The sequence below is a fragment of the Enterobacter sp. fkY84-1 genome (assembly GCF_052974705.1).
Window position 1 is genome coordinate 1,548,729 of sequence record NZ_CP169393.1, and the last position, 224,928, is coordinate 1,773,656.

Sequence of the window (224,928 nt, forward strand, 5' to 3'; positions counted from 1 at the left end):
TTTCGCAGAGTCTGGTTCTGTCAGCCTTTGCCGTCGCCGCGCTGATTTTCTGGTTTCAGTGGCTGCCTTTTCCCGACTGGAATTGGACACGACGGATGCGGCCGCTACTGAACCTGATTTATCTGCAGGTCGGGATGTTGCTGCTGCTCATGCCGTTACAGGTTCTGATTTTCCATGGCTTCAGCTTCTCCTCCCTGGTCGCGAATCTCTTTGCCGTTCCCCTGGTAACGTTTGTCTCCGTCCCGCTGATCCTGCTCGGTATGCTGCTCCATTTGCTACCGCTGGCTGCGGTAGAAAGTGCCATCTGGTTTGCCGCCGATAAGTCGCTTGCGGGACTCTTCTGGCTACTGATGCGCCTGCCAGATGGCTGGCAGAATGTCGATCAACGCTGGCAAATCATGGCATTACTGCCGTGGTTGAGTATTATTGCCTGGCGTTTTCGTGCCTGGAAAACCGTTCCTGCCGTTTGTCTTGCAGGCAGTGTCCTGCTGACATTTCCCCTCTGGCGAGCGGAAAAAAGCGAGAGCTGGACGCTGCATATGCTGGACGTGGGGCAGGGGCTGTCCATGGTGATTGAAAGGCAGGGAAAAGCCATTCTCTTTGATACCGGGCTCGCCTGGCCGGGCGGAGACAGCGCGCAGCGGTTAATTATTCCCTGGCTTCGCTGGCATCACCTACGGCCAGAAGGAGTGATTCTCAGTCATGAACACCTCGACCATGCAGGAGGCCTCGCGTCGTTGCAAAAAGCATGGCCGGATATATGGGTAAGAAGCCCGTTACGCAGGACGGGGCACCGCCCTTGTTTTCGTGGGCAGAAATGGGAATGGCAGGGATTAACCTTCACCGTCCACTGGCCTCCTGAAAATTACCCGGCCCAGGGGAATAACCATTCCTGTGTGGTAAAGGTGGACGACGGGGAGCAAAGCGTTCTGCTAACAGGGGACATTGAAGTGCAGGCGGAACAGGCTATGCTTAGCCATTACTGGCGTCATCTGAGGGCCACGCTCATACAGGTCCCCCATCATGGCAGCAATACCTCGTCTTCATTGCCGCTGGTACAGCGGGTGGAAGGACAGATCGCCCTGGATTCTGCGGCCCGCTATAACGCATGGCATTTCCCGTCGGCAAAAGTCGTTCGACGTTATCGAAAAGAGGGGTATATCTGGCACGATACCCCTCATTCAGGACAAATATCGGTGACATTCTCGCAACATCACTGGCAAATCCGGCGCTTGCGAGAGCAAATTTTACCACGTTGGTATCATCAGTGGTTTGGCGCGCCCGTCGATAACGGGTAGAATATGCGGCTATTTCAACAATGCTGGTTTTTTGAATGCATAACGACAAAGATCTCTCCACGTGGCAAACGTTCCGCCGACTCTGGCCGATGATTGCCCCTTTTAAAGCAGGCTTGATCGTGGCGGGTGTAGCGTTAATCCTCAACGCAGCCAGCGATACCTTTATGCTATCGCTTCTCAAACCGTTACTGGACGACGGTTTTGGTAAAACGGATCGCTCAGTGCTGCTATGGATGCCTCTGGTGGTTATCGGACTGATGATCTTACGCGGTATCACCAGCTATATCTCCAGCTACTGCATTTCCTGGGTATCCGGGAAAGTAGTGATGACCATGCGCCGTCGGCTGTTCAGTCACATGATGGGCATGCCGGTTGCGTTCTTTGACAAGCAGTCAACCGGGACGCTGCTGTCGCGGATCACCTACGACTCCGAGCAGGTTGCCTCTTCCTCTTCCAGCGCGCTGATTACGGTTGTGCGCGAGGGCGCGTCGATTATCGGCCTGTTCGTGATGATGTTCTACTACAGCTGGCAGCTGTCGCTCATCCTTATCGTTCTGGCACCTGTGGTTTCTATTGCTATCCGCGTCGTCTCAAAACGCTTCCGTAATATCAGCAAGAATATGCAGAATACGATGGGGCAGGTGACTACCAGCGCAGAGCAGATGCTGAAAGGGCATAAAGAAGTGCTGATTTTTGGTGGTCAGGACGTTGAAACCAAACGCTTTGATAAAGTGAGCAACAAAATGCGTCTGCAGGGGATGAAAATGGTCTCGGCCTCTTCTATCTCCGACCCGATTATTCAGCTGATTGCCTCACTGGCGCTGGCGTTCGTTCTGTATGCGGCAAGCTTCCCGAGCGTCATGGAGACGCTGACGGCGGGTACCATCACCGTGGTCTTCTCCTCAATGATCGCCCTGATGCGTCCGCTGAAATCACTGACAAACGTCAACGCCCAGTTCCAGCGTGGGATGGCGGCCTGTCAGACCCTGTTCAGCATTCTGGATTCCGAACAGGAAAAAGATGAAGGCAAACGCGTCATTGAGCGCGCGAACGGCGACGTTGAGTTCCGCAATGTGACCTTTACCTATCCTGGCCGCGAAACACCGGCTCTGCGCAATATCAACCTGACCATTCCGGCGGGGAAAACCGTTGCGCTGGTAGGCCGTTCCGGCTCGGGTAAATCGACCATTGCCAGCCTGATCACCCGTTTCTACGACATTGACGAAGGTGAAATTCTGTTAGACGGTCACGATCTGCGGGAGTATACCCTGCAGTCGCTCCGTAACCAGGTGGCGCTGGTCTCCCAGAACGTGCACCTGTTCAACGATACCGTGGCAAACAATATTGCTTATGCACGCACTGAAGAGTACAGCCGCGAGCAGATTGAGAACGCCGCACGTATGGCCTACGCGATGGACTTTATCAACAAGATGGATAACGGTCTGGATACCATCATCGGCGAGAACGGTGTACTGCTCTCCGGTGGGCAGCGTCAGCGTATCGCCATTGCCCGAGCGCTGCTGCGCGACAGCCCGATCCTAATCCTGGACGAAGCGACCTCTGCGCTGGATACGGAATCTGAACGCGCGATTCAGTCGGCGCTGGATGAGCTGCAAAAGAACCGCACCTCGCTGGTGATTGCGCACCGTCTGTCGACTATCGAGCAGGCTGATGAAATCGTCGTGGTTGAGGATGGGGTCATTGTTGAACGCGGAAGCCATGCTGATCTGCTGGAACACCGCGGCGTTTACGCTCAGCTTCATAAGATGCAGTTCGGCGAATGATTGCACGCATCTGGTCCGGTGAATCCCCGCTGTGGCTGCTGCTTTTGCCGCTCTCCTGGCTCTACGGCCTGGTGAGCGGCATTATCCGTCTGCTTTATCGTCTTGGGGTGAAGCGGGCCTGGCGCGCGCCGGTGCCCGTTGTGGTTGTCGGTAATCTTACGGCGGGCGGTAACGGCAAAACGCCGGTGGTGATCTGGCTGGTGGAGCAGTTGCAAAAGCGCGGTATACGCCCGGGCGTGGTATCGCGGGGATATGGTGGTAAAGCGGCGCATTACCCGCTGTTGCTGACAGCGGAAACCACGACGGCTGAAGCGGGTGATGAACCGGTATTGATTTTCCAGCGTACTGGCGCCCCTGTTGCGGTCTCCCCGGTGCGCAGCGATGCCGTCCGGGCCCTGCTTGCCGAACATGCGGTACAGATCATTATCACTGACGATGGTCTGCAGCATTATGCCCTGGCGCGAGATAAAGAGATTGTGGTCATCGACGGGGTTCGCCGTTTTGGGAACGGCTGGTGGTTACCTGCCGGACCCATGCGCGAACGCGCTTCGCGTCTGAAGTCCGTGGATGCGGTGATCGTGAACGGTGGTGAGGCGAAAACGGGTGAAATCCCGATGCACCTGCAGCCGGGTCTGGCAATCAACCTGGTGACGGGTGAACGCCGGTCGGTTTCAGAGCTTCCTTCACTGGTAGCGATGGCGGGCATTGGTCATCCGCCGCGCTTCTTCGCGACGCTGGAACAGTGTGGTGCCCGGCTGGAAAAACGCGTTCCGCTGGCCGACCACCAGGCGCTGGTGGAAGGGCAGGTCGCTGCCCTGACCGTACCCGGGCAGACGCTGATCATGACCGAAAAAGATGCGGTGAAATGCCGCGCCTTTGCGAAAGATAACTGGTGGTATCTGCCGGTTGACGCCGAACTCAGCGGTGAGCAGCCGGAACATTTGCTCAAGGAACTGATTGCGTTGGTGCACTAAAGGCTTACGCGGTTCTGGTGGCGCTTTGACTGACAGGAAAACGCATGTCTTTACCGCAACTCTCGCTCTCAGCCGCACGTAATCTCCACCTTGCCGCGCAGGGGCTGCTCAAAAAGCCCCGCCGTCGCGCGCAGCCTGCCGATATTCTATCTACCGTACAGCGCATGTCGCTACTCCAGATCGATACCATTAATATTGTGGCACGTAGCCCTTACCTGGTGCTGTTCAGCCGCCTGGGGAGCTATCCTTCTCAGTGGCTGGATGAGGCGCTCAGCAAGGGGGAGTTGATGGAGTACTGGGCGCACGAAGCCTGCTTCCTTCCCCGCAGCGATTTTGCCCTTGTGCGTCACCGTATGCTTGCGCCGGAAAAGATGGGCTGGAAATACCGGCAGGCGTGGATGCAGGAACATGCGGCTGAAATAGAGCAGCTCATCGCGCATATTCAGGAAAACGGTCCTGTACGCTCCGCCGATTTTGAACACCCGCGCAAAGGTACAAGTGGCTGGTGGGAGTGGAAGCCGCACAAGCGTCATCTCGAAGGCCTGTTTACCTCAGGCAAAGTCATGGTGATTGAGCGGCGTAATTTTCAGCGCGTCTACGACCTCACGCATCGCGTGATGCCCCACTGGGACGACGAGCGCGACCTGCTTACCCAGGAGGCGGCTGAGGCCATTATGTTAGAAAACAGCGCCCGTAGTCTGGGGATTTTTCGCTCGCAATGGCTGGCAGATTACTATCGCCTGCGCCAGCCCGCGCTGAAACCGCTGCTGGACATGTGGCAACGCGAACAGCGCGTCATTCCCGTTACCGTGGAAACGCTGGGCGAAATGTGGCTACATGCGGATCTCCTCCCGCTATTGCCTCAGGCCCTGGAGGGGAAACTGCAGGCGACCCACAGCGCGGTATTGTCGCCTTTCGACCCGGTCGTCTGGGACAGAAAACGCGCCGAGCAGCTCTTTGATTTCAGCTACCGGCTGGAATGTTATACCCCGGCCCCAAAGCGCCAGTATGGCTACTTTGTTTTACCGCTCCTGCATAAGGGGCAGCTGGTCGGGCGCATGGATGCCAAAATGCATCGCAAGACCGGCACGCTTGAAATCATTGCGCTTTATTTGCAAGAGGGCGTCAGGGTGATGGCGAGCCTGGAAAAAGGGTTAACGTCCGCCATTAGCGAATTCGCGCGCTGGCAGGGGGCCGACGACGTGACGCTGGGCCGGGTACCTGATGGATTGTTTACATCCTGTCGAAGTGGCTGGGAAACAGGCACGCCCTGAAAAAGGAATGTGTTAAGCTTTAGCGATTACCCATACGGAGGAACTATGGATCACCGTTTACTTGAAATTATTGCCTGCCCGGTATGCAACGGCAAACTCTACTACAGCCAGGACAAACAAGAGCTCATTTGCAAGCTGGACAGCCTGGCTTTCCCGCTGCGCGACGGTATTCCGGTATTGCTGGAAAACGAAGCCCGTTCCCTGGTGGCAGAAGAGAGCAAACCATGAGTTTTGTTGTCATTATTCCTGCGCGTTACGCTTCAACCCGTCTGCCGGGTAAACCGCTGGTGGATATCAATGGCAAGCCGATGATCGTGCATGTCCTTGAGCGGGCGCGTGAATCCGGTGCTGACCGTGTGATTGTTGCCACCGATCATCCGGATGTCGCTCGTGCGGTTGAGGCGGCAGGCGGCGAGGTATGCATGACCCGCGCAGATCACCAGTCCGGCACCGAGCGTCTGGCGGAAGTGGTTGAGAAATGCGGTTTCAGTGATGATACGGTTATCGTAAACGTGCAGGGTGACGAGCCGATGATCCCCGCGGTGATTATCCGTCAGGTGGCCGAAAACCTGGCGCAGCGTCAGGTCGGAATGGCCACGCTGGCGGTACCCATTCATCATGCAGAAGAAGCTTTCAACCCGAATGCGGTGAAGGTCGTCATGGATGCGGAAGGCTATGCGCTCTATTTCTCCCGTGCCACGATCCCGTGGGATCGCGATCGCTTTGCGCTTTCTAAAGAGACCATCGGTGATACCTTCCTGCGTCATATTGGGATCTACGGCTATCGCGCCGGCTTTATTCGCCGCTATGTGGCCTGGGCCCCGAGTCCGCTGGAGCATATCGAAATGCTGGAGCAGCTCCGCGTGCTCTGGTACGGCGAGAAAATTCACGTTGCCGTTGCTGAGGAAGTCCCCGGCACGGGCGTAGACACCCCTGAAGATCTTGAGCGCGTTCGCGCTGAATTGCGTTAATCTTACCGGCATCTCTCCGTTGGGAGAGATGCACTCTCCGGTTTATTTTTCACTTTCTTTTTCCTGATTGATCTCTTCCGGGTGACATCTTCATTAAGGACGCTCATTATAAAAGCAGTAGTCTTAATGGGGGTAATCTCATATGGAACAGCTGCGTGCCGAACTTAGCCATCTGCTGGGTGAAAAGTTAAGCCGGGTCGAATGCGTGAGTGAAAAAGCCGATACCGCGCTCTGGTCGTTGTACGACAGTGAGGGTAACCCAATGCCGCTGATGGCACGGAGTTTCACGTCACCCGGCGTTGCCAGGCAGCTTGCATGGAAAATGTCGATGCTGGCGCGGGAGGGAACCGTGCGTATGCCAACGGTGTACGGCGTGATGACCCATGAGGAACACCCCGGCCCGGACGTACTGCTGATTGAACGTTTACGTGGTGTACCCGTTGAAGCGCCCGCGCGAACGCCGGAACGCTGGGAACAGCTAAAAGACCAGATTGTCGAGGCGCTGCTGGCATGGCACCGTCAGGATAGCCGCGGACTTGTCGGGCCGGTCGACAGCACTCAGGAAAATCTCTGGCCGCTGTGGTATCGCCAGCGGGTTGAAGTGCTGTGGGGAACGCTTAACCAGTTCAACAATACCGGTTTAACCATGCAGGACAAACGTATTCTCTTTCGCACCCGGGAGTGTTTACCGGCGCTGTTCGAAGGTTTTAACGATAACTGCGTGCTGATCCACGGTAACTTCACCCTGCGCAGTATGCTGAAAGACCCCCGCAGCGATCAGCTCCTGGCGATGGTGGGGCCGGGGATCATGCTCTGGGCTCCGCGCGAATATGAGCTGTTCAGGCTCAGCGACAGCGGGGCGGCGGAAGGTTTACTGTGGCATTACCTTCAACGCGCCCCCGTTGCGGAAGCGTTTCTCTGGCGGCGCTGGCTCTACCTGCTCTGGGACGAAGTTGCGCAGCTGGTTAACACCGGACGCTTTAATCGCGCAAACTTCGATCTGGCGACTAAATCACTCTTGCCCTGGCTCGCCTGAGGAACCTTTCAGCCACTGCCAGAGGCGTCCGAGCGTCTCATAACCGACGCGATCGCTATGCATCAGCCACATAGGGGAGGGGATTACCCGCTCCCACGGATTAAGCGGCGCGTCGATGGCCATCTGGTTCGCCGGTGCGGGAAGCGGGCGCAGGCCCTGTTTTTCAAAGAAAATCATCGCGCGTGGCAGGTGCGAGGCGGAGGTCACCAGTAAGAACGGGGCTTCACCAATCGCCTGCTTCACTGCGGCAGCTTCTTCTTCAGTATCTTTTGGGCTGTCCAACGTGATGATTGAGGAGCGCGGTACGCCGAGTGATTCCGCGACCCGGGCACCCGCTTCCGCCGTACTCACCGGGTTCGTTTTGGCCGCCGCGCCGGTGAAGATCATTTTTGATCCCGGATTCGCCAGCCAGAGGCGAATGCCTTCGTTTAGCCGCGGCAGGCTGTTGTTGATCAGGTTTGAGCTGGGGGCCCAGTCAGGATCCCAGGTATATCCGCCGCCCAGCACAACGATGTACGCCACTTTCTGATTTCCCTGCCATGTCGGGTACCTGTTTTCGATGGGGCGTAACAGACCATCAGCCACCGGCTGCAGGCTCAGCAGCAGCAGGACCAACCAGCCGAACGTGATCAGCGTTTTGCCACTCTTCTGAAAGCGACTGAACCACACCAGCGCCAGCCCCAGCGCGATGATGATGAGCAGCAGCGGAAGGGGAAGCATCATCCCTCCAATGTATTTCTTAAGGGTAAAAAGCATCCTTTTTGGTTCCTTTTTTGACCATATAGCAGGTGATTGACGGTGATATTACACCAGAGAGGTTCATTCTCCGCGCGGGTGTGACAAAATAGCGGTTTTGCAGTTAGCGAGTGGAACTCTCCCAATGCGGGATCGCAATTTTGATGACATCGCGGAAAAGTTTTCGCGCAACATTTATGGCACCACGAAAGGGCAGCTCCGTCAGACGATCCTCTGGCAGGATCTGGACACCATTCTGGCTACCTTTGGTGGTCAAACGTTGCGCGTACTGGATGCCGGAGGCGGTGAAGGGCAGACGGCCATAAAAATGGCGGAACGCGGTCATCACGTCACGCTTTGCGATCTTTCTGCTGAAATGGTCGCCCGCGCGACGCGTGCGGCAGAAGAGAAAGGTGTGAGCGACAACATGCATTTTATACAATGCGCCGCTCAGGACATCGCACAGCATTTGGAAACCCAGGTTGATCTGATATTGTTTCATGCGGTGCTGGAGTGGGTTGCCGATCCGCTAAGCGTGTTACAAACCCTGTGGTCGATGTTGCGCCCGGGCGGCACGCTGTCGTTGATGTTCTACAATGCTAACGGCTTCCTGATGCACAACATGGTTGCGGGAAACTTCGACTATGTTCAGGTCGGGATGCCCAAAAAGAAAAAACGCACGCTTTCCCCGGACTATCCGCGCGATCCACAGCAGGTCTATGGCTGGCTGGAAGCGATTGGCTGGCAGATTGTCGGGAAGACGGGCGTCAGGGTGTTTCATGATTATCTGCGTGAAAAACACAAACAGCGTGACTGTTTTGACACCTTAACAGAATTGGAAACGCGGTATTGCCGCCAGGAGCCTTTTGTCAGCCTTGGCCGCTATATTCACGTCACCGCGCACAAGCCGCAGATGCAAGGATAACCTATGAGTGAATTTTCCCAGACAGTCCCCGAACTGGTTGCCTGGGCCAGGAAAAACGATTTCTCCATCTCGCTGCCGGTAGACAGACTCTCTTTCCTGCTGGCGGTTGCCACGCTGAACGGCGAGCGGCTGGATGGGGAAATGAGCGAGGGTGAACTGGTGGACGCGTTCCGCCATGTCAGTGATGCGTTTGAGCAAACCAGCGAAACCATTAGCGTGCGTGCCAACAACGCAATTAACGATATGGTGCGTCAACGTCTGCTGAACCGCTTTACCAGCGAGCAGGCGGAAGGAAACGCCATCTATCGCCTGACGCCACTGGGCATCGGCATCACCGATTACTACATTCGCCAGCGCGAATTTTCCACGCTGCGTCTGTCCATGCAGCTGTCGATCGTGGCCGGTGAGCTTAAGCGCGCCGCCGATGCGGCAGATGAAGACGGTGACGAATTCCACTGGCACCGAAACGTCTATGCACCGCTGAAATACTCGGTGGCGGAAATCTTCGACAGTATCGATCTGACCCAGCGCCTGATGGACGAACAGCAGCAGCAGGTCAAAGACGATATCGCACAGCTGCTGAATAAAGACTGGCGTGCAGCCATCTCCAGCTGTGAACTTCTGCTGTCAGAAACCTCCGGTACGCTGCGTGAGCTGCAGGATACGCTGGAAGCCGCAGGGGATAAGCTGCAGGCGAACCTGCTGCGCATCCAGGACGCGACGCTGGCGCACGACGATCTGCACTTTATCGACCGTCTGGTGTTCGACCTGCAGAGTAAACTGGACCGCATCATCAGCTGGGGCCAGCAGTCGATCGACCTGTGGATCGGCTACGACCGACACGTGCATAAATTTATCCGTACCGCGATCGATATGGATAAAAACCGCGTCTTTGCCCAGCGTCTGCGCCAGTCGGTGCAGACCTATTTCGATGCGCCGTGGGCGCTGACCTACGCCAATGCCGATCGTCTGCTGGATATGCGCGACGAAGAGATGGCATTGCGTGATGAAGAGGTAACCGGTGAACTGCCGCCGGATCTGGAATACGAAGAATTTAACGAAATTCGCGAGCAGCTTGCGGCGATGATCGAAGAACAGCTTGCTGTCTACAAAACCAGACAAGCTCCGCTGGATCTGGGGCTCGTGGTGCGCGACTATCTGGCGCAATATCCGCGCGCGCGCCACTTCGACGTTGCCCGCATTGTGGTAGACCAGGCGGTTCGCCTGGGTATCGCGCAAGCCGATTTCACCGGACTGCCGCCGAAGTGGCAGCCAATTAACGATTACGGAGCCAAGGTACAGGCGCATGTCATTGACAAATATTGAACAAGTGATGCCGGTTAAGCTGGCACAGGCGCTGGCGAATCCGTTATTTCCGGCGCTGGACAGCCAGCTGCGTGCCGGTCGTCACATTGGCTTAGACGAGCTGGATAATCACGCCTTTTTGATGGACTTCCAGGAGTACCTGGAAGAGTTTTACGCCCGCTACAACGTGGAGCTTATCCGCGCGCCGGAAGGGTTTTTCTACCTGCGCCCGCGCTCCACGACGCTGATTCCGCGTTCCGTGCTCTCCGAGCTGGATATGATGGTCGGCAAAATTCTCTGCTACCTCTACCTCAGCCCGGAACGTCTGGCGAATGAAGGGATCTTCACCCAGCAGGAACTTTACGACGAGCTGTTGACGCTGGCAGATGAGAGCAAGCTGCTCAAGCTGGTGAACAACCGCTCCACGGGGTCGGATCTCGATCGTCAGAAATTACAGGAAAAAGTCCGCTCTTCCCTGAACCGTCTGCGTCGTCTGGGGATGGTCTGGTTTATGGGGCACGACAGCAGCAAATTCCGCATTACGGAATCTGTCTTCCGCTTCGGCGCCGACGTGCGTGCGGGCGATGACGCGCGTGAAGCGCAGCTTCGCATGATCCGCGACGGTGAAGCGATGCCGGTGGAAAACCATTTGCAGCTCAATGATGAGCATGAAGAGAATCTGCCGGATAGCGGGGAGGAAGAGTAATGATTGAACGCGGTAAATTTCGCTCACTGACGCTGATTAACTGGAACGGCTTCTTTGCCCGAACGTTCGATCTGGATGAGCTGGTGACGACGCTCTCCGGCGGTAACGGGGCGGGTAAATCCACCACCATGGCGGCGTTTGTCACGGCGCTGATCCCTGATCTGACGCTGCTTCACTTCCGTAACACCACCGAAGCGGGGGCCACAAGCGGTTCCCGTGATAAAGGTCTGCACGGGAAGCTGAGGGCCGGCGTCTGTTATTCGGTTCTGGACGTCATTAACTCCCGCCATCAGCGCGTGGTGGTGGGCGTGCGCCTGCAGCAGGTTGCCGGTCGCGACCGTAAAGTCGACATTAAACCGTTCGCCATCCAGGGGCTGCCAACGTCTGTACAGCCGACGGCGCTGCTGACGGAAACCCTGAACGAGCGCCAGGCGCGCGTGCTGACGCTGCAGGAGCTGAAAGATAAGCTCGAAGCGATCGAAGGCGTGCAGTTCAAGCAGTTCAACTCGATTACAGACTACCACTCGCTGATGTTCGATCTCGGCGTGGTGGCGCGTCGTCTGCGCACGGCATCAGACCGTAGCAAATACTACCGCCTGATCGAAGCGTCCCTGTACGGCGGTATCTCCAGCGCCATTACCCGTTCCCTGCGCGACTACCTGCTGCCGGAAAACAGCGGCGTGCGTAAGGCCTTCCAGGACATGGAGGCGGCGCTGCGTGAAAACCGCATGACGCTGGAAGCGATTCGCGTGACCCAGTCTGACCGCGATCTGTTTAAACACCTGATCAGCGAAGCCACTAACTACGTGGCGGCGGACTACATGCGCCACGCCAACGAGCGCCGCGTCCACCTCGATCAGGCATTAGAATACCGCCGCGAGCTGTTTACCTCCCGCAAACAGCTGGTGGCCGAGCAGTACAAGCACGTCGAAATGGCGCGCGAGCTCGGCGAGCACAACGGTGCTGAAGGTGATCTGGAAGCCGATTACCAGGCCGCCAGCGATCACCTGAACCTGGTGCAGACCGCGCTGCGTCAGCAGGAGAAAATCGAGCGCTATGAAGCGGACCTCGACGAGCTGCAAATTCGTCTTGAAGAGCAAAATGAAGTGGTGGCCGAAGCCGCCGAGATGCAGGAAGAGAACGAAGCCCGCGCCGAAGCGGCCGAGCTGGAAGTGGATGAGCTGAAAAGCCAGCTTGCCGATTATCAGCAGGCGCTGGACGTGCAGCAGACGCGCGCGATCCAGTACACCCAGGCACTGCAGGCATTACAGCGCGCGAAAGAGCTGTGCCATCTGCCAGACCTGACGCCGGAAAGCGCCGACGAGTGGCTGGATACCTTCCAGGCCAAAGAGCAGGAAGCCACTGAGAAACTGCTGTCCCTCGAACAGAAAATGAGCGTCGCCCAAACGGCGCACAGCCAGTTTGAGCAGGCCTATCAGCTGGTTGTGGCGATTAACGGCCCGCTGGCACGTAACGAAGCCTGGGACGTTGCCCGCGAGCTGCTGCGCGACGGCGTGAACCAGCGCCATCTGGCCGAGCAGGTTCAGCCGCTGCGTATGCGTCTGAACGAGCTGGAACAGCGCCTGCGCGAGCAGCAGGAGGCCGAGCGTCTGCTGGCCGAATTCTGCAAGCGTCAGGGCAAACATTACGATTTTGACGAGCTTGAGGCCCTGCATCAGGAACTCGAGGCGCGTATCGCTGCGCTTTCAGACACGGTTTCCAGCGCTAGCGAACAGCGTATGACCCTGCGTCAGGAGCTGGAACAGCTTCAGTCCCGTTCGCAAGCGCTTCTGCAGCGTGCCCCGGTTTGGCTGGCGGCCCAGAGCAGCCTTAACCAGCTCAGTGAGCAGTGCGGCGAGCAGTTCGAATCCAGCCAGGAAGTCACTGAATACCTGCAGCAGCTGCTGGAGCGCGAGCGCGAGGCGATTGTTGAGCGTGATGAAGTGGGCGCGCGCAAGCGTGACGTCGACGAAGAGATTGAGCGCTTAAGCCAGCCGGGCGGTGCGGAAGACCCGCGCCTCAATGCCCTGGCAGAGCGTTTTGGCGGCGTGCTGCTGTCTGAGATTTACGACGACGTCGGCCTGGACGATGCGCCTTACTTCTCGGCACTGTATGGCCCGTCGCGTAACGCGATCGTGGTGCCGGATCTGTCGCTGATTTCTGAGCAGCTTGCCGGTCTGGAAGATTGTCCGGAAGATCTCTACCTGATCGAAGGGGATCCGCAGTCGTTCGATGACAGCGTATTCAGCGTCGACGAGCTGGAAAAAGCGGTGGTGGTGAAAATTGCCGACCGTCAGTGGCGCTACTCCCGCTTCCCGGAACTGCCGCTGTTTGGCCGCGCCGCGCGCGAAAGCCGCATCGAGAGCCTGCACGCCGAGCGCGAAACGCTGTCTGAACGCTTTGCGACGCTGTCGTTCGACGTGCAGAAAACCCAGCGTCTGCATCAGGCATTCAGCCGCTTTATCGGCAGCCATCTGGCCGTGGCCTTCGAAGCCGACCCTGAAGCGGAAATTCGCAAGCTCAATACCCGCCGTGGCGAGCTGGAACGGGCGATTGCCAGTCATGAAAGCGACAACCAGCAGAGTCGCGTCCAGTTCGAGCAGGCGAAAGAGGGCGTCGCGGCCCTTAACCGTATTCTGCCGCGCCTGAATCTGCTGGCAGACGACACGCTGGCCGACCGCGTGGATGAGATCCAGGAGCGTCTGGATGAAGCGCAGGAAGCCGCGCGCTTCGTGCAGCAGCACGGCAATCAGCTGGCGAAGCTGGAGCCGGTTGTCTCTGTCCTGCAGAGCGACCCGGAACAGTTCGAGCAGTTAAAAGAAGATTATGCCTGGTCACAGCAGGTGCAGCGCGAAGCGCGTCAGCAGGCGTTTGCCCTGACGGAAGTGGTGCAGCGTCGCGCCCATTTCGGCTACTCCGATTCGGCGGAAATGCTGAGCGGTAACAGCGATCTGAATGAAAAGCTGCGTCAGCGCCTTGAGCAGGCGGAAGCGGAGCGTACCCGCGCCCGCGAAGCGATGCGCAGCCACTCCGCTCAGCTGAACCAGTACAACCAGGTGCTGGCCTCGCTGAAAAGCTCCTTCGACACCAAGAAAGAGCTGTTAAACGACCTGCAGAAAGAGCTTCAGGATATCGGCGTCCGTGCCGACAGCGGGGCGGAAGAGCGCGCGCGCATTCGTCGTGACGAGCTGCATGCTCAGCTCAGCAACAACCGCGCGCGTCGCAATCAGCTGGAAAAAGCGCTGACCTTCTGTGAAGCGGAGATGGATAACCTGACCCGTCGCCTGCGCAAGCTGGAGCGCGACTACTTTGAGATGCGCGAGCAGGTCGTGACCGCGAAGGCGGGCTGGTGCGCGGTAATGCGCATGGTGAAAGACAATAACGTTGAGCGTCGTCTGCACCGTCGCGAGCTGGCGTATCTCTCTGCCGATGAGCTGCGTTCCATGTCGGATAAGGCGCTGGGTGCGCTGCGTCTGGCGGTGGCGGATAACGAACACCTGCGCGATGTCCTGCGTATGTCAGAAGATCCGAAACGCCCTGAACGTAAAATCCAGTTCTTCGTGGCGGTTTACCAGCACCTGCGCGAGCGTATTCGTCAGGACATTATCCGTACCGACGATCCGGTCGAAGCCATTGAGCAGATGGAAATCGAGCTGGGGCGTCTGACGGAAGAGCTGACCTCTCGCGAGCAGAAGCTGGCGATCAGCTCCCGCAGCGTGGCGAATATCATCCGCAAAACCATTCAGCGCGAGCAGAACCGCATTCGCCAGCTGAACCAGGGTCTGCAGAGCGTGTCGTTTGGCCAGGTGAACAGCGTGCGCCTCAACGTCAACGTGCGTGAAGCCCACGCGACGCTGCTGGAAGTGCTGTCTGAGCAGCACGAGCAGCACCAGGATCTGTTCAACAGCAACCGTCTGACCTTCTCCGAAGCGCTGGCGAAGCTGTATCAGCGCCTGAATCCGCAGATTGATATGGGACAGCGTACGCCGCAAACCATAGGGGAAGAGCTGCTGGATTACCGTAACTACCTGGAAATGGAGGTAGAGGTAAACCGTGGCTCCGACGGCTGGCTGCGCGCGGAATCCGGGGCGCTCTCTACCGGTGAAGCGATCGGTACCGGGATGTCGATTCTGGTGATGGTGGTACAGAGCTGGGAAGACGAAGCGCGCCGCCTGCGCGGCAAAGACATCTCCCCATGCCGACTGCTGTTCCTTGATGAGGCGGCGCGTCTTGATGCGCGCTCCATTGCCACGCTGTTTGAGCTCTGCGAACGTCTCGATATGCAGCTCATCATTGCGGCACCGGAGAACATCAGCCCTGAAAAAGGGACAACCTACAAGCTGGTGCGTAAAGTGTTCCAGAACAGCGAGCACGTTCACGTTGTCGGGCTGCGCGGCTTTGCGCCGCAGCCGCCGGAGTCACTGCCGGAAACCACGGCGGACGCTTCCTGAAGTGTCTTCTGACCCGAAGCGGCGCTCTGGCGCCGCTTTTTTTTTAAACTTAACTTGTGCTTAGGGCTGCGTTATCTTTAAACTTCTTTACATAAGGTAAGGCAACAGCTTAGCCGTCTACCTATAATGAAAGAAAGCCCCAACGTGATGGGCATGTCGTGAAAACAGGGGGCAAGGGATGTTGCTTAAGAAAGAATGTGGTCGTCAGCTGTCGGCGCTAAGTCTATGCCTGGCAGTGATGTTTGCTCCACTGTTAACCGCCCAGGCCGACGAGCCTGAAATTGTGCCGACTGACAGCTCGGCAACGACAGGCACGCAGCCTACGTCGTTGTCCCAGCCGCTGGAGCAATCTCCGGCGACAGCGATCATGGCCGGTATTAAGCCGCTGCCGGAAGGCATCGACGCCGAATCGCTCAGCCAGCAGCTGCAGTCGGGGCTGCCGTCAGGCTACACGCCTGTCTATCTCAATCAGCTCACGCTGCTTTATGCTGCCCGCGATATGAAACCGATGTGGGAAAACCGCGATGCCGTGCGCGCCTTCCAGCAACAGCTGGCGGAGGTCGCAATTGCAGGGTTTCAGCCGCAGTTTACAAAGTGGGTTGAACTGTTAACCGATCCTGCCGTAACAGGGCAGGCGAGAGATGTGGTGCTTTCCGATGCCATGATGGGTTACCTGCAGTTCGTGGCGGGTATTCCGGTCAATGGCAACCGCTGGCTGTACAGCGATAAGCCGTATAAGCTCGCGACGCCAGCGCTATCGGTGATTAACCAGTGGCAGTTAGCCCTGGATAATGGCGAACTGCCGCGCTTTATTGCCAGCCTCGCACCGGTGCATCCACAATACGCCACGCTTCACCAGTCGCTCCTCGCGCTGGTGGGCGACTCGCGCCCATGGCCGCAGATGCGCGGCGCCGCGACGCTGCGTCCGGGGCAGTGGAGCAGCGATGTGCCTGCTCTGCGCGAGATCCTGACGCGCTCGGGTCTTCTTGAAGGCGGGCCACATATCGCCCTGCCAGGCGACGATCCGCAAAACGCGGCGGTCAGCCCGTCAGCGCCCGTGAAAGAGAAAAAAGCGATTGCCGTCGGCAATAAACCCGCAGCATACGATCGCGAGCTGGTTGCGGCAGTGAAGCAATTCCAGGCCGCTCAGGGACTGGGAGCCGATGGCGTCATTGGCCAGACGACGCGAGACTGGCTGAACGTATCGCCTGCGCAGCGGGCAGGGGTGCTGGCGCTCAATATCCAGCGTTTGCGCCTGCTGCCGGGAACCCTTTCTACCGGCATTATGGTTAACATTCCGGCGTATTCCCTGGTCTATTACCAGGACGGTAGCGAAAAACTGGCGTCGCGCGTGATTGTCGGGCGTCCGGATCGCAAAACACCGATGATGAGCAGCGCGCTCAATAACGTAGTCGTTAACCCGCCGTGGAACGTGCCGCCGACGCTGGCGCGTAAAGACATTCTGCCGAAGGTCTGGAACGATCCGGGTTATCTGGAACGTCATGGCTATACGGTGATGCGTGGATGGAACAGTAAAGAGGCTATCGATCCTTATATGGTCGACTGGTCGACAATCACGGCGTCAAACCTGCCGTTCCGTTTCCAGCAGGCACCGGGGGCGCATAACTCTTTAGGGCGTTACAAATTCAATATGCCGAGTTCTGACGCTATCTATCTGCACGATACGCCGAACCACAACCTGTTCCAGAAAGATACGCGCGCGCTGAGTTCTGGCTGCGTGCGTGTGAACAAAGCCTCGGAGCTGGCCAATATGCTGCTGCAGGATGCGGGCTGGAACGATACGCGCATTTCGGATGCCCTGAAACAAGGGGATACGCGTTACGTTAATATTCGGCACAATATTCCGGTCAATCTTTACTATCTGACGGCGTTTGTGGGCGAAGACGGGCGGACTCAGTACCGTACAGATATTTACAATTATGATCTCACCGCGCGATCCGGCGCACAAATTTTGCCAAAAGCGGAACAATTAATCAGGTAAATGAAGCAGTTCGGGAAAATTGATTGTCGTAAGTTAGGGTGAATAAGGGGCTATATCGCTGCAAGCCGCGTATTCACTGGGGTTGGGCGCCTTGACGTACCCGGTTTTGCCAGTTAAGGTGCCCTTCGTGCGCTATGCATATTACGATTTCTTTTACCTGTAGACCTGATTATCATGGACAAATTTGACGCTAATCGCCGCAAACTGCTGGCGTTAGGTGGTGTTGCGCTTGGCGCAGCGGCCATCTTGCCGACGCCAGCATTTGCCACCCTCTCGACACCTCGTCCGCGAGTTTTAACGCTCAACAATCTTCATACCGGTGAGTCGCTAAAAGCGGAGTTCTTCGATGGCAGAGGCTATATTCAGGATGAATTAGCAAGACTTAACCATTTTTTCCGTGATTTCCGCGCGAATAAAATAAAAGCCATCGATCCAGGACTGTTTGATCAGCTTTACCGCCTTCAGGGCCTGCTGGGTACCAGCAAGCCGGTGCAGCTTATTTCTGGTTATCGCTCTGTTGATACCAATAATGAACTGCGCGCCCACAGTCGCGGGGTAGCGAAAAAAAGCTATCACACGAAGGGACAGGCAATGGATTTCCATATTGAGGGCGTTTCGTTAGCCAATATTCGCAAAGCTGCGTTATCTATGCGCGCAGGTGGTGTAGGATATTACCCCAGCAGCAACTTTGTGCATATTGATACCGGTCCGGTTCGGCACTGGTAATAACGAAACACAGGAGCAGTATGAACTATCGTATTATTCCGGTTACCGCGTTCTCCCAGAATTGCTCACTCATCTGGTGCGAACAGACTAAACTGGCCGCGCTTGTCGATCCCGGCGGTGACGCTGAGAAGATCAAGCAGGAAGTCGCCGACAGCGGCGTGACGCTTATGCAGATTTTACTGACGCATGGTCACCTCGACCATGTGGGCGCAGCGGCTGAACTGGCTGAACACTACGGCGTGCCGATTGTCGGTCCGGAAAAAGAAGATGAGTTCTGGCTACAGGGGTTACCCGCCCAAAGCCGCATGTTTGGCCTGGATGAGTGTCAGCCCCTGACGCCCGATCGCTGGCTGAACGAAGGAGAGCGCGTTAGCATAGGGAATGTGACTTTACAGGTGTTGCATTGTCCTGGGCATACGCCAGGCCATATCGTCTTCTTTGATGACCAGTCTCGTCTGCTGATTTCCGGCGATGTGATTTTCAAAGGTGGCGTAGGACGCAGCGATTTTCCGCGCGGCGATCACGGGCAGCTGATTCAGTCGATTAAACAGAAGTTATTGCCGCTGGGTGATGATGTGACGTTTATCCCTGGGCACGGTCCGATGTCGACGCTGGGCTATGAACGGCTCCATAATCCGTTCCTTCAGGATGAAATGCCTGTCTGGTAACCCGAATAAAAAAAGCCTGCATGATGCAGGCTTTTTTATGGGCGCAAATTACAGTACGGCGACAATCGCTTCGCACAGCGGCGCCATGTTGTCAGGCGTCATGCCTGCAACGTTCACGCGGCCAGACGCTACGGCGTACACGCCGAACTCTTCACGCAGACGCAGAACCTGCTCTTTGGTCAGACCGCTGAACGAGAACATGCCGTTCTGTTTGATGATAAAGCTGAAGTCGCGGTCCGCGCCTTTCTCCGCCAGGGTGTTCACAAACAGCAGGCGCATGCGTTGAATACGCTGACGCATATCGTTCAGCTCTTGTTCCCAGATGGCGCGCAGCGCATCGTTGCTCAGGATAGTCGCAACGACAGATGCACCGTGTGCCGGCGGGTTAGAGTAGTTAGCGCGGATAACGGATTTCATCTGGCTGAACGCGCGATCGACGGTTTCATCGTTAGCCGCAACCAGCGTACAGGCACCTACACGCTCATTGTACAGACCAAAGTTCTTGGAGTAGGAGCTTGCAACGATCAGCTCCTGATGCACCGCGGCGAACGCGCGCAGGCCTTCGGCATCTTCTTCCAGACCACGGGCGAAGCCCTGGTAGGCAAAGTCAAACAGCGGCAGCCAGCCTTTTTCTACGGACAGCTTCGCCAGATGTTCCCACTGCTCAAGCGTTGGATCGATACCGGTTGGGTTGTGGCAGCAGCCGTGGAACAGCACCACGTCACCTGCTTGCGCTTCGCTCAGGCTTGCCAGCAGGCCGTCAAAGTCCAGAGAGTGGTTTGCTGCGTCGTAGTAGGCGTATTCACGCACTTCCAGACCCGCAGAGTTAAATACGCTCTTGTGGTTCGGCCAGCTTGGATTGCTTACCCAGACACGCTTCACAGAGGTGTTTTTCGCAAGGAAATCCGCCGCCACGCGCAGCGCGCCGGTACCGCCCGGGGTCTGTGCCGTACGGGCACGTTTGTCACTCACAATTGCACTGCCTTTACCGAACAGCAGCTCCTGGGTGCAGCGACCAAATTCAGGGATACCATCAATACCGAGGTAGTTTTTGGTGGTTTCGTTTTCCAGCAGATACTGCTCAGCTTTCTTAACGCTGGTCAGTACCGGAGTTTTGCCGGTTTCATCTTTATATACACCAATACCCAGGTTGATTTTGCCAGGGCGGTCGTCGGCACGAAACAGATCGGCCAGGCCCAGAATCGGGTCGGCAGGAGCGGCGGTAATGTTCTCAAACATGACGAAGTTCCATTGTGATTACAGAAGTGAAATCCGCTATCAGGTTAACGGTAGATTTACAAAATGCCAACCGTTTGCGACGAAAAGCGTGCGGCTTTTCAAAAGTCGCCATTATTTTCTGTCAGGCATAAAAAAACAGGGCCGAAGCCCTGTTCATTAAGCATATAACAAAGAGGTGTACTGATTAGAACTGGTAGACGAGACCCAGTGCTACAGTGTCATCGTTGTTGATGCCCAGTTTGTTGTCATCTTTCAGCTGGTTGATCTGGTAGTCAACATAGGTGGACATGTTTTTGTTGAAGTAGTAAGTCGCGCCAACTTCGATGTAGTTGATGAAATCTTCATCACCAATGCCTTCAACATCTTTCGCTTTAGATTTGTAGTAAGCGATGGATGGACGCAGACCGAAGTCGAACTGATACTGAGCGACAACAGAGAAGTCCTGAGATTTGTTAGCGAAACCGCTGCTGCTCAAACGCGCGGCGTTGTGCATTTCGCCGTACAGCGCTGCCAGGTAAATGTTGTTTGCGTCATACTTCAGGCCAGTTGCCCACTGCTCAGCTTTATCGCCTTTACCCCAGACCAGCTTTTGCTGGCTGTTGGTACGGTCAGCTGCGCCGTACGCACCTACAACGCCAAAGCCTTCGAAATCATAGCTAACTGAGGTTGCCCAGCCGTCACCGTTAGAACGTACTGCATCATCACGGTCATTTTTGCCCAGATACTGAACGCCAAAGTTCAGACCGTCAACCAGGCCGAAGAAGCCGCTGTTACGGTAAGTCGCCAGACCACCATTACGGCTGGAGAAGAAGTTATCGCTCTTGCCAGTGTCGCCACCCCATTCTGGCAGCATATCGGTGATGCCGATTGCATCGTACACCAGGCCATAGTTACGACCGTAGTCGAAGGAGCCTGCATCACCGAATTTCAGACCTGCGAACGCCAGACGGGTTTTGTTACCGCTCTGAGCATCGGCGCCTTCGGAGTTGTTACCCTGGAAGTTGTATTCCCACTGGCCATAACCGGTCAGCTGGTCATTGATTTTCGTTTCGCCTTTGAAGCCCAGACGAGCGTAAGTCTGGTCGCCGTCGTTGCCAGCATAGTCAGAGAAGTAATGCAGACCAACCGCTTTCCCGTAAAGATCCAGTTTATTAGAGTCTTTGTTATAGATTTCTGCAGCGTTGGCTGCACCGGCTACCAGCAGGGCAGGGATTACCACTGCCAGAATATTGCGCTTCATCATTATTTATTACCCTCATTGGTTTTTTTATGACACTCGCCACTGCCGTCAATAAATTCTGTCAATAAATATTTCCGGAACTATTGATGAGAGTTTGGTGTCTTTATGTATCTGACAGGCATCTTTCCATTCGCCGAAGCGTTTCGCTAGCCTGAAAGTGCTACAATTCTCAAGATTGAGTAACCAAAAGAAAATATATGTAACTAAATGTGTATTTTTGGGAACTTTGTGAACCACCTCAAACTTCAGAACGCCCTGGTGAATTAAGCGACAGTATCTATCCTATATATATGAATTCCTTATGATTAATTTGGATAAAGGCAATTCATATAAACAGACGATAAACGACTCGTTTTTTCTTATGACGCCGAAAAGCCTTCTGGATGGCTGTAAAATTGGTTGAAATTTGTGCTATTGCTTGAGGATGTAATAAGCGCAATAAGAATGGGGTTTATTTTTTGTGGCTGGATATTTCGCGGAAACAAAACGTAACAGGTAGTGGTTGTGACGGGGTGAAGGTTTGAAGATGCTGACTTTACGCTGACGAAAACTGACAATACAGGATAAAATAATGGCCAGCACAGGCTGGCCATTTTAGTCTTTTACCGATTAGAAGCTGGCGTTACGTGGCGTACGTGGGAACGGAATCACGTCACGAACGTTCTGCACACCGGTCACGTAGGCAATCAGACGCTCAAAGCCCAGACCAAAACCGGCGTGCGGTACGGTACCGTAACGACGCAGATCGCGGTACCAGCTGTAGTCCGCAGGGTTAAGACCCATCTCTTCCATACGCGCGTCCAGCACGTCCAGACGCTCTTCACGCTGAGAGCCACCGATGATTTCACCGATGCCCGGCGCCAGGACGTCCATCGCTGCCACGGTTTTACCGTCTTCGTTAAGGCGCATATAGAAGGCCTTAATGTCTTTCGGGTAGTTTTTAACGACAACCGGCGCTTTGAAATGCTTCTCGGCCAGATAGCGCTCGTGCTCAGACGCCAGGTCTACGCCCCAGTAAACCGGGTTCTCGAACTTCTCACCGCATTTCTCGAGGATCGCCACCGCGTCGGTGTAGTCCACCTGCGCAAAATCGGCAGAGACGAAGCGCTCCAGACGGGCTACCGCGTCGCTGTCTACGCGCTCGGCGAAGAATTTCATGTCGTCCGGACGCTCTTCCAGCACCGCTTTGAAGACATACTTCAGCATCGCTTCCGCCAGACCCGCGACATCGTCCAGGTTGGCGAACGCCACTTCAGGCTCCAGCATCCAGAATTCCGCCAGGTGACGGCTGGTGTTGGAGTTTTCGGCACGGAAGGTAGGGCCAAAGGTGTAGATTTTAGACAGCGCGCAGGCGTACGTTTCGCCGTTGAGCTGACCGGATACGGTCAGGAAGGCCTCTTTACCAAAGAAATCTTTGTCATAGTCCACTTTACCTTCCGGGGTGCGCGGCAGGTTTTCGAGATCCAGCGTTGAGACGCGGAACATCTCACCGGCGCCTTCCGTATCGGACGCGGTGATCAGCGGGGTAGACACCCAGAAATAACCCTGCTCATCGAAGAAACGATGCAGCGCCTGCGCCAGCGTGTGGCGGACACGGGCAACCGCACCAATCAGGTTGGTACGTGGACGAAGGTGCGCCACTTCACGCAGATATTCAATGCTGTGACGTTTAGCCGCCATCGGATAGGTATCCGGATCTTCAACCCAGCCGGTGACTTCAATGGCAGAAGCCTGAATTTCGAAACTCTGACCCTGGCCCGGGGATGCCACGACCACGCCGGTGACGATAACGGAACAGCCCGTCGTCAGGTGCAGAACGTCATCATTGTAATTGGGCAGAGAATTATTAATGACGGCCTGTACAGGATCAAAGCAGGAACCGTCATAGACGGCAAGGAAGGAGATGCCAGCTTTAGAATCTCGGCGGGTACGCACCCATCCGCGCACGGTGACTTCTGAGTCAACGGCGACACGGCCCTGGAGTACGTCGGCTACAGGCACAACGCTCATAATATTCTCTCTGTTAATAGTCGGAAAAAATAAACACTTGTCCACCCTTATGGGGGGATATCTATGTTACCTGCCATCCGCTATCAGACAAGTAAATTTCGCGGTCAAAAGGGAAGAATTGAGAAATAAATAAGAAGAGGGGAGCCATGAAGGCTCCCTTAAGCGCTTAACTGGCTTTTTTGATCTGGGGAAGATCGAAGGCTTTGCGCAACGCGCGGACAAACGCCTTGTCATGGCAGATGGTTTTGCCCGGGCTGTCGGAGAGTTTCGCCACCGGTTTGCCGTTACATTCCACCAGCTTTATCACGATATTCAGAGGTTTTACCTGAGGAATGTCGCAGGTTAACCGGGTACCGATCCCGAAGCTCAGGTTCACTCTGGCGTTGAAATGGCGATAGAGTTCGACGGCTTTCGCCAGATCGAGATTATCGGAGAAGACCAGCACCTTGCTCATCGGGTCAATGCCCAGTTTCTCGTAATGGGCAATCGCCTTCTCACCCCACTCAACCGGATCTCCGGAATCGTGGCGCAACCCCTGATAACGCTCCGCAAATTCAGGTCCAAAGTCGCGCAGGAAGGCATCCATCGTAATACAGTCCGTGAGGGCAATTCCGAGTTGATTCGGGTACTCCGCAAGCCATGCGGCCAGCGCTGCGCGCTGGCTCTTGGCGAGGTCAGGGCTAATTTGCTGATGCGCCTGGAACCACTCGTGCGCCTGGGTACCCATTGGCGTCAGATTGAGGCGACGGGCCAGATCGTAGTTACTGGTGCCCACGAACCACGGCTCCTGCTGCAGACGTTTAACGATGGCCTCCTGTACGTCGCGCGAAAAACGGCGGCGGGTGCCAAAGTCCATCAGGCGGAAGCGGGACATGTCCAGCCCTGCGGTCAGCGTGGAGAAGTCAGCGAGTTTCTTTTCCAGCGAGGCCACCGCCTGCGCTACGCCCGTTTCCGGGGAACGGTAGCGGTGAGCCAGTTCACTGATTACCGCCAGAAGCGGCACTTCCCACATGATCACTTCCCGCCACGGACCTGCAAGGCGAATATCCAGCTTGCCGTTATCGTTAACCACGGTGACCTGCTCCGGCTTATAGCGGAAGTCGCGCAGCCAGTTCAGGTAGTCGGCTTTGAAGAAAGGCAGGCCAGAAAGCCACTGATATTCCTCGTCCTGCAGCGTCAGATGCTGCATAGCATTGACCTGTTCACGAATGGCGTCTGCGTAGATACCGAGCAAGTCGTCGCCACGGCAGCGGAATTCCGCCGCGACATGAACGTCATAGTAATGGTGGAAAACGGCTTGCTGCATGTGCAGTTTATACGCGTCGGTATCCAGCAACGTATGCAGAACTGGAGAAGCGAATTGAGTCATAGGTGCGCAGTAGCATCCTCTCACAGGAGCGTTTAGTACAATAAACAACTCCGGAGTATACCTTGTTTAGTGATTTATTGAACCCCGATCACAACATAAGCGCGTTTTATGGTCGAGGGCATTTTGTGCCCCGTGTTATACAAATGTAGCAAAAAAAGGTATTGACCCTGAAAAGATGAACATTCTGCATAGCGCGTTTTGCGCAACAGGAATATATTGAAACGTTACTCGACAAACGATGCATAAGGTTTTCTATGACACAACAGCCACAAGCCAAATACCGCCACGACTACCGTGCGCCGGATTATCTGATTAGCGAAATCGATCTGACTTTTGACCTGGATGCCACTAAAACCGTTGTCACGGCGGTGAGTCAGGTGACGCGCCACAGCGCAACTGCTGTGCCGCTGCGTCTGGATGGCGAAGACCTGACGCTGGTCTCCCTGCATATTAATGATGAAGCCTGGTCAGACTATAAAGAAGAAAACAACCAGCTGGTCATCGACAACCTGCCGGAACAGTTTACGCTGCGCATCGTGAATGAAATCAGCCCGGCCGCCAACACCGCGCTGGAAGGGCTTTACCAGTCAGGCGTGGCGCTGTGTACCCAGTGTGAAGCGGAAGGGTTCCGCCACATTACCTGGTATCTCGACCGCCCGGACGTCCTCGCGCGCTTCACCACCAAAATCATCGCCGATAAAACCCTGTATCCCTTCCTGCTCTCCAACGGCAACCGCGTAGGCGAAGGCGAGCTGGAGAATGGCCGTCACTGGGTTCAGTGGCAGGATCCGTTCCCGAAACCGTGCTACCTGTTTGCGCTGGTGGCGGGGGACTTCGACGTGCTGCGCGACACCTTCAAAACGCGCTCAGGCCGCGAAGTGGCGCTGGAGCTGTTTGTTGACCGTGGTAACCTGGACCGCGCGCCGTGGGCGATGACCTCGCTCATCAACTCCATGAAGTGGGACGAAGAGCGCTTTGGCCTCGAATATGACCTCGACATCTATATGATCGTTGCCGTTGATTTCTTCAACATGGGCGCAATGGAGAACAAAGGCCTGAACGTCTTTAACTCCAAATACGTGCTGGCGCGCACCGATACCGCCACCGATAAAGATTATCTCGATATCGAACGCGTCATCGGCCACGAATATTTCCACAACTGGACCGGTAACCGCGTCACATGCCGCGACTGGTTCCAGCTGAGCCTGAAAGAGGGCCTGACCGTCTTCCGTGACCAGGAGTTCAGCTCCGATCTGGGTTCACGCGCGGTGAACCGCATCAATAACGTGCGTACCATGCGCGGCCTGCAGTTTGCGGAAGATGCCAGCCCAATGGCGCACCCGATCCGTCCGGATAAAGTCATCGAAATGAACAACTTCTACACCCTGACGGTGTATGAGAAAGGCGCTGAAATTATCCGCATGATCCACACCCTGCTGGGGGAAGAGAACTTCCAGAAAGGGATGCAGCTCTACTTCGAGCGTCATGACGGCAGCGCGGCCACCTGCGACGATTTTGTGCAGGCGATGGAAGATGCTTCTAATGTCGATCTTTCCCACTTCCGCCGCTGGTACAGCCAGGCCGGTACGCCAGTTGTTACCGTCAAAGACGACTACAATCCGGAAACCGAGCAGTACACGCTGACCATCAGCCAGCGCACGCCGCCGACGGCAGAGCAGGAAGAGAAATACCCGCTGCATATTCCGTTCAGCATTGAGCTGTACGATAACGAGGGCAAAGTCATTCCATTGCAGAAGGGCGGCCACCCGGTACACCACGTGCTGAACGTGACCCAGGCCGAGCAGACCTTTATCTTCGATAACGTCTACTTCCAGCCGGTGCCTGCGCTGCTGTGTGAATTCTCCGCGCCGGTGAAGCTGGAGTACAAGTGGAGCGATCAACAGCTGACGTTCCTGATGCGTCACGCCCGCAACGACTTCTCCCGCTGGGATGCGGCGCAAAGCCTGCTGGCGACCTACATCAAGATCAACGTAAACCGTCACCAGCAGGGTCAGCCGCTGTCGCTGCCTGTTCACGTAGCTGACGCGTTCCGCGCGATCCTGCTGGATGAGAAGATTGACCCGGCGCTGGCCGCTGAAATTCTGACCCTGCCGTCAGCAACGGAAATCGCGGAGTTGTTCGAGATTATCGATCCGATCGCGATCGTGGCGGTGCGTGAAGCGCTGACCCGTACGCTGGCTGCTGAACTGGCGGACGAGTTCCTCGCCATTTATAACGCCAACAAGCTTGACGCTTATCGCGTTGAGCATGCGGACATTGGTAAACGTTCTCTGCGTAACACCTGCCTGCGCTATCTGGCGTTTGGTGAAACCGAGCTGGCGAACACCCTGGTGAGCAAGCAGTATCACGAGGCGGATAACATGACCGACGCGCTGGCCGCACTGGGCGCAAGCGTTGCCGCCGAACTGCCGTGCCGCGATGCGCTGATGCAGGAGTATGACGACAAGTGGCATCAGGATGGTCTGGTAATGGATAAATGGTTCATCCTGCAGGCGACCAGCCCGGCGGCCGATGCGCTCAGCAAGGTGCGCAGCCTGCTGAAGCATCGTTCCTTTACCCTGAGCAATCCAAACCGCGTGCGCTCGCTGATTGGCGCGTTTGCCAGCAGCAACCCCGCCGCGTTCCACGCCGAAGACGGCAGCGGTTATCAGTTCATGGTGGAAATGCTGACCGAGCTGAACAGCCGTAACCCGCAGGTGGCGTCGCGTCTGATAGAGCCGCTAATCCGCCTGAAACGCTACGATGAGAAGCGTCAGGCGAAGATGCGTGCCGCGCTTGAGCAGCTGAAAGGGCTGGAAAACCTGTCTGGCGATCTGTACGAGAAGATTGCTAAAGCGTTAGCGTAATAAAAGTTTACCCTCCCTCTCCCTGTGGGAGAGGGCCGGGGGTGAGGGCATCAGGCATTAGCCTTAGCTCGCTGTAACTCCGTGCTCCCGCGTTTCATCACCCGATCCAGCACTTCTGCCTCCAGCTCCGCCAGTCTTGCCGAGCCCACGTGACGAGGCCGTGGAAGATCCACCGTCAAATCCAGACCGATTTTTCCTTCCTCTATTAACAGCACCCGGTCGGCCATTGCGACGGCTTCGCTCACGTCATGCGTCACCAGCAGTACCGTAAAGCCGTGCGTCTGCCAGAGGGAACCAATCAAATCCTGCATTTCGATTCGCGTCAGGGCGTCGAGCGCGCCCAGTGGTTCATCGAGCAAGAGCAGGCCCGGACGGTGAATCAACGCCCGCGCCAGCGCCACGCGCTGCTTCTGCCCACCCGAAAGGGCAGCAGGCCATTCATCGGCGCGATTTTCCAGCCCAACGGCGGCCAGCGCCTGGCGGGCTTCATCCCGCCAGTTACCCTTAAGACCGAGCCCGACATTGTCGATAACCGATTTCCACGGCAGCAGGCGTGCATCCTGGAACATCATGCGGGTATCGTCCTGAATATTCGAAAGCGGCGTCGTTCCTGCCAGAATGTCGCCGCCGTTGGGGGCTTCCAGTCCGGCCAGCAGCCGTAGCAGCGTACTCTTGCCGCCGCCGCTGCGCCCGACTACGGCCACAAACTGCCCGGCGGGAATATGCAGATCCAGCCCGTTAAGAATGGTGTTATCGCCGTAACGTTTGGTGACACCGTTCAGCAGTAACGGGGTCCCCTGATTCAGTCGTGCAGTATTCATGCTTTCGCCTCCTGAAGGGTATAGGCCGGATTCCAGCGCAGCCAGCTGCGCTCCAGCCACTGGGCGCTGACGTCAGCGAGTTTGCCGAGCAGGGCATAAAGGATAATGGCAACTACCACCACGTCCGTTTGCAGGAATTCGCGGGCGTTCATTGCCAGATAACCAATCCCGGAGTTAGCTGAGATGGTTTCCGCCACAATCAGCGTCAGCCACATCAGGCCGAGCGCGAAACGCACCCCGACCATAATGGAGGGCAGGGCGCCCGGCAGAATCACATGAACAAAGAGGGAAAAACCCGATAAGCCGTAGCTGCGCGCCATCTCCACCAGACCACGATCGATATTGCGGATGCCGTGCCAGGTGTTGATGTAAATCGGGAACAGCGTGCCCAGCGCCACGAGGAAGATCTTGGCGCTCTCATCAATCCCAAACCACAGAATGACCAGCGGGATCAGCGCCAGATGCGGCACGTTGCGCAGCATCTGGATGGAGGTATCCAGCAGCCGCTCGCCCCAGCGTGAAAGGCCGCTCAGCAGACCCAGAACCAGCCCGATACTGCCGCCGATGGAAAACCCGATCGCGGCGCGCCAGGAGCTGATCGCCAGATGCTGCCACAGCTCTCCGCTGACGCTCAGCGACCAGAACGCTTCTACAACGCCCTCCGGAGAGGGCAGAATGCGGCTCGACAGCCAGCCGGTGGACGATGCGAGCTGCCAGAGCGCCACAATGCCGACGGGTAAAAACCACGGCGCGGCGCGCAGCAGCCATTTTTGTGAGGTGGCAGACATGATCCCTCCTTAGCTCTGTGCGGCTTTGCGTGGAATAAATTCGTTTGCCACGGCTTCGCCCTGCAGCTGGAGCTGCTGCGGCTGCGGAACCTCCGGAATGGCGACATCAAGATGCGGGAACAACAGCTCGCCGACCTTGTACGCCTCTTCCAGGTGCGGATAACCGGAGAGAATAAAGCTGTCGATACCCAGTTCGGCGTATTCATTGATGCGCGCGGCCACGGTCGGGCCGTCGCCGACCAGCGCCGTACCCGCACCGCCGCGCACCAGACCGACGCCCGCCCACAGGTTCGGGCTGATCTCCAGATTCTCGCGCTTCCCGTTGTGCAGGGACGCCATCCGGTGCTGCCCGACGGAGTCGGTTTTGGCAAACGCGGCCTGCGCTTTGGCGATGGTCTCATCGTCCAGATGAGAAATCAGACGGTCCGCCGCCCGCCAGGCCTCATCATTGGTTTCACGCACAATCACGTGCAGGCGAATACCGAAGCGCACCTTGCGGCCATGGGCGGCCGCTTTCGCGCGGACCTGAGCGATTTTTTCTTTCACCAGCTCAGGCGGTTCGCCCCAGGTCAGATAGAGGTCGACCTGCTCCGCTGCCAGATCCTGGGCTACATCCGACGACCCGCCAAAATAGAGCGGCGGGCGCGGCTGCTGCACCGGCGGGAAGTAGAGCTTCGCGTCGCGAACGTGAATATGCTTGCCTTCAAAGGTGACGGTTTCCCCTTCCAGCAGGCGTCGCCAGACGCGGGTGAACTCGGCGGAGGCCTCATAGCGTTCGGTATGGTCGAGGAACACGCCGTCGCCCGCCAGCTCCTGTGGATCGCTGCCCGTTACCAGGTTAAACAGGGCGCGGCCGTTGGACAGCCTGTCCAGCGTGGCCGCCTGACGTGCCGCCACGGTAGGGGAGACGACGCTCGGGCGTAACGCGACAAGGAACTTCAGACGCTGGGTGACCGGGATCATCGACGCGGCGACCAGCCAGGCATCTTCACATGATCTTCCGGTTGGGATCAGCACCCCGGTGAAACCGATTCGGTCCGCCGCCTGTGCAATCTGCTGCAGGTAGCCATGGTCAACCGGGCGTGAACCCTCTTCTGTACCAAGATAGTGTCCATCACCGTGGGTGGGTAAAAACCAGAAAAGATTCAGACTCATGATTTAGCTCCTTCTTTGCCTGCGGGTTGCCAGATGCGTTCGCGAATAGTGACCTGTTTTGGAACCAGGTGGTTTTGATAGAAGAGGTCAGCCGTTTGTTGCTGAAGTGCGGCGACGTGTGCGTCCACCGGCGTAATGGTGGTCGGCGGACGGTGGTTGAGATAGCTCGCGATCACCGGCTCAGGTAAGCCCATGGTTTTCGCCAGCAGGGCAATGCTCTCCTGACGCTGGCTCTGAGTCAGGGCATCGGCCTGGGTAAAGGTATCCAGCACGCCCTGAATAAATGCGCCGTTCTTTTCAGCGTAAGGGCGCGCGGCAAGATAAAATGAACCGGTCTGCTTCAGCGTGGTACCGTCTTTCAGCACGCGAACGCCACCCTGCAGCAATGCGGCGGAGTAGTACGGATCCCAGATGGCCCAGGCATCAACGTTCTTCTGCTGGAACGCGGCGCGCGCGTCAGCGGGAGTCAGGTAGACGGGCTGAATGTCGGTGAACTTAAGCCCGGCCTCTTGCAGAGCGCGTAGCAAAAGGTTGTGTGAGCTGGAACCTTTCTGGAAAGCGACCTTATGGCCTTTAAGATCGGCGACGCTTTTAATGTCGCTGTTTTCAGGCACCAGAATGACTTCGGCCTTAGGCTTTGGCGGCTCAACGCCAACGTAGAGGAGGTCCGCTCCCGCGGCCTGGGCGAATATAGGTGGGATATCGCCCGTGCTGCCGAGATCGATACTGCCCACGTTCAGGGCCTCCAGCATCTGCGGGCCGGCCGGGAACTCCACCCAGGAGAATTTGGTGTCCGGGAAGCGTTTTTCCAGAAGCTGGTGGCTTTTTGCCAGCACCATGCTGACGCTGCCTTTCTGATACCCGATACGTAAACTTTCCGGAGCCGTTTCTGCGGCATGGGCCAGCGAGGTAAGCGCCATCAAACCTGCCAGTCCGATGCGGGTTAACGTTTTAAACATGTGCGACTCCTTGAGGCTGACCAAACGCCGGGGCCTGGATATCCCGGCGATGCAGGGCATGCCAGAACGTTTCCAGAGCATTATCGAGGCGGGTTTGCAGGTTAGGCGTAAAGTGGGGTTTGTGTTGATAGTCGATGACCTGTGAGTCATCGGCGAAAACGCCGTGGAGGATCTCCTGCGCTTTCAACGCGTTCAGCACCGGCTTCAGGGCATAATCCACGGCCAGTAAATGGGCAACCGTACCGCCCGTTGCCAGCGGCAGCACCACCTTGCCGTCCAGCGCGCGTTCCGGAAGCAGATCGAGCAGGGTTTTCAGGGCCCCGGAAAAGGAGGCCTTATAGATGGGCGTTGCTACGATCAGGCCGTCCGCGCCGTTAAGTTGCTCAATGAGGGTTTTCAGCGCGGGGCTGTCGAAACGGGCGTAGAGCAAATCTTCAGGTTCGAAGTTATGCAGGTTCCAGTGGCACACTTCCACATCCAGAGCATTCAGTTTTTCACGGGCATATTCCAGCAGGGCGCTGGAGCGCGAAGGGAATCGTGGACTTCCGGCCAGGGTAATGACGCGCATACTTCCTCCTTATAACTAATTGTTTGCTTTTATCTAACATTCATAACAATTTTAAGGAGTGTGACACCGCGCGTTTATTCCACTAAATGATTTATCTGCAATTAAAATGCGAAAAAGTGCATAAGAAATGGACGGGGAGGTAAACGATTGCGTTTTACGCGGTTTTTTTTGCCGCAGGTCAATTCCCTTTCGCGATGGGATCGCCCATAATCCCCTCCCGGTTTGCACACCGGGAATCCAGGAGAGTTCATGTACTACCCCTTCGTTCGTAAAGCCCTTTTCCAGCTCGACCCTGAGCGCGCTCATGAATTTACATTCCAGCAATTACGTCGTATTACCGGCACGCCTCTGGCCGCGCTGGTGCGCCAGCATGTGCCGGTAAAACCTGTGCAGTGCATGGGGCTGACTTTTAAAAATCCGCTGGGTCTGGCGGCCGGTCTGGACAAAAATGGCGAGTGCATTGATGCCCTGGGCGCGATGGGCTTTGGCTCCATTGAAATCGGTACCGTCACCCCGCGCCCGCAGCCGGGAAATGACAAACCGCGCCTGTTCCGACTGGTGGAAGCCGAAGGGCTGATCAACCGCATGGGCTTCAACAACCACGGTGTTGATCACCTGGTCGAGAACGTAAAAAAAGCCCACTTTGACGGAATACTGGGCATCAATATCGGCAAAAATAAAGACACGCCGGTCGAGCAGGGTAAAGATGACTATCTGATTTGTATGGAAAAAGTCTACGCCTATGCCGGTTATATTGCGGTGAATATTTCGTCACCCAATACCCCGGGCCTGCGATCCTTACAATATGGTGAAGCGCTGGACGATCTTCTGAGTGCCATTAAAAATAAGCAAAATGAACTCCAGGCGATCCACCACAAATATGTTCCGGTCGCGGTTAAGATCGCCCCGGATCTTTCTGCCGAAGAATTGATCCAGGTTGCCGACAGTTTGGTTCGCCATAATATTGATGGTGTAATTGCGACCAATACCACGCTCGATCGTTCCCTCGTGCAGGGAATGAAAAACTGTGACGAAGCGGGTGGGTTAAGTGGCCGTCCGGTGCAATTAAAAAGCACCGAAATTATTCGTGCCCTGTCTGCGGAATTAAATGGCCGCCTGCCGATTATTGGCGTCGGCGGCATTGACTCCGTGATAGCTGCGCGTGAGAAGATGGCGGCGGGTGCGTCCCTGGTGCAAATCTATTCCGGCTTTATTTTTAAAGGGCCGCCGCTGATTAAAGAAATCGTTACGCATATCTAATCTTTTCTCGTAATCAGACAACCGGGGCTTTATTTCCAGCCCTGGTTGTTTTATATTCCGTCACTGTTGCTTATTTAGACATTATAGTCTTTTATTAATGGTGTTATAAACGAAGCGGCAAACAGGACATTTTTAGTACAGGACGTTTCGGGGACGGGAGAGAAACATGCGAATTAAACCTGACGATAACTGGCGCTGGTATTTTTGCGACGAGCATGACCGAATGATGCTCGACTTAGCCAATGGCATGTTGTTTCGCTCTCGTTTTGCCCGCCGAATGTTAACCCCGGACGCTTTTTCCCCGTCAGGCTTTTGCGTTCATGACGCTGCGCTTTATTTCTCCTTTGAGGAAAAATGTCGCGATCTGATGCTCTCGAAAGAGCAGCGCGCCGAGCTGGTATTAAATGCGCTGGTGGCTATCCGTTTCCTGAAGCCGCAAATGCCAAAGAGCTGGCATTTCCTGCCGCACGGCATGAACTGGACCCCGGCAACGGGCGATGCGGCCAGCGTCAACCTGAGCGATACCGCAGAAGAGGTGAGCCTGCTGGTGGTGGAGCCAGGCGAAAATGCCGCGCTCTGCCTGCTGGCCCAGCCTGGCGTGACGATTGCCGGGCGGACGATGCAGCTCGGGGATGCCATTAAGGTCATGAACGACAGGCTGAAGCCCCAGCTTCGCGTGGATGCCTTCAGCCTCGAGCAGGCGGTTTAAGCTTCCAGCTGTACGGACGTTTTCGGGACGCAGCTACAGCACAGTATTGTGCCGTCATTTCCAATTGCCGACTTTTTCAACGCACTCACTTCGCCATCCACCAGTCTGATACGACAGCATCCGCAAATGCCCGCGCGGCAGGAATAGGGTATGCGGATCCCCGCTTGTTCCAGCTGCTCAAGCAGCACCTGCTGGTTGTTACCCCGGATAACGTTGCCCTGCCAGTGAATATCTACCGCAGAGGCGACGTTGGTCTCAACGTCGACAAACTCCTCCTCCTGACCCGAGCCGTACACTCTCGCTGGCCCACGAGCAAGAATTTCGACCTCATCGCCGACGCGGATCGCGCCGCTGGAGCGTGGGATCAGGTTCTGGCCGAAATCGACATCGCCATTATCCTGCGCGGTGCGGAATGATTGCAGGGTTTTCAACGGTTCGCCGGAAGGATGCTTCTGGCCTTTCTCCGGGCTCACCGTGGTGAAAATGCAGCGGCTGCAGGGCTTCACCACGTCAAATATGACGCTGCCAATGCGGATCACTTTCCAGGTATCTTCGTCCCAGGCCTCGGCACCCGTCACCACCAGGTTCGGACGGAACTGTTCCATCTGAACGCTGGCTTTGCAGCGGCCCTGTAAATCACGCAGCGAGGCTTCGTTCGTCAGCAGGAACGGGAAGCCATCGGCGAAGGAGAGGGGAACGGCGTCGTGTCGCTTCACGCGACGCGTCAGTTCAGGTCCAACCCAGCGCAGCTGCACGTCGCGGGAGAAGAAGCCGCTTAACCAGCGGTTAATTTCATCCGGGGCGATGCGCGCGGTAAAGTGGTTCCCCCACACTTCCGTTGGCGCATCGACGGGCGCAAAATCAGCAAAGCGAATCACCGCGCTGGAACCGTCCGGCGCGGTAAGGTGCAAACCGTCGTGAAGCGGGGAAGGGGTAAAGCGAACCATCTGAGGGAACTGGCGTGCGGTAATAAACGTACCGTCAGGCTCGGTGACCATAAAAATGCGATCGAAGGCGAATCCGCTCATGTCGGCCAGCGCGTGAGAGACGCCGATGCCGCGCATGGATTTCACCGGATGAATAAAAAGCCTGGATAACGTCGCCACTGCACACTCCCTCGAATGAAAATAAGCCTTCAACTTTATGACATACACGCCATATTAGCTATAATGCGCGACAATTTTCTAAGAGTAAAAGTGACGATATGAATTCTCTGTTTGCCAGTACGGCCCGTGGGCTGGAAGAGCTGTTAAAAACTGAACTGGAAAGCCTGGACGCACAAGAGTGTCAGGTGGTTCAGGGTGGTGTCCATTTTGAGGGCGACACGCGGCTTATTTACCAGAGCCTGATGTGGAGCCGCCTGGCGTCGCGCATCATGCTGCCGATGAAGGAGTGCAAGGTTTATAGCGACCTTGACCTCTACACCGGCGTACAGATGATCGACTGGACAGAGATCTTCACCCCGAATGCCACCTTTGCGGTCCATTTCAACGGCGTGAACGACGAGATCCGCAACAGCCAGTACGGTGCCCTGCGCGTAAAAGACGCCATTGTGGACTGCTTTACGCGTAAAAATAAGGAACGTCCGAACGTCGATCGTGAAAACCCGGATCTGCGTATTAACGTCTGGCTGAACGGCGACACGGCGAGTATCTCTCTCGATCTGAGCGGTGCGGGCCTGCACCTGCGCGGCTACCGCGATCGTACCGGCATGGCACCCATCAAAGAGACCCTGGCGGCCGCCATTGTGATGCGCTCCGGCTGGCAGCCGGGCACGCCGCTGCTCGACCCGATGTGCGGTTCCGGTACACTGCTGATTGAAGCGGCCATGCTGGCCACCGACCGCGCCCCGGGACTCCATCGCGGCCAGTGGGGCTTCAAAGGCTGGGCGCAGCACGATGAAGCGCTCTGGAAAGAGGTCAAAGACGACGCGCAGACCCGCGCACGTAAGGGGCTGGCGGAATATACCTCTCATTTCTACGGCTCCGATAGCGACCCTCGCGTCATTGAGCGCGCGCGCAGCAACGCCCGCCGTGCCGGTATTGGCGAGCTGGTCACCTTCGAAGTAAAAGACGTGGCGAACCTGACCAACCCGCTGCCAAAAGGCCCGTACGGTACCGTGATCAGCAACCCGCCATACGGCGAACGTCTCGACAGCGAACCGGCGCTGATTGCCCTGCACAGCCTGCTTGGCCGCAACATGAAGGACCACTTCGGCGGCTGGAACCTGTCTCTGTTCAGCGCCTCGCCGGAACTGCTGAGCTGCCTGCAGCTGCGTGCCGACCGCCAGTTTAAGGCGAAAAACGGCCCGCTGGACTGCGTGCAGAAAAACTACCATCTGGCGGAGAAGGCGGCCGACAGTAAGCCGTCCGGCGTGGCGGAAGATTACGCTAACCGTCTGCGCAAGAACCTGAAGAAATTTGAGAAGTGGGCGAAGCAGGAGGGCATTGAATGCTACCGCCTGTATGATGCCGACCTGCCGGAGTACAACGTGGCGGTTGACCGCTACGCGGACTGGGTGGTGATTCAGGAATATGCGCCGCCGAAAACCATTGATGCGCAAAAAGCGCGTCAGCGCATGCTGGACGTTATTGCCGCCACCATCGCCGTGCTGGGTATTGCGCCAAACAAGCTGGTGCTGAAAACCCGTGAACGTCAGAAAGGTAAAAATCAGTACCAGAAGATGGGCGAGAAGGGCGACTTTATCGAAGTGGGCGAATATAACGCCCGCCTGTGGGTCAACCTGACCGACTATCTGGATACCGGCCTGTTCCTCGACCACCGTATCGCCCGCCGCATGCTGGGCCAGATGAGCAAGGGCAAGGACTTCCTGAATCTCTTCTCCTATACCGGCAGCGCCAGCGTGCATGCCGGTCTGGGCGGCGCGCGCAGCACCACCACGGTGGACATGTCCCGTACCTATCTGGAGTGGGCGGAGCGCAACCTGCGTCTTAACGGCTTAACCGGACGTCAGCATCGCCTGATGCAGGCTGACGTGCTGGGCTGGCTGCGCGACACCGACGAGCAGTTTGACCTGATCTTTATCGATCCGCCGACCTTCTCCAACTCCAAGCGCATGGAAGATAGCTTTGACGTTCAACGCGATCACCTGCGCCTGATGACCGACCTGAAGCGCCTGCTGCGTAAAGGCGGCACCATTATGTTCTCGAACAACAAACGCGGCTTCCGTATGGATCATGACGGCTTAGCAGCCCTGGGACTGAAAGCACAAGAAATCAGCCAAAAAACGCTGTCTCAGGACTTTGCCCGTAACCGCCAAATCCATAACTGCTGGTTGATTACCGCGGTCTGAAAGGAAAAATAAATGTCTTTAATTAGTATGCACGGCGCGTGGCTCTCTTTCAGCGACTCACCGCTTCTCGACAATGCAGAGCTGCACATCGAAGATAACGAGCGCGTCTGTCTGGTGGGCCGTAACGGCGCGGGTAAATCCACGCTGATGAAAATCCTTAACCGCGAACAGGGCCTGGATGACGGGCGCATTGTTTACGAGCAGGATCTGATTGTCTCCCGCCTGCAGCAGGATCCACCGCGTCACGTGACCGGCAGCGTGTACGATTTCGTGGCGGAAGGGATCTCCGAGCAGGCTGAATACCTGAAGCGCTATCACGAGATTTCGCATCTGGTGATGACCGATCCGAGCGACAAAAACCTCAACGAACTGGCAAAAGTGCAGGAGATGCTCGATCACCACGGTCTGTGGCAGCTTGAAAACCGCATTAATGAAGTGCTGGCGCAGCTCGGGCTGGAACCCGACATGGAGCTGTCGGCGCTCTCCGGCGGCTGGCTGCGTAAAGCCGCCCTGGGTCGTGCGCTGGTCAGCGGGCCGAAGGTGCTGCTGCTGGACGAACCGACGAACCACCTGGATATCGAGGCGATCGACTGGCTGGAAGGCTTCCTGAAAACCTTCAGCGGCACCATCATCTTTATCTCGCACGACCGTTCGTTTATTCGCAATATGGCGACGCGTATTGTCGATCTCGACCGCGGCAAGCTGGTGACCTATCCTGGCGATTACGACACCTATCTGCTGGAGAAAGAAGAAAACCTGCGCGTGGAAGAGCTGCAGAATGCGGAGTTTGACCGCAAGCTCGCGCAGGAAGAGGTCTGGATCCGCCAGGGCATCAAAGCCCGCCGTACCCGTAACGAAGGCCGCGTGCGCGCCCTGAAGGCGATGCGTCGCGAGCGCAGCGAACGCCGTGAAGTGATGGGCAGCGCCAAAATGCAGGTGGAAGAGGCGTCCCGTTCCGGCAAGATTGTCTTTGAAATGGAAAACGTTAACTATCAGGTTGACGGTAAAGTGCTGGTGAAAGACTTCTCGGCACAGGTTCAGCGCGGCGACAAAATCGCCCTGATTGGCCCGAACGGCTGCGGTAAAACCACGCTGCTGAAACTGATGCTCGGCCAGCTGCAGGCCGACAGCGGACGCATTCACTGCGGGACCAAGCTGGAGGTCGCCTACTTCGACCAGCACCGCGCGGAGCTGGATCCGGACCGTACGGTGATGGACAACCTCGCCGAAGGCAAGCAGGAAGTGATGGTGAACGGCAAGCCGCGCCACGTGCTGGGTTACCTGCAGGACTTTCTGTTCCATCCGAAGCGCGCCATGACGCCGGTGCGCGCGCTGTCAGGCGGTGAGCGCAACCGTCTTCTGCTGGCGCGCCTGTTCCTGAAGCCAAGCAACCTGCTGATCCTCGATGAACCGACCAACGATCTGGATGTCGAAACGCTGGAACTGCTGGAAGAACTGATTGACGGTTATCAGGGCACCGTGATGCTGGTCAGCCACGATCGTCAGTTCGTTGACAACACCGTGACCGAGTGCTGGATCTTCGAAGGTGAAGGGCGAATTGGTCAATATGTCGGCGGTTATCACGATGCAAAAGGGCAGCAGGCACAGTCGCTGGCGACGAAGCAGTCAAAGTCCAAAATAAGTTCTGAACCTGCTGTAACAAAAGCAGAAACTGTCAAGAAAACCTCGGCTAAACTAAGCTATAACCTGCAGCGCGAACTGGAGGGGCTGCCGCAGCGTCTTGAAGAGCTGGAGGCTGCGCTTGAGGATCTGCAAAAACAGGTTGCTGATGCGTCATTCTTTACCCAATCGCATGACTATACTCAGAAAGTATTGGCTGAAATGTCCGCGGCTGAAAAAGCCCTGGAAGACGCCTTTGAGCGCTGGGAGTACCTTGAGTCTCTGAAAAACGGCGCATAACAGGGATAACATATGTGTGACCAGCACCATGCCGACAGGCATATTTTATGCTCGCAATGCGATATGCTCGTGGCGTTGCCAGAGCTTGGTCACGGACATAAAGCCCTGTGTCCACGCTGTGGCGCGACGTTGACAACCGAGTGGGACGCGCCGCGGCAGCGTCCCACTGCTTACGCGCTGGCAGCACTGTTCATGCTGCTGCTCTCTAATCTCTTCCCCTTCATCTATATGAAGGTGGGGGGGATCACCAGTCAGGTGGATCTGCTTGAAATCCCGGGCGTGATGTTCTCGGAAGATTACGCCAGCCTGGGGACCTTCTTTCTCCTGTTTGTCCAGATAGTCCCGGCTTTTTGCCTGGTCGTCATCCTTTTGCTGGTGAACCGCGTCAGGATGCCGGCACCGCTGAAAATCCGACTTGCGCGTATTCTGTTTCAGCTCAAAAGCTGGGGGATGGCGGAGATCTTTCTGGCGGGGATCCTGGTCAGTTTCGTGAAGCTGATGGCGTACGGCGACGTGGGGATTGGCAGCAGCTTTATTCCCTGGTGTCTGTACTGCGTTCTGCAGCTGCGCGCTTTCCAGTGCGTGGACAGACGCTGGGCGTGGGATGATATCGCCCCGGCACCGACGCTTGCGCAGACGGTGAAGGTCGGCGTGCCCGGCATTCGTCAGGGGCTTCGCTCGTGCCCGTGCTGTACCGCCGTGCTGCCCGCCGATCTCGACGTTTGTCCGCGCTGCGAAACAAAGGGGCACGTACGCCGTAAAAATAGCCTGCAGTGGACGATGGCGCTGCTGGTCACGTCCGTCATGCTGTATCTGCCAGCCAATATTCTGCCAATCATGATCACCGATTTGCTCGGCGACAAAATGCCCTCGACGATCCTGGCCGGGGTGATACTGCTCTGGGGCGAAGGTTCCTATCCGGTCGCTGGCGTCATTTTTATCGCCAGTATTATGGTGCCTACCTTAAAAATGATCGCCATCGGCTGGCTCTGTTGGGATGCAAAAGGTCATGGGAAACGCGACAGCGAACGCATGCACCTGATTTATGAAGTGGTCGAGTTTGTCGGACGCTGGTCAATGATTGACGTGTTTGTCATCGCCGTTCTCTCTGCGCTGGTGCGGATGGGCGGTTTGATGAGTATTTATCCTGCGATGGGGGCTTTAATGTTTGCACTGGTCGTGATCATGACCATGTTTGCGGCCATGACCTTCGACCCTCGTTTATCGTGGGATCGTGAGCCTGAATCAAGCCATGAGGAAGAGTAAGAGCATGGAAAATAAGAGTGGAGAGGCGAAAGTGCAGAAGGTCAAAAACTGGTCTCCGGTGTGGATTTTTCCCATCGTGACTGCGCTGATCGGTGCCTGGATCCTGTTTTATCATTACAGCCATCAGGGGCCGGAAGTGACGCTGATAACCACCAATGCCGAGGGGATTGAGGGCGGTAAAACGACCATCAAAAGCCGTAGCGTGGATGTGGGCGTGGTGGAAAGCGCAACCCTGACCGATGATTTAACCCATGTGGAGATTAAGGCGCGTCTGAATGCCGGCATGGAAAAACTGCTGCACGGCGATTCCGTTTTCTGGGTCGTTAAGCCGCAGGTGGGGCGTGAAGGGATCAGCGGCCTGGGGACGCTGCTCTCGGGTGCCTACATTGAGCTGCAGCCGGGCGCTAAGGGTAACCAGCCGGCCCAATACCAGCTTCTGGATTCACCGCCGCTTGCACCGCCTGATGCCAAGGGCATCCGCGTGATCCTCGATAGTAAAAAAGCGGGTCAGCTCACGGCGGGCGACCCGGTTCTGTTCCGCGGCTACCGCGTCGGGTCGGTTGAGAAAAGCACGTTTGATCCACAGAAACGCGCGATCAGCTATCAGCTCTTCATTAATGCGCCAAACGATCGCCTGGTCACCAGCAACGTCCGCTTCTGGAAAGACAGCGGGATCGCGGTAGATCTGACTTCGGCAGGCATGCGCGTTGAAATGGGTTCGCTGACCACGCTGTTTGGTGGCGGCGTGAGTTTTGACGTGCCGGAGGGCCTGGATTTAGGGCAGCCGGTCGCAGAGAACACCGCGTTCCGTCTCTTTGACGATCAAAAAAGCATTCAGGATGCGCTCTATACCGATCACGTTGACTTCCTGATGTTCTTTAAAGACTCCGTTCGCGGCCTGCAGCCGGGGGCGCCTGTTGAGTTCCGCGGCATTCGTCTCGGTACGGTTGGGCAAGTGCCGTTCTTCGTTCCGGGCCTTCAGCAGGTGCTGGATGATGATTACCGCATTCCGGTACTGATCCGCATTGAACCAGAGCGTCTGCTTAATCAGATTGGTGAAAATCAGGATATCGCGACTCATATCACCCAGCTGATGGAACGCGGTCTGCGCGGGTCGCTGAAAACCGGCAACCTGGTCACCGGTGCGCTGTATGTGGATATGGACTTCTACCCGAAAGCACCGCCGATTACCGGTATCCGTGAATTCGGTGGCTACAAGATCATCCCAACGGTGAGCAGCGGTCTGGCGCAGATCCAGCAGCGTCTGATGGAGACGCTGGATAAGATCAACAATCTGCCACTGAATCCGATGATTGAAGCGGCAACAAACTCGCTGAGCGAAAGCCAGGCAACGATGCGCCGTCTGCAAACCACGCTGGATAACATCAACAAGATTACGGCGAGCCAGAGCATGCAGCAGCTGCCGCAGGACATGCAGAAAACGCTGCGTGAGCTGAACCGCAGTATGCAGGGCTTCCAGCCGGGATCAGCGGCCTATAACAAGATGGTGGCAGATATGCAGCGTCTTGATCAGGTCCTGCGTGAACTGCAGCCGGTGCTGAAAACGCTCAACGAGAAGAGCAATGCGCTGGTGTTCGAAGCGAAAGATAAAAAGGATCCTGAGCCGAAGAGGGCAAAAGAATGAAAAAATGGCTATTGATGGTTGGCGCTCTGCTGTTAACGGCATGCAGTTCAGGGGGAGATAATAAAAGCTATTATCAGCTGCCTGTGGCAACCCACAGCGGTGGGCAAAGCACGGCCAGTCAGGGAAACCGTCAGCTGTGGGTTGAGCAGGTCGCCGTGCCGGATTATCTGGCAGGAAACGGCGTGGTCTATCAGACCAGCGACGTGAAATACGTGATAGCGAGCAACAACCTGTGGGCCAGCCCGCTGGATCAGCAGCTGCGCAACACGCTGGTGGCCAATCTGGGCAGCCAGCTTCCGGGGTGGGTAGTCGCATCGCAGCCGCTGGGTAACGATCAGGATACGCTGAACGTCACCGTAACGGGCTTCCACGGCCGTTATGACGGTGCGGTGGTCATCAGCGGGGAGTGGTTGCTGAACCATCAGGGGCAGCTGATTAAGCGTCCTTTCCATCTGGAGCTGAAGCAGCAGAAAGATGGCTATGACGAAATGGTGAAAGTCCTGGCTCAGGGATGGGCGCAGGAGTCGGCCAGTATCGCGAGAGAGATTTCCCGGCTGCCATAAGTAAAATTCATCATCAGAAACCGCAATCGGTCTGTCGCTGATTGCGGTTTTTTTTTCGTTTTCAACTCAGGTTGTTACTTGTGCCACGTCACAATTTTTGTACAAATGAACTTCCAGCTAGCTCACAAATATGACACCCGTATGAATTTTGAACATTGACGATGCGACTAATTCGGGGTATTCGTTATCTGTGCCTGTGCAGATAGTGCAGACACTGTTTTCTTTCCACCAGACAAAAGAATGAGGGAAACGAGGCATGAAGAGACAGAAACGAGATCGCCTGGAACGGGCTCATCAACGTGGTTATCAGGCCGGCATCGCTGGACGTTCTAAAGAAATGTGTCCTTATCAGACGATAAATCAAAGGTCACAATGGCTTGGAGGCTGGCGAGAAGCCATCGGCGACAGGGCACTCATAGCCTGATAACGTCTCTTTCAAAAAAGAAACCTCCGCAATGCGGAGGTTTCGCCTTTCTGGAGGTGCGAAAGCACGATCAGAACGCGGACGTGTCCTGGAACAGGCCAACCTTCAGGTCGCTTGCGCTATAGATCAGACGACCGTCTACCAGCACTTCGCCATCTGCCAGGCCCATAATCAGGCGGCGGTTAACGATGCGCTTGAAGTGAATACGATAGGTCACTTTCTTCGCCGTAGGCAGAACCTGGCCGGTGAATTTTACTTCGCCCACGCCCAGCGCGCGGCCTTTACCTTCACCACCCAGCCAGCCCAGATAGAAGCCAACCAGCTGCCACATTGCATCCAGACCCAGACAGCCAGGCATTACCGGATCGCCAATAAAGTGGCAGCCGAAGAACCACAGGTCCGGGTTGATATCGAGTTCTGCTTCTACGTAACCCTTATCGAAGTTGCCGCCGGTTTCGGTCATTTTCACGACACGGTCCATCATCAGCATGTTCGGGGCCGGTAACTGTGGGCCTTTCGCGCCAAACAGTTCACCGCGACCAGAGGCAAGAAGATCTTCTTTTGTATAGGATTCGCGTTTATCTACCATGTTCTCAGTAAGCCTTATTTTAGTGAAGGACGCAGGATAGCTAACACGTGTACGCTGAACAAGTCCGATCAGTTCGAACTAAACCAGCCCAGCCAGCGTAACGGCCATGGATAACGGTGACGAGCATCCTGCTGTGTTGCCTGAGCAATGCGCTCCTGGATAGTCTGCATCAGGGTGGTTTGCCCTTCGCCATCCCATACCAGGTTTGTCAGTAAGGGTAGTGCATCCTCAATCCCTTCGATGGCCCAGATAGCGAACTGCTCTTGTTCAACCGCATCCAGAATCTCCTGACTGAGGCTTAAATGGCGTGCGTTGGGAGCCGGAATAATCACACCCTGCTTGCCGTTTAAACCGCGCTGCTGACAGATAGAGAAGAAGCCTTCAATTTTTTCGTTGAGGCCACCCACAGGCTGCGCACGGCCAAATTGATCCACCGAACCGGTGATCGCGATGTTCTGATTGATGGGCACTTCCGCCAGGGCGCTGATTAAGGCACACAGTTCAGCCATAGAGGCGCTATCGCCATCCACTTCGCTGTAGGACTGCTCAAACGTCAGCGAGGCGGAGAAGGGGATCTGCTGCTCAAGCTGCAGTTCAGACATCAAAAACGCCTGCATGATCATCATGCCTTTGGCGTGAATGTTTCCGCCCAGCTCGGCTTTGCGTTCGATGTCGGTAAACTCGCCGTCTCCAATATGCACAACGCAGCTAATACGGGACGGCTCCCCGAACGCGCGCGGATGGCCAGGGAATTCAATCACCGACAGGGCGTTGATCTGTCCGACGCGTTCGCCTTCGGTTTCCACCAGAATTTGTTCCAGCAGAATTTCATCCTGCATACGGTCAGCAAGATAGCCTTCCCGCCACTCACGCTGAGCCAGCATCTGGGTGAGCTGCTCCCCGCTGAACGCACCGCTACCGCTCACCACGCCCACTTCACGCAGCTGTTTGCCGATCCAGAGCGGGCAGAGTGGCAGCGTTTCCTGGTCACCGGTATAACGCACCGCTTCGCGGATCAGGCCTGGCCATGCGTCAGCCGCAGGCGTTGGCAGCGCAAAACGTTCAGCAACGGCCATCACCCACTGGCACCACTGCGCCATATCGTCGGCATCGGCAATCTGGATATTGTCTTCGTATTCGCTATACACCGCCTGTTCAGCCAGTTCAGGCTCCATTTCCTGGAAGTCTGCCAGCGATTCACGGTCGCCCGTCAGCACAACGGTTAATGACAGCGGCATAGACGGAACCGAGACAGGCAGAGGACGAGACTCATCGTAGCCAATCCAGTCGAAACGCTGCTGATGCACGATGGTTTTCAGACGCATCCACAGCAGCGGCTGCGAGAGCAGGGTACGCAGCGAGATGATCAGGACACCGCCATTTGCGCGATGTACCAGCCCAGGCTGCAGCGAAAGCTCGCCGTTAAACTGGCGCAGACAACCAAAGAGTTGTTCAGCCTCGACCCAGTTCGCGGTAATCACCTCGCCCTTAGCGGCAAAAAGGCCGTCGGCCTGCGCCGCCGGTTCGAAAGTAACATCATGTCCAGCGATACGATACTGGCCGCCAAAAACGGCGTTCGCTTCCGGCTTTAGCTGACGCACGGCATCCCCGAACAACGTCAGGTATTCCGCTTCTTCCGGGGCTTTGAGCAGCATGAAAGGCGCAGTTGCCCAGGGGCTTAATACCTGCTCCAGCGCATAATGCAAACGGGGCTGCGTATCGCTAAGGATGAATTCGTGTTCTTTTGCGAGATCTGGCTGTGCAAACAGTTCCTGATAACTTTCGGTATCCGGAACAAGGTCACGCCATGCAAGTTTCGTAATGGTCAAAGTTGATGTTTTTTAGTCAGATGTAAAAGCGTGGAGTATACCGTAAGCGGGGGGCTGTACCCAAGCAGGATTGGGGATTTCGACAGGGTGATTGGCTGCATTCACTCACAGGATATGATTTCTTTTCAGCAGATTGCTAAAAAACTGATATTCTGAACAGAGTTACGTGGTAACACTGAGATCGCAATGAAATATCAACAACTGGAAAATCTCGAAAGCGGCTGGAAATGGAAGTACCTGGTCAAAAAGCACCGTGAAGGGGAGCTGATCACCTGCTACATCGAAGCCAGCGCTGCGCAAGAAGCCGTGGATATTTTGCTGACCCTCGAAAACGAACCGGTACAGGTCAACGGCTGGATTGAGAAACACATTAATCCTGCGTTGTTAAACCGGATGAAGCAAACTATCCGCGCGCGACGCAAACGGCATTTTAATGCTGAGCACCAGCACACTCGCAAAAAATCAATCGACCTGGAATTTGTTGTCTGGCAGCGCCTGGCCGGGCTGGCACAACGACGGGGTAAAACGCTGTCGGAAACCATCGTGCAGTTGATTGAGGATGCAGAACATAAAGAGAAGTACGCCAACCAGATGTCGACACTGAAGAATGACCTTCAGGCGCTGTTGGGTAAAAAGTAGTTTTTTACTTTTCTTCAGACAATAAAAAACCCCGCATTGCGGGGTTTTTTTATAAGACGATAACTTATGCCGCTGGCTGAGTTACAACGTCTTTGATGCCTTTAACTTCGATCTCTACGCGACGATCTGGAGCCAGGCAGTCGATCAGTGCAGCGCGAGCTTTCACGTTGTCACAGGTGTTGCCAGTAACTGGGTTAGCTTCGCCCATACCACGTGGGGAGATCTTGTTAGCTGGGATACCTTTAGAGATCAGGTAATCAACAACAGACTGAGCACGTTTCTCAGACAGTTTCTGGTTGTAAGCGTCAGAACCGATGCGGTCGGTGAAGCCCAGAACCACTACAGAACCGTCTTTAGGATCCAGGTTGCTCAGCTGGGTGTACAACTGATCCAGTGCCTGCTGGCCTTCTGGTTTCAGAGTCGCTTTGTTGAAGTTGAACAGAACGTCAGACTTCAGAGTGAAGTGCTTGGTCTGTACTTCTGGAGCTGGAGCCGGCGCTGGAGCAACAACTGGAGCTGCTTCTTCCTGCTGGCCGAAACGGTAGGAAACACCTACGCTCAGCATGCCGTTGTCTGGACGAACACCAACGGTGTTGCCGTCGCCGATGTTGTTAACCCACTGGTATTCCAGACGGGTAGCGATGTCACGGGTCATAGCCCACTCAACGCCACCAGCGAATACTGGGGAAACACCGGTGTCATGGTCGTCGCCAGCGATGCTGTTGCTGGAGTCAGCGCGCCATACCATGCCGCCCAGACGGGTGTACACGTCCAGATCGTCAGTTACTGGGTAACCCAGTTTAGCGGTCAGCTGAACGCCCTGTGCTTTGAAAGCGCCGTTTACGGTGTCGCCTTTGTATGGCATACGACCTAACCAGTCGTAACCCATTTCAAAACCAACATACGGGTTAACCTGATAGCCACCGAACGCACCTGCACCAAGCTGGCTCTCGTGAGTTGGGCCATCATTGTTCAGGCTGCTGTTGTACCAGCCGGTGTCGTGGAACTGAGACCAGCCCAGTTTACCACCTGCATACCAGGTATTATCTTTCGGAGCGGCCTGCGCTACGGTAGCGAAGCCAGCCAGTGCCACTGCAATCGCGATAGCTGTCTTTTTCATTTTTTGCGCCTCGTTATCATCCAAAATTCGCCATGAAAGTCTCAAGAGAGAATCACGGTTAAATCCTTCACCGGGGGGCGTGGTCAAATATAAATCTACCGATATCTTCGGCTTAGGCCGAGCACCCCTGGCGATGTAAAGTCTACAACGTAGCTGAAAACTTACAAGTGTGAAGTCCGTCAGGCATATGAAAAAAAAAGTTCCGTATACCGATTATTTAACATTTTTTGAGCGAATTTTGTGCAATAAAATTAAGGAGAACCGCACCAGACAAGCCTTGCCGCAATTTTAAGGCCGGGAACTAAAATCCCATCTTGCGGTCAAAAAAAATTCCAGGAAAAATCTTAATTTCACTCAATGATACAAATTTGAGTGAATTTTTAGCCCAGAAAGTTGTCCTCTGCGGTAAGAATCCGATCGAACCGGACGCATAATGAACCCGATCGCATTCCCTTCTTCAGCGGCTTCAGTCAGTCGGAAATGTTCCTCTTCCGTCAATTCTTCCGGTAACCAGCCAATCACCACGCTGTAATTTCCTGTGCGTAACGCGCGAATCATCGACTCAACGGTATCGCAAGGCGGAAGTTGATTAATCTGCATGACCTTGGTCAGCGGAAGGCCTGCGGATTGAACCCACTCGCGACTCAGCTTTTGCTGAGGCGTGAGCCAAAGCTGCCAGCGCGATTGCTGACCGAGCTGTTGTAATAATGGCAGTAAAAGAAGTTGCGTTAACAAGGGCTGGTCTTCACGATAAACCACTTCACTGATAAGCCCTGTGGAAACACGCTCGACGGAATTCTGCGCGACATTGCCTGCAGCAGAAGAGAGAGAGGTTGCGCGATTTGCATAGCCTGAAGTGTGCATATTCATTCCAGCCCTGTAGTTACTGTATGGATATACAGTAACCCCTGTATGCCCAAAGATCAACCTCATTTTCGGAAAGCGACTCGCAAAATTCATTCAATCTTGATGCCCCTCGAAAAATCATCTTGCTCAACGACGATAAGTTGCCTATTTTCCTGCTAACGGATCCGCTAGTAAGAAATTTCGTTGTTAGCCTATGATTTTGAAGGGAAATATCATGAAAAAGATATCTTATGAACGGATTTATAAATCCCAGGAATACCTCTCTCCGTTGGGCGAGATTCATCATCGCGCGCTGTTTGGCGGTTACACCCTGGCAGTGGATGATGCGGTCTTTGCCATGGTGTCCGATGGCGAACTTTACCTTCGCGCGTGTGAAGAGAGTGCAAAATACTGTGTAAAAAATGCTTCCTCCTTCTTGACGTTGATGAAGCGAGGCCGCCCGGTACTGCTCAACTATTATCGTGTGGATGACGGATTATGGCAGGACAGGGAGCGGTTGCTTCAGCTCTCCTCGTTTGCACTCAGTGCGGCAAGGAAAGAGCGCTACCAGCGTCATCAACGAACCCGTCTTAAGGATCTGCCGAACCTGACCTTTCAGCTTGAAGTTTTGCTCTTTGAAGCCGGTATCACCAATGAAGAAACGCTGCGGGCGCTGGGCGCCAGAGCGAGCTGGCTGAAGATGCGGGCAAAGAATAAAGCACTCAGTATAAAAGTCCTCTTTGCGCTGGAAGGGGCTATCGAAGGGCTGCATGAGGCGGCGCTCCCGGCAGGTATCCGCCGGGAACTGACGGAGTGGTTTAATGCGCTGCCTGAGCCGCAGGAGAGTCGTTCCTCCAGGTAGCGATGTGCTGTTGCAGACGGCAAATTTCAGGCAGCAGAGCGATCAGCAGGCCTATCTGCTGAAGAACCAGCGGCGCTTTGCTGTCGTTTCCCGGGTCAAGATGCGCAATGCGTTGAGCCAGTTCATCCAGAGCCTGTCGAACGCGCGGTTCATCGGCCGGGCGGTGATGAAGCGCATCATCGACATAGCAGACGGCGTCATCGAGGAGGTTGAGAACCGCCGGGTTAGTGAGCTTTTCGCGGTGGGCCCCCAGCGTCGAAATATAGCTGGTGAAGGTATGGTTCAGGCAGAGCAGGCGGAACGCTGTCTCACGAATCTTAGCCGTGGCGCGCGGCTCCGTTGACATGTTAGAGACCACGGAGGCCAGTTCAGCATCACTGTTGTGCGCGTCGCGACGTGCTATCCGGTAAGCCAGACGGTTATCGCGGCCCTGGTGGTACTGCTCCAGAATTGCGTCAAGGTAACGACAGTTGGCATTCATCGCCCTGTCTACCACGCGCGGCAAATTGCGAAAACGCCAGTCCGGCCAGATAAAGCTGACCGCGGCCCAGGCAATCGCGCAGCCAATCAGCGTATCAATCACGCGTGGCAGGGCGACTTCAAACCCTTCACCCAGCAGATTAAAGCAGAGCAGCACCAGCAGCGTGATGAACATGGTGGCATGGGCGTACTGCACGTTGCGAAACGCGAAAAACAGCACGCCGGTGATCACGATCAGAATCAGTTGCCCTTCGACGGAAGGCACGAAATAAAGCACCGGCAGGCCGATTGCGACGCCGACCAGCGTGCCGATAATGCGCAGCGCAAGACGGTGTCGGGTGGCGTTATAGTTCGGCTGGCAGACGAACAGGCTGGTCAGCAGGATCCAGTAGCCATGATGCAGCCCGGTTATCTGGATAAAGGCATACCCCACGCACAGCACCAGCGACATTCTCACCGCGTGGCGGAAGAGAGCCGACTCCGGGGTAAAGTTGCGGCTCAGGCGTAGCCACATATCGCTAAAACTGTGCACGCTGTCATCAGCAAGCTGATTGTCGACCTCACTGCCCGGAAGCGCCATCGCCTGCTCGGACTCGATGGTCGCCAGCTGAGCATCAATTGCCCGCAGGTTGTTGAGCAGAAAGCCCAGCGCTTTGATGTGTTCCGGTGACGTTCCGCTGGCCTGAACGCGGTCGAGCGCTGCGTCCAGATGGCTAAATACGCGTTCAAAACGTGGGTCATGCTGATAGGGTGTGCGCAGCAGAATGGAGCGCGAGAGCTGCTGGCACGCCTGGGACTGCATGGAGAGCAGGCGCTGGAAGCGGAACATCACGTCGCTGTAGCGGAACTTCTCGCGCAGGGCGGCATACTGGACGTGCGAGGAGCTGGCGCGTTCATGAATGTCCTGGGCGGCAAAATAGTAGTGTAAGGTTCTTCGCGTTCCGCGCTGACCACGATCGCCGCGCAGACGGGTCAGCAGAGAGGCTTTTGTCTGGTTAAGGGTGGCGACCAGTTGACCATTTGCCAGCGCCAGATCGTAGAGCGGCGCCTGGCTTTCTTCCTCGATATCCGGGTCGAACAGCCGGGATTTCAGTTCAAGATAGTGGGCTAGCTGCTCAAAGCTGCGGGCAAGGTTGTCCTGCAGAGGACGAACAGGGAAGATCAGATGACCGGTTAAGGTCAGCAGGTTATACCAGATGGCGCCGAGCAACAGCAGAACCGGCTGCTGGTACCACTGGTCGTAGAGGGATGCGCCCAGCATGGTATAGATGGCGATCAGCAGGGCGCCAAAAGCGATAGTGGCATAGCGCTGCCCGAGGCCGCCCAGCAAAATAAACCCGCTGGTTGAGAGCGTCAGACCCAGGGCAAACAGCCAGGGCCAGGGGAAAAGTAACTCAACGGACGCTGACGCAATAAAAAAGCAGACGAGCGTGATGACCAGGTTGCGTAAACGCCCGGCCAGACGATCGTCCAGGTCCGCCAGCGCCCCGGCCACGACGCCCAGCGTGAGCGGGATGGTGAGCTTGACGTCATTCAGCCACCAGGGCAGGGCAACCGTGCCGCAAAGTGCGATAAATATCCTGACGTTATAAAGCCAGGTGCTGTTCCAGGTATAACGGCGAAGCAGTGGGCTTAGCATAAACGCGGCCAGTCCTTAGTTACTGAAAACGACGACGCGCATTGGCTTCACGCGCCGCCTGGGCCACTTCGACCGGAACAACCCTGCGCCCGACGGGCCAAAGAGCGATAGCGGCGATCTTAAAGTTCGCGATCCCCACCGGAATACCAATAATCGTGATGCACTGCGCAATACCCGCAAAAATATGCATGATGCAGAGCCACCAGCCGAAGAAAATCAGCCACAGAATGTTAAGCAGGGTACCCCCCGTATTCATCAGGGCGTTTTTGCTCTCCGGATTCAGCTCGTCAACGTGGATGGCTTCATTCCCGTAGGGGACGAAGGAGAGTTTTGTGATTTCCCAGCAGGAACGGGTCAGGGGGAGCGTGAAAATCAGGACGATGCTCACCAGCGTGGCAAAAAGCCAGGAAAGGGTGGTGGCAAAACCGCCCAGCACAAAATTCAACACATTCAGAACGGTACGCATAAACCCTCACTTCCTTTCGATAAAATTAACGCCCAATGATTGTAACGTTTTTTTAGGCTGGAGCACCTTAAAACTGGCAGTTACACTGTCAGGTAAATTATCTCTTCGTGGATTTGGCGGAACATGGAACTGAAAGCAACGTCGTTAGGCAAACGTCTGGCGCAACACCCTTACGACCGGGTGGTTCTCCTTAATGCCGGGGTAAAAGTCTCTGGAGAACGCCACGAATACCTTATTCCGTTTAATCAGCTTCTGGCTATCCACTGCAAACGCGGGCTGGTGTGGGGCGAACTCGAGTTCGTACTGCCTGACGATAAAGTCGTGCGTCTTCACGGCACCGAGTGGGCAGAAACCCAGCGTTTCCATCATCACCTGAACGCGCTCTGGCAGCAGTGGAGTCAGGATATGAGCGTGATTGCCGCCGGAGTGCTTCAAAAGGTGCTGGACGATATCGCGCAAAGCAACGCGCAGCATTCGTGGCTCACCCGTCAGCAGACCGCCGGGTTGCAGCAAAAGATCCGGCAGGCACTCTCGGCGCTGCCGTTATCCGTGGCGCGTCTTGAGGAGTTTGACAATTGTCGCGACGCCTGGCGCCAGTGCCAGGCCTGGCTGAATGATAAGGATAAAAGCCGACTCGCCCATAATCAGGCCTGGACGGACGCCATGCTCACCCAATACGCCGACTTTTTCAGTACGGTGGAGTCTTCTCCGCTTAATCCGGCTCAGGCGCGCGCGGTGGTCAACGGCGAGCAGTCGCTGCTGGTGCTGGCGGGGGCCGGTAGCGGTAAAACGTCGGTGCTGGTTGCGCGTGCCGGCTGGCTGCTGACGACCGGGGAAGCGGTCGCCGATCAAATTCTGCTTCTGGCCTTTGGCCGCAAGGCGGCCCAGGAGATGGACGAACGGATCCAGGAACGTCTGCATACCCGGGATATCACGGCCAGAACCTTCCATGCCCTTGCCCTGCATATTATTCAGCAGGGCAGTAAAAAAGTGCCTGCTATCAGTAAGCTGGAAAACGACGCGCAGGCGCGCCTGGCGCTGTTTATCAAAACGTGGCGCCAGCAGTGCAGTGAGAAAAAGGCGCAGGCGAAAGGGTGGCGCCAGTGGCTCGAGGAGGAGCTCAACTGGGACGTGCCGGAGGGCAGCTTCTGGCAGGATGACAAACTGGCGCGTCGGCTGGGTTCACGGCTTGACCGCTGGGTCAGCCTGATGCGAATGCACGGCGGAACGCAGGCAGAGATGATTGAAAGCGCGCCGGAGGCGATCCGCGATCTGTTTTCGAAGCGGGTCAAGCTGATGGCGCCGCTGCTGAAGGCCTGGAAAACCGCGCTGAAAGCGGAAAATGCCGTCGATTTTTCCGGCCTAATCCACCAGGCCATCATCATTCTGGAGAAGGGGCGCTTTGTCAGCCCGTGGAAACATATTCTGGTGGATGAGTTCCAGGACATCTCTCCGCAGCGCGCAGCCCTGCTTTCGGCGCTACGGGCGCAAAATAAGCATACTTCGCTGTTTGCGGTGGGTGACGACTGGCAGGCCATCTATCGCTTCAGCGGGGCGCAGCTTTCGCTGACGACCGCATTCCATCACTATTTTGGCGAAGGCGATCGCAGCGATCTGGACACCACCTACCGCTTCAATTCACGAATTGGTGAAATCGCCAACCGCTTTATCCAGCAGAACCCGCATCAGCTGGCAAAGCCGCTCAATAGCCTGCGGGCAGGGGATAAAAAAGCTGTGACCCTGCTGGCGGAAGACCAGCTGGAACCGCTGCTGGACAAGCTCAGCGGCTACGCGAAGCCTGATGAACGTATCCTGGTGCTGGCGCGATACCATCACCTCAAACCCGAGGCGCTGGAAAAGGCGGCCACCCGCTGGCCGAAGCTGCAGCTTGAATTTATGACGATTCACGCCAGCAAAGGGCAGCAGGCCGACTATGTGATTGTTATGGGGCTGAAAGAGGGGAGCGACGGTTTCCCGGCCCCGGCCCGCGAGTCGGTCATGGAGCAGGCCCTGCTGCCGGTGCCGGAAGACTTTCCGGATGCCGAAGAGCGGCGTTTGCTGTATGTGGCCATGACCCGCGCGCGCCATCGCGTCTGGCTGCTGTTCAATAAAGAGGAGCCATCCGTGTTTGTCGATATTTTGAAGAGTATTGATGTGCCGGTGGCGCGGAAGCCATAACGCCGCTGGGCAAGGATGGGTAGGCCGGGTAAGGCGTAGCCGCCACCCGGCAAAAAAAGCTACTTCAATCTCTCTGAAAGATAACGCTGATAGTCCGGAATAAGGATATCTACCGGCGAGTTAAACTGCGGCGATTCGATGATGAAATCCGCCGTCGAGAGGTTTGTCGCCACCGGAATATTCCACACCGTCGCCAGGCGCAGCAGGGCCTTGACGTCCGGGTCGTGCGGAACCGCGTTTAGCGGGTCCCAGAAGAAGATCAGCACATCAATCTTCCCTTCGGAAATCTGTGCGCCGACCTGCTGATCGCCGCCCATCGGGCCGCTCAGCATGGCGTTTACCTCCAGACCCGTTTCGCGCTGGATCAGGTTACCGGTGGTGCCGGTCGCCGACAGGGCGTGCTTTTCCAGCAAAGACTGATGGCGGCGAACCCAGTTAAGCAGCATTTGTTTACAGTGATCGTGCGCTACCAGAGCAATGTGTTTGCGTTCCGGGAGCGTGCGTGTTGTCAGTTCCATAATCATATCCATCAGGTTAACTGCCTACACGATGACGGGAACCGTCTGACGCTGCAAGAGAAAGGCGTAAAAAATGTGGCTTATGATGAAGGTTGTTGTTTTGCCCATTGTAAAAACCGGGCCCGCGTGTCGGCATCGGCCTGCTGGAACCAAAATTTAAGGCGCTGTTCCGTCAGGGCCTGGGACTGGGGGGGAATGACGTCCAGTTCAGAGACGCCGGAAAGCAGCGTACTGTCGTCGGCCATCATGGTGGCAAACTGAGGAAGCGACGCGCGTTTACCGGCTTTGTTATAGGTCTGCGTCGCGGCCTCGTAGTCCGGACCTTTCGGTGAAGTCGTCAGCGCCAGAATATCCAGCTTCGCCGGAATCGGCATCGCATCCCCGTCCAGCAGTTCAATGCGGGGAGACGCGTCGAAGGCCGCTGATTCCTTCTCCGTTTCAAGGCGTGGCAGGGTAATATTCACCTGACTGATTTGTCGGGTATTAAAGCTGACGATCAGCGGCGGGGAGATGTACATCCGTTGCTCGTGATTGGCCAGACCGATCGATTTTTCTACGCGGAATACCAGCTGATGCGGTCCGTTATCCAGCTCGATACTGTCCGCACCGCGCAATAACGAACTGGAGACCTTTTTTCCGTCCAGTACCAGAAGATCAATATCGGTAGAGAGCCGGAGCGTGGTCGCAAAAACGCAGACCGGCATCACTAATGCAATCAGAGCAGTGGCAATACCGGTTTTCATAGAAGGCTCCCGTCAGAAATCCTGTCGCCGCATTAATGTATCTAAATTTTTCGATAATCACGTTTACTAACATATAGACATATTTGGCCGTTTTGCCCTCATGCATCGGTATGGGATGGATGGTTGAGATGTGCGGTTTGGCGTACACTTTTAAAAAAGCCAGGAGAAAAACCATGAAAGAGAACGATATTGCCGAGATTCTGACATCCACGCGTACCATTGCGCTGGTGGGCGCGAGCGATAAACCCGATCGTCCCAGCTATCGGGTGATGAAATACCTTCTCGATCAGGGCTATCACGTCATCCCGGTCTCGCCAAAAGTGGCGGGGAAAACCTTACTGGGCCAGCAGGGTTATGCCACGCTCGCTGACGTGCCGGAAAAAATTGATATGGTCGATGTCTTCCGTAATTCCGAGGCGGCGTGGGAAGTGGCGCAGGACGCTATCGCCGTCGGGGCGAAAACGCTGTGGATGCAGCTGGGCGTGATTAACGAGCAGGCTGCCGTGCTGGCGCGGGATGCGGGGCTGAACGTCGTCATGGATCGCTGTCCGGCGATCGACATCCCCCGTCTGGGGCTGGCGAAGTAATAAAAAAAAGCCCGTTCATCGGGCTTTTTTTACACGCTTAGTTCCGCAGGCGCGGAGCCTGTAACTGTTTGCGGATAGTCTGAGCAAGTTCATCCATAGTGGGTTGCTCCGGATGCTCTTCCTGCAGCTCGCTGCTTAGCTGCGCTTCGGCAAGGTAGGTGTGGACGGGTTGCCCGTCGTCACCTTCCATCACCACATGGTACCAGGGTGCAGCGCGAAGCTCTGCGTTCACCGCCAGCTCGTCTGCTGACGGCTCATCAAGGGAATACTCCGGGTCGATATCCACGACCACACCCAAATACCCGAGCAAAGTGTGGCGGACCTGCTGGCCGATACCGAATTTGCTGGCAATCATAGTCACCTCCCGGGAAATACGACTTACACGTTATGTGCGGGCAATATTTCTCTTTTCAAGTTACATGACGCGACAGGCAAACCCTTTCAGATACAGTCCTTCCGGGTAGGTAGCAATCACGGGGTGATCGGCTGCCTGACGGAACTGCTCTATAAATTGTACATCACGGCCAGCATCTATTGCGGCATCAGCGATGATTTTCTGAAATAAATCTGTGGTCATCAGGCCGGAGCAGGAGAAGGTGAGCAAAACCCCGCCCGGGTTCAGCAACTGGATAGCCAGCATGTTGATATCTTTATATCCGCGGCAGGCGCCCATCAGCTGGCTTTTGTTCTCCACAAACTTTGGCGGATCCATCACGATGACGTCGAACTTCTCGCCCTGGTCGCGATATTTACGCAGCAGCTTGAAGACGTCGTCGCGTATAAATTCGGCTTTGCTCAAGTCCAGTTTGTTCAGCTCGACGTTCTGTTTTGCCACGTCCAGCGCTTCCTGCGAGGTATCCACGCTAACCACATGGGCACAGCCGCCCATCAGCGCCGAAACGGCAAACCCACCGGTGTAGGAGAAGCAGTTGAGCACGCGTTTGTCGGCAACGTACTGACGCGTCGCGAGGCGGCTGTCGCGCTGGTCAAGGTAGTAACCCGTTTTGTGCCCGCCCTGAATATCCACCAGCAGCTTCATGCCGTGCTCTTCAATCGGCAGCAGGGCAGGCGGCAGTTCACCCGTGACCGGCCCCTGAGTCAGCTCCATGCCTTCTTTTTTGCGCACCGCCACATCGCTGCGGTCGTAAATGGCGCACTGTGGGAACAGCGTTTGCAGCGCGCTAATCAGCGCAGCGCGCTGGTATTCCGCCCCGGCGCTCAGGAGCTGCAGCACCAGGAAGTTACCGAAGCGATCGATGGTCACGCCCGGCAGGCCGTCAGACTCACCGGCAATCAGGCGGTAGCTGTCCAGCCCGTCGCGTTTAGCCAGCCAGTCGCGCCACTGCTGCGCCTGCTGCAGACGACGCACGAAGAAGTCGATGTCGATGGTTTCGTCTTTATCGAAGGTCCAGACGCGCGCGCGGATCTGGGAGGCTGGCGAGTAGGCGCCTCGCGCTAACCATTTCCCCTGGTGGTCCACGATATCAATGGTTTCACCGAGGCTGGCTTTGCCTTCCATACGGGCAACCGCGCCGGAAAAGACCCAGGGATGACGGCGCAGTAAGGATTTCTCGCGCCCTTTGGCTAACACTAAACGTACACTCATAATTTGCTGTTCTGTCGATTTCAGGGAAATGGCGCGTAGAGTAGCACATTCAGCAAGGCGCAATCATCTGCGGATGCCGTTGAGCGTTTCGGCACAAAATCAAATCGCTTAAGCACATTACGGCACTGCGGCGGGATATACAGTGGGATTCCGGTTCAGCAAAGGAAATACCCATGAAAAAGCGCAGTGTCATCACAATAGCCGCTCTGACGGCAATGAGTTTTCAGGTTTTAGCCGCAACGCCTTTCAGCATGACCAGCCGGGATATTTCCGGCGACCGGCGGTTAGCGCCACAGCAGGTGTTTGAGGGATTTGGCTGCCACGGTGGTAACCAGTCCCCGCAGCTGGCGTGGACAAAGCCGCCCGCGGGTGCGAAAAGTTTTGCCATTACGGTCTATGACCCGGATGCGCCTACCGGCAGCGGCTGGTGGCACTGGACAGTAGCCAACATTCCCGTGAAGACAATGACGCTGCCCGCTGATGCCGGTAACCCAAATGGCGAAAAATTACCTGCTGGCGCTGTGCAGGGGCGTAATGATTTCGGTTATTCTGGATTCGGCGGCGCTTGTCCGCCCGCAGGCGATAAGCCTCACCGCTATCAGATGACCGTCTGGGCGCTGGACGTGGATACCCTGCCCATCGACAACAATGCGAGCGGCGCGCTGGTCGGCTTTATGCTCAATAGTCACGTTCTGGCAAAGGCTCAGTTAACCGCAACCTACAGCAGATAAGGATGAACCGGTGCAGGAGTTCCATTTTCGACATAAACATCTCACGGCGGGTGAAGTGAGTGCCAGCAAAATGCATCGCCTGCACCAGGTTAAGCTCTTTTTCCCGGCGATTTGCCATATCACTCACGGCAGTAAGGTGATTGTGCAGGACGATAACCGCCTGGTGGCCACCCGGGATGAACTCATCATTATCCCTGCCAATACGGCAATGGAGATCATCAATCAGCCTGCAAACGGTCTGTTTCACTCGGACTTGCTGATGTTATCGCCGGAAATCGTTGCCGAGTTTAAAGCGCATTACCTGAAATCCTGGCCGCGCACGACGCTGCATTCGCTCTGCGCTCCGCTGAGCGAGGGGCTGGCGTTTATGTGGGATAACCTGCTGCACGCCGTGCGTCAGGATTTACCGGAGGCGCTGCAAAAACATCAGGCCTTCGGTCTGTTGCTGGCATTGCTGCATGACGGCGTGGCAGGTCCGCTGCTTATCGAGCGAAGCAATAACCTGACCGAGCAGGTGCGACAGTTCATTATGCTGTCGCCCGCCAGAGCCTGGACCGCGCAGGACGTCGCCAGCCGTCTGGCCCTGAGCGTGCCGACGCTGCGAAGACGGTTACGCGAGGAGTCACAGAGTTTTCGTCAGATTGTCGAGGAGGTGAGGATGGCCGTGGCTTTGTCACAGTTACAGTCAACCCGATTACCGATCGGCGAAATCGCATTACAATGTGGGTATCTTTCCAGCTCTCGTTTCACCGCCCGTTTCCGGCAGCACTACGGCTGTTTGCCGAAAACGCTACGTTAAGGAGAAGAAGAATGTCTAAAGTCTGCACTATTGCCTGGGTTCACGGCATCGTTCAGGGCGTGGGTTTCCGCTACAGTACCCAGCGCGAAGCGATTGAGCTTGGGCTAACGGGATACGCGCGCAACATGGATGACGGCAGCGTTGAGGTGGTCGCCTGCGGCGAAGCGGAGCAGGTCGACAAGCTGGTGGCGTGGCTGAAAGCGGGTGGGCCGCGCAGCGCGCGGGTTGATAAGGTCTTAACGGAACCCCATCAACCGGGGCGCGAATACGTCAACTTCGGTATTCGGTATTAAATACACTTCACCGGCTTAGGCAGGCCGGCAATTTTGGTGGCCTGTTTTGCCGGGCCCTTCGGGAACAGGCGATAGAGATAGCGGCTGTTGCCTTTCTCTTCACCGAACTTATTGGCCATCGCCTTGACCAGCATGCGGATGGCCGGAGAGGTGTTGAACTCGAGATAAAACTCGCGCACAAAACGCACCACTTCCCAGTGTTCGGGGGAAAGAGTAATCCCTTCGTTTTCCGCAATTTTCTCCGCCAGCGGTTCGCTCCAGAGCGTTGTATCTTTCAGATAGCCTTCGCTATCGGTCTCAATTTCCTGGCCTGCAAAAATGAACATAATCTTCTGTCGTAGGTGAAAAATCGGCGACAGTGTAGCAAAAAAGCGGGCTCAGGATAAACCGTGACCTACAGGAGCAGCTGAAGCAGGTTGTTGGCATTGAGCTTCTTCAGCGCGTTGCATTTATGGGTTGAAACCTGTTTCTCCGACATGTGCGTCACGATGGCAATGTGGCGGACCGGCAACCCGGTCAGCATCAGATCGAGCACGTTGAATTCAGGAACGGTCAGGCAGCAGTCCAGGCTTCGAACGCGACGGGGCTCTTTTGCCAGCAAATACGCCGCATCGGCAACGGCGATCCTGTCGTCGATGATATAAAGCGTTAGCGTACTGAAACGCTTGCGTAAATGCGTCGCCAGCGCCCACCCCTTTTCGTTGCAGACCAGATAAAGACTGCCTTTCCAGCGGGCGGCTTCCAGCCTGAGCAAAATATTGATCAGCGCCTGATGCGTCGCCGCCACGGAAAAACGGCAGCGGACGACAATCACGCGGCGGGTAAGCAGCGTTGGCTGCCATTGTACAGTATCGCTCTGGACCTCTAACTGAACGCCCCGACGCAGCAGCGCATAGCGCAGTCCTTCGGCGTAAAATCGATTATTGTCGAGAATGGCGTAACTCACGGTGACCTCGTTATAACGTGCTGGGCGTATAGATGACGCGCAGCGTGCCGGTATAGTCGCCCGCGTTTTTGCTGCTGGCGGCGAACGCGGGGGTTTTCAGGATAATTGGCGCAGGAATGCACAGTACGCTCTCGCGTCCGCCGGGCAGCACGACCTGACGCAGATACTGCGGATCGTTAGTGCCTTGCCAGACTACGGTTTTACCGTTCGCGACGGTTTCGGTTGCGCCTGTGACGGGATGGGTAACGAAGACCTGATAGTCGAGACGGTCCCGCGCATCCGTCTGGCTTCCACCGCGCCGCCGGATAGAAAACGCGCCTTCGGCACGTCCCGCTGAGGGAAGCCCGTCATCTTCAAAACGAAGATAGGCGCGGGTGCTGCTGCTGTTTTTGCCGTCGTACAGGCACATATCCAGCGTGTTTTCCCCCTTGATCTCGCTGCCCCCGGGTCGCCCCGGGAAGTTGGTCAGGTTGAGGTTAACGATGGGCGTGGAGTGCGGAAAGGCTGGCAGGTAAATCTGCTGGTTTCCCGGGTCGACCACCTCAATGCGAATATTTGCCTGCCATTTGGCGAGGGTGAGATAGCCAGGACAGCCGACATTCACGTCATTGAAGTTGCCGCCGCAGTCGGCGCTTCCCCACTGGCGCAGGTTCTGCTTCAGCGTGGCGGTCCAGATCCCCGGCAGGGCGAGCTTATCCAGTTCGCTTTTCACGATATAGAAATCGAAGTAGGGCTCTCTGTTCCAGCTAGCAATTTCCGCCGTCCCTCCCGTGACAAAGCTGGCAAAGGTGAACACTTTATTGTTGATAAACATGTAGTGATCGCCATAAACCTTGATATTCACCGTCTTGCCGGTAAGGGAATGGGTAAACGCTAAATTGATGGCATAAGGCGCGGCCGGGTTCGCCGAGAACCAGACCGGTGAGTTCATGCAGGCGCCATTCGTGGTATCGGTACGGGACTGACAGGTCAGGGTATTGCGCCCCCACTTTTGCGGATCGGCGGCATCAAAGCCGCCCGATTCATGAAACCAGATGTCAAAACGCGCGGGCGGCGCGGTGCGATCGAAGCTGATCCCTACGCTGGTATTTCGTCCTGCGGGAGAGCCTGCCAGCGTCTGGCTGGCCCACAGGCTTAAGAACAGTAAAATAAAGAGGCACTTAATCACATCATTTCCCTTTAGTGAGGCTATCGGTGTTCATGGCAGTCGGTCCAGCAGGGACCGACCGTCCTGCCAGCATCAGCTGTGCCTGCTGCTGGACGGCATCCGGCAGGGCGGAGAAGGTTAACTCCTTACAGGGGATCGACCCGACGTAACGCACCACGTCGCGCATACTCTTCACGTTCAGCGCACACTGATAAAACTGCTGCTGACGCACCAGGTAGAGGTTATGCAGCAGGGCGTCGCTTTGGGCGCTAAACCCGCCGTTGCCAAGGTCGCTCCAGCCGTTCACGTTCAGCGGCACGCCGCCGATAAACGGCGAATGACGCTCGTCGGTTAACTGGCCGAGCCAGGTGTAGCTTGCGGTGGTTTGCACGTCCCGGCGCAGCAGTTTGCCAGGCACCATAAACAGCGTTCTGCTGCCCGATCCTTGCGTGATTTCACTGCTGGCTCCTCGTGAGACATCCAGCGATTCGTTAACCGTCAACGTTGTCTGCTGATAGCCCGGCACCGCGAAGAGGGCGCGGCTATTGCCTGGAATATCGGCACTGCCGCCGTTATCCAGCGACACGGCGACGCGCGGATCCTGAGCATCTTCCGGCGTGGTCACGTTCACCGCGACGGCGGAAGCAGGGCGACCGTCGCTCCAGCGGCCCAGCCACAGGCCAGAGCGGGACAGCGCAAACGTCGAGCTGTAGTTGCCGCTGCTGCTCAGCGTATGGCGACGATCCTGACGATCCCAGGCGTCGCTGACGGTCAGACTCCCGTTGCCATATCGTCCGCCCTGGCGCGTATAGGCTGAGGTATTCAGCGAGTCGCTGTTAATGCCCGACGCGCTGAGGCCGTACTCATTTTCGCCGCGGGCATCGGCATACCAGTTATGCGCCACGTTGTAGCTCATCTGATTTTTTTCACGTTGCTGGTGCTGCCATGTCGCGCCCAGAGAGGTGTAGCTTGACGCATCGCCCTGGCGGTTATGCGCCATGGACAGGCTCACGCTCAGGTAGCCGCCTTTATCCCTGCCTTCGCGGGCGTCATCGTTACGCATGAACAGGTTAATGCTGCTGTTAATGTTCAGGCCATGGGTGCTGAAGGCATTGCTCAGGCCAGCCTGCCAGGCCCGCGTGCGCGAGCGGGTCATATAGACCGATTCCCACGGCAAACCCGCATCGTGGCGATCGTCACTGTCCGGCAGCTCCCGGCGTGAAACGTACCGGCCTTCGTTGCGGTTATCCGAATACCCCAGGCTCGCATACCAGGCGCCGACCGGGACGGAGAACATCACCGAGAGGGTGCGATAACAGCCGTTCACGGTGTCAAATCCCGCGTTTTGGGTGTTGCAGTTTTCAGCGGATAACGCGTTGCGATAGACGCTCAAAGAAAAACCGTCGTTGTAGCTGATTTGCTGAATATTGCCGCGCTGTCCTTGGCTGCCGTAGAGGTAGCTAAACCGGGTACTCAGCACGCCATCGATCGGGCCCGCGTTGAAGCCCCGGCTCCAGTCGATCGCGTTTTCCAGAAAACGCTGGTTTTTCTTGAACGTTGCGCCGCTGGTCAGCGCCAGCGTCGGGGTGACGGGCAGACGAACGCCCGCCTGCGCTACCGCGCGGCGCTCTTCGTTTTGATCGCTGTTGTCGGTTTCGCCCGCCTGCAGGAACCACTCGACGCGGTCGAATGGCGTAATGCCGGTTCGGGTAAACGGCACCTGCTCGGTGCGCGTCAGCCGGTTATTTTCATAGATGGAGAGCGTCACGGTGTAGCTCCCGTCCGGGAACGATCGCGTGTCCAGGGTTTGCGCCCCGGCATTCAGATAGAAGCTCGCCAGCAGCTGATTGCCCCGGCGGGCGTCGATACGCGCGTCATGGGAAAGCAGCACGGTAACAGGGGTTCCCTTCGACTGCTGAACCGGGTTCATCCACGCCCGTGTTGAACCCGTGCGCAGGCCGCGAATTTTGCCCAGCGGCAGCTGGCTGAGGGTGATATTTCCGCCAGCGTTACTGAACAGATCGCGGGTATCCATCTCGCCTAACTGAACATAGTACTGACGCAGGATATCCTGGCGGAACCAGGCGTTGTTGACGGTGACCTCCTGCTGCTGCTGGTGCCGTGAACGCTGCCCCAGCCAGGTCCAGTCGAGATTCACATAGCCGTCCTGGGTGAGCGCCAGCGCGCCGTTGCCCTGCACGGTGGCCGACTGATAATCCCTGTCGGCAACGAAGTTAAGGTTTTGTTGATGGATCAGCGCATTTTCGGTGCCGTGCGTGGGCTGATACCATGCGTTCTCTGCCGTCTGCTTAGGCAGAAATTTCTTGTCCAGGAACAGGTTAATGCGGGCGTTATTCTCGTCATAAATAATGGCCGCGCGATCGGTATCGATGTAATCGCAGCCCGCTGCGGAGCCGTTGCTGCTGCAGGCCAGGTTGCCGTTACGGGCAAGCGGAACGGCCAGCGCGGCAGAGACGGTGGCAACGAGGGATGGGGCGTCATTAAACCGCCGTTTGATGGCCGCTACCACGTTCTCAGGTGCGACAAAGCTCACCGTTTCAAGCGTGATATCCGTTTCAAAAAGGCCCAGCGATTCGCCGTAGAGGTTCACCTCTGTCCACAGGCGCTGCGTCTTTGCCAGATCTTCAAAACCTGGTGGGACGGCCAGCCCGGCGCAGGCGAGTTGGATGGAAGCGGGTAACAAAGCAACAAAGAGGAGAGTATTTCTGTGAAACGCCATGAACGAGCCTCGACATCATCCTGACGTCAGAGGGTGGGCACCCTCTGACGTTATTCCTTAGGTGCTGTGGTGTTACGCACCGCCTTCCGTGGTCGTCGCCTGCGTCAGCATCAGGCTGACAACGCCGCTGTACTGACCGGTTTTCAGAATGCCTTTGGTGGTCTGGGAAATGGTCAGCGGCAGTACCGCAGAACCGTTTTCAATGCTCCCCGGGAACAGTTCGGTACCGGTGTATTCAACATCTGCGGTAGAGAGGGTTTTATCGCCCAGCTTCACCGTCATAGGGATGGTTTCAGCACCGTCGGCATTCGCCAGCTTCGCGGCGCTCACCAGACGGACTTTCACGTTGCTGGTGGCGGAGTTAGACCACACCTTGGTATTCAGACGGTAGCTTTCCAGACCGCGGCCAGGCAGGTACTGCATATCGATGCTTGCCGGCAGCGGCGTGTTATCGGCCTGAGTCATATCCAGCTGTGAATCAACGCTGGCGTTGACGGTAATATCTTTTTGAATCGCCAGCGCGCTAACGGACGTGGTCATCGCGGCAACAATCATCAGAGGTTTAAAGTACTTACGCATTGATATCTCCATATTTACAAATGAGCACCCTGGCTCTTTAATCAAACCCTGTGGGGTTTTTACGGTGACGTCGTGTTATTGCACGACGGGTAAATCAGCTTCTTCAGCGCTTTTATTCAGCCAGTTGAAGTAGCGGAATTTATATTTCTGGCCTTGTACCTTCGTGAGCGTTTTTAATTTCCGTTCGGTGTCCGGATAAATCGTCGCGTCTTCTTTAATCCATCTACACGATGAATCCGCATCACAAACACCGATCTCCCTGAGCGGCACGCGCAACGTGCCGTTGTTTTTTAACGTTCCCCTGAGAGGGTCAATCGTCAGTGAAACCACGCTTTTTTCCGGTGCGAGATGGATCAGGGCGCCCCAGATCACATTGACGCCCAGTCTTGCCGTCGCCGCAGGGCTTTCTGCCTTGCCCGGAATAATGCTGTCAGGCTGCTTTACGCCTTCAAAATAGACGCGCCAGGTCGTCTCTTTTTCCGGTGGTGCAAGCGATACCAGGCGAACCACGCGCATTGCGCCTGCCGCAAGGGCGAATTTTTCCGGTGTGACAACAACGCCACCTTCTTTCCACGAGGCCACATCAATCTCTTTTTCCTGGGGCGTGCCGGGATTAAGAATTTTCTTTTGCCTCACTCGAATGAACTGAATATCATCCGTTTTTGACGCCACCTTAATTTGCGCCGCACCGGACTTATCCACGTTAAGTTCCATGGGATACACGCTCATATTGGCCAGTGCCATTTCTGAGAAAAATGGCAATGACAGCGCGGCGATATAAAAGGCAGTTGTCTTATTCACACTATTTTTCTGTTTCACTTTCTGTCCGCCTGCGTTGAGTTCATTCCCGGCGCATTCACAACGGGACACCCTCTGCTAACGTATTGCTTCAGGGCAGGGAAACTTTAACCAGAACAGCGGTTTGTGAAAATTTGTATTAATTAACTCGTTATATACAGTTTTTTATCCTGCTTTCCTGGCTTTAAGGTTGTATAGTTAAGCGAAAATACCGCGACCCGGGATGGGGAGAAAACTCCTTCTGATGAAAAAACAATCAGTTCAGGAGGCGATTTTCTTGTCGTTGTATCAGGGATTAAAAAGCATGCGGTAACAGCCGAGAATAAAAGATGTTTTTTATATGCAATAATTCGTTGTTATTCGATCCTGAAGCACATGCAATAAGTATTGTTGGGCAACCCGAGTCTGTATTAACGCTTTCGGCTCCGGCCGTTCGTCTTTTACAGGAGTTTATTCGTCATAAAGGGCGCGACCTGAGCCGGGAAGAGTTGATCACTCGCGTGTGGGAGGAGTTCGGCTTTACGCCGTCGGGAAATAACCTCAATAAGGCGGTAAGTGAATTACGCAAAAGCTTCCACGCCCTGGGCGACAGCCACGACTATATCGTGACCGTGCCCCGGTTTGGATTCCGCTTTGACGCCGACGTTATTTTTAAGCCCGCAGAGAGCGTTACGCCCGAAGTATCTCAGCCGTCCGTTGAGCAGCCGTCAGGATATAAGCGTTTATCCAAAAAGTGGTGGCTGATTTTAGCGGTATTAACGACGTCAGTCGTGGGGTTTAGCCTGTTTTTTAGCCGACAGCTTGAGATAACCGTACCCGCAACACTCAAACCCGTTAAGGAAAAAATAGCTGGCTGTCGGCTCTGGGTGATCAACGATCATGGCCGACCGCTGGTGTTATCAAAATTGTCCGAGCTGCTGAAGAAAAATAACGTCGCGTGCGAGCGCGAGGAGTACAACATTTATTATTTCAGCGCCCGCTTTTCGCTTGCCGCCGCCGATGAGGTTTTCATCGGCGCCTGCCCGGTGAGTGAAGCCAGCCTGTGTAAAACTATTCGCTATAAAAGCGGGGCGGAAGAATGAAAAACAAACTTCTGTTCGGACTGGGTGGCGCAGTCGTTGGCGGGGCGTTTGCGCTCTTTATCTACACCGGCGGAGCCTATAAGCGCGATGCGCTGGCCTGCAGCACCGAGTTTAATTTTACGCGCAATCAAGGAAAGGCAAATGAAGTGAAGGTCAATGCTGTTGCCCAGTTCTATTTTCATCGTAACGGCACCGGCCTGACCACCTACAAAGGCGCTGCAAAGGCTGAAGGTAAGAGCCTGATCGTTGACAGGGACGTGGATTTTACGTGGGAGCGACGGGACGATGATAAGGTAATTGTCCTGAGCTACACCAAGACCTGGCGTCGACACAATGACAACACCCCTGATGCCCAGTGGGGAAGCTTTGCCAGCCCGACCGCACGCTACTATCTCACGATCTCTGAACTCTCGCCTTCCGTATGGCTGATTCAGGACCGGCGTTACCCCACCTATATTTGCCGGGGTGATTAAGGCATAAAAAAAGGAGAATGCCGGGGGCATTCTCCTTTATGTTTCAGCAGGTCAGCTTAATCGCGGCTGGCGAAGCCCAGGATGCTCAGCAGGCTGACGAAGATGTTGTACAGCGACACATACAGGCTCACGGTGGCGCGGATATAGTTCGTCTCACCGCCGCGAATGATGTTGCTGGTTTCAAACAGGATCGCGCCGGAAGAGATCAGAATAAATACGGCGCTGATCGCCAGGTGCAGAGCAGGCAGCTGCAGGAAGATGTTGGCCACCATACCCACCAGCACCACCACAACACCCGCCATCAGCATGCCGCCGAGGAAGGACATGTCCTTACGCGTGGTCAGCACGTAGGCCGAGCAGCAGAAGAACACCAGCGCGGTGCCGCCCAGCGCCATACCAATCACATCGCCCATTCCGGCGGACAGATACGCGTTCAGGATTGGCCCCAGGATGTAGCCCAGGAAGCCGGTGAAGGCAAACGCGGACAGAATACCGACCGGTTTGTCAGCGGTTTTGTAGGTCAGGAACATCAAACCATACATACCCACCAGGGTCAGGATCAGCCCCGGATACGGCAGCATCAGCACGGTGCTGGCGGTGGCGGTGATCGCCGAAAACGCCAGCGTCAGGCTGAGCATGAAATAGGTATTGCGCAGCACCTTGTGGGTGCTGAGTAGCGATGTGCGGTCGCGTGAGGAAGTAATTATACGATCCATGAGTCACTCTCTTATGACAGATGTAATTAACGGAAAGAATAGGAAACGGCGCGTCACTCTCAAAGTGGTTTTACCCATCTTTACTCAGCAGGTTAGCGCGGGACCTGGTTGTTTCTTCTGCATAAATACGTTTCACCAGTATGAACAGCGGTTTGACGCGATTAATCAGATCAACCTCTTATAGGTTACTGAAAATTATTGCGTTATTACCATAAGGCCGCTAAGAGTTATTTCCGGATCGTCACAAAAACAGACAATAAGGCGAAGGACATGAAACCACAAACACGCACGCGCTTTACGCTCTCTTTACTTACCGCCGGGATCCTGTGCGCCAGCACGACAACCTGGGCGGCTAACGTGCCGGCAGGAACCGCGCTGGCCGATAAACAGGAACTGGTCAGGAATAATGGCAGTGAACCGGCTTCGCTCGACCCGCATAAAGTCGAAAGCGACATCGAATTCAATATTATCAGTGATTTATTCGAAGGTCTGGTGAGCGTTTCCCCGTCGGGTGACGTCCAGCCACGGCTGGCGGAAAAATGGGAGAACAAGGACAACACCGTCTGGACGTTCCATCTGCGTCCGGGCATCACCTGGAGCGACGGCACGGCGATTACCGCAGAGGATGTGGTCTGGAGCTGGCAGCGCCTGATTGACCCGAAAACGGCGTCACCATACGCGAGCTATCCGGGCAACATGCATATCGCCAACGCGGCCGATATCGCTCAGGGGAAAAAATCCCCCGACACGCTGGGCGTGAAAGCCATTAACGACACCACGCTGGAAGTGACGCTCACCCAGCCAAACGCGGCGTTCCTCGCCATGCTGGCGCACCCGTCGCTTGTGCCGGTGGATAAAGTGCTGATTGGCCGCTTTGGCGAAAAGTGGACCAAGCCTGAGCACTTCGTCAGCAGCGGGGCGTATAAACTGTCGCAGTGGGTGGTCAACGAACGCATCGTGGCGGAGCGCAACCCGCGCTACTGGGATAACGCGCACACCGTGATTAACAAGGTGACCTACCTGCCCATCACCTCGGAGGCCTCCGATGTGAACCGCTATAAAGCGGGCGAAATTGATATTGTCTACACGGTGCCGATCAACCAGTTTGCCCAGCTCAAGAAAACCCTGGGCAGCCAGCTGGATGTTTCTCCGCAGCTGGCGACCTATTACTACGAATTCAATACCACCCGGCCGCCGTTCAACGACGCGCGGGTGCGTAAGGCGCTGAACATGGCGCTCGATAAAGACATCATTGCCGGAAAAGTATTAGGGCAGGGGCAGCGCCCGGCGTGGCTCATCAGCCAGCCGGACATCGGCGGCGTAAAGCTCCAGAACCCGGATTACGCCAGCTGGCCGCTGGACAAGCGCATCGCCGAGGCGAAAAAACTGCTGAACGAGGCCGGATATAACGAAAGCCATCCCCTGAGCTTCAACCTGCTCTATAACACTTCTGAATCGCACCAGCGCATCGCGATTGCCGCCAGCTCCATGTGGAAGAAAAACCTCGGCGTGGACGCGAAGCTGCAAAATCAGGAGTGGAAAACCATGCTGGATACCATGCACACCCACAACTTTGACGCGGTGCGTTACGCCTGGATTGCCGACTACGACGACGCGGCGACGTTCCTGAACAACTTCCGCACCGGCGACAGCGAAAACACCAGCCAGTACAGCAATCCGGAATACGACCAGGCGCTGGTGAATGCCGCAAAAGCCAAAACAACGGAAGAGCGAGGTAAGTTCTACCAGCAGGCGGAAGATCTGCTGGGACGCGATGTGCCGGCCATTCCGGTGTATCACTACGTCCGTACGCACCTGGTGAAACCGTGGGTGGGCGGATTTACGCCGGATAAGCTGGGGTACTATTACACGAAAGACATGTACATCAAAAAACACTAGGCCTGTGCTGATAAAATCGTCGATGTGTTGTCAGTTCAACCGATTAAACACGTTTTGACTATTTTTACAGCGAACGATTGCTGGCACTCTTTACAGCACGCGGTGAGGTGTTTATAGTTCGCCTCACTCAGGAAGTGTGGCCGAGCGGTTGAAGGCACCGGTCTTGAAAACCGGCGACCCGAAAGGGTTCCAGAGTTCGAATCTCTGCGCTTCCGCCAGATATAAACCCCAGGTTACTTGTTAACCTGGGGTTTTTCTTTTGCCTTAACGCAGGTTTGTCCTTCACCAGATTCTGGCCATTCCTTCGCTTGCCGGGCGAACGAGCGTAAAACCAAATTTAGTATAAAGCTCAGGCACATCGGCCATTAAGCAAACGTACGCTCCTTTACAGGCGTGGTTATCCAGCCAGGCAACAAGCGTTTCCATAATGACTCTGCCCAGTCCTTTCCCCTGATGAAGCGGATCAACCGCGACGTCGACGATATCAAAATTCAACGCACCATCCCCTACGATGCGCCCCATACCGACCGGTTTTCCCTGAAACACTATATGCATGCCATAGCAGCTGCCGGGCAGCGCTTTTCGGGCGGCCTCCAGCGGGCGAGGGCTAAGACCCGAGATTTCGCGCAGCCGGCAAAACGCTTCTGCAGTGGGGACGGTTTCAACCACGGTATAGTTATCAGGCATAAGAAGAGCTCCAGTCGGTGTTCAGTAAAGGGCTTCAGTCTGGCAGTAAAATTGACGAAAGACGATTTTACGGACCGATCCCGTTCACACTTTTAACCTCCCGCTATTCCCCTGTAAAAAACAGGCGTTATCATTCACCCCGTAAATACCTTTTTACCGCTTACCGAGGCTTTGATGCTGGAGAATGTTTTCATCAGATAATCAGCTTCCCGCCCATCTCAGGACGGACTGGTTATCGCTGCGCTTAAACCTTACGCACGCACCTGCGGGTGTGGGCTCGTTTTTACGCATGATGATTACACAGGTTTTCCAGTATGAATTTATCCCGTCAGGAACAACGTACCTTACACGTTCTCGCCAAAGGTGGACGTATTGTGCACGTCCGCGACAGTTCTGGCCGCGTCACGTCCGTTGAGTGCTATACCCGTGAAGGGCTGGTGCTGAGCGACTGCACGCTCAGCGTCTTCAAAAAACTCCGCACCAAAAAGCTGATCCGATCCGTGGACGGGCAGCCTTATCGGATCAACACCACCGGGCTGAACAACGTTCGCGCCCAGCTGGATAATCGCTAAGGAGCAGTGATGAATACACCCTATACAGATAGCTATGACCGCGCTTTTTTGCTCGACACCATGATGGGCCCAAACGCCATGCGGCTTACCGAGGAGCTGGTTGCTCAACTGCATATCGCTCCAGGGATGCGCATTCTCGATCTCGGCTGCGGGAAAGGGATCTCTTCTATCCTGCTCGCCGAAAAATATGACGCCACGGTTTTTGCCGCCGATCTGTGGATTACGCCGGGAGAAAATGCAGCGCGTTTCAGCGAACGGGATCTGGACGGAAAAATCTTTCCGCTGCGGGTTGATGCTACAAAAGCGATCCCGTTCGCGCATGATTACTTTGACCTGATCGTCAGCGTGGATGCATATCAATACTTTGGCAACAATGACGCCATGCTGGGCAAGCTGCTACCCTTCATCAAACCCGGCGGGCACATTGCGGTTGCCGTTCCCGGATTTATCGGGGAGTACAGCGAAACGCATCTCCCGGAGGTGGTTAAACCTTTCTGGACCCCTGAGTGGTATTTCTATCCGCTCTCCTGGTGGAAAGCGCTGTGGGAAAAAGAGCCCGGTGCGGCGCTGATCGCCGTACGGGAGATGGATACCTGTCAGCAGGCGTGGGATGAGTTTATGCAATGCGAGATTGCTCAGGAGATGATGGTGCCCATTATGGACGCGGGGGCCGGAGCGTATTTCAATATGATCCAACTGGTTGCGCAGAAGCGCTAAGCAGAATAAACAACGCCACCCTCGGGTGGCGTTCATGCATTGAATGGAATATCGTAGCGGAATGTAGGCCGGGTAAGCGCAGCGCCACCCGGCAAGAAACGCAGCGTTATGAGCGAATAAAAGCCAGAATGTCCGCGTTGATAGTATCCGCATGGGTGGTATGCATCCCGTGCGGGAAGCCCGGATAAATTTTCAGCACGCTGTTCGCCAGCAGCTTGTCCTGGAGAAGGGCGGCATTTTTATACGGTACAACCTGATCGTCATCGCCCTGCAGCACCAGAACGGGAACGGTGATGGTTTTCAAATCTTCCGTCTGGTCGGTCTCTGAAAACGCCTTAATCCCCTCATAGTGGGCTTTGGCGCTTCCGATCATCCCCTGACGCCACCAGTTCTGGATCGTACCCTGCGAAACGTCGACACCATCGCGATTAAAACCGTAGAAAGGACCGCTGGCAACGTCGAGATAAAACTGGGCGCGGTTAGCCGCCAGCGCTTTGCGGAAGCCGTCGAAAACCTCGATCGGCGTTCCGCCGGGATTCGTCTCCGTTTTGACCATCAGAGGCGGGACGGCGCTGACGAGCACCGCTTTGGCGACGCGCCCCTGCGGCTGGCCGTACTTCGCAACATAGCGGGCGACCTGGCCGCCGCCGGTGGAGTGACCGACGTGCACGGCATTGCGCAGATCCAGGCTTTCAACCACGGCTGACGCATCGGCCGCATAATGATCCATATCGTGGCCTTCACTCACCTGGTCCGATCGTCCATGTCCGCGGCGATCGATAGCGATAACGCGATAGCCTTCTGCCAGGAAGAAGAGCATCTGGTTATCCCAGTCATCGGCACTCAACGGCCAGCCGTGGTGGAAGACAATAGGCTGAGCCTCTTTCGGACCCCAGTCTTTGTAGTAAATGTTGACGCCGTCTTTCGTGGTTACGAATGCCATACCGCAGACTCCTCTGTTAAGAACAACACGACCCCTAAAGTGTAGGAGAAATCCCAAAAGCGGTTGGTTTAATTCCGGTGAAGGATATTCATTTTGCGTCTGGGCTCTGGCGCGATGCGCCAGAGCCTTCAGGGCAGGATTAACAGCAGGGGCGTTTAGCGGTTTTCTTCAATATAGCGTGCCAGGTCCGCCGGGGTTTTCAGCACCGTCGCCACGTCTGTCGGCGGGATCATGCAGCCGTAAACGTCCTGCACTTCCAGAACCATATCGACCGCCAGGATGGAGTCGAGAATGTCGGATTCAATCAGCTCATCGTGAAAGCCCACCTTACGGGATAACACTTTTTCGAACAGGGCGAGAATTTCTTGTTCCATAATTTTTCCTGGAGTCATTAATTTGTGCGGGCGTAAGCGTCCAGCAGCTTGCGGTCAATTTTGCCGTTAGGATTCAGCGGCAAAGCGTCTTTTACGATAATTTGTGACGGCACCATATAGTGGGGGACTACCTTCGAGAGCGAGGTTTTGATGGTATCCGGCGCCAGCTCCGTCACGCAGAACGCGGCAATGCGCAGCACGCTGCCGCAGGGTTTCATCAGTGGCATCACCACCGCTTCGTTAATCCCGGACATCGCCAGCAGGCGGTTTTCAATTTCGTTGATTTCAATACGGTAGCCATTCAGTTTGACCTGGCTGTCGTTGCGTCCCTGGCAGTAGATAAGCCCCGCTTCATAGCCCAGATCGCCGGTCCGGTAGCCGCGAAATGCTTCATTTTCCCGACGGAGTAATTTTTCTGCGTTCTCCTGCGGCAGGCCGAGGTAGCCGCGCATGACGTTTTTTCCCCAGATGATCAGCTCGCCCTCGGCGGAAATTTCCATTTTGCTCTCAGGCATCATGACCCCCACCGGCAGCACGGCGCTGTCGCTGTTCATGATCGCATCCGTGATCTCGACCACGGTGGTCGCGATGGTCGCTTCCGTTGGGCCATAGGAGTTGATGATTTTGGCCTGCGGGAAACGGCGGCGAAGCTGTTTAACCAGCGCTTTATTCAACACTTCACCAATGAAGATAAAGACGTTGAGTTCAGGTAAATACTCGCTGTTGAACTGCGGGGAAAGCAGCTGCTGGTAAGCAAAAGAGGGGGTGGAAACCCAGGCGGAGACGGCGTTGCTTTTCAGTCGCTCCAGCCAGTTCGCTTTCTGAATATCGTCTTTGGCGTTCAGCACGATGTGTCCACCCATCGCCAGATTCGCCAGCAAAGGGATCAGGGAGAGGTCAAAACTGAACACCGCGTGGTTCATCAGCACCGGTTTTTCCGGCAGCGAAAAGTCCTGGCTGACCCATTTCATGAAGTGCCACACGCTTTCACGCCCAATCTGCACCCCTTTAGGCTTGCCGGTGCTGCCGGAGGTAAACATGATATAGGCCAGATCCTGCTCCTCCAGCACCTTGCCCGGTTCACCCGTGGCGATGAACTGCCGGGTCGCGACGTCGTAATAGTGAGGGGCGCTGGCCAGGTGGCAGATCTCCCGCAGGCGCTCCTGCGGGTATATGCAGTCCACCGGAATGTACGGAATGTTGTGCAGCAGGCAGCTATAAATCGCCACGGCGAACTCGGCCTGCTGGTGTCCGTACAAGACGACCGGCGTACCGGCAACAGGCTGGCTACGCTGATAGCGCTGCGCCCAGTCCGTCACGGCAGCGGAAAGCTGCAGCCAGCTTAAGGCCTCGTCGCTGCCGCTGATGGCCAGCTGCTGCGGGGAGGCGGGATCGCATAATGCCGCACGCAAGAAATCCTGCAGTTCCTGAAGATCGGAGAGATTTTTCATAGAGGTGACATTCCACTAAAGATGTAAAGGGCGCCCGCGGCGCTTCCCAGCGTCAGAATGCGCCCTAAAAACGCAACAGCCGGATACTGCAACCCGCGGTGTAACGCCGGGCTGCGTTTGGCTGACCACAGCAGCATGTTGTGAGCGACTGAAGTGGCGCCAAACAGCGCGCCGCTGATGACGTAATGGCGTTCCAGGCCATTCCATGCCCCCATGCAAAACAGGGTGCAGAAAATACCGATATTTTGCGCCAGCGTTTTGTTCTGACGGAAAAAATTGAACTTCATCAGGTTCATATAAACGGGCATAAAGACCACATCGCGCAGCCATTCAGACAGGCTGATGTGGAAGCGGCGCCAGAAATCCTGCGGGTTCTTTGCCAGAAGCGGCATATTGAAGTTTGCCGGAATGTTCAACCCAAACAGGCGGCCCGCACCGATGGCCATATTGCTGTAGCCCGCAAAATCAAAGTAGAGGTAGGCGCTATAGGCAATCGACATCACCACGCCCACGGTCAGCGTAAACGGCTTATGGCTCCAGGGCTGCACGACAAGTGAATCAACCAGCATGGCAAACAGGAACTTCTGGACAATGCCGGTAATGATTTGCTCCAGCGCCACTAAAAACTGTTCGCGATTAAGGGCAAAGACGGGCTTGCTGACGTCGCTCATCCATGTCCGCCAGCGATACATTGGGCCCGCCAGAATAATAAAGGGCATAAACAGATAGCAGAAATAATGCAGGAAATTCTGTCCTTCTTTTTTACTGCGATAGAGCAGCACGTCCACCGCGCGGAACGTCATAAAAGAGAGGCCGATCATGCCGAGATGATGATTAAGGTGCAATTTCACCAAAAATAAAGGCAGCAGCGTTAACACAATCGCCTGCCAGGTTTTTAACCATCCTTTTTCTTTTAACGCGGCGACAAGGTAAAAACTGAAAAAAACGACCGCGGGAACACGGTAATCACCCTGAAAAATATAGCCCCAGCCTAATGCGGCGAGGACGGATAACGCCGATAAATACGTCAGGCGATGACGTAATACGCGATTGACCAGCGCAAACGCCAGGGCGGATGAAAATAAATAGACAAAAAACATGCCTGAGCTATACATCATTCGGCCTCAGAACTTTTGATATTCAAAATGCAGCTGCATACTCATGCTGTCATCGACAGAGGTCCACGCGACGATGGTGATCGCCAGCAGGAGATAAAGGAAAAAAAGACGGATCGCGATTTTCATTATTTAAAGCTCTGTGCAATAAAGCGAATCATAGGAACCCAGGCCAGCTCGGAAGGGTGCAAACGATCCCAGTTCCAGCCATTCTGATAAGGCATGGCGTACATATCTAAATAGGGGATCTGGTTCGCTTCCAGAATGGTTTGAATTTGCTTATCAACCGGGCGGAAGGTATCGGTGTTGTAAAGCGCCCAGGGGTTAACCGGGTCGACGATAGCAATCACCTGCACGTGACGGTCTTTCAGGAGCTGGACGGTTTTTCTGAAGGCGGCGATTTGCGCAGGTACGACCGGCGTGTCATCCCACTGCTGCCGCGTACCGTCCTCCTCGTAAATCGTTTTGTCCATCCACAAGGTGGCCGCGCTCTGCTGGCGTTTTTTATTTAACTCGCGGGCATTCGCCAGCTCTTTATCCCAGTCTGGGGCAATATGGGTGGTTGGCTGCGGCGGCCACGGCTGTACCGTCCGGGGCATAATGTTGAGCAGCGCCAGCCAGTCGTTTTTTATCAAGGTGCAGATGCTGGCAAACTGGAAACTCACCTCGTCCCATATCAGATCGGGGTGCCAGCCAAAGACACGCATTTGACCAAAGGTTAAATGGCTTATTTCTTTACTATCAATATGTTTTAAATAATTGACTAATATTGGGCGCGCCTGCGGATCCTTCATCAAAGGATTAAAAATAGAGCCCGGGAAATTATCGGCGTAGATAGCGGGTGGCAGACCTTTTGAGTAAAAGCTGTCGGGTGCCAGAAGCAAAACAACTTTACTGTTTGCGTTAAGGCTATTTTTAAAACGTGAGAACAGTAAAAACTGCGTTTCGTCATCAACAAACGCATCGCCATACGCCACGACGGGTTTGTGTAATTGCTTATTAAAATAATTATAGACAGCGTAATGTTCATCTTCAGAGGTCGCCACCTCAGACGCACCAATGAAGAATATCGCATTCCCTTCTAAAGCATGAGAAATAGTGGCAATTTTTTCCGCTTGTTCTTTAGGCGTGCCCGCCATTGATTTAATCAGCGGCTGGAAGGCGAGCGGTGGATCGAAGCTCGTCACCAGCGGGTGAATACAAAGGAACAAAATGGCCAGGGTTGCCATCAGGATATGTAAGCAAAGCGTATTCTTGATTTTCATCATCAACCCGTAAAACTGCATGGCAGTAATGTCTAAAATCTGCGGGAATTCAGATTTATAACAATTACACTACAAATGACCGTCTATTTTTGTGGCATTCTATACCAGAGCAATTTAAAAGGATGAGCGTTGCTATGTTACGGTATGTACAAGGTCGTGGAGAGTGACGTGAGGTCAGCGTGCGGGTGACTTTTTGCGCAGTCAAACGCGTGTGGGGAAAAATAGAAAAATTCCTGCTTTACAAGGCGCTAATAGATGTTTATAGTGCGCCTCACTTTGGAAGCGTGGCCGAGCGGTTGAAGGCACCGGTCTTGAAAACCGGCGACCCGAAAGGGTTCTAGAGTTCGAATCTCTACGCTTCCGCCAAATTCGAAACCCAGGTCGTTATGCGACCTGGGTTTTTTTGTGCATAAAACCTCCGGCCAGGCTGGAGGTTCAGCAAACCTGTCCAAAATCGCCCTGAGAGAGAATCCTGGTGCCGCGGATACTGCGCCGATACTGCAGTGGCGTCTGACGCATCATCTTTTTAAAGCAGGTAATGAAATAGGTCACCTCGCTAAACCCGACTGCCAGGGCAATAGCGTCAACAGGCTCATCGCTGTACCGTAACAGTTCGCAGCTGCTTTTTATTCGCCGGGTCAGCAAATATTCGTGGATGGTACCGCCGGTCTGCTGGCGGAAAATTCGTGAGGTATAGCTGCGTGAAAGCCCCAGGTCGTGGGCTAACTGGTCGAGCGAAAACTTGCTGGCATAGTGGGCTTCGACCCAGCTCATAATCCGCGAGGCGACGGTCTGCTGGCGCGGCGGGTAGGGCTGCGGCTGCTCGGGCAGAAACGTCATGAGCTGCATCATCAGAAAGGCCACCTCGGAGGCCTCTGTCTGCTCGTTGCCCTCCAGGCGCTGAAACTGTTCAAGGATCCTCTCGATAAACGCCGCGTGATTGCTGAGATCGTAAATCTGTGCTGGCAGATTGCTGGCGGCCAGCGCGGCGAACCGGGCCTGATGGCGCGGGAAGGCGCCGAGCGCACTTTCGACGACCGATTGCTCAATGTGCATGGTCGTGCGGTGATAGGGGTTCTTATCGCTATGATCGACCTGCACTTTGTGCAAACGGAAGGGCGGGAAGATAAAGAGTCGCCCCGGACGGGCGGTGTAGTGCTGGTTATCCACCACCACGATGCCGTAGCCGCTGGAGATATAGAGCAATTCAACGCATTGATGCCAGTGGTAGTAAATCGCACTGGTGGTGTACATGCGGTTAAAAGAAATGGCCTGCCGATCGAGCGTAATGCGTTCCAGTAGTTGCGTTTCACCCATATTACCTCCAGAACAACAGATTTAAATTTTTAGGCCATCATTTGTAATTTATCCCCCTCGCGTTCGACAAAATCCAGAAAAAATGAAATGGCGGTTTAATTTTGTGAGTCTGCTCACTCAGCGCCAGGAATAAAAGCAGTTACTCTTCATTCAGACGTCGCACTCGTGGCTTTAAAAAGCCTAATAACAATAACTTATCTCTACCCTCGTGTAATGCGGGAGGACCCTGTGCAACCTGAAAATATTCATCTGGATAATCCACTGACAAGCCGGGAAGAGGTGCTACGGCTGGTCAACGACATGCTGAACGCGGTGGCGCCCTGGTTTAAAAAAGACGCCAGCCGCATTGATTTAGCGAACTTTACCGCTCACTACGGTCAGCAGGTGGCGAGCATGGAAACGTTTTCCCGCCTGCTGTGGGGCGTGACGCCGCTGTTGGCTGGCGGCAGCGAGCCGCAGCACTTCTCGTTCTATTTACAGGCGATAAAAAACGGCACCGATCCGCAGCATGCCGATTACTGGGGCGATGTCGGGCCTTACGATCAGCGAATCGTCGAGATGGCGGCCTACGGGCTGCTGCTGGCGCTGGCGGGTGAAACCGTACTGGCACACTTCACTGAGACGGAGAAAGGGCATTTATGGCGCTGGCTAAAGCAGTGCGAGACCCAGGAAATCCCCGATAACAACTGGCACTTCTTCCCGATTCTGGTGCAGGTCGGCTTCCATTATTGCGGCATGCCGACCAACCCGCAGGCGCTGGAAGATCATTTTGCTGCCATGGAGCACTACTACCTCGGCGATGGCTGGTATTCCGATGGTCCGGGACGGCCGCGCGACTATTACATCTCGATGGGCTTCCATTTCTATGGCCTGATTTACGCGAAGCTCATGGCCGGGGTCGATCCGAAGCGCTGTGCAACGCTGCGCGATCGGGCCGCGCGTTTCTCCTCTGACTTCATCCATTTCTTTGCCGAAGACGGCGCGGCGATCCCGTTTGGCCGTAGCCTGACCTACCGCTTTGCCGAGGCGGCGTTCTGGAGTGCGGCGGCCTTCGCCGGGCTGGAAGTCTTTTCGCCCGGCGTGATGAAGGGGATCGTCCTGCGTCATCTGCGCTGGTGGCTGAAGCAGCCGATATTCGACCGTGACGGCGTACTGAGCGTCGGTTACAGCTATCCGAACCTGGCGATGGCGGAAGACTACAACGCGCCGGGGTCGCCGTACTGGGGCCTGAAGACCCTGCTTGTGCTGGCATTAGATGAGGGCGATGCCTTCTGGCAGGCAGCTGAGCTGCCGCTGCCGCCGTTGCCCGCGCAGCACACGATAGCCCACGCGGATCAGGTGGTGGTACATCAGGCCGACCACCTGTGGATGCTGACGTCCGGCCAGCTGGAGCTGAACAACTTCGTGAACACCGAAGCGAAATACTGCAAATTTGCCTATTCCACCCGCTTTGGCTTCACCATCGAACGCGGCCGCTACGGCCTGAACCATGCCGCGCCCGATTCGATGATGCTGCTGGCCGAAAAGGACAACTACTGGCGTGGCCGTCGCGAATGTCAGCACGTGGTCACCGCTGACGGCACTATTTATAGCCGCTGGCTGCCGTGGCACGACGTGGTGATTGAAAGCTGGCTGCTGGCGCTGGGCGACTGGCAACTGCGCGTTCATCGTATCGATACCCGGCGCGCGCTGGACTGCGCGGAAGGCGGCTTTAGTCTGGCAAACCGCCCGCAGCCGCAGGTACACGAGAGTGAAGGCGCCTGCTGGTTACGCAATCCCCGGGATGTCTCAGCCATGTTCTGTTTACATCCGCACGCTCGCCGTGGCGAGACGGTGGTGACGCCGCCAAACAGTAATCTGCTGTTCGCCGAGCGCGCAGCGGTGCCGGTGCTGCGCGGCGAGCTCGATCCCGGTACGCATGTGTTAATCAGCGCGGTGTGGGCGGGAAATGCCGCCGACTTCGATGCGCAACGCTGCCCGCAGGCCTTCATTAGCGATGACGCGGTACGCTTCGTGACGGCACGACAAGAAACGACGCTCGTTCTGGCTCCGGAGGCATCGCTATGAGCACATCATCGTCCGTACGCGCCGCGCAGTACAAAATGAGTACCTTTATTTTCCTTTACTTCTTCACGTGGTCATCCAGCTTTGGCCTGTACGCCCTGTGGTTGAGCCAGAAAGTGGGCCTCGATAGCGTCACCATCGGCAGCGTGTTCGCTATAAATGGCGTCTTCGCGGTGGTTCTGAAGCCGGTGTACGGCTACATCATGGACAAAATCGGCATGAGCAAGTGGCTGCTCTATTTTGTCTGCGCTATTTCTGCGCTGATGGCGCCGTTTTTTGCGCTGGTTTACCAGCCGCTGCTGCAAAGCTATGCGATGGCGGGGATTATCATCGGCGCGCTGTATCTGAGCCTGGGCTGGTACGCCGGCGTGGCGGCGTCTGAATCTTACGCCGACCGCTTTAGCCGCCTGTACGGGCTGGAGTTTGGCCGCATCAGAATGTGGGGTTCGCTGGGTTGGGCGATGGCGGCGTCGGTCTCCGGGCTGCTGTTTAACATCACGCCGCTGGCCAACTTTCTCCTCAGCAGCGGTACCTCGGTACTGATGCTGCTGGTGCTGATTAGCCTCAAAATCGGCGATGAGCAGCTGCGCAATAACAGCGTCATTTCCGCTAATAAGATCGTCTTCGCCGATGTGCTGATGCTCCTGAAAAACCGCAAATTCTGGATGTTCAGCCTCTATGTCGCCGGGGTGGCGTGGATGATGTTTATCGCCGAACAGCAGTTCCCGCGCTACTTCGTCTCGTTCTTCGCCACCAAAGAGCAGGGGAATGCCTGGTACGGCTACCTGAGTACCGTCCAGTCGGGGATGGAGTTCGTGATGATGATGTTTATCCCGTGGCTTGTGAACCACTACGGTGCTAAGCGCGGCCTGCTGTTCTGCGGCTGCGTGGTCGGGGCACGGCTGATCGCCTCCGGGCTGACCAGTGACCCGATTGTTATCTCCATCATCAAACCGTTTTATGGCGTCGAGATCGCGCTGCTGCTCATCTCCGTCTTCAAATACATCGCCGAACATTTCCATCGTCGGGTTAACGCCACGATGTACCTGCTGGGCTACCAGGCGATGATTTACGTGGGTTCGATTGTGGTCGCCCCACCTGCAGGCTATCTGTACGACAAGATTGGCTTTGAGCATACCTATCTGCTGATGGGCAGCTGCGCCCTGGTATTTACGCTGATTTCCGCCTTTACGCTGTCGCGCTGCCAGTCGACGCGCGATGACTCACGATCCTTTGCTCCGGCTTTAGATACCGCCCCGGTTGAACCGGCCAAACATTAATTCAGGAGTTGTTATGACCAAATCTGTTATCACCGAAGCGCTGCGACCGATCGAACTGCATCAGGTCGATCGCCTGGCACTGAGCCAGAAGCTGGAAGCGGCGTTAGCCCGCGTCACGCGCAAGCTCGACAACAATATTGTCGCCTTCGGCGATAAGTTCCCCGGTGAGGCCTGTGAGAAGGGGGTCTGGCCGCGCACCGATAACGTGGAATGGACCACCAGCTTTTGGCCTGGCCAGCTGTGGCTGGCGTGGGAGATGACCGGCAAAGCGCATTATCGTGAAGCCGCCGAACGCTATTTACCGTCGTTCGCCCGGCGTATTGAGCAGCGCATCGACACCGCAACGCACGATCTCGGGTTCCTCTATTCGCTCTCCTGCATCAGCGCCTGGCGCCTCACCGGCAACGAAGCCGCTCGCCAGTCGGCGCTGCTGGCAGCCGAGCGCCTGATGGAGCGTTTTAACCCGACGGCCAACATTATTCAGGCGTGGGGTGATTTAAACGACCCGGAGCAGCAGGGGAGAATGATCATCGACTGCAACATGAACCTGCCGCTGCTGTACTGGGCCAGCGAACAGACCGGGGATCCGCGCTATGCGCAGGCGGCGACGGCTCATGCCGGACAGGCCGCGAACTATATCGTGCGTGAAGATGCCTCGACTTATCACACTTACTATATGGATGTGCAGACGGGTGAGCCGCGCTTTGGCAACACCCATCAGGGCTACAGCGATACCTCGTGCTGGTCGCGAGGCCAGGCATGGGGCATTTACGGCTTCCTGCTCAGCTATCAGCACACCGGCGATAAGCAGATGGTTGAGCTGTCCCGCAGCCTGGCGCATTACTTCCTCAACCGTCTGCCGGAAGATGATGTTTGCCACTGGGATCTGGCGCTGCTCGGTACTGACGCCGTGCGCGACAGTTCAGCGGCGGCGATTGCCGCCTGTGGCCTGCTGGAGCTGGTCAAGGCGCTGCCGACGCTCGACGCAAACCGTGCGTATTATGAAGAGATGGCGCTGCGTATTGCGCTGTCGCTGACCGATAACTACCTTGCTCACGACGACGATCCGACCGAAGGGCTGCTGCAGCACTCGGTTTATCATATGGGCAACGGTAAGGGCGTCGATCAGTGCTGTAGCTGGGGAGACTATTTCTATCTTGAACTGCTGGCGCGGCTGCGACAGATTTGGCACCCGTACTGGTAACCCTTAAGCAATGGAGAGCAAAATGAAAAGTGTAGCCGTGCTATTAGCCCCCGGTTTTGAAGAGGGGGAAGCGATTGTCACTATCGATATCCTGCGCCGCCTGAATATTTCGGTGCAGACGATTGCCTGCGGCGAGAGTCGCGAAGTGGTGAGCTATCACGCCATCCCTATGGTGGCGGACAGTACTCTGCAGGCCAGTCTCGACCGGACCTTTGACGCCGTGGTGTTACCGGGCGGCCCGCAAGGCAGCGTTAACCTGGCGAAAAGCGCGGAGGTCATTGCCTTCGTCCGCCGCCACGATGAAGCGGGCAAATATATCTGCCCGATTTGTTCCGCCGCCGCCCGCGTGCTGGGCGGCAATGAACTGCTGAAGGGGCGTCGCTATGTCTGTTCCGGCGATCTGTGGAAAACAGTCAGCGATGGCATCTACGTCGATGCCGACGTGGTGGAAGACGGCAATCTGCTGAGCGGCCGTGGGCTGGGTAAAGTATTTGATTTCGCCTTTACCCTGGCGGCGCGATTGCAGGACGATGACGCGTTGGCGCGCGAGCAGGCCAGTCATATTGATTATGCGTGGCAGGATAGCGAGCCCGTTTACGGGCTGGCAAAGCGCGATTTGTAAGTTTCGCCCGGCGGCGCTACGCTTGCACGGGCCTACAATGAATAGTGCAATATATTGATATTATTACGGATTATAGGCCGGGTAAGCGCAGCGCCACCCGGCAAGAAAGCGTGTGCAGACGGTTTACAGCCCGATCACCAACTCTCCCGAATGGCTCCGCGAGCAGCACAGCGCCACCTGCTGGTCCGTTGCGCTTTTTTCCGCCTCCGACTGCACGCTATCCCGGTGATCCACCACGCCGTCAATCACCGGCGTCAGGCAGGCTCCGCAGATCCCCATCTCACAGGAAAGCGGGACCGCCACGCCATTTTCCTGCAGCACCTGGGCGATGGTTTTATCCGCAGGCACCGGCCAGCGCTCCCCGGTGGAGGCCAGCTTGACCGTGAAGATCTCCCCGGTTTCACCGCCTGCGGCGGGCGCAACGGGCTGAAACGCCTCGCTGTGAAGATGGGCGTCATCCCATCCCTTTGCCGCCGCCACCTCACGCACTTTTTCCATAAAACCTGCCGGACCACAGACCCAGGCGTGAAGGCCCGATTCGGCCGCGGGGAGATGTGCCGCCAGCGCTGTGCGCGGGCTGGTGGTATGAATGAGGCACTCACCGAGCCGGGAGAGTTCGCGCGTAAACGCCGCGCTTTCCCGGTTCCTGACGTAGTAGTGCAGCGTGAACGGCGTTCCGGTCGCCTTCAGCTGCAGGGCCATCGCATACAGCGGCGTAATGCCAATTCCCGCCGCCAGGAGCAAAACCCGCTCTGCCTGCTGAAGCGGAAACAGGTTGCGCGGGGCGGATATCATCAGCTTCTGCCCGGGACGCAGCGTCTCGTGAACGTAGCGCGACCCGCCACGCGAGGCGGTTTCTCGCCCCACGCAGATCAGGTAGCTCTCACCGCTACACGCTCCGGTCAGGGAATACTGGCGAACCACGCCGCAGGGCAGGTGAACATCAATATGTGCGCCGGGCTGCCAGGGTGGCAGCGCTTCGCCGTCTTCCGCCACCAGCCTGACGGCGAGGCTTTTGTCGCCCTCGCGCCACAACCCGTCAACAATTACGCTCAGCATATCGACCTCCGTCATACCAGGAAAAACTCGCCAAAGCCCATCTTCTTCAGTCCCCGACGGTAGGCAATCGAGCTTTTATCTGCGGGGATATGCGCTTCCAGGGTCAGGTCCAGCGGCAGGCTTTCCGGACGCTGGGTTTCCACCATCAGACGGTCCTCTTCAAAAATCCGCAGATTGAAGGCATGCACATCCTCCACCGGAATATGCAGGTCAAAATTGCGGGCGATAGGGGCGAACATGCGGGTCACGCGCGATGACACCGGCGATGCGGCGTTCATAATGACCAGTCTCGATTCACCCGGAAAATGAATCGTCAGGGTGGCGGTGAACGGCAGGTGCATCTCAAAATGGCGCAACCACTGGAAGCCTTCCGGGGCCTGCACGGGGGAACTGGCGGGATAGTTGCTCACGGAGCTCCAGTAATCCGCCACGAAGCCAAACGGCGTCTCCTGCGGCTGATAGTGGGGCACCAGCGGGTTATTGGGGTCCGCAAAGGTATCGGTGTGGATCCAGGCAAAGTGCGCCACGTCCAGAAAACCCTCTACCTGACGTCCGGCAAAGCCGTTGACCTCAAATGCCGGGCAGTTAATCTGCTGAAATCCGTCGTCATCCCAGTGCGGCATGGTGGGCAGCGGCGCGGGGTTCTCCGGATCAAACGCCAGGCAGGTCCAGATGAGTCCGAACCGCTCCTCCACGGCGTAGTTAATCAGGTTCAGCTTCGCCGGAACAGGCTGGTCGGGGCTGGAGGGAATACGGTTGCAGCGCCCGTCCTCCCCAAAGCGTAAGCCATGATAGGGGCAGATAATCCCGTGCTCGTCGTGAAAGCCGAGCGTCAGCGGCACGCCGCGGTGCGGGCAAACGTCACGGGCGACCACGACCTGGTCGTTAATGCGGTAAATCACCAGCTGTTCATCCAGTAGCGTCGCTTTGACCGGCGCCGGACCGACGTCGCAGGCACGCGCGACCGGATGCCAGCATTTCGCCAGACGCAGCCAGTCCTCTGGCTCAAACGTACAGTGGGCGGGTGGAGTCGGTTCTCTTTTCATCATTATCCCTCTTACGTTCAGCCTAACGGGCCGCCCTGAATGGTCTCGCACAGACCGTTGATGATGCGCTCTCCGGTTTCCTCGCGAAGCTCCTGATACCAGGCCTGCGTCAACGCCATGTCTTTGCCGTGGGTGACGTCACAGCGCTTACGCGCCTTCAGCACCAGGTCACGCACCCGGTCGCAGCGCAGCGCCTCGTACTGCCGAAGCGCCAGCGTGATGTTGTGGTTTTCACGCAGGCATTCCCCCAGCACCACGGCGTCTTCCATCGCTGCGCAGCCGCCCTGGCCGATATCCGGCGTGGTGCTGTGCCCGGCATCGCCCAGCAGCGCGACGTTGCCGCGTACCAGGCTGTCGAACGGCTCAATGTCGTGGATTTCAATGCGGTTGGTGGTTTCAGGATCCAGCGCCGCGATAAGCTTCTGCACCGGCGGCGCCCAGCCGCGGAAGTAGCCCGTGAGATCGGCGCGCAGGGTAGTGCGATCCTCCGCCAGACCCGCAGGGAGCGGCACGTCAAAGAAGAAGTAGAAGCGTCCGCCGGAGACGGGCATCAGCGACACCCGTTTGCCTTCGCCAACGAAGGTGGTCCACTGGTGCGCCGGGGCGATCTCCTCGTCAATCTTCACCAGCCCGTTCCAGTTCACGTAGCCCGCGTAGCGGCGCTCCGGCGTGTACCCCAGCACGTACGGGCGAACCGCCGAGTGGCTGCCGTCGGCGGCAATCAGGAAATCCCCGGCAGCTGTGCTGCCATCGGTGAAGGTGACGCTCACGCCTGCGTCGTCTTCATGAACGCGTTCGACGCGCTTGCCGAACTGCACCTTGTCGCGCCCCCAGAAGTCCAGCATTTCGCGCTGAAGCTCAGCGCGCGAGACGGGGCAGGGACGCCCGCCGGTACGCTCAACCAGCGGGGCAAGGCTAAAGCGAGTCAGGGTATCGCCGCGACGGTAATCCTTATAGGCCATAAAACGCATCGGCCCGCCCCAGGTCTCGATGATGTCGCCCATGCCGAGGTGCTGCATGCATTTCACGCCGTTCGGCCAGATGGAGATGGCCGCCCCGACGGGCCTGATCTCCTTTACGGCTTCAAACACGGTACAGTCGATGCCCGCTTTCTTCAGCGCGACGGCGGCGCTCAGGCCGCCAATACCCGCACCAATAACGATTGCTCTCATGCTTCTCTCCTTTTGCAGGGTGTAACGACATTCAGCAATTTGCGTACCAGGCTGCAGAGTGGTGAAAACGGCGTTGTGAGGGAGATGTTTGCACTGCTAAGGTGCGCAAAGGCGGTGAGCGTGCCTTTTTATGAATCAAAAATTTCCTGGTCAGCCATCCGGAATCGACTGTTTCACGTTTGTCTCAAGAGTGGCGTGGTTTGTGCACTGACCTGAAGGAGGATAATCAAGGAGAACCTATGATCGCACTGCACGACTTCAATCAGCTGCCTGAGAAAGACGCTTTTACGCTGCTTCAGCCCTGCGTGGCGATACCCGGCTGGGCCAACGCGCTGGTGAGTGGGCGGCCTTATTCGAGCCGGGACGCGTTGTTCATTGCGGCGCAGGCCCTGACGCAACGCTGGGATGAAGCGGCCTTAACGCAAGCCCTGAGCGCCCATCCGCGCATCGGGGAAAAGCCCGCGGGTTCAGCGGCGGAGGCGGCACTGTCGCGCCAGGAACAGGGCGCGGTGAACGATCGCGATACCGCCCTTGCCAAGGCGCTGCGTGAAGGTAATGCCCGCTACGAAGCCCGCTTTGGGCGCGTCTTTCTGATCCGCGCGAAAGGACGCAGCGGCGAGGAGATATTACAGGCCCTGCACGCGCGGCTGGAGAACAGCGACGCGCAGGAAATCCGTGCCGCGCTGGAACAGCTGCGGGAAATTACGCTGCTGCGACTGGAAGGAGTCATTCACGAATGAGCACACTCAGTACCCATATCCTCGATATTTCGACGGGCAAACCCGCAGAGGGCGTGACGGTTCATCTGCAACAGGACGGGAAGACGCTGGCCACGGGCGTGACCAACGTCCAGGGACGCATCGCCGCGTTCGTTCCCTCTCTGCCCGCGGGCCGCTATCGGCTGGTGGCGGAGATTGGGGTTTGGTTTAGCGATACCGGCCGGGAGACGATCTATCCCTGCGCGCACATTGAGTTTGTCACGGGAGAAACGGCAGACGAGCATTTTCATCTGCCGTTTGTGATTGCTCCCGGCGGGTGGTCAACCTACCGGGGAAGTTGACCACACCCGCTCGCCGTTGACCCAGGTCTCGCTGATGTTGCGCTCGTCGCCGAGGGTCATCAGCACAAAGAGCTGCTCGTAGATATCCTGGCAGCGACGATTGCGCAGGCGCTGCAGCGGCGTCACGTCGGGGTCGATAACCACGAAATCCGCCTCTTTGCCTGCCGCGAAGTTGCCAATCTTATCGTCCAGCCGGAGGGCGTGCGCACCGCCCAGCGTGGCGTGATAAAATGCCTCGCTGGCACGCAGGCGGTAGCTCTGAAGCTGGCCAACCTTGTAGGCCTCCCCCAGCGTGCGCAGCATGCTGAAGGTGGTGCCCGCCCCGACGTCGGTGCCGATGCCCATCCGCACCCTGTGCTGCCAGCAGGCGGGCAGGCGAAACAGCCCGCTGCCGAGAAACAGGTTCGAGGTGGGGCAAAACGCCACCGCCGAGCCGGTGTCATGCAGGCACTGCCACTCGCTGTGGTGCAGATGGATCGCGTGGGCAAACACGCTGCGCTCGCCGGTCAGGCCGTAGTGGTGGTACACGTCCAGATAGCGCTCATGCTCCGGCCAGAGATCGCTCACCCAGGCCACTTCGTTGGGGTTCTCGCTCAGGTGGGTCTGCAACCAGGTGTCCGGGAACTCCTCTCTGAGCAGGCTGACCGCCGCAAGCAGCTCGGGTGATGACGTCGGCGCAAAGCGCGGCGTAATCGCATAGCCCAGCCGTCCACGGTGATGCCAGCGCTGGATCAGCGCCCGGGTCTGCCGGTAGCTCTGCTTCGCGTCTTCGCTCAGGTAGTCCGGCGCGTGCCTGTCCATCATCACCTTTCCGGCGATAAGGCGCATGTTCAGGCGCAGGGCCTCGGTAAACAGTGCCTCGACCGATTCCGGATGCAGCGTGCAAAACACCAGCGCGGTGGTGGTGCCGTTGCTCACCAACTGGTTAATGAAAAATTCGGCGATCTCTTTTGCGTAGGCCTCATCGGCAAACTGGCTCTCCACCGGGAAGGTGTAGGTGGTCAGCCACTCCAGCAGCTGTTCGCCAAAGGCGCCAATCATCTCCGTTTGCGGATAATGGACGTGGGTGTCGACAAAACCGGGTAGCAGCAGCTTGCCGCGCAGGTCGGTATAGCCTTTGTGCGGGTCAAGATACTGCTCGCCCTCCTGCCACGGCATCTGTGCCAGAATTTTTCCGTGCTGGATAAACAGCAGGCCGTCCTCAAGGTAGCGCGCGTGCTGGGCAATGGCGTCTGCGCTGTCGCAGACCCGGGCAATATCAAAAAATGCACCGCGTATCGCAGTCTGGTATTCCATCATGGTTCCTGCCTTCGTGTGTGCGTAGCGGGGTGGGAAAGCTCAGCAAGAACGGTGCCAGAATGAACGGGCCGCAGATACGCTGCGGCCAGAGGGGAGGGGTTACTCTTTTTGCGTCGCCACGCGGGAGCCAAACGACGTCGCGCCTGCCGTCTCGCGCTCTTCCCGCGCCAGCCAGCGGTAGGTGACGCCGCCGAGGAAGACGCCAATAAACCAGCTGAAGTTTGCCACCTCATGCAGGGCCGGGATAAAGCTAATGACCAGGCCCACGGTAACGGACGGGATCAGCGCCCCAATGGCTTTCGGGTTAAAGCCGTTGCGGTACCAGTATTTGCCCTTTGGCGTGTCGTCGAACAGATCGTCAACCGACACCTTGCCGCGTTTAATCAGGTAGAAATCGGCGATCAGGATGCCGAACAGTGGGCCGATAAACGCCCCGAGCACGTCCAGGGTGTAGTGGATAAGCTCCGGCGAGTTGAACAGGTTCCACGGGGTGAGCAGGATCGAGCCGACGGCGGCAATCATGCCTCCGGTGCGGAAGCTGATTTTCTGCGGCGAGCAGTTAGAGAAATCAAACGCCGGTGAGACGAAGTTCGCCACGATGTTGATCCCGATGGTGGCGGTGATCATCGTCAGCAGGCCAATCGCCACGGCCAGATCGTTGCCCACGCGGCTGACGGTCTCAATCGGGTCGGTGATCATGCGGCCAAACAGCGACTGGGTGCCAGAGACAATCACTACGGTGACGATGGAGAACAGCAGGAAGTTAAACGGCAGCCCCCAGCGGTTGCCGCGGCGGATTTCACCCATGCTTTTGCCGTAGCGGGAGAAATCGCCAAAGTTGAGCAGCGGACCGGAGAAGTAGGAGACCACCAACGCCGTGGCGGTGATCATCTGCCAGGTCTGCTCGCCCGCGCTCAGGGATTTGCTGGCGAGGGTAAAGGAGATCCCGTCAAAACCGGTCTTGTATACAATCCAGCCGGCGAGGGCCAGCATCACCACATAGACTGCCGGACCGGCGATATCAATAAAGCGCTTGATGGCGCTCATGCCGTGCCAGAAGACCATCGCCTGCAGGACCCACATAATGGCAAAGCAGATCCAGCCCAGATGCGACAGGCCCAGGAATGCGCCGGTAGTGAGTGAAGAGAGCGACGGCCAGAACTTCAGCGCCACCAGCATCAGCGCGTTGGCGGCGAGATAGGTCTGAATACCGTACCACGCGAAGGCAATCAGCCCGCGGATCACCGCCGGAATATTGGCCCCGAACACGCCAAACGCCTGACGGCTGATCACCGCGTAGGGCACGCCCGCCATCTGGCTCGGTTTGGCCACCAGGTTGGCGCACAGCTGCACGATGCAAATCCCCACCAGCAGGCAGAGCAGCACCTGCCAGCTTGCCAGCCCGAGCGTAAAGAAGCTCGCGGCGACAACATAACCCCCCATGCTGTGAACGTCCGACATCCAGAACGAAAAGATGTTGTACCAGCTCCAGTTCTGGTCACGCGTCGGTGCCAGATCCTCATTGCAAAGACGTGGGCTGTAAACCGCACCGGAATCAGCGGCCGTACCTTGCTGTGCGTTTTGACTCTTTGGCATGAAACCTGCTCCTGTGAATGAAAACCCGTTGAGTGGGAGTGCAAACGGTGTTGCAGGATTCAGGCCAAAATAATAAATCTTGTATGCAATATTTTATTTTTATGTATACGATTCGATAACGGAAAGTAAAATTCGGAGTGGTGAATGAACAACATAAACGCCCTGCAGACCGCGCCAGACCTGCATGATAAAGACGAATCCATCTTCCAGGCGCTGATGACCGCGATTGTCGAACACCAGCTGCTGCCGGGGAGCAAATTGCCGGAAGAGGCGCTGGCCGAGGTCTTTGGCGTGAGCCGCACGGGCATCCGCAAGGTGCTTCAACGACTCGCCGCTGTGCAAATGGTCACCCTGACGCCCAAGCGTGGTGCACACGTCGCCAGCCCGACGGTGGAAGAGGCGCGGCACATCTTCCGCACCCGCGCCCTGCTGGAGGTCGCTAACCTGCCGGACGTGCTGGCGCACTGCCAGCCGCCGCATCTTGCCGCGCTGGAGGCCATTATTCGTCAGGAGCAGCAGGCGCACGAGGCCTATGACGGCCCGGCGGCGATCCGCCACTCCGCCAATTTCCATATTCAGCTGCAGGCCATCTCCGGCAACCAGGTGCTCACTGAGATGGTGACCAGCCTGAGCCAGCGTTCTTCGCTAGTGATTGCCACCTGGGGCGCGCCGTGGCGTCAGGGCTGCCGCTGCAACGATCACGAGCAGCTGGTGGATCTGCTGCGCCAGAAGGCGCTCCAGCCGCTAAGCGATGCATTAATGCACCATTTTGAACATATCGTCGCCAGCCTCTGCTTCGAGCGGGCGGGCGAGTGCCTGCCTGATTTTGCCCGGCTGTTTGCCGGCCACAAGGAGTCGTAATGTCTGTCTGTATACAAGTGATCAACCCCAACACCAGCCTCGCCATGACGGAAACCATCGGCGCGGCGGCCCGCGCGGTGGCGGCACCGGGAACGGAGATCCTCGCGGTCTGCCCAGGCGCGGGCGTGCCGTCGATAGAAGGCCACTTTGATGAGGCCATCGCCGCCGTCGGTGTCCTGGAGCAGATCAAAAAAGGCAGGGAGCAGGGCATGGACGGTCACGTGATCGCCTGCTTTGGCGATCCGGGCCTGCTGGCGGCGCGCGAGCTGGCGCAGGGGCCGGTAATCGGCATCGCCGAAGCCGCCATGCATATGGCGACGCTGGTCGCGACGCGCTTTTCGGTGGTCACCACGCTGCCGCGCACGCTGATCATTGCCCGTCATCTGTTGCACCAGTATGGCTTTCAGGACCATTGTGCGGCGCTGCACGCCATCGACCTTCCGGTGCTGGCGCTGGAAGACGGCAGCGGTCTGGCGCAGGAGAAAGTGCGCGCGCGCTGTATACAGGCGCTGAAAGAGGATGGCTGTGGCGCCATCGTGCTGGGCTGCGGCGGCATGGCGACGCTGGCGCAGGAGCTGACCCGCGAGCTGCGCGTGCCGGTGATCGACGGCGTCAGCGCGGCGGTGAAGATGGTGGAATCGCTGGTGGCGCTGGGGCTGTCGACCAGCAAGCACGGGGATCTGGCGTTCCCGGAGAACAAACCGTTAAGCGGGCATTTTCAGGCATTGAATCCATTTTAATTTTTTGGGGGTGGCAATGGGGCTTTTTGAACAGGATTATCCGCGGGATCTGCGCGGCTATGCGGGCAACCCGCCGCACGCGCGGTGGCCGAATCAGGCGCGCATCGCCGTGCAGTTTGTGCTCAATTACGAAGAAGGGGCAGAAAACCACGTTCTGCACGGCGATGCCGGATCCGAACAGTTCCTGTCGGACATCATCGGCGCGGCCAGTTACCCGGACAAACACATGTCGATGGACTCTCTCTACGAATACGGCAGTCGCGCCGGGTTCTGGCGGATCCACAATGAATTTCAGAAACGCGGCCTGCCGTTGACGGTCTTCGGCGTGGCGATGGCGCTGGCGCGTCACCCGGAGATAGTCGAGGCAATCAAAGCCGCGGATTACGACGTGGTCAGCCACGGCTGGCGCTGGATCCACTACCAGAATATGGACATCAGCCAGGAGCGCGAACACCTGCACAAGGCGGTGCATGTTCTGACCGACCTGTTTGGCAAGCCGCCAACGGGCTGGTACACCGGGCGCGACAGCCCCAATACGCGCCAGCTGGTGGTAGAGCACGGCGGTTTTGACTACGACAGCGACTACTACGGCGACGATTTGCCTTTCTGGACGGAAGTGGCCTGCAGCGACGGCTCCCGTAAACCGCACCTGATTGTGCCGTATACGCTGGATGCGAACGACATGCGCTTTGCGACCGCGCAGGGGTTTAACACCGCCGAGCAGTTTTATACGTATCTGAAGGACAGTTTTGACGTGTTGTACGAAGAGGGGGAAAGCGCGCCGAAGATGATGTCCATCGGCATGCACTGCCGCCTGCTGGGGCGACCGGGGCGTTTTCGCGCGCTGCAGCGGTTCCTGGATTATGTGCAGCAGCACGAGCGGGTGTGGGTCTGTACCCGCCAGCAGATTGCCGACCACTGGCGGGAGGTACATCCGTTTCAGAAGTAAGTGTGCGATGTTTTGCCGGGTGGCGGCTGCGCCTTACCCGGCCTACAGGGCCCACAGGGCATACGGGACATCGTAGGCCCGGTAAGCGCAGCGCCACCGGGCAGGTTTTTCAGCGTTACACCATCAAACTCACCTGCGCCGCCACGATGCGCCACCCGTAGGCAAACCGCACCCACGTCTGCTGCTGGCGGCCAATGCGTTCTGTGCTCTCCCGGGTAAACTCGGTGCTGCACACGGCATAATCCTCCCCGAAGGTGGTGATGACGGTGTGGCGCAGCGTCCGCTGCAGCCCGGCAGCGGGGCGCGCCGCGCGAAAGGCGCGGATTTCATCAATTCCGTACAGGTTTTCCCCCGCCCCCAGCCGCACCGTGTTTTTGTCGTGCCAGAACAGCTCGTCCAGCACCGCAACGTTGTTGCTCACCAGCGCGTCCTCATAGCGGTAAAACGCGGCCGTCACCTCGGCAACCACCCACGGGAGGTTAATGTCATCGTGATTCATCATGCTGCTATCTCCGCCGGACGGGCATCGGTGATGCCGCTCTCCTCCAGAACCCGCGCGACGCGCAGGCAGGCCTGCTCGTTAAACGGCGCGGCAATCAGCTGCAGGCCGATGGGCGCGCCCTGCGCGGTGCGTAGCGGAACGGTGGTCACGGGCAGGCCCAAAAACGAAATTGGCTGGGTCAGCATCCCCATGCTGGCGCGAATGGGCAGCGGCTGACCGTTAATTTCCATGGTTTGCTCGCCCGCCAGCGTCGCGCTGCGCGGGGTGGCCGGGGCGATCAGCACGTCGGCCTGCGCGAATAAGGTTTTGAATGCCTGCCGGGCGTGAGCGCGAAACCGCTGGGCCTGAATGTACCAGGCGGAGGGGATCATCGCCCCGGCCAGCAGGCGTTCGCGGGAGTGAGGCTCAAAACGCGCTGGCTCCTGGCGAAGCGCGGGCAGGTACTGATTTCCCCCTTCGGCGGCGCTGATGATAAACGCCGCCGAACGCGCCAGCTCGGCGTCCGTGAACTGTAGTTTATCCTGCACGTCGAGCGCCTTCGCCACCCGCGCCACGGCGTCTCTGGCGTCCGCGTCGCACCAGGTGGTGAAGTAGCCGCCGAGCACCGCGCAGCGCAGGCCGTCAAGCCCGCGATCGAGCAGGGGACGCGTCTGTTCCCGGGAGCTTTCGGCCTGAAAACCGTCGCTGGTGTCCCGTCCCTGCAGGGCGTCATACACGGACGCCAGGTCACACACGCGGCGGGCGAAGGGGCCGATATGATCCAGACTCGGGACAAACGGATGGCTTCCTGCGCGCGACAGGCGGCCAAAGGTGGGCTTCAGGCCGTAGATGCCGCACAGGGAGGCCGGAACGCGAATCGACCCGTTGGTGTCGGTGCCGAGTGAAAAGTGCACCAGCCCGGCAGCCACCGCGGCCGCTGACCCGCCGGACGACCCGCCCGCAATGCGCGCCAGGTCGTGCGGGTTACGCGTCGTGCCGTAGTGGCTGTTCTCGGTGGTAAAGCCGTAGGCGTAGGCGTCCATATTGACCATCCCGGTCAGCAGCCCCCCCGCGCTGCGCAGCTGGCGTACCGCAAAGCCGTCAGCCGCGGCGGCAGGGCGCTGGCTGAACAGCTCGGCCCCGGCGAGGGTGGTGTGACCGGCAACGTCGAACAGGTTTTTCACCGCATAAGGCACGCCCGCCAGCGGCGGCAGGGGACGCTTTTCCCGTCGCAGGGTATCAATATTATCGGCTTCGGCGAGCATGCGTGCTTCCGTCAGGGTGGTCCAGGCGTTGATCCGCGGGTTAACGCGCGCAATCGCCTCCAGCGTCTGTCGGGCGATCTCGTGGGCGCTCAGCTCTCCCGCACTTAGCGCCTGCTGGATCGCGCTGATACTCATCTCGTGTAGCGTCATGCTTTATACACTCCTGCAATCTCCAGACGGTCGTCGAGCGGCAGCGCCATCAGCGGGGCGGCCATGCTGGCAATGCGGCTGAACTGCAGCTGCAGCTCGGCGCGGCGGGCGTCATCCAGCTCAACGCCGAGTACGGTTTCCATCTGCGTCAGGTACGCCTGCCAGTCGGGTTGGCGTGTCGTCATTGTTTTCTCCTCAGAATCCGGCGGCTGTGCCGTTGCTGCGCGGGTCAAATGCCCCTTCGAACAGCCCGTTGGGGTGGCGGACAATGGCGCCCGCGTGACCCATGGCTTCACTAAAGTCAGGGAAAAGCTCCACCTCGTGGCCGAGTGCCTGCAGGCGCGCGACCGTCTCGGGTGAAAAACGTCCTTCAAGCTTTAAGGTGTCCGAGGTTTGTCCCCAGGTACGTCCCAGCAGCCAGCGCGGGCGGGTGATGCTCTCCTGCAGGGGGACGCCCTGGATAACGTAGCGGGTAAAGAGCGCAGCCTGGGTTTGCGGCTGTCCGTCACCGCCCATCGATCCGTACACCATCACGCGACCGTCCTTCAGACGCGCCGCCGCCGGGTTCAGGGTGTGAAACGGCTGTTTGCCCGGCGCGAGGGCCAGAAGATGGGCGGGATCGAGGCTGAAGGATGCGCCGCGGTTCTGCCAGACGATGCCAGTATCGGGCAGCACCATGCCGCTGCCGAACTCGTGATAAAGGCTCTGGATAAACGACACGGCAAGCCCGCTGCTGTCCATCACCCCCATCCACACCGTATCGCCGGGACCTTTTCCGGTTCCCCACGGCGCCGCGCGACTGTCGTCAACCCTGTCGGCAAGCGCCTGCAGGGCGGCGGGATCCAGCAGTTGCTGAACATCGGTGTTCAGCGCGCGCGGATCGGTGATGTGGGCATCCCGCAGGCCAAAGGCCAGCTTGGTGGCTTCCACGATGCGGTGCAGGGTGTCGGCGTCGTCGGCCTCCGCCATGTTCAGGCGGTCGGTAATGCCGAGTATCGCCAGCGAGACCAGCCCCTGCGTCGGCGGGGCGTGGTTAAAGATCTCTCCCTGCTGATGCTGCAGCTTCAGCGGCACGGTGCGTCGGGCGGCGTGCGCGTTGAGATCGGCCAGCGTCACGGGGAGATCCAGCGTCTCCATGCCGCGCGCCAGGACTTCCGCCAGCGGGCCGCGATAAAAGCTGTCCAGACCGTCCTCCACCAGGCGCATCAGGGTCGTGGCCATGGCGGGCTGGTAAAAGCGGCTCCCGACCTGCGGCGGCTTGCCGTCCACCAGCCAGGTTTCCGCGAAGCCGGGAACGTCCTTCAGCTCGTCGAACTTGCTGGCCGTGGCGTGGGCCTGAGAGGCCGTGACCGGCGTGCCGTTTTGCGCATAGTCAATAGCGTCGGCCAGCAGGCGGGCCAGCGGCAGCGCCTTGCCGGTCATCTCGCGCGAAACTTTCAGCGCCTCGTCCCAGCCGCTGACGGTTCCGGCGACGGTCAGCGCCGCACGGGGGCCGCGATGGGGGATCTGCGTGAGCCCGTCGTAGGCGGCCAGCGTCGCGCGCGATCCCGCCGCGCCGCTGGCATCGATGGCGATGGGATCGCCTTCCGGGGGCACGATAAGCCAGAAGCCATCGCCGCCCAGCCCGTTCATATGCGGATAGACCACGGCGATGGTGGCCGCCGCCGCAACCATCGCTTCGATGGCGCTGCCGCCTTCGCGCAGCACCGCCAGCGCGCTCTGGCTGGCGAGGTGGTGGGGCGCAACCGCCATACCGTGTGTGGAGACATTACTTTGCATGAAAAGTCCTCGTAACCCTGAAAGTCACAAGGTGCTGCAAAAGCTGTTCCAGTTCTGAATAAAAAGTTTCATGCCAGTTGCCGCAGAAGCTGGCATGCTTAATGAATAATGAGCATGAGATGAAACAAACGTTACAGAGGCGTTATGGAACAGCTTGATGAACGACTGAAAGCACAATACGCGTCATTGTCGCCGCAGGAGCAGCGGGTGGCGGATTTTATTTTCGATCATTTTGACGACCTCATTAGCTACAACAGCGCCGAGCTGGCGCAGCTGAGCGGGGTATCAAAAGCCACGGTGAGCCGTCTGTTTAAGCGTCTGGGCTATGAGAAATATAAGGACATGCGCGAAGAGCTGCGCACCCTGCGCCAGAGCGGGATGCCGCTCACCGACAATCGCGACGCGGTGCAGGGTAATACGCTGCTGGCGCGCCACTATAAGCAAGAGATGGCAAACCTGACCCAGTGGGTCAATGCCCTCGACGCGCAGCAGTTTGCCGACGCCATGGCCTGCATGGTCAGGGCGCGCCGGATCGTTATTATCGGCATGCGTAACGCCTATCCGGCGGCGCTGCACCTGCGCCAGCAGCTGCTGCAGGCGCGCGGTCAGGTGCTGGTGCTGCCGCAGCCGGGGCAGAGCCTGAGCGAGGAGCTGGTGGACTTAACGCCGGACGATCTGGTGGTGATGATGGCCTTTCGCCGTCGCCCGCGCATCATTCGCCCGCTGATGCAGCAGCTTCAGAGTAGCGGTATTCCGGTGCTGCTGATGTGCGAGCCGCAAGCCCACAGCCTGTTCCCGCTGGCGAGCTGGCAGCTCTGCACCCCGCTGGACAGCGTCTCCGCCTATGACAGCTATTCGTCGGTCAACAGTCTGATCAACCTGCTGGCGAACGCCTTCCTGCATGACATTCTCGATAAAGGCCGCCCGCGCATTCACGAGATTGCCTCCCTCTACCAGCAGCTGGACGAGCTGGAACAGCGATAATGGGGCATCAGGCTGGTGCTTTGCATTAAAACAGTGCAATCAGACGGGGCGTAAAAGAGCGCCCCCTTTTCGCCATTCCCCGCTTTATCAGGCTTTATGACAATATCCCCCGTTTCGCCTGACCTGGCACATTAGTTGCAAAATCACATTCAAAGAATCTTTTGTTTCATGTTAACGTTACGGGGAAGCACCATGAAAAAATTGTTGATTGCACTGGCCGGGGCAGCATGCCTCTTCACACAGCTGCCGGCAAAGGCTGACCAGCTTCAGGATATTGAGAAACGCGGCACCATCCGCATCGCCGTTCCGCAGGATTTCCCGCCGTTTGGCTCGGTGGGAACCGATCTGCAGCCGCAGGGCTATGACATCGACATGGCGCGCTATCTCGCTAAACAGATGAAGCTCAAGCTGCAGCTGGTGCCGGTGACCAGCGCCAACCGCGTGCCGTACCTGCAAACCGACAAGGTGGACCTGGTCATTTCCAGCCTCGGTAAAAACCCGGAGCGCGAGAAGGTAATCGACTTCAGCCGCGCCTACGCGCCGTTCTTCCTCGGCGTGTTTGGTCCGAAAGGGGCTGAACTGAAGGATGCCGCCGCGCTCAGCGGAAAAACCATCGGCGTGACGCGCGGGGCGGTGGAGGACATGGTGCTGACCGGCCTGGCGCCGAAAGACGCGGACGTGAAGCGTTACGAAGACAACAACACCACGCTGTCGGCATATCTGTCCGGCCAGGTGCAGTACGTGGCGACCGGCAATCTCGTGGTGGCGGCCATTTCGCGCCAGAACGCGGCGAAAGCCCCGGTGCCGAGCTTTATGCTGAAAGACTCGCCGTGCTTCATTGGCCTGAAGAAAAACGAACCGGCCCTGAAGGCAAAAGTGGACGCGCTGATCGAGCAGGGCATTAAGGACGGCACGCTGAACGGTCTGTCTGAGCAATGGCTGAAGGCCCCGCTGCCGGCAAACCTTGGCGCCTGAGCCGATGACTGAGCAACTTGATTTTTCCGCCCTCTGGCCGCACTGGCCGGAGCTGCTGGCCGGGCTGTGGGTCACTATTCAACTGACGGTGATGGCCACCGTCGGCGGGCTGGCAACAGGGATTGTCGGGGCAGCGATCCGCAGCGGACGCACCACCTGGTACAGCCGGATTTGGGGCGGGTATGTGGAGATCATCCGCAACACGCCGTTTGTGGTGCAGCTGTTTTTCATCGTCTTCGGCCTGCCGAACCTGGGGCTGAAGATGACGGCGGGGGAAGCGGCGCTGCTGGCCATGGTGGTCAACCTGGGCGCCTACAGCACCGAGATTATTCGCGCGGGCATTCAGGTCACGCCGAAAGGGCAGTGGGAGGCCGGTCGCGTGCTGGGGCTGACCCGCCTGCAGGCCTTTATCCGCGTGGTGCTGCCGCCCGCGCTGCAGCGCATTTACCCGGCGCTGGTGAGCCAGTGCATCATCGTGATGCTCGGCTCGGCGGTGGTGTCGCAGGTCTCCTATGAAGAGCTGACCTTCGCCGCCAACCTGATCCAGTCCAGAACGTTTTTAAGCTTTGAGGTCTATCTGGTGACCACCGGGATTTACTTAGCGCTGTCGATTACCCTGCGCCAGCTGATGATGGCGGCAGGACGGAAATGGCTGGGGGTGCAGGCATGATGACCACCTTTACCGACTGGGACATTATTCGCAACCTGCTGCTGGCCGGACGCTGGACGGTGCTGCTGTCGCTGGTGGCGTTTGTCGGCGGGGCGGTGGTGACCCTGCCGCTCCTGCTGCTGCGCCTGACGGGCGCACGCACGGTGAAGCGCATTATCCGCGGCTACATTGAGCTGTTTCAGGGCACGCCGCTGCTGATGCAGCTGTTCCTGGCCTTCTTCGGCGTGGCGCTGTTCGGCATCGACGTTTCGCCGTGGACCGCCGCCTCGCTGGCGCTGACGTTCTACACCAGCGCGTTTCTGCTCGATATCTGGTACGGCAGCATTCGTGCTTTACCGAAGGGGCAGTGGGAAGCCTCGCGCTGCCTGGGGCTGACCTTCGGCCAGACCCTGTTTCGCGTGGTCGCCCCGCAGGCGCTACGCATCGGCATTGCGCCGACGGTCGGCTTTGCCGTGCAGGTGATCAAAGGTACCGCGCTGGCGTCGATTATCGGTTTTGTCGAGCTGACCAAGGCCGGGACCATGCTGACCAACGTGACCTATCAGCCGTTTAAGGTCTTTGCGCTGGTGGCGCTCGGCTACTTTATTCTGTGCTATCCGCTGTCGCGCTACAGCCGCTATCTGGAGACGAAATTCAATGCCTCTCATCACCATTAATCAGGTGCAGAAGTACTACGGCGATAACCACGTGCTCAAGGGCGTCGATCTGGATATCGACATGGGCCAGGTGATCTCCATCATCGGGCGCAGCGGATCGGGCAAAAGCACGCTGCTGCGCTGCATTAACGGCCTGGAAGGCTATCAGGACGGCAGCATCAAGCTGGGCGGCATGACCATTACCGACCGGGATTCTCAGGCGCGTGAAATCAGCCGCTCGGTCGGGATGGTGTTCCAGAGCTTCAACCTGTTCCCGCACATGACGGCGCTGGAGAACGTGATGCTCGCCCCGCGCCGGGTGCTGAAAAAAAGCGCCGCCGAATGCCGGGCGCTGGCGCAGCAGATGCTGGAGAAGGTTGGCCTTGGCGATCGTCTGGATTACTACCCGTCGAGTCTCTCCGGCGGCCAGCAGCAGCGCGTGGCGATAGCCCGCGCGCTGGCGATGTCGCCGAAAGTATTACTCTGCGACGAGATCACCTCCGCGCTGGATCCGGAGCTGGTGGGCGAAGTGCTCAAAGTGCTGGAGCAACTGGCGGCCGAGGGGATGACGCTCATACTGGTTACCCATGAAATGAATTTTGCCCGCGAAGTGGGCGACCGCGTGGTGTTTATGCACCAGGGGAAAGTCTGGGAGCAGGGCGACAGCAAAACGCTGTTCGCCAACCCGCAGACCACGGAACTGAAGCAGTTCATCTCCTCCGTGCGCGGCCTCAACTGATAAGGACTGAACAATGGATATCGCACACTTTCCGCAAATCAACCCGCCGCAGCGCCTGCTGATGGGCCCGGGCCCGATCAACGCCGACCCGCGCGTGCTGCGCGCCATGTCGAGCCAGCTGATCGGCCAGTACGATCCGGCCATGACCCACTACATGAACGAGGTGATGGCGCTCTATCGCGGCGTATTCCGCACCGAAAACCGCTGGACGATGCTGGTGGACGGCACCTCCCGCGCGGGAATTGAAGCCATTCTGGTTTCCGCCATTCGCCCGGGCGATAAGGTGCTGGTGCCGGTCTTTGGCCGCTTTGGTCACCTGCTGTGCGAAATTGCCCGCCGCTGCCGCGCGGAGGTGCATACCATCGAAGTACCGTGGGGCGAGGTGTTTACCCCGGACCAGGTGGAGGATGCGATTAAGCGTATTCGTCCACGCCTGCTGCTGACCGTGCAGGGCGACACCTCCACCACCATGCTGCAGCCGCTCGCCGAGCTTGGCGCGATCTGCCGCCGCTACGACGTGCTGTTTTACACCGATGCCACCGCGTCGCTCGGCGGTAACGCGCTGGAGACCGACGCCTGGGGGCTGGATGCCGTCTCGGCCGGGATGCAGAAGTGCCTCGGCGGCCCGTCCGGCACGTCGCCGATCACCCTGAGCGAGCGGATGGAAGAGGCAATCCGTCGCCGCAAGTGCGTGGAGGAGGGCATTCGCACCGACGCCCACCGCGACGGCGACGAGGAGATGGTCTACTCCAACTACTTCGATCTCGGCATGGTGATGGACTACTGGGGGCCGGAGCGGCTGAACCACCACACCGAAGCGACCACCGCGCTGTTTGGCGCTCGCGAATGCGCGCGGCTGATCCTGCAGGAGGGGCTGGATAACGGCATCGCCCGCCACAGGCTGCACGGCGATGCGCTGCTGAAGGGCATTCAGGCGATGGGGCTTGAGACCTTCGGCGACCTGAAGCACAAGATGAACAACGTGCTGGGCGTGGTCATCCCGCAGGGGATCAACGGCGACCTGGTGCGTAAGCTGATGCTGGAAGATTTCGGGATTGAAATCGGCACCTCGTTTGGCCCGCTGCACGGCAGGGTGTGGCGCATTGGCACCATGGGCTACAATGCGCGCAAGGACTGCGTGATGACCACCCTGAGCGCGCTGGAGTCGGTGCTGAACTACCTCAAATTCACCACCACCCAGGGGGCCGCCATGCAGGCCGCGTGGGACCACTATCGTCGCGAGACGCCGCAATGAGCCCGGCGGCAGAGCGGGTGATGGCGCGCGCCGACGCGCTGGCCGCCATCAGCGAAACCCCGGACGGCCTGACGCGGGTCTATCTCTCCACGCAGCATCTCCAGGCCAACCAGCTGGTTGGGGAGTGGATGCGCCAGGCGGGCATGACCGTCTGGCAGGACAGCGTGGGCAATATCTGTGGACGCTACGAGGGCGCGCAGGAGGGGGCGCAGGCGGTGCTGCTCGGCTCGCATCTGGACACCGTACGCAACGCCGGGCGCTACGACGGCATGCTCGGGGTGCTCACCGCCATCGAAGTGGTGGATAGCCTGCACCAGCAGGGGCGGCATCTGGCGCAGGCCATCGAGATTGTCGGCTTTGGCGACGAAGAGGGGACCCGTTTTGGTATCACCCTGCTGGGCAGCCGTGGTCTGACGGGAACCTGGCCGCAGGGCTGGCTGGAGACGTGCGATGCCCAGGGCATCAGCGTGGCGCAGGCGATGGTGCAGGCGGGACTCGATCCCACTCGCGTGGCGCTCGCGGCACGCCATCAGGAGGATTTCAGCGCCTGTCTGGAACTGCACATCGAACAGGGGCCGTGTCTGGAGCAGGAAGGGCTGGCGCTGGGCGTGGTGGAAGCCATCAACGGCGCGCGCCGCCTCAACTGCCGCTTCACCGGCGAGGCCGGACACGCGGGTACCGTGCCGATGAGTCACCGTAAGGATGCCCTGGCCGCCGCCGCCGAGTGGATGGTGCTGATTGAAAACATCACCCGACAGCAGGGCGGCAACCGGGTGGCGACGGTCGGGGAACTGCGCTGCCTGCCCGGCGCGGTGAACGTCATCCCCGGCGAGGTTGCGCTCTCGCTGGATATTCGCGGCCCGCAGGATGCCCCGCTGGACGCGCTGCTCGCTGAACTGCTGGCGCAGGCGCAGGCGATCGCCGCCCGTCGCGGGCTGAGCTTCAGCGCCGAGGAGTTTTACCGGATCGCCGCCACGCCGTGCGATGCGCGTTTGCAGCGCCTGCTGGGCGACGCGGTTGAATCGGTGCAGGGGCGCTCGTTATCCCTGCCCAGCGGCGCCGGGCACGACACCATCGCCCTGGCGGAACGCTGGCCGGTGGGGATGCTGTTTGTGCGCTGTAAGGGCGGGATAAGCCACCATCCGGCGGAATCGGTGATGGCTGAGGATGTTGCCCTGGCGATTGAGGCATTTGGGCAGGCGGTGAGAGCGCTTGGTGCTATCTGATTGTTGCCCGGCGGCGCTGCGCTTGCACGGGCCTACGGGATGGGTAGGCCGGGTAAGCGGCAGCGCCACCCGGCAAGGAATCACATCACTCCAGCCCCAGCGTATATTGCGCGATCTTAAAGTAGATAATCAGCCCGGTACCGTCGATCAGCGTCGCGATAAACGGCGCGGAGACGACCGCCGGGTCAATACCGCAGCGCTTGAGCACCATCGGAATGACGGACGAGACAATCGCACTCCACAGCGTAATGCACACCAGCGTCAGGCTGACGATGAGCGTAATCTCCAGCCCGATCCCCATCATCCAGGCGCGAATGCACCCGGCAATGCCGAGCGTCACGGCAATCATCAGCGAGGTGGTCATCTCTTTGCGCAGCACGCGGCCCACGTCGCGCAGATGAACTTCACCCAGCGCCATGGCGCGCACCAGCGTGGAGGTGATCTGCGTCCCGCTGTTGCCGCCCGTGCCGATCAGCAGCGGAATAAAGAATGCCAGCGCGATGGCGGACTCCAGCGCCTCTTCAAAATGCTGAATGACCGAGCTGGTGTAGGCTTCGGCGACAAACAGCAGCAGCAGCCAGACGGAGCGTTTCTTCCACAGGCTGAAGGCGCTGGTTTCCAGATAGGGCTTCTCCAGCGGCAGCGTCGCCCCCTGAAGCTGGGCATCTTCGGTGACGTCATCTTCCAGCAGATGGGCAATTTCCCGCTCGGTCAGGCAGCCGACGAGTTTGCCGTGGGTCACCACGGGCACGACATCTGCGTCGCCGTGCGCCAGCAGTCCTGCAACATCGGCACGTTCATCCTCCGGTTTGACCTGCAAAAACTGCGAAATCATCAGGCTTTTAATTGGCTGTACGGTATCTGTGGTCTGTAGCAGCTTGCGCACGGCAACCATCCCCGCAAGGCGGCCATTGTCTTCAATAAAAATATGCGACGGAATATCATCGTCTTTTAATTTTTCGAAGAATTGCTCGCGCGCCAGCGCCACGCATAATGAAACGTCGAGGACGATAAAATCGGTATTCATATATTGCGCGACCGCGCTGTCATTGAATGCCAGGTTTTGGTTGTGAATAGCGTAAGACATAGTGAATTCCCTTTGAATAATAACATCTCTCAGGGGCGAGCAAGACAGGGCATGTCGAAGAGGAGATCCCCACGTCCTGGGTTCAGCACTGTACACCGTATCCCGCAAGGGAAGTTATACTGACAAAGCCTTGATTCGACAGTGCCTGTTTTACCCTGTGCCGGTTCTCTCGAACCTACCAGAGCGATAACGTGTATTTGTACAGGAGCCTCGCCATAACGAGATCGTTGTAAAACGAGAGGGATAATACGCCTGTTTAAATTTAGCGCTCAGAAAATTAAATAATGTTTAAGAACGGTTTAGATAAATATTATTAATAAAATGTTGAGGGTTTATTTAGGTTTATTCACTTTAAATGGAGGATTAAATAATTAACGGGAGAGAGGAAAATGGCGTGGCTTGATAATCTGCTGAATCATTTTGCGCTGTATCCGGCACATCTTTTCGCGCTGTTATTTTTGATGGCGCTGAGTAAATCGACGGTGCTGATCTCCTCCGTGCTGCCGCCCGCGTCGGTGATGCTGCTGGCGGGCATTACCGTCAGCCAGGGGAGCATGCACCCGGCGCTGGCGTGGCTGGCCGTGGTGATGGGGGCGACGGCAGGTTCGATGCTGAATTACCATATCGGCCAGCTGATGGGGCACACCCGGCTGGTCGCGCGCTTTACGGCGAAGCATGCCGCTACGTTTTTACGGGTTCAGCATCAGCTGCAAAAAAACGGCGTCATCGCCCTGTTTACGTCGCGCTTTCTGGCGGTGTTGCGTTATGTCGTGCCGCTGGCGGCGGGTATGCTCAGGCTTAACGCCGTCAAAGTCTACGCCGTCAGCCTGCTTTCCGCCTGCGCGTGGGCGGCGCTGTATGTCGGCGCGGTCACCGGCATCAGCGCCTTTTGAATTACAGACTTCCCATGCCGCCGTCCACCAGCAGCTCCGTTCCCACCGTGTAGCTCGACTCGTCGGAGGCCAGATAGAGCGCGGCTTTTGCCAGCTCCGTCGTCGAGCCCATTCTGCCGAGCGGCACCAGCTTGATGATTTCCGCCATCATCGCGTTAAGCGCCTCGTCGCTTAAGCCCGTTTTCGTAAACGCCGGGGTCTCCACCGGACCGGGGCTCAGGCCGTTGACGCGGATCCCGCGCGGCAGCAGCTCCGCCGACAGCGTGCGCGCCAGCGACAGCAGGGCGGCCTTGCTCGCGGCATACACGCTGCTGGTGGGCAGGCCGATGCGCGCGCTCACGGAGCCGCAGAGGATTATCGAGGACGGGTTGTTCAGCAGCGGCAGCAACGCCTGGATTAAAAAGAACGGCCCCTTCAGGTTGATGTTCATCAGACGGTCCCAGGCCTCTTCCTGCCAGGCTTCCAGCGGCGCGTGCGTCACGTCGCCGGCGTTGAGAAACACCGCGTCCAGGCGCGGCCAGCGGGCGGCGAGGGTTTCCGCCAGCGCTTTTTGCGAGGTGATATCGCCCGCATCGGTCGGGATCACCCAGGCCTTATCGCCCAGAATGCGCTCAGCTTCGGCGAGGGTGTCCGGGTTGCGTCCGGTCACGGCGACGCGGGCGCCTTCGGCGATAAACGCCTGCGCGGTGGCAAGACCGATGCCGCTGGTGCCGCCGGTAATCAACGTATACTTATCGGTTAAACGACCCATGTTCTTCTCCTGAAATGTCACTGGAGAAAGCACTATAGAAACGTTAGTATCGAAAGGAAACCAGGTACCAAATGGATACTAACGAGGCAAGAGGTGTGCTATGGCAGAAATGCTGGGTGAGTGCTGTGAAAAAAAATCTGAGGCCTATACCTGCCCGATGACGCAGTTTGTAAACCTGATTTCCGGCAAATGGGCAATCCCGATCCTTTATCGTCTTATTGTGATTAACACGCCTGTCCGCTTTGGCGATTTGCTGCGGGCGGCTGCACCCATCACCCAGAAAGAGCTGACGAAGCAGCTGCGACTGTTTGAACAGCGCGGGCTGGTGACGCGGACGGTCTACCCGGAGATCCCGCCGCGCGTGGAGTATCAGATTACCGGGCTGGGGTTAACCCTGCAGGATGCGCTCTCGCCGCTGGCCGCCTGGATGAGCGAGTACGGCGACCAGCTGGAGCGTTAGGCTACTGCTTTACGTAGCGCGGAGCCGGGATGCCGGTGCGCGCGCTGTTAAACAGCTCGAGGCGCGCCGCTTCGTAGCGGTCCCACAGGCTGACGTCATGCATCGGCGGGATGGTGATCGGTTCGCCCTGATCCAGACCCGCCAGTGACGCATCCACCATATCGTCGGTGGTCATCACCGATCCTTCCGGCAGATCGTCCACCGTGACGCCAGAATGGCTCCAGATCTCCGTCGCGGTCGCGGCGGGCAGCACGGCCTGAATGCGCACGTTGCTGTCGGCAAATTCTTCCTGCAGTCCGCGGGTAAAGCTCAGTACCCAGGCCTTGGTGGCGCTGTAGAGCGCGCTGCCCGCACGGACATGGAGCGATAACACCGAGGCGATATTGATCAGCGTGCCGCGATTGTTCCGCGCCAGTCGCGGGAGAATGGCGTAGGTCAGCCGCATCAGCGCCGTGGTGTTGAGGGTATTGATGGCCTGATGCTGCGCCACCTCGCCCGCGAGGAACGGCGCCATCTGCGCGGTGCCCGCGTTGTTAACCAGCGTATCAATGGCGGTATTGCTGCGCAGTTCCTCTTCCACCGCGCGGATCCCGGCTTCATCGCTGAGATCGGCCACCAGTATAGCGACGGCCACGCCGTAGCGCGCGCGCAGGTCGGCGGCGAGGGTTTTCAGCCGATCCTCGCGGCGGGCGACCAGGACCAGGTTGGCACCGCGCGCGGCAAGGCGATCGGCATAGACGGCACCGATCCCGGAAGAGGCACCCGTGATCAGGGCGGTGGTGATTTGCGTAGTCATAATGCATTACCTCAGGCAAAGTGGGTTATTTGGTTTCAATATGAAACTGAATTAACTCTCTGTCATTTGGTTTTATAATGCAACCACATTGGCGAGATTTTTTTGCTTTTGCCTGGCGGGTGGGCTCAGGAGGGGAGTTTGGCCACGATCTCTTCAGGCGTCAGTTCGCGCCCGTCGTCGGCGATAAGCATCAGTTTTCGCAGCGGTTTGCGCTGTTCGCTATCGACGAGAACGGTGCCGCATTCGTTTTCCGCGAACAAAAATTCATTGCCCCACTGGGACAAGGCAACCAGCACGGTTTGCAGGGCGCGTCCCTTGTCGGTCAGGACGTATTCCTGCCAGGCGCTGCCGTCGGAGGCGGGCTGAAGCCGGAGGATGCCTTCGTCCACCAGCAGCTTGAGCCGCGTGGTCAGCATGTTTTTCGCGATACCGAGGCTTTTCTGAAACTCGCCGAAGCGTTTAATACCGCGAAGCGCGTCTCGAACGATCAGCAGCGACCACCAGTCGCCAATGATATCCAGCGAACGGGCAACGGGGCAGGTGCTCTCTTCAAGGCGGGTACGTTTCACAGCGAATTCTCCGGTGGGGTGTGGTTTTATTATAAAACTAATTGGCACACTCCGTAAGCACGTTAATCATCAGTTTGAGAAATGCTTCCCGGAAAATTGTGACGAACCTGTCACACTGAACGCGACATTTTAAAACGAGTGAGGAATTAGGGATGAGAAAAGCACTACTCGCGCTGGCAGTCGCCGGTTCCATTTCAGCAACGTTTGGCGTACAGGCGCAAGAGACGCCGGAAGGGTATCAGCTGGAGCAAGTTTTAATCATGAGCCGTCACAACCTGCGCGCGCCGCTGGCCAATAACGGCAGCGTGCTGGAGCAGTCCACGCCGAAGCAGTGGCCGGAGTGGGAGGTGCCGGGCGGCCAGCTCACCACCAAAGGTGGCGTGCTGGAGGTCTATATGGGGCACTACATGCGCGAGTGGCTCGCGCAGCAGGGGATGGTGAAGACGGGAGAATGTCCACCGGCGGATAGCGTTTATGCTTACGCCAACAGCCTGCAGCGCACCGTCGCCACCGCGCAGTTCTTTATCACCGGCGCGTTCCCGGGCTGCGATGTGCCCGTGCACCATCAGGAAAAAATGGGCACCATGGACCCGACATTCAATCCGGTGATTACCGATAACTCGCCGGAATTCCGCGAAAAAGTGCTCAAGGCGATGGAGTCCGAGCGGCAGAAAATGCAGCTTGGTGAAAGCTACAAGCTGCTGGAGCAGATGACCAACTACGCCGACTCGCCGTCCTGCAAAGAGAAAAAGGTCTGCTCGCTGGCGGACGCGAAAGATACCTTCAGCGCCGACTATGAAAAAGAGCCCGGCGTTTCCGGGCCGCTGAAGGTGGGTAACTCGCTGGTGGACGCGTTCACGCTGCAGTATTACGAAGGCTTCCCGGCCGACCAGGTCGCCTGGGGCGAAATCAAAACCGACCAGCAGTGGCGCGTGCTGTCGAAACTGAAAAACGGCTATCAGGACTCGCTGTTTACCTCTACCGAGGTGGCGCAAAACGTGGCGAAACCGCTGGTGAAGTATATCGATAAAACGCTGGTCACCGAGCAGGCGAAAGCGCCTAAGATCACCCTGCTGGTGGGACATGATTCGAACATTGCTTCCCTGCTCACCGCCCTCGATTTCAAACCGTACCAGCTGCACGACCAGCAGGAGCGCACCCCGATTGGCGGCAAGATTGTCTTCCAGCGCTGGCATGACAAAAATGCCAACCAGGAGCTGATGAAAATTGAGTATGTCTATCAGAGCTCAGAGCAGCTGCGCAACGCCAGCGTGCTGTCGCTGCAGTCTCCGGCGCAGCGCGTGACGCTGGAGCTGAAGGGCTGCCCGGTGGATGCGAACGGCTTCTGTCCTGTTGATAAATTCAATGCGGTGATGAATAACGCGGCGAAGTAAAGGAGAACCCCCCGCGTGATGGCGGGGGGGAAACGCTTAAACGTTTTTACGTTCGATGGTTTGCTCACCCCAGAAGAGCGAGTCTTTGTCCGTTTTTTCGAAGGCGCGCACCAGCACTTCATCGTTGCCTTCTTCCCAAATCTGCTCGGCCAGCTTTTCATCGTATTTCGCGACTTCAAAGATAGCTTCGGCAATCTCCGGAGAGGTGTTGCGTAAACTTGCCCATTCGCCCACGTGGTGAGCTTTGGATTCTTGAGTTGGCATGCTTGTCCTCCTGTTGGGTGTTAGCCGTTGAGTTTTTTGGCCAGACCCGCGACGTATTCACCCTGATAGCGGGCGATAGACAGTTCTTCATTGCTTGGCTGGCGTGAACCATCCCCACCGGCAATGGTGGTTGCACCGTACGGCGTACCGCCGCGCACCTGGGAAATATCAAACAGCTCCTGCGCGCCGTAGCCAATTGGCACAATCACCATCCCGTGATGAGCAAGGGTAGTCCAGGTTGAGGTAATCGTCTGCTCCTGACCGCCGCCGGTCCCGGTAGAGCTGAATACGCTGGCGAGTTTGCCGTAGAGCGCCCCGGATGCCCAAAGTCCGCCGGTTTGATCGAGGAAGGTGCGCATCTGGCCTGACATGTTGCCGAAGCGGGTTGGGGTGCCGAAGATAATGGCATCATAATCCGCCAGCTCCTGCGGGGTGGCGACCGGGGCGTTTTGTGTTTTTCCCCCGGCTTTCGCGAAGGCTTCTGCCTGCATGGTTTCCGGTACGCGTTTCACCACAACCTCAACGCCGTCAACCCTGTTTGCACCTTCTGCTACCGCGTGAGCCATGGTTTCAATGTGTCCATACATGGAATAATAGAGCACCAGAACTTTTGCCATTTTGCTTCACTCCTCGTTGGTTTCTCTGACAGCGGATCGCTGCGCTCTTTTAAAGATATGTCATCACAGCCAGACTGCAAAAATGAACGCCATTTATTTGATTTATAACAACATGAGGAGAAAAATGGCTTTGTAGCAAAATGATACAACTTTCCCGGTGCGGATTTTTAAAATGATAAGAAAGGCTTATGAATTACCGCCGCGTCATCTCACCCGAAAGACTGAGATCATGTTGCAGGATATTACCTTCGGCTTGCCGGATAACCTCATTCCACTAAGCTTAGTTTCACGCGGCACAGATAAAGGCGTTGTCCTTGAGCCGCGAGGTGAAAGAATCCTCTTTTACTGAATGCAATATGATGTCTAATGTTTCACACTCTGGAGGTTAGAGATGGCAAACCATCGTGGTGGTTCAGGTAATTTCGCAGAAGACCGTGAAAGAGCATCAGAAGCAGGCCGTAAAGGTGGCCAGCATAGCGGGGGGAATTTTAAAAATGACCCTCAGCGCGCATCTGAGGCTGGCAAGAAAGGGGGGAAAAACAGCCATGGCGGTAATAAGTAATTCGCCGGGTTGACTCCCTGCCGCCGGGTTTCCCCCGGCGGTTTTTTTATTCCTGCAACATTGAACTGTAACCAAAGGCAACGCACACTACAGAATTGTTCTCATTTGCTGGTGCCGCATGTCTGTCTCACGCTTTAAGTTCTCCGTAAAACCACAGGAAGCCATCCTCATTCTCATCACCATGTTTTGGGGCGGGACGTTTCTGGCCGTTCAGTACGCGGTGACCCTCAGCGATCCGTTCTTCTTTGTCGGCCTTCGCTTTGCGACGGCGGCGTTAGCCGTGGGGCTAATATCCCTTAAAACGCTGCGGGGTCTGACGCTGAAAGAGCTTAAGGCGGGCGTGGCGATTGGGGTGGCGATAGCCATGGGCTACAGCCTGCAGACGTGGGGATTGCAGACCATCTCCAGCAGCAAATCCGCGTTTATCACTGCCATGTATGTGCCGCTGGTGCCGCTACTGCAATGGCTGTGCCTGGGGCGGCTGCCGGGTCTGATGTCCTGTATTGGCATCGTGCTGGCGTTTATCGGCCTGATCTTACTGGCCGGGCCGGAAAACAATCTTCTGGCGCTGGGGCCGGGCGAGATCATTACCCTGATTGGGGCGATTGCCATTGCGGCGGAGATTATTCTCATCAGCGCGTGGGCGGGCAAGGTCGACGTCAAACGGGTGACGGTGGTGCAGCTCGCCACGGCCTCGCTGGTGGCCTTTGCGACGATGGTGCCGGCAGGGGAGTCCGTGCCGCCGATGTCCACGGGCCTGGTCGTGGTGGCGCTGGGGCTCGGTATCTTCAGCGCCATTATCCAGGTCACCATGAACTGGGCGCAGCGCAGCGTATCGCCAACGCGAGCAACGGTCATCTACACCGGCGAGCCGGTCTGGGCAGGGATTTTTGGGCGACTCGCCGGGGAACGTCTGCCGCTGCTGGCCCTGGTGGGCGCGGCGTTTATTGTCGCCGGGGTGCTGGTGAGCGAGTTGAAGCTCAGAAAGCGTCGGAACCCGGTGAGCGACATGACTGCTGAAGAAGGTTTAGATTGAAAAAATAGACGGGTTTATCTACGATGTGTACGGATAAATACCGTACACGGTGAAGTAAACCATGCCAGCACTGAAAAAACAGCGTATCGATCTTCGCTTAACGGACGAAGACAAAACAATGATTGAAGAAGCGGCAGCGATGACGAATCAAACGATCACCCAGTTTATGGTGAACAGTGCGTCAGAGCGGGCAGCGGAAGTCATCGAGCAGCACCGCCGTCTCGTATTAAACGAAGCATCCTGGAATGCGGTGATGGATGCCATCGACAATCCACCAGAGCCAAATGAACGCCTGAAGCGAGCGGCGAAACGTCTTCGAAACATGGAGTGAAGCGTCGTGGACAATCTCACGATCGAAATGTTTTCAGAGGGAAAAGACTATGATTTCAGGGACTTCGATTGTGGTGAACCCTCGCTAAATGTCTTCCTCACAGAACATCTGGTGCGTCAGCACAATGGGCGTATTTTACGAGGCTATTTGCTTAAAGATCGCGATGGTCCGCGGGTCCTGGGCTATTACACGTTGTCTGGTAGTTGCTTTGAAAAAGCGATGCTGCCTTCTAAGACTCAGCAGCGTCGGATCCCTTATAGCAACGTACCGAGCGTAACGCTGGGACGTCTGGCGATACATAAAGACTTACAGGGGCTGGAGTGGGGAACGACGCTCGTCACACATGCCATGCGGGTTGTCTATCTGGCATCGCAGGCGGTGGGTGTACACGGAATATTTGTTGATGCACTCAACGACCAGGCAAAACAATTTTATCTGAAGCAGGGCTTTATTCCATTGACGGATGAAAACAGCCATTCTCTTTTCTTTCCTACAAAATCTATCGAACGACTGTTTGAGCAGGCGTGATTGCCTGACATAAAGGTGTTCTTAGCGAACATAAAGGTCGGGTAAGGCATCGCCGTCACCCGACATTGAGATTTCACGACTCCTGACGCACCACCTCGCCCTGCGGCGCAGCGGCCATCCGGCGGCTCAGCAGGGCGTTAAGCAGGATCGCGCCGAAGGTCGCCGTGCCAATCCCGCCGATCGTAAACCCGCCCAGCGTCAGGGCAAAATCGCCCGCGCCCAGCACCAGCGTAACGGCCACCATAATCAGGTTGCCGTTCTGGCTGAGATCGACGCGATGCTGCACCCAGATGCGCGCCCCGGCCACGGCGATCAGCCCAAACACCACGATTGATGCCCCGCCGATGACCGGTGACGGAATGGTATGGATCAGCGCGCCGAACTTCGGCGAGAAGCCGAGCAGCATCGCCATCACCGCCGCCGCCACGAAGACCAGCGTCGAATAGACTTTGGTCACCGCCATCACGCCGATATTCTCGGCATAGGTGGTAACGCCGCTGCCGCCCACGGAACCGGAGAGCATGGTCGCCAGCCCATCGCCGACGAACGCGCGGCCCATGTACGGGTCCATGCTGCGTCCGGTCATTCCCGCGACCGCCTTCAGGTGGCCCAGATTTTCCGCCACCAGGATAACGGCGACGGGGGCGATAAGCATCATCGCCTGGGTGTTAAAGGTGGGGGAGGTGATCTGCGGCAGGCCGAACCAGGCGGCCTGATGCAGCAGCGTAAAATCAACCGGCTTGCCGAGACCAAAAACGTTTGCCAGCAGGGCATATACCAGACAGGCGACAATCAACCCGACCAGGATCAGCAGCCGCTGGATCATGCCCCGCGTAAAGACCGCCACCAGACCGATGCACAGCACGGTCACGACGGCCATCCAGCTTTCAAACGGCGAGCCGGAGACGCTTTTCACCGCAATCGGCGCAAGGTTCAGACCGATCGCCATTACTACCGCGCCGGTGACGACGGGGGGCATCATGCGTTCGATCCAGCGCGTGCCGATCTTCATCACCACCAGACCAATCAGGGTATACACCAGACCGCAGGCGATGATGCCGCCGAGGGCCACGCTCAGGTTGGGGTTGATTCCCTGGCCGTTAAACCCGGTGGTGGCGATGACCACCCCGACAAAGGCGGCGCTGGAGCCGAGATAGCTGGGCACGCGCCCGCCGGTGACAAAAAAGAACAGCAGGGTGCCGATACCGGACATCAGAATCGAGAGGTTGGGATCGAGTCCCATCAGCATCGGCATTAGCACCGTGGCGCCAAACATGGCGACCGCGTGCTGGACGCCCATCACCATCGTCTGCCCGAGCGGGAGGCGTTCATCCGGCGCGACCACGCCAGCTTCTGTGGAGGTCGATTTCAACTGCCAGTGGGGAAATCCGAACATGGTCTGTCTCCTTAGAGCGCCTTAACAGGCGGGTCGAATCAGCGCGTGGTAGCCGCGGTCAAACCACACCAGCCCTTGCGGCGCCGGGTGGCGAATAATCGAAACGATGTCGCAGAACAGAATGTCATGGGTGCCGACGCTCACCACCTGGCTGATGCGGCAGTCAAACGAGGCCAGCGCATCCTCCAGACGCGGACAGCCCGTGTCGCCCGTTTGCCAGCGGGCGGCGGCGAAGCGTTCTTCCATTGGCGTTTTGCCGCCAAACAGGTTTGAGAGCGGCTCCTGTCCGGCGCTGAGGGTATTCACGCAAAGGGTGCGGTTTTCGCTGAACGTCGGCCAGACGGACGCGCCGCGGTTCAGGCACACCAGCAGGGTGGGCGGTGAATCCGTAACGCTGCACACCGCGCTGGCGGTGAAGCCTGCCAGCCCCGCCGGGCCGTCGGTGGTGATGATGTTCACCGCCGCGCCAACGCAGGCCATGGCGTCGCGAAAGGTTTGCTTATCCGGTGTCGTCATGATCGCTCCTTACGCCAGCCCGCAGGCATCGTCGAAGGTCAGGCGCGGCAGGCGCCCGTAAAGTTTGCCCGGGTCGCCGTAGCCAATGTTGATAAGAAGATTGCTTTTAAGCGTCGTGCCGGTGAAAAAGGCCTCGTCGACCTTTTGGCGGTCAAAGCCCGACATCGGGCCGGTGTCCAGCCCCAGCGCGCGACAGGCGAAAATCATGTAGGCGGCCTGCAGCGAGCTGTTGCGAAAAGCCGTCTCTTCCGCCAGCGCGGGGCTTGCGGTAAACCAGCTTCTGGCATCGCCGTGCGGGAACAGTTCAGGCAGGCGCTCGTAGAATTCACTGTCCCAGGCCACGATCGCCGTAACCGGGGCGGTGAGCGTTTTCTCCAGGTTGCCGCTGGAGAGCGCCGGGCGCAGCTTCTCTTTTCCCTCCGCGCTTCGCACAAACACAATCCGTGCAGGGGAGCAGTTGGCCGAGGTTGGCCCCCATTTCATCAGGTCGTAGATTTCGCGCAGCGTCTCGTCGCTGACGGCAATATCCTGCCAGCCGTTATGGGTGCGGGCGCCGGTGAACAGCGTTTCCAGCGCGGTGGGATTAATGGCTTCGCTCATTACATCTCCTTATAAAGCGTGTTCATGACTGTGCAGCAGGCTGGCCAGCCCGTTCAGCAGCAGGGTGTTGAAGGTGTCCGGCTCGGTGACGTTGCAGGCATGGCCGCCCTGACGCATCACCGTGCTGTGGCTGTGCGGGATGGCCGCCTGCAGCTCAGACGAGCAGACAGAGGGCACCAGCATGTCGTCGGCGGAACAAATGATCTGGACCGGGCAGCGGATGCGCGCGGCGTGGCGGCTGAAGTCGGCCTTTTTCAGGGCGCTGAGCCGGTGCAGCAGGTTGGCTTTGCCCTGGAAATGGGCCAGCGCCAGCGCTTCTTCGGCCTCCAGACGGGGGGCGCGAGCGGCCATCCAGTCTGCCGGGTAGAGAAACAGCGGCTGCGCCTCAACCCACGCCTGCGGGCCGCCGTAATGCAGCAGGCGCTCGCGGATCTGAAAGCAGCGGCGGGTATGCGCGTTGAGGGTCAACCAGCCGTTGACGCACACCAGCGCGGTGAGGGCGTCGGGGCGGTCGAGGGCCAGCTGCAGGCCGACCAGCGCCCCCAGCGCGTGGCCGACGACGCTGTAGCGCGCGATCCCGGCCTCAGCCAGCGCCCGGGCCAGTTCGTCCGCCATCTGTGCCAGGCTGTAGCCTTCCGGCAGGGCGTCGGGGTTAGTGCCCGTTCCGCGCTGGTCATAGCACACCACCTGATACTCCGGTTCCAGCGCGGCCAGCTGGGGCAGCCAGTAGCTGCCGCTGCCGCCGAGACCGGCAATAAGGACCACCACGGGCGCACCCTCATACGGGGGCGGTGAGACGGAAAGTTTCATGCCTGCCTCACTTCGCGATGTGCGCAACGGTGGCGATCTCAACCAGCGCGTCCGGCTTCACCAGCCCGCACTGAATGCAGAACCGGGCCGGCTTATCGCCGGGGAAGAACTCCGCGTAGATTTCATTAATCGCGGCGTAGTTTTTCCAGTCGGTGATAAAGATGCTGTTGAAGGTCACATCCTCCATCGTGCCACCCGCCGTTTCGATCACGGTTTTGATCGTCTCCAGCACGTGGCGGGTTTGCGCCTTTGGGTCGTTGATAAACACCACGTTGTTGTCTTTATCAAACGGCAGCGTGCCGGAGACATACACCACGCCGTCGGCGAGCGTGCCGGGAACAAACGGGGCGATGGGCGTGCTGGTGCCCGGCGGGATGATTACGGATTTCGGCATCGTGCGTCTCCTCAGGCGATACGGGCGAGCGGGGGAGTCAGGGCGTCGCAGAAATCCGCAACGTTACTGACCCAGCCAAAAAAGGTTTCGATATTGAACAGGGCCGCCTTCTGGGCGAAATCCGGCCCGGCCTGATGGGTCGCGTCTTCCAGCACCACGCCGAAATACTCGAGGAAAAAGCCGTCGCGCAGGGTCGACTCCACGCAAACGTTGGTGGCGATCCCGGTGAAGACCAGATGGCGAATGCCCCGGCTGCGCAGCAGGCTGTCGAGCGGGGTGTTAAAAAAGCCGCTGTAGCGCGGTTTCGGCAGGACGATATCGTCCGCCTGCGGGACCAGCTCGTCCACCAGCTGATAATCCCAGCCGCCTTTTGCCAGCAGCTTGCCCTGCAGTTCGGGCCGTTTACGCATGGTTTTCAGGGCGTTCGACTTGTGGAAGTTGGGCGAGCCGGGGCCGCCGGCCTCGACGTACTGGTCATCCCAGCCGTTCTGGAACCAGATGATGAGCATCCCCGCTTCGCGCGCGGCGGCGACGGCGGTTTTGATGTTCTCGATCACAGGCCTTGTGGCGGAGACGTCGAACCCCGCCAGATCAAGATAACCACCGGGGCTGGCGTAGGCGTTTTGCATGTCCACCACGATCAGCGCGCTCTGCTGTGGCGCGAAGGTAATGGCTTCCGGGCGTGCGTTAAGGGTTGTCATTACGCCACCTCCTTCGTGACGGCAGGGATGTGGGCGCGGCACTGCATCAGCGGCTGGATGCGCTCGCCGAAGGTCTCCACGCCGGTGAGGAAGTCATCGAAGGTCAGCAGGACGCCTTCCGCACCGGGAACGGCAGCCACTTCATCTAGCATTCTGGCAACGCTGGCGTACGAGCCGACCAGCGTGCCCATGTTGATATTGACGGCGGAGGTCGGGTCGGCCATCTGACGAACGTTGGTATCCGCCCCGGAGCGGGTGTCCTTCTGGCTCTGCTCGGTGAGCCAGCTCAGGGCTTCCTCGTCGGCGCCGTCCTTATAGCGCTCCCATTTTGCGCGCGCGGCGTCGTCGGTTTCGTCGGCGATCACCATAAACAGCACGTAGGAGCCCACGTCGCGCCCGGTTTTGTCGGCGGCTTCTTTCATGCGCGCGGCGGTCGGGGCGAAGGCGGCAGGCGTGTTAACCCCTTTACCGAAGCAGAAGTTGAAGTCGGCGTATTTCGCCGAGAATTCCATCCCGGCGTCGCTCTGCCCGGCGCAAATCACCTTCATCGGCACCGACGGCTGCGGGCTGACGCGGCAGTCGTTCATGGTGAAGAAGTCGCCCTTGAAATCGCTTTTGCCGGTACCCCACAGGTCGCGCAGGACCTGCACGTACTCGGTCAGGTAGTCGTAGCGGCGAGAGAAGTAATCGTCGCCCGGCCAGAGACCCATCTGCTCGTACTCCGGTTTTTGCCAGCCGGTCACCAGGTTGACGCCAAAGCGTCCGCCGGAGATGGAGTCGATGGTGGAGGCCATGCGCGCCACAATCGCCGGGGGCAGGGTGAGGGTGGCAGCGGTGGCGTAGATCTGGATCCGCGAGGTGACCGCGGCCAGCCCGGCCATCAGGGTGAAGGACTCCAGGTTGTGATCCCAGAACTCGGTTTTGCCGCCGAAGCCGCGCAGTTTGATCATCGAAAGCGCAAAGTCGAAATGGTAGTGCTCCGCTTTCTGCACGATGGCTTTATTCAGCTCAAAGGTTGGCATGTATTGCGGTGCAGTGGTCGAGATAAGCCAGCCGTTGTTGCCGATGGGTACAAATACGCCAATTTTCATCACGAACCTCTCTTCATTACGTCGCAGGTGTAACGGTGTTTTTGCAAAGGCAGTGCCAGTTTTGAAAATGGCAGTGTTATTAATGTGTTAATCAGAGGTTGGTGGTTTGATGTGATTAAATGTGGACTAACTGGTCAAAAACATTGCACAGAAAACAGGCATTCATGCGCGATCGGGGTGCAGGATGTCGTGGCGAGACGGGGGTTTTGCTATGCTGAGGGCAACGCAGAATAAGGAGAGCGGGAATGGCACAAGGCGCAGTGAAAACACCAGGTAAACGTTCGCAGGCGGTGAGCGCCAAGAAGCAGGCGATCCTCAGCGCGGCCCTGGAGACCTTTTCGCAGTTTGGTATTCACGGCACGCGCCTTGAGCAGGTGGCGGAGCAGTCAGGGGTATCCAAAACCAATCTGCTCTACTATTACCCGTCGAAAGAGGCGCTCTATGTCGCGGTGATGCAGCAGATCCTCGATATCTGGCTGGCGCCGCTGAAAGCGTTCCGCGAAGAGCTGGCCCCGCTGGTGGCGATCAAAGAGTACATTCGCCTGAAGCTGGAGGTGTCGCGCGATTACCCGCAGGCATCAAGGCTGTTCTGCCTCGAGATGCTGCAGGGCGCGCCGCTGTTGCAGGCGGAGCTGACCGGAGATTTAAAGCAGCTGGTGGACGATAAGTCGGCCATTATCGCCGGGTGGGTGGCCAGCGGAAAGCTGGCCCCGGTCGATCCGCATCATCTGATCTTTATGATTTGGGCCTCCACCCAGCATTACGCTGACTTTGCGGCCCAGGTCGAGGCGGTGACCGGTAAAACGCTCCAGGACGAAGCGTTTTTCCACAGCACCCTGGAGAACGTGCAGCGGATGATTATCGAAGGGATCCGCTTGCGCTAGTTCCCCGGTGGGAGAGGGCAGCTTAAGTCGCCCTCTTCACACTGCATCAGCGAGGCCAGAAACGCTTCGCGCTCCACGGTTTTCTCCGCCAGGCACTGATTCACGATCATCGGCTGAACGCTGCCGCCTTCCGTCCCCGAACCGATAAACGCACAGTCCGCGTCGCGCAGGGCAATCCAGGCCTGCTGCGCCTTTTTCAGCAGCTCGCGCTGAGGGGCTTCCGCACGCTTGACGGCGGCCTGATAGGTCTGGTTGAGCTTTTTGTCGGCAGCCTGATACTGCTGCGCGCTACAGGTATTCAGCTCAAGCTGGGTGGTCGCTTTGTCGCACTCGTCGGCCAGCGCGCTGGCGCTCAGCAGCAGCGCTGCGCCTGCGAGAAATACTCTTTTCATCATCCCCTCCGTGTAAAAAAGCCGGATGCGCTGCGCTTATCCGGCCTACGGTTGTTTTGTAGCCCCGGTAAGCGTAGCGCCACCGGGGAAAGTTTACACGATTAACCGATGGTCATCAGGCTGGCGTTACCGCCCGCTGCAGCGGTGTTGACGCTGAGCGAGCGCTCCACGTACAGGCGTTCCAGCAGCAGGTTGGTTTCGCCGCGCGCGAAGCCCTGCACCGAAACAATCGCCCCGCTGCGGGCCGCAACCTGCTCGCACAGCTCGCGCAGCTGGTCAGAATCACCGTGGTAAATGACGGCATCGAACGGCTGCGTCAGGAGCGCATCGGCTTTCGCGAAGTGAATGCGGGCCGAGACCGCTTTCGGCAGCTGTTTGGCCAGGTCGCGATGCAGCGCATCGTCCGGCCACAGCACTTCACACCCAGTGGCCATCGCGGCGGCCAGCTGTACCAGCGCGTCCTGCTCGTTATCCGCCACGCACAGAACGCGCTCGCGCGGCATCAGCGTCCAGGTATTGCGCTCGCCGGTCGGCCCCGGCAGCAGACGCTGCGTACCGGCCTGTGCCAGCTCGCCATACTGCTGCGCAATCGCACGCAGCTCTGGACGATTATCAGCCCACTTAATCAGCGCGTCCAGCGGCTGGGTCAGCACGGTTTTCAGCTGCGCATCCACCGGATACTCCGCATCCTGGCGCGCCAGGGTGACGCCCAGCGCGTTCTCAGGACGGTTCGCCAGCAGACGGTACAGGTAGAGCGGACCGCCCGCTTTCGGACCGGTGCCGGAGAGGCCTTCACCGCCGAACGGCTGCACGCCAACGACCGCACCCACCATGTTGCGGTTGACGTACAGGTTGCCCACTTTGGCGCTGCCGGTCACCTGCGCGATGGTCTCGTCGATACGGGTATGCACGCCGAGCGTCAGGCCATAGCCGGAGGCGTTGATCTGCTCAACCAGCTCGTTGAGGTTGTTACGGTTGTAGCGCACCACGTGCAGTACCGGACCGAAGACCTCTTTTTTCAGCTCGTCGAAGCTTGCCAGCTCGATAAGCGTAGGCGGCACAAAGGTGCCGGAACGCCACTCGCGGGCGTCTTCGCTGTTGTCTCGCACCGCCTGGAACACCGGACGGCCTTTCGCGCGCATGGCCTGAATGTGGTTTTCAATATTGGCTTTGGCTTCCGCGTCGATCACCGGCCCGATGTCGGTGGTGAGACGGCCCGGGTTGCCCATGCGGCATTCGGCCATCGCGCCGCGCAGCATCTTCAGGGTGTGGTCCGCCACGTCATCCTGCAGGCACAGCACGCGCAGGGCGGAGCAGCGCTGACCTGCGCTGTCGAACGCGGAGGCCAGCACGTCGACCACCACCTGCTCGGTGAGCGCGGATGAGTCAACGATCATGGCGTTCATGCCGCCGGTTTCCGCAATGAGCGGCGTAGGACGACCCTGCGCATCCAGACGGGTGGCAATATTGCGCTGCAGCAGCGAGGCCACTTCGGTCGAACCGGTAAACATCACGCCGCGCACGCGGTTATCGGAGGTCAGTTTGGCGCCCACGGTTTCACCGCGGCCCGGCAGCAGCTGGACCACGCCCGCCGGTACGCCTGCCTCCAGAAGAATGTTGATGCCCTGTGCGGCAATCAGCGGGGTCTGCTCCGCCGGTTTTGCCAGCACGCTGTTGCCTGCGGCCAGGGCAGCGGCAATCTGGCCGGTGAAGATCGCCAGCGGGAAGTTCCACGGGCTGATACAGACGACCGGGCCGAGCGGACGGTGGGTTTCGTTGTCGAAATCATCGCGCACCTGACCGGCGTAGTAGTGCAGGAAGTCGACCGCCTCGCGCACTTCGGCGATGGCGTTGCTGAAGGTTTTACCCGCTTCGCGCACCAGAATGCCGATGAGCGACTGCATCTGATCTTCCATCAGCACCGCCGCGCGTTCCAGAATGGCGGCACGCTCCTGCGGCGGGGTGGCGAACCAGATAGGGGCGTTATTCACCGCGCTGTCCAGCGCCTGATCCACCTCCGCTTCGGTGGCTTCACGCACGTAGCCGACGATATCTTTTGGCTCCGCCGGGTTGATGACCGGCTGCATGTCGCCGTCAGCAACGGGCTGCTCCAGCATCGGTTTCGCCTGCCACTTCTGCAGCGCGCTGTTGAGCAGGGCAGAGGAGAGGGAAGCCAGACGGTGTTCGTTGGCGAGATCCAGCCCCGCCGAGTTGACGCGCCCCTTGCCGTACAGCTCGCGCGGCAGGGCAATCTTCGGATGCGGCAGGCCAATCTGGCCTTCCTGCGCCGCCATCTTCTCAACGGCCTGCACCGGATCGGCGACCAGCTCGTCGAGCGGCAGGGTGGTGTCGGCGATGCGGTTAACGAAGGAGGTGTTCGCGCCGTTTTCCAGCAGGCGACGCACCAGGTAGGCCAGCAGGGTTTCGTGGGTACCTACCGGGGCGTAAATGCGGCACGGGCGGTTAAGCTTGCCGTCCGCCACTTTACCGGTCACCTGCTCGTACAGCGGTTCACCCATGCCGTGCAGGCACTGGAATTCGTACTGGCCCGGGTAGTAGTTCTGCCCGGCCAGGCTGTATATCGCCGCCAGGGTGTGGGCGTTGTGGGTGGCGAACTGCGGATAGATCAGGTTCGGCACGCCGAGCAGCTTTTTCGCGCAGGCGAGGTAAGAGACGTCGGTGTAGACCTTGCGGGTGTAGACCGGATAGCCTTCCAGCCCTTCCATCTGGGCGCGTTTGATTTCGCTGTCCCAGTAGGCCCCTTTCACCAGGCGGATCATCAGGCGACGGCGGCTGCGGCTGGCCAGGTCAATCAGGTAATCAATGACGAACGGGCAGCGCTTCTGGTAGGCCTGGATCACGAAGCCAATGCCGTTCCAGCCCGCCAGCTCCGGTTCGAAGCACAGTTTTTCCAGCAGATCGAGGGAGATCTCCAGACGGTCGGCCTCTTCGGCGTCGATGTTGATGCCGATATCATACTGGCGCGCCAGCAGGGTCAGGGACTTCAGGCGCGGGTAGAGCTCTTCCATTACCCGATCGTACTGCGCGCGGCTGTAGCGCGGGTGCAGGGCGGAGAGCTTAATGGAGATGCCCGGGCCTTCATAAATACCGCGACCGTTGGACGCTTTACCGATGGCGTGGATCGCCTGCTGGTAAGAAACCATGTAGGCCTGCGCGTCGGCGGCGGTCAGCGCCGCTTCGCCCAGCATGTCGTAGGAGTAGCGGAAACCTTTATCTTCCAGCTTGCGGGCGTTCGCCAGCGCTTCGGCAATGGTTTCCCCGGTGACGAACTGCTCGCCCATCAGGCGCATCGCCATGTCCACGCCCTTGCGGATCAGCGGCTCGCCGCTCTTGCCGATGATGCGGTTCAGGGAGCGGGACAGGTTGGCTTCGTTATGGGTCGAGACCAGTTTGCCGGTGAACAGCAGGCCCCAGGTCGCGGCGTTGACGAACAGCGACGGGCTGCGGCCAATGTGCGAATGCCAGTTGCCGTTGCTAATCTTGTCGCGGATCAGCGCGTCGCGGGTGGCTTTATCCGGAATACGCAGCAGCGCTTCCGCCAGGCACATCAGCGCCACGCCTTCCTGTGAGGAGAGGGAAAACTCCTGCAGCAGACCCTGAACCATCCCGGCGCGGCCGGTGGCGGTTTTCTGGTTACGCAGTTTGTCAGCCAGCTGGTACGCCAGGCTGTGCGCCTGTGCGGCAATAGCTTCCGGCAGACGGGCCTGCTCCAGCAGCATCGGTACGGCGTCGGTTTCGGCGCGACGGTACGCACCGGTAATGGCGGCGCGGCTGACGGACTGCGGGAGGATCTGCTCGGCGAATTCGAGGAACGGCTGATGGCTTTCATCGCCAGCGGCTGGCGCGTCTTCGCTTTCATTGGCGGCACCGGCGAGCAGGGCAGGCAGCTCCGGCAGGCCCTCGTCGCTCTCGAGTCTTTCGAGATAGTTAAAAATCGCCTGCTTAATTAACCAGTGCGGCGTGCGATCAATGCGGGTTGCTGCGGTCTTAATCCGTTCGCGGGTCGCGTCATCCAGCTTAACCCCCATGGTGGTCATACCCATGCCAAAGCTCCTGTTGTGCTTTCATCGTGTTTGGTCGTTAGCGTGAAATATCCACCATGTTGCAACTTTGTGCAACCGTGTTAAATGTGACCTGGTTTGCAACCCAGAAAATGAATGGATTGTTAACGAATGGTTAGCTGGAAAAACGTGCTGGCTTTGTCGCGGAAAGCCTGGTTTTATGCGGGAGTTAACACTTTTCAAAGGTGCAACCCGTAAAAGCGTGAGCGAGTGCAACCTATAGGAAACTCGTATCAAACCGGGGATGAAATTGATGTAAATGCAGTGTTAAATCGTTTGTCAGCGGAGGGCGCATACGGCAGGATAGCGCGCCCAACCGAAACACAAGATACCGTCACCTCGTTCCGGTGATCATATAACAAGGCAACCCGGATGGTTGTCGCTCGACACTTTTGGAGAATTTGAATGGCAATTAGCACACCGATGCTGGTGACATTTCTCGTTTATATTTTTGGCATGATCCTGATAGGGTTTTTGGCGTGGCGTTCCACGAAAAACTTTGACGACTACATTCTGGGCGGACGCAGTTTAGGCCCGATGGTGACCGCACTCTCCGCGGGCGCATCGGACATGAGCGGATGGCTGCTGATGGGTCTGCCGGGTGCGATTTTTATCTCCGGCATCTCGGAAAGCTGGATCGCCATCGGTCTGACCGTGGGCGCGTGGATCAACTGGAAGCTGGTGGCGGGCCGTCTGCGCGTGCATACCGAGGCTAACAACAATGCCCTGACGCTGCCGGACTACTTCACCGGACGATTTGAAGATAACAGCCGCATTCTGCGCATTATCTCTGCCGTGGTTATCCTCCTGTTCTTTACCATCTACTGTGCCTCCGGCATCGTGGCGGGCGCTCGCCTGTTCGAAAGCACCTTCGGCATGAGCTACGAAACCGCCCTGTGGGCCGGTGCGGCGGCGACCATCCTCTATACCTTCGTGGGCGGGTTCCTGGCGGTAAGCTGGACCGACACCGTGCAGGCGAGCCTGATGATCTTTGCCCTGATCCTGACCCCGGTGATTGTGATTTTCACCGTTGGCGGCTTTGGCGAATCGCTGGAAGTGATCAAGCAGAAGAGCATTGAAAACGTCGACATGCTGAAAGGGCTGAACTTTGTCGCTATCGTCTCCCTGATGGGCTGGGGTCTGGGCTACTTCGGTCAGCCGCACATTCTGGCGCGCTTTATGGCGGCAGATTCTCATCACACCATCGTCCATGCGCGTCGCATCAGTATGACGTGGATGATTTTGTGTCTGGCGGGCGCGTGTGCGGTCGGTTTCTTCGGTATCGCCTACTTTAATAACAACCCGGCGCAGGCGGGCGCGGTGAACCAGAACGCCGAGCGCGTGTTCATCGAACTGGCGCAGATTCTGTTTAACCCGTGGATTGCCGGTATTCTGCTCTCTGCGATCCTGGCGGCGGTGATGTCCACCCTGAGCTGTCAGCTGCTGGTCTGCTCCAGTGCAATCACCGAAGACCTCTATAAGGCCTTCCTGCGTAAAAACGCGAGCCAGAAAGAGCTGGTGTGGGTAGGGCGCTTTATGGTGCTGCTGGTGGCGCTGGTGGCGATTGCGCTGGCGGCCAACCCGGAAAACCGCGTGCTGGGTCTCGTGAGCTACGCGTGGGCGGGCTTCGGTGCGGCGTTTGGTCCGGTCGTCCTGTTCTCCGTCATGTGGTCCCGTATGACCCGTAACGGCGCGCTGGCGGGGATGATTATCGGTGCGGTGACCGTTATCGTCTGGAAACAGTTCGCCTGGCTGGGCCTGTACGAAATCATTCCTGGCTTCATCTTCGGCAGCATCGGTATCGTGGTCTTCAGCCTGCTGGGTAAAGCACCGTCTGCCTCCATGCAGAAACGCTTTGCGGAAGCCGACGCGCATTACCACTCCGCGCCGCCGTCTAAGCTGCAGCCGGAATAATTTTTCCCACGGAAAACCGTAGGCCGGGTAAGCGCAAGCGCACCCGGCTTTTTTCTTGCCAAAATCCGTCTTTTCCTGTGATATCCCTGTGCTTATAACAATGAGGATAGCGAAGCATGACAATCAAAACAGGGTTAATGGCGGCGGCATTATTGACGCTGGCGGGATGCAACGCGCCATCGCAACACGCAGCGGTGGAGACCTGCAAAGCGGATAGCCAGATGCAGCAAACCACGCTCTATTTCGGCTTAAACCGTCCTGCCGGGGCGCAGATTACCCCCAACGAGTGGCAGCAGTTTGTTGACCAGGACGTGACGCCGCGCTTTCGCGATGGCTTAACGGTGTTTGATGCCCGCGGGCAGTGGCTGGGGAACGACGGAAAAGTGGCGCGCGAGCCGAGCAAGGCGCTGATGCTTATCCACGGTAAAGATGCGCAGAGCGAGAAGAACATCGAAGCGTTACGCGGGATTTATAAGTCCCGCTTCGCGCAGGAGTCGGTGATGCGTGTCGATCAGCCGGTGTGCGTGCAGTTTTAAGGAAAACGGCGGGAATTCCCGCCGTTGTTGTTTTGTAGGCCGGGATTGCTGCGCGCCACCCGGCATTGCATCAGAGCACCAACCCCGCAAAGCTCGCCGACAGCAAACTCACCAGCGTCGCGCCGTACACCAGACGCAGCCCGAAACGCGATACCACGTTACCCTGCTGCTCGTTCAGGCCCTTAATCGCCCCGGCCACGATGCCGATGGAGGCAAAGTTCGCGAACGAGACGAGGAAGACGGATAAAATCCCCAGCCCGCGCGGGGACATCTGGTGCGCTATTTTCTGCAGCTCAATCATCGCCACAAATTCATTCGCCACCAGCTTGGTCGCCATAATGCTGCCCGCGTTTAAGGCATCGCTCAGCGGAATCCCTACCAGCCACGCCAGGGGATAAAATACATAGCCCAGGATCTGCTGGAAGCTCATGCCAAATACGCTGGAGAAGAGGGCATTAACGGCGCTAATAAGCGCGATAAAGCCAATCAGCATCGCCAGAATAATCATCGCTACTTTAAAACCGGCCAGAATATACTCGCCGAGCATCTCGAAGAAGCTCTGGGATTCATGCAGTTTTTCGAGCTTAACATCCGGTTCCGCTTCCGGGCGCGCCGGGTTGATGACCGAGAGAATAATAAAGGTGCTGAACATGTTGAGAATCAGCGCCGCGACGACATATTTGGCGTCGAGCATGGTCATATACGCCCCGACAATCGACAGGGAGACCGTCGACATGGCCGTGGCCGCCATGGTGAACAGACGACGCGAGGAGAGATCGCCCAGCACGCCTTTGTAGGCAATGAAGTTTTCCGATTGGCCGAGGATCAGCGAGCTCACCGCGTTAAAGGATTCCAGCTTGCCCATACCGTTCAGTTTTGACAGCAGCGTACCGATTACCCGAATAAAAATTGGCAGGATCCGCCAGTGCTGAAGAATACCGATCAGTGCGGAAATAAAAATAATCGGACAAAGCACGCCGAGGAAAATGAACGCCAGCCCTTTTTCACCCATACCGCCAAAGACGAAATTGGTGCCTTCGCCAGCAAATTTGAGCAGTGACTCAAAAAATCCTGAGACGTATTTAATCAGGAATAACCCGCTTTCGGCGTGCAGGAAAAAGAACGCCAGCGCAATTTCAATAACAATCAGCTGTAAAACAAAACGAACCCGAATTTTCCGGCGGTCAAAACTCGTAAGCCAGGCGAGCGCAAGAATAATCACCAGCGCCAGCAGGAAATGGACAATTTTAAACATGGTTTATTTTCAGTTAGGTTGTGAGGCGGATATTTAGCCACAGCCCTGAATCAGCGTAAATGGGCATTTTCGTTATAACTTATAAACCTGAACGTTACGTACGTCACTATTATCAGGCTTTGCGTTTACAACTCGTCATCAAAACACCGCACATTTCGCTTGTTTTTCTTTCCGTCGTAATGATAATCACTATCACAAGAATTTACCTTTCTTTGCATCAGTTGACCGCGATAAACATTTAAGGTGTCGGCATGTTTGTTCCATTTCTCATTATGTTACGTGAAGGGCTCGAAGCCGCCCTTATCGTGAGCCTCATCGCCAGTTATCTGAAGCGAACCCAGCGCGGGCGCTGGATTGGCGTCATGTGGGTCGGGGTATTCCTTGCCGCGGCGCTCTGCCTGGGCCTGGGCATTCTCATTAACGAAACCACCGGCGAGTTCCCGCAGAAAGAGCAGGAGCTGTTTGAAGGTATCGTCGCCGTGATTGCGGTGGTGATCCTCACCTGGATGGTGTTCTGGATGCGTAAAGTCTCGCGTAACGTGAAGGTGCAGCTGGAGCAGGCGGTGGATAACGCGCTGCAGAAGGGGAACAACCACGGCTGGGCGCTCATTATGATGGTCTTTTTCGCCGTCGCGCGTGAAGGGCTGGAGTCTGTTTTCTTCCTGCTGGCGGCGTTTCAGCAGGATGTGGGGATCTGGCCGCCGCTGGGGGCCGTGCTGGGCCTCGCCACGGCCGTGGTGCTCGGCTTCCTGCTGTACTGGGGCGGTATCCGCCTTAACCTGGGCGCCTTCTTCAAGTGGACCAGCCTGTTTATTCTGCTGGTGGCGGCGGGTCTGGCGGCAGGGGCGATTCGCGCCTTCCATGAAGCGGGCCTGTGGAACCATTTCCAGAACGTGGCGTTTGACCTCAGCAACGTTCTCTCCACGCACTCTCTGACCGGCACCCTGCTCGAAGGTATCTTCGGCTATCAGGAAACGCCGAGCGTCAGCGAGGTGGCGATGTACTTCATTTATCTGGTTCCGGCGCTGGTGCTGTTCGCCATGCCGCCGCGTACCGGCACGCAGGCGTCGCGCGTTGCGCCGTAATTTTTGATTTAGTGACAACATACTTTTAAAGGGAAGAGTCATGGCAATTCAGTTCCGTCGTAGTGCGTTATGCGCAGGCATTGCCGCGCTGTTCGCTTCTGCATTCTCCGCCTGGGGCGCGGATGTTCCACAGGTTAAGGTCACCGTCAACGACAAGCAGTGTGAGCCGATGACCCTCACGGTGAACAGCGGTAAAACCCAGTTTATTATTCAGAACCACAGCCAGAAGGCGCTGGAGTGGGAGATCCTGAAAGGCGTTCTGGTGGTGGAAGAGCGTGAAAATATCGCCCCTGGCTTCAGCCAGAAGATGACCGCCAACCTGCAGCCGGGCGAGTATGAGATGACCTGCGGCCTGCTGACCAACCCGAAAGGGAAGCTCATCGTCAAAGGTGAAGCGACGGCCGATGCGGCGAAAGGTGCTGCGGTGCTGAGCCTGGGCGATGCAATTACCGCGTATAAGGCGTACGTCACGAAAGAGACGGCGGAGCTGGCGACGGCAACCAAAGCCTTTACCGATGCGGTGAAGGCCGGGGATATCGAAAAAGCGAAATCCCTCTATGCGCCAACCCGTCAGCACTACGAGCGCATCGAGCCGATCGCCGAGCTGTTCTCTGACCTTGATGGCAGCATCGATGCCCGTGAAGATGATTTCGAGCAGAAGGCCGCCGATCCGAAATTCACCGGTTTCCACCGTCTGGAGAAAGCCCTGTTTGGCGACAACACCACCAAAGGGATGGAGAAATACGCTGAGCAGCTGAACAGCGACGTGCTGGAGCTGCAAAAGCGCATCAGCGAGCTGGCCTTCCCGCCGTCTAAAGTGGTGGGCGGTGCGGCCGGTCTGATTGAAGAAGTGGCCGCGAGCAAAATCAGCGGCGAAGAAGATCGCTACAGCCATACCGACCTGTGGGACTTCCAGGCTAACGTCGACGGCGCGCAGAAAATTGTTAACCTGCTGCGTCCTCAGCTGCAGAAAGAGAACGGCGAACTGCTGGCGAAAGTGGACGCCAACTTCAAAAAGGTCGACACCATTCTGGCGAAGTACCGCACCAAAGACGGGTTTGAGACCTACGATAAGCTGACCGATGCCGACCGTAACGCGCTGAAAGGCCCGATTACCGCCCTGGCGGAAGATCTCTCCCTGCTGCGTGGCGTACTGGGTCTGGACTAAGCACGATGGATAAGCACAACGAGAGTGACGTGGCAGAGCCTTCCCGTCGTCGGCTGTTAAAAGGGGTAGGGGCGCTGGGAGGCGCGCTTGCTCTGGCTGGCGGGTGTCCGGTGGCGCACGCGGCGAAACCGCAAAGCGCGCCCGGCACGCTGTCACCCAACGCCCGCATGGAGACGCAGCCGTTTTATGGCGAGCATCAGGCGGGCATTCTGACGCCGCAGCAGGCGTCGATGATGCTGGTGGCATTTGATTCGCTGGCCAGCGATAAAGCCGATCTGGAACGTCTGTTCCGCCTGCTGACGACGCGCATCGCGTTTCTGACCGCCGGTGGACCGGCGCCCGATACGCCGAACCCGCGTCTGCCGCCAATGGACTCCGGCATTCTGGGGCCTTTCATCGCCCCGGATAACCTGACCATTACCGTTTCGCTGGGTGAATCGCTGTTTGACGCGCGCTACGGGCTGGCAAAACAAAAGCCGAAGGCGCTGCAAAAAATGGCGCGCTTCCCGAATGATTCCCTGGACGCCGCCCTCTGCCACGGCGATCTGCTTCTGCAGATTTGCGCCAATACGCAGGACACGGTAATCCACGCCCTGCGCGACATCATTAAGCACACGCCGGATCTGCTGAGCGTGCGCTGGAAGCGGGAAGGGTTTATCTCTGACCACGCCGCCCGCAGCAAAGGGAAAGAGACCCCGGTGAACCTGCTGGGCTTCAAGGACGGCACGGCCAACCCGGACAGCCATGATAGTGCGCTCATGAAGGAGGTGGTGTGGGTCACTGCCGATCAGGGCGAACCGGCATGGTCGGTGGGCGGTAGCTATCAGGCGGTGCGCATTATTCAGTTCCACGTGGAGTTCTGGGACCGTACGCCGCTCAAAGAGCAGCAGACGATCTTCGGTCGCGATAAGCAAAGCGGGGCACCGCTCGGCATGAAGAACGAGCATGATGTGCCTGACTACGCCCGCGATCCGAATGGCGACGTGATTGCGCTGGACAGCCATATTCGTCTGGCCAATCCGCGTACCAAAGAGACGCAGTCCAGTCTGATGATGCGTCGGGGATACAGCTATTCGCTCGGCGTGACCAATTCCGGTCAGCTCGATATGGGGCTGCTGTTCGTCTGCTATCAGCACGATCTCGAGAAGGGGTTCCTGACGGTACAGAAGCGCTTAAACGGCGAAGCGCTGGAAGAGTACATTAAACCTATCGGCGGCGGCTATTTCTTTGCCCTGCCAGGCGTGCGCGACAGCAACGCGTATCTCGCGCAGGGTCTTATTGAAGCCTGATAATTGTCCCCGCAACCGTTCGCGGGGACATTATTTTTTCATATGACTATCCTGCTGTTATATTTCTGTAATATTTCTATATGAGACTGATTTCAACTGTAGGGACAGTCCTAAAAGTTGCATTCAGGTAAAATAAATGTTGCATTTATGATAACTCCTGATGTACTTAAGATAAGACAGCGGTAGTTCCCGGCAGTGATGCTGAATCACTATGGAGATCGCGAATGGTTGCGTCCTGTACTGGACAAGGTAAACATAACAACCGCAGCACCCGGCGCGGAGGCTCAGACTCCGGCAGCGATTTCCTCACCACTAAATTTACCCCCCTTCCTCAAGAATCTGATTCGACCGACGTGCAGAACGGTGCGCGTAGCTGTTCCGTATCGTCATCCGATAGTGCAAGCAATGGCTTACAAGGAAGCCAACCCTCTGATGTTCGTGCGCATAATCGTGCCGACGCTGGCGCGTGTGATGAATACCAACAACTCAAGGTGCTATCCATGGGAAGACAAAAAGCAGTGATCAAAGCTCGTCGCGAAGCAAAACGTGTGCTGAGACGGGATTCACGTAGCCATAAACAGCGTGAAGAAGAATCGGTCACCTCGCTTGTGCAGATGAGTGGCGTAGAAGCAATTGGCATGGCCCGTGACAGCCGTGATAATTCTCCAATTGTGGCGCGCAATGAGGCTCAGGCGCACTACCTGAATGCTATCGAGAGTAAACAGCTCATCTTTGCAACCGGTGAAGCCGGATGCGGGAAAACCTGGATCAGTGCAGCCAAAGCGGCGGAAGCGCTGATCCATAAGGACGTGGAGAGAATCATTGTTACCCGTCCGGTACTGCAGGCTGATGAAGATCTCGGCTTCTTGCCCGGTGATATTTCGGAGAAGTTTGCCCCGTACTTCAGGCCCGTCTATGACGTGCTGGTGAAGCGGCTGGGTGCATCCTTCATGCAGTACTGCCTGCGGCCAGAGATTGGCAAGGTGGAAATCGCGCCGTTCGCCTATATGCGCGGACGTACATTTGAAAATGCGGTCGTCATTCTTGACGAGGCTCAGAACGTGACCGCTGCGCAAATGAAGATGTTTTTAACGCGCCTCGGGGAGAACGTGACGGTTATCGTTAACGGCGATATTACCCAGTGTGACCTGCCGTCCGGCGTGAAATCCGGACTGAGCGACGCCATGTCACGTTTTGAGGAAGATGAGATGATTGGGGTGGTACGCTTCACCAAAGAGGATTGCGTGCGCTCGGCGCTCTGCCAGCGCACGCTGCAAGCGTATTACTGAGTGTGCAGTTGCGTTCAAGGCCCGGGAAACCGGGCTTTGTTTTATGTGCAGGCATGTTGTCGGGTGGCGCTGCGCTTACCCGACCTACAATACTGCATGCGTGCAGTATGCGAAAAAAAAGCCCGCATTTTCATGCGAGCTCTTCTTTAAAGATGGCGGTGAGGGGGGGATTCGAACCCCCGATACGTTGCCGTATACACACTTTCCAGGCGTGCTCCTTCAGCCACTCGGACACCTCACCATATTGTTTTGCTGCCTGACCGCGTGGGGGTCAACGGGGCGCTACTATAGGGAGTTGCGCTGACACGGTCAAGCAGATTTTCAGCTTTAGTGCCTGTTCGGTTAAGCAATAATCAGCTCCACGGTTTTTACGCCGCGGAGCAGGGGATTAACGCTGTGAATCGAGCACTTCGCTGTTTTTAACCACTTCCTGTGCTTTGCTGTAGCTTTCGATCAGCAGCTGATAAGCCGGGAAGATGTGGGTGTACACTTCCGCCCACTCCGCTGCATCTTCACGGTTCCAGGTATGCTGGATCTCAGAGGCCACCGCCGCCGTATCCATCGGGACCACACCGGCCTGTACCACGCGCGCCAGCGTGATCTCCTGGGCCATTTTGCTGTAGGTGCCGGAGGCATCAATCACCGCAAACACCTTATACCCGTCCGCAACCGCGCTGATCGACGGGAAGGCCATGCAGACGCTGGTAATGGTACCCGCAATGATCAACGTCTTACGCCCGGTGGCTTTTACCGCCGCCACGAATTCCGGGTTATCCCAGGCGTTGATCTCGCCTTTACGGGCAACATATTGCGCATGCGGCGCGTTGGCGTGGATCTCCGGGATAAGCGGTCCGTTCGGCCCTTGCGGGACGGATGCGGTGGTGATCACCGGGATCTTCGCCAGGGTAGCGATTTTTGCCAGCGCTGCCGCACGGGCACGCAGTTCCGGCATTGGCATATCCCCAACGGTCTGGAACAGACCGCTCTGGTGATCGATAAGGAGCATCACAGCATCGTTCACATCGATGACCGGACGGGTTCCATTAAAGTTCGCAGGTGTAGACATGTTCTTCTCCTTTATTACGTTCAGAGCTGGCCGAAGCGGCCGGAATTGAAATCACGAATGGCTTCGTTGATTTCGGCTTTACTGTTCATCACAAACGGGCCGTAGCCCACGATTGGTTCATTCAGCGGCTCGCCGGCCATCAGCAGCACTTTTGCATCGCTGTTCGCTTCCAGGTGCAGTTTGTCGCCTTCCTGACTTAACACGACCAGCTGGGCTTCACCCGCCTGAGCGGTACCGTTTACCGTGATGCTGCCTTCAAGCACGACCAGCGCCGTGCTCCAGCCTTCCGGCTGAGCGAGCGTCAGATGGCTTCCCTGGTTCAGCGCGATGTCCCAGACGTTGAGCGGCGAGAAGGTGTGCGCCGGGCCGGTCACCGTGTCGTAGCGACCGGCAATAACCCGCAGCGTTCCACCGTCGTCGGGCAGCGTCACCACCGGGATGTCGGCTTTCGTGATGCTCTGGTAGCCCGGTGCGGCCATCTTGTCTTTCGCCGGCAGGTTGACCCAAAGCTGCATCATTTTGAGTTCCCCGCCTTTCTGCGAGAACGCGCTGGAGTGAAACTCCTCGTGCAAAATGCCAGCGCCGGCGGTCATCCACTGCACGTCGCCGGGCCCAATGACGCCGCCTTTCCCCGTGGAGTCGCGATGCTCCACTTCACCGGAATAGACGAGAGTGACCGTTTCAAAACCCCGGTGAGGGTGTTGGCCTACGCCGCGTTTCGCACCGTCTGCCGGAAAGGTGTACGGGCCCGCGTAGTCCAGCAGCAGGAACGGGCTGAGCGGCTCGCCGTGCGTCTGATAGGAGAACATTGAACGGACCGGGAAACCGTCGCCCACCCAGTGCTGACGAGGAGCGGTATAAACGCCAGTGATGTTTTTCATGATTAACTCCTGATGTTCTGTTGATGTAATTAGCTTATATTCAGGGTTAATATCCCGGTAGATAGCGAAAATGGCATTCACTGTTCTGAAAATAGAACGATGAGGATTTATGCAGGATCTCAATGACTTCGTCTGGTTTGTGAAGGTAGTGGAGTACGGGGGGTTTGCGGCGGCGGGAAGAGCGCTTGACCAACCCAAGTCCAAACTGAGCCGCAGGATCGCGCAGCTGGAGGAGCGGCTTGGCGTACGGTTGATACAGCGCACGACGCGGCAGTTTACGGTGACGGAAGTGGGGCACACTTTCTATCAGCACTGTAAGGCAATGCTGATAGAAGCAGAAGCGGCAGAGGAGGCCGTTGCTGCGCTGCAGGCTGAGCCGCGCGGCGTCGTCAGGATCACCTGTCCCGTCACGTTACTGCACGTCCACGTGGGACCGATGCTGGCGCGGTTTATGGCGCGCTACCCCGGGATTAATCTCCAGCTTGAGGCCACCAATCGTCGGGTCGATCTTGTTGGCGAAGGTATTGATGTGGCTATCCGCGTGCGTCCGCGTCCGTTTGATGACAGCGATCTGGTGTTAAGGGTGCTGGCTGACAGGGGGCATTGCCTGGTGGCAAGTCCGCAGTTGATTGAACGTATGGGTAAACCGCGAATGCCTTCCGAGCTCAGTGAATGGCCTGGATTAAGTATGGGGGCCGGTAAACAGGTGCATAAATGGGAGCTCAGTGGTCCAGAAGGGGCGAAAGCGGAGATCCACTACACACCGCGCTTTATTACCACCGACATGCTGGCACTGCGGGAAGCAGCGATGGCGGGCGTGGGCGTTGTACAGTTGCCGATATTGATGGTGAAGGATCAGCTTGCGTCAGGGGAACTGGTACGGGTGCTGGACGCGTGGGAACCCCGACGGGAAGTGATTCACGCGGTTTATCCTTCGCGGCGCGGCATGCTGCCGTCGGTCAGGACGCTGGTGGATTTTCTGACTGAAGAGTATGCGAAGATGGTGGAGGAGTAGCTTTTTGTAGGTCGGGTAAGCGCAGCGCCACCCGACATAAAGAGCGCAGGGAGTTTCAAGGTTCGAATTCCCCCCTTTCGGAGAATATAAAAGAAAAAAGCCCGTACTTTCGTACGAGCTCTCATCTCAAATATGGCGGTGAGGGGGGGATTGACTCGCTTCGCTCGCCCTGCGGGCAGCCTGTTCGCGACGCTCACAGTCTGTCCAACTGGCTGTCGCCAGTTGTCGAACCCCGGGCGGGGATTCTCATCCCCCCTGCATGCGTGCAATATGCGAAAAAAAAGCCCGCATTTTCATGCGAGCTCTTCTTTAAATATGGCGGTGAGGGGGGGATTGACTCGCTTCGCTCGCCCTGCGGGCAGCCTGTTCGCGACGCTCACAGTCTGTCCAACTGGCTGTCGCCAGTTGTCGAACCCCGGTCGGGGATTCTCATCCCCCCTGCATGCGTGCAATATGCGAAAAAAAGCCCGCATTTTCATGCGAGCTCTTCTTTAAATATGGCGGTGAGGGGGGGATTCGAACCCCCGATACGTTGCCGTATACACACTTTCCAGGCGTGCTCCTTCAGCCACTCGGACACCTCACCATATTGTCATCCCATTGTTGACGGGACGGGCGCTAATGTAAGGAAAAGCCGAACTGCCGTCAACTCACTTTTTCAGTAATTTAGCGCGTTTAGACAAACTTCAGGCAACATGATTCTTAATTGTGCTGAAAGCGTCTTTTTTATCAGCAACACAGCCGCGCAATAAATTTGTTATGCTGACAACCTCGTTAAAAAGCAAAATAAATCAGCGCAATAAAAGGCAGGAATGACTATGGATATACTTTTCTATCACCCCACGTTTGATACGGCCTACTGGATCGAGGCGCTCACGGCAGCTTTACCCGACGCACGCGTTCGCGAGTGGAAGCGTGGAGATAACGAACATGCTGACTATGCGCTGGTCTGGCATCCGCCGGTAGAAATGCTCCAGGGCCGTAAGCTGAAGGCCGTTTTTGCGCTGGGGGCGGGCGTGGATTCCATTCTGAGCAAGCTGAAGGCGCACCCTGACATGCTGCCGGAAGCGATTCCCCTGTTCCGCCTGGAAGATACCGGCATGGGCCAGCAGATGCAGGAATATGCCGTCAGCCAGGTGCTGCACTGGTTCCGCCGTTTTGATGACTATCAGGCCTTTAAACAGCAGGCCCACTGGGAGCCGCTGGCGGATTACCGTCGCGAAGACTTTACCATCGGCATCCTCGGTGCGGGCGTGCTGGGCTCAAAAGTGGCTGAAGCGCTCGCTCCGTGGGGCTTCCCGCTGCGCTGCTGGAGCCGCAGCCGTAAGGACTATCCGGGCGTAGAGAGCTTTGCCGGAACGGATGAGCTTCCGGCCTTTCTGAACGGCACGCGCGTGCTGATCAACCTGCTGCCCAACACGGCGGAAACGGTAGGAATCATCAATGAAACCTTGCTCAACCAGTTAGCCGATCAGAGCTACCTGATGAACCTGGCGCGCGGGGTGCATCTGGTCGAGACCGATCTGCTGAAGGCGCTGGACAGCGGAAAGCTAAAAGGCGCCATGCTGGATGTCTACAGCCGTGAGCCGCTGCCGGTGGAAAGCCCGCTGTGGGCACATCCGCGCGTGGCGATGACCCCGCACGTGGCCGCCGTGACGCGTCCGGCAGAAGCGGTGGCGTACATATCCCATACCATCAGCGAAATGGAGAAGGGTAACGCGGTCACCGGCCAGGTTGACAGACAGCGCGGCTACTGAGAGAAACCCGGCGTTCGCCGGGTTTTTGCTAATATTCGCCGCTGATAACTGCTATCCTTTGGAAAAACCGCAGAGGAGAGAGAGATGTATCCCGTTGACCTGCATATGCACACCGTCGCCAGTACCCACGCGTATAGCAACCTCCATGATTATATCGCCCAGGCGAAGCTGAAAGGCATTAAGCTGTTCGCGATCACCGATCATGGTCCGGACATGGCGGATGCGCCGCACTACTGGCATTTTGTGAATATGCGGATCTGGCCACGTCTGGTGGACGGCATTGGGATTCTGCGCGGCATAGAGGCGAATATCAAAAATACCGACGGTGAGATCGACTGCACCGGGCCGATGCTGACGTCTCTGGATCTTATCCTCGCAGGTTTCCACGAGCCGGTTTTTGCACCTCAGGATAAAGAGACCAACACCGCGGCGATGATTGCCACCATTGCCAGCGGCAATGTGCACATTATCAGCCACCCCGGCAACCCGAAGTACCCGATTGATATTCAGGCTGTCGCGCAGGCGGCAGCGAAGCACCGCGTGGCGCTGGAGATTAATAACTCCTCCTTTGTTCACTCGCGCAAGGGCAGTGAAGCCAACTGCCGCGAAGTGGCCGCCGCCGTACGCGATGCGGGCGGCATGGTGGCGTTGGGTTCGGATTCCCATACCGCCTTTACGCTGGGTGATTTCAGCGAGTGCCTGAAAGTGCTCAATGACGTTAACTTCCCGGAAGCGCAAATCCTGAACGTGACTCCGCGCCGCATGCTCGATTTCCTCGAATCGCGCGGCATGGAGCCGATTGCCGAATTTGCCGATCTTTAATTGTGTAATGGAATAATAAAAATGAACGAGTTTTCCATCCTTTGCCGCGTGCTGGGTACGCTCTATTATCGCCAGCCGCAAGACCCGCTGTTGGTTCCGCTCTTTACGTTGATTCGTGAAGGTAAGCTGGCGGAGAACTGGCCGCTGGAACAGGATGATTTACTGGCGCGTCTGCAAAAAAGCTGCGACATGCAGCAGATTGCGACCGATTACAATGCGCTGTTCGTCGGCGATGAGTGCCGCGTTTCGCCATACCGTTCTGCCTGGCAGGAAGGGGCGACGGAAGCGGAAGTCCGTGCTTTCCTCTCCACGCGCGGTATGCCGCTAAGCGATACGCCTGCGGATCATATCGGTACGCTGCTGCTGGCCGCTTCCTGGATTGAAGATAACGCCGGGGATGATGAGAACGAAGCCATCGAAACGCTTTTCGAAACGTACCTGCTGCCGTGGGTCGGAACATTCCTTGGGAAAGTCGAAGCCCACGCCGCCTCGCCATTCTGGAGAACGCTGGCACCGCTGACCCGCGACGCAATTGCGGCGATGTGGGATGAGCTGGAAGAAGAGAACGAAGAGTGATTTGGATCACGTAAATCCTGCAACGCCGCATTTCAATTTGCACATAATGTGCTTCTGATCGCATTTCTATGGTGCGCTTCTGCTAAGATGCGCGCCATGAACATATTACTTTGTATCGCAATAACAACGGGCATTCTCTCCGGGCTCTGGGGATGGGTGGCCGTATCTCTCGGATTGCTCAGCTGGGCTGGATTCCTTGGCTGTACGGCCTATTTCGCCTGCCCGCAGGGGGGCGTCAAAGGGTTCTTTATCTCAGGCTGCACGCTAATGAGCGGGGTTATCTGGGCGCTGGTGATCATGAAAGGCAGCGCGCTGGCGCCGCATCTGGAGATGCTGGGGTACATCATGACGGGCGTTGTTGCCTTCCTGATGTGTATTCAGGCTAAGCATCTCCTGCTTTCGTTTGTGCCGGGCACCTTTATCGGGGCGTGCGCGACCTTTGCAGGGCAGGGTGACTGGAAGCTGGTCGTTCCTTCCCTGGCGCTGGGGTTGCTGTTTGGCTATGCCATGAAAAACAGCGGTCTTTGGCTGGCGTCGCGGCGGGAAAAAGCGCAAGACATCACGGCGGTGAGCGAATAAAAAAAGGCGAGATAATCATCTCGCCTTTTTTATGCGCTTCCTGTCAGGATTCCGGAGGGACTGACATATCGCGGTATTTAACCAGTATCGGGTTCTGCACGTCTGCTTTGTTTTGCAGATCCCACAGCCCGCGGTCAATACCGTCGTTGATTAAGAAGATCACGCCGGTTTCAATGGCCGACATCAGACACATCATGACCGGCTCGTTAGAGGTGTAGCCAATTTCACCCTCCAGCAAACGCTGGTAATCGATGAAGCGGAATACCCCTGCCTGAACTTCATAAGACAGGATGGTTTTGCTGGTGTTCACCGAAGAGAGCACTTCGCCTGTACTGACGTTGACCACACGCAGGTTAACGGCGATTTGGTCGAGCTGGTACTGGGTATCCGCACCGATACCGAAGTACCGCGCGCCCGCACCACCCGATTTAACGTTACTTTCGTAACCAATAATCGATCCTTCAATCATCACGTTCGCTGCCGCCAGAGATTCCAGAGGCGTGCGGTTATTGGCCGCGACGGTACCATTCTCCTGTGCGGCACGAATGATTTTCCGTTCATTCAACAGGTTCTGAAGACCCTGACGTTCCAGCGGAATAAACCAGCGCGAATCCTTGAGCGCGGTAACCAGCATCGCGGTGGCACTTTGCGGCACGGCCGTGGAGAAGTTACTTGCCGGGTAAGGTTTGAATTGCCCGGTTTCATCCTGAATGTTGTATACGGAGACAAATATTTTCCCCGTTGGAGCAGGTAAATGCGTTAAATCACGATAACTCTGGGCCCGAGGCATTAATGTTGGTTTTGCAGCTTCTTTAGGTGGAGCAGTTAAACAACCGCTCAATAAGCACACTGCAACAAATATCAGGAAGCGCTGCATGATCGTTGTCCTTATTTAGCTATTGTTTAAAAGTCAGTTGAATTACTTTGTAGACCGGAAACCTGAATAGTGGAGATCCTTCCGGTTTTACGATCGGTCACGTTCAGCTGAAGCTGTCCATCGGTGTTGGCGATATCAACGATAAAATCGTTGGTCACCATTCTGCCGGGTTTGCCGGTATTAATGTTGGTCAGTAACCCGCCTAAAATCTGCGACTGGATAGCCTGAGTGAAGTTGTCCAGTGCGGATGGGGTATCAACGCTAAAATCCTTTAAGCTTGGGTCCTTATAGGAGTTTTGCGCCTGCGCTTCATTCAGCAGAAAGGCACCGTTGTTAGGGTTACCGCCAAAGTTAGGGTTACGGAACTGAAACGTCATATTTCCGGCCCAGCTTATAGGTGTTATTAGCATTATCGAAACAACTGCATATGCAATACGCATGACAGCCTCCGCATATCGGTTCGCTAGAACTCGTCTTTAGCTAAATCGCTGGTGCTTAATAGGGCTTTATCTATTTGCAGGCGATTAATAGCGTCTTCTGATTGGGCCAGTGCCAGGGCTACGTTTTTATCGAAGTCCATTTTAGTGGGGAATAAAAACGTTTGATAAATAACGTACTGATTGGTCGTTATTGTTATCCAACTTCCCCATCGTGCACTGGGCCGCTCGTTGATTGTTATATTTCCGGTATAAGTACTGTCCCATTTGTCACTGAAGGCTCGATAAAAACTGTGCCCGACCGATGAGACAGTGTGGTCTGTTAACAATCCGGGAACTTCGACCTCGACGGCCTTCAGATTCCCGGCAGCGAGCAGGAAACTCGCTGCGGCGATCCAACTCAACGTGCGCTTCATGTGATTAACGCCTGAGGTTATCGTTTGCCCACGAAACCGCCTGAGTTCGGTTTTTTACAGCTATCTTCTTGAAAAGATTATAAAGGTGCGTCTTTACCGTATTTTCGCTGATAAATAACGAACGGGCGATTTCAATATTTGAAGCACCAATGCGTAACTTATTCAGGATCTCTTTCTCACGGTGCGTGAGCAGTGCTGACTCTGAGCTGTTATAGCGATAATTTCCGGAGTGCGTGATGAGGTAGCTGGCCAGCTTTTGCGAAAAATAACACTCTCCGCGCAATATGCCTTGCAGACCCTCAACTACCCGGTCTTCTTCTTCCGTGACGTAGAACACGCCATTGATATGCGGCCAGCTTTCAATATCCCTGAAAGGATATTCATCAGGCGTATTCAATAATAGCACGCGGATATTATTGTTTTTCCTGCTTAAAATATCTTGCCAGTAGTGGATGAGCTTTTTATCAGCTTCCATCATATCGAACAGAATGATGCTGCCAGGTGCAATATCATCAAAAGAACGTTGAATATTATGCAATTTCCCGTTCAGTGATAAAGATTGCTTTAAATGTTGTAATAACGCTGTCGCTTGCAAAGAAGGTTTTGTGATCAACAGTAATGTATGACCATGTAAACTATGGACTTCATTATACATGATGAAACCCCACTTTTTTTTGGCACCTGGCAGCTGTCCTCCTGTTTAATAGAGGACACCAGAAGTACTGACAGATGTTGCACTGCTGTGTGTAGAATCAGACCATAACCTCCACGGGGAGGTAAATATAAAACCAATTTCGTACATCTAATTTCAATCTAGCTTTTACGAAGTTTAAAGCAAGTGTTAAACATGTAACCGAATGTAAAAATCAATATTAATTTGTGAAAATCACTTGTGATGAATGGCGAGAAATGATGAGAAAGTTGTACATCTAAATAGAGATGCACAGTTTTTAAAAATCATACAAATATTTATATTTCATTGATTATTAGGTATATTTATTATTTTATGCGAACGATAAAACAGTATGAGGTACAGATTATTTCTAAGCCCATAAATGCGCGGTTGTCTGGCTTAAGAAAACGGGCTTCGTGTCACGACTGTGAAAAAGTGTCCTTCTGCCGTTACGTTTAAACAACGCGAGAAGACGGGTGGACAGCCTTCGCCTCGTTGTACAACCTGATTGTTGGACAGGGGAAATAAAAAATATAAGCTGGCCTGAGTAAAGTGATTTTTGTCGTAAATTACGACTTTGTGGTGATCCGAAAAATAAAAATAAGCCGCGCGGGTGAGATATTTAAAATGTTTCAGCGGACATACTCTTCACCGTAACGACGCGTTAACACAATACGCATCGTTTTTACAAGTAACACGGTTATAGGTTATGGCGTGATTAAATAACCAGGTCCAGGGTGACAACATGAAATACACATCGTTATTTATGGTGTTTACATTACTGGGTGCGCCTGGATTTGTAACCGCAGCGAATTCAGATTTAGCCAATGCTGAATATAACTTTGCGGTTAACGAATTAAGTCTTTCATCACTCAATCAGGCAGCCATTATTGGTCAACAGGGTGTTTTTAATGACGCTCAGGTTCGCCAGGAAGGTTCAAAACTCTTGTCCATTGTTTCACAGGATGGGGCGGGCAACAGAGCAAGAGTTGATCAATCAGGGAGTTACAATATAGCCTGGATCGATCAGAGCGGTACCGCGAATGATGCAGGTATTACGCAAGAGGGATACGGTAATAGCGCGAAAATTATCCAGAAAGGGTCGGGTAATAGAGCAAATATTACGCAGTACGGTACGCAGAAAACCGCAGTTGTAGTGCAGAAACAGTCGCAAATGGCGATTAACGTTATTCAACATTAGCGCATTCGCGACGATTTTAATCAATCCGATGGGGGTTTACCATGAAATTTCTCAAAGTGGCAGCGCTTGCAGCAATCGTAGTTTCTGGTAGTGCTATGGCGGGTTCTATTAATCAGGGCGGCTGGGGCCATGGGCATGGTCATGGCGGATACAGTGGCCCAAATTCAACCCTGAATATTTATCAGGACGGTGGCGGTAACTCCGCGGTTGCTCTGCAGACAGACGCCAGAAATTCCGTGCTGAATATTACCCAGAAAGGTGGCGGTAACGGCGCTGACGTTGGTCAGGGTTCTGATGACAGTAAAATCAACCTGACCCAGAAAGGATTTGGCAACAGTGCAACACTGGATCAGTGGAACAGCAAAAAATCTGTTATGAACGTTAGCCAGTCCGGCGGCTTTAACGGCGCCCTCGTCGACCAGACTGCCTCTAACTCTACTGTCAACGTTACCCAGATTGGTTTTGGTAACCACGCGACAGCTCATCAGTACTGATACTGAAATCTGTGCTACAAAAAAACAGGGCTGATGCCCTGTTTTTTTTCGGGAGTTCATCATGAATACCTTAATTCTTCTTGCCGCGCTTTCCAGCCAAATAACTTTCAAAACGTCGCAGCAGGAAAATATGACCACCATTATTCCTCAGGTCACCCTGGCGCAGCCGTGTGATTGTCAGGTTCAGATTGTTTCCGTTCGGGAAGGGCAGGGGGGACAAAGTTCGTCCCGACAGCAAAATACCCTTTTTATACCCGCTAATCAGACGATTGATTTAATGCGCCTGAGTTTAAATATTAATGCGGGAGACACGGTAAAAATCGTTGTCACCGTTTCAGACGGTAAATCGCTTCATTTATCACAGCAGTGGTCGCCAGCGGAACGTTCGCTTTAATCATTCATGAAATCAATGTGTTGCGAATGTGGCGGGTCTGTGCCGTTGAGCTATGCTGATATCAGGGATCAGGTCATTATGTTCCTTAACGTGAGACTTCGTTTGTCATAATGAAGTGCGTTTACCCCTCAAGGACGATTTTCATTGAGGAGTACCGATAATGAACCACTCTTTCGCTCGACTCGTGACGGGTCTGGGCCTGATTGTTTCTGTTTTTAGCCTCCCGGTTTATTCGGCTACCATTGTGAACGGTGGCGTTATTCATTTTCGCGGTGCCATTGTTGCAGACCCCTGTGAAGTTACGCCGCAGCAGAGACAGTTTGCTATGTCCTGTCCGGATAATAATCGTATGCAAACGCGCATGGTCAGTTATGAAGAGGCGCTTAATGGCAAAGTGTCCGATTCAGATCTGGTGTCGCTCCGCATGAAATACCTTAACCCTGAAAAAACGCTCGCGGTTGTCGAAATCCAGTATCGATAGCGTTCTCTCTTCCGCTTTGTGCGGAAGAGGATTTTTTCTGATAGTTTTTTCTCCCTGGCAGCCCTGCGATACACTTAATAAAAAGGCGGGTTGCAGAGGGGCTTTATGAAACCGCAAATTGAAGTTATTCATGGTGATATTACGACCATGCACGTCGACGTCATCGTCAATGCGGCCAATCCCTCCCTGATGGGGGGAGGCGGTGTGGACGGGGCTATCCACCGGGCTGCCGGACCGCAGCTGCTGGAAGCCTGCAAAACCGTACGGCAACAGCAGGGCGAATGTCCTCCCGGCCATGCGGTCATTACGCTTGCGGGCGATCTGCCTGCCAAAGCGGTGATCCACGCCGTAGGGCCTGTCTGGCACGGTGGCGATCGGCACGAGGCGAGTATTCTGGAAGAGGCTTACCGGAACTGTCTGCGGCTGGCTGCCGACAACGGCTATAAAACAATGGCGTTCCCGGCCATCAGTACGGGGGTGTATGGCTATCCTAAGGCGGCTGCCGCTACGATCGCCGTCGACACCGTTTACCGCTATCTGTCGCTAAAACCGATGCCTGAGAAAGTAATCTTTGTCTGTTTCGATGAAGAAACCACCCACCTTTATCAACGGTTGCTGACCCAGCGCGGGCAGGAACTGGACACCTGAAGCAAACGCGGCGCACTGAGTGCGCCGCGGTTGTTTATGAGGCTTTTACCTGAGGTTTTCCTGAGAAGAGGAAACGCAGAAGCGGGATCCGCAGGTGGATTTCATAGAGCACGATCGCAATCCCCACGACAAACACCAGACCGGTAAAGAAGCCCAGCGTGTTGGAGGCGATATGCGGGGTGATGTAAGCCCCGAAGAAGAGCGTGAGCGGGTGATGCACCAGATAAATAAACAGCGACGCATTCACGAAGTAGGTCACGCGGCTGGACTTAAAGTTCAGCAGGCGGTGGCCGAGCGCGAATACTACGTTCACCATCCATAAACCCAGCAGCATGGTGATCACGCTTTCCGTTTCGTACATCCAGGCGTCACCGCTCCCGTAGCGCTGGTTCAGCAGATAGGCCGCGAACGCGATGGCCGCACCAACAGCACACCACGGTGACGGGGTAGTAAACAGCGCTTTCAGCTTCGGGTAAATAAACGCCAGCGCGCCAATTAAAAAGAACGGAATGTAGAAAAGGGACTGCATCACCACAAAATTAAACAGGCCGTCGCTCAGTATCGGTGGATAGACGATAAACAGGATGCGTCTCACCGCGGCGTAAGCGATACCCAACAGCAAGAAGAGCACCGACAGTTTGCCCAGCGTAACGGTGGCGAAAAAGGCGTCAGCTCTCGAACTCAGGTGGTGACGCAGGCGGCTGAAAATGAACAGGCTCACCGTAGTGAGCACCACCAGGACCAGCAGGAACCACAGGTGAGACACCAGCTCCCAGACCAGCGTATTGTACTTTTCATACAGTGACAGATTCGGCCAGTTTTCCGCTTTGCCTTTGACGTACTGCAGCATAATGAACTGAGGCAGCGTCAGTAGCGGAATCGCGGTCAGCATGGGGATCCCCACGCGCTCGACGCGCACCTTCCACCAGCGTTTAAGCGGGTATCGCAGAAACAGCATGTAAGAGAAATAGCCGGAGATGACAAAAAACACCTGCATACGGAAGGCGTGAATAAAGTCATTAAACAGCGTCAGCCACCAGGAAGGCATCTGGCTATTCACATGCCAGGTGTGGCTGGAGTAAATCAGTGATATGTGAAAAGGGATCCCCAATAGCATCAGCCATGCCCGGATCGAGTCGAGGAAATATTCACGTTCTGTTGGTGTTGTGCTCATATAACGTTGTGCATTCTCAGACTTTTCGTCTTATCCCTAAGACTCATAATGGTTACATTCGAAAGCAACCCTACACCAAGACCGACACCCTGTCTCCAGGATAAGCACGCAAAGTGAATAATGGGTTCTTTCATTTGCTTAATCCATGAGCCAGCAGCTGAACAAAGCAGTGATAATGTTGTCGGATTGCCTGAGTTTCCATTAAAATGGATCGGATCGATATAAGCACACAAAGGGGGAAGTGCTTACTTATTATGAAACATAAACCACAAATGATGAAAATGCGTTGGTTAGGTGCTGCAGTGGTGTTATCACTGTATACCTCATCGGCACTGGCCTTTAACATCGACGATGTCGCAAAACAGGCAAAATCGATGGCTGGCAAGAGCTACGAAGCGCCGAAAAGTAACTTGCCCTCCGTTTTCCGCGATATGAAATATGCGGACTATCAGCAGATCCAGTTCAATCATGACAAAGCCTACTGGAGCAACATCAAGACCCCGTTCAAGCTTGAGTTTTATCATCAGGGTATGTATTTCGACACGCCTGTTGCCATCAACGAAGTGACGGCCACAGCGGTACGTAAGATCAAATACAGCCCGGATTACTTCAATTTTGGCAATGTGCAACACGACAAAGATACGGTGAAAGACCTGGGCTTCGCAGGCTTTAAGGTGCTTTACCCGATCAACAGCAAAGATAAAAACGACGAAATCGTCAGCATGCTTGGTGCCAGCTATTTCCGCGTGATTGGCGCGGGGCAGGTATACGGGCTTTCTGCGCGCGGACTGGCGATTGATACCGCGCTGCCATCAGGTGAAGAATTCCCACGTTTCCGTGAGTTTTGGATTGAACGTCCAAAACCAACGGATAAACGTCTGACCATTTACGCGCTGCTGGATTCACCGCGTGCGACCGGCGCCTATCGCTTTGTGATTATGCCGGGTCGTGACACCGTGGTTGACGTGCAGTCCAAGGTTTACCTGCGTGATAAAGTGGGCAAACTGGGCGTTGCACCACTGACCAGCATGTTCCTGTTTGGGCCGAACCAGCCGTCTCCGGCCACTAACTTCCGCCCGGAACTGCACGACTCCAACGGTCTGTCTATTCATGCCGGTAACGGAGAGTGGATCTGGCGTCCGCTTAACAATCCGAAACATCTGGCGGTGAGCAGCTTCGCGATGGAAAACCCGCAAGGTTTTGGCCTGCTGCAGCGTGGCCGTCAGTTCTCCCGCTTTGAAGATTTGGACGACCGCTATGACCAGCGTCCAAGCGCCTGGGTCACGCCAAACGGTGACTGGGGTAAAGGTAAGGTTGAGCTGGTTGAGATTCCAACCAACGACGAAACCAACGATAACATCGTGGCTTACTGGACGCCGGATCAGCTGCCGGAAGCCGGTAAAGAGATGAACTTCAAGTACACCATCACCTTCAGCCGCGACGAAGATAAGCTGCATGCGCCGGATAACGCGTATGTGATGCAGACTCGCCGTTCAACGGGTGATGTGAAGCAGTCTAATCTTATCCGTCAGCCTGACGGTACCGTGGCCTTTGTCGTGGACTTTACAGGCCAGGATATGAAGAAACTGTCACCGGACACCGCCGTTGCCGCTCAGGCCAGCATCGGTGATAACGGTGAAATCGTTGAGAATACCGTGCGCTACAACCCGGTAACCAAAGGCTGGCGTCTGACCCTGCGCGTGAAAGTGAAAGATCCGAAACAGACCACTGAAATGCGTGCTGCGCTGGTCAGTAACGATCAGCCGCTGAGTGAAACCTGGAGCTATCAGCTACCTGCCAATGAATAATACATCTGAATATATTGATGCCATGCCGCTGACGGATATCGAAAAAGCGGCACTGCCTAAGAGCGACATCCGCGCGGTTCACACCGCGCTGGATGGTGAACATCGTCAGTTTTCCCGTGATGATGATACGCCGCTGGGGTCAGTAAAGGCACGTCTGGAGCAGGCCTGGCCGGACTCGCTGGCAGAAGGGCAGTTGATTAAAGACGACGAAGGGCGCGATCAGCTTCAGGCGATGCCGAAGGCCACGCGTTCCTCAATGTTCCCCGATCCGTGGCGCACCAACCCGGTGGGCCGCTTCTGGGATCGCCTGCGCGGGCGTGATGTGACGCCGCGCTATCTGTCACGCCTGACGAAAGAAGAGCAGGCTTCCGAACAGAAATGGCGTACCGTGGGGACCCTCCGTCGCTACATCCTGCTGCTGCTGACGCTGGCGCAGACGGTCGTCGCGACCTGGTATATGAAAACCATCCTGCCGTATCAGGGCTGGGCGTTCATCAACCCGATGGACATGATGGGCCAGGATCTCTGGGTCTCCTTCATGCAGCTGCTGCCGTATATCCTGCAGAGCGGCATCCTTCTGCTGTTCGCGGTTCTCTTCTGCTGGGTCTCGGCCGGTTTCTGGACCGCGCTGATGGGCTTCCTGCAGCTGCTGATGGGGCGTGACAAATACAGCATTTCGGCGTCAACGGTCGGGGATGAACCCCTCAATCCTGAGCACCGTACCGCGCTGATTATGCCTATCTGTAACGAAGACGTTGACCGCGTGTTTGCGGGCCTGCGTGCCACCTGGGAGTCCGTGAAGGCGACCGGCAACGCGGAGCATTTTGACGTTTACATCCTGAGCGACAGTTACAACCCGGATATCTGCGTGGCAGAACAAAAAGCGTGGATGGAGCTGATTGCAGAAGTGCAGGGCGAAGGGCAGATCTTCTACCGTCGCCGCCGCCGTCGTGTGAAGCGTAAAAGCGGTAACATCGATGACTTCTGCCGCCGCTGGGGTAACCAGTACAGCTACATGGTGGTGCTGGATGCTGACTCCGTCATGAGCGGTGACTGCCTGAGCGGTCTGGTGCGTCTGATGGAAGCCAACCCGAACGCGGGTATCATTCAGTCTTCACCAAAAGCGTCGGGAATGGACACGCTCTATGCGCGCTGTCAGCAGTTCGCCACCCGTGTTTACGGGCCGCTGTTCACGGCAGGTCTGCACTTCTGGCAGCTGGGTGAATCCCACTACTGGGGTCACAACGCCATCATCCGCGTGAAGCCGTTCATTGAGCACTGTGCGCTGGCGCCGCTGCCGGGCGAGGGTTCGTTTGCCGGCTCTATTCTGTCGCATGACTTCGTAGAAGCGGCGCTGATGCGTCGTGCTGGCTGGGGCGTCTGGATTGCCTACGACCTGCCGGGATCGTACGAAGAGCTGCCGCCGAACCTGCTGGACGAGCTCAAGCGTGACCGCCGCTGGTGTCACGGTAACCTGATGAACTTCCGCCTGTTCCTGGTGAAAGGGATGCACCCGGTTCACCGCGCGGTGTTCCTGACGGGCGTGATGTCTTATCTCTCCGCACCGCTGTGGTTTATGTTCCTTGCGCTCTCCACAGCGCTGCAGGTCGTCCATGCCCTGACGGAGCCGCAATACTTCCTGCAGCCGCGCCAGCTGTTCCCGGTGTGGCCGCAGTGGCGTCCGGAACTGGCGATTGCGCTGTTTGCCTCCACCATGGTGCTGCTGTTCCTGCCTAAGCTGCTCAGCATCATCCTGATCTGGTGCAAAGGCTCGAAAGAGTACGGCGGTTTCTTCCGCGTGACCCTTTCACTGTTGCTGGAAGTGCTGTTCTCCGTGCTGCTGGCACCGGTGCGTATGCTGTTCCACACCGTGTTCGTGGTCAGTGCGTTCCTGGGCTGGGAAGTGGTCTGGAACTCACCGCAGCGTGATGACGACTCCACGCCGTGGAGCGAAGCCTTTATGCGCCACGGTTCTCAGCTGCTGCTGGGTCTGGTGTGGGCGGCCGGGATGGCGTGGCTGGATCTGCGCTTCCTGTTCTGGCTGGCGCCGATTGTCTTCTCGCTGATCCTGTCGCCGTTTGTCTCCGTGATCTCCAGCCGTTCGACGGTAGGGCTGCGGACCAAACGTTGGAAGCTGTTCCTGATCCCGGAAGAGTATTCCCCGCCGCAGGTGCTGGTAGACACCGATCGTTATCTCGAGCAGAACCGCAATCGCACGCTGGATGACGGCTTTATGCACGCCGTATTTAACCCGTCATTCAACGCCCTGGCGACGGCAATGGCGACGGCGCGCCACCGCGCCAGCCAGGTGCTGGAGATTGCCCGCGATCGTCACGTTGAGCAGGCGCTGAACGAGACCCCGGAAAAACTCAACCGTGACCGTCGTCTGGTCCTGTTGAGCGACCCGGTTACGATGGCGCGTCTTCACTTCCGCGTATGGTCCGCTCCGGAGCGATACTCTTCGTGGGTAAACTACTATAAAGAACTGAAGCTGAACCCGCTGGCGTTGAAGGCGAAGTAAGTGGTTAAGTAGGGCAGGTAAGCGAAGCACCTCCCACCAACTAAAATACCGGCATAATCGCCGGTATTTTTTTAGAGGTTACTCATGAGAATCATCATCGTCGTTCTGATGGCATGCCTGCTCAGCGGCTGCGGCAGCATCATCAGCCGCACCATTCCAGGGCAGGGCCACGGGAATCAGTATTACCCGGGCGTGAAGTGGGATCTCCGTGACTCCGCATGGCGCTACCTCACCGTGCTGGATCTGCCATTCTCGCTAATTTTCGACACGCTGCTGCTGCCGATCGATGCCAGCCACGGTCCTTACGAGTAGCGTAAATTAACGCTCGTCCCACTCATCGGCTGCGGTTTGACCTTCTTCCGTATCCAGCGGTGGCTCGAGCTGAAATTCGCCCTCATCCCACTCGTGCAATGTGTTCTCTTCCAGCCATTCCTGCCGCAGTTCGATTTCATCATAGTCACCGTCAAAGACGGCCTGCGCACCTTCACCGCTCAGGACCGGCAGGCATTCCCCTTCTTCACCTTCATCGGCAAAGAATTCGGCCTGCCACATAATATCCCCATCCTGCAGAACGTATTTCTGGATATTAAGTTGTTGCACGTCAGCATCTTCTTCTTCAACGCCGGGGTTGTCGGCGAGGAACTCTTCACGAGCGGCATCAATAGCTTCTTCCAGCGTACTATAGAATACATATTCTTTATCGGACATAATGAGTTCCTCAATGATTATGTTTATCAAATGTATAGGTGCATGAATGCGAACTGTCAAAGCCTACATCTATAGTAGGGTATCGAGCTTGCAGCAGGTTGATGCTTTTGGCTTAGATCGCCAGATTAGTACAGTATTAGACTTCCTCGAAAACGCTAAACTACCCGCTGAATTAGGGTATCAGCTTGATCCAAGCAATCATGAAGTACTGGAAAGTGATAAAGGATTGTCAGGCTACGCCGGACACAACTTCACGAAGGGGTCATTGGGGCGGTTCAAGGAACGTGTAAGATCAGGAGAAATTACTGAAGGTTGTCTGTTGATTGAGTCCGTGGACCGGTTCTCCAGAAAGCAGGGCTATGATGCAATCGATGAGTTTACTTTTCTGATCAAACGTAACATTGATATTGTTGAAGTTGAAACGGGGCAAATCTACAGCTATAAGCTCGATCACAAGTTATCTGCATTATCCACAAGTATTGAACGTGCTCACCAGGAATCGAAGCGAAAAGCCCGTATTAGTATGAAGTCATGGAAGCATCGCAAAGAAGTATCTTTAGCAAATGGGGTGGCTCTAAACAACAACACACCAGATTGGTTGTCACTCAGTACTGATAAACTGTCATATGAGATTGACTATCACAGAGTAGAAACTATTAAACGAATCTTTCAGATGTATCGTGATGGGTACGGGGTGACTCATATCGTAAAGGTACTCAATGATGAAGGTAACAGGTACAACGGCAAAGGTTGGAACACTGTCACTGTATATAACAAATTACGTGATCGTCGTCTTAATGGCTTTCTTGTGGGTAAGTACAAAACCATACCCAAAAAAATTAATGAAAGTACTAATGAAGCCGAAAAGAGAATTTTAGAGAATTTAAAGATCAAGAAAGAAGCACACGATAATGCTAAGCGTATCTATCCGGTAGTTGTTGATGATGATCTTTTTCTAAAAGTCCAATCATTGATGGATAGGAATGTTTCAAATAAAAAGCAAAGAAGCACTACAACAAAACAACGGAATTTATTTAACGGCCTAACTAAATGCTATGAGTGCGGTAGTCCTATGATCGTTCAGAGTATGTCAAATGGGAGGCAGTACTTACGATGCTATAGACAACGTACTAAAGATGAAAAGTGTAATTCAAAGATGCTGAGGTACAGCGTTACGGAAAAAGTTTTATTAGAACATATAAAAGGGTTGGATCTGGATGATATTTATGGGGATAAAACACAAAATTATTCCGTGGATACCCTAAAAAATCTTCTTCAACAAACCAACAACAAATTATTAGAGCTTAATGAAAAGATTAAAAGTGCAAATGATGAAGAGGAATTGTTTGCGATAATGGAATTTAAAAGGAAAAGAAATATAGAAAAGGAAGATTTGATCGCAAAAATTAACTCAATCGAAAATGCAAGTGAAGTAGTTCGGCTTTCATATAATTATGATGTCGGTGAAATTTCAAATCAAGATAACACCGTCCTTAGAAGAAAAACAAATGAGAATATATCAAAAGTAGTAGCCTCAATTAAATGTTTAAGAACTGACTCAAGTTACATAGGTGCTTATTATTCATATGATATCACTTATCATAAAGACATACTTAAGCATCTACTATTAACCGATAACAGTGGGGCACTGTTAAGTGAAATCAGTATCTATCAAAAGGACAATGAACGAACTTATATCGTCAAAGAAGACAAGGAAATGGTATTCAGAGTCGAGTCAAACGGTGATGTATGGGTATTGTATGCAAGTAGAAAGAAAAGCATAAGTGATCTTTTGCATTACATCAATGTAATGATGGTTGGTAGAGAACCTGATAGTTTTGCTTATGTTCTGAACGAAGACATGATTGAATGGATTGATTGAATTTCAAGCTCAGGCCTCATTTTCTCTCTTGCTATAGTGAAAACGTGAGGTTCGGCTGCTGGGATTTTTCTCTTGTAAAACAATTAGTTATGGTTATTTAAGGGTAAAATTTTGAAAATTGTTAAAAAAAAGGAGAAAATATTTTGAGAGGTTTTGACGAACATAATGCATGGAATGATAGTCTTACATAACACAAGTAACAACAAAAATCAATCTTTTTAACTTTAATTTCGCACCCCTCGGGGTTTATTTTTTACTCGCATACAAAATATCATGCATGTACTAAGTTTGTCAAAATAAAGCTATTTTTAGACTTAAGTCAAATTTGACTGACAACCTCTCAATATATACCATTAATATTGTCAACACGTTGTGCTGATAAAAACTGAACAATTCTTTATCAAACGCATAAAGCCTACTGGTCAGGTAAAGTGTGTCTAAAAAAGAAGAGATGTAGTTGTTCAAATTTCAACCAAAAATAAAAGGAAAAAAAAATGGCTATAAAAGCACGTAAAATTTTAGTGGTAGGTTCTATCGATAATGAAGTACCTATGTATAAAGAAGCAGTTGAATTCTACGATACTGATACTAATAAAAATGTAGATCCGACAAAAACGGATCTAACGGAAGCTGAAGTTACTCAAATGACTAATGATGCTTTTGATGGAAAGAAAAGCTAAAATAATATTAGCGAGCTAATTATTTAATAATATCATCTATGATATTGCCTCCTGTTTATAATTTTTATAATAAATAATATTATAAGAACAGGAGGTTTTTTATTATGAAAAGTTTTATGGAAGTACTCGCAGCCATTCTTTACATTTTAGTTATATTCCCCATGTACATAGTCTGTTCAATCTTCTTTATGGTATTATGTATCATTACACTACCTTTGAAGATACCAGTGATTAATAGATGGGTTAGGAGCTACCTGAAACGGGAAAAATAAACATGGTATAATATAGGTATCAAGTACTCAATGCTGTTTCCCAACTTCTTCAGTACTCCCAGATTGAATCAACAATAAGGATTTAAAAATCCGTGAAACGATTTTGATTTAAATCCTATACTACTAATGTCTTCAAGATATCTCACATGTACCGAAGAAAAATAATAAATAATATATGGATTGTGACTCATCTATCTTTCCATTGAAAAGAAACCCTACGCCGTAGGGTTCTTTTTACATGGGATTTATTACGAAATCGAAATCATTTAATAAGGAAAAACAAATGAAAAACAAAAAGGATGTAAAAACTAATTGTGTGACCGTGCGATTAACTGATGCTCAGTTAACCGCATTGCAGGAACTATCTAAGAGTGGTGTCTGCGAGCGTGAAACACTCGCAAGTGCTTTTCAGCACCTACTGACGCAATTCATTATTTTGAAAAAAGGCTAATGCTGTACGCCTAATAAAGTTATAGCAAATGGTGAGACAGGATGTTTCACCACAAAAGAAAGGAATCTTAAAATGGAAAGAGTAAATGATTTAAAAAATGTACGTGAACATATTGATTATCCTCATCTAAAAGAAGGTCGCAAGGCATTCAATAATATGTTCGATAGAACGCTATATAACCCTGATTATGCTGATGTAAGTATTGGTGAAGGTTTTAGCAAACTAACATTATTCTTGGATTGGCATGAACAGAATTATGAAGAGCATTGGCAACTTGATAAAGATATACTAAATCCATGTTCACGAGAGTACTCACCTCAAAACTGTATGTATGTTCCTCCTGAAGTTAACCAACTCTTCAAAAGTACCAAACCTGGTAAGTACATGAAAGGTGTTGAAGCATCAGGTAAGAAATTCAAAGCATATTGTAGTGTTGATGGGAAAAAGATTTGTTTAGGTACTTATCCCACAGAACTTGAAGCACATGAAGTACATATGAAGTGGCGTAAGGCACGTTTGATAGAACTCTCTGAGAAGTACAAAGATTATGAAAAACTAAGTGCGGCACTATTAGAACACGCCAACAAAATTTAATAAAAAAGGCACTACGTGGAGGTAGTGCCATAAAATATATGGAGATATTATATAATGTATAACTATTTATCGAAAAATAAAATGAAGTTTATCAGCGGTGATTGTGGTAGTGGTAAAACACACTCGTTGGTACAGCAAATTTTACGAACACCAGATAACTATATTGTTGTGCAGGGTACATTACATCTTACACAGCAGACCGCAAAAGATTTAGGTGAAGTGGCAAAACTAATCACATCAGTAAATTCGAAAAATGTTCATGAGGATATGGTTGAGTTTCTACTAAACCCTACACACCGTGTACTTATAATAACTGATATTGCTTTCCTAAAGATACGTGATATGACGTTACTACAAAAATGGAAAATCTATCTTGATGATGTTGTTTCTTTCCATCACTTTGCTACTCCTAATACAAACCAGAAATCACTTATTGAGAATGAGTTGTTTCATAGCTTTGAAGCAGTAGGTGATAATCACGTAACGGCTAAACCTGTCACTGATTTTGATGATGTAGTACTTGAAAATGCCGCTAAAGCGTTTGCTTTCGTGCAGCAGTACGATCACTTCCTTTTCAATGCACGTTTCTTTGAGAAAGTAGGTGGTACTAATCAGTACAAGCAGGAGAAAGACCAACTACAGGTTATGTCATGGGTAAACCTAAAACGCTTCATGGGGCTTGATATTACCTTTATGGCTAATGACTTTGAGAACACCCTTGTGTACTTGTCCTCACCTGGAAGTTTTGAACGTACTACCCTAACGCTAAGACAGCGTACAGTACCACTAAATCAACGCATGAGAGTACATTACTTTAGTGATGTACCTTTGACGGCATCACTACGTTCAAACTCCCCAGAACAGTTTGAGAAGGTTTTAGCATGGGTAAGAGAGAACCTTACTGATTACATCTTTACCGTGAACAGCGATCAGAGTGAAAAGGTACTTAACGGAAAGTATGTACCGCCTAAAAGCCGTGGTATCAATGATTACAAGAACTATACAAAAGCCGTTTGGTTAAGTAGTCTCAAACCTTCCAATGTAGAAGTAAAACAGTGTGAACTAATGTTTGGTCTTACATACGAACAGATAGTACAGGCACGAGAGAAGGAAGAACTTTATCAATTCGTACAACGTACCAAACTACGCGATTACGAGAGTGATGAAGTAGTAGATGTCTATGTGTTCGATAAGGAGCAAGCACTATCACTTTCAGATACACCTATCTTCATAGATTTAGGAATTGAAGTAACGAATAGTGCAAAACCAGTTAGTACATTTGTTCCATTGAATTTAAGTACTTCACAGAAAAAAGCATATCAACGCATTACCCTTCAACAATTTCCTACAATTGAATCATTCAATAAATGGATGAATAAAAAAACACAATTAGTACTCAATGAACAGCAAAGATTACATTTTGTCTCGAAGTATAATTCACTCCTGTGAAAACAAAAAATGTCTCTAAAAACTATCTAATATGATAGGTAATAAAAGGAGACAAAATTAGGAAAAAAACATCGAACAAGAACAAAAAGAACGGGCTACGCTCGTTCTTTTTTTCGCAGTGAGTTCGACATAAGGCGGTTGCTTGCAACTGCCTTATCGAGATTAATATGAAGAAGCACAAACGCTAACGCGTTCGGCTTTGAATTTCTATTTGTATGTACTCGCCTGAGTAGTTAATGTACTTCTTCTTGAAAGTACCTAATACTTGCGAGTACATACAAATATCATTCAATTTCTTTTTGCACTAAGTACATACAAATTTCTTTTTTATTAAGTACACAAAAGTAGGGGTCGGCAATACGTGCCTAAAGTATTTCGCTGTACCGCTTCGCTCAAAGGGCGGGGTATCGGGCTGTTAAAGCCCTTAATGTACTTACACATACCATGTAATTTTTCTATCCAAAGGGGTGAAATTCTTTGTACAGAAACTTCATTTGGTGAATGTTATTGACTGCATTTCGTATTAAACAAATAAATACAATAACAATCAAGAAGTGACTTATTAGAAAAGGGAAAGGAAAACCTAATGCATAGAAAATATTTGAAGTTATTGAGATATAAGATGGTTCATGGTGAATCTTTTATCGATGAAGTAGAAGCAGTACTGTACAATCCTTTTGCCTATTCTGAATATAGACTTAAGGTATTAGTACCGAAAGATTATGATTTTGAACTGATTGCTGATTATCTTTATTTTATAAAAGATTCAAATAACGAGAGTGATGATTTAGTAGTTACACTAATGGCAATTTATGTAAAAGAAGACGTTGAAAGATTCTTAGAGCTTGTAAGTACTGGTAATGATATGTGAGGTACTTAAAGTGATTAGAATGGAATTTAACACATACGATGATGGTACATACTACTTTCTCTATGTTAACGAGGATGTACGAATTGAAACAAACGGCGTTTCAGGCATACAGTTAGAAACGCACGATTCAAAAGTACGCGATTTAGGCGATCCATACATGTACTTATTAAACATCACTGAATGCAAAGACGAGTACTTTAATGAAAGTCTTATCAATCCGTTTGTAGATGAAGTGATTAAAGCAGTACAGGTACTATGTGCAAGTTTAGATATGGAAAAGTAATGAATGACACCCCTCAATCAGGGGTGTTTTTGTTTCTTAGGTGTGATGAAGTCTGAAATTGGTTTGTTTTTGTTATAGATTTCGTTTATATGTTCTGTGAGTGATGTATTAGTTTCTTTTACTGTTTTAAGCATGTCATCAATTTTATCTGTGTATTTTTTTCGTTGCTCAGGTTCGAGTGAGTATTCAATCATAATGTCTTCATATAAGGCATATAACTGCTCATATGTCTGGTAATAAATTTCACTTGCTGAATTTAACTTTGATATTGTGGTTTGTGCAGTGTCACTAAGTTCGTAGTTGATACGTTCAACAGTATTAAGTTGATTAATAATGGCACTTGATTCCTGCTGGAACTTAATAGACAACTTATCTAATTGATCTACAGTATCAATAATAAACAGGTTAGTTGGTGTACCAGTGCCGACTGTTTTCTTAAAGTTATGTAAAACTGCACTGATTGAAGTTTGAAAATGTAAACTGGTTGAACGAATATCAGGAAGATCATTAAAAATACTCTTCTCAATGATCCCGTAAGCAATATCATAATGCTTTTGTGCCATCCATTCAGGTACTTTCCGATACGCAAAATAAGCTACAATTAGAGTACCTAACGTTCCGGCGGTGTTCAGCCAATCTGAGACTGATCCAAGTTCATATCCTTTAGGAGTAGAAATATATAGGTTTATTAAAGCTAAAAGCTCAATGAATAGAATAAAATAAATTGTTGTGAGAAGTGTTTTTTTTAATTTCTTGCTTGCCATAGCAATAATAACCGATAGAAGAGTGTACGAACTTTACCGGTTCAATTATGCCCTTTAGAGCATAATTGAACCGTGATGATATAATTTAAAACTTCAAGTTATCGAGAATATCATTAATGTGTTTTTCTTCTTCTACTTCTCTATCCCGTTTGAGTTTAAAATATTCGTTAACATCCTCGAATGCTTTTTTTAATAAGTCGATAAATTCTTGAAGTGAATTTACATATGTCTTTGAAGTTGATATAGCGAGTGTTGCACCTTCAAAATTACATGGTAATACTAATCTTGTATCTCTGGTTGAACGAACATGCTCATTAAATCTCTCTATCCATCTTTCGGATGGAATAGCGGTAAGTTCAAAACTTAAAACATCAAAATACGGGGTGTTATTGTAGTCTTTTTGAACTGGTGAAGCGTCTCTGTGTAGACTTTCAATACTAACTTCATCAGATGTTAAGTTAGGCATTATTAACATAATTTATCCACTATTATTGAGTTGTTAACCAAGAGTCAGAATAACTATACTTTACGAATGGAAACGCAATCAAGTACACTCTCTTGTTCACGCCCCCCACAAATGGTGGTTTGTTGAATGTGTGTGGGTGGGCGTGTACTCAAAATGGTAATTCACCCTGGCTAAACCAATCATCTTCTTCATGAGCCTGATACATTCTGTACTCAGCATCCAAAAACGATAACCCCTCAATTACAGTACCTAATGGTTTCTCGTATATAAGTACGAAACAATCCCTTTTCTGTATCGATAGTTACATCAAAATTGATGAAGAATGAAAAGTATACTGATGATCCCCTGTTCAGTACCATCTATTCGGTGTTTGTTACCAGGTACTGTCCAGGGGGAATAATTAACTAACTATCGATGAATCAGATAATTATCTTAAAGAGAATCAAAACCACGAGTCAAAGAAGCTTGAGATCTTGTCGCAAACATAATCTTTGGCTTTTTTAAGAGGCTCTTTCACAATATTTGGAATTGGAGCATTATCTATAATGGAATCAAGGACATCTTTTACTGCTTCGGTAAACCCCTTTTTTGATTCTTGTTTAACCTCTTCAGTTTTATTTTCTTCACGAAGAGTACTATACACCGCAGCTTTAGAACGCTTTGGTAATCTTAAAACCATTTTCTTGACAAGATTGCTGATGTTGTATTTTGACGGAGCCGATACCGCGATACATCCATTATTATTCTCAAACAAGCGATTGTAAATATCAATTTCTTTACGCTCAAGATTTTCTATTTGTGTAGCAGAAGGGCGTTTCTTAGAGCCATCCCATTCGTATGAGGGTTCAATCTTGTCAGCTTGGTTTATTACAAACAAGATTTTATCTTCAGCACTAAGCGGCTTAATAACGTTTTTATAGAAATTTTCATCAGGACCGAGTGCTCTGTCGTCAGCTTTGATCACCCATAAAACCAAGTCAAGTGTTGGTATTAGTTCTTGATAAAGACTCTGATACTCGATGTCTCTTGCTTCACTTTCACCCACTCCTGGCAAATCAATAAGGGTAAGTTTTCTGCCCCCAACATCAATTTGTAACTCTTCAAGTTTTCTTGTGCAAGCCTCAACATGGCTAACTTTACAAACATCTTGCTGGAATATTGCATTACATAATGACGATTTACCTACGCCGGTTTTACCCATAACGCCAATACGAGGTTCATAGTCTATAACTTCTGTCAGTTTTTTCTTAGTATAACGAGAAATTTCAGGAGGTAGAGATGATAAAATATCATCTAAAATTTTAGACTTTTTATTGGCAGTATTATCATCATGTTTATTGCTACTATCAGTTTCATTTTCATTAGCACTTGGCATTTCTGAAAGACTTTTGGTGGCATTTTGAACTGCTTCAAGTTGCTTAGCAATTACACTTGACCATAATCCCATTTCAAACCCTTATGTATTAATTGATGTTTGTTATTTTATAATGATTAATTAACAAAATGTCAATTGGTTTCCACTATGCATTTATAGTGGCAACTTAAGTTAAATTAACTTGATTGCTAATGAAAGATATTATAGTACAATAAATAAAGCTTTTCATTACTGCAAGCTTACCGAACTAAACAGTGCTTCAAGCAATGCTAATACATAGGAACTTATTGAGCGAATTAGAATCTTATTAGGTATTCAATGAAAGGCCATTCTTACTTATACATAAACAGCACCATTACAAACTTTAAGTACTGCGATAATGTGATTGCACCCCTACAGGATAAGAACCATCACCAGATGCTACGAGCGGCAAGAGCTACCAGTACTTCAGAATGCGGGAGTATCAGCAGTACAAGGTTATTTGTACAGGTCAGTTCTATTCCATAAAGTTAATAGTTTGCTATAGATCTCAATAAATGAAGCCCTACCAGTTTTAAGCTTGGTAGGGCGTCATTTAACATTTAATTGAAGTTATAAGATAATATTTCGCCAGTTTCGCCATTGAATTTGCAGGAATACTGGACATTCTTATATGCACCAAATCCATTCTGTGCTTGAGCTTGGTCACCATACATTTCAATCACTTTTGAATCTTTACTAACCCATGCGTAAGTTACAAAAGCAGGGTTGGTAATCGAATCCTTCCATTTAAAGTCATACTTAGCTAATTTCTCGATAGCTCGCTGGCATTCATAAACAGGATTGTGGTGATTTTTTGCATAGCCAATCGGATTCTTATCTTCTTCTGCTTTACGTGCTTCCTGTTGAGCATCTTCTTTTGCTTGACCTTCCTGCCCCCAAATACCAAAAATTGCGACTGAGGAAACAAAGAAAACAGGTATTGCAAGTAATAAGCCTACGAAAATGATACTACCTTTCTCCCAATCCTTTTTTGTACCCTTATGCTTAACCCATTGATAGGCAGCAATAGCTATTGCTGCGGCTATAAACAGACTTGCTTGTAGATTCATATTCATTCCTTGCCATAAAAGAGCTATGAAATTGTCATTATGTAATTAGCGGCTATCATTTACTTGGTGTTCTTCTCAAGCATTTCAATGATTAGCTTTTTAGTTTCGATAGAGCACAAAGCCACGTAGCTTTCTTCATCATTAGAGTTAATCTTTTCGATGCGTGTACTTAATTCTTTAATGAATGAGTCGCTTCTAATTAACTCAACAACTGAGTTAGCAAACTCTTCTTTTTTCTTTTGAGAGTAAAGAGAAGGCATGAGATTACTCACCGCAACTGATGTAGTCTGCCATTTTTCTGGACTAACTGCTTCTTCAGTAGCTTTCCTTAGATCTTCTTCTTTTTTCTTTTTGAAGAAACGTTTAAAGCCAAGTGTAAGAGTTAGAATAACAGCATTTATAATTTGCTCTTGAACAGACTTTGGTAACTTAGTGAACAACTCAAAGAACTTTAAGATCACAGTCAGCATAAAACTAACCTCGTATGTGTGTAGATCGTAAAGATTATCATAAAGTACTTAAATAGTTCAATCACCAAAAATGGTAAATAAACAAAATAGGTTCTCCCTGAACTTTTTAAAGACCGCGTAGTTTCGCCACCGGATATGAACATTTGTGTGTGAACGAAATAACTATACCCGCACCGCAGTCAAAAAAGAACAACGCCAATTTCATTTAATTCACATTGGCAATTATATCTTACTGGACACTCACATAATTTAAAAACAGCGTAAGAGCCATTGAGTTCTTCACTAACGTACTTTTCCATAAAATCGATATCATCTGGTTCACAAAAAAGATGAAACCCGACACCGAGATAATTACGCATTTTGTAGTCACAATGTTTAATAGCATTAATTTTCTTTTGGTCGGCAGCTAAGCCCCTAACTAATGGTGCAACACGTTTAGTACATTTGAACTCTATAAAAATATAATCATCAGAGGATGAGAATTTTTCACGCAGAATCAAATCTACTTTAGCAAGTCTGCTATCAGGGTAATCTACTGGATCGAGGTATATTGTGACTTCACGATGTAGTTCATATTTCTTTTTTGTAGTGAGATAATGAGCAAATTCTATTTGCAGCCATTTTTCCCAATCATTAGTTTCTTTTTCAACAAAAGAATGTAGCCTTTTTTTTATCTCATCTTTCTTCAAAAACCCGTTCAGCAATTTTACTAACAGAGAAAAATCATTGTTACGGTCTGACATTGTAAATCCTATAAATAAAATAAAAAGGATTAAATATGGATATCTCATTAAGATCATTAGCGAGACAGTACGGATACGATGAATCTACAGTTCGAACTTGGGTAGAAAAGGGAATGCCGACTGGCACTGATTCTAACGCAAGAAGTTGGATTGTAGATAATGTACTAAAGCCGTTGCGTGATACTAATACAAAAGAACGAATTGAACAAGAACGTTTGAAGAAACTTTCAGCAGAAAGGCAGTTAGCAGAATTAGAATTAGCAGAAAAGAATGGGCTAGTGGTCAGTACTGAATATGTAGAACAAGTACTAACAGAATATCTATTCCAGATCAAAACAGCAGTACGTGCAATACCATCAAAAACTTATCTTGAATTATTTGCACAATCAGATGCAAAGGATTTACGCGATGTATTAAGAACGCATATTGATAAAACATTATACCAATTAGGCTCAATGGAATTTGAGCTACCCGATGACATGGAAGTATTAGAGGATGGAAACAAACAAAAAGAAATTAACGAGGGTTCTGAAGAAAGTACTACCAACGATACAACCGCCGAAGATTCAGAAAACCAGTGAGTGGATTAGTAATGGTGTAATTAAATTTGTTGATGGGCCGAATATGGGCCTTGATTGGATACCCTTTAGTTTCCAAAAAGAACCAATGGATATAGCTCAAGAGAGAAGTACTAAAAAGATTGTACTTCAATCATGTTCACAGCTTTTGAAAACAACAGTACTTCAATCAATAGCTTTTAGTCTAATGGCAAATGATCCCTGTAACTTTGCTTTTGGTAGTAGTTCTGAATCAGAAGTGAAGAAATTCAAGGATGGTAAATTTCTTCCAGCAATTGAAACAAGTGAAGTACTAAAGCCATTAGTAACCGATAAGAATGATAAGAACGCCGCCAATAACTCTAAACAAACACAAATGGTGAACGGTACTTTTATCTATTGGTTAAATCTCAACACGCCGGGGAACCTTCGCGGTATCACAACCAGGTGTGTTCTGTTAGATGAGGTCAGCAACTGCGAAATTACTGATGAAGGGAATCCAATAAAATTAGCAGAAGCACGTACCAGTACCTTTGGTAGTGATTCATTGGTGGTTGTATCCTCAACACCTTTGTATAAAGATGATTTAATTAATGCGGAATATAACCTATCTGATAAACGCCGTTACTTTGTTACACATTCTTGCGGTCATGAGTATATTTTTGAATGGGAGCAGGTAGCATTCGAATTTAAATATTTAGAGAATGGTAGAGCAATTCCAGATAGTACAACTACCCGTTTAATATGTCCGTGCTGTGAACAGGAAATTGGTGAACATACACGACATCAAATGATTGATAACGGGCGATGGGTTGCAACTAATCCAGATGGTGAACCTGGTGTAGTAGGTTATCAAATCAGCCGTATGTATTCCCCATTGAATACGATTACTGAAATGGTAAGTAAGTTTGCTGATGCTCTTTATAACTTCAATCTACAAACATTCTATAACAACGAACTTGGATTACCTTATGAGGATGAATATCAAAAGGAATTAGATATTCTCCAATTGGAATCACTACGCGAAGATGAATTTAACCTACATAAAATCCCTGAAAGTACGTTAGGTATTTGTATATCAGTTGATCAGCAAATTGATAGATGCGAAGCCACTATATTAGGCTTTGATGAGAAGAACATATATGTACTTGGTCACGAATTTTTCTATGGTCACGATGTAACTAAAATCGAATCACAAGCCTGGAAAGACCTTGATCAGTTCTGTAGGCAAGATTTCCGCACGGTAGAAGGTCGTTTAGTACCAACTCTCGCAGTATTCGTGGACAGTTCGAATGGTAACGCTACTGATACGGTTAAGAAGTTCACAGCACGTTGGGCTAAGTACCATCCTATTAAGGGTTCCAGCTCCACTACTGGTGATCTCTTCAAGGAATCAACACAGGCTGGTTACAAGCTACAGATCCTAAACGTACATGATCAAAAGAATACGATACGTAAACTTCTCAATCTGATGCTTAGTACTGAAGCAGATAATGCACCTGTGAAGCTCCGCTTTAGTAGTTCATTACCAACTGATTATTTTGAACAGCTATCAGCCGAAGAGTTAAAACCTGCTGGCGGTAAATTAGTATGGCGATTAAAGAAAGGCCAGAGAAGGAATGAAAGTCTTGATTGTCTTTGTTATGGTCTTATTGCTATTGCCTACGCTCAATCTAAATTAGGTAATCAACCATTTAAAAAATTACGCGAATATAAACAATCTGAAAGTAATAACAAAAACAAAATAAATAAAGCAGAAGAACCAAAAAATACACCTACCAGACGTAGACGTACAGGTATGGGTTCTAATTGGTTCGGCAAAACGTAAAATGATAAGGATATCAAATGGCAATTTTACCAGAACAAATTTATATGGTATCAAACCCGTATGAGTACTCTGTAACGATTCCTGCAAAAACAATTTTCGTAACTTCATATGTTAGTACTGGTCAATCTGTAACACTTGATAATCAATCAAGTGATGTTGAACGTGATTTTATTATCACGTTTGATCTTGCTATTTCATCAGAAAAACTATTCTGTACTCAGATTACTAACGGTATTGTTAGTACTTCTCAATGTGAAGTAATTGATCCAACAAGGCATACGGCAGAATACGCACGTATTCGCACAATGATTAGTGAAATTGAAGCAGTTATTGAAGCGAAAATACAAGGCGGTGCTAACTATAGCATTGCAATTAATAATAAAACATTAGTTAGTGAATCATTAGCCAATTTAGAAGCAATGCGTACACGTTATATTGAACGTGCTAATTCTCTGTGGGCTAAAATGAATGGTAAACCTGATTCCAATAAACCATTTAAGAGTATTACCGTATTCCGAGATCCTAACTATCCAAATCGTTGGGGGACTCGATAATGTGGTTTAAAAGAAAAAAGATTGATGTACAACCTGAAGTACGAACCAAGAAAACTGAAGTACGTGAACATTCTGGCAGAACACTGCAACGCGATTTGAATCAAATCAGAACTACAACAAATGGTATTAATGCTTTCAGCTTTAATGCTGGTGTTAGCTCAGTAAGTATTAACAATCTCATAAAATGGCATTTAGCAGAATGGCGTAATGAATCACGACAATCAACCTTAACAAACCCAATCGCACGTAAGTACATGATGTTATCAGTTGATGGTGTTGTAGGTTCTAACGGTATCTATGTAAAACCTTCAGTTGAACTTGATATTGATGAAAATGAAAAGCATCAAATCAATATGCAACTTGAAAAGCTTTTTGACCGTTGGGCTTATGATCAAACCCGTTTCAGTCTGGATAATTCAATGACGTTTGACCTCTTTACTCAGACTCTTGAAAAACACCGTGTGCGTGATGGTGAAGCCTTTGTAAGAATTCATAACTTTAACCGTACCATCAAAATAGAAATGATTGATTCAGGCAGGTTAACACAATTTAACAATGCATTACTCAGCAATGGAAGTTATATCAGCAACGGTATTGAGTTCAATAAATACAATCAATCAGTAAATTACTATTTTGCTAAATACAATCCGGTTACATATACATACGATGCAACGAGCTATGACGTAATTCCGGCTACTGAAATCCTACATTATTATGTGGCAGATGATGCTACGCAAAATCGAGGAATCCCCGATCTTATTGCAAGTACTAAAATCCTTTCAGATTTGAAGAACTTTCAAGAAGCGGCTTTATTAGCAAAGCGTATTTCAGCCAGTGTAACTACATTCATTACCAATAGCGGCAACAACGAACTGTCACTAAACGAAAGTGAACAAAGTACTGCTATCTACAATGAGTACTTAGAGCCTGGTGCTATTTTTGAATTAGGTGCTAACCAGGATATCAAATCTGTTGATCCTCGTAATGGTGTTGATGGTATTGCCGAATTCACAGATGTATTACTTGATAATATTTCTATGGGCTTAAACGTAACTAAACAAAGCCTAATGGGGAGTACTGCTGATGCATCATTTAGTGCAGCTAAATTAGCTGAACGTCTTCAGGCTACTACATTCTCAACACGTACAAATGTTCTTGTTAATAAAGTGCTGAAGCCAATCTATTCAGCATGGTTAAAGAATGAAATGCTAAATAATAATAAGTTAAATCTAAAATTCTCTGATTTCGATGATCTTGTTTGTGCTCGTTATATTCAAACTAAACCAATCTCACTTGATCCATTAAAGGATATTCAGTGTGAAGTGGCTGCTATTGATGCTGGATTGAAATCTCGTACACAAGTTATTAGTGAAATGGGCGGTGATCCGCGTCTCGTAATGCAAGAAATAGAAAGTGAGAAGAATATGAACAAGGAAGTTCAAAATGAAGTTCAAAAACCAGACGAGGGAATTAACCTTACCAACGGCGATTAATTCTGATAATCGTACCGTTGAAGTTGCTTTTTGTTCTGAAACTCCCGTAGCACGTGAAATAGAAGGGAAGTTATATAACGAAGTACTTCTATGTAATCCAGATAATGTAGACCTATCGCGTTTGAACAATTCAGGGGCAGTACTTTTTAATCATGACCGAGATCATTTGATTGGCAAAGTCCTATCAGCACGTATTGATTCAGATAAAGTAGGTCGTGCTGTATTACAGATTTCCAATGCTTCGGAAAAAGAATGGGAGCAAATCAATGAAGGCGTATTAACACATATTAGCTTCGGTTATACCGTAAATGATTACCGTATTGAAGGTAACATTATCTATGTAACTCATTTCACCCCATATGAAATATCTCTGGTAACTGTACCTGCTGATGTATCGGCTGGTGTTGGTCGCTCTTTGATAAATAAAAAAGAAGATAACCAAGAGGATATTAATGTCATGGATGACAATCAAAAAATGATGGAAGAGGGTACAGAGGAAGTACAGGAAGAAATTAATGAAACGCCTGAACAAGAAGCTGCTGAATCCGAATCTGAAAAAGTAATTACTGACGAAGAGCTTTTAGAAATGTTTTCTAATCGCCCTGAATTACTTAGCAAGATGTTAAATAAAAGCGATGTTGAAGAACAAAGCGTAAATGATTCTGAAACTAAAGAATCCGATTCTGAAGACGTACCACAAGAAAGTACTAATGAAGAAGTAAATACAAATGAACTGGAACGTAAGCGTGAATTGGAATCAATCGGCGAGGTTCTAAAAGTTGATGTATCTGAAGCCATCGAGAAAGGAATCTCTGTTGTGGACTTCAAGCGATCACTAAATACAAAAAAAAATCCAAATGATAAGGAAATCAAAATGGAAAAAACTGTTCTTAATGGCCTAATTCGTTCTTTAAGTGAAGGAAATTTTACAGGCAAAACTGAAATCCCTGCGGGTGATTTCGTGCGTACTTCTACCACTGTTGGTGGTACTGCTTTAATCAAAGAAGTTTACGCAGATTCGTATATTGACGTTCTACGTGCAAATTCTGTATTTGCTGGTTTACCTGTTCAGGTATTTGCAAATCTTGAAGGTGAAGGGAATCTGGTACTACCAAAACTAACTTCTGATTTCACTGATAACTTCGGTTATGTAACTGAAGGTGCTCCAAGCCCGTCATACAACGCATCTTTCGAAAAAATCACTCTGAAACCTGAGATCTTCACAGGTTCTGTAGAACTGACTCGGACTCTTATCAAATCAGCTAATACCGCTGAACAGTATATTCAAGATGCAATGGTTAAGGGTGCTGCTCTTAAACTGGAACGTCTAATTCTTGCTGATGCCGTGTCTAAGGCTCCAGCTGTTACTTTGACTGCTGCTCTTACTAAGGAAGATGTGATTGATGCTCTTGCTTCTCTTGCCGCTCATAACGTGCGTGTAGAGAACGTTGTAGCTATCGTACATCCTTCTACCGCTGCTGTTCTACGTACCACTCTTGATGGTGCTAATACCAGTGCCAAGTACCTTCTACAAGGTTACATGGGTGATGGCATCCTCGCTGATTCAGTACGCTTAGTTGAAAGTACTCAAGTTGCCGCCGGTTCTATTGTGTTTGGTGATTGGTCAAATCTGGTACTTGCACAATGGGGTTCTGTAACTATGGATCGTGACGATACCACTCAACGTAATTCAATGGGTATTGTGCTACGTACTTTCAGCTTCCAGGCACACGCATTTGCACATGATGAAGCATTCTTAGTTTTAAAACTAACAAGCTAATAATCAGGAACTAATATGAGAGCATTTTTTAGTAACTCACAATCAGAGTCACTACTTAATGCTTTTGGTGAAAAGCTCGTCATTGTTCAAGATGGTGTATCAATAACGATTACCGCTATTTTCGAACAAGACGAGCTTTTTTTCGATGATAGTCAAACTACCGTTACATATTTTAGTGCTAAGTCAGGTATCAAACTAAATAGCACCTTCAAAATCGATAGCATCGAATACGTAGTAAATAGGATAGATGATGATACAAGCGGTATCACTAATTATCACTATATTCGCAAAGTCGATTTAGAAGAGGAAATATAATATGTTTACGGCAGACTATAAAATCAGAAAGTACTTAATTAATAAACTCTCTCCAGTTACTAATTTACACTTTCCATCAAAAGCATCAGTAGATGATATTACTGTGGTTTATATTGGTGATTCTTCTGTACAACGTACTCAAGTATCTAAAGCAAACACAGTCATTAATAATCAAATTGTGCCATCAACTATTAGAAATTTATGTGAATTTCGTGTTGAGTTTGTGTCTGTCGGACAATCATATAAAGAAGCATCCGATGAAATTGAAAAAATACTTGAAGCAATTAATACGCCTGGTTTCTTTAATGAATTAAACCAGCAACTTCCAATGTCATTATTCAATGTACGTATTGAAGATAGCCTAATGACTACTCAAGCCGAAGCAACGGAAACCGCTTATGTACACACGCAAACTCTATCTTTTAGCTATGGGGAATAATTATGGCTCAAACATTTTTAGGGAATTTAACTACGGTATGGATTAACACCGATACAACTAATGTTGATCCAAATGCCCGTACTTTTGTTCAAGTAGAAAACCTTTCGGCATTTCCAAGTTTTAGTGAATCAACAACTATTTCAACTGTAGAAACATATGATAGTACTTTCACCTCTAAAGTAGCGGGTGATAGTTCATATGGTGATATGACTATTGAAGTTAACTATGTTCCAGGTGAAAACACCGTACTTGATTCTGTTGTTGATTCTCAGCAATTAGTACAGGTTAAGGTTGAAATGCTTGATGAAGGTACTAACGATACATCGGTGAACTATGTGATGTACAACGGGTACTTATCCAGCGTATCAGATACGTCAGATATGGATCAGGTTGTTACCCGCTCATACGTTTTCTCACCAGAAACACAACTATCAGCAGGTATTCTTGATGAGTCCGTAGTACCGCTTAACCGTGGTGATTGGGGGGTAGGTTCGAACGGTAACGAGTTTCCAAGCTATCAAGGCCGTGACGGTAACTCATTCGTTAAGATCGCAGCAGCCAACGCACCAACAGGTGTTGATATGTTGGGTATCACTAACCTTGATGGTTCTAACGGTACTCAATTGGTAATGAGCAAAACCGGTACGCCAGTACTCAACTTTCGTAACTTCTCAACAGCAAGTAACGGGGCATGGTACAAGGTCTACACCAGTGCTGATAAACCAACGCTAACAGAACTTGGTGCGGCAGCCGCTACCGATCTCAGTAACTACGTACCAATCACACGTACTGTCAATGGTAAAGCACTTACAGCCAACATTACTTTGGTAGCAGCAGATATTTCTGATGTGTACTCAAAAACACAGACCGATAACAGCTATGTTCCTAAAGTGTTCCAGTTAAACGGACACGCACTAACAGGTACGGCGTTAAACTTGGTAGCAGCCGATATTTTAGATGTATATTCACAGACGCAGGTTAATACAAACTTTGTAGCAAAAGCTACTACAGTAAATGGATTAGCATTAACAGGTAATATTACTCTAACGGCAGCACAGTTAACGGATATGGCAAGCCTAAGTTATAGTAATAGTACTTTCGTTCCAAAGACGTTCCTAATCAATAACAAACCATTATCTGGTACTAACATTCAATTGGTAGCAGCAGATATTAGTGACGTATATTCCCGTACCCAGGCTAACGATCTCTTTGCACTACGTATTACTACTGTTAACGGTTATCCATTAAGTTCTAACGTGTCTCTGAACTATAATGATGTAGGTACTTACTCAAAATCACAGATTGATGTAAAGAATGCAGCACTACAGGCAAACATTGATACTAAGGTTACTATCACTCAAGATTTGTTAGTACTAAATACCGTAACAGACGCACTTAGTCTTGATATGTCAGATGGTAAAAGAGTGTTCTCTGCAACACTTACCTCTGCGAGTACTCAATTAAGCATTATCAATGCAAGCGGTAGTACTAAGAACAGTCAAACCATCACGGCATATCTGATGCAAGGCACAGGTGCTAATAAAATAGAATGGCCTTCGAATGTTAAATGGTCATACGGGCGTACTCCAGTATTAACCTTCACTAAAGATTCAGTTGATGTTTTTCAATTTAGTTCAGTAGATGGGGGGAGTACCTGGTACGGCTCATTACTAATGGCGGATCTTCATTAATGATTAGAAAAGGTAACATAAGTAATGCCCAACAAATGATTGAAGGGCATTGGAAATTTTTAGAACGTAATACGGGTTTAGTTAATGACAATAAAACAGATCACTATGTACTAAACCCTCAGAACGTCCTATGTAACAACAGGCATTTTATAGCGGAAACGGGCTGGGAAGCACAGCCGGACGGTGACGCAACCACAGAAGGACAATCCTTAGCAATTCTTGGTGCTATCTATGCGTATCAGGCAACCAAAGAACCATACTACCTACAACGTGCCAAAGATTTTTTTAATGCCTATCACCTGGCGTTCTTCCGTGGTGTGGCGTTTCCCGATCCACCTAATGGTTCACTACGCTGTAACTGGATTTGTAACGGCAAGGCTCCAGTACTGGCACATTACCCATTAGACCCAGAGTATCCAACTCACGGCGGGTTCAAGGGCGTATTGTTCACATGGACGAACGGACAAACACAGATACCTCATGGTTCACCTAACTACGGTGAATACCTCGATGCTGTATGGTTTGCTTTTCCCGAAAGAGCGGGGCTTGGTTGGAACCAGGTTAACGCTACCGTATATGCATGGTTAGATGATGAAGACTCTATCAATTGGGACGTTAAGGCACCTACCTTTGATGTCGCCTGGATAGTCGATAGAACCGGGCGAAAGGTTGATAGTAATGGGGATGTACTGGAAGAAGGACTAACAAGCCAGATAGGTACAGTGCAGCTCAAGGATACTTCCATCAACGGTAATTACCGCTTCAACTATGCAACACGTAACCCTGTAGAACACGGCGGTTATCTGATGGGGCGTAATGAACGTTGGCACAACAGGCCAGTACATGTACCACTTGATAACTATGGCTCTCTTGATTTCAGTGATAACGCATCAGATGCCGAATTGTGGTTCTGTCAGGCATGTAAATTACTATGGGATATTACAGGCGAACGTATCTATTACTTAGCATGGCAAAACTCATTAATTACATGTACTGGTTATTCTGATATTGACAAATATGATATGTTTTTCCGTAAAAGTACTATCGCATTAACGCCATTTACAGACGGTATCTCATATGATTATTTCTATCCAAGTGACCAAGTAGCATCATATTCACGTGATTCAAATGGCTATATAGTAATTAGTCAAAGTGCTTCAGCACAAACAACCCTTGAACAACAATCTATATGGTTCAAATTTAATAATGGTTCAACTTTCCATGTTGAATATAGTGGTGTTGATACTACTGGAAAACCATTAAGCCTTGCTGTAGCAATGACAGTTAATAAAACTAAAACAGAAGATGGTGCTATAAGATACCGTTGCGGTTTACCCATTACCAATACTGATAATAGTATTATTTCAATGGATATACCGATGAATCATTTTACACGTATTGCTAAACCAGACGGTGGACAGTACTTAACAGCAGATATGCGTATGATTTCCGATTATGGGGATAACACAGTAACTACCTTACAATATGTATCTGGTATCGCTGGAACGTACTATGACAACGTGATCTCTACTACTATGGATTCTGACGGTAGTTCTACAGTTGGTTTCTGGATCTTTGATGATGAAACACAGGATTTAAACAGCTTCACATACAGAACATATGCTGATGATTTTAATATCCGTATCGTTGATGATCTTGGTTGGCGTTGGTGGGCTATGCTACCAGCAAGCAACGGGGCATGGGTAACACAAACGTTTAATGTACTGGATTTTAAATTGAGTTCTTATCAACCGGATCATGAAGAAGGTGATGAACAGCCAGGACAACCAACATTAACAGGACGTACAGAGTTTACACTATTACTTGATACCGATCCGGTTGATGGTGTCTCAGGTCGTATTGATTGGTATTGTGTTAACGATTTACCAGCACTCTATGATGATGGCGGTACGGGTGACTATTCAGTACTGCTAAGTCTTACGTTTAATGACAGTACCGGAAACGGGTATACAGCCCGCTTAGGCGATAGTGTGATCAAGCAGTACATGCTTGATAGTCTCGCATACACACCAGGCTTGATACCCTTCAGTAACATCACAGATCCGTATGCTCAGTTGTATTCTGGCTGGCGTGGACTTCCATACCCAGGGTATCAATTACCGGCTATATGGTGCTTTCAGGGTACTGCAATTGATGAAACCAGATTGAATAACAGTATGAGGTTCTTATGTGATGCTCAGAACTGGTTTACGAATAAGTTTCATCCGACTGTACCAGGCCCATGTGCACAGGCGTTTGTGTGGAACCGTCAGGACGCATTAGCGTACTTACCTGATGGTGAACAACCCGACGTATTCATCATGCAGCACTGGTATGAAGAGGCATGGTCTGGTTATGAACCTCGTGCGTTCTTTGCAGGTTGTGATGTAGTACATGAACTGTATCAACGTGGTGATTACACCATTCCACAGAACATACTTACGTACTGTAAGAACTGGATGAACTACTTAAAGTGGTTCATGAAAAATAACGATGGCCATGCACCAACACGATTTAAAGATAATGGGGAAGTTATCTATGATGGCTTTACAGGTCATATGTCAGGGCTATGGCTTGCAGGTGCATCAATGATGGCGATTGCAGGTTATCCAGATCATGAATTACTTGATTTACTCTTTGCTGAGATACAACAAAACTACAATGTAATTAGTGCTAATCACGTGATGAATGGAGCATGGTCGCCAGCCATTAGAAGTGGCACACCAACAACAAGCCAAAACAATTCAATGTACTTTGGTTTCTATACTGGTGAATTACTAAGAGGTTTAGCTTTATATATGAAGTACTACAACCTACATACATAAATAATATATGAAAGGGATAGCAAGGATCGTTATCCCTAAATTTAAAGGAATAATAAAATGGCTTTTAATTCTATTTTCATTGGTAATAATGTCAAAGTTGAAATTGCAGAAGCTCCAGCTAATGGCGGTCAGGCAACTATTTTTACCGTTGTTGAAGAAGTTGGTGCGTTCCCCGCAGCAGCAGGTGCAGAATCTAATGTTGTTAGCGTAAACACTTTCGGTCAACAGTACGCTAAGAAATTACTTGGTTCTCGTAGTGTTCCAGATTTAACACTGACTGTTAACTGGAAACCAGGTTCAACAGGTCAGGAACTACTTGCATCAGCAGCAGCTTCACAAAAATTAATGCAAGTTAAAGTAACCTATTTCCAAAACATCGCAGATCAAGACGGTCCTGCCTATTACAGTATTGTAAATGGTTACGTGAGTTCAGATGTAGTGAACGGTGATTTTGATGGTGTAGTTACTCGTGATTTCGTTGTATCTGTAACTGGTGCTCCAATCGCAGTTGGTGAAGTAACTGGTGCTTAATTACTAAATACTACAAACCAACTAAAAGGATAAAACAAAATGGATTTTTCTAATCTAATGAATACTATTGGTGTGAAACTAACACAAGTAGAACTAACACCAGAATGTACTGTGTATATCAAACTACCTTCCATTACCCAACATACAGAATGTACCGATCCATATAAGGCAATTTTCTATTGTGTAGTTGATGAGGACGGTAAACAGATTTTTGATTCACCTGAACAAGTTGAAGCAAAAGTAGATCTTACTGTACAACTAAAATTGAATGCTGAAATTGGAAACGTTTTCGCTAAATCCTTTAATGTTGAGGATGTAGAGGGAAAGTAAGACGCGATCCGACTCTCAAACTATCACTATCTTTATTGTATAAACACGGGTGTAGTGTGGATGAACTCTGCACTATGCCCGTTTTGCTTTTCTACTACCTATTAGTTTTTAAAGAAATCGTTGATCCTGAATCCTCACAGATAGAGCAAATCAGGCATACCGAACTACTACAGGCAATTTGGTTAAGTACTGGCAACATCAAGAAAGAAGATATACCTAAATTTAATATCTATGAACTCGACTCACTGAATATTATTTCAAATAAAACCTTAGCTGAACAACATGCAGAGAGGGAGAAGAAGATCGCAGAACAACAAAAAGCAAACATGCTTAATTGGATGGGAGTAAAGCCTAATGGCAAATAACAATAGACAATCAATGATCTTTGAAATCAATGGTGATGAATCAGGATTACAAAGATCACTAAAAAATGCAGCCAATGATATAGGTAACTTTGGTGATCAGGCGGGTGGAGTATTTGGTGGTATCAATACTGGCCTATCTACTACCTCTAAAGCTATGTCTGGTTTCGCTGGTGCTGTAGGGGTCGCAGGTATCGCTATTGCTGCAACTATGGCAAAAGTACAAGAACAATCAGAAAAGGCTTTTGAAGTATTTCAGGCAGCTTCACTATCACAGTCTGGTATATTGCAGATTCAACAGGCCGCTAATATGTTCGCCGCCGTTGGCCTTACTATGGATAACGTAGCGGACCAAATTAAGGATAGTAAGGATAAATTGGGCGATGCGATCACGAATAACGCAGGCAGTACCTTGACCGACGTGCTTCAACCGTTAAAGTTGAATATGTTCGAGTTACAGAAAGCAGCAGATAGCGGTGAGGATATTATTGCTAAGATTTACTATCAGGCTAAACAAATGGGATTCAGTCAATCCCAGATAGTAAACATGATGGAAACAGTTGCAAACGACGCGTCAAAACGCATGACAATATACCGAGAGTTTAATAGCGAACAAGAGTACCAAAACAGTCTTGCTAATGAATCTATTCAACTAACCGCAGAACAATCACGACAATTTGAAGAATACAGGGCGGCAACTAATAACTTATCCAAAGCATGGGATACCTGGAAGAACTCAACGCTTGCACCTATCGCACAGAACCTTGCTGAAATTCTCGACTTAATGACGAAAATTATTAATAGTAAACCAGTTAATGCAGCGGCAGCAGCAGTTAGTAAAGAAGGTATTCAGGCTACTCAACAATACCAACAACAGTTTCAACAGCAGATACTAAAAAATTCTTCAATTTATGGTACTCAGATAGTAGCAGATCAGCAAAAGCAACAGGAGGAAAATAATAAAACCTTTGCAAACTTATTAGCAAATCTTGATGCGGCACATAACCTACTTGATAAACAGAAAGAAGAATATAATAAAGGCTCAGATAGAAGTGTTATTGATACTGCTCTAAAACCTTATCTTTCAGCAAAACAAAAAACACAGGCACAGATTGATACCCTTGATGCAACTCATGCACAATTACGAGCAACTATTAAAGATTCTTTAGTACGTGCTTATAAGGGTGATCAAGCGGCAATGAATGCCGATCTCGCTAAACTTGATGAAGGGTATAAAGCTAACCGTGAGAAGTTAGTGAAAAGCCTAACAGCCGATGAAGATAAAGCACGTGAAGATAAAGCTAAGAAAGATGAAGCAGCAGCCAAGAAAGCACAAGCCGCACAAGACAAACTTAATGAACAAACGAAAAGAGCAAAGGCACTATTAGAACAGACGCTATCACAAATCGGTACTAATGAAGCTCAAATACGTATTACTCGTTTTAACTATGAACAAGACCAGATTGAAAAGCGTATACGTGAAGCAGGTAAATTAGCAGGAAGTACTGAATCTGAAATTACAGATATGTTATCCAAGCAATATGAAAGCCGTAAAACCAAGTACAAAGACATGGTTGATCAGATGCTTTCTGAAACTAACAGACTCAAACAGGCACAGAACATTGCAGCCATTGCTAACGATCCTAATGCAACAGCAGATGCTAAGGCACGAGCAGCGGAAGCGGGTACTACCTGGATGAATGACACGGTTAGTCAGGGCTTAGGGTACAAGAACCCATTAGACTTTTCGCCAGATCCGGTACAGAACCAGAACATCAACACCGAAGAACAAGAGAACAAAGATGGGGCTAAGGCTCTATATGATGCCAAAGTACTTGGTTTCCAGGAGTACCAGGATCAGCTAACAGCGATTCAGGCCAACGCCGATATGAAACGTGGCCGATTAACCGCAGACGCACTAACCAGTACTTTAGGGATGTGGCAAACGGGAGCAGGTAACGTAGCGGATATCATGGCTGGTGTATTCGGTGAATCATCAGCAGCGGCTAAGGCAGCATTTGCCGTAAGTAAAGGTATTGCCATTGCTCAGGCAGTGATCAACATCCAGCAGGGTATATCCGAAGCTATCAAACTTGGTTGGCCTATGGGGATCGCAGCAGGTGTACAAGTAGCAGCTCAGGGTGCTTCCATTGTCCGTACTATCAAAGGTACCGCTATCCAGGGGCAAGCCCATGATGGTTGGGATTCACTACCAAGTACTGGTACATACAATCTTGAAAAAGGGGAACGGGTAGTAGGTAAATCATTAAATCAGGATTTAACAAAATACTTGAGTAATCAGGATGGTAGTAAATCAGGTGATATTAAGATTGATGCACCGTTAATTATTAATAGTAATGGTCAAATTTCTGATTCAGATTTCCAAAAGATGTGTGATAAACACGCTGATACTATCGTCCAGGCAACACGTAAATCTCAGAAGAATAACGTATAAATATCTTATAGCCCACATGGATTGTGGGCTAACTATTAAAGGAATAATAATATGTTAAATAACACACTTATTAGTGATTTCATGTTGACGGATAATATACCGCAATACCAAAACCAAACATGGACAGGTGAAACTATTACACGTGTTGTTGGTTCGCAGTACTTTACCCTTAGCTTCAAAGTTACCTTGAACAAGATGAACCGTGCTGAACTCGCTAACTTCTACGCTTTATATGGTCAGGGCAAACCGTTCTCTATGCCTCTTGGATGGTGGAGTACATACAACGGTACTCAAACATCACAAGTACAGGCAACAGCAGCAAGGACGGCGGGGGCAACATCCATTGCCGTTAATGCTAATACACTTGAAGTTGGTACGTTAGTTCAATTCAACGGACACAAGAAACTATACCGAATCATAGCCAACACTGGCAACGTGATTACTATTTTCCCTGGATTAATCAAAAACATCCAACTTGGGGAAGTAATGAAATATGACAATATTCAAGGTTCATTTATTCTTACACCACAGAACGCAGCATACCAAATGCCAAGTACAAACATTATGGAAGTGACAATAAATGCAACCGAAAACATCAGAGGTTAATTTATGTCAATTCCAAGTAATGTACTAACTAATGCGGATCTTGTCGCGTACTGGAACCTTACACGAGGCGATAACAAAACCGTACTAACAGAAAAAGAACTATATCAATGTGGTGTTATGGTAAAGCTAATAGATGTACTTCCACCTACCGGAAGTAACATATATCTAACTGATGCCATTGCCGATCAAAACTATAATGGGATTAACTATAAGTCTGTACCTGATTTCCTTGATTCATCATTTGCTAACTATGTAGAAAAGAACCAAATCAACAATAACGGTACTTCTTTGAAAGTAAGTAATGTAAGCCAGGATTATCTATCTATGGCATTACGCGGATTGTGGAATGATGCCAAAGTTAATATCTGGATGGGGATTGTTAATCCGGCTACAGGTAGCATTCTTTATGCCTATCGTATGTTTAGTGGTTATATCGATTACTTTAGTTCAGACTTCAACAACACAGCAGGTAATACCACTAATGAAACAACAGTGAATCTAAATTCATTGTGGAAGAAGTTAGACCAAACACAACGCCTGTTATCCAGTACATCAGTACACCAATCACTACACACTGGTGATAAGTTCTTTGACCTAATCGGAATACTAAATAGTTCAGAACAATTCTGGAAGAGTAGTAAAAAATAATGAAAAACGGATTTATAACAGAGTACCTAAGTGGTTTAGTTGGTGAACCGTTAGTGTACGGTACTAATGATTGTCATATCATGGTGCTAACAGTAATTGATATGATCACTGGCAGTAATTACCGTGATGAAATCTATCAGAAATACACAACACCAACAGCAGGTAGAAAATATGCTAAAGAAAACTGTAGCTATTCTACCTTACTTCTATTGTGTAAAGACAAAGGCCAATTAGTAACAGATCCACTTGATGGGGATATAGTTATTTCATCAGGTCACAGTACAGTTTATTGGCGTGGGAAAGTCATTATTTTATCAGAGGATAAAACAAATTATATCGTATCTCAATATATCCCAAATGAGAAAGACAAAATATATAGATTCAAAGGGGAATAACTATGGCAATAGCAGCAGTAGCCGTAGCTATTATCGCAGGAGCCAGTGCGGCTGCGGCAGCAGTAGCGGCAGGGTTAGCTTTAGCAGCAGTAATAGCAATTGGCGTAGGTACCGCAGCACTATCTTATATTAGTTCATCACAGATGATGAATGTAGGCCAAATGGGGGTAACGTACCCAAGTACAGGAAGCAATAACGCCCGAAGCACATCGCCAAGTACTGGGGTTCCGATAAGTTTCGGCGGTTCTAACCGCAACGCAACAGAGGTAGCCTATAACAAGTTAGGCTCTATCGTCGTATGGCAGAACGTCTATAAAGGTACTTCAAACCAGTTATGTACGGTTCACGCGATCAGTATCGGTGAAATCGGGCAAGTACCAGGGGAACAATCACAAGGCGTAATCAAGCAGATCTATTTTGATAATGCTCCGGTACTCATGGATGGTGCGTACATCACCACAGAAGGGATCGTACCTACCTCAATGATGATTGAGAAGTACCGCAAATACTTACAGATTGAGGTACGTTTCGGTAAGCCGTCCTACGGTGGTTCTATGACGCTTGCCCGTCAATATGGCGGTAGTCAATGGACTGACAACATGCGTGGTGATGGTCTTGTACAGATCTGTACCGTAATCAAGAAAACCAACGATTCATTGATTGATGGGATTCTAACGAACCAGAACTATACATTATCAGTAGAAATGCGTGGACGTATGATCTATGACTTAACTGATAATGTACGTAAACCAAGTTCAAACCCACCAAGTCAACTATATGACTTTATCACTAATACAGAGTTTGGATTCGGCCTTGATCCTAATGATATTGATATTACCAGTTTCCGCAATATGGCAAACTATTGTGCTCAGAATCATTTCTATTCCAATGGTAATATTCAATATGATAAATCCTTTAAGGAAAACATTGAAAATATTCTACAAACATTTGGTGGTGTACTTTATGAATCAAATGGTAAGTACTATCTAACCGTTGATGCTCCAGATATTCCAAGTGTACATTTTGATGAAACAAATATTATTGGCAGTGTGAATATCACAACGGGTTCTAAGTCTGACTATTTTAATACAATGGACAGTACCTATACAAACCCAGGTAATGATTATTCGCAAGATATTATCCGTTATCCAAGTGATGCCATTAGTAACGCATCCATTGCTAAAGATGGTTATATAATCAAGAAGGATTTAAACTATCTTTGGGTACAGGATAAGAATCAGCTTTCTATTCTTAGTAACATTGAATTACTAAAATCTAAGTACATTACGAACACAATTACTTTCAATACCTATGTAACAGATATGAAAGTATATGATGTTTTTACAATTGATTTTAAAGAAGCAGGATTTAGTAATAACAAGTACAGATGTATTCAACGTACTGTACCAATGACCGTAGATAAAGCAGGCATTATCCAGATCACCGCGATTTCATATGATGATGGTATATATCAAGGAAAAGATCCGGGACAATTCCCACAAGATGGATTGACCAATCTACCTAACCCAACATACGTAGAATCGCCAAGTAACCTACAGGCTCAACGTTTAGGGGCAACGGCATCAGGTAACACCGTTCTATTAACATGGGATCTTAGTCAGGATACAACTGTACGTGGTTATAAGATTCGTTATAAACGCAGTGATTCCAGTGTTTGGATCAGCATTGGTAACGTAGGGCAGTACTCTACGAGTTTTGAGATACTAAATCTTCTATATGGTGTTCAGTACGATTTTGCTATTGAGGCGTATAACACGTTAGGTTATTCATCGGAATTAGTAGCTATCTATAATCAAACACCACAAGTTATATTCGCATTACCGAAGATTACTAACCTTGATATGGTGAATGATGATGTGGGTTTAAACCAGACTTATGCTCAAGATTTTATTTTACGTTGGGATGATCAGGCTAACATAGCCGTAAATGGTAAAACATTTGCTGATTTCTTCAAACATTATGAAATTCGTGTGTATGACCGATACAGGAACTACATCACATCGTACTACACCACTACAAGCAACTGGACGTACTCATATTCAATGAATACCAGTGATGGCCTTAGCCGTTACCGTGTATTTGGGATCATCGCTCATGGTTGGGGCACTGGTATCTATAGTGAAGAAGTTCAGATTGAAGTTAGTAACCCACAACACCCACAGTTGTTAGGTATCAATTTGAAGAGTGGTTATGATTCCGTGTTCATTGACTGGACTGAATCAAACGTACCGGATTATGCGGGAATCGTTCTACAAATCGCACTTGATGAGGGGTTTAGCTCAGGGTCGAAGTACTTTAGCAGTGCTAACCGCTATTCAGCATCGTTTGGAATTGAAGATGGTTCATGGTTCGCACGCGTAGCAGCCCAAGACATGTTTGGGGCTGATGAACTTGTTTGGTCGCCTACTATCGGTTTTAACCAGAACACGAAAGTACCTTACAGTAAGCTCAATGACGATGTGATCGATGGACTACTTAACAGTGATAAAGCTACAGGCATTGTAGAGAAACAGATCGTAGATGAACTTGGTTCACGCTGGCAGCTACAGGTATCGAACAACGGTAACGTAACGGGTATTGCTCTTGCAGCAGATGAAAAAACATCTGTGTTTACCGTAATGGCAGATCGCTTTAGCGTGATCAGTACTGATAGTGCTAAGCAAAGTGATAAGGTTTATCCACTTGTTGTTCAAAATGGGAAAGTTTTTCTTAACTCAGCAGTAATAGCCGATGCGAGTATCAATACAGCCCAAATTAACAACTTAGCAGTTACTACTGCCAAGATTCAAAACGCAGCGATTGATAATACAAAAATTGCCAATGCCGCTATTCGTAATGCACATATCATGAATGGTGAAATTGACTCAGCGAAGATCAGCCAGCAGATACAATCCAGTAATTGGGATGGTACGAACGGGTGGATGATTAATAAGAACGGTACGGCCAATTTTGGTAACGTAACTGTACGTGGGAATATCCAGGCAACTTCTGGAGTACTCAATAACGTTACTATCAATGAAAACTGTAACATTCTTGGTACTTTAAGTGCCGCACGTATCGTAGGGGATATTTGCCGTCCACAATCAACGGGTATCAACCCTGTACCGTTTATCTTTGGTTCACGTACTGTTTCAGGTGGTCAGGCCGCATTAGATCCAGTAGCTAACCAACACTATGTAGCGTTGCGTATTCGTGGTGAAGATTTCCCACGTTACTTTGATAGTGATTTATCAATTAGCTTGACCTCATATGAACGTCAATACTTCTATATTCGTATGGGTGGTGATGGAATTGGTTTAACTAACTTGTTCTATTATGATGCTGGTAACGGCGGTAGTTCTACATCGTTCAGATTAAATTCTATATATGTACCGCCTGTTGGTCGTGGAAATTGGAACTATATCTATGTGATGTGTACAACTTCACGTAGTGGAATTGCTTCACTTAATGTTCCTGCTAACTGGTCTTCATTCTTATATCGTGCTGGTGATCAACCTTTATATAATGCGTAATAAATACTAATACCAAATAATACGTAGGAACATAAATGGACATCTTAACAATTGGTTCATTGATTGTTTCAGCTTTAGTATTGTGCTGGACTGTTTATAGGGATTTTACATCTGACTCAGACGAATTAGATGCACGTATTTCTACCGTTGAAACGAAAGTTGCTTTGATGGATCAGTCTCTAACGTCGCTTGAGCAGGAACAAGATCAAATGAAGAAGACATTAAAAAACTTAGAAGATAGTGTACATATGCTTGATATTAAAATTGAGCGTGTAATTACAATGCTTGAAACGCTAAAAAACAAAAGGGGCTAAATAGCCCCATTTTTATTTGTTGGTGAGTTCTGCAATCATCTGATCTACTCGTGATTTGGTTTGTTTGTACCAGAGTGAATCCTTTGCCTGTACAATCGCTTCCTTATAGTTTTTATCACGTAAGGCTTGAATCATCTTTCTGAACTTTAAAGTACCTGACAGGCCAAGTTGAAAGACCATAACGGTCATGAAGTCCTGCCAATCAGAAGGCAAATCTAATCCTAATGAGCGAACAGCAGACTTAGCAGTACTGATATCTTCTTCTAACATCCGTTCGGCTTGTTCTGGTGTGATACCGATTGGATATGATTCACCAGGTTTTAGTAGTCGACCGTACCCAATAGTTGGATAACCAAGACTATCTTTATATGTCCAAAATTTACCATTCTTAAAATAACCAACTTTAGTTTGATAGGCAATTGATCCCTCATAGCTAATTAGCCTGTTTTTTAAATCCATTAAATAAATACCTTATAACAATTATCATAGGGTATTTATATGAAGCAATGGAATTACAATGATGATTGGAGTGAGGAAGAATTAACAAACGGTAGTTATGTAGGATTCGTGTACTTGTTCCAGCTTGAAGAAAGTACCTTTTATATAGGTAGTAAACAGATGTATAAGAGAGTTAAGGACGTTAAGAAACTAAAAGCTAATTCAGTTGAAAATGGATGGCGTGAGTACAGTTCAAGTTCAAAGATAGTTAATCAAAAGATAGAAGATGGCTTAGATTATACTCGTACCATTTTGTGGGCTTTTCCATCAATGAAAGAAACACTATTTGTAGAAACAGCACTTATCATTAATCAGGGATTGAAAACGGGAAATATTAATCTTTCCGTTATGCATAAGGCACGTTTGCCAAGTGGAAAGGATGCAGTACGTATACGTGGAATCCTTCAATCATTATATGAATTACTAAATTAAGGATGATTTATGGCATGGCGTAGAGGCAATAGCCCAAATGATATGAGGCGTTTTATAAACAACAACAGCCCAGCGATAGGGCAAGAGTTCAAAAAAGAACTAAGTAACCGTATGCGTATAGTTACCCAACATATGCAACGTAAAGTAGATAATGATGTAGCAGGTGGTGGTGTACCGTTTACTGGTAAGAGTTTGTACTTTAATTTTAAAAAGATTAGTGACTACAAGACCGTAAACCAGATCATAGTACTACCTAACCAAACCTCATACTTGAAGTACATTCTTGATCCTGCCTACAGACACGTTAATGAAGGTAAAATTATTCCGTATAAGAACGCTAAGTTAACGAAGCAGGGGAACATTACACAGCTACGTTCAAGAACTCAGACTGATAAATACAAAAAGGTAAAGAGCAAGAGCGGCACTACGTACTTGATCGATACTACCAAGAAATCCTCTAAACGTAATCCTAAACTGGCACGTGAAAAGAGAGTTATTGGATACTATGGTTCCGTAGGCAGAAAACCATTATTTGATTTCTACGATGAAACCGAGAAAAAAGTAATAGAACAATTAAGAACATTACGCGGTACGTTTGATTACCGTTGGAGGAATTAAGATGGATAACTTAGAAAATTTCCCATGTTATGATCATTCTGTACTAACAGATTTTTCTTTTCAGACAATCCAACCAGTAAGTGTAACAATACCATATGATAAAGCACTATCTGGTAGTAAGCTCATAAAAAAGAAAGTAGATAAAACAAAAGGTGATTTAGTCGTATATAGCTTTCATCATCATACAAAACCTAACGTAAGTGATGGTGATGTACTAATGGTTGAGTTGCTAAAAGATAAAATAGACGTTCAGGTACTGCTATCTTATAACCACATCTACAAAGGTCATCGCGTATTTTCTTGTGTATGTCAAATACAAGGATAACATATGTTAAGTATTATTATGGATCTTATCAAATCAGGGATTGGTCTTATTACTAAGAACAAAACCGAAGTTGAGAAATCTAAAGACGAACTTAAAACAGAAAAAACGAATGAAGCACAGGAAACAAACCGTGAAGAGATCAAAGCTGGTAGAGGCTGGAGATCATTTTTAGGTTATGCGTGTACTTTCATTCTTGTGTATAACTATATCTTATTACCTATCTTAGATTACTTTGGTATTGTTTTATTTTCTTTCCCATTATCTGACATTATCAGAATCATCATTTTGTTACTTAGTGGGAACTAAAACTAAAGCCCCGATTGGGGCTTTTAATGTGAAAATCATATTCCTCATATGATTAAAATTCAAAATTGTCAAGCATTTGACAGAAATAGTCTATAACTTTTAGCTGTCTCGTTTCTCTGAAAAAATATAGATAATCCTCTCTGTATGCTGCTTTAAATTCGTCATGAGTCATAAATTCGGTGTTAAGTGCACAGTGTAGATGAAATTCATCATCTTCGCTTGATTCTTTTTTAAGGTTCAATTCAATTCTGAGTTGCTCTTTAGTTAATGCTCCTGAAAGATGTTTTTTTATCAAGCTTTCATTTTTGACTTTTAAAAAAGATACAATCGCAGCACCTACTTCGTATTCCCATCTATACCCATTATCCATTTTGGTATTGAGTATTAATAATATTGAGTAACATCTTTCTGCATCTCTTAATGATAAATTATTAACTCTCAATAAATAAGATAGATTGGTAAGTGACGTTCTAAGGTTGATTTGTCTCTTTAATATTTTGTTATTGACATAGTTTATGTATTTCTCAAGTGAGTAAGCCTGCATTTGCTTATTATCGGCTTTAGGTAAGGTTAGCCATAAATGCACAAATTTATTTAAGTATATGTTGGCGTCAATATCACCATAGTTTTGTTTTATGACACTCTGAAACTGTTCTTTGTCAACGGACAGTATAAAGAAAATATTCTCTGTGTTAAAGACATGTTTTATCCTTTCAAGTAGTTCGAGACAATAATTAGGTCGGGCTCTGTCAAGTTCATCTATAATGAAAATGAGTTTTTTGTCATAAGCTATTTCGTTTAATGTACTTCTAAGATGTTCAATTGTTTCTGTCTCTCGCTCTAATTGCGTTACTTTTTCCTCAATGAATTTTTGTAAAGGATCATTTAGTCCATCTTTAATATCATCTCCAATCCCTTCAAATTCTGTGCCTTTAACTGCACCTAATGTTAATGCACTTATGCCTATCTTTAGTGTGGTTTTCATTAATATAGATGCTACACGCTTAGTAATATCAAGATACTTACTTTGTAATTTGGGGTCATCAATAATCGAATAAATATGTGATGATATTGCGATGAATGGATCAGATTGGAAATCATTTTTAAAAGCATCAAAGTAAATCACATTGAATTTTTGTTCTTTTTGTATTTTACTTTCCCACATTTTTAGGAAAGTAGTTTTGCCATTGCCCCACTTATCATTAATGGCAATCACTAAGTTCTCGTCTTCACTTATTTCTATTAGTTTTTCTAAATTGGCTGCAAATTGCTCTCTATTGAATAAGTCATTTTCTTGTGTGAAACCTTCACTACAGTCAATTGCTGGTACGGTTAATCGCATTGAATTCCCCTTACATTTTCATTTTGCATTAAGGCCTTAGGATATCTTAGAGTAATAATAAACTATGTTGACCGTAAATATGAAATTTAATTTTATATCTGTTAAATATCTCACGAATATTTAAAGAGACTGAAAGAAATTAACCTAATTAGGCCACGTCGGAGTAAAGCATTAGTAAAGTTATTCACTACTCAATAGACCGTTTCTATGATGTTACCTATTGCAGTCCGCTTTTTGGGTATCTTTTTCTCAAAGCCACTAACAGCCTCAAAATATTAATACAAGATGATTTAAATTGTGACTTTCATTAGGTCAACTAATGCAAGTGCGATTGATTATGGTTGGCGGATAATAAAAGTCTCGTGTGAGACTTTTAAATAATTAAAATTACAATTTAATCGTTGTTAAATTGTAAGGGAGTAAAAATTTCGTTTTCTTCCATAAATTCTCTAAGGGCAGAGTAAAAATAGTTATCATCTGGCTTGGAACCGGAAATTCGGATAAGCTCTCGTCCTATATTAGTTAATAGCACCATGCCAATGTCAACACTATTTTGCTTTATAGGCATAAAAGTATTCTTCCTCTTTGTGCCAATTTTCATCATAATTGTTTTATCATAGTAAGTAAAATATCCATATTCCTTTTCAAATTGCACAGAGTAATTCATTGTTCCTAAGGTAATTACTCCTATTGACTCTAAATGCCTCAAGGAATCATAGTCCAAGCCAAGTTTTTGTATGGCTTCCTCTTCATAGCTAAAGACTATAGGCAGTGGTGAGTTGTGCTGATTCCAGACAGTTGAACCTAAATTTGTGATCAACTCAGCGTCTCTTTTATCCAGAGTTGATAAGAAATTTAAAGTTCTTTTTGAGAAGCTACCACTTTTTTGTGCCTCGCCTGTTAAAACTCTCGACCAAAGACCTTGCATCATATCATCACTGATATCTTCACACTGATTAAAAAAATGATTAATCCAGTCTTCATCTAAGAGTTCAATATCATTGTTTTCCTGTGAGTCGATTTCTTTAGCTGCTTTTATTGTTATGCTATCAATATTATGTTGCTTTCTGGCCTGGGAATTAATGGTTCGCCTTAAAGCTCGTTCTTCTAATTCAGTAAGCTCTATTGAAGTTTGGAACTCAATTTTCTTTACTTCTGACTGTGCTTTAGCGATCTTTTTCATTTTGGTTGGTTCATAAAGAACACCAATGGCATCACTGATTTTTTCAACAAGCTTCGTTGCAGGTTCAGATAGTCCAGAGAAATCAACATTAATTAGACTCATATTAATTCTTCCTAAATACCCGTACAACAACTGTACAAGGGTATTTTATGGCAAGAATTACAAAAAAGGAATCAGCATTATACATTCAGGTTATGGATCTTATCCACTCTGATAAGCAACTCACACAAGACAATAAAGAGTTTATCTTCAACAACTACAAAGGTGATGGGATAGGAGCTACTGGTGCTTTCTTCACACCTGAAATGCTCGCATGGGATTTCATACTTGATGCTGGCTGTACTGGTCAGTGTATTGAACTATGTGCGGGTATCGGTCGCCTCAGTTACTACCAGTACTTAAGAAATAACCCAACACACATTACCTGTGTTGAACTCAATCCAGAGTACGTAATGATCGGGAAGAGGGTACTACCTGAAGCTGAATGGATTATTGGTGACGCTCTACAGTACTCACCAGACCGTTACTATGACGTTGCCTATGGTAATCCACCATTTGGGAAGCTCAACACATCAGAAGCATACATAGGCCGTTATAAGGGTAGTGAGTTTGAATACAAGGTGATTGAACATGCAAGCACCTTATCCTCATATGGGGTATGGATAGTACCTCAGGGTTCAGCAGGGTTTAAGTACTCTGGACATAGGTACTATGACGCTTCAGTACAAACTGCTAAGTATCTGAAGTTCGTGGATGATACGGGGTACACGTTTCAACCTGGGGTGGGGATTGATACCAGTATCTACAGGGATGAATGGAACGGTACGAAGGTAATCTGTGAGAGCGTTTTAGTCGATTATAACGGCACTAATTTATGATGTATTTTACTTTACGCTGCTTCCAGCGTGGCGTACATGGTCATTGGTGTCTCCCTGTTTTCCAGAAGGTTTCAGGGAAAGAATAGCTGAATATCCGATTCTGCAAGTATGAATGCGAAAATAAGCTTCGGGCGTTCGTCTTATTCCGCCACTGGCCGTAGCGCGCGGGATAAACTGAACCACGAATAAATTGCATTAAACAGTACCACGCCCGCCGTCACGATAAAGACGGCGCGAAAACCGAAGCTGGCGGAGATGCTCGCCCCGAGAAGCGGTCCGGTGACGTTACCGATGTCGCGAAATGACTGGTTATAGCTGAAGATCCGCCCGGCAATCTGGTTCGTGGAGTTGTAAACCAGCAGGGTCTGTACGGCGGGCAGCAAGGCCCCGTCTGCGGCACCAAGCAAAAAGCGAAGTAAGCCCAGCTGCCACGGAGAGTGCACCATCGACATGGGGATCAGCAGCAGGACGGAGATCACCAGCGCACAGATCAGGATTTTTTCCGGACCGACACGGTCCCCCAGTTTTCCCAGCCTCGGCGCGCTAAGCAGCGCCGCCACCCCGGGCACGGACGCAATCAGCCCGCTGATAAACGCGATATTGCTGACGTTCCCCGCCAGATCGCGAACGTACAGCGTGAGGATAGGGGCAATCGATCCGGTTGCGACCTGAATAATCAGGGTCGTCACGAACAGGCTCAGCACCAGTCTGGGATTTTTAAGCGAGGTCAGCACCTCCCTGGCGTGTAGCATCTCTTTCTTCGCAACGGGCGTGAAGTTTTCCCGAATACAGAGCAGGGTGACAACAAAGCACAGGAACAGCACGCAGGCGGTGATAAAGAACACCGGACGCAGGCCATAGCTATCGGCCATGAGTCCGCCGGCCAGTGGCCCCAGCAGGGCACCGCTTACGCCGCCGGTTGAGAGCGTGCCCAGCGCCCAGCCGCTCTTATAGCGAGGAATTTGCGTGGCAATCAGGGCATTGGCATTGGGAATAAATCCTCCCAGCAAACCCAGCAACGCGCGCAAAATCAGGAACTGCCAGACGTTCTGCGCCACGCCCATCAGCGCCATGATAATGGCCATCCCCAGCGCCGAGCGCAGCAGCATGATTTTACGCCCCTTGCGGTCGGCAAGGCCGCCCCAGAAGGGCGAGGCTATCGCGGAGAACAGGAACGTGATGCTGAATACCAGGCCGGACCACATATTGAGCGCGCTATGGCCCGTCACGCCCAGCTGTTCAACATAGAGCGGCAGAAAAGGCATGACCAGGCTAAACGCCGCGCCGGTGAGAAAACAGCCAAGCCACGCAACCGTGAGGTTACGCTTCCAGTTTATGGGGGCATCTGAAGGTGACATAACAATCCGCATAATGAGGTGCTGAGCACCTGAGGCAAGAAGTAATAAGCCTGCTAATTATGCGCCTGGGTTATGATTGCCGCAATGAGGGGAGCTTTTAAAGCTAAAACAGGATGCGACCCTGAGGATCGCATCCTGAAAATCAATAGCGGGACGGCGTGCCTTTTGGCCGCGTTTTAAAGCGGCGGTGCAACCACATGTACTGCTCGGGTGCGAGCATGATGCATTTCTCTACGATACCGTTCATCCAGCGCGCGGTGGTTTCTGCATCGTCAAGCGGCGGCGCGAGTTCCGGTTCCAGCATCATCAACTCGTAGCCCGAACCGTCAGGCTTGCGGCGGGGAACAAAGGGTACGATGGCGGCTTTGGACATGCGCGCCAGCATCCAGGTACCGGTGGTTGTGGCGGCCTCTTCAACGGCGAAGAAGGGGACAAAAACGCTGGCCTGTGGGCCATAGTCGTGGTCGGGGGCATACCAGACCACTTCGCCGGATTTCAGCGCACGGATCATTCCCTTCAGATCTTTACGGTCGATCATGCTTTTGTTGGAACGCATGCGGCCGTTGGTCTGGATTAAATCGATGACCGGGTTATCGTTAGGGCGATAAACGCCAATGCCGGGCGCCTGCATGCCGAACATACGCGCCCCGATTTCCAGCGTCAGAAAATGGACGCCGATCAGCAGAACGCCCGTCTGGTTGGCCTGAAGCGTATGTACAGGATCCATGCCGGTTCCCGTTACCTCGCTCCAGCGGGCCATGCGTTTGTCCGGCCAGAACCACGCCATGCCGGTTTCCATAAGGCCCATCCCAACGGATTCGAAGTTCTTCGCGACCATATTGTGACGCTCTGAGTCGCTCATCTGCGGAAAACACAGCTCAAGGTTGCGGTACGCGATTCTGGCGCGACGCTTCATAAACAGTTGTGCGAAACGGCCCAGAAATTTACCCAACCGAAAAATAACAGGGTAGGGAAGCTGTACCAGAAGCCATAAAAAGCCGATGCCAAGCCAGGTCAACCAATAGCGGGGATGCAAAAGGGCGGCAGTAAATTTTGGTAACTGGGTCATGTCTTTCCTGTGTTCAAACGTCCTGTTTCGCTAGTGTCTCATTTTTTGAGGCGTAGCCAAAATATCTGCTTTCGAAGCGTGCACGAATACAGCAATTGTTAATCCTGATTAATCAGGGTGTGTGAAATGTAGCGTAAATTGTGTGGATGTAAATTGGTTTTGTTTGCTATATGATGCCGACCGATTTTTCATTCTCTCTAACGACTCCAGGACTGTACACCATGCCAGTGTTACACAACCGCGTTTCGAACGAGATGTTAAAAGCGCGTATGTTGGCTGAAACCGAACCGCGCACAACCATCTCATTCTATAAATACTTCACGATCGACGATCCGCAGGCGACCCGAGATGCGCTTTATCAGGCGTTCACGGCGCTGAACGTCTTCGGTCGCGTCTACCTTGCCCGTGAAGGCATCAACGCGCAGATTAGCGTACCGGAAAGCAAAGTCAGCGCCTTCCGCGACGTACTTTATCACTTTGATCCGGCCCTTAACGGCTTACGCCTGAACATTGCCCTGGATGATGACGGGAAATCCTTCTGGGTGCTGCGCATGAAGGTGCGTGAACGCATCGTGGCGGACGGTATCGACGATCCGGAGTTTAACCCGGCGGACGTCGGTGAATATCTGAAGGCGGCCGAAGTGAATGCGATGCTGGACGATCCGGATGCCGTGTTCATCGATATGCGTAACCACTATGAGTATGAAGTGGGGCATTTCGAGAATGCGATGGAGATTCCTGCTGATACCTTCCGCGAGCAGTTGCCGAAAGCGGTTGAGATGATGCAGGAGCATAAAGATAAAAAGATCGTTATGTACTGCACCGGCGGTATCCGCTGTGAGAAAGCCAGCGCGTGGATGAAGCACAACGGCTTCAATAAAGTCTGGCACATTGAAGGCGGCATTATTGAGTACGCTCGCCGCGCCCGTGAACAGGGGCTGCCGGTACGCTTTATCGGGAAAAACTTTGTCTTTGACGAGCGTATGGGTGAACGTATTTCGGATGACGTCATCGCCCAGTGCCACCAGTGCGGCGCGCCGTGCGATACCCACACCAACTGCAAAAACGACGGTTGTCATCTGCTGTTCATTCAGTGCCCGGCCTGTGCTGAGAAGTTTAACGGTTGCTGTAGCGAGCTGTGCAGTGAAGAGAGCATCCTGCCGGAAGAAGAGCAGCGTCGCCGTCGCGCAGGACGTGAAAACGGCAACAAGATTTTCAATAAATCTCGCGGTCGTCTGAATACCAAACTGGGTATCCCTGACCCGGAATGATAATAACGCCCGGCACGGCAAAAGCCTGCCGGGCGACGTTATTATGATTTCTGCTGTACACCTTCAACGGAAATAATCAGCTCCACGTCCTGAGACGCCGGGCCTAAATCCGTTGTGATGTTAAAATCTTTCAGGTGAATTTTCCCTGCCGCTTCGAAGCCTGCGCGTTTACCGCCCCACGGATCGTCACCCTGGCCCAGTAATTTCGCATCAAGCGTGACCGGTTTGGTTACGCCGTTAAGCGTCAGGTTGCCGGTAATATTCAGCTTATCACCCTCTTTCTTCACCTCAGTAGAAGTGAAGGTCGCCTGCGGGAATTTCGCGACGTTGAGGAATTCCCCACTGCGCAGGTGTTTATCGCGCTCTGCGTGGTTCGTGTCGACGCTGTTCGTATTAATGGTCACATTGACTTTATCGGCTGCGGGATTTTTTTCGTCAAAGGTGAATGTGCCGTCAAAATCCTTAAAGGTGCCGTACAGCCAGCTATATCCCAGGTGCTGAATACGGAAATTGACGAAAGCGTGCTGGCCCTCTTTATCTATTTTATAATCCGCCGCCACGGCGGAGCCGGCGGTGAATAACAGAGAACCCAGTGCGATACCCAGCAGGTGTTTTTTCATTTTATGCTCCAGAGTCAACTGACGAGCGGCCAAGCATGCGCTTTAGCGTATCGTCTTTATCAATAAAATGGTGTTTGAGGGCGGCAAGCCCGTGCAGCACGGACAGAATCACCACGCTCCAGGCGAGCCAGAGGTGAACAACCCCCGCCGTGTCGGCCTGAGCGCCGGCATCGCTAAGGGTTGCCGGAACCTCGAACAGGCCAAAAACGTTAATCGGCTTACCGTCAGCCGTCGAAATGAGATAGCCGCTAATCAGGATGGCAAACAGCAGCGCATAAAGGGCAATATGCGCGGCGACTGCGCTGACGCGGGTAAATTTGCTGTGAGTCTTTTGCGCGGCGGGCGGTGGGGAAATGTGCCGCCAGATCACGCGGAAAACCAGACCCAGCATCAGCAGGACACCAATGCTTTTATGCAATTCCGGCGCCTGGTGATACCAGCCATCGTAATAGCTGAGCGTGACCATCCAGAGACCAAGTCCAAACATACCGTAGACGGCAAGAGCAAATATCCAGTGCAAACCTATGGATATTATTCCGTAGCGCCGGGAGGAGTTACGCCATTGCATCAGAATGTCCATTTTCAAATTAACCGAAGGGTAAAAATGAACGGGAAGGCGGGATATTGCAACTGAAATAATTGGCTATTGATTTTTATTTTATTTATTTCAGCAATTTTGAAAAGGATCGCTAGCGCTAATTCAATCTCTTCGTGCAAGATGAAATTATGAGTTTCAATAAAGATAAATTACCGTCAATTATTGTCAGTAAGGCTTTTCAGTAAAATACAATGTAAACAAAATCAATAATGGCCAGCAGCGCCCACAATAAGAGATAGAGCATAAAATGCTCGCGAATATTATTCATCAGAAAGCTAACGATCTTGCGCATAACGCCCCAACATGCGGTGTGAATGAAGCGGGCCCCGTGACCTCCGGAGCCCGTGCGGATTATCCGTTAAAACGCGAGAGGGAGAAGGGCGTCAGATCAAACTGCGGCGCAATGCCCTGGGCAAACTGCGCGGCGATTTCACCCAGAACGGAAGCAAACTTAAAGCCGTGGCCGCTCAGTCCGGTGATGAGCAGGGTGTTGTCATGCCCCGGCAGCGTATCAATGATAAAGTCTTCATCAGGCGTATTGTCGTAGGTACAGGCCGCGCCATACAGCAAGCCACCGACGCCCGGAAGAATAGTGCGCAGGAACGAGAAGGCCTCTGAACCATCCTGTGGGAAGGCGCCGAAAGGTTTACGCTCTTCAGGGGAGGAGATCGCCTGGCCGCCGTTGTGTTTACCGATTTTCAGCGCGTCTTTTTCTGACGGGAAGCCGTAGAACTGGTCCCCGTTGGGTAATTCGCCGGTGAAAGCCGGGAATTTATTCTGGGCGCTGTAACGACCATCCGACTGGAACCAGGAGAAGACCTTGCGCACCGGCTGGATCGGCAGATCGGGCAGCAGGCGGGTAACCCAGGTACCTGCGCTGACCAGCAGGCGGGACGCTGAATAATCGCCGTCAATAGTGGTGACCGTGACGCCATTATCATCATGGGTGATGGCCTCTACCGGACAGTTGAACAGCTGCGCGCAGCCTGCCTTCGCAGCAAGCTCGATCCAGGTTTTGATCGCCGTTTCGCAATGGAGCACCCCGGAGTGGGCTTCAAAGAGGCCAATATAATCGTCCGGGACGGTAATTTCGGGCCAGCGTGCGGTAATGCCCGTCGCGTCCAGCTTCTCAACGTCCAGATTAAACGCTTTCGCGCTGCGTTCGACGCCAGCGAGAAACGCAGAATGTGCCGGACCCAGGTTGATGACGCCAGTACGCTCGAAAATACGATCTTCGGTCTGTTTCGCCAGTTCATCCCACAGCGTCTGGGCGCGAAGCACCAGCGGAACGTAGCGTTCACCTTCACCGTACGCATGGCGGATGAGGCGGGTATCGCCATGATGGCTGCCTTCCGCATGAGGAGGCAGATGGCTATCGATCATCAGAACCTTCAGACCAGCCTGTGTTGCGTAATAGCCTGCGGCAGATCCTACGGAGCCGCTGCCAATAATGATTAAGTCGTATCTCATATGCATCTCATAAACTGATGTTTTGTTAGCAGAGTAATTAACAACGCGGGGTTAGACAAGGGAGAAATAAATAAGGCACCGCGAGGGTGCCTGTAGAGAGAAAAGTGGGCATAAGCTTAGTGTCGTTTATACTCATTTTCCTGGTAGTCGCCAGATTCTATTTTTGCAATACCTGCTTCTAAAATAGAAATAAACTGACGGGCGACGTCTGTTGTTAGCCACAGCGTCTGTCCAACTTCCGCTTCTTCACGGTTGAGTTGATTTGGGGTCTGGTAGTGCAAACGCAGCATCAGCGCATCGTAGCTATCTACGGTACTGATATCCCAGCCAACAAGTGGGTGGGTCTGGATGACTTCACTATTCTTTTCCATTATAACCCCCTTAATGCGTGTTAGAAGACAACGGCTTTGAGGTTCAATGCATGTTTTTCTGAAAGCAACTTCAGTATACCAAGTAATAAGGGTTCCGAAGGGAAAAATAAACAGGTGGCAACACATTTTTCTGCTTTTTAGGATTGTTCGAACAATAAAACACCATCTCGTTCACGATTTTTAAAGAAGATGCCGAATTATTTTGAACTTACAGGATTATGAGGCAAAAAAAAGCCGGGGCGACCCGGCAAAAAAACACAATGAGGGAGCAGTGTTAATCCGTGATGAACCAGTCGTCAGCGCTTTCCCACGTTTCCTGGAGGATTTCGCTGATGCGATCTTTATCTTCTTTTGCCGCGCCAATGACGGAGAGGTTGTTCGCCGCGGCGTAACGCACCGTGACGGCACCCGCGTTGTCGGGAAAGGTGTTGTTAATACGACGGGATAATTCGCCTGCCAGTGCATCAAGCGCGCCGGCAGGCAGAACGGTAGTTTTGGCTATGGTGACTTCAATACGCATAAATGCCCCCTGTGTAATATACTGTTTATTTATACAGGTATATTATCAGTTTGACAACAAGGGGCACTGATTTTTTAACGTTTTACCGTCCAGCTTACGGTTTCACCCGCCAGGAAGGGGATCAGCGTGTCGTCCGTCAGGGCAATGGACTCCTCAACGTGGCTCGCTTTACGCTCCAGTTCGATGAAGGTGTCGTTGACCGGCAGGCCGTAGAAGCGCGGGCCGTTAAGGGAGCAGAACGCTTCAAAATGTTCCAGCGCGTTCATCTCTTCAAACACGGTTGCGTAGCTGGCAAGCGCCGTTGGGGCGTTGAAGCAGCCTGCACAGCCGCAGCTTGCCTCTTTACGATGGCGGGCGTGAGGCGCGGAATCGGTACCGAGGAACGCGCGGGAGAACCCGCTGGCGACCAGCTCGCGCAGCGCCTGCTGGTGGATGTTGCGCTTAAGAATAGGCAGGCAGTAGAGGTGAGGGCGCACCCCGCCCACCAGCATGTGGTTACGGTTAAACATCAGGTGCTGTGGCGTAATGGTGGCGGCGATAAGATCGTTGCCGTCTCGCACGTACTCTGCCGCGTCTTTGGTGGTGATATGCTCGAAGACCACCTTCAGCGCCGGCAGGCGCTGGCGCAAAGGCTCCATCACGGTCTCGATAAAACGGGCTTCGCGGTCGAAGATATCAATCTCGGCATGCGTTACTTCGCCGTGAACCAGCAGCGGCATACCCAGTTTCTGCATGCGTTCCAGCACCGGCATAATGGCATCAATGCTGGTGACGCCGTGGCTGGAGTTGGTGGTGGCATTCGCCGGGTAGAGTTTCGCTGCCGTAAAGACGCCTTCGTTAAACCCGCGCTCCACTTCGTTCGGATCCAGTGAATCGGTCAGATAGCAAGTCATCAACGGGGTAAAATCGTGTCCCGCAGGAACGGCGTCGAGAATGCGCTGGCGATAGGCTATCGCGGCATCGACGGTGGTGACTGGTGGCACCAGGTTAGGCATGACAATCGCGCGGCCATAAATTTCGCTGGTATAAGGCACGACGGTTTTCAGCATATCGCCATCACGCAGATGGATATGCCAGTCGTCAGGGCGGCGGATTTTAAGAACCTGGGGTTGTGCAGTCATGGAAGCTCCGGCTTGTCAGGAATCAGTCATAAGGATGGCTGTTTTTGCCGGACACAAATCATAAGCGGAAACGTTTTCGTTTGCACACTTTTCCGTGAAAAAAAAGGGCGCCTCAGCGCCCTTCAGGTTAATCGGTGAAAGGAATGATAATTTCGCCCGGTTTCACCTCTATACCTTTTGCATATTTTTTCGCCAGAGCTTCACCCTTGCTTTTGTCTTCACTTAAGACGTACGCGGGCTGCTGGTTAAAGTAATTCCGCAGCGACTGATTCAGATAGGGCATCAGGGTTTGCAGAACCGGCGCCATCTTGTCCGGAGACACCTTCGCGTCGACCACTTCCATCTCCTGCAGGAAAATCGCCCCTTTCTCTTTGTTGAAAACAGGCAGTGCCTTCAGCTTGAGCTTGATGTTGGCTTTCTGATTGCCAAAGAGGGAGGACATATCGAGGTCCGCATCACCGGCCAGGGTGACTTTGTTTGGCTCTTCACGTCCGATTTGACTGGTGAGGTTTGTGAGCACGATATGCGCATCGGCAAGACCCGGTACGCCAATGTCTTTCGAGAAATTGTTATGTTTTTGCAGCGCCTGATTAATTTCCTGTTCACTGACGGTGTATTGCGTGAGCTGGTTACAGCCAACCAGCAGGCCGCTGACAATCAATGCCGCGGCTAAGACAATTTTCTTCATAGTGTTCCTCAACGAAAAATCGGCGCTTCTGTCCTGTTACGCCAGTATGTCAGCGTGAATGGGCAGAAACCAGCAGAAAAAACTGAGAAGTGGGGCGGGAAGGGCTCCCGCCCGAGGGAAAGGCTACGCGCCGGGCTCGAGCATGCCGCTCGCGCTGCGTTTCTGGCTGAACTGCCACCACAGGGCGAGTAGCGTCATAAAGCCCACCACGCCCAGCATCATCCACGGAAGTTCAGGTTGATTTAACGCTTTGCCAGCATCAAACAACCAGCCGCCGCCGGCGTAACCTAATGCCCCGCCAAGCGCCAGCCCCAGTCGGCTGAACCCCATATAGCTGCCGCGTGCACGCGCATCCGCAAGCGAGGCGCTCAGCGTTTCGCGGGCAGGCTCGGCGATGATCGAGCCAATATAGAACGTGCAAATCAGCGTAAACAGCTGCTGGAGCGTGTTCACCAGGCCGATCGGCATCATGCTCAGCGTCATCAGGAACAGTCCGGCCATCAGGCGATGCTCCAGGCGAAAACGCCGCTCGCTCCAGCGGGCAATCGGATAGAGGAGCGTTAACGACAGGCAGGCTTCGATGGCGTACATCCATTTCACCGCCGCAGGGGTACCTGCAATGTCGTTAACCATGATCGGCAGCATCAGCATGACCTGCACGGCCAGCATGTAATATCCCGTCAGGGTCAACACATAGGTGACAAAACGTCTGTCGCGCAGGACGCGGCCCAGCCCTTCGCGAACCGGCGCTTTCACCGTTGACAGTTTCCACGCCGGCAGGAACAGGCCATTAAACAGCGCGCACAGCATAAAGAGCACCGCCCCAGCCGCGCAGACCAGACGGAAGTCATACTGCAGCAGCCAGCTTCCCAGCAGGGCGCCGATAACCGCCCCGGCGCTGTCCTGCATCATCAGAATCGAGAAGAAACGGCCGCGGTGCTGCGGGCGAATCAGCTTTACCACCAGCGCGGTGCGGGGCGGATCGAACAGCGTGCCCCCGATACCGGAGAGGAAACAGGAGAACCAGAGTAGCCAGGGCTCCTGGGCGACCGCCATCGTGGCAAACCCTGCCGCGCGCAGCAGCATACCGGTGACGATCATCGGTTTCGCGCCAAAGCGGTCGGCGATGGCCCCGCCAAAGACGCCCAGGCCCTGCTGGACAAACTGGCGTAGCCCCAGGGCAATGCCGACCATTAATGCCGCCCAGCCCATCTGATCGACAAAGCGGATCGAAATAAGCGGAAAAACGACAAAAAAGCCGAGCACGACCAGCATGTTATCGACGAGCAGGAAATATTTACCCAGGCTCCTGGCCTGTGATACGCGGGACATTTTCCCTCCAGGGAAAATAAGATGGTGAGCACGCTAACATTCTGCGGTGTCGCCGCGTTTTTTCCCACCCCTGCACGTGACAATATTTTTTTATCAAAAGGGTGCTTTGATAGAGAGTTCTCATCGAAAAATGTGAAAAGAGGTGAAAATGGTATGTCACTGTTTTCACAGACGGCGCAGGCGCAGGTATAGTAAAGCTAATGGGCAAGCTGAAGTGACGGGAAGGAGTGGTATCGATGTTTGGCTATCGCAGCAATGTGCCAAAAGTGCGTCTGACAACGGACAGGCTGGTCGTTCGTCTGGTGCATGAGCGTGATGCCTGGCGTCTGGCGGATTATTACGCCGAGAATCGCCAGTTTTTAAAACCCTGGGAACCCGTTCGGGATGAGAGCCATTGTTACCCTTCCGGCTGGCAGGCGCGCCTCAGCATGATTACGGAATTTCACAAGCAGGGCAGCGCGTTTTATTTCGCGCTGCTGGATCCTGAAGAGAAAGAGATTATCGGGATCGCCAATTTTTCAAACGTGGTGCGGGGATCGTTTCACGCCTGCTACCTGGGCTACTCCATCGGCCAGAAGTGGCAGGGGCAGGGGCTGATGTACGAGGCGCTGACGGTAGCGATCCGCTATATGCAACGCACCCAGCACATTCATCGCATTATGGCGAACTATATGCCGCATAACCAGCGCAGCGGAAATCTGCTGGCGCGTTTAGGGTTCGAGAAAGAGGGTTACGCCAAAGATTATCTGCTGATAGACGGAGAGTGGCGCGACCACGTTCTGACGGCATTAACCACCCGGGACTGGACTGCAGGTCGTTAAGGAGAAAAGATGAAGTATCAGCTAAACGGTACAGAAGCGCGCGTGATTGGGTGCTTACTCGAAAAACAGGTCACCACGCCGGAGCAGTATCCGCTCTCCGTCAACGCCGTGACCATGGCCTGCAACCAGAAAACCAACCGCGAGCCGGTGATGAACCTCAGCGAGCATGAGGTTCAGGACGTGCTGGATGCGCTGGTCAAACGCCACTATCTGCGCACCGTCAGCGGCTTCGGCAACCGCGTGACCAAATACGAACAGCGCTTCTGTAACTCCGAATTTGGTGACCTGAAGCTGAGCAGTGCGGAAGTGGCGGTCATCACCACGCTGTTGCTGCGCGGGGCGCAAACGCCGGGAGAACTGCGCACGCGCGCTTCCCGTATGCATGAGTTCAGCGATATGCAGGAGGTCGAGCAGACCCTCGAAGGGCTGGCCGCGCGTGAAGACGGTCCTTACGTGGTGCGTCTGGCGCGCGAGCCGGGCAAGCGTGAAAGCCGCTATATGCACCTGTTCAGCGGTGACGTTGATAGTTCAGTTAAATCCAGCGCAACTGACATAACGGCCGTAGATGATGATTTGGTTGCCCGCGTAGCGGCGCTGGAAGACGAGGTCGCCGGGCTGAAACAGCGTCTGGATGCCCTGCTGGCACATTTGGGAGACTGACGGTGAAAAAATTACGCATTGGCGTAGTAGGGCTGGGCGGTATTGCACAAAAAGCCTGGCTGCCGGTTCTGGGGGCAGCGACGGACTGGACGCTGCAAGGGGCATGGTCACCCACGCGCGAGAAGGCCGAGCGGATCTGCGAAACCTGGCGTATGCCGTATGCGGCGTCGCTTCAGGATCTGGCCCGCGAGTGCGATGCGGTCTTTGTCCATACCTCAACGTCTACCCACTATCAGGTCGTGAGCGAGCTGCTCAATGCGGGCGTTCACGTTTGCGTGGATAAACCGCTGGCGGAAAATGTTCCGGACGCGGAACGCCTGATTGAACTGGCGGCGCGTAAAAAACTGACGCTGATGGTCGGCTTCAACCGCCGCTTCGCGCCCCTTTACCAGCAGCTTAAGGCACAGTCGGGCACGTTTGCCTCGCTGCGGATGGATAAGCACCGCACGGACAGCATCGGGCCGAACGATTTGCGCTTCACGCTGCTGGATGATTATCTCCACGTTGTGGATACGGCGCTGTGGCTCGCCGGCAGCAACGCGCAGCTGCAAAGTGGCACGCTGCTCACGAACGAGCAGGGTGAAATGGTCTATGCAGAACACCATTTCGCGATTGACCATCTGCAGATCACGACCAGCATGCATCGTCGTGCCGGCAGCCAGCGAGAATGCGTCCAGGCCGTCACCGACGGCGCGTTGTACGACATTACCGACATGCGTGAATGGCGGGAAGAGAAGGGCAGCGGCGTGGTGACGCTCCCCGCGCCTGGCTGGCAGAGCACGCTTGAACAGCGCGGTTTTGCCGGTTGCGCCCGCCACTTCATCACCTGCGTGCAAAATCAGACGGTTCCTGAAACGTCCGGCGAGCAGGCCATCATGGCGCAGCGCATTGTGGAAAGGCTCTGGCGCGAGGCCATGAGTGAATAACTCGCTGTAACATCTGCGGATAGTAATTCGTTGAAATCCGGGTAGACTAAGCGCCGCTTGTAGGCTTTGCCGGGTGGCGCTTACGCTTGCCCGTCCTGGAAATCCGTATGGTTCTGGAAATTCACGTTAATGAACTTATTAAAATCGCTGGCGGCCGTCAGCTCGATGACCATGTTTTCCCGCGTGCTGGGTTTTGCGCGCGACGCCATTGTGGCAAGGGTATTTGGTGCAGGGATGGCCACGGACGCCTTTTTCGTCGCGTTCAAATTACCGAACCTGCTGCGTCGTATTTTTGCGGAAGGGGCGTTCTCCCAGGCATTCGTCCCGATCCTGGCAGAATATAAAAGCAAGCAGGGCGAGGACGCCACGCGCGTCTTTGTGTCTTATGTCTCCGGCCTGTTGACGCTGGCGCTGGCGGTGGTGACCGTCCTCGGGATGCTGGCCGCGCCCTGGGTGATTATGGTGACCGCGCCCGGCTTTGCCGATACGGCCGACAAGTTTGCCCTGACCTCGCAGCTGTTGCGCATTACTTTCCCCTATATTCTGCTGATCTCGCTGGCCTCGCTGGTGGGGGCGATCCTCAATACCTGGAACCGCTTCTCTGTACCGGCGTTTGCGCCGACGTTTCTTAACGTCAGCATGATCGGCTTTGCCCTGTTCGCCGCCCCGCACTTCAACCCGCCGGTGCTGGCGCTGGCCTGGGCGGTCACCGTCGGCGGCGTGCTGCAGCTGGCGTATCAGCTGCCGCACCTGAAAAAAATCGGCATGCTGGTGCTGCCGCGCATCAACCTCAAAGATGCCGGGGCGATGCGCGTCATCAAGCAGATGGGGCCCGCCATTCTCGGCGTCTCCGTCAGCCAGATCTCGCTGATTATCAACACCATCTTTGCCTCGTTCCTGGTGTCCGGCTCGGTTTCCTGGATGTACTACGCCGATCGCCTGATGGAGTTTCCGTCCGGGGTGCTGGGCGTGGCGCTGGGGACCATTCTGCTGCCGTCGCTGTCGAAAAGTTTTGCCAGCGGCAATCATGATGAGTATTGCCGCCTGATGGACTGGGGCCTGCGTCTCTGCTTCCTGCTGGCCCTGCCAAGCGCGGTGGCGCTGGGTATTCTGGCCAAACCGCTGACGGTGTCGCTCTTCCAGTACGGGAAATTCACCGCCTTCGATGCCGCCATGACCCAGCGCGCGCTGATTGCCTACTCGGTGGGACTGATGGGGCTGATCGTGGTGAAAGTGCTGGCGCCGGGCTTTTACTCGCGTCAGGACATCAAAACGCCGGTAAAAATTGCCATCGTGACGCTGATTATGACGCAGCTGATGAACCTGGCGTTTATTGGTCCGCTGAAACATGCCGGCCTGTCATTATCGATTGGTCTCGCGGCCTGTCTGAATGCCGGCCTGCTGTACTGGCAGCTGCGCAAGCAGGATATTTTCACGCCGCAGCCGGGTTGGGGCAGTTTCCTGGTGCGTCTGATCGTTGCGGTACTGGTGATGTCTGCCGCGCTGCTTGGCATGATGCACGTGATGCCGGAGTGGTCCCTGGGCACGATGCCTTATCGTCTGATGCGCCTGATGGCCGTGGTGTGCGTTGGTGTGGTGGCGTACTTTGCCACGCTCGCGGTGCTGGGTTTCAAAGTCAAAGAGTTTGCCCGCCGGACGGCATAAACGCCAAAAGGGGAGTTCACCTCATGGTGCTCCCCACTGCATGATTAGTCGCTTAAGCGTCAAATCGAAATCTTTTTCACACCTGCAATACGCGCCGTCGCCGTCTGACCATCCGCACCGTACAGACCGGTTTCTTTATGCGGTTTCAACACCTCAAGCGCCTGCTGATTACGCTCAATCTGCCCTTCCAGTAGCCAGCCGTTATGCTGGTTAAGATCGCGCAGGTGCTGGGTTTTTTCAGTAATGGTCTGCCAGCGCTCAATAATATCGTCATTGGCGCTGCGCTTAGGATCTTGCTCAGCGCGTCGCTGCTGCTCCAGATAATCCAGCGTTGCCAGAAGCGAACTTTTGTCTTCAGTAATACGCTGCAGCGCGCTGCCGTTGATGTGACCGGAAGAGAGATGCTGCTGTTCAGCGTCCATTACCGTTTTCAGGTCGTTCAGGACAACCGTCATTTGATCCAGTATTTCTGACAGTCGACTCATACGGTTAGTTACTCTGTAAGAAACTCTGTGCTTCCTGAATCAGGGCGTCAGCGATTTTGCTGGTGTCCATTTTCAGCTCACCGTTACGAATAGCCGTTTTCAGCGCTTCAACACGTTCCATATTGATATCGTTGCTGCCCGGCTGCATCAGTTTTGCCTGCGCGTCGCTCAGGGTCACGCTGGTGCTGTTGGACGTTGACGGTTTTTCCAGGCGCGTTTTCTGCGCCGTTGCATCATTCGTTTCGCGAGGTTGTACAGCGCTTACCGGCTTCAGGGCTGATGTACGATCAATGCTCATAGTGTTGTCCTCATCGAGGGTTCGCGGCGTTTGCGCCTGACATCATCATTAGTGGAATATTTATCGGCACGCGCCGCGAAATCTTTAAAAAGATTATAGGTTAATCAGAATATTCCCATCAGCATCGACGGTTCCGCTCACCACCTGGCCTGAGGACATTCTGACGCGGGCGTTTTGCGCCACCGCGGCATTGTTCAACGCTTTCCCTTCACTGTTGATGCTAAAGCCATCTCCGTTGGCCACCACCATCACCTGTTGGCCTGCTTTTACCCGCCATGCCTGACGCAGCATGGAGAGCTGTATCGGCTGGCCTGGCGCGACGTCGCGCAGGCTGACGGCGTCCTGTGCCTGGTTAATATCCAGCATGGTGCGTGGCGGCAGCTGATCCAGACGGCCGCGCTTCAAGGTCACGCTGTTTGTTTGTAGTACGCTGCCGCGCGCAATGGGCACGGCGGCGACAACATAATTGCCCGTCGCCTGAACGGCAACCTGTAAATAGCGTTTTTCGTTGGCGCAGCGTGCCAGCACGTTCACATTCCCCCAGAGCTTTGTGAACCCTACCACGCTGAAGGACGGCTGGTCGCACGTCGGGTACAGATTCGGTGGCGTGCGCACGGTAACGGTCACGTCATCGCTAAAGCCTGCCAGTTTTTCAGCAAAAAAAGCCGTTAGCCGATCCTGTATCCCTTCAGCCTGCGCCAGAGGGCTTAACAGCAAGAGAGCCGCCACCAGACCACGTTTTAACGTTTGCATCGCAAGTTCCACCGTTTCCAGAGTTGAACGAATTCTACCTGCAGTGGTTTTGCATCAACGGAATAAATAGCGACGCATTTTGCGCTTATTCCGTCGATAGGGGAGACCGGGTGAGATTTAAGCTGTGAACTGAAATTTTGCCATCAGCGGAGGAGACATGCTCGATAAACTCGACGCCGCGTTACGTTTTCAGCAGGAAGCGCTCAACTTACGCGCCCAGCGGCAGGAGATTTTAGCCGCCAATATCGCTAACGCCGATACCCCGGGGTATCAGGCGCGCGATATTGATTTTTCCAGTGAACTCAAAAAGGTGATGGAGCGTGGACGTGCCGAAGGAACGGGTGTTGCACTTGCCATGACATCCTCTCGCCATATTCCTGCTCAGGCGATGACCGCGCCAGCGACCGATTTACTTTATCGCATTCCCGATCAGCCCTCACTCGACGGTAACACCGTGGATATGGACCGGGAGCGTACCCAGTTTGCCGACAACAGCCTGAAATACCAGACGGGTCTGACCGTACTCGGCGGACAAATCAAAGGCATGATGAACGTCCTGCAGGGGGGGAACTGATAGATGGCCTTGCTGAATATTTTTGATATCGCCGGTTCGGCGTTAACCGCACAGTCCAAGCGCCTGAACGTGGCCGCCAGTAACCTGGCGAACGCCGACAGCGTCACCGGACCCGACGGCCAGCCTTATCGTGCCAAACAGGTTGTCTTTCAGGTCGATGCTGCGCCAGGCGCGGCGACGGGCGGCGTGAAGGTCTCGGATGTGGTGGAGAGCCAGGCCCCGGACAGACTGGTGTATGAGCCGGGTAACCCACTGGCGGATGTCAGCGGATACGTGAAGATGCCAAACGTGGATGTGGTGGGTGAGATGGTGAACTCCATGTCGGCTTCCCGTAGCTACCAGGCCAACGTCGAAGTGCTTAATACCGTGAAGAGCATGATGCTCAAAACACTCACTCTCGGCCAGTAAAGGAGACATGCATGTCCATCGCCGTAAATGTGAATGATCCGACGAACTCGGGTGTTAACAACACAAAGAGTACGACGGGTTCTAACTCCCTGACGGGAAGTAACGCCGCCGATCTTCAGGGCAGCTTTCTGACGCTGCTGGTGGCGCAGCTTAAGAACCAGGATCCCACTAACCCGATGCAGAACAACGAACTGACCACGCAGCTTGCGCAGATCAGCACCGTTAGCGGCATTGAGAAACTCAACACCACCCTTGGTTCCGTCTCTGGACAGATTAATAGCGCCCAGTCTCTGCAGGCGGCAAGCCTGATTGGCCACGGGGTGATGATCCCGGGAACCACGATTCTTGCGGGCACCAGCACTACCGAAGGCAACACCACCACGACCACAACGCCGTTTGGCGTTGAGCTGCAGCAGGCGGCGGAGAAAGTTACCGCAACCATTACCGACAGCAACGGCACTGTCGTGCGCACCATTGATATCGGCGAGCTGAAGGCGGGCGTTCACACCTTTACGTGGGACGGCAGCCTGACCGACGGCACGAAAGCACCAAACGGTGCTTACAAAGTCGCGATCAGCGCCAGCAACGGGACGACCCAGCTGGTGGCGCAGCCGCTGCAGTTCGCGCTGGTCCAGGGCGTGATTAAAGGAAGCGACGGCAACAAACTGGATTTGGGAACCTCTGGTTCCACCACACTCGACGAAGTTCGGCAGATTATCTAAGCCTTAACACTTATCAGGAGTAAGTCATGGCCTTTTCTCAAGCGGTCAGCGGCCTGAATGCTGCGGCCACCAACCTGGACGTCATTGGCAACAACATCGCCAACTCCGCGACCTATGGTTTTAAATCCGGTTCTGCTTCCTTTGCAGACATGTTTGCCGGTTCCAAAGTCGGCCTGGGCGTGAAAGTTGCGGGCATCACTCAGGACTTTAGCGACGGCACCACCACTAACACCGGTCGTGGCCTGGACGTTGCCATCAGCCAGAACGGTTTCTTTCGTATGGTCGACTCCAACGGCTCTGTGTTCTACAGCCGTAACGGCCAGTTCAAGCTGGATGAAAACCGTAACCTGGTGAACATGCAGGGGATGCAGTTAACGGGGTATCCGGTTGCCGGGACGCCATCAACGGTTCAGACCGGGGCGAACCCACAGGTCATTAATATCCCAACCACGTTGATGGCCGCGAAGTCCACCACCACGGCTTCCCAGCAGATTAACCTGAATTCCACCGATACCGCGCCGACCACCGCCTTTGATCCGGCTAACCCGGACACGTACAACAAAAAAGGTACGGTGACCGTCTTTGATAGCCAGGGTAATGCGCACAACATGAACCTGTTTTATGTCAAAGATGCGACCCCGGCTAACTCCTGGAAAGTGTATGCCCAGGACGGTAGCGTCGCAGGCAGCACGGCGGCACTGGCCACCACGCTGACCTTCGATAATAACGGTACGCTGACCGGTGGTGGAAATATCAACATCACTACCGCGACCATCCCAGGTGCGACGCCAGCGACCTTCGCCATGAGTTTTGCTAACTCCATGCAGCAGAACACCGGTGCGAACAATATCGTCGCGACCAGCCAGAATGGTTTTAAACCAGGCGACCTGGTGAGCTACCAAATCAATGACGACGGCACTGTGGTCGGTAACTATTCCAATGAACAGACCCAGGTTCTTGGCCAGATCGTGCTGGCAAACTTCGCCAACAACGAAGGTCTGAAATCGGAAGGCGACAACGTCTGGTCTGCCACCCAGTCCTCCGGCGTGGCGCTGCTGGGTACTGCCGGAAGCGGTAACTTCGGCACGCTGACCAACGGCGCGCTGGAAGCCTCTAACGTCGATCTGAGTAAAGAGCTGGTGAACATGATCGTCGCGCAGCGTAACTATCAGTCGAACGCGCAGACCATCAAAACCCAGGACCAGATCCTCAACACGCTGGTTAACCTGCGTTAAGCGGCTAACAGGAAAGCGCAATGGATCACGCAATATATACCGCGATGGGCGCGGCAAGTCAGACGCTCAATCAGCAGGCCGTTACCGCCAGCAACCTGGCAAACGCCTCAACGCCGGGCTTTCGCGCGCAGCTTAATGCGCTGCGCGCGGTGCCGGTAGAAGGGCTTTCCCTGCCGACCCGTACGCTGGTGACGGCATCAACCCCTGGCGCCGATATGACGCCAGGGCAGATGGATTACACCTCACGCCCGCTGGACGTGGCTCTGCAGCAGGACGGCTGGCTGGCGGTGCAAACGGCGGACGGTAGCGAAGGCTATACCCGTAACGGGAACATCCAGGTGAGCGCGACGGGCCAGCTGACGATTCAGGGGCATCCGGTGATGGGGGAAGCGGGTCCGCTGACCGTACCGGAAGGCTCTGAGCTGACTATCGCTGCGGACGGCACCATTTCGGCGCTCAACCCTGGCGACCCGGCCAATACCGTTGCGCCCGTCGGTCGTCTGAAGCTGGTTAAGGCGGAAGGCAAAGAGGTGCAGCGTGGCGACGACGGCATGTTCCGTCTGACCCAGGCGGCGCAGGCGACGCGGGGTGCCACCTTACAGGCCGATCCGAGCATCCGCGTGATGTCCGGTGTTCTGGAAGGCAGTAACGTCAAGCCGGTCGAAGCCATGACCGACATGATCGCCAGCGCCCGTCGTTTTGAAATGCAGATGAAGATCATCAGCAGCGTCGATGAAAACGCGGGCAAGGCTAACCAACTTCTGGCTATGAGCTAACAGGATTCCTTATGATCAGTTCTTTATGGATCGCGAAAACTGGCCTGGACGCCCAGCAAACCAATATGGACGTGATTGCCAACAACCTGGCAAACGTGAGCACCAATGGTTTCAAGCGTCAACGCGCCGTTTTCGAAGATTTGCTTTATCAAACCATCCGCCAGCCGGGCGCGCAGTCTTCTGAACAGACGACGCTGCCATCGGGCCTGCAGATCGGTACCGGTGTTCGTCCGGTGGCGACCGAGCGTCTGCACAGCCAGGGCAACCTGTCTCAGACCAACAACAGCAAAGACGTGGCGATCAAAGGCCAGGGCTTCTTCCAGGTGCAGCTGCCTGACGGGACTTCTGCCTACACTCGCGACGGCTCGTTCCAGGTCGATCAGAACGGCCAGCTGGTGACGGCGGGCGGTTTCCAGGTTCAGCCTGCGATTACCATCCCGGCGAACGCCCTGAGCATTACCATCGGACGTGACGGTGTGGTCAGCGTAACCCAGCAGGGGCAGGCTGCGCCGGTTCAGGTTGGGCAGCTCAACCTGACCACCTTCATGAACGATACCGGTCTGGAAAGCATTGGTGAGAACCTCTACACCGAGACGCAATCCTCCGGTACGCCAAATGAGAGCACCCCGGGCCTGAACGGCGCGGGCCTGCTGTATCAGGGCTATGTTGAAACCTCCAACGTGAACGTGGCGGAAGAGCTGGTGAATATGATCCAGGTTCAGCGCGCGTATGAAATTAACAGTAAAGCAGTGTCGACGACCGACCAGATGCTGCAGAAACTGACGCAACTCTAAGGTGTAGCCCGGTGCGGTAAACGCCGCGCCGGCTCCCTGTTTTCGAAGATGAAGGCAATGCAAAAAAACGCGGCGTTTCGTTATCCGATTCTGACTGTTCTGGCCGTCACCCTCAGCGGGTGTGCCTGGATCCCGTCTAAACCTTTGGTCCAGGGTGCGACGACTGCCCAACCCGTTCCTGGCCCTGCGCCAGTAGTCAACGGCTCCATTTTCCAGACCGCGCAGCCGATTAATTACGGCTATCAGCCGCTGTTTGAAGATCGCCGCCCGCGTAACGTCGGCGATACATTGACCATTGTGCTGCAGGAAAACGTCAGCGCGAGCAAGAGCTCGTCGGCGAACGCCAGCCGTGATGGCAAAACGAATTTTGGCTTCGATACCGTCCCGCGCTACCTGCAGGGACTGTTCGGCAACGCGCGTGCTGATGTCGATGCCTCTGGCGGCAACACCTTTAACGGTAAAGGTGGCGCGAACGCCAGCAACACCTTCAGCGGCACGCTGACGGTCACGGTTGACCAGGTACTGGTTAACGGCAACTTACACGTGGTGGGTGAAAAACAGATCGCCATCAACCAGGGCACTGAATTCATTCGCTTCTCGGGCGTGGTTAACCCTCGCACCATCAGCGGCACCAACACCGTTCCGTCCACCCAGGTGGCGGATGCGCGCATTGAGTACGTCGGTAACGGCTACATTAATGAAGCGCAGAATATGGGTTGGCTGCAGCGCTTCTTCCTTAACTTATCGCCGATGTAAGCGAGGTGACCCATGTTTAAATCGATCTTCGCCGTGGCGCTCGCGCTGGTGGCTACCTTTGCCCAGGCTGACCGTATTCGCGATCTCACCAGCGTTCAGGGCGTGCGTGAAAACTCGCTGATTGGCTATGGCCTGGTGGTGGGGCTGGACGGTACCGGTGACCAGACGACCCAGACCCCCTTTACCACCCAAAGTCTGAACAACATGCTTTCCCAGCTCGGCATTACCGTGCCGGCGGGAACTAACATGCAGCTGAAAAACGTGGCGGCAGTAATGGTCACCGCGTCCTACCCGGCGTTCGCGCGTCAGGGGCAGACCATTGACGTGGTGGTTTCCTCAATGGGTAACGCCAAAAGCCTGCGCGGCGGTACGCTGCTGATGACCCCGCTGAAGGGCGTCGACAGCCAGGTGTATGCGCTGGCGCAGGGGAACATTCTGGTCGGCGGTGCGGGTGCATCCGCAGGCGGAAGCAGCGTGCAGGTGAACCAGCTCAACGGCGGACGGATTACCAACGGGGCGATCATTGAGCGTGAACTGCCGACCCAGTTTGGCGCGGGCAACACCATTAACCTGCAGCTCAATAATGAAGATTTCACGATGGCGCAGCAGATTGCCGATACCATCAACCGCAGCCGTGGCTACGGTAATGCCACGGCACTTGATGCGCGTACCGTGCAGATCCGTACCTCCACCGGCAGCAGCAACCAGGTGCGCATGCTGGCCGATATCCAGAATATGGAAGTGAACGTTCCGGTCCAGGATGCGAAGGTGATCATCAACTCCCGAACTGGCTCGGTGGTGATGAACCGGGAAGTGTCGCTCGACAGCTGTGCCGTGGCGCAGGGGAACCTGTCGGTGACGGTAAACCGCTCCGCGAACGTGAGCCAGCCGGACACGCCGTTTGGCGGTGGTCAGACGGTGGTAACCCCGCAAACGCAGATTGATTTACGTCAGAGCGGTGGGTCTTTACAGAGCGTGCGATCAAGCGCCAACCTGAACAGCGTGGTGCGCGCCCTGAACGCCCTGGGCGCAACGCCGATGGATCTGATGTCCATCCTGCAATCGATGCAAAGCGCGGGCTGCCTGCGCGCCAAACTGGAAATCATTTAATGCTGACCGATAGCAAATTGTTGACCAGTGCAGCCTGGGACGCCCAGTCGCTCAACGAACTGAAAACCAAAGCAGGTAAAGACCCGGCGGCGAATATCCGCCCGGTCGCCCGCCAGGTGGAAGGGATGTTTGTACAGATGATGCTGAAGAGCATGCGCGAAACCCTGCCGAAAGACGGGATGTTCAGCAGCGATTCAACGCGTCTCTACACCAGCATGTATGACCAGCAGATTGCGCAGCAGATGACCGCCGGCAAAGGCCTCGGTCTGGCTGACATGATTGTCAAGCAGACCGAAGCGGCGCAGGGCATTCAGCCTCAGGATCAGCCGCAGCAGGTACCGATGAAGTTCGACCTGGAAACGGTGACCAGCTATCAGAACCAGGCTCTGACGCAAATGGTGCGTAAAGCGATGCCAAAAGCCACGGGCAGCGGCGATGAGCCGCTCTCCGGTGACAGCAAAGACTTCCTGGCGCAGCTTTCTCTGCCTGCACGGCTTGCCAGCGAACAGAGCGGCGTGCCGCATCACCTGATTCTGGCGCAGGCCGCGCTGGAGTCGGGCTGGGGGCAGCGCCAGATCCGCAAGGAAAACGGCGAGCCGAGCTTCAACATCTTCGGCGTGAAGGCCACCTCCAGCTGGAAGGGGCCAACTACGGAGATCACAACCACCGAATACGAGAACGGTGCGGCGGTGAAGGTCAAAGCCAAATTCCGCGTCTACAGCTCGTATCTGGAAGCCTTGTCCGATTATGTTGGCCTGCTGAGCCGAAATCCGCGCTATACCGCCGTGACGCAGGCGGCAACGGCGGAGCAGGGCGCTCAGGCGCTGCAAAACGCGGGCTACGCGACCGACCCGAACTATGCACGCAAGCTCACCAGCATGATCCAGCAGCTGAAATCCATGGGCGAGAAGGTCAGCAAAGCCTATAGCACAGATATTGAAAATCTGTTCTGAAAGTTCTCAAGTCCCGGTGGAGGTTGCCGATAACCTTCATCAGGACTCGTGTCTGAACGTATAAAAGGAACCCCCATGTCCAGTTTGATTAACAGCGCCATGAGTGGCCTCAGTGCTGCGCAGTCGGCACTCAATACCGTCAGTAATAATATTTCAAGCTATAACGTGGCAGGTTACACCCGCCAGACCACGGTGCTGGGTGCATCTAACAGCACGCTGACCGGCGGTGGCTGGGTGGGTAACGGGGTGTATGTCTCCGGTGTCCAGCGTGAGTATGACGCCTTCATCACCAATCAGCTGCGTGCCGCGCAGACGCAGAGCAGCGGCCTGACGACGCGCTACCAGCAGATGTCAAAAATCGACGATGTGCTCTCCGATACCACCAATTCGCTCTCCACCACGCTGCAGGACTTCTTTAAAAGCCTGCAAACCCTGGTGAGCAACGCGGAAGATCCGGCGGCGCGTCAGACGGTGCTGGGTAAAGCGGGCGGTCTGGTCAATCAGTTCAAAACCAACGATCAGTATCTTCGTGACCAGGATACGCAGGTGAATACCGCGATTTCAACCAGCGTGTCGCAGATCAACAACTATGCCAAACAGATTGCCAATCTGAACGATCAGATTTCCCGTCTGACCGGCGTCGGTGCGGGCGCATCGCCTAACGATCTGCTTGACCAGCGCGATCAGCTCGTCACTGAGCTGAACAAAATCGTCGGCGTGGAAGTGTCTGTTCAGGATAGCGGCACGTATAACATCTCTTTCGGCAACGGTTACAGCCTGGTGCAGGGCAGCAAAGCTAACCAGCTGGCTGCCGTGAAGTCGAGTGCCGATCCGTCCCGTACCACCGTGGCCTATGTCGATGACGTCGCCGGGAACGTAGAGATCCCGGAAAAGATGATCACCACCGGTTCTTTGGGCGGTTTACTGACCTTCCGCACGGAAGATCTGGATAAAGCTCGTAACACCCTGAACCAGATGGCGCTGGCCTTTGCCGATTCGATGAACACGCAGCATGAGGCTGGCTTTGACGCTAACGGTGATGCGGGCGGTAAGCTGTTCAACTTTGGTTCTCCGGCGGTGCTGTCCAACAGCAAGAACGGCGGGTCGGCGGTTGTTACGGCCTCTGTGGCGGACAGCAAACAGGTCCAGGCGACAGACTATAAGCTGCAGTTCAACGGCACTGACTGGACGATCACCCGTACATCAGACAAAACCAGCTTTACGATGAGCCCGGATGCCAGCGGCAACCTGTCGTTTGATGGTCTTAACGTCAACGTGAGCGGCACGGCAAATACCAAAGACAGCTTTACCGTGAAGCCGGTTTCCGACGTCATCATGAACATGGATCTGGCGATCAGCGACGAGTCCAAACTGGCGATGGCGTCCGTGCAGACCGGCGGTGAGAGCGACAACCGCAATGGCCAGAAAATGCTCGAATTGCAAAACAGCAAAGTGGTAGGCGGGAACAAAAGCTTCAACGATGCGTATGCTTCGCTGGTAAGTACTGTCGGGAGTTCTACGGCCTCACTGAAAGTAAGCAGCCAGACGAAAGCCGATGTAGAAACGCAGCTGATCAGACAGCAGCAGACCATTTCTGGGGTAAACCTCGACGAAGAGTATGGCAATTTGCAGCGTTATCAGCAGTATTACCTGGCGAACGCCCAGGTTCTCCAGACTGCCAGTACGCTCTTCGATGCAATTATCAACATCCGTTAAGGTTGAGGTGAACAATGCGTATTAGCACCCAGATGATGTATGAGCAGAACATGCGTGGGATCACCGATTCCCAAAGCAGATGGCTGAGTTATGGTGAACAAATGTCCACCGGCAAGCGCGTCAATCGTCCGTCCGATGATCCTATCGCGGCTTCGCAGGCTATTGTTTTGTCACAATCTCAGTCACAAAACAGCCAATTTGCTCTGGCGCGAACCTTTGCCACGCAAAAGGTCTCACTGGAAGATAACGTATTGGCTCAGGTGAATAGCGCGATCTCAAGCGTGCGGGAGAAACTGGTCTACGCGTCAAACGGCACACTAAACGATGACGATCGTCTTGCTCTGGCGACCGATATTCAGGGGATCCGCGATCAGCTTATGAACCTGGCCAACACGACGGACGGTAATGGTCGCTTTATCTTTGCGGGATACAAAACCGAGAGCGCACCGTTTGATTCCGTAACCGGCGAGTACAGGGGCGGCGCTGAAGCCATCACCCAGCAGGTTGATACGGCGCGAAATATGGCGATTAGTCATACCGGCCAGCAGATTTTCGAAAGCATTACCAGTAATGCGGAGCAATTGCCGGGTGGTGGTTATGGCGAGACAAACATGTTCAAAATCCTGGATTCTGCCGTCGCTGCGCTGAAGACGCCGATTGAGAACGATCCGGCTGCAGCTGCAGTCCAGAACCAGGTGATTGCAAATGCGCAAATCGGTATTCAGAACACCGAGAACAATATTCTGACAGTCGTTGCGGATGTGGGCACCAAGATGAACGAGCTGGAAAAACTCGATACGCTGGGTAATGACCGCGCGCTGGGCCAGACCAAGCAGATGAGCGACCTGGTTGATGTCGACTGGAACGAAGCGATTTCCTCTTACACCATGCAGCAGGCGGCCTTGCAGGCGTCTTATAAAGCGTTTAGCGATATGCAGGGCATGTCTCTGTTCCAGCTGAACAAATAACATCTTGACCTCTTAGAACATGTCTTGAAACTGGGCATGTTTTGCTGCCCAATCCGTCTGGATTGGGCATTTTTTTTATGCGACTTCTGCTGTTACTGAGGCGACACGCGCGCTTTCTATCAGACGGATGACCAGCGCAATGACGCCACAGACGGTGGCCAGTGCGACCACACCCGTCCAGCCAGCTAGCGAGTAGATATTGCTGCCTAACGCGGACCCCAGCGCCATCCCGATAAAGACGACCGTAAAGAGCAGGGCGTTGAGACGACCACGCGCCTGCGGTTCAAGGCTGTACACCAGGTTCTGATGGGCGACCAGGCTGGACTGCAGGCCCAGGTCGAACCCGACGGCAGAGATGGCGATCAGCATCAGCTGTCCATGAACGCCCAGCGCGGGCATCAGGAACATCAGGGCGAAAGAGACGGTCACAAGAACGGCACCAAGCTGCGTGACTTTTCCTGCCCCCAGTTTGTCCGCCAGACCCCCCGCCAGTGGGGCAGCTAACGCACCCGCGGCACCGGCAATACCAAAACCACCTGCGACGGCACTACCCAGGTGATAGCGTTCCAGCAGCATGACCGCAAGCGTTGACCAGAAGGCGCTAAAGGCAATCGACAGGAAACCCTGAGCCAGCGCCGCGCGGCGCAGCGCCGGGTAGCGACGCCACAGGTGTTCCATCGAGCGCATCAGCGCGGGGTAGCTCAGCGTGGAGTGAATGGCAAAACGGGGAAGTACAAACCACATCATTACCCCGATGAACGCAATGCTCGCCGCTGCCAGCTGGTACATGACGCGCCAGCCAAACGCTTCGCCCACCACGCCGCTCACGGTTCTGGATAATAAGATACCCATCAGCAGCCCGGTCATTACTGTACCTACGGTTTTTCCCTGTTTGCCTTCCGGCGCAAGAATGGCCGCGGCAGGGACGATATCCTGTGCCATGGTGGCGGCCATGCCGATAAGCAGGCTTGCCAGCAGCAGGGAATGGATCTGCCCGGTCAGGCTACAGCCGAGAAGAAACAGCGCCAGCGCCGCGCTTTTGATCAAAATTAACGTCCTGCGGTCGTGGCGATCGCCCAGAGGAAGCAGGAACAGGATGCCAAGCGCGTAGCCTGCCTGCGTTAATGTTGGCACCAGGCCCATACCTTCAATACTCAAATGCAGGTCGGCACCCATCAGCGGCAGCAGGGGCTGCGCGTAATAGATTGATGCCACGCTGAAGCCAGCCCCCAGAGTCAGCATAAAGATCACCCAGCGGCTTACAGCATGGGAAGTCGTTGTTGTGTTCATAATTTGTTCCTCATTCATCGTGTGAGGCTATTTTTTATCAGTACGCCTTGCGACGGTAGCGGGCCCGGTGGTAAAACGCTTATACGTTGAACGTATAAATGAAAATGCGATGAAAAGAGTTGAGCGTATAGACAGGGTAGAGCTAATGCGGACGTTTGTCCGCATTGTCGAGGCGGGTTCGCTCTCAGCGGCGGCGCGACAGCTGGCAACAACCCAGGCCACGGTAAGCCGACGGTTGCAGTCGCTTGAAACCATGCTGGGCGTGCGCCTGTTGTTGCGCACCACCCACACGACGCGGCTAACGGATGACGGCGAGCGCTGCTATCAGCACGCCCGTCGGGTGATTGACAGCTGGCTGGCGCTGGAGGATGAGGTAGGGCAGACGGAAGATGAGCCTGTAGGCGTGCTGCGGGTGCGGGCGCCGCACGCGTTTGGTCAGGATCAGCTTCTGAAACCCGTAACCGAATTTTTGCAACGCTATCCGCAGCTTTCGATTGAGTGGATGCTCAACGATCGGTCGGCGGATTTCCTCGGCGACAACCTTGACTGTGCTATTCGGGTGGGCGTGGAGGTCGATCCGGCAACCGTATCCGTACTGCTGGCGGAGGTGCCGCGCTCGGTGGTGGCTTCTCCGGCACTGCTGGCCCGCTTCCCGGCGGTGAATACGCCGGAGGATTTGCAGCAGTTTCCCTGGATAGCCATCAGCTCTTTCTACCAGCGCCACGTGGAGCTTTTTCACGATGCCTCGTCCGCCACCGCGCGGATTGCTATTACGCCACGGCTCAGCACCGACAGCCTGTATGTCGCACGCAATACGGCACTTACCGGCCTTGGCGTGGCCGTGGTATCCAGCTGGACGGTACAGGACGATATTCGGGAAGGGCGACTGGTGCATTTGCTGCCCGAGTGGCAGCCCGCGGCGCTACCGGTACATCTGGTTTATCCCTGGTCCCGTTATTATCCGGCACGCCTGCGGCGATTTCTGGAGTTGATGCGGCAGGTCATGCCGGAGGTGACCGGGATGAGAAAGCCTGTTCAGCAGCCATAAAAAAGCCGACCCAAGGGTCGGCTTTTTACTTTAGTGTCGTTTGTCGTTATTCGACAGACTGTGGACGCGTTGCCGGTGCAGTCGCCTGATGCGTTGCACTATGACCACCGGCTGCGCCTTTACCTTCGAAGCTGAAGGCCGGGCGAACCCAGTCGCTGTGACGCGGCGCTTCAGGCACGTAATCCGGCGCCGGGGCGCGGGTCATTGGTGCTGTCGCTACGTGGGCAGCGGCTGGCGCAGAAACAACCGGCTCAGGCTTCACTTCTGGCGCTTTTGGCTCTTCAACAAGCGGTTCAACCTGAATCTCAACGTCCTGAACGACCTCTTCAGCGGTGGTTTCGTCGAGAGTTTCAGCGGCTTCTTCTACCGCGGCTACAGGTTCAGCCTCTTCAGCAATTTCCTCAGCCACCACGACATCTTCTTCAGCAATAAGCTGCGGTGCGGCATCAACCGGCGCGGCAATCACTTCCGGATGCGTGGTTTCGACGTCCGCGGCCTGAGGTGCTTCAGTTTCAACAACCTGAGGTTCAACCACGGTTGCCGTTTCAGTCACGACCTCTTCTACCGCTGCTACAGGTGCAATGACCTCTTCCGTTACCGGCTGTTCTTCAACAACCTGCTCCGGGCGAGCAACAGGGTAGCGGATCCAGACTTTGCCGGAAGCCATTTCTGGTGAAGCACAGGCAACGGTCAGCGGCATTGGAGACTGAGTCGGGTACCGCTCGTCACGATAGCGACGACGGCGCTGACCGCTGACGCGCAGATGACGTGGGGAACGACGTGAACGGCGCGGCATACCGGCGTTATCACGGTTTTCACCGTTTTCATCCTGCTCAATATTGTTATCAACGACCGCTGGCAGGTCAACTTTTGCCAGCTGCGTACCGGTTGCGCTCTCGCGAGTTTCAACCGCAACGTTTGCTGTCTCTTCGGTTGCTTCAGAGGCGAAGCGGACTTTCTGAGCAAGCTGGCGCTGCTTACGGCGCGGCATGACCTGAGTACGTTCTTCCTGCTCGCCGTCCTGCTGCTCAACAGGCTCTTCGCGGTTCAGGTTTTTTACTTCCTGCTGTGCCTGACGCTTCTCGTCGTTACGACGACGGTTGCGTTCACGGCGCGGCTGCTGGTCGTCACGCTGTTTGCTCTTCTCAGACTCATCGCCCGCCTGCTGGCGAATTTCACGATCTTCAACATTCTGCTGCTGTTTCTCGCGACGGTTGCGACGGTTGTCTTCGCGTTGCTCACGGCCTTCGTTATTGTCAGAGCGGTTGTCACGGTTGTCACGACGCTCGTTGCGCTCATTACGATCGCTACGGTCATTACGGTCGCGGCGGTTGTTCTGACGCTTACGGCGGTCCTGCTGACGTTCAGGCTTGGCCGCTTTTGGCTCTTCTTTCGGCTGCTCTGGCTGAACTTCCTCACCGGCAAACATCTTCTTCAGCGCGCCGAAGAAGCGGCTCAGCAGACCCGGCTGCGCAGGCTGGGCTTTCGCGGCCGTCGCTTCTGGTTTCTGCGCCGCAGGTTTGGCCGCTGGTTTTTCCAGGGCGGCTTCCGGTGGGGCTTCTGGCATGATGAAGGTCGCTAACGCAGGCTGCTCTGGCAGCTTACGCTCTGCTGGCTCGTCATCAGATGGCAGGGCCATCTCTTCTTCGTGCAGCTTCGGCAGCAGGTAGCTGAGCGTTGACGTCTCTTCGCCTTTACGGACACGCAGCACGTGGTAGTGCGGGGTTTCCATCTGATCGTTTGGCACGATGATGCAGCGAACACCACCCTGACGTGCTTCAATGGCACTGACCGCAGCACGTTTTTCGTTCAACAGGTAGGACGCAATTGGCACAGGCACAATCGCGTGAACCTCTTTGGTATTCTCTTTCAGCGCTTCTTCTTCAATCAGACGCAGGATAGAGAGGGACAGCGATTCGTTATCACGCACTGTACCGGTGCCGGAGCAGCGTGGGCAGACGTGATGGCTGGACTCACCCAGCGATGGGCTCAGACGCTGACGGGACATCTCCAGCAGGCCAAAGCGTGAGATATGGCTAATCTGAATACGCGCACGATCCTGACGCACCGCTTCGCGCAGACGGTTTTCTACCGCACGCTGGTGACGAACAGGGGTCATGTCGATGAAGTCGATAACAATCAGACCACCCAGGTCGCGCAGGCGGAGCTGGCGGGCGATTTCATCAGCGGCTTCAAGGTTGGTGTTGAAAGCGGTCTCTTCGATGTCGCCGCCGCGGGTTGCACGCGCGGAGTTGATGTCGATAGCGGTCAGCGCTTCAGTGGTATCGATAACGATAGAACCGCCGGATGGCAGACGCACTTCACGCTGGAAGGCGGACTCAATCTGGGATTCGATCTGATAGTGGCTGAACAGCGGGATTTCACCGGTATACAGCTTAATTTTGCTGGTGAAATCCGGACGGCCCAGCGCGGCGATGTGCTGGCGCGCCAGCTCAAGCACTTTCGGGTTATCGATCAGAATCTCACCGATGTCCTGACGCAGGTAGTCACGGAAGGCACGCACGATCACATTGCTTTCCTGGTGGATCAGGAACGGAGCAGGGCGGCTTTCCGCTGCTTTCTGGATGGCTTCCCAGTGTTTCAAACGGAAGCTGAGGTCCCACTGCAGCGCTTCGGCGGATTTCCCGACGCCTGCGGTACGCACGATAAGCCCCATGCCGTCAGGCAGTTCAAGGCTTGCCAGCGCTTCTTTCAGCTCGGTACGGTCATCACCTTCGATACGGCGAGAGATACCACCCGCACGCGGGTTGTTTGGCATCAGCACCAGATAGCTCCCCGCCAGGCTGATAAAGGTTGTCAGTGCGGCACCTTTGTTGCCACGCTCTTCTTTATCAATCTGAACGATAACTTCCTGACCTTCACGCAGAACATCTTTGATGTTTGGGCGGCCATGGGCGTTGTAGTTTGCAGGGAAATATTCGCGGGCGATTTCTTTCAGAGGGAGGAAACCATGACGCTCAGCACCGTAATCGACAAATGCAGCTTCAAGGCTTGGTTCAATGCGGGTGATTTTGCCTTTGTAAATGTTCGCTTTTTTCTGTTCGTGTCCAGGACTTTCGATATCCAGATCGTACAGGCGCTGCCCATCCACAAGGGCGACACGCAACTCTTCTTGCTGAGTTGCGTTGATTAACATTCTTTTCATCGTAACTTACTCGTTATTCTTACATTGACGACAAAGCTGCGGGCAAGGTGACGCTTTCCGGGGTATGAACCGATGGCCTCGTGTCTGTTCACGTCGCCAACCTCACGGTTGTCGCTCGCTTAAGAGGCGCAGAGTGTCGGTTGCCTGTGTTTCATACGGAAACACAGCGCAATTATCAGGGGAATTGCCTGGGTAGAACTCTCCAGAGAACAATCCTTATACCGGGAAGTACTGCAACCCGCAGCCCGCTAACTGCCTGAAAGATCAATACGTCTTACGCCATTGCTGCGTGGATGATCGGTCAGACAAAATTGGTCATTCCGTCGACATCCTTACAAAACCCGGATTTAACGCGGAAAACGACCTCATTATTCCACTGCTCGCCGGGTTATAGCAAGATGACTTTTACCAATTATCACCCGGTTACTCACAGTTTCTTCACCTCAAGGTGGTGATTGGTTTAATAACCACCAAATCGATTGCGTGAAACGGGGCGCAGGCCGGATAAAAGTAAATATAAGCATAGAAAAATGAGTGGCGCTAATGGCTGACGATATTTAGAATCGCCAACCATGAAAACAGAGACTCCAGCCGTAAAAATGGTTGCCATCGCCGAAGATGAAGCGGGGCAACGTATCGATAACTTCTTGCGCACCCAGTTGAAAGGGGTGCCAAAGAGCATGATTTACCGCATCCTGCGTAAGGGCGAAGTGCGGGTGAACAAAAAACGCGTGAAGCCCGAGTACAAACTCGAGGCGGGCGATGAAGTGCGTATTCCGCCGGTGCGCGTGGCAGAGCGTGAAGAAGAGACCGTTTCACCGAAGCTACAGAAAGTGGCGGCCCTGAGCGATGTCATCCTTTACGAAGATGACCACATTCTGGTGCTGAATAAACCGTCAGGAACGGCAGTCCATGGCGGTAGCGGCCTGAGCTTCGGTGTGATTGAAGGGCTCCGCGCCCTGCGCCCGGAAGCGCGTTTCCTTGAACTGGTTCACCGTCTTGACCGTGACACCTCTGGCGTGCTGCTGGTAGCGAAAAAACGTTCTGCGCTGCGTTCCCTGCATGAACAGCTGCGTGAAAAAGGGATGCAGAAAGACTACCTGGCGCTGGTGCGCGGCCAATGGCAGTCCCATGTAAAAGTGGTGCAGGCGCCGCTGCTGAAGAACATTCTGCAAAGCGGCGAGCGTATTGTCCGCGTCAGCCAGGAAGGGAAACCGTCTGAGACGCGCTTTAAGGTTGAAGAGCGCTATGAGTTTGCCACGCTGGTGCGCTGCAGTCCGGTGACCGGTCGTACCCACCAGATCCGCGTACATACGCAGTTTGCAGGGCACCCCATCGCGTTTGATGACCGCTATGGCGACCGCGAGTTTGATAAGCAGCTGACGGGAACGGGGCTATCGCGTCTGTTCCTGCATGCGGCAGCGCTGAAGTTTACCCACCCAAATACCGGTGAAGTCATCCGTATTGAAGCGCCGCTGGATGAGCAGTTGAAACGCTGCCTGAAGGTTCTGCGCGGCTGATTTTGCCCGTCGGCGCTGCGCTTGCACGGGTCTACGGTTTTGTAGGCCGGGTAAGCGCAGCGCCACCCGGCGAAGGTCACATCGTCAGCGGATTACACTCTTCTCGCCGTAACATCTGACACAAGGCAATCAGCGGTAACCCCACCAGGGTGTTCGGATCCCGACCGTCCAGCTTGTCGAACAGCGCAATCCCAAGCCCCTCACTTTTAAAGCTCCCCGCGCAGTCCAGCGGGCGCTCACGACGCACATAATCCATAATCTCTTGCTCGCTGAGATGGCGGAAGTGTACGTCGAACGGCTCACACTCTGTTTGCAGATGGCCAGACGCGGCGTTATAGAGAGCGAGGCCCGTATAGAAGGTCACGATAGTACCGCGCGCGCGCAGAAGCTGCTGGCAGGCATTTTCCTCTGTATGCGGCTTGCCGGTGATTTCGCCGTCCAGCACGCAAACCTGATCCGAGCCTATAATCAAATGCGAAGGATAGCGTGCGGCCAGCGACTGCGCTTTCTCCTTAGCAAGACGCGTCACCAGATGGCGCGGTGACTCGCCCGGCTGTGGCGTCTCATCCACGTCTGGTGCAGCGCATTCAAACGGGATCCCGAGCTTTTCCAGCAGCATTCGGCGGTAGGGAGACGTGGAAGCAAGGACGAGATTTGGCATATTTTTATCACCAGATATAGCGTATCGATGCCAGCCATTTTAAACTACAGGCCGCAATGTGTGCGAATAATTGGCAAAAGGCAGCTCTGGTTGCCTTTTTCTTTGACTCTATGACGTTACAAAGTTAATATGCGCGCCCTATGCAAAAGGTAAAATTACCCCTGACTCTTGATCCGGTACGTACGGCTCAAAAACGCCTCGATTACGAAGGTATCTATACTTCCGATCAGGCTGAGCGTATTGCCGAATCCGTAGTCAGTGTGGACAGTGATGTAGAATGCTCCATGTCGTTCGCTATCGACAACCAGCGCCTCGCCGTGTTAACCGGTGATGCAAAGGTGACGGTAACGCTCGAGTGTCAGCGTTGCGGGAAACCGTTTGTACAGCATGTTCACACAACGTATTGTTTCAGTCCGGTTCGTTCTGACGAACAGGCTGAAGCACTCCCGGAAGCGTATGAGCCGATTGAGGTTAACGAATTCGGTGAAATCGATCTTCTGGCTCTGGTTGAAGATGAAATCATCCTCTCCTTGCCAGTCGTTCCGGTGCATGATTCTGAACACTGTGAAGTGTCCGAGGCGGACATGGTCTTTGGGGAACTGCCTGATGAAGCGCAAAAACCAAACCCATTTGCCGTATTAGCCAGCTTAAAGCGTAAGTAATTGAGGAGTAAGGTCCATGGCCGTACAACAGAATAAACCAACCCGTTCCAAACGTGGCATGCGTCGTTCCCATGACGCGCTGACTGCAGTTACCAGCCTGTCTGTAGACAAGACTTCTGGTGAGAAACACCTGCGTCACCACATCACCGCTGACGGTTTCTACCGCGGCCGCAAGGTTATCACTAAGTAATCACGCGTCAGCGTGATTAGGCTTAGTGAGGAGCTCCCCGTGCAAACGGGGAACTTACCGAACCAGGCTGCGACGATACCTTGACACGTCTAACCCTGGCGTTAGATGTCATGGGGGGAGATTTTGGCCCTTCCGTGACAGTGCCTGCAGCATTGCAGGCACTGAATTCTAATTCGCAACTCACTCTTCTTTTAGTCGGCAATCCCGACGCAATCACGCCATTACTTGCAAAAGCTGACTTTGAACAACGTTCACGTCTGCAGATTATTCCTGCGCAGTCAGTTATTGCCAGTGATGCCCGACCCTCGCAGGCGATTCGCAACAGCCGCGGCAGCTCGATGCGGATAGCGCTGGAGCTGGTGAAAGAAGGACGAGCCCAGGCTTGCGTCAGCGCGGGTAATACCGGCGCGCTGATGGGACTGGCGAAATTGTTGCTTAAACCGATTGACGGTATTGAGCGCCCGGCGCTGGTGACGGTGTTGCCGCATCAGCAGAAGGGCAAGACGGTGGTGCTTGATTTGGGCGCGAACGTCGATTGTGATAGTACAATGCTGGCTCAGTTTGCCGTAATGGGATCGGTGCTGGCAGAAGAAGTGGTCGGGATCAACACTCCCCGTGTTGCGTTACTGAACATTGGTGAAGAAGAGACCAAAGGCCTGGACAGCATTCGCGAAGCAGCTGAATTGCTCAAACAGGTTCCCTCCATCAACTATATTGGTTATCTCGAAGCCAATGAGTTGTTGACGGGTAAAACGGATGTTCTGGTCTGCGATGGCTTCACCGGAAACGTAACGTTGAAGACCATGGAAGGGGTCGTGCGGATGTTTCTTTCTCTGCTGAAATCACAGGGAGAGGGCAAAAAAAGCGCCTGGTGGCTGATTTTATTGAAGCGTTGGTTACAAAAGAGCCTGACGCGGCGATTCAGTCACCTCAACCCCGACCAGTATAATGGCGCCTGTCTGTTAGGATTGCGCGGCATCGTGATTAAGAGTCATGGCGCCGCCAATCAGCGAGCATTTTCTGTCGCCATTGAACAGGCAGTGCAGGCGGTGCAGCGACAAGTCCCTCAGCGGATTGCCGCTCGCCTGGAATCTGTATTAGCTAAAAGTGACTGAGCGTACATGTATACGAAGATTTTAGGTACCGGCAGCTACCTGCCAAAACAAGTGCGTACCAACGCCGATCTGGAAAAAATGGTAGATACGTCTGACGAGTGGATTGTCACGCGCACAGGTATCCGTGAACGTCGTATCGCCGCGCCAGACGAAACCGTGTCCACCATGGGTTACGAAGCCGCACAGCGTGCTATCGAGATGGCGGGCATTGATAAAGAACAGATCGGTTTGATCGTGGTGGCCACGACGTCTGCTACACATGCTTTCCCAAGCGCGGCATGCCAGGTGCAGAATATGCTCGGCATTAAAGGTTGCCCGGCGTTTGACGTTGCCGCTGCGTGCGCAGGTTTTACCTATGCGCTGAGCGTTGCCGATCAGTACGTGAAGTCCGGAGCCGTCAAATATGCGCTGGTGATCGGTGCTGACGTGCTGGCGCGTACCTGCGATCCAACCGATCGCGGAACGATCATTATTTTTGGTGATGGTGCGGGCGCGGTGCTGCTGGGGCAGTCCGAAGAGCCGGGTATCATCTCTACGCATCTGCATGCTGATGGCAGCTACGGTGAGCTTTTGACCCTGCCTAACGCCGATCGCGTTAATCCGGACAACTCGATTTACCTGACCATGGCAGGGAACGAGGTGTTCAAGGTGGCGGTGACTGAGCTTGCGCACATTGTTGATGAAACGCTGGAAGCGAATAACCTTGAGCGCTCCGCGCTCGACTGGCTGGTGCCGCATCAGGCGAACCTGCGTATCATCAGCGCGACCGCGAAAAAGCTGGGCATGTCGATGGATAACGTTGTGGTGACGCTGGATCGCCACGGCAACACCTCTGCGGCGTCAGTACCGTGCGCATTTGATGAAGCGGTACGCGACGGGCGAATCAAACGGGGCCAGCTGGTCTTGCTTGAAGCCTTCGGTGGCGGGTTCACCTGGGGTTCCGCGCTGGTTCGTTTCTAGGATAAGGAATAAAAAATGACGCAATTTGCTTTTGTGTTCCCGGGTCAGGGCTCTCAAACCGTTGGGATGTTGTCTGAAATGGCAGCACACTATCCGGTCATTGAAGAGACTTTCCGTGAAGCTTCTGATGCACTGGGTTATGATTTATGGGCGCTGACCCAGCAGGGTCCGGCCGAAGAACTGAACAAAACCTGGCAGACACAGCCAGCGCTGCTGACAGCGTCCGTTGCGCTGTGGCGTGTCTGGCAGCAGCAGGGCGGTAAAGCGCCAGCGCTGCTCGCGGGCCATAGTCTGGGTGAATACTCAGCGCTGGTCTGTGCCGGTGTGATCGCGTTTGCTGACGCCGTACGTCTGGTGGAACTGCGCGGTAAATTCATGCAGGAAGCGGTGCCAGAAGGCACAGGAGGCATGTCTGCTATCATCGGTCTGGATGATGCTGCGATTGCAAAAGCGTGTGAAGAATCTGCTGAAGGGCAGGTGGTTTCACCGGTTAACTTCAACTCGCCGGGCCAGGTGGTTATCGCTGGTCATAAAGAAGCGGTTGAGCGTGCCGGTGCTGCCTGTAAAGCTGCTGGCGCGAAACGTGCGCTGCCGCTGCCGGTC

At 53.5% G+C, this 224,928-nt stretch carries 224 protein-coding genes, 4 tRNA genes, 1 other RNA gene, 1 pseudogene and 1 riboswitch (2 of these 231 running past the window's edge); of the genes and pseudogenes, 133 read left to right on the top strand and 97 right to left on the bottom strand.

What is annotated here, in order from left to right; all coding sequences use genetic code 11:
* From ACEPLT_RS07235 to ACEPLT_RS07265, 7 genes are all read left to right on the top strand, one after another.
* Nucleotides 1–1,298 carry the 3' portion of a ComEC family protein gene (locus tag ACEPLT_RS07235; RefSeq protein WP_063615871.1) on the top strand. The gene continues 967 nt to the left of window position 1, outside the view, so only the last 1,298 of its 2,265 coding nucleotides appear in the window; its start codon lies off the left edge, out of view; the stop codon is at nt 1,296–1,298.
* 35 nt (nt 1,299–1,333) lie between these two features.
* Nucleotides 1,334–3,082 (top strand): lipid A ABC transporter ATP-binding protein/permease MsbA, encoded by a 1,749-nt coding sequence (gene msbA, locus ACEPLT_RS07240; protein ID WP_008499963.1) that lies wholly within the window; start codon nt 1,334–1,336, stop codon nt 3,080–3,082.
* Nucleotides 3,079–4,056, top strand: a complete 978-nt coding sequence (gene lpxK, locus ACEPLT_RS07245) for a tetraacyldisaccharide 4'-kinase (protein ID WP_063615872.1) — start codon at nt 3,079–3,081, stop codon at nt 4,054–4,056. The genes msbA and lpxK overlap by 4 nt, the downstream gene beginning before the upstream one ends.
* Before the next feature lie 44 nt (nt 4,057–4,100).
* On the top strand, nt 4,101–5,330 hold the full coding sequence (locus ACEPLT_RS07250) for a winged helix-turn-helix domain-containing protein (protein ID WP_063615873.1): 1,230 nt from the start codon (nt 4,101–4,103) through the stop codon (nt 5,328–5,330).
* A gap of 45 nt (nt 5,331–5,375) precedes the next feature.
* The gene (gene ycaR / locus ACEPLT_RS07255; RefSeq protein ID WP_006174474.1) at nt 5,376–5,558 is read left to right on the top strand and encodes a protein YcaR; all 183 of its coding nucleotides are present in this window, start codon (nt 5,376–5,378) and stop codon (nt 5,556–5,558) included.
* A complete protein-coding gene (kdsB, locus tag ACEPLT_RS07260) occupies nt 5,555–6,301 on the top strand; it encodes a 3-deoxy-manno-octulosonate cytidylyltransferase (RefSeq protein ID WP_008499959.1) in 747 nt (248 codons plus the stop codon). Before ycaR ends, kdsB begins: the two co-directional genes overlap by 4 nt.
* 142 nt (nt 6,302–6,443) lie before the next feature.
* Complete coding sequence (locus ACEPLT_RS07265) at nt 6,444–7,337, top strand: YcbJ family phosphotransferase (protein WP_008499958.1); 894 nt, start codon at nt 6,444–6,446, stop codon at nt 7,335–7,337.
* Here ACEPLT_RS07265 and elyC read toward each other — a convergent pair.
* Nucleotides 7,314–8,093, bottom strand: coding sequence for an envelope biogenesis factor ElyC (gene elyC, locus ACEPLT_RS07270; RefSeq protein ID WP_219983618.1), 780 nt, complete (start codon nt 8,091–8,093; stop codon nt 7,314–7,316). The two genes, ACEPLT_RS07265 and elyC, sit on opposite strands and share 24 nt — an antisense overlap.
* Nucleotides 8,094–8,217: 124 nt before the next feature.
* Here elyC and cmoM point away from each other — a divergent pair, with 124 nt between their 5' ends.
* The 7 genes from cmoM to ACEPLT_RS07305 all read left to right on the top strand — a co-directional run bounded on the left by cmoM (nt 8,218) and on the right by ACEPLT_RS07305 (nt 18,855).
* The gene (gene cmoM / locus ACEPLT_RS07275) at nt 8,218–8,997 is read left to right on the top strand and encodes a tRNA uridine 5-oxyacetic acid(34) methyltransferase CmoM (protein WP_008499956.1); all 780 of its coding nucleotides are present in this window, start codon (nt 8,218–8,220) and stop codon (nt 8,995–8,997) included.
* A 3-nt stretch (nt 8,998–9,000) separates the two neighbouring features.
* A complete protein-coding gene (mukF, locus tag ACEPLT_RS07280; protein ID WP_008499955.1) occupies nt 9,001–10,323 on the top strand; it encodes a chromosome partition protein MukF in 1,323 nt (440 codons plus the stop codon).
* Nucleotides 10,304–11,008: a chromosome partition protein MukE gene (gene mukE, locus ACEPLT_RS07285; RefSeq protein ID WP_008499954.1), complete on the top strand. Its 705-nt coding sequence runs from the start codon at nt 10,304–10,306 to the stop codon at nt 11,006–11,008. Before mukF ends, mukE begins: the two co-directional genes overlap by 20 nt.
* The gene (mukB, locus tag ACEPLT_RS07290) at nt 11,008–15,459 is read left to right on the top strand and encodes a chromosome partition protein MukB (RefSeq protein WP_232928323.1); all 4,452 of its coding nucleotides are present in this window, start codon (nt 11,008–11,010) and stop codon (nt 15,457–15,459) included. Before mukE ends, mukB begins: the two co-directional genes overlap by 1 nt.
* Nucleotides 15,460–15,637: 178 nt before the next feature.
* Complete coding sequence (gene ldtD / locus ACEPLT_RS07295) at nt 15,638–17,461, top strand: L,D-transpeptidase (protein ID WP_032674470.1); 1,824 nt, start codon at nt 15,638–15,640, stop codon at nt 17,459–17,461.
* A gap of 174 nt (nt 17,462–17,635) precedes the next feature.
* Nucleotides 17,636–18,187: a YcbK family protein gene (locus tag ACEPLT_RS07300; protein ID WP_008499951.1), complete on the top strand. Its 552-nt coding sequence runs from the start codon at nt 17,636–17,638 to the stop codon at nt 18,185–18,187.
* 20 nt (nt 18,188–18,207) lie between these two features.
* The gene (locus tag ACEPLT_RS07305) at nt 18,208–18,855 is read left to right on the top strand and encodes an MBL fold metallo-hydrolase (protein ID WP_008499950.1); all 648 of its coding nucleotides are present in this window, start codon (nt 18,208–18,210) and stop codon (nt 18,853–18,855) included.
* 48 nt (nt 18,856–18,903) lie between these two features.
* Here ACEPLT_RS07305 and aspC read toward each other — a convergent pair whose 3' ends face one another.
* The 4 genes from aspC to pncB all read right to left on the bottom strand — a co-directional run bounded on the left by aspC (nt 18,904) and on the right by pncB (nt 24,713).
* Nucleotides 18,904–20,094, bottom strand: a complete 1,191-nt coding sequence (aspC, locus tag ACEPLT_RS07310) for an aspartate transaminase (protein WP_008499949.1) — start codon at nt 20,092–20,094, stop codon at nt 18,904–18,906.
* A gap of 184 nt (nt 20,095–20,278) precedes the next feature.
* Nucleotides 20,279–21,337 (bottom strand): porin OmpF, encoded by a 1,059-nt coding sequence (ompF, locus tag ACEPLT_RS07315; RefSeq protein WP_032674472.1) that lies wholly within the window; start codon nt 21,335–21,337, stop codon nt 20,279–20,281.
* Between the two features lie 606 nt (nt 21,338–21,943).
* Complete coding sequence (asnS, locus tag ACEPLT_RS07320) at nt 21,944–23,344, bottom strand: asparagine--tRNA ligase (RefSeq protein ID WP_021240867.1); 1,401 nt, start codon at nt 23,342–23,344, stop codon at nt 21,944–21,946.
* A 166-nt stretch (nt 23,345–23,510) separates the two neighbouring features.
* Nucleotides 23,511–24,713: a nicotinate phosphoribosyltransferase gene (gene pncB, locus ACEPLT_RS07325; RefSeq protein WP_232928326.1), complete on the bottom strand. Its 1,203-nt coding sequence runs from the start codon at nt 24,711–24,713 to the stop codon at nt 23,511–23,513.
* 254 nt (nt 24,714–24,967) lie between these two features.
* Here pncB and pepN point away from each other — a divergent pair, with 254 nt between their 5' ends.
* Nucleotides 24,968–27,580 carry an aminopeptidase N gene (gene pepN, locus ACEPLT_RS07330; protein ID WP_032651183.1) on the top strand — a complete coding sequence of 871 codons (2,613 nt, stop codon included), beginning with the start codon at nt 24,968–24,970 and terminating at the stop codon, nt 27,578–27,580.
* Nucleotides 27,581–27,630: 50 nt separating this feature from the next.
* Here pepN and ssuB read toward each other — a convergent pair whose 3' ends face one another.
* Genes ssuB through ssuE form a run of 5 tightly spaced genes read right to left on the bottom strand, consistent with a single transcriptional unit; the run spans nt 27,631 to nt 31,871 of the window.
* Nucleotides 27,631–28,401 carry an aliphatic sulfonates ABC transporter ATP-binding protein gene (gene ssuB / locus ACEPLT_RS07335; RefSeq protein WP_032674473.1) on the bottom strand — a complete coding sequence of 257 codons (771 nt, stop codon included), beginning with the start codon at nt 28,399–28,401 and terminating at the stop codon, nt 27,631–27,633.
* Nucleotides 28,398–29,189 (bottom strand): aliphatic sulfonate ABC transporter permease SsuC, encoded by a 792-nt coding sequence (ssuC, locus tag ACEPLT_RS07340; protein ID WP_032674474.1) that lies wholly within the window; start codon nt 29,187–29,189, stop codon nt 28,398–28,400. The genes ssuB and ssuC overlap by 4 nt, the downstream gene beginning before the upstream one ends.
* Before the next feature lie 9 nt (nt 29,190–29,198).
* The gene (gene ssuD, locus ACEPLT_RS07345) at nt 29,199–30,344 is read right to left on the bottom strand and encodes an FMNH2-dependent alkanesulfonate monooxygenase (RefSeq protein WP_023327036.1); all 1,146 of its coding nucleotides are present in this window, start codon (nt 30,342–30,344) and stop codon (nt 29,199–29,201) included.
* Nucleotides 30,341–31,303 carry a sulfonate ABC transporter substrate-binding protein gene (locus ACEPLT_RS07350; protein WP_032674476.1) on the bottom strand — a complete coding sequence of 321 codons (963 nt, stop codon included), beginning with the start codon at nt 31,301–31,303 and terminating at the stop codon, nt 30,341–30,343. The genes ssuD and ACEPLT_RS07350 overlap by 4 nt, the downstream gene beginning before the upstream one ends.
* Nucleotides 31,296–31,871, bottom strand: a complete 576-nt coding sequence (ssuE, locus tag ACEPLT_RS07355; RefSeq protein WP_008499940.1) for an NADPH-dependent FMN reductase — start codon at nt 31,869–31,871, stop codon at nt 31,296–31,298. Before ssuE ends, ACEPLT_RS07350 begins: the two co-directional genes overlap by 8 nt.
* A 249-nt stretch (nt 31,872–32,120) precedes the next feature.
* Between ssuE and pyrD the strand changes: the two genes are divergently transcribed.
* Both pyrD and zapC read left to right on the top strand, forming a co-directional pair.
* Nucleotides 32,121–33,131, top strand: coding sequence for a quinone-dependent dihydroorotate dehydrogenase (gene pyrD / locus ACEPLT_RS07360; RefSeq protein ID WP_008499939.1), 1,011 nt, complete (start codon nt 32,121–32,123; stop codon nt 33,129–33,131).
* A 166-nt stretch (nt 33,132–33,297) separates the two neighbouring features.
* Nucleotides 33,298–33,840, top strand: a complete 543-nt coding sequence (gene zapC, locus ACEPLT_RS07365) for a cell division protein ZapC (RefSeq protein WP_232928328.1) — start codon at nt 33,298–33,300, stop codon at nt 33,838–33,840.
* Here the strand turns inward: zapC and ACEPLT_RS07370 are convergent.
* Nucleotides 33,837–34,946 carry a YcbX family protein gene (locus ACEPLT_RS07370; protein WP_021240860.1) on the bottom strand — a complete coding sequence of 370 codons (1,110 nt, stop codon included), beginning with the start codon at nt 34,944–34,946 and terminating at the stop codon, nt 33,837–33,839. The genes zapC and ACEPLT_RS07370 overlap by 4 nt on opposite strands.
* Before the next feature lie 98 nt (nt 34,947–35,044).
* Here ACEPLT_RS07370 and rlmKL point away from each other — a divergent pair, with 98 nt between their 5' ends.
* The 6 genes from rlmKL to rmf all read left to right on the top strand — a co-directional run bounded on the left by rlmKL (nt 35,045) and on the right by rmf (nt 42,971).
* Nucleotides 35,045–37,153, top strand: a complete 2,109-nt coding sequence (rlmKL, locus tag ACEPLT_RS07375) for a bifunctional 23S rRNA (guanine(2069)-N(7))-methyltransferase RlmK/23S rRNA (guanine(2445)-N(2))-methyltransferase RlmL (protein WP_447088340.1) — start codon at nt 35,045–35,047, stop codon at nt 37,151–37,153.
* Nucleotides 37,154–37,165: 12 nt separating this feature from the next.
* Nucleotides 37,166–39,073 (top strand): ABC transporter ATP-binding protein, encoded by a 1,908-nt coding sequence (locus tag ACEPLT_RS07380; RefSeq protein WP_008499935.1) that lies wholly within the window; start codon nt 37,166–37,168, stop codon nt 39,071–39,073.
* Nucleotides 39,074–39,085: 12 nt separating this feature from the next.
* Nucleotides 39,086–40,339, top strand: coding sequence for a membrane integrity-associated transporter subunit PqiA (gene pqiA, locus ACEPLT_RS07385; RefSeq protein WP_094943699.1), 1,254 nt, complete (start codon nt 39,086–39,088; stop codon nt 40,337–40,339).
* Nucleotides 40,340–40,343: 4 nt separating this feature from the next.
* Entirely contained in the window at nt 40,344–41,984 is a 1,641-nt protein-coding gene (gene pqiB / locus ACEPLT_RS07390) for an intermembrane transport protein PqiB (protein ID WP_008499933.1), read from the top strand.
* Complete coding sequence (pqiC, locus tag ACEPLT_RS07395) at nt 41,981–42,547, top strand: membrane integrity-associated transporter subunit PqiC (RefSeq protein ID WP_047745097.1); 567 nt, start codon at nt 41,981–41,983, stop codon at nt 42,545–42,547. The genes pqiB and pqiC overlap by 4 nt, the downstream gene beginning before the upstream one ends.
* Before the next feature lie 256 nt (nt 42,548–42,803).
* On the top strand, nt 42,804–42,971 hold the full coding sequence (gene rmf, locus ACEPLT_RS07400; protein WP_013097261.1) for a ribosome modulation factor: 168 nt from the start codon (nt 42,804–42,806) through the stop codon (nt 42,969–42,971).
* A 70-nt stretch (nt 42,972–43,041) separates the two neighbouring features.
* Here the strand turns inward: rmf and fabA are convergent, their stop codons facing one another.
* Nucleotides 43,042–43,560, bottom strand: coding sequence for a 3-hydroxyacyl-[acyl-carrier-protein] dehydratase FabA (fabA, locus tag ACEPLT_RS07405; protein ID WP_008499931.1), 519 nt, complete (start codon nt 43,558–43,560; stop codon nt 43,042–43,044).
* A 68-nt stretch (nt 43,561–43,628) separates the two neighbouring features.
* Nucleotides 43,629–45,389 (bottom strand): AAA family ATPase, encoded by a 1,761-nt coding sequence (locus tag ACEPLT_RS07410; protein ID WP_032674479.1) that lies wholly within the window; start codon nt 45,387–45,389, stop codon nt 43,629–43,631.
* Nucleotides 45,390–45,575: 186 nt separating this feature from the next.
* On the opposite strand from ACEPLT_RS07410, the gene matP reads away from it, so the two are divergent.
* The gene (matP, locus tag ACEPLT_RS07415) at nt 45,576–46,028 is read left to right on the top strand and encodes a macrodomain Ter protein MatP (RefSeq protein WP_008499929.1); all 453 of its coding nucleotides are present in this window, start codon (nt 45,576–45,578) and stop codon (nt 46,026–46,028) included.
* A 64-nt stretch (nt 46,029–46,092) separates the two neighbouring features.
* On the opposite strand, the gene ompA is transcribed toward matP, so the two are convergent.
* Nucleotides 46,093–47,148 carry a porin OmpA gene (gene ompA, locus ACEPLT_RS07420; RefSeq protein WP_023292865.1) on the bottom strand — a complete coding sequence of 352 codons (1,056 nt, stop codon included), beginning with the start codon at nt 47,146–47,148 and terminating at the stop codon, nt 46,093–46,095.
* Between the two features lie 354 nt (nt 47,149–47,502).
* A complete protein-coding gene (sulA, locus tag ACEPLT_RS07425) occupies nt 47,503–48,012 on the bottom strand; it encodes an SOS-induced cell division inhibitor SulA (RefSeq protein ID WP_021240857.1) in 510 nt (169 codons plus the stop codon).
* 217 nt (nt 48,013–48,229) lie between these two features.
* Here sulA and ACEPLT_RS07430 point away from each other — a divergent pair, with 217 nt between their 5' ends.
* Entirely contained in the window at nt 48,230–48,856 is a 627-nt protein-coding gene (locus ACEPLT_RS07430) for a TfoX/Sxy family DNA transformation protein (protein WP_008499926.1), read from the top strand.
* Here ACEPLT_RS07430 and yccS read toward each other — a convergent pair.
* Both yccS and ACEPLT_RS07440 read right to left on the bottom strand, forming a co-directional pair.
* Nucleotides 48,813–50,975 carry a YccS family putative transporter gene (gene yccS / locus ACEPLT_RS07435; RefSeq protein ID WP_126348823.1) on the bottom strand — a complete coding sequence of 721 codons (2,163 nt, stop codon included), beginning with the start codon at nt 50,973–50,975 and terminating at the stop codon, nt 48,813–48,815. The two genes, ACEPLT_RS07430 and yccS, sit on opposite strands and share 44 nt — an antisense overlap.
* 19 nt (nt 50,976–50,994) lie before the next feature.
* Nucleotides 50,995–51,441, bottom strand: coding sequence for a YccF domain-containing protein (locus ACEPLT_RS07440; RefSeq protein ID WP_008499924.1), 447 nt, complete (start codon nt 51,439–51,441; stop codon nt 50,995–50,997).
* A gap of 123 nt (nt 51,442–51,564) precedes the next feature.
* Here ACEPLT_RS07440 and helD point away from each other — a divergent pair, with 123 nt between their 5' ends.
* A complete protein-coding gene (helD, locus tag ACEPLT_RS07445) occupies nt 51,565–53,619 on the top strand; it encodes a DNA helicase IV (RefSeq protein WP_045372990.1) in 2,055 nt (684 codons plus the stop codon).
* 59 nt (nt 53,620–53,678) lie between these two features.
* On the opposite strand, the gene mgsA is transcribed toward helD, so the two are convergent.
* Both mgsA and csgI read right to left on the bottom strand, forming a co-directional pair.
* Nucleotides 53,679–54,137 carry a methylglyoxal synthase gene (gene mgsA / locus ACEPLT_RS07450; RefSeq protein WP_008499922.1) on the bottom strand — a complete coding sequence of 153 codons (459 nt, stop codon included), beginning with the start codon at nt 54,135–54,137 and terminating at the stop codon, nt 53,679–53,681.
* Between the two features lie 80 nt (nt 54,138–54,217).
* Entirely contained in the window at nt 54,218–54,880 is a 663-nt protein-coding gene (gene csgI, locus ACEPLT_RS07455) for a curli synthesis inhibitor (protein WP_008499921.1), read from the bottom strand.
* Between the two features lie 173 nt (nt 54,881–55,053).
* Here csgI and ACEPLT_RS07460 point away from each other — a divergent pair, with 173 nt between their 5' ends.
* Nucleotides 55,054–55,467, top strand: coding sequence for a CoA-binding protein (locus tag ACEPLT_RS07460; RefSeq protein WP_008499920.1), 414 nt, complete (start codon nt 55,054–55,056; stop codon nt 55,465–55,467).
* A gap of 37 nt (nt 55,468–55,504) precedes the next feature.
* Here the strand turns inward: ACEPLT_RS07460 and hspQ are convergent, their stop codons facing one another.
* Complete coding sequence (gene hspQ, locus ACEPLT_RS07465; protein WP_008499919.1) at nt 55,505–55,822, bottom strand: heat shock protein HspQ; 318 nt, start codon at nt 55,820–55,822, stop codon at nt 55,505–55,507.
* Between the two features lie 60 nt (nt 55,823–55,882).
* Nucleotides 55,883–57,073: a 23S rRNA (cytosine(1962)-C(5))-methyltransferase RlmI gene (gene rlmI, locus ACEPLT_RS07470; RefSeq protein WP_032674483.1), complete on the bottom strand. Its 1,191-nt coding sequence runs from the start codon at nt 57,071–57,073 to the stop codon at nt 55,883–55,885.
* A gap of 173 nt (nt 57,074–57,246) precedes the next feature.
* On the opposite strand from rlmI, the gene ACEPLT_RS07475 reads away from it, so the two are divergent.
* The 3 genes from ACEPLT_RS07475 to yccX are packed head-to-tail and all read left to right on the top strand — an operon-like array spanning nt 57,247 to nt 58,896.
* Nucleotides 57,247–57,804: a kinase inhibitor gene (locus tag ACEPLT_RS07475; RefSeq protein WP_032674485.1), complete on the top strand. Its 558-nt coding sequence runs from the start codon at nt 57,247–57,249 to the stop codon at nt 57,802–57,804.
* Nucleotides 57,805–57,814: 10 nt separating this feature from the next.
* Complete coding sequence (locus ACEPLT_RS07480) at nt 57,815–58,603, top strand: AraC family transcriptional regulator (RefSeq protein WP_008499915.1); 789 nt, start codon at nt 57,815–57,817, stop codon at nt 58,601–58,603.
* 11 nt (nt 58,604–58,614) lie between these two features.
* Nucleotides 58,615–58,896 (top strand): acylphosphatase, encoded by a 282-nt coding sequence (gene yccX / locus ACEPLT_RS07485; RefSeq protein WP_032651213.1) that lies wholly within the window; start codon nt 58,615–58,617, stop codon nt 58,894–58,896.
* Here yccX and tusE read toward each other — a convergent pair.
* From tusE to ACEPLT_RS07515, 6 genes are all read right to left on the bottom strand, one after another.
* Nucleotides 58,893–59,222 (bottom strand): sulfurtransferase TusE, encoded by a 330-nt coding sequence (gene tusE / locus ACEPLT_RS07490; protein ID WP_008499913.1) that lies wholly within the window; start codon nt 59,220–59,222, stop codon nt 58,893–58,895. The two genes, yccX and tusE, sit on opposite strands and share 4 nt — an antisense overlap.
* Before the next feature lie 68 nt (nt 59,223–59,290).
* The gene (locus ACEPLT_RS07495) at nt 59,291–59,842 is read right to left on the bottom strand and encodes a LuxR C-terminal-related transcriptional regulator (protein ID WP_008499912.1); all 552 of its coding nucleotides are present in this window, start codon (nt 59,840–59,842) and stop codon (nt 59,291–59,293) included.
* 10 nt (nt 59,843–59,852) lie between these two features.
* Entirely contained in the window at nt 59,853–61,010 is a 1,158-nt protein-coding gene (locus ACEPLT_RS07500) for a CfaE/CblD family pilus tip adhesin (protein WP_032674486.1), read from the bottom strand.
* Between the two features lies 1 nt (nt 61,011).
* Nucleotides 61,012–63,729: a TcfC E-set like domain-containing protein gene (locus tag ACEPLT_RS07505; protein ID WP_032674487.1), complete on the bottom strand. Its 2,718-nt coding sequence runs from the start codon at nt 63,727–63,729 to the stop codon at nt 61,012–61,014.
* Between the two features lie 72 nt (nt 63,730–63,801).
* A complete protein-coding gene (locus ACEPLT_RS07510) occupies nt 63,802–64,308 on the bottom strand; it encodes a CS1 type fimbrial major subunit (protein ID WP_021240847.1) in 507 nt (168 codons plus the stop codon).
* Between the two features lie 75 nt (nt 64,309–64,383).
* A complete protein-coding gene (locus ACEPLT_RS07515; protein WP_023292856.1) occupies nt 64,384–65,127 on the bottom strand; it encodes a hypothetical protein in 744 nt (247 codons plus the stop codon).
* Between the two features lie 308 nt (nt 65,128–65,435).
* Here ACEPLT_RS07515 and ACEPLT_RS07520 point away from each other — a divergent pair, with 308 nt between their 5' ends.
* Nucleotides 65,436–66,188, top strand: a complete 753-nt coding sequence (locus ACEPLT_RS07520) for a winged helix-turn-helix domain-containing protein (RefSeq protein ID WP_032674488.1) — start codon at nt 65,436–65,438, stop codon at nt 66,186–66,188.
* Nucleotides 66,185–66,661, top strand: a complete 477-nt coding sequence (locus tag ACEPLT_RS07525) for a hypothetical protein (protein WP_032651222.1) — start codon at nt 66,185–66,187, stop codon at nt 66,659–66,661. The genes ACEPLT_RS07520 and ACEPLT_RS07525 overlap by 4 nt, the downstream gene beginning before the upstream one ends.
* A 56-nt stretch (nt 66,662–66,717) precedes the next feature.
* On the opposite strand, the gene yccA is transcribed toward ACEPLT_RS07525, so the two are convergent.
* Complete coding sequence (gene yccA / locus ACEPLT_RS07530) at nt 66,718–67,377, bottom strand: FtsH protease modulator YccA (RefSeq protein ID WP_032674489.1); 660 nt, start codon at nt 67,375–67,377, stop codon at nt 66,718–66,720.
* A gap of 270 nt (nt 67,378–67,647) precedes the next feature.
* On the opposite strand from yccA, the gene ACEPLT_RS07535 reads away from it, so the two are divergent.
* Nucleotides 67,648–69,276, top strand: a complete 1,629-nt coding sequence (locus ACEPLT_RS07535; protein WP_032674490.1) for an ABC transporter substrate-binding protein — start codon at nt 67,648–67,650, stop codon at nt 69,274–69,276.
* A gap of 130 nt (nt 69,277–69,406) precedes the next feature.
* Nucleotides 69,407–69,494, top strand: a tRNA-Ser gene (locus ACEPLT_RS07540).
* 64 nt (nt 69,495–69,558) lie between these two features.
* On the opposite strand, the gene ACEPLT_RS07545 is transcribed toward ACEPLT_RS07540, so the two are convergent.
* Nucleotides 69,559–69,963 (bottom strand): GNAT family N-acetyltransferase, encoded by a 405-nt coding sequence (locus ACEPLT_RS07545; RefSeq protein WP_048027271.1) that lies wholly within the window; start codon nt 69,961–69,963, stop codon nt 69,559–69,561.
* 314 nt (nt 69,964–70,277) lie between these two features.
* On the opposite strand from ACEPLT_RS07545, the gene ACEPLT_RS07550 reads away from it, so the two are divergent.
* A complete protein-coding gene (locus ACEPLT_RS07550) occupies nt 70,278–70,535 on the top strand; it encodes a YjhX family toxin (RefSeq protein ID WP_045908351.1) in 258 nt (85 codons plus the stop codon).
* 9 nt (nt 70,536–70,544) lie between these two features.
* A complete protein-coding gene (locus ACEPLT_RS07555) occupies nt 70,545–71,252 on the top strand; it encodes an SAM-dependent methyltransferase (RefSeq protein WP_232928332.1) in 708 nt (235 codons plus the stop codon).
* Between the two features lie 106 nt (nt 71,253–71,358).
* Here ACEPLT_RS07555 and ACEPLT_RS07560 read toward each other — a convergent pair whose 3' ends face one another.
* From ACEPLT_RS07560 to ACEPLT_RS07580, 5 genes are all read right to left on the bottom strand, one after another.
* The gene (locus ACEPLT_RS07560) at nt 71,359–72,195 is read right to left on the bottom strand and encodes an alpha/beta fold hydrolase (RefSeq protein ID WP_232928334.1); all 837 of its coding nucleotides are present in this window, start codon (nt 72,193–72,195) and stop codon (nt 71,359–71,361) included.
* A 155-nt stretch (nt 72,196–72,350) separates the two neighbouring features.
* Nucleotides 72,351–72,569, bottom strand: a complete 219-nt coding sequence (locus ACEPLT_RS07565) for an acyl carrier protein (RefSeq protein ID WP_008499867.1) — start codon at nt 72,567–72,569, stop codon at nt 72,351–72,353.
* A 17-nt stretch (nt 72,570–72,586) separates the two neighbouring features.
* The gene (locus ACEPLT_RS07570) at nt 72,587–74,020 is read right to left on the bottom strand and encodes an AMP-binding protein (protein WP_232928336.1); all 1,434 of its coding nucleotides are present in this window, start codon (nt 74,018–74,020) and stop codon (nt 72,587–72,589) included.
* Nucleotides 74,017–75,135 carry an MBOAT family O-acyltransferase gene (locus ACEPLT_RS07575; protein WP_232928435.1) on the bottom strand — a complete coding sequence of 373 codons (1,119 nt, stop codon included), beginning with the start codon at nt 75,133–75,135 and terminating at the stop codon, nt 74,017–74,019. The genes ACEPLT_RS07570 and ACEPLT_RS07575 overlap by 4 nt, the downstream gene beginning before the upstream one ends.
* Before the next feature lie 128 nt (nt 75,136–75,263).
* The gene (locus ACEPLT_RS07580; RefSeq protein ID WP_232928338.1) at nt 75,264–76,400 is read right to left on the bottom strand and encodes a D-alanyl-lipoteichoic acid biosynthesis protein DltD; all 1,137 of its coding nucleotides are present in this window, start codon (nt 76,398–76,400) and stop codon (nt 75,264–75,266) included.
* A 278-nt stretch (nt 76,401–76,678) separates the two neighbouring features.
* Here ACEPLT_RS07580 and ACEPLT_RS07585 point away from each other — a divergent pair.
* Nucleotides 76,679–76,766: transfer RNA gene (locus tag ACEPLT_RS07585), tRNA-Ser, on the top strand.
* Nucleotides 76,767–76,835: 69 nt separating this feature from the next.
* Here the strand turns inward: ACEPLT_RS07585 and ACEPLT_RS07590 are convergent.
* Nucleotides 76,836–77,717 carry an AraC family transcriptional regulator gene (locus tag ACEPLT_RS07590; protein WP_232928340.1) on the bottom strand — a complete coding sequence of 294 codons (882 nt, stop codon included), beginning with the start codon at nt 77,715–77,717 and terminating at the stop codon, nt 76,836–76,838.
* A 228-nt stretch (nt 77,718–77,945) separates the two neighbouring features.
* On the opposite strand from ACEPLT_RS07590, the gene ACEPLT_RS07595 reads away from it, so the two are divergent.
* Genes ACEPLT_RS07595 through ACEPLT_RS07610 form a run of 4 tightly spaced genes read left to right on the top strand, consistent with a single transcriptional unit; the run spans nt 77,946 to nt 82,887 of the window.
* Nucleotides 77,946–79,784 carry a DUF2264 domain-containing protein gene (locus ACEPLT_RS07595; RefSeq protein ID WP_232928342.1) on the top strand — a complete coding sequence of 613 codons (1,839 nt, stop codon included), beginning with the start codon at nt 77,946–77,948 and terminating at the stop codon, nt 79,782–79,784.
* A complete protein-coding gene (locus ACEPLT_RS07600; protein WP_232928344.1) occupies nt 79,781–81,061 on the top strand; it encodes an oligosaccharide MFS transporter in 1,281 nt (426 codons plus the stop codon). The genes ACEPLT_RS07595 and ACEPLT_RS07600 overlap by 4 nt, the downstream gene beginning before the upstream one ends.
* Nucleotides 81,062–81,074: 13 nt before the next feature.
* A complete protein-coding gene (locus ACEPLT_RS07605; RefSeq protein WP_232928346.1) occupies nt 81,075–82,265 on the top strand; it encodes a glycoside hydrolase family 88 protein in 1,191 nt (396 codons plus the stop codon).
* 22 nt (nt 82,266–82,287) lie between these two features.
* Entirely contained in the window at nt 82,288–82,887 is a 600-nt protein-coding gene (locus ACEPLT_RS07610) for a DJ-1/PfpI family protein (protein WP_196352628.1), read from the top strand.
* 123 nt (nt 82,888–83,010) lie between these two features.
* On the opposite strand, the gene ACEPLT_RS07615 is transcribed toward ACEPLT_RS07610, so the two are convergent.
* Genes ACEPLT_RS07615 through hpxO form a run of 3 tightly spaced genes read right to left on the bottom strand, consistent with a single transcriptional unit; the run spans nt 83,011 to nt 86,164 of the window.
* On the bottom strand, nt 83,011–83,946 hold the full coding sequence (locus ACEPLT_RS07615; protein WP_269837239.1) for a PDR/VanB family oxidoreductase: 936 nt from the start codon (nt 83,944–83,946) through the stop codon (nt 83,011–83,013).
* Between the two features lie 11 nt (nt 83,947–83,957).
* Nucleotides 83,958–84,995: a molybdenum cofactor-independent xanthine hydroxylase subunit HpxD gene (gene hpxD, locus ACEPLT_RS07620; RefSeq protein ID WP_048027296.1), complete on the bottom strand. Its 1,038-nt coding sequence runs from the start codon at nt 84,993–84,995 to the stop codon at nt 83,958–83,960.
* A 14-nt stretch (nt 84,996–85,009) separates the two neighbouring features.
* Nucleotides 85,010–86,164: an FAD-dependent urate hydroxylase HpxO gene (hpxO, locus tag ACEPLT_RS07625; RefSeq protein ID WP_232928353.1), complete on the bottom strand. Its 1,155-nt coding sequence runs from the start codon at nt 86,162–86,164 to the stop codon at nt 85,010–85,012.
* 239 nt (nt 86,165–86,403) lie between these two features.
* Here hpxO and uraD point away from each other — a divergent pair, with 239 nt between their 5' ends.
* Nucleotides 86,404–86,904 (top strand): 2-oxo-4-hydroxy-4-carboxy-5-ureidoimidazoline decarboxylase, encoded by a 501-nt coding sequence (uraD, locus tag ACEPLT_RS07630; RefSeq protein ID WP_232928357.1) that lies wholly within the window; start codon nt 86,404–86,406, stop codon nt 86,902–86,904.
* Nucleotides 86,901–87,224, top strand: coding sequence for a hydroxyisourate hydrolase (gene uraH, locus ACEPLT_RS07635; RefSeq protein WP_048027299.1), 324 nt, complete (start codon nt 86,901–86,903; stop codon nt 87,222–87,224). The genes uraD and uraH overlap by 4 nt, the downstream gene beginning before the upstream one ends.
* On the opposite strand, the gene guaD is transcribed toward uraH, so the two are convergent.
* Nucleotides 87,204–88,523, bottom strand: coding sequence for a guanine deaminase (guaD, locus tag ACEPLT_RS07640; protein ID WP_232928359.1), 1,320 nt, complete (start codon nt 88,521–88,523; stop codon nt 87,204–87,206). The two genes, uraH and guaD, sit on opposite strands and share 21 nt — an antisense overlap.
* A gap of 99 nt (nt 88,524–88,622) precedes the next feature.
* Nucleotides 88,623–90,119, bottom strand: coding sequence for an NCS1 family nucleobase:cation symporter-1 (locus ACEPLT_RS07645; RefSeq protein ID WP_232928361.1), 1,497 nt, complete (start codon nt 90,117–90,119; stop codon nt 88,623–88,625).
* 144 nt (nt 90,120–90,263) lie between these two features.
* Here ACEPLT_RS07645 and ACEPLT_RS07650 point away from each other — a divergent pair, with 144 nt between their 5' ends.
* The 3 genes and pseudogenes from ACEPLT_RS07650 to puuE all read left to right on the top strand — a co-directional run bounded on the left by ACEPLT_RS07650 (nt 90,264) and on the right by puuE (nt 92,669).
* A complete protein-coding gene (locus ACEPLT_RS07650) occupies nt 90,264–90,980 on the top strand; it encodes a GntR family transcriptional regulator (RefSeq protein WP_048027304.1) in 717 nt (238 codons plus the stop codon).
* Nucleotides 90,980–91,849, top strand: a pseudogene (locus ACEPLT_RS07655) (aspartate/glutamate racemase family protein); the annotation flags it as partial. The gene ACEPLT_RS07650 and the pseudogene ACEPLT_RS07655, both read left to right, overlap by 1 nt.
* The gene (gene puuE, locus ACEPLT_RS07660; RefSeq protein WP_223540544.1) at nt 91,770–92,669 is read left to right on the top strand and encodes an allantoinase PuuE; all 900 of its coding nucleotides are present in this window, start codon (nt 91,770–91,772) and stop codon (nt 92,667–92,669) included. The pseudogene ACEPLT_RS07655 and the gene puuE, both read left to right, overlap by 80 nt.
* Before the next feature lie 115 nt (nt 92,670–92,784).
* Here puuE and hpxZ read toward each other — a convergent pair whose 3' ends face one another.
* From hpxZ to hpxW, 4 genes are read right to left on the bottom strand one after another with little or no spacing between them, the layout of a single operon-like run.
* Nucleotides 92,785–93,171: an oxalurate catabolism protein HpxZ gene (gene hpxZ / locus ACEPLT_RS07665; protein ID WP_008499851.1), complete on the bottom strand. Its 387-nt coding sequence runs from the start codon at nt 93,169–93,171 to the stop codon at nt 92,785–92,787.
* Nucleotides 93,168–94,565 carry an AtzE family amidohydrolase gene (locus ACEPLT_RS07670; protein ID WP_447088341.1) on the bottom strand — a complete coding sequence of 466 codons (1,398 nt, stop codon included), beginning with the start codon at nt 94,563–94,565 and terminating at the stop codon, nt 93,168–93,170. Before ACEPLT_RS07670 ends, hpxZ begins: the two co-directional genes overlap by 4 nt.
* Nucleotides 94,562–94,750, bottom strand: coding sequence for an oxalurate catabolism protein HpxX (gene hpxX / locus ACEPLT_RS07675; RefSeq protein ID WP_229225655.1), 189 nt, complete (start codon nt 94,748–94,750; stop codon nt 94,562–94,564). The genes ACEPLT_RS07670 and hpxX overlap by 4 nt, the downstream gene beginning before the upstream one ends.
* Before the next feature lie 10 nt (nt 94,751–94,760).
* Nucleotides 94,761–96,344, bottom strand: a complete 1,584-nt coding sequence (gene hpxW, locus ACEPLT_RS07680; protein WP_232928365.1) for an oxamate amidohydrolase — start codon at nt 96,342–96,344, stop codon at nt 94,761–94,763.
* 144 nt (nt 96,345–96,488) lie between these two features.
* Here hpxW and hpxU point away from each other — a divergent pair, with 144 nt between their 5' ends.
* The 7 genes from hpxU (at nt 96,489) to hpxK (ending at nt 102,828) form a co-directional block, all read left to right on the top strand.
* Nucleotides 96,489–97,328, top strand: coding sequence for a MurR/RpiR family transcriptional regulator HpxU (gene hpxU, locus ACEPLT_RS07685; RefSeq protein WP_048027314.1), 840 nt, complete (start codon nt 96,489–96,491; stop codon nt 97,326–97,328).
* A gap of 192 nt (nt 97,329–97,520) precedes the next feature.
* The gene (locus tag ACEPLT_RS07690) at nt 97,521–98,303 is read left to right on the top strand and encodes a transporter substrate-binding domain-containing protein (protein WP_008499846.1); all 783 of its coding nucleotides are present in this window, start codon (nt 97,521–97,523) and stop codon (nt 98,301–98,303) included.
* 4 nt (nt 98,304–98,307) lie between these two features.
* A complete protein-coding gene (locus ACEPLT_RS07695) occupies nt 98,308–98,973 on the top strand; it encodes an amino acid ABC transporter permease (protein WP_232928367.1) in 666 nt (221 codons plus the stop codon).
* Entirely contained in the window at nt 98,973–99,629 is a 657-nt protein-coding gene (locus tag ACEPLT_RS07700) for an amino acid ABC transporter permease (RefSeq protein WP_167213146.1), read from the top strand. Before ACEPLT_RS07695 ends, ACEPLT_RS07700 begins: the two co-directional genes overlap by 1 nt.
* Entirely contained in the window at nt 99,610–100,347 is a 738-nt protein-coding gene (locus ACEPLT_RS07705; RefSeq protein WP_023327069.1) for an amino acid ABC transporter ATP-binding protein, read from the top strand. Before ACEPLT_RS07700 ends, ACEPLT_RS07705 begins: the two co-directional genes overlap by 20 nt.
* 13 nt (nt 100,348–100,360) lie before the next feature.
* Entirely contained in the window at nt 100,361–101,602 is a 1,242-nt protein-coding gene (locus tag ACEPLT_RS07710) for a pyridoxal-phosphate-dependent aminotransferase family protein (protein ID WP_023343726.1), read from the top strand.
* Nucleotides 101,599–102,828: an allantoate amidohydrolase gene (gene hpxK / locus ACEPLT_RS07715; protein WP_232928369.1), complete on the top strand. Its 1,230-nt coding sequence runs from the start codon at nt 101,599–101,601 to the stop codon at nt 102,826–102,828. The genes ACEPLT_RS07710 and hpxK overlap by 4 nt, the downstream gene beginning before the upstream one ends.
* An 85-nt stretch (nt 102,829–102,913) precedes the next feature.
* Here hpxK and ACEPLT_RS07720 read toward each other — a convergent pair whose 3' ends face one another.
* A complete protein-coding gene (locus tag ACEPLT_RS07720; protein WP_044596842.1) occupies nt 102,914–103,915 on the bottom strand; it encodes a magnesium transporter in 1,002 nt (333 codons plus the stop codon).
* A 60-nt stretch (nt 103,916–103,975) separates the two neighbouring features.
* A riboswitch (M-box (ykoK) riboswitch) is annotated at nt 103,976–104,145 on the bottom strand.
* 159 nt (nt 104,146–104,304) lie between these two features.
* On the opposite strand from ACEPLT_RS07720, the gene ACEPLT_RS07725 reads away from it, so the two are divergent.
* The gene (locus ACEPLT_RS07725) at nt 104,305–104,808 is read left to right on the top strand and encodes a DedA family protein (protein ID WP_059363204.1); all 504 of its coding nucleotides are present in this window, start codon (nt 104,305–104,307) and stop codon (nt 104,806–104,808) included.
* A 1-nt stretch (nt 104,809) separates the two neighbouring features.
* On the opposite strand, the gene ACEPLT_RS07730 is transcribed toward ACEPLT_RS07725, so the two are convergent.
* Nucleotides 104,810–105,559, bottom strand: coding sequence for an SDR family oxidoreductase (locus ACEPLT_RS07730; protein ID WP_021240816.1), 750 nt, complete (start codon nt 105,557–105,559; stop codon nt 104,810–104,812).
* A gap of 100 nt (nt 105,560–105,659) precedes the next feature.
* Between ACEPLT_RS07730 and ACEPLT_RS07735 the strand changes: the two genes are divergently transcribed.
* Nucleotides 105,660–106,019 (top strand): winged helix-turn-helix transcriptional regulator, encoded by a 360-nt coding sequence (locus ACEPLT_RS07735; protein WP_008499836.1) that lies wholly within the window; start codon nt 105,660–105,662, stop codon nt 106,017–106,019.
* Nucleotide 106,020: 1 nt separating this feature from the next.
* Here ACEPLT_RS07735 and ACEPLT_RS07740 read toward each other — a convergent pair whose 3' ends face one another.
* Both ACEPLT_RS07740 and ACEPLT_RS07745 read right to left on the bottom strand, forming a co-directional pair.
* Nucleotides 106,021–106,815: an SDR family NAD(P)-dependent oxidoreductase gene (locus ACEPLT_RS07740; RefSeq protein WP_059363207.1), complete on the bottom strand. Its 795-nt coding sequence runs from the start codon at nt 106,813–106,815 to the stop codon at nt 106,021–106,023.
* A 125-nt stretch (nt 106,816–106,940) separates the two neighbouring features.
* Nucleotides 106,941–107,384: a winged helix-turn-helix transcriptional regulator gene (locus tag ACEPLT_RS07745; protein WP_008499834.1), complete on the bottom strand. Its 444-nt coding sequence runs from the start codon at nt 107,382–107,384 to the stop codon at nt 106,941–106,943.
* 152 nt (nt 107,385–107,536) lie between these two features.
* Between ACEPLT_RS07745 and agp the strand changes: the two genes are divergently transcribed.
* Nucleotides 107,537–108,778 carry a bifunctional glucose-1-phosphatase/inositol phosphatase gene (gene agp, locus ACEPLT_RS07750; RefSeq protein ID WP_232928372.1) on the top strand — a complete coding sequence of 414 codons (1,242 nt, stop codon included), beginning with the start codon at nt 107,537–107,539 and terminating at the stop codon, nt 108,776–108,778.
* 36 nt (nt 108,779–108,814) lie between these two features.
* Here the strand turns inward: agp and ACEPLT_RS07755 are convergent, their stop codons facing one another.
* Entirely contained in the window at nt 108,815–109,042 is a 228-nt protein-coding gene (locus ACEPLT_RS07755; RefSeq protein ID WP_008499832.1) for a YccJ family protein, read from the bottom strand.
* A 20-nt stretch (nt 109,043–109,062) separates the two neighbouring features.
* Complete coding sequence (gene wrbA / locus ACEPLT_RS07760; RefSeq protein ID WP_008499831.1) at nt 109,063–109,659, bottom strand: NAD(P)H:quinone oxidoreductase; 597 nt, start codon at nt 109,657–109,659, stop codon at nt 109,063–109,065.
* Nucleotides 109,660–110,050: 391 nt separating this feature from the next.
* Between wrbA and ACEPLT_RS07765 the strand changes: the two genes are divergently transcribed.
* The 4 genes from ACEPLT_RS07765 (at nt 110,051) to ACEPLT_RS07780 (ending at nt 112,116) form a co-directional block, all read left to right on the top strand.
* On the top strand, nt 110,051–110,221 hold the full coding sequence (locus ACEPLT_RS07765; RefSeq protein WP_013097201.1) for a con-10 family general stress protein: 171 nt from the start codon (nt 110,051–110,053) through the stop codon (nt 110,219–110,221).
* Between the two features lie 118 nt (nt 110,222–110,339).
* Nucleotides 110,340–111,257: a DMT family transporter gene (locus ACEPLT_RS07770; protein ID WP_023292825.1), complete on the top strand. Its 918-nt coding sequence runs from the start codon at nt 110,340–110,342 to the stop codon at nt 111,255–111,257.
* A gap of 61 nt (nt 111,258–111,318) precedes the next feature.
* A complete protein-coding gene (locus ACEPLT_RS07775; protein WP_008499829.1) occupies nt 111,319–111,588 on the top strand; it encodes a type II toxin-antitoxin system TacA family antitoxin in 270 nt (89 codons plus the stop codon).
* Between the two features lie 6 nt (nt 111,589–111,594).
* The gene (locus ACEPLT_RS07780) at nt 111,595–112,116 is read left to right on the top strand and encodes a GNAT family N-acetyltransferase (RefSeq protein WP_032651255.1); all 522 of its coding nucleotides are present in this window, start codon (nt 111,595–111,597) and stop codon (nt 112,114–112,116) included.
* Between the two features lie 73 nt (nt 112,117–112,189).
* Here ACEPLT_RS07780 and rutG read toward each other — a convergent pair whose 3' ends face one another.
* Genes rutG through rutA form a run of 7 tightly spaced genes read right to left on the bottom strand, consistent with a single transcriptional unit; the run spans nt 112,190 to nt 117,624 of the window.
* On the bottom strand, nt 112,190–113,512 hold the full coding sequence (gene rutG, locus ACEPLT_RS07785) for a pyrimidine utilization transport protein G (RefSeq protein ID WP_008499826.1): 1,323 nt from the start codon (nt 113,510–113,512) through the stop codon (nt 112,190–112,192).
* Between the two features lie 21 nt (nt 113,513–113,533).
* Nucleotides 113,534–114,028, bottom strand: a complete 495-nt coding sequence (rutF, locus tag ACEPLT_RS07790) for an NADH-dependent FMN reductase RutF (RefSeq protein WP_123922610.1) — start codon at nt 114,026–114,028, stop codon at nt 113,534–113,536.
* A gap of 9 nt (nt 114,029–114,037) precedes the next feature.
* A complete protein-coding gene (locus tag ACEPLT_RS07795; RefSeq protein ID WP_023327079.1) occupies nt 114,038–114,628 on the bottom strand; it encodes a malonic semialdehyde reductase in 591 nt (196 codons plus the stop codon).
* A 9-nt stretch (nt 114,629–114,637) separates the two neighbouring features.
* Nucleotides 114,638–115,438: a pyrimidine utilization protein D gene (gene rutD / locus ACEPLT_RS07800; protein WP_232928374.1), complete on the bottom strand. Its 801-nt coding sequence runs from the start codon at nt 115,436–115,438 to the stop codon at nt 114,638–114,640.
* Between the two features lie 7 nt (nt 115,439–115,445).
* Nucleotides 115,446–115,832: a pyrimidine utilization protein C gene (gene rutC / locus ACEPLT_RS07805; RefSeq protein ID WP_008499822.1), complete on the bottom strand. Its 387-nt coding sequence runs from the start codon at nt 115,830–115,832 to the stop codon at nt 115,446–115,448.
* 11 nt (nt 115,833–115,843) lie between these two features.
* The gene (gene rutB / locus ACEPLT_RS07810) at nt 115,844–116,533 is read right to left on the bottom strand and encodes a pyrimidine utilization protein B (RefSeq protein WP_232928378.1); all 690 of its coding nucleotides are present in this window, start codon (nt 116,531–116,533) and stop codon (nt 115,844–115,846) included.
* Nucleotides 116,533–117,624, bottom strand: a complete 1,092-nt coding sequence (gene rutA / locus ACEPLT_RS07815) for a pyrimidine utilization protein A (protein WP_023617762.1) — start codon at nt 117,622–117,624, stop codon at nt 116,533–116,535. Before rutA ends, rutB begins: the two co-directional genes overlap by 1 nt.
* 245 nt (nt 117,625–117,869) lie before the next feature.
* On the opposite strand from rutA, the gene rutR reads away from it, so the two are divergent.
* Nucleotides 117,870–118,508, top strand: coding sequence for an HTH-type transcriptional regulator RutR (gene rutR, locus ACEPLT_RS07820; RefSeq protein WP_045417154.1), 639 nt, complete (start codon nt 117,870–117,872; stop codon nt 118,506–118,508).
* On the opposite strand, the gene ACEPLT_RS07825 is transcribed toward rutR, so the two are convergent.
* Together ACEPLT_RS07825 and putA are read right to left on the bottom strand one after the other, a co-directional pair.
* Nucleotides 118,505–118,900 (bottom strand): lysozyme inhibitor LprI family protein, encoded by a 396-nt coding sequence (locus ACEPLT_RS07825; RefSeq protein ID WP_021240804.1) that lies wholly within the window; start codon nt 118,898–118,900, stop codon nt 118,505–118,507. The genes rutR and ACEPLT_RS07825 overlap by 4 nt on opposite strands.
* A 101-nt stretch (nt 118,901–119,001) precedes the next feature.
* Entirely contained in the window at nt 119,002–122,964 is a 3,963-nt protein-coding gene (gene putA, locus ACEPLT_RS07830) for a trifunctional transcriptional regulator/proline dehydrogenase/L-glutamate gamma-semialdehyde dehydrogenase (protein ID WP_023292814.1), read from the bottom strand.
* A 423-nt stretch (nt 122,965–123,387) separates the two neighbouring features.
* On the opposite strand from putA, the gene putP reads away from it, so the two are divergent.
* Nucleotides 123,388–124,896, top strand: a complete 1,509-nt coding sequence (gene putP, locus ACEPLT_RS07835; RefSeq protein ID WP_008499815.1) for a sodium/proline symporter PutP — start codon at nt 123,388–123,390, stop codon at nt 124,894–124,896.
* 116 nt (nt 124,897–125,012) lie between these two features.
* The gene (locus ACEPLT_RS07840) at nt 125,013–125,432 is read left to right on the top strand and encodes a DUF3574 domain-containing protein (protein WP_232928380.1); all 420 of its coding nucleotides are present in this window, start codon (nt 125,013–125,015) and stop codon (nt 125,430–125,432) included.
* A 70-nt stretch (nt 125,433–125,502) separates the two neighbouring features.
* On the opposite strand, the gene ACEPLT_RS07845 is transcribed toward ACEPLT_RS07840, so the two are convergent.
* Nucleotides 125,503–126,687, bottom strand: a complete 1,185-nt coding sequence (locus tag ACEPLT_RS07845) for a NupC/NupG family nucleoside CNT transporter (protein WP_021240801.1) — start codon at nt 126,685–126,687, stop codon at nt 125,503–125,505.
* Nucleotides 126,688–126,938: 251 nt separating this feature from the next.
* On the opposite strand from ACEPLT_RS07845, the gene efeU reads away from it, so the two are divergent.
* The 4 genes from efeU to phoH all read left to right on the top strand — a co-directional run bounded on the left by efeU (nt 126,939) and on the right by phoH (nt 131,518).
* Nucleotides 126,939–127,772: an iron uptake transporter permease EfeU gene (efeU, locus tag ACEPLT_RS07850; RefSeq protein WP_135346071.1), complete on the top strand. Its 834-nt coding sequence runs from the start codon at nt 126,939–126,941 to the stop codon at nt 127,770–127,772.
* A gap of 40 nt (nt 127,773–127,812) precedes the next feature.
* Complete coding sequence (gene efeO, locus ACEPLT_RS07855; RefSeq protein ID WP_021240800.1) at nt 127,813–128,940, top strand: iron uptake system protein EfeO; 1,128 nt, start codon at nt 127,813–127,815, stop codon at nt 128,938–128,940.
* Between the two features lie 5 nt (nt 128,941–128,945).
* Nucleotides 128,946–130,229, top strand: a complete 1,284-nt coding sequence (gene efeB, locus ACEPLT_RS07860) for an iron uptake transporter deferrochelatase/peroxidase subunit (protein ID WP_232928382.1) — start codon at nt 128,946–128,948, stop codon at nt 130,227–130,229.
* Nucleotides 130,230–130,729: 500 nt separating this feature from the next.
* On the top strand, nt 130,730–131,518 hold the full coding sequence (gene phoH / locus ACEPLT_RS07865; RefSeq protein ID WP_024908976.1) for a phosphate starvation-inducible protein PhoH: 789 nt from the start codon (nt 130,730–130,732) through the stop codon (nt 131,516–131,518).
* A 153-nt stretch (nt 131,519–131,671) separates the two neighbouring features.
* Here phoH and ACEPLT_RS07870 read toward each other — a convergent pair.
* From ACEPLT_RS07870 to ACEPLT_RS07880, 3 genes are all read right to left on the bottom strand, one after another.
* A tRNA-Ser gene (locus tag ACEPLT_RS07870) sits at nt 131,672–131,759 on the bottom strand.
* 147 nt (nt 131,760–131,906) lie between these two features.
* Complete coding sequence (locus ACEPLT_RS07875; RefSeq protein ID WP_232928384.1) at nt 131,907–132,584, bottom strand: isochorismatase family protein; 678 nt, start codon at nt 132,582–132,584, stop codon at nt 131,907–131,909.
* Between the two features lie 20 nt (nt 132,585–132,604).
* On the bottom strand, nt 132,605–133,465 hold the full coding sequence (locus ACEPLT_RS07880; protein WP_023327088.1) for a pirin family protein: 861 nt from the start codon (nt 133,463–133,465) through the stop codon (nt 132,605–132,607).
* 109 nt (nt 133,466–133,574) lie between these two features.
* On the opposite strand from ACEPLT_RS07880, the gene ACEPLT_RS07885 reads away from it, so the two are divergent.
* Nucleotides 133,575–134,480, top strand: a complete 906-nt coding sequence (locus ACEPLT_RS07885) for a LysR family transcriptional regulator (protein ID WP_023292808.1) — start codon at nt 133,575–133,577, stop codon at nt 134,478–134,480.
* 316 nt (nt 134,481–134,796) lie between these two features.
* Here the strand turns inward: ACEPLT_RS07885 and ACEPLT_RS07890 are convergent.
* Together ACEPLT_RS07890 and ACEPLT_RS07895 are read right to left on the bottom strand one after the other, a co-directional pair.
* Nucleotides 134,797–134,933: non-coding RNA, RtT sRNA (locus tag ACEPLT_RS07890), on the bottom strand.
* Nucleotides 134,934–134,978: 45 nt separating this feature from the next.
* Nucleotides 134,979–135,066, bottom strand: a tRNA-Ser gene (locus ACEPLT_RS07895).
* Between the two features lie 232 nt (nt 135,067–135,298).
* Here ACEPLT_RS07895 and ghrA point away from each other — a divergent pair.
* The 4 genes from ghrA to ACEPLT_RS07915 all read left to right on the top strand — a co-directional run bounded on the left by ghrA (nt 135,299) and on the right by ACEPLT_RS07915 (nt 138,214).
* Entirely contained in the window at nt 135,299–136,237 is a 939-nt protein-coding gene (gene ghrA, locus ACEPLT_RS07900) for a glyoxylate/hydroxypyruvate reductase GhrA (protein WP_232928386.1), read from the top strand.
* An 84-nt stretch (nt 136,238–136,321) separates the two neighbouring features.
* On the top strand, nt 136,322–137,059 hold the full coding sequence (locus tag ACEPLT_RS07905; RefSeq protein WP_008500850.1) for a phosphatase: 738 nt from the start codon (nt 136,322–136,324) through the stop codon (nt 137,057–137,059).
* Nucleotides 137,060–137,080: 21 nt separating this feature from the next.
* Nucleotides 137,081–137,635 carry a TorD/DmsD family molecular chaperone gene (locus tag ACEPLT_RS07910; protein ID WP_021240794.1) on the top strand — a complete coding sequence of 185 codons (555 nt, stop codon included), beginning with the start codon at nt 137,081–137,083 and terminating at the stop codon, nt 137,633–137,635.
* A gap of 96 nt (nt 137,636–137,731) precedes the next feature.
* Nucleotides 137,732–138,214: a DUF1097 domain-containing protein gene (locus ACEPLT_RS07915; protein ID WP_074168345.1), complete on the top strand. Its 483-nt coding sequence runs from the start codon at nt 137,732–137,734 to the stop codon at nt 138,212–138,214.
* 43 nt (nt 138,215–138,257) lie between these two features.
* Here ACEPLT_RS07915 and csgG read toward each other — a convergent pair whose 3' ends face one another.
* From csgG to csgD, 4 genes are read right to left on the bottom strand one after another with little or no spacing between them, the layout of a single operon-like run.
* Nucleotides 138,258–139,091, bottom strand: a complete 834-nt coding sequence (csgG, locus tag ACEPLT_RS07920) for a curli production assembly/transport protein CsgG (RefSeq protein ID WP_008500847.1) — start codon at nt 139,089–139,091, stop codon at nt 138,258–138,260.
* 26 nt (nt 139,092–139,117) lie between these two features.
* Nucleotides 139,118–139,531 (bottom strand): curli production assembly/transport protein CsgF, encoded by a 414-nt coding sequence (gene csgF / locus ACEPLT_RS07925; protein ID WP_008500846.1) that lies wholly within the window; start codon nt 139,529–139,531, stop codon nt 139,118–139,120.
* A gap of 23 nt (nt 139,532–139,554) precedes the next feature.
* Nucleotides 139,555–139,944 carry a curli production assembly/transport protein CsgE gene (csgE, locus tag ACEPLT_RS07930; protein WP_021240791.1) on the bottom strand — a complete coding sequence of 130 codons (390 nt, stop codon included), beginning with the start codon at nt 139,942–139,944 and terminating at the stop codon, nt 139,555–139,557.
* A 4-nt stretch (nt 139,945–139,948) separates the two neighbouring features.
* Nucleotides 139,949–140,599 carry a biofilm master transcriptional regulator CsgD gene (csgD, locus tag ACEPLT_RS07935; RefSeq protein WP_021240790.1) on the bottom strand — a complete coding sequence of 217 codons (651 nt, stop codon included), beginning with the start codon at nt 140,597–140,599 and terminating at the stop codon, nt 139,949–139,951.
* Nucleotides 140,600–141,362: 763 nt separating this feature from the next.
* Between csgD and csgB the strand changes: the two genes are divergently transcribed.
* From csgB to ymdB, 5 genes are all read left to right on the top strand, one after another.
* Nucleotides 141,363–141,818 carry a curli minor subunit CsgB gene (gene csgB / locus ACEPLT_RS07940; protein ID WP_008500843.1) on the top strand — a complete coding sequence of 152 codons (456 nt, stop codon included), beginning with the start codon at nt 141,363–141,365 and terminating at the stop codon, nt 141,816–141,818.
* A gap of 41 nt (nt 141,819–141,859) precedes the next feature.
* Complete coding sequence (gene csgA / locus ACEPLT_RS07945; RefSeq protein ID WP_008500842.1) at nt 141,860–142,312, top strand: curli major subunit CsgA; 453 nt, start codon at nt 141,860–141,862, stop codon at nt 142,310–142,312.
* 61 nt (nt 142,313–142,373) lie between these two features.
* On the top strand, nt 142,374–142,706 hold the full coding sequence (gene csgC / locus ACEPLT_RS07950; RefSeq protein WP_023343744.1) for a curli assembly chaperone CsgC: 333 nt from the start codon (nt 142,374–142,376) through the stop codon (nt 142,704–142,706).
* 160 nt (nt 142,707–142,866) lie between these two features.
* Complete coding sequence (locus ACEPLT_RS07955) at nt 142,867–143,187, top strand: type 1 fimbrial protein (RefSeq protein WP_008500840.1); 321 nt, start codon at nt 142,867–142,869, stop codon at nt 143,185–143,187.
* 105 nt (nt 143,188–143,292) lie between these two features.
* A complete protein-coding gene (gene ymdB / locus ACEPLT_RS07960; RefSeq protein WP_008500839.1) occupies nt 143,293–143,835 on the top strand; it encodes an O-acetyl-ADP-ribose deacetylase in 543 nt (180 codons plus the stop codon).
* Between the two features lie 34 nt (nt 143,836–143,869).
* Here the strand turns inward: ymdB and mdoC are convergent, their stop codons facing one another.
* On the bottom strand, nt 143,870–145,009 hold the full coding sequence (gene mdoC / locus ACEPLT_RS07965; RefSeq protein ID WP_008500838.1) for a glucans biosynthesis protein MdoC: 1,140 nt from the start codon (nt 145,007–145,009) through the stop codon (nt 143,870–143,872).
* 254 nt (nt 145,010–145,263) lie between these two features.
* Here mdoC and mdoG point away from each other — a divergent pair, with 254 nt between their 5' ends.
* From mdoG to ACEPLT_RS07980, 3 genes are all read left to right on the top strand, one after another.
* Nucleotides 145,264–146,817 (top strand): glucans biosynthesis protein MdoG, encoded by a 1,554-nt coding sequence (gene mdoG, locus ACEPLT_RS07970; RefSeq protein ID WP_021240787.1) that lies wholly within the window; start codon nt 145,264–145,266, stop codon nt 146,815–146,817.
* Nucleotides 146,810–149,338 (top strand): glucans biosynthesis glucosyltransferase MdoH, encoded by a 2,529-nt coding sequence (mdoH, locus tag ACEPLT_RS07975; protein ID WP_232928388.1) that lies wholly within the window; start codon nt 146,810–146,812, stop codon nt 149,336–149,338. The genes mdoG and mdoH overlap by 8 nt, the downstream gene beginning before the upstream one ends.
* A gap of 84 nt (nt 149,339–149,422) precedes the next feature.
* Nucleotides 149,423–149,650 carry a YceK/YidQ family lipoprotein gene (locus tag ACEPLT_RS07980; protein ID WP_008500835.1) on the top strand — a complete coding sequence of 76 codons (228 nt, stop codon included), beginning with the start codon at nt 149,423–149,425 and terminating at the stop codon, nt 149,648–149,650.
* Between the two features lie 6 nt (nt 149,651–149,656).
* Here the strand turns inward: ACEPLT_RS07980 and ACEPLT_RS07985 are convergent, their stop codons facing one another.
* On the bottom strand, nt 149,657–150,046 hold the full coding sequence (locus ACEPLT_RS07985; protein ID WP_021240785.1) for a MysB family protein: 390 nt from the start codon (nt 150,044–150,046) through the stop codon (nt 149,657–149,659).
* 88 nt (nt 150,047–150,134) lie between these two features.
* Here ACEPLT_RS07985 and ACEPLT_RS07990 point away from each other — a divergent pair, with 88 nt between their 5' ends.
* From ACEPLT_RS07990 to ACEPLT_RS08020, 7 genes are all read left to right on the top strand, one after another.
* Nucleotides 150,135–151,928 (top strand): recombinase family protein, encoded by a 1,794-nt coding sequence (locus tag ACEPLT_RS07990; protein WP_447088342.1) that lies wholly within the window; start codon nt 150,135–150,137, stop codon nt 151,926–151,928.
* Nucleotides 151,929–152,422: 494 nt separating this feature from the next.
* On the top strand, nt 152,423–152,608 hold the full coding sequence (locus ACEPLT_RS07995) for a hypothetical protein (RefSeq protein ID WP_191185298.1): 186 nt from the start codon (nt 152,423–152,425) through the stop codon (nt 152,606–152,608).
* Between the two features lie 555 nt (nt 152,609–153,163).
* Complete coding sequence (locus ACEPLT_RS08000; protein WP_158236492.1) at nt 153,164–153,331, top strand: hypothetical protein; 168 nt, start codon at nt 153,164–153,166, stop codon at nt 153,329–153,331.
* Between the two features lie 72 nt (nt 153,332–153,403).
* Nucleotides 153,404–153,925, top strand: coding sequence for a hypothetical protein (locus ACEPLT_RS08005; RefSeq protein ID WP_191185299.1), 522 nt, complete (start codon nt 153,404–153,406; stop codon nt 153,923–153,925).
* A gap of 54 nt (nt 153,926–153,979) precedes the next feature.
* Complete coding sequence (locus ACEPLT_RS08010) at nt 153,980–155,374, top strand: hypothetical protein (protein ID WP_191185300.1); 1,395 nt, start codon at nt 153,980–153,982, stop codon at nt 155,372–155,374.
* 586 nt (nt 155,375–155,960) lie between these two features.
* Nucleotides 155,961–156,245 carry a hypothetical protein gene (locus ACEPLT_RS08015; RefSeq protein WP_191185301.1) on the top strand — a complete coding sequence of 95 codons (285 nt, stop codon included), beginning with the start codon at nt 155,961–155,963 and terminating at the stop codon, nt 156,243–156,245.
* A gap of 19 nt (nt 156,246–156,264) precedes the next feature.
* On the top strand, nt 156,265–156,528 hold the full coding sequence (locus tag ACEPLT_RS08020) for a hypothetical protein (RefSeq protein ID WP_191185302.1): 264 nt from the start codon (nt 156,265–156,267) through the stop codon (nt 156,526–156,528).
* Nucleotides 156,529–156,545: 17 nt separating this feature from the next.
* On the opposite strand, the gene ACEPLT_RS08025 is transcribed toward ACEPLT_RS08020, so the two are convergent.
* From ACEPLT_RS08025 to ACEPLT_RS08050, 6 genes are all read right to left on the bottom strand, one after another.
* A complete protein-coding gene (locus ACEPLT_RS08025; RefSeq protein WP_447088343.1) occupies nt 156,546–157,292 on the bottom strand; it encodes a hypothetical protein in 747 nt (248 codons plus the stop codon).
* 85 nt (nt 157,293–157,377) lie between these two features.
* Entirely contained in the window at nt 157,378–157,767 is a 390-nt protein-coding gene (locus tag ACEPLT_RS08030) for a hypothetical protein (RefSeq protein WP_191185304.1), read from the bottom strand.
* A 433-nt stretch (nt 157,768–158,200) separates the two neighbouring features.
* Entirely contained in the window at nt 158,201–159,205 is a 1,005-nt protein-coding gene (locus tag ACEPLT_RS08035; protein WP_447088344.1) for a GTPase family protein, read from the bottom strand.
* A gap of 509 nt (nt 159,206–159,714) precedes the next feature.
* Nucleotides 159,715–160,224 (bottom strand): hypothetical protein, encoded by a 510-nt coding sequence (locus tag ACEPLT_RS08040; protein WP_191185306.1) that lies wholly within the window; start codon nt 160,222–160,224, stop codon nt 159,715–159,717.
* Between the two features lie 59 nt (nt 160,225–160,283).
* Complete coding sequence (locus tag ACEPLT_RS08045) at nt 160,284–160,694, bottom strand: hypothetical protein (protein ID WP_447088345.1); 411 nt, start codon at nt 160,692–160,694, stop codon at nt 160,284–160,286.
* Between the two features lie 179 nt (nt 160,695–160,873).
* On the bottom strand, nt 160,874–161,437 hold the full coding sequence (locus tag ACEPLT_RS08050; RefSeq protein ID WP_447088346.1) for a hypothetical protein: 564 nt from the start codon (nt 161,435–161,437) through the stop codon (nt 160,874–160,876).
* 35 nt (nt 161,438–161,472) lie between these two features.
* On the opposite strand from ACEPLT_RS08050, the gene ACEPLT_RS08055 reads away from it, so the two are divergent.
* From ACEPLT_RS08055 to ACEPLT_RS08140, 18 genes are read left to right on the top strand one after another with little or no spacing between them, the layout of a single operon-like run.
* Nucleotides 161,473–162,018: a terminase small subunit gene (locus ACEPLT_RS08055; protein WP_224752980.1), complete on the top strand. Its 546-nt coding sequence runs from the start codon at nt 161,473–161,475 to the stop codon at nt 162,016–162,018.
* Nucleotides 161,933–163,822, top strand: a complete 1,890-nt coding sequence (locus ACEPLT_RS08060) for a terminase gpA endonuclease subunit (RefSeq protein ID WP_191185309.1) — start codon at nt 161,933–161,935, stop codon at nt 163,820–163,822. The genes ACEPLT_RS08055 and ACEPLT_RS08060 overlap by 86 nt, the downstream gene beginning before the upstream one ends.
* A gap of 17 nt (nt 163,823–163,839) precedes the next feature.
* Nucleotides 163,840–164,376 (top strand): hypothetical protein, encoded by a 537-nt coding sequence (locus tag ACEPLT_RS08065; RefSeq protein ID WP_191185310.1) that lies wholly within the window; start codon nt 163,840–163,842, stop codon nt 164,374–164,376.
* A complete protein-coding gene (locus ACEPLT_RS08070) occupies nt 164,376–165,869 on the top strand; it encodes a phage portal protein (protein ID WP_447088347.1) in 1,494 nt (497 codons plus the stop codon). Before ACEPLT_RS08065 ends, ACEPLT_RS08070 begins: the two co-directional genes overlap by 1 nt.
* A complete protein-coding gene (locus ACEPLT_RS08075; RefSeq protein WP_447088348.1) occupies nt 165,820–167,649 on the top strand; it encodes a phage major capsid family protein in 1,830 nt (609 codons plus the stop codon). Before ACEPLT_RS08070 ends, ACEPLT_RS08075 begins: the two co-directional genes overlap by 50 nt.
* 15 nt (nt 167,650–167,664) lie before the next feature.
* Nucleotides 167,665–167,964 carry a hypothetical protein gene (locus ACEPLT_RS08080; protein WP_447088349.1) on the top strand — a complete coding sequence of 100 codons (300 nt, stop codon included), beginning with the start codon at nt 167,665–167,667 and terminating at the stop codon, nt 167,962–167,964.
* A 1-nt stretch (nt 167,965) separates the two neighbouring features.
* Nucleotides 167,966–168,403, top strand: coding sequence for a hypothetical protein (locus ACEPLT_RS08085; protein ID WP_047955448.1), 438 nt, complete (start codon nt 167,966–167,968; stop codon nt 168,401–168,403).
* A gap of 2 nt (nt 168,404–168,405) precedes the next feature.
* Nucleotides 168,406–170,094 carry a hypothetical protein gene (locus tag ACEPLT_RS08090; protein WP_447088350.1) on the top strand — a complete coding sequence of 563 codons (1,689 nt, stop codon included), beginning with the start codon at nt 168,406–168,408 and terminating at the stop codon, nt 170,092–170,094.
* Nucleotides 170,094–172,919: a hypothetical protein gene (locus ACEPLT_RS08095; protein WP_447088351.1), complete on the top strand. Its 2,826-nt coding sequence runs from the start codon at nt 170,094–170,096 to the stop codon at nt 172,917–172,919. The genes ACEPLT_RS08090 and ACEPLT_RS08095 overlap by 1 nt, the downstream gene beginning before the upstream one ends.
* 57 nt (nt 172,920–172,976) lie before the next feature.
* Complete coding sequence (locus tag ACEPLT_RS08100) at nt 172,977–173,450, top strand: hypothetical protein (RefSeq protein ID WP_447088352.1); 474 nt, start codon at nt 172,977–172,979, stop codon at nt 173,448–173,450.
* A gap of 39 nt (nt 173,451–173,489) precedes the next feature.
* A complete protein-coding gene (locus ACEPLT_RS08105) occupies nt 173,490–173,780 on the top strand; it encodes a hypothetical protein (protein ID WP_045143191.1) in 291 nt (96 codons plus the stop codon).
* Between the two features lie 56 nt (nt 173,781–173,836).
* Nucleotides 173,837–174,145 carry a hypothetical protein gene (locus tag ACEPLT_RS08110; RefSeq protein ID WP_127348488.1) on the top strand — a complete coding sequence of 103 codons (309 nt, stop codon included), beginning with the start codon at nt 173,837–173,839 and terminating at the stop codon, nt 174,143–174,145.
* Nucleotides 174,135–176,597, top strand: a complete 2,463-nt coding sequence (locus tag ACEPLT_RS08115; protein ID WP_447088353.1) for a hypothetical protein — start codon at nt 174,135–174,137, stop codon at nt 176,595–176,597. Before ACEPLT_RS08110 ends, ACEPLT_RS08115 begins: the two co-directional genes overlap by 11 nt.
* Before the next feature lie 51 nt (nt 176,598–176,648).
* Nucleotides 176,649–177,203 carry a hypothetical protein gene (locus ACEPLT_RS08120; protein WP_447088354.1) on the top strand — a complete coding sequence of 185 codons (555 nt, stop codon included), beginning with the start codon at nt 176,649–176,651 and terminating at the stop codon, nt 177,201–177,203.
* 3 nt (nt 177,204–177,206) lie between these two features.
* A complete protein-coding gene (locus tag ACEPLT_RS08125; protein WP_447088355.1) occupies nt 177,207–177,851 on the top strand; it encodes a DUF2163 domain-containing protein in 645 nt (214 codons plus the stop codon).
* On the top strand, nt 177,851–178,246 hold the full coding sequence (locus ACEPLT_RS08130) for a DUF6950 family protein (protein WP_447088356.1): 396 nt from the start codon (nt 177,851–177,853) through the stop codon (nt 178,244–178,246). Before ACEPLT_RS08125 ends, ACEPLT_RS08130 begins: the two co-directional genes overlap by 1 nt.
* 2 nt (nt 178,247–178,248) lie before the next feature.
* Nucleotides 178,249–181,779: a phage tail tip fiber protein gene (locus ACEPLT_RS08135; RefSeq protein WP_447088357.1), complete on the top strand. Its 3,531-nt coding sequence runs from the start codon at nt 178,249–178,251 to the stop codon at nt 181,777–181,779.
* Nucleotides 181,780–181,814: 35 nt separating this feature from the next.
* Nucleotides 181,815–182,093 carry a hypothetical protein gene (locus ACEPLT_RS08140; RefSeq protein WP_028018548.1) on the top strand — a complete coding sequence of 93 codons (279 nt, stop codon included), beginning with the start codon at nt 181,815–181,817 and terminating at the stop codon, nt 182,091–182,093.
* A 12-nt stretch (nt 182,094–182,105) separates the two neighbouring features.
* On the opposite strand, the gene ACEPLT_RS08145 is transcribed toward ACEPLT_RS08140, so the two are convergent.
* Nucleotides 182,106–182,552, bottom strand: a complete 447-nt coding sequence (locus ACEPLT_RS08145; protein WP_447088358.1) for a glycoside hydrolase family protein — start codon at nt 182,550–182,552, stop codon at nt 182,106–182,108.
* 39 nt (nt 182,553–182,591) lie between these two features.
* Between ACEPLT_RS08145 and ACEPLT_RS08150 the strand changes: the two genes are divergently transcribed.
* The 4 genes from ACEPLT_RS08150 to ACEPLT_RS08165 are packed head-to-tail and all read left to right on the top strand — an operon-like array spanning nt 182,592 to nt 184,272.
* A complete protein-coding gene (locus ACEPLT_RS08150; protein WP_447088359.1) occupies nt 182,592–183,023 on the top strand; it encodes a hypothetical protein in 432 nt (143 codons plus the stop codon).
* 9 nt (nt 183,024–183,032) lie between these two features.
* A complete protein-coding gene (locus ACEPLT_RS08155; protein WP_447088360.1) occupies nt 183,033–183,641 on the top strand; it encodes a hypothetical protein in 609 nt (202 codons plus the stop codon).
* A 1-nt stretch (nt 183,642) separates the two neighbouring features.
* Complete coding sequence (locus ACEPLT_RS08160; protein ID WP_135184850.1) at nt 183,643–183,966, top strand: hypothetical protein; 324 nt, start codon at nt 183,643–183,645, stop codon at nt 183,964–183,966.
* A gap of 3 nt (nt 183,967–183,969) precedes the next feature.
* Nucleotides 183,970–184,272 carry a hypothetical protein gene (locus ACEPLT_RS08165; RefSeq protein WP_191185333.1) on the top strand — a complete coding sequence of 101 codons (303 nt, stop codon included), beginning with the start codon at nt 183,970–183,972 and terminating at the stop codon, nt 184,270–184,272.
* A gap of 52 nt (nt 184,273–184,324) precedes the next feature.
* Here the strand turns inward: ACEPLT_RS08165 and ACEPLT_RS08170 are convergent, their stop codons facing one another.
* The gene (locus ACEPLT_RS08170; RefSeq protein ID WP_191185334.1) at nt 184,325–185,614 is read right to left on the bottom strand and encodes a KAP family P-loop NTPase fold protein; all 1,290 of its coding nucleotides are present in this window, start codon (nt 185,612–185,614) and stop codon (nt 184,325–184,327) included.
* Nucleotides 185,615–186,008: 394 nt separating this feature from the next.
* The gene (locus tag ACEPLT_RS08175; RefSeq protein ID WP_191185335.1) at nt 186,009–186,899 is read right to left on the bottom strand and encodes a DUF2806 domain-containing protein; all 891 of its coding nucleotides are present in this window, start codon (nt 186,897–186,899) and stop codon (nt 186,009–186,011) included.
* A 47-nt stretch (nt 186,900–186,946) separates the two neighbouring features.
* On the opposite strand from ACEPLT_RS08175, the gene ACEPLT_RS08180 reads away from it, so the two are divergent.
* Complete coding sequence (locus tag ACEPLT_RS08180; protein WP_447088361.1) at nt 186,947–187,675, top strand: methyltransferase; 729 nt, start codon at nt 186,947–186,949, stop codon at nt 187,673–187,675.
* A gap of 140 nt (nt 187,676–187,815) precedes the next feature.
* Here the strand turns inward: ACEPLT_RS08180 and mdtG are convergent, their stop codons facing one another.
* Nucleotides 187,816–189,033 carry a multidrug efflux MFS transporter MdtG gene (gene mdtG, locus ACEPLT_RS08185; RefSeq protein ID WP_447088362.1) on the bottom strand — a complete coding sequence of 406 codons (1,218 nt, stop codon included), beginning with the start codon at nt 189,031–189,033 and terminating at the stop codon, nt 187,816–187,818.
* 142 nt (nt 189,034–189,175) lie between these two features.
* On the bottom strand, nt 189,176–190,102 hold the full coding sequence (locus tag ACEPLT_RS08190) for a Kdo(2)-lipid IV(A) acyltransferase (protein ID WP_008500832.1): 927 nt from the start codon (nt 190,100–190,102) through the stop codon (nt 189,176–189,178).
* A gap of 221 nt (nt 190,103–190,323) precedes the next feature.
* Between ACEPLT_RS08190 and trhO the strand changes: the two genes are divergently transcribed.
* Nucleotides 190,324–191,373: an oxygen-dependent tRNA uridine(34) hydroxylase TrhO gene (trhO, locus tag ACEPLT_RS08195; RefSeq protein ID WP_021240778.1), complete on the top strand. Its 1,050-nt coding sequence runs from the start codon at nt 190,324–190,326 to the stop codon at nt 191,371–191,373.
* 41 nt (nt 191,374–191,414) lie between these two features.
* On the opposite strand, the gene ACEPLT_RS08200 is transcribed toward trhO, so the two are convergent.
* The 9 genes from ACEPLT_RS08200 to mdtH all read right to left on the bottom strand — a co-directional run bounded on the left by ACEPLT_RS08200 (nt 191,415) and on the right by mdtH (nt 198,093).
* Nucleotides 191,415–191,993 carry a YceI family protein gene (locus tag ACEPLT_RS08200; protein ID WP_008500830.1) on the bottom strand — a complete coding sequence of 193 codons (579 nt, stop codon included), beginning with the start codon at nt 191,991–191,993 and terminating at the stop codon, nt 191,415–191,417.
* Nucleotide 191,994: 1 nt separating this feature from the next.
* On the bottom strand, nt 191,995–192,561 hold the full coding sequence (locus ACEPLT_RS08205; RefSeq protein WP_023343748.1) for a cytochrome b: 567 nt from the start codon (nt 192,559–192,561) through the stop codon (nt 191,995–191,997).
* Nucleotides 192,562–192,769: 208 nt separating this feature from the next.
* On the bottom strand, nt 192,770–192,883 hold the full coding sequence (locus tag ACEPLT_RS08210) for a DUF2770 family protein (protein ID WP_021240776.1): 114 nt from the start codon (nt 192,881–192,883) through the stop codon (nt 192,770–192,772).
* A gap of 59 nt (nt 192,884–192,942) precedes the next feature.
* Nucleotides 192,943–194,061, bottom strand: a complete 1,119-nt coding sequence (solA, locus tag ACEPLT_RS08215; RefSeq protein ID WP_023292796.1) for an N-methyl-L-tryptophan oxidase — start codon at nt 194,059–194,061, stop codon at nt 192,943–192,945.
* Nucleotides 194,062–194,177: 116 nt separating this feature from the next.
* Nucleotides 194,178–194,432, bottom strand: coding sequence for a biofilm formation regulator BssS (gene bssS / locus ACEPLT_RS08220; protein ID WP_008500827.1), 255 nt, complete (start codon nt 194,430–194,432; stop codon nt 194,178–194,180).
* Between the two features lie 274 nt (nt 194,433–194,706).
* Nucleotides 194,707–194,952, bottom strand: coding sequence for a DNA damage-inducible protein I (gene dinI / locus ACEPLT_RS08225; RefSeq protein WP_008500826.1), 246 nt, complete (start codon nt 194,950–194,952; stop codon nt 194,707–194,709).
* 74 nt (nt 194,953–195,026) lie between these two features.
* Nucleotides 195,027–196,073, bottom strand: coding sequence for a dihydroorotase (gene pyrC, locus ACEPLT_RS08230; protein ID WP_021240774.1), 1,047 nt, complete (start codon nt 196,071–196,073; stop codon nt 195,027–195,029).
* A gap of 127 nt (nt 196,074–196,200) precedes the next feature.
* A complete protein-coding gene (locus tag ACEPLT_RS08235) occupies nt 196,201–196,761 on the bottom strand; it encodes a lipoprotein (RefSeq protein WP_032674522.1) in 561 nt (186 codons plus the stop codon).
* Nucleotides 196,762–196,884: 123 nt separating this feature from the next.
* Nucleotides 196,885–198,093 carry a multidrug efflux MFS transporter MdtH gene (gene mdtH / locus ACEPLT_RS08240; RefSeq protein ID WP_023292794.1) on the bottom strand — a complete coding sequence of 403 codons (1,209 nt, stop codon included), beginning with the start codon at nt 198,091–198,093 and terminating at the stop codon, nt 196,885–196,887.
* Between the two features lie 236 nt (nt 198,094–198,329).
* On the opposite strand from mdtH, the gene rimJ reads away from it, so the two are divergent.
* From rimJ to murJ, 4 genes are all read left to right on the top strand, one after another.
* The gene (gene rimJ / locus ACEPLT_RS08245; RefSeq protein ID WP_008500822.1) at nt 198,330–198,914 is read left to right on the top strand and encodes a ribosomal protein S5-alanine N-acetyltransferase; all 585 of its coding nucleotides are present in this window, start codon (nt 198,330–198,332) and stop codon (nt 198,912–198,914) included.
* Nucleotides 198,915–198,923: 9 nt separating this feature from the next.
* Nucleotides 198,924–199,574 (top strand): YceH family protein, encoded by a 651-nt coding sequence (locus ACEPLT_RS08250; RefSeq protein WP_021240772.1) that lies wholly within the window; start codon nt 198,924–198,926, stop codon nt 199,572–199,574.
* Nucleotides 199,575–199,576: 2 nt separating this feature from the next.
* Nucleotides 199,577–200,500, top strand: a complete 924-nt coding sequence (locus ACEPLT_RS08255; RefSeq protein ID WP_045417119.1) for a Gfo/Idh/MocA family protein — start codon at nt 199,577–199,579, stop codon at nt 200,498–200,500.
* Nucleotides 200,501–200,629: 129 nt separating this feature from the next.
* The gene (gene murJ, locus ACEPLT_RS08260) at nt 200,630–202,165 is read left to right on the top strand and encodes a murein biosynthesis integral membrane protein MurJ (protein ID WP_021240770.1); all 1,536 of its coding nucleotides are present in this window, start codon (nt 200,630–200,632) and stop codon (nt 202,163–202,165) included.
* A gap of 59 nt (nt 202,166–202,224) precedes the next feature.
* Here murJ and flgN read toward each other — a convergent pair whose 3' ends face one another.
* The 3 genes from flgN to flgA all read right to left on the bottom strand — a co-directional run bounded on the left by flgN (nt 202,225) and on the right by flgA (nt 203,701).
* The gene (gene flgN / locus ACEPLT_RS08265) at nt 202,225–202,650 is read right to left on the bottom strand and encodes a flagella biosynthesis chaperone FlgN (protein WP_008500818.1); all 426 of its coding nucleotides are present in this window, start codon (nt 202,648–202,650) and stop codon (nt 202,225–202,227) included.
* Between the two features lie 4 nt (nt 202,651–202,654).
* A complete protein-coding gene (gene flgM, locus ACEPLT_RS08270; RefSeq protein WP_008500817.1) occupies nt 202,655–202,948 on the bottom strand; it encodes a flagellar biosynthesis anti-sigma factor FlgM in 294 nt (97 codons plus the stop codon).
* Between the two features lie 93 nt (nt 202,949–203,041).
* Nucleotides 203,042–203,701 carry a flagellar basal body P-ring formation chaperone FlgA gene (gene flgA / locus ACEPLT_RS08275; protein ID WP_059364671.1) on the bottom strand — a complete coding sequence of 220 codons (660 nt, stop codon included), beginning with the start codon at nt 203,699–203,701 and terminating at the stop codon, nt 203,042–203,044.
* 157 nt (nt 203,702–203,858) lie between these two features.
* On the opposite strand from flgA, the gene flgB reads away from it, so the two are divergent.
* The 11 genes from flgB to flgL all read left to right on the top strand — a co-directional run bounded on the left by flgB (nt 203,859) and on the right by flgL (nt 213,713).
* Complete coding sequence (flgB, locus tag ACEPLT_RS08280; RefSeq protein WP_008500815.1) at nt 203,859–204,275, top strand: flagellar basal body rod protein FlgB; 417 nt, start codon at nt 203,859–203,861, stop codon at nt 204,273–204,275.
* A 3-nt stretch (nt 204,276–204,278) separates the two neighbouring features.
* Nucleotides 204,279–204,683 (top strand): flagellar basal body rod protein FlgC, encoded by a 405-nt coding sequence (gene flgC, locus ACEPLT_RS08285; RefSeq protein ID WP_447088363.1) that lies wholly within the window; start codon nt 204,279–204,281, stop codon nt 204,681–204,683.
* Nucleotides 204,684–204,694: 11 nt separating this feature from the next.
* The gene (flgD, locus tag ACEPLT_RS08290) at nt 204,695–205,405 is read left to right on the top strand and encodes a flagellar hook assembly protein FlgD (protein WP_021240768.1); all 711 of its coding nucleotides are present in this window, start codon (nt 204,695–204,697) and stop codon (nt 205,403–205,405) included.
* A gap of 26 nt (nt 205,406–205,431) precedes the next feature.
* The gene (gene flgE / locus ACEPLT_RS08295) at nt 205,432–206,640 is read left to right on the top strand and encodes a flagellar hook protein FlgE (RefSeq protein WP_008500812.1); all 1,209 of its coding nucleotides are present in this window, start codon (nt 205,432–205,434) and stop codon (nt 206,638–206,640) included.
* Nucleotides 206,641–206,660: 20 nt separating this feature from the next.
* Nucleotides 206,661–207,416 carry a flagellar basal body rod protein FlgF gene (locus ACEPLT_RS08300; protein WP_008500811.1) on the top strand — a complete coding sequence of 252 codons (756 nt, stop codon included), beginning with the start codon at nt 206,661–206,663 and terminating at the stop codon, nt 207,414–207,416.
* A gap of 11 nt (nt 207,417–207,427) precedes the next feature.
* Nucleotides 207,428–208,210, top strand: a complete 783-nt coding sequence (gene flgG, locus ACEPLT_RS08305; RefSeq protein ID WP_008500810.1) for a flagellar basal-body rod protein FlgG — start codon at nt 207,428–207,430, stop codon at nt 208,208–208,210.
* 57 nt (nt 208,211–208,267) lie between these two features.
* Complete coding sequence (gene flgH / locus ACEPLT_RS08310; RefSeq protein ID WP_008500809.1) at nt 208,268–208,966, top strand: flagellar basal body L-ring protein FlgH; 699 nt, start codon at nt 208,268–208,270, stop codon at nt 208,964–208,966.
* A 12-nt stretch (nt 208,967–208,978) separates the two neighbouring features.
* Entirely contained in the window at nt 208,979–210,076 is a 1,098-nt protein-coding gene (locus tag ACEPLT_RS08315; protein ID WP_008500808.1) for a flagellar basal body P-ring protein FlgI, read from the top strand.
* Nucleotides 210,076–211,029, top strand: a complete 954-nt coding sequence (gene flgJ, locus ACEPLT_RS08320) for a flagellar assembly peptidoglycan hydrolase FlgJ (protein ID WP_021240767.1) — start codon at nt 210,076–210,078, stop codon at nt 211,027–211,029. The genes ACEPLT_RS08315 and flgJ overlap by 1 nt, the downstream gene beginning before the upstream one ends.
* Nucleotides 211,030–211,104: 75 nt before the next feature.
* Nucleotides 211,105–212,745, top strand: a complete 1,641-nt coding sequence (flgK, locus tag ACEPLT_RS08325; protein ID WP_032651317.1) for a flagellar hook-associated protein FlgK — start codon at nt 211,105–211,107, stop codon at nt 212,743–212,745.
* 14 nt (nt 212,746–212,759) lie between these two features.
* A complete protein-coding gene (flgL, locus tag ACEPLT_RS08330) occupies nt 212,760–213,713 on the top strand; it encodes a flagellar hook-associated protein FlgL (protein WP_023618175.1) in 954 nt (317 codons plus the stop codon).
* Nucleotides 213,714–213,788: 75 nt separating this feature from the next.
* On the opposite strand, the gene ACEPLT_RS08335 is transcribed toward flgL, so the two are convergent.
* Complete coding sequence (locus ACEPLT_RS08335; RefSeq protein WP_248214026.1) at nt 213,789–215,003, bottom strand: MFS transporter; 1,215 nt, start codon at nt 215,001–215,003, stop codon at nt 213,789–213,791.
* Between the two features lie 145 nt (nt 215,004–215,148).
* Here ACEPLT_RS08335 and ACEPLT_RS08340 point away from each other — a divergent pair, with 145 nt between their 5' ends.
* Nucleotides 215,149–216,051, top strand: a complete 903-nt coding sequence (locus ACEPLT_RS08340; protein WP_008500803.1) for a LysR family transcriptional regulator — start codon at nt 215,149–215,151, stop codon at nt 216,049–216,051.
* A gap of 46 nt (nt 216,052–216,097) precedes the next feature.
* Here ACEPLT_RS08340 and rne read toward each other — a convergent pair whose 3' ends face one another.
* Nucleotides 216,098–219,217, bottom strand: a complete 3,120-nt coding sequence (gene rne, locus ACEPLT_RS08345; protein WP_059365186.1) for a ribonuclease E — start codon at nt 219,215–219,217, stop codon at nt 216,098–216,100.
* A 572-nt stretch (nt 219,218–219,789) separates the two neighbouring features.
* Here rne and rluC point away from each other — a divergent pair.
* A complete protein-coding gene (gene rluC, locus ACEPLT_RS08350) occupies nt 219,790–220,737 on the top strand; it encodes a 23S rRNA pseudouridine(955/2504/2580) synthase RluC (protein ID WP_032663822.1) in 948 nt (315 codons plus the stop codon).
* 76 nt (nt 220,738–220,813) lie between these two features.
* Here the strand turns inward: rluC and ACEPLT_RS08355 are convergent, their stop codons facing one another.
* The gene (locus tag ACEPLT_RS08355; RefSeq protein ID WP_032674530.1) at nt 220,814–221,398 is read right to left on the bottom strand and encodes a Maf family protein; all 585 of its coding nucleotides are present in this window, start codon (nt 221,396–221,398) and stop codon (nt 220,814–220,816) included.
* A 140-nt stretch (nt 221,399–221,538) separates the two neighbouring features.
* Between ACEPLT_RS08355 and yceD the strand changes: the two genes are divergently transcribed.
* The 5 genes from yceD to fabD form a co-directional block, all read left to right on the top strand.
* The gene (gene yceD, locus ACEPLT_RS08360; RefSeq protein WP_021240759.1) at nt 221,539–222,060 is read left to right on the top strand and encodes a 23S rRNA accumulation protein YceD; all 522 of its coding nucleotides are present in this window, start codon (nt 221,539–221,541) and stop codon (nt 222,058–222,060) included.
* Between the two features lie 16 nt (nt 222,061–222,076).
* Nucleotides 222,077–222,250: a 50S ribosomal protein L32 gene (gene rpmF / locus ACEPLT_RS08365; protein WP_003857964.1), complete on the top strand. Its 174-nt coding sequence runs from the start codon at nt 222,077–222,079 to the stop codon at nt 222,248–222,250.
* An 80-nt stretch (nt 222,251–222,330) separates the two neighbouring features.
* Entirely contained in the window at nt 222,331–223,365 is a 1,035-nt protein-coding gene (gene plsX / locus ACEPLT_RS08370) for a phosphate acyltransferase PlsX (protein WP_021240758.1), read from the top strand.
* Nucleotides 223,366–223,371: 6 nt separating this feature from the next.
* On the top strand, nt 223,372–224,325 hold the full coding sequence (locus ACEPLT_RS08375) for a beta-ketoacyl-ACP synthase III (RefSeq protein ID WP_008500797.1): 954 nt from the start codon (nt 223,372–223,374) through the stop codon (nt 224,323–224,325).
* Between the two features lie 15 nt (nt 224,326–224,340).
* Nucleotides 224,341–224,928: the 5' portion of an ACP S-malonyltransferase gene (fabD, locus tag ACEPLT_RS08380; protein WP_008500796.1), read on the top strand. The gene runs 342 nt beyond the window's last position; 588 of the gene's 930 nt are visible here — the first part of the coding sequence; its start codon is at nt 224,341–224,343; its stop codon lies beyond the right edge, outside the window.

What these genes read in the sequence shown, in the direction of transcription:
- msbA (WP_008499963.1), top strand. Translation starts at nt 1,334, where the DNA reads ATGCATAACGACAAAGATCTCTCCACGTGGCAAACGTTCCGCCGACTC.
- lpxK (WP_063615872.1), top strand. Translation starts at nt 3,079, where the DNA reads ATGATTGCACGCATCTGGTCCGGTGAATCCCCGCTGTGGCTGCTGCTT.
- ACEPLT_RS07250 (WP_063615873.1), top strand. Translation starts at nt 4,101, where the DNA reads ATGTCTTTACCGCAACTCTCGCTCTCAGCCGCACGTAATCTCCACCTT.
- ycaR (WP_006174474.1), top strand. Translation starts at nt 5,376, where the DNA reads ATGGATCACCGTTTACTTGAAATTATTGCCTGCCCGGTATGCAACGGC.
- kdsB (WP_008499959.1), top strand. Translation starts at nt 5,555, where the DNA reads ATGAGTTTTGTTGTCATTATTCCTGCGCGTTACGCTTCAACCCGTCTG.
- ACEPLT_RS07265 (WP_008499958.1), top strand. Translation starts at nt 6,444, where the DNA reads ATGGAACAGCTGCGTGCCGAACTTAGCCATCTGCTGGGTGAAAAGTTA.
- elyC (WP_219983618.1), bottom strand. Translation starts at nt 8,093, where the DNA reads ATGCTTTTTACCCTTAAGAAATACATTGGAGGGATGATGCTTCCCCTT.
- cmoM (WP_008499956.1), top strand. Translation starts at nt 8,218, where the DNA reads ATGCGGGATCGCAATTTTGATGACATCGCGGAAAAGTTTTCGCGCAAC.
- mukF (WP_008499955.1), top strand. Translation starts at nt 9,001, where the DNA reads ATGAGTGAATTTTCCCAGACAGTCCCCGAACTGGTTGCCTGGGCCAGG.
- mukE (WP_008499954.1), top strand. Translation starts at nt 10,304, where the DNA reads ATGTCATTGACAAATATTGAACAAGTGATGCCGGTTAAGCTGGCACAG.
- mukB (WP_232928323.1), top strand. Translation starts at nt 11,008, where the DNA reads ATGATTGAACGCGGTAAATTTCGCTCACTGACGCTGATTAACTGGAAC.
- ldtD (WP_032674470.1), top strand. Translation starts at nt 15,638, where the DNA reads ATGTTGCTTAAGAAAGAATGTGGTCGTCAGCTGTCGGCGCTAAGTCTA.
- ACEPLT_RS07300 (WP_008499951.1), top strand. Translation starts at nt 17,636, where the DNA reads ATGGACAAATTTGACGCTAATCGCCGCAAACTGCTGGCGTTAGGTGGT.
- ACEPLT_RS07305 (WP_008499950.1), top strand. Translation starts at nt 18,208, where the DNA reads ATGAACTATCGTATTATTCCGGTTACCGCGTTCTCCCAGAATTGCTCA.
- aspC (WP_008499949.1), bottom strand. Translation starts at nt 20,094, where the DNA reads ATGTTTGAGAACATTACCGCCGCTCCTGCCGACCCGATTCTGGGCCTG.
- ompF (WP_032674472.1), bottom strand. Translation starts at nt 21,337, where the DNA reads ATGATGAAGCGCAATATTCTGGCAGTGGTAATCCCTGCCCTGCTGGTA.
- asnS (WP_021240867.1), bottom strand. Translation starts at nt 23,344, where the DNA reads ATGAGCGTTGTGCCTGTAGCCGACGTACTCCAGGGCCGTGTCGCCGTT.
- pncB (WP_232928326.1), bottom strand. Translation starts at nt 24,713, where the DNA reads ATGACTCAATTCGCTTCTCCAGTTCTGCATACGTTGCTGGATACCGAC.
- pepN (WP_032651183.1), top strand. Translation starts at nt 24,968, where the DNA reads ATGACACAACAGCCACAAGCCAAATACCGCCACGACTACCGTGCGCCG.
- ssuB (WP_032674473.1), bottom strand. Translation starts at nt 28,401, where the DNA reads ATGAATACTGCACGACTGAATCAGGGGACCCCGTTACTGCTGAACGGT.
- ssuC (WP_032674474.1), bottom strand. Translation starts at nt 29,189, where the DNA reads ATGTCTGCCACCTCACAAAAATGGCTGCTGCGCGCCGCGCCGTGGTTT.
- ssuD (WP_023327036.1), bottom strand. Translation starts at nt 30,344, where the DNA reads ATGAGTCTGAATCTTTTCTGGTTTTTACCCACCCACGGTGATGGACAC.
- ACEPLT_RS07350 (WP_032674476.1), bottom strand. Translation starts at nt 31,303, where the DNA reads ATGTTTAAAACGTTAACCCGCATCGGACTGGCAGGTTTGATGGCGCTT.
- ssuE (WP_008499940.1), bottom strand. Translation starts at nt 31,871, where the DNA reads ATGCGCGTCATTACCCTGGCCGGAAGTCCACGATTCCCTTCGCGCTCC.
- pyrD (WP_008499939.1), top strand. Translation starts at nt 32,121, where the DNA reads ATGTACTACCCCTTCGTTCGTAAAGCCCTTTTCCAGCTCGACCCTGAG.
- zapC (WP_232928328.1), top strand. Translation starts at nt 33,298, where the DNA reads ATGCGAATTAAACCTGACGATAACTGGCGCTGGTATTTTTGCGACGAG.
- rlmKL (WP_447088340.1), top strand. Translation starts at nt 35,045, where the DNA reads ATGAATTCTCTGTTTGCCAGTACGGCCCGTGGGCTGGAAGAGCTGTTA.
- ACEPLT_RS07380 (WP_008499935.1), top strand. Translation starts at nt 37,166, where the DNA reads ATGTCTTTAATTAGTATGCACGGCGCGTGGCTCTCTTTCAGCGACTCA.
- pqiA (WP_094943699.1), top strand. Translation starts at nt 39,086, where the DNA reads ATGTGTGACCAGCACCATGCCGACAGGCATATTTTATGCTCGCAATGC.
- pqiB (WP_008499933.1), top strand. Translation starts at nt 40,344, where the DNA reads ATGGAAAATAAGAGTGGAGAGGCGAAAGTGCAGAAGGTCAAAAACTGG.
- pqiC (WP_047745097.1), top strand. Translation starts at nt 41,981, where the DNA reads ATGAAAAAATGGCTATTGATGGTTGGCGCTCTGCTGTTAACGGCATGC.
- rmf (WP_013097261.1), top strand. Translation starts at nt 42,804, where the DNA reads ATGAAGAGACAGAAACGAGATCGCCTGGAACGGGCTCATCAACGTGGT.
- fabA (WP_008499931.1), bottom strand. Translation starts at nt 43,560, where the DNA reads ATGGTAGATAAACGCGAATCCTATACAAAAGAAGATCTTCTTGCCTCT.
- matP (WP_008499929.1), top strand. Translation starts at nt 45,576, where the DNA reads ATGAAATATCAACAACTGGAAAATCTCGAAAGCGGCTGGAAATGGAAG.
- ompA (WP_023292865.1), bottom strand. Translation starts at nt 47,148, where the DNA reads ATGAAAAAGACAGCTATCGCGATTGCAGTGGCACTGGCTGGCTTCGCT.
- sulA (WP_021240857.1), bottom strand. Translation starts at nt 48,012, where the DNA reads ATGCACACTTCAGGCTATGCAAATCGCGCAACCTCTCTCTCTTCTGCT.
- ACEPLT_RS07430 (WP_008499926.1), top strand. Translation starts at nt 48,230, where the DNA reads ATGAAAAAGATATCTTATGAACGGATTTATAAATCCCAGGAATACCTC.
- yccS (WP_126348823.1), bottom strand. Translation starts at nt 50,975, where the DNA reads ATGCTAAGCCCACTGCTTCGCCGTTATACCTGGAACAGCACCTGGCTT.
- ACEPLT_RS07440 (WP_008499924.1), bottom strand. Translation starts at nt 51,441, where the DNA reads ATGCGTACCGTTCTGAATGTGTTGAATTTTGTGCTGGGCGGTTTTGCC.
- helD (WP_045372990.1), top strand. Translation starts at nt 51,565, where the DNA reads ATGGAACTGAAAGCAACGTCGTTAGGCAAACGTCTGGCGCAACACCCT.
- mgsA (WP_008499922.1), bottom strand. Translation starts at nt 54,137, where the DNA reads ATGGAACTGACAACACGCACGCTCCCGGAACGCAAACACATTGCTCTG.
- csgI (WP_008499921.1), bottom strand. Translation starts at nt 54,880, where the DNA reads ATGAAAACCGGTATTGCCACTGCTCTGATTGCATTAGTGATGCCGGTC.
- ACEPLT_RS07460 (WP_008499920.1), top strand. Translation starts at nt 55,054, where the DNA reads ATGAAAGAGAACGATATTGCCGAGATTCTGACATCCACGCGTACCATT.
- hspQ (WP_008499919.1), bottom strand. Translation starts at nt 55,822, where the DNA reads ATGATTGCCAGCAAATTCGGTATCGGCCAGCAGGTCCGCCACACTTTG.
- rlmI (WP_032674483.1), bottom strand. Translation starts at nt 57,073, where the DNA reads ATGAGTGTACGTTTAGTGTTAGCCAAAGGGCGCGAGAAATCCTTACTG.
- ACEPLT_RS07475 (WP_032674485.1), top strand. Translation starts at nt 57,247, where the DNA reads ATGAAAAAGCGCAGTGTCATCACAATAGCCGCTCTGACGGCAATGAGT.
- yccX (WP_032651213.1), top strand. Translation starts at nt 58,615, where the DNA reads ATGTCTAAAGTCTGCACTATTGCCTGGGTTCACGGCATCGTTCAGGGC.
- tusE (WP_008499913.1), bottom strand. Translation starts at nt 59,222, where the DNA reads ATGTTCATTTTTGCAGGCCAGGAAATTGAGACCGATAGCGAAGGCTAT.
- ACEPLT_RS07505 (WP_032674487.1), bottom strand. Translation starts at nt 63,729, where the DNA reads ATGGCGTTTCACAGAAATACTCTCCTCTTTGTTGCTTTGTTACCCGCT.
- ACEPLT_RS07510 (WP_021240847.1), bottom strand. Translation starts at nt 64,308, where the DNA reads ATGCGTAAGTACTTTAAACCTCTGATGATTGTTGCCGCGATGACCACG.
- ACEPLT_RS07520 (WP_032674488.1), top strand. Translation starts at nt 65,436, where the DNA reads ATGTTTTTTATATGCAATAATTCGTTGTTATTCGATCCTGAAGCACAT.
- ACEPLT_RS07525 (WP_032651222.1), top strand. Translation starts at nt 66,185, where the DNA reads ATGAAAAACAAACTTCTGTTCGGACTGGGTGGCGCAGTCGTTGGCGGG.
- yccA (WP_032674489.1), bottom strand. Translation starts at nt 67,377, where the DNA reads ATGGATCGTATAATTACTTCCTCACGCGACCGCACATCGCTACTCAGC.
- ACEPLT_RS07535 (WP_032674490.1), top strand. Translation starts at nt 67,648, where the DNA reads ATGAAACCACAAACACGCACGCGCTTTACGCTCTCTTTACTTACCGCC.
- ACEPLT_RS07545 (WP_048027271.1), bottom strand. Translation starts at nt 69,963, where the DNA reads ATGCCTGATAACTATACCGTGGTTGAAACCGTCCCCACTGCAGAAGCG.
- ACEPLT_RS07550 (WP_045908351.1), top strand. Translation starts at nt 70,278, where the DNA reads ATGAATTTATCCCGTCAGGAACAACGTACCTTACACGTTCTCGCCAAA.
- ACEPLT_RS07555 (WP_232928332.1), top strand. Translation starts at nt 70,545, where the DNA reads ATGAATACACCCTATACAGATAGCTATGACCGCGCTTTTTTGCTCGAC.
- ACEPLT_RS07560 (WP_232928334.1), bottom strand. Translation starts at nt 72,195, where the DNA reads ATGGCATTCGTAACCACGAAAGACGGCGTCAACATTTACTACAAAGAC.
- ACEPLT_RS07565 (WP_008499867.1), bottom strand. Translation starts at nt 72,569, where the DNA reads ATGGAACAAGAAATTCTCGCCCTGTTCGAAAAAGTGTTATCCCGTAAG.
- ACEPLT_RS07570 (WP_232928336.1), bottom strand. Translation starts at nt 74,020, where the DNA reads ATGAAAAATCTCTCCGATCTTCAGGAACTGCAGGATTTCTTGCGTGCG.
- ACEPLT_RS07575 (WP_232928435.1), bottom strand. Translation starts at nt 75,135, where the DNA reads ATGTATAGCTCAGGCATGTTTTTTGTCTATTTATTTTCATCCGCCCTG.
- ACEPLT_RS07580 (WP_232928338.1), bottom strand. Translation starts at nt 76,400, where the DNA reads ATGAAAATCAAGAATACGCTTTGCTTACATATCCTGATGGCAACCCTG.
- ACEPLT_RS07590 (WP_232928340.1), bottom strand. Translation starts at nt 77,717, where the DNA reads ATGGGTGAAACGCAACTACTGGAACGCATTACGCTCGATCGGCAGGCC.
- ACEPLT_RS07600 (WP_232928344.1), top strand. Translation starts at nt 79,781, where the DNA reads ATGAGCACATCATCGTCCGTACGCGCCGCGCAGTACAAAATGAGTACC.
- ACEPLT_RS07605 (WP_232928346.1), top strand. Translation starts at nt 81,075, where the DNA reads ATGACCAAATCTGTTATCACCGAAGCGCTGCGACCGATCGAACTGCAT.
- ACEPLT_RS07610 (WP_196352628.1), top strand. Translation starts at nt 82,288, where the DNA reads ATGAAAAGTGTAGCCGTGCTATTAGCCCCCGGTTTTGAAGAGGGGGAA.
- ACEPLT_RS07615 (WP_269837239.1), bottom strand. Translation starts at nt 83,946, where the DNA reads ATGCTGAGCGTAATTGTTGACGGGTTGTGGCGCGAGGGCGACAAAAGC.
- hpxD (WP_048027296.1), bottom strand. Translation starts at nt 84,995, where the DNA reads ATGATGAAAAGAGAACCGACTCCACCCGCCCACTGTACGTTTGAGCCA.
- hpxO (WP_232928353.1), bottom strand. Translation starts at nt 86,164, where the DNA reads ATGAGAGCAATCGTTATTGGTGCGGGTATTGGCGGCCTGAGCGCCGCC.
- uraD (WP_232928357.1), top strand. Translation starts at nt 86,404, where the DNA reads ATGATCGCACTGCACGACTTCAATCAGCTGCCTGAGAAAGACGCTTTT.
- uraH (WP_048027299.1), top strand. Translation starts at nt 86,901, where the DNA reads ATGAGCACACTCAGTACCCATATCCTCGATATTTCGACGGGCAAACCC.
- guaD (WP_232928359.1), bottom strand. Translation starts at nt 88,523, where the DNA reads ATGATGGAATACCAGACTGCGATACGCGGTGCATTTTTTGATATTGCC.
- ACEPLT_RS07645 (WP_232928361.1), bottom strand. Translation starts at nt 90,119, where the DNA reads ATGCCAAAGAGTCAAAACGCACAGCAAGGTACGGCCGCTGATTCCGGT.
- ACEPLT_RS07650 (WP_048027304.1), top strand. Translation starts at nt 90,264, where the DNA reads ATGAACAACATAAACGCCCTGCAGACCGCGCCAGACCTGCATGATAAA.
- hpxZ (WP_008499851.1), bottom strand. Translation starts at nt 93,171, where the DNA reads ATGATGAATCACGATGACATTAACCTCCCGTGGGTGGTTGCCGAGGTG.
- ACEPLT_RS07670 (WP_447088341.1), bottom strand. Translation starts at nt 94,565, where the DNA reads ATGACGCTACACGAGATGAGTATCAGCGCGATCCAGCAGGCGCTAAGT.
- hpxX (WP_229225655.1), bottom strand. Translation starts at nt 94,750, where the DNA reads ATGACGACACGCCAACCCGACTGGCAGGCGTACCTGACGCAGATGGAA.
- hpxW (WP_232928365.1), bottom strand. Translation starts at nt 96,344, where the DNA reads ATGCAAAGTAATGTCTCCACACACGGTATGGCGGTTGCGCCCCACCAC.
- hpxU (WP_048027314.1), top strand. Translation starts at nt 96,489, where the DNA reads ATGGAACAGCTTGATGAACGACTGAAAGCACAATACGCGTCATTGTCG.
- ACEPLT_RS07690 (WP_008499846.1), top strand. Translation starts at nt 97,521, where the DNA reads ATGAAAAAATTGTTGATTGCACTGGCCGGGGCAGCATGCCTCTTCACA.
- ACEPLT_RS07695 (WP_232928367.1), top strand. Translation starts at nt 98,308, where the DNA reads ATGACTGAGCAACTTGATTTTTCCGCCCTCTGGCCGCACTGGCCGGAG.
- ACEPLT_RS07700 (WP_167213146.1), top strand. Translation starts at nt 98,973, where the DNA reads ATGACCACCTTTACCGACTGGGACATTATTCGCAACCTGCTGCTGGCC.
- ACEPLT_RS07705 (WP_023327069.1), top strand. Translation starts at nt 99,610, where the DNA reads ATGCCTCTCATCACCATTAATCAGGTGCAGAAGTACTACGGCGATAAC.
- ACEPLT_RS07710 (WP_023343726.1), top strand. Translation starts at nt 100,361, where the DNA reads ATGGATATCGCACACTTTCCGCAAATCAACCCGCCGCAGCGCCTGCTG.
- hpxK (WP_232928369.1), top strand. Translation starts at nt 101,599, where the DNA reads ATGAGCCCGGCGGCAGAGCGGGTGATGGCGCGCGCCGACGCGCTGGCC.
- ACEPLT_RS07720 (WP_044596842.1), bottom strand. Translation starts at nt 103,915, where the DNA reads ATGTCTTACGCTATTCACAACCAAAACCTGGCATTCAATGACAGCGCG.
- ACEPLT_RS07725 (WP_059363204.1), top strand. Translation starts at nt 104,305, where the DNA reads ATGGCGTGGCTTGATAATCTGCTGAATCATTTTGCGCTGTATCCGGCA.
- ACEPLT_RS07730 (WP_021240816.1), bottom strand. Translation starts at nt 105,559, where the DNA reads ATGGGTCGTTTAACCGATAAGTATACGTTGATTACCGGCGGCACCAGC.
- ACEPLT_RS07735 (WP_008499836.1), top strand. Translation starts at nt 105,660, where the DNA reads ATGGCAGAAATGCTGGGTGAGTGCTGTGAAAAAAAATCTGAGGCCTAT.
- ACEPLT_RS07740 (WP_059363207.1), bottom strand. Translation starts at nt 106,815, where the DNA reads ATGACTACGCAAATCACCACCGCCCTGATCACGGGTGCCTCTTCCGGG.
- agp (WP_232928372.1), top strand. Translation starts at nt 107,537, where the DNA reads ATGAGAAAAGCACTACTCGCGCTGGCAGTCGCCGGTTCCATTTCAGCA.
- ACEPLT_RS07755 (WP_008499832.1), bottom strand. Translation starts at nt 109,042, where the DNA reads ATGCCAACTCAAGAATCCAAAGCTCACCACGTGGGCGAATGGGCAAGT.
- wrbA (WP_008499831.1), bottom strand. Translation starts at nt 109,659, where the DNA reads ATGGCAAAAGTTCTGGTGCTCTATTATTCCATGTATGGACACATTGAA.
- ACEPLT_RS07765 (WP_013097201.1), top strand. Translation starts at nt 110,051, where the DNA reads ATGGCAAACCATCGTGGTGGTTCAGGTAATTTCGCAGAAGACCGTGAA.
- ACEPLT_RS07770 (WP_023292825.1), top strand. Translation starts at nt 110,340, where the DNA reads ATGTCTGTCTCACGCTTTAAGTTCTCCGTAAAACCACAGGAAGCCATC.
- ACEPLT_RS07775 (WP_008499829.1), top strand. Translation starts at nt 111,319, where the DNA reads ATGCCAGCACTGAAAAAACAGCGTATCGATCTTCGCTTAACGGACGAA.
- rutG (WP_008499826.1), bottom strand. Translation starts at nt 113,512, where the DNA reads ATGTTCGGATTTCCCCACTGGCAGTTGAAATCGACCTCCACAGAAGCT.
- rutF (WP_123922610.1), bottom strand. Translation starts at nt 114,028, where the DNA reads ATGACGACACCGGATAAGCAAACCTTTCGCGACGCCATGGCCTGCGTT.
- ACEPLT_RS07795 (WP_023327079.1), bottom strand. Translation starts at nt 114,628, where the DNA reads ATGAGCGAAGCCATTAATCCCACCGCGCTGGAAACGCTGTTCACCGGC.
- rutD (WP_232928374.1), bottom strand. Translation starts at nt 115,438, where the DNA reads ATGAAACTTTCCGTCTCACCGCCCCCGTATGAGGGTGCGCCCGTGGTG.
- rutC (WP_008499822.1), bottom strand. Translation starts at nt 115,832, where the DNA reads ATGCCGAAATCCGTAATCATCCCGCCGGGCACCAGCACGCCCATCGCC.
- rutB (WP_232928378.1), bottom strand. Translation starts at nt 116,533, where the DNA reads ATGACAACCCTTAACGCACGCCCGGAAGCCATTACCTTCGCGCCACAG.
- rutA (WP_023617762.1), bottom strand. Translation starts at nt 117,624, where the DNA reads ATGAAAATTGGCGTATTTGTACCCATCGGCAACAACGGCTGGCTTATC.
- rutR (WP_045417154.1), top strand. Translation starts at nt 117,870, where the DNA reads ATGGCACAAGGCGCAGTGAAAACACCAGGTAAACGTTCGCAGGCGGTG.
- ACEPLT_RS07825 (WP_021240804.1), bottom strand. Translation starts at nt 118,900, where the DNA reads ATGAAAAGAGTATTTCTCGCAGGCGCAGCGCTGCTGCTGAGCGCCAGC.
- putA (WP_023292814.1), bottom strand. Translation starts at nt 122,964, where the DNA reads ATGGGTATGACCACCATGGGGGTTAAGCTGGATGACGCGACCCGCGAA.
- putP (WP_008499815.1), top strand. Translation starts at nt 123,388, where the DNA reads ATGGCAATTAGCACACCGATGCTGGTGACATTTCTCGTTTATATTTTT.
- ACEPLT_RS07840 (WP_232928380.1), top strand. Translation starts at nt 125,013, where the DNA reads ATGACAATCAAAACAGGGTTAATGGCGGCGGCATTATTGACGCTGGCG.
- ACEPLT_RS07845 (WP_021240801.1), bottom strand. Translation starts at nt 126,687, where the DNA reads ATGTTTAAAATTGTCCATTTCCTGCTGGCGCTGGTGATTATTCTTGCG.
- efeU (WP_135346071.1), top strand. Translation starts at nt 126,939, where the DNA reads ATGTTTGTTCCATTTCTCATTATGTTACGTGAAGGGCTCGAAGCCGCC.
- efeO (WP_021240800.1), top strand. Translation starts at nt 127,813, where the DNA reads ATGGCAATTCAGTTCCGTCGTAGTGCGTTATGCGCAGGCATTGCCGCG.
- efeB (WP_232928382.1), top strand. Translation starts at nt 128,946, where the DNA reads ATGGATAAGCACAACGAGAGTGACGTGGCAGAGCCTTCCCGTCGTCGG.
- phoH (WP_024908976.1), top strand. Translation starts at nt 130,730, where the DNA reads ATGGGAAGACAAAAAGCAGTGATCAAAGCTCGTCGCGAAGCAAAACGT.
- ACEPLT_RS07875 (WP_232928384.1), bottom strand. Translation starts at nt 132,584, where the DNA reads ATGTCTACACCTGCGAACTTTAATGGAACCCGTCCGGTCATCGATGTG.
- ACEPLT_RS07880 (WP_023327088.1), bottom strand. Translation starts at nt 133,465, where the DNA reads ATGAAAAACATCACTGGCGTTTATACCGCTCCTCGTCAGCACTGGGTG.
- ACEPLT_RS07885 (WP_023292808.1), top strand. Translation starts at nt 133,575, where the DNA reads ATGCAGGATCTCAATGACTTCGTCTGGTTTGTGAAGGTAGTGGAGTAC.
- ghrA (WP_232928386.1), top strand. Translation starts at nt 135,299, where the DNA reads ATGGATATACTTTTCTATCACCCCACGTTTGATACGGCCTACTGGATC.
- ACEPLT_RS07905 (WP_008500850.1), top strand. Translation starts at nt 136,322, where the DNA reads ATGTATCCCGTTGACCTGCATATGCACACCGTCGCCAGTACCCACGCG.
- ACEPLT_RS07910 (WP_021240794.1), top strand. Translation starts at nt 137,081, where the DNA reads ATGAACGAGTTTTCCATCCTTTGCCGCGTGCTGGGTACGCTCTATTAT.
- ACEPLT_RS07915 (WP_074168345.1), top strand. Translation starts at nt 137,732, where the DNA reads ATGAACATATTACTTTGTATCGCAATAACAACGGGCATTCTCTCCGGG.
- csgG (WP_008500847.1), bottom strand. Translation starts at nt 139,091, where the DNA reads ATGCAGCGCTTCCTGATATTTGTTGCAGTGTGCTTATTGAGCGGTTGT.
- csgF (WP_008500846.1), bottom strand. Translation starts at nt 139,531, where the DNA reads ATGCGTATTGCATATGCAGTTGTTTCGATAATGCTAATAACACCTATA.
- csgE (WP_021240791.1), bottom strand. Translation starts at nt 139,944, where the DNA reads ATGAAGCGCACGTTGAGTTGGATCGCCGCAGCGAGTTTCCTGCTCGCT.
- csgD (WP_021240790.1), bottom strand. Translation starts at nt 140,599, where the DNA reads ATGTATAATGAAGTCCATAGTTTACATGGTCATACATTACTGTTGATC.
- csgB (WP_008500843.1), top strand. Translation starts at nt 141,363, where the DNA reads ATGAAATACACATCGTTATTTATGGTGTTTACATTACTGGGTGCGCCT.
- csgA (WP_008500842.1), top strand. Translation starts at nt 141,860, where the DNA reads ATGAAATTTCTCAAAGTGGCAGCGCTTGCAGCAATCGTAGTTTCTGGT.
- csgC (WP_023343744.1), top strand. Translation starts at nt 142,374, where the DNA reads ATGAATACCTTAATTCTTCTTGCCGCGCTTTCCAGCCAAATAACTTTC.
- ACEPLT_RS07955 (WP_008500840.1), top strand. Translation starts at nt 142,867, where the DNA reads ATGAACCACTCTTTCGCTCGACTCGTGACGGGTCTGGGCCTGATTGTT.
- ymdB (WP_008500839.1), top strand. Translation starts at nt 143,293, where the DNA reads ATGAAACCGCAAATTGAAGTTATTCATGGTGATATTACGACCATGCAC.
- mdoC (WP_008500838.1), bottom strand. Translation starts at nt 145,009, where the DNA reads ATGAGCACAACACCAACAGAACGTGAATATTTCCTCGACTCGATCCGG.
- mdoG (WP_021240787.1), top strand. Translation starts at nt 145,264, where the DNA reads ATGAAACATAAACCACAAATGATGAAAATGCGTTGGTTAGGTGCTGCA.
- mdoH (WP_232928388.1), top strand. Translation starts at nt 146,810, where the DNA reads ATGAATAATACATCTGAATATATTGATGCCATGCCGCTGACGGATATC.
- ACEPLT_RS07980 (WP_008500835.1), top strand. Translation starts at nt 149,423, where the DNA reads ATGAGAATCATCATCGTCGTTCTGATGGCATGCCTGCTCAGCGGCTGC.
- ACEPLT_RS07985 (WP_021240785.1), bottom strand. Translation starts at nt 150,046, where the DNA reads ATGTCCGATAAAGAATATGTATTCTATAGTACGCTGGAAGAAGCTATT.
- ACEPLT_RS07995 (WP_191185298.1), top strand. Translation starts at nt 152,423, where the DNA reads ATGGCTATAAAAGCACGTAAAATTTTAGTGGTAGGTTCTATCGATAAT.
- ACEPLT_RS08000 (WP_158236492.1), top strand. Translation starts at nt 153,164, where the DNA reads ATGAAAAACAAAAAGGATGTAAAAACTAATTGTGTGACCGTGCGATTA.
- ACEPLT_RS08005 (WP_191185299.1), top strand. Translation starts at nt 153,404, where the DNA reads ATGGAAAGAGTAAATGATTTAAAAAATGTACGTGAACATATTGATTAT.
- ACEPLT_RS08010 (WP_191185300.1), top strand. Translation starts at nt 153,980, where the DNA reads ATGTATAACTATTTATCGAAAAATAAAATGAAGTTTATCAGCGGTGAT.
- ACEPLT_RS08015 (WP_191185301.1), top strand. Translation starts at nt 155,961, where the DNA reads ATGCATAGAAAATATTTGAAGTTATTGAGATATAAGATGGTTCATGGT.
- ACEPLT_RS08020 (WP_191185302.1), top strand. Translation starts at nt 156,265, where the DNA reads ATGGAATTTAACACATACGATGATGGTACATACTACTTTCTCTATGTT.
- ACEPLT_RS08025 (WP_447088343.1), bottom strand. Translation starts at nt 157,292, where the DNA reads ATGGCAAGCAAGAAATTAAAAAAAACACTTCTCACAACAATTTATTTT.
- ACEPLT_RS08030 (WP_191185304.1), bottom strand. Translation starts at nt 157,767, where the DNA reads ATGTTAATAATGCCTAACTTAACATCTGATGAAGTTAGTATTGAAAGT.
- ACEPLT_RS08035 (WP_447088344.1), bottom strand. Translation starts at nt 159,205, where the DNA reads ATGGGATTATGGTCAAGTGTAATTGCTAAGCAACTTGAAGCAGTTCAA.
- ACEPLT_RS08040 (WP_191185306.1), bottom strand. Translation starts at nt 160,224, where the DNA reads ATGAATCTACAAGCAAGTCTGTTTATAGCCGCAGCAATAGCTATTGCT.
- ACEPLT_RS08045 (WP_447088345.1), bottom strand. Translation starts at nt 160,694, where the DNA reads ATGCTGACTGTGATCTTAAAGTTCTTTGAGTTGTTCACTAAGTTACCA.
- ACEPLT_RS08050 (WP_447088346.1), bottom strand. Translation starts at nt 161,437, where the DNA reads ATGTCAGACCGTAACAATGATTTTTCTCTGTTAGTAAAATTGCTGAAC.
- ACEPLT_RS08055 (WP_224752980.1), top strand. Translation starts at nt 161,473, where the DNA reads ATGGATATCTCATTAAGATCATTAGCGAGACAGTACGGATACGATGAA.
- ACEPLT_RS08060 (WP_191185309.1), top strand. Translation starts at nt 161,933, where the DNA reads ATGGAAACAAACAAAAAGAAATTAACGAGGGTTCTGAAGAAAGTACTA.
- ACEPLT_RS08065 (WP_191185310.1), top strand. Translation starts at nt 163,840, where the DNA reads ATGGCAATTTTACCAGAACAAATTTATATGGTATCAAACCCGTATGAG.
- ACEPLT_RS08070 (WP_447088347.1), top strand. Translation starts at nt 164,376, where the DNA reads ATGTGGTTTAAAAGAAAAAAGATTGATGTACAACCTGAAGTACGAACC.
- ACEPLT_RS08075 (WP_447088348.1), top strand. Translation starts at nt 165,820, where the DNA reads ATGAAGTTCAAAAACCAGACGAGGGAATTAACCTTACCAACGGCGATT.
- ACEPLT_RS08080 (WP_447088349.1), top strand. Translation starts at nt 167,665, where the DNA reads ATGAGAGCATTTTTTAGTAACTCACAATCAGAGTCACTACTTAATGCT.
- ACEPLT_RS08085 (WP_047955448.1), top strand. Translation starts at nt 167,966, where the DNA reads ATGTTTACGGCAGACTATAAAATCAGAAAGTACTTAATTAATAAACTC.
- ACEPLT_RS08090 (WP_447088350.1), top strand. Translation starts at nt 168,406, where the DNA reads ATGGCTCAAACATTTTTAGGGAATTTAACTACGGTATGGATTAACACC.
- ACEPLT_RS08095 (WP_447088351.1), top strand. Translation starts at nt 170,094, where the DNA reads ATGATTAGAAAAGGTAACATAAGTAATGCCCAACAAATGATTGAAGGG.
- ACEPLT_RS08100 (WP_447088352.1), top strand. Translation starts at nt 172,977, where the DNA reads ATGGCTTTTAATTCTATTTTCATTGGTAATAATGTCAAAGTTGAAATT.
- ACEPLT_RS08105 (WP_045143191.1), top strand. Translation starts at nt 173,490, where the DNA reads ATGGATTTTTCTAATCTAATGAATACTATTGGTGTGAAACTAACACAA.
- ACEPLT_RS08115 (WP_447088353.1), top strand. Translation starts at nt 174,135, where the DNA reads ATGGCAAATAACAATAGACAATCAATGATCTTTGAAATCAATGGTGAT.
- ACEPLT_RS08120 (WP_447088354.1), top strand. Translation starts at nt 176,649, where the DNA reads ATGTTAAATAACACACTTATTAGTGATTTCATGTTGACGGATAATATA.
- ACEPLT_RS08125 (WP_447088355.1), top strand. Translation starts at nt 177,207, where the DNA reads ATGTCAATTCCAAGTAATGTACTAACTAATGCGGATCTTGTCGCGTAC.
- ACEPLT_RS08130 (WP_447088356.1), top strand. Translation starts at nt 177,851, where the DNA reads ATGAAAAACGGATTTATAACAGAGTACCTAAGTGGTTTAGTTGGTGAA.
- ACEPLT_RS08135 (WP_447088357.1), top strand. Translation starts at nt 178,249, where the DNA reads ATGGCAATAGCAGCAGTAGCCGTAGCTATTATCGCAGGAGCCAGTGCG.
- ACEPLT_RS08140 (WP_028018548.1), top strand. Translation starts at nt 181,815, where the DNA reads ATGGACATCTTAACAATTGGTTCATTGATTGTTTCAGCTTTAGTATTG.
- ACEPLT_RS08145 (WP_447088358.1), bottom strand. Translation starts at nt 182,552, where the DNA reads ATGGATTTAAAAAACAGGCTAATTAGCTATGAGGGATCAATTGCCTAT.
- ACEPLT_RS08150 (WP_447088359.1), top strand. Translation starts at nt 182,592, where the DNA reads ATGAAGCAATGGAATTACAATGATGATTGGAGTGAGGAAGAATTAACA.
- ACEPLT_RS08155 (WP_447088360.1), top strand. Translation starts at nt 183,033, where the DNA reads ATGGCATGGCGTAGAGGCAATAGCCCAAATGATATGAGGCGTTTTATA.
- ACEPLT_RS08160 (WP_135184850.1), top strand. Translation starts at nt 183,643, where the DNA reads ATGGATAACTTAGAAAATTTCCCATGTTATGATCATTCTGTACTAACA.
- ACEPLT_RS08165 (WP_191185333.1), top strand. Translation starts at nt 183,970, where the DNA reads ATGTTAAGTATTATTATGGATCTTATCAAATCAGGGATTGGTCTTATT.
- ACEPLT_RS08170 (WP_191185334.1), bottom strand. Translation starts at nt 185,614, where the DNA reads ATGCGATTAACCGTACCAGCAATTGACTGTAGTGAAGGTTTCACACAA.
- ACEPLT_RS08175 (WP_191185335.1), bottom strand. Translation starts at nt 186,899, where the DNA reads ATGAGTCTAATTAATGTTGATTTCTCTGGACTATCTGAACCTGCAACG.
- ACEPLT_RS08180 (WP_447088361.1), top strand. Translation starts at nt 186,947, where the DNA reads ATGGCAAGAATTACAAAAAAGGAATCAGCATTATACATTCAGGTTATG.
- mdtG (WP_447088362.1), bottom strand. Translation starts at nt 189,033, where the DNA reads ATGTCACCTTCAGATGCCCCCATAAACTGGAAGCGTAACCTCACGGTT.
- ACEPLT_RS08190 (WP_008500832.1), bottom strand. Translation starts at nt 190,102, where the DNA reads ATGACCCAGTTACCAAAATTTACTGCCGCCCTTTTGCATCCCCGCTAT.
- trhO (WP_021240778.1), top strand. Translation starts at nt 190,324, where the DNA reads ATGCCAGTGTTACACAACCGCGTTTCGAACGAGATGTTAAAAGCGCGT.
- ACEPLT_RS08200 (WP_008500830.1), bottom strand. Translation starts at nt 191,993, where the DNA reads ATGAAAAAACACCTGCTGGGTATCGCACTGGGTTCTCTGTTATTCACC.
- ACEPLT_RS08205 (WP_023343748.1), bottom strand. Translation starts at nt 192,561, where the DNA reads ATGCAATGGCGTAACTCCTCCCGGCGCTACGGAATAATATCCATAGGT.
- ACEPLT_RS08210 (WP_021240776.1), bottom strand. Translation starts at nt 192,883, where the DNA reads ATGCGCAAGATCGTTAGCTTTCTGATGAATAATATTCGCGAGCATTTT.
- solA (WP_023292796.1), bottom strand. Translation starts at nt 194,061, where the DNA reads ATGAGATACGACTTAATCATTATTGGCAGCGGCTCCGTAGGATCTGCC.
- bssS (WP_008500827.1), bottom strand. Translation starts at nt 194,432, where the DNA reads ATGGAAAAGAATAGTGAAGTCATCCAGACCCACCCACTTGTTGGCTGG.
- dinI (WP_008500826.1), bottom strand. Translation starts at nt 194,952, where the DNA reads ATGCGTATTGAAGTCACCATAGCCAAAACTACCGTTCTGCCTGCCGGC.
- pyrC (WP_021240774.1), bottom strand. Translation starts at nt 196,073, where the DNA reads ATGACTGCACAACCCCAGGTTCTTAAAATCCGCCGCCCTGACGACTGG.
- ACEPLT_RS08235 (WP_032674522.1), bottom strand. Translation starts at nt 196,761, where the DNA reads ATGAAGAAAATTGTCTTAGCCGCGGCATTGATTGTCAGCGGCCTGCTG.
- mdtH (WP_023292794.1), bottom strand. Translation starts at nt 198,093, where the DNA reads ATGTCCCGCGTATCACAGGCCAGGAGCCTGGGTAAATATTTCCTGCTC.
- rimJ (WP_008500822.1), top strand. Translation starts at nt 198,330, where the DNA reads ATGTTTGGCTATCGCAGCAATGTGCCAAAAGTGCGTCTGACAACGGAC.
- ACEPLT_RS08250 (WP_021240772.1), top strand. Translation starts at nt 198,924, where the DNA reads ATGAAGTATCAGCTAAACGGTACAGAAGCGCGCGTGATTGGGTGCTTA.
- murJ (WP_021240770.1), top strand. Translation starts at nt 200,630, where the DNA reads ATGAACTTATTAAAATCGCTGGCGGCCGTCAGCTCGATGACCATGTTT.
- flgN (WP_008500818.1), bottom strand. Translation starts at nt 202,650, where the DNA reads ATGAGTCGACTGTCAGAAATACTGGATCAAATGACGGTTGTCCTGAAC.
- flgM (WP_008500817.1), bottom strand. Translation starts at nt 202,948, where the DNA reads ATGAGCATTGATCGTACATCAGCCCTGAAGCCGGTAAGCGCTGTACAA.
- flgA (WP_059364671.1), bottom strand. Translation starts at nt 203,701, where the DNA reads ATGCAAACGTTAAAACGTGGTCTGGTGGCGGCTCTCTTGCTGTTAAGC.
- flgB (WP_008500815.1), top strand. Translation starts at nt 203,859, where the DNA reads ATGCTCGATAAACTCGACGCCGCGTTACGTTTTCAGCAGGAAGCGCTC.
- flgC (WP_447088363.1), top strand. Translation starts at nt 204,279, where the DNA reads ATGGCCTTGCTGAATATTTTTGATATCGCCGGTTCGGCGTTAACCGCA.
- flgD (WP_021240768.1), top strand. Translation starts at nt 204,695, where the DNA reads ATGTCCATCGCCGTAAATGTGAATGATCCGACGAACTCGGGTGTTAAC.
- flgE (WP_008500812.1), top strand. Translation starts at nt 205,432, where the DNA reads ATGGCCTTTTCTCAAGCGGTCAGCGGCCTGAATGCTGCGGCCACCAAC.
- ACEPLT_RS08300 (WP_008500811.1), top strand. Translation starts at nt 206,661, where the DNA reads ATGGATCACGCAATATATACCGCGATGGGCGCGGCAAGTCAGACGCTC.
- flgG (WP_008500810.1), top strand. Translation starts at nt 207,428, where the DNA reads ATGATCAGTTCTTTATGGATCGCGAAAACTGGCCTGGACGCCCAGCAA.
- flgH (WP_008500809.1), top strand. Translation starts at nt 208,268, where the DNA reads ATGCAAAAAAACGCGGCGTTTCGTTATCCGATTCTGACTGTTCTGGCC.
- ACEPLT_RS08315 (WP_008500808.1), top strand. Translation starts at nt 208,979, where the DNA reads ATGTTTAAATCGATCTTCGCCGTGGCGCTCGCGCTGGTGGCTACCTTT.
- flgJ (WP_021240767.1), top strand. Translation starts at nt 210,076, where the DNA reads ATGCTGACCGATAGCAAATTGTTGACCAGTGCAGCCTGGGACGCCCAG.
- flgK (WP_032651317.1), top strand. Translation starts at nt 211,105, where the DNA reads ATGTCCAGTTTGATTAACAGCGCCATGAGTGGCCTCAGTGCTGCGCAG.
- flgL (WP_023618175.1), top strand. Translation starts at nt 212,760, where the DNA reads ATGCGTATTAGCACCCAGATGATGTATGAGCAGAACATGCGTGGGATC.
- ACEPLT_RS08335 (WP_248214026.1), bottom strand. Translation starts at nt 215,003, where the DNA reads ATGAACACAACAACGACTTCCCATGCTGTAAGCCGCTGGGTGATCTTT.
- ACEPLT_RS08340 (WP_008500803.1), top strand. Translation starts at nt 215,149, where the DNA reads ATGCGGACGTTTGTCCGCATTGTCGAGGCGGGTTCGCTCTCAGCGGCG.
- rne (WP_059365186.1), bottom strand. Translation starts at nt 219,217, where the DNA reads ATGAAAAGAATGTTAATCAACGCAACTCAGCAAGAAGAGTTGCGTGTC.
- rluC (WP_032663822.1), top strand. Translation starts at nt 219,790, where the DNA reads ATGAAAACAGAGACTCCAGCCGTAAAAATGGTTGCCATCGCCGAAGAT.
- ACEPLT_RS08355 (WP_032674530.1), bottom strand. Translation starts at nt 221,398, where the DNA reads ATGCCAAATCTCGTCCTTGCTTCCACGTCTCCCTACCGCCGAATGCTG.
- yceD (WP_021240759.1), top strand. Translation starts at nt 221,539, where the DNA reads ATGCAAAAGGTAAAATTACCCCTGACTCTTGATCCGGTACGTACGGCT.
- rpmF (WP_003857964.1), top strand. Translation starts at nt 222,077, where the DNA reads ATGGCCGTACAACAGAATAAACCAACCCGTTCCAAACGTGGCATGCGT.
- ACEPLT_RS08375 (WP_008500797.1), top strand. Translation starts at nt 223,372, where the DNA reads ATGTATACGAAGATTTTAGGTACCGGCAGCTACCTGCCAAAACAAGTG.